Source organism: Kordiimonas aestuarii (assembly GCF_025574465.1).
Lineage (GTDB): Bacteria > Pseudomonadota > Alphaproteobacteria > Sphingomonadales > Kordiimonadaceae > Kordiimonas > Kordiimonas aestuarii.
Map to the genome: position 1 here is coordinate 224,733 of NZ_JAOBPP010000021.1, position 230,686 is coordinate 455,418.

Consider the following 230,686-nt stretch of genomic DNA (forward strand, 5'->3'; position numbering starts at 1 on the left):
GAGATCTTCACCGAACGCGGCGCCGGTACCCTTATCCGCGAGAGGGACTGACGCTAGTCCCCTTTATCCGGGCCCGACCATGTGTTTGGGGTCGGTCCAGCGATCAAAATCTTCTTCGGAGACATAGCCAAGCGCAAGTGCGGCAGCTTTCAGGGTGGATTTGTCCTTTGAGGCCTTGCCTGCAATCTCCGCCGTCTTGTCATACCCGATATGTGGCACAAGCGATGTGGCCAGCATCAGGGATCCTTTCAGTAGCTCATCGATACGCCCGGCATCCGGTTTCATCCCGTCAAGGCAACGCTCGGTAAAACTACCGGCCGCATCCGACAGAAGCTGGACCGACTGCAACACGTTGTAGATCATCACCGGCTTGTAGGCATTCAGTTCAAATTGTCCCTGGCTGCCCGCCACGGTAACCGTGGTGTGATTGCCCATAACCTGGGCACATACCATGGTCAGCGCTTCCACCTGGGTCGGGTTAACCTTGCCCGCCATGATGGAAGATCCCGGTTCATTTTTTGGCAGAACCAGTTCCGCAAAACCGCCGCGCGGCCCACAACCCATCATGCGGATGTCATTGGCAATTTTAAACAAGGCGGATGCAGCCCCATTCAGTACGCCGGAAAGCGCCACCAGTTCGTCATGCGCACTGATACCGGCAAACTTGTTGGATGCCGGTTCGAATGTGAACCCCGCGACCTCATTCAAATGGTTGCAGAATGTGGCCGGAAAATCCGCGTGACAGTTGATGCCTGTACCAACGGCCGTGCCGCCCTGCGGGAGCTTGCAAAGCCGGGGCATGACATCCTTAAGCCCGTCTAACACCGCCTCAACCTGAACCTGATAGGCCGAAAAAACCTGATCAAGCGTAATCGGAGTCGCATCCTGCATGTGGGTGCGGCCAAGTTTAATGATATCCCCGTACGACGACCTGAACGTCTTCAGGGACGCCCCCATAGCTTCAAGTGCAGGGCGGAGTTCGCGTTCCACCATCAAAGCAGAAGAGATCAGCATCACGGTCGGGATCGTATCGTTCGAGGATTGGCCCATGTTCACATGATCGTTCGGATGCACAACACTTTTGTCACCCCGCCTGCCTCCCAGAATTTCGGCGGCGCGATTGGCAATCACCTCATTGGCGTTCATGTTGCTTTGCGTACCAGATCCAGTTTGCCACACAGGCAGCGGAAATTCGTCATCCAACTCGCCGGAGAAAACCTCAGTCGCGGCCGTCATGATGGCGTCCGCGATTTTTGCATCCAGAAGTCCAAGCGCCTTGTTCGCTGCGGCGGCCGCATGTTTCTGCATGCCTAGCGCCCGGACGAAGGGTAGTGGCAACTTTTCGCTTCCGATGGGGAAATTCATCAGGCAGCGCTGCGTCTGCGCGCCCCAAAGGCGGCTGGCGGGAACCTCTACCGGCCCGATTGAATCAGATTCTGTGCGTGTGTCGACCATCAGTCATCTCCTTTCCCTCCAAGGATAGGTTTTACTGTGGTGAGAATTTGACATGCCAGAAAACTAGGCTTGTTCGACAAAATAACTCAGATGCCAATCAAGTTCATTATCGTCGATGGGGTAATTCTTGCCGTCTTTGGCGCTTAACAATTGTGCGGCGGGAACCAATGCATATTTGGTTTGCAACTCATAGGCCGTACGCATGCTGAGCCCGGCTTTCCAGGCCAGTGCCGTGACTGCCCGACCACTTTTTGAGTGGATGATCTGCCGTACTGTCGTCACCGGCAAATCCGCCATTACAGCCAGGCATTGAAGAAGCAGTTCGCGCCGGTTAGCTTCAATCTGGTCATGCACAAACGCGTCATCCAGCATGCCTTTCTGGAAATATTCCAGGGCCCGGGCTGCAAGCTCAGATTCTTCGTCATCACCTACCCGTTCGCTTGAAAGCCGCTCACGCACGCGCTCGAGCAGGTCTTCCGCCTGCTCTTCCGGTAACTCGGCCTGATCCATCATGGCGTGGACAAGGGCTGACGCCACAAAGCCCGCGATGCGCTTCATCGCCCGTATGGAAAGCTGCGGCCGGAGCGCCAGCGGCGCGTGCAGTTCCTCAACGGTTTTTGCGTGGTCGATAATCTGGTCCAGCGTATCTTCGCGGATTTGCGCGTTGGTATTGGCCAGCAGCGATGCGATCGCAGGCACATCGAGGGTGGCCGCAATATCCGCTGATACATCAACGGAGATATTGGCGCGGCTGGCGATAGCCTTAAGCGCGCCAATGCTGATGCCCGCCGCGATAATCTCACGCAGATCATCGTCATTCAAAAGCGGTGAATACTGAAGGATCGGGCCACAAACGATGGCCTCCACATCTCGCGCGAGCCTGTCGATGAGATCCTTTGGCACCTGATCACTAGTCTTGATCTCGTCCGCTATAATCGCCCGCACCTTGGGCAACTGGTCTTCCGCCAGCGTCTCAAGCACCTTGATGGCTTTTTCCCTGAGTGCTGTCTGTTCCCCTGGTGCCAACCCCGGCACCAGCCGACCTATTTTGCGTGCCAGTTCCGCCCGGACGCCTTCATCATCGTCAGATATCAGTTTTTCTGCGGCCTGAATGGGCGTGGACGGGTTTTGGGCAATCGCCTTGCGTACTTCGGCCGATGCATCTTCTGCCAGATAATAAAGCACTTCAGGCCGAGCGTCGTGACGTTCCGCCAGCGCCTGCCGTTGGCCCTGCGTACCGGACTGCAAAATGTGCTGTTCCTGCTCTTTGGTCAGCGTGGCAGGCAAGCCCTGCGCGGACGCACGGGCTTTCTTCTCGCCACCACCCAAAAGCGATTTCAGCTTCTTGAGCATATTATTCCTCCGCCCCCGCTCTACCTTCTCTGGACACAATCGCAATATCGCCACGCCCGGCCGCTTTCACATCATACAACACTGCATCTGCCTTGTCGGCGAGGTCTTCAAAGGAGAAATCTGTACCGGCGATCGACTGGCAAATGCCAACGGAGGCATTGAGCCGCAGCATCTCTGCACCTAATGAAGCGCGAACGCTGGGCATGGCATCAAGAAGCGCCTGTGCTTTCTCCGCAGCTTTGTCGGCGTCAACATCTTCAAGCCAGAGCACAAATTCGTCACCCCCATACCGACCCGCATAATCACAGGGCCGGATCATGTTTTGCATGTGCTCCGCCACCAACCTCAGCGCATTGTCCCCTGTTTGATGACCCAAGGTGTCGTTAATTTCCTTGAAGTGATCAAGATCTATAAACAGCAGACACCCGGACTGCCCCGTGCGGGCCTGATGCTTGAGCCTCGCCTCGATAGTTTCCACAAGCGCCCGGCGGTTCAATAGGCCGGTCAGGTCGTCCTTGCTTGAGAGACGGTAAAGCTTGTCAATCAGTTGAGCCTTGCTGAAGGCCGCCGTCAGGACACCCGCCACACCGTCCAATAGTTGATGCTCCTGCGACGACCACGGGCTGACACTCGTATCCCGGCTGATAATCACCATCCCCAATGCGTTGCCGCCAAGCTCCAATCGTATGGCCAGGTGATCGCGGTCATGGTCAGGCACCAGCACAGACGTCTTCTCCTGACCGCTCAGCGACGACCAGATTGTATCGAGATCCAGAATGTCGTGGCGCGAGCCCAGTATCGACAGCGGCACCAGGCCTTCCTTGTACTGGATCACTGCCCAGACCATGTCCGCGCGCAACACATCCAGAAGTGCTTCTGAGGCGTTGTCCATCAATTCCTGCGCGGTCTCAAACTTATTAAGACCATTGGTGATGCGTTGCAAAAGCGTAAAGCGCAGGCTGTCCTGCCGGGCCTTGCGCTCGGCCAGATGCCGGGCCGTCATGTCACGGCAGGTGCCACGCAGTGATGTGCGTTGTCCCACGTCGTCAAACTGAGGGTGCACAGCAAAATGCAACCAGCGTTTATCCTGGCCATCAAGCTGCACGGGTACCGCGTCAAAATGCATGCTTTTACTGGACGAAAAAGGATTGCGCACCGGCGCGTCACCATGTGGCCAGAAAAACTGACTGGCGTACCGCCCAAGCCAGTCCTCTGTTTTTATGCCGAACGCCTCTGTGGGGGTCAAAAACCGGAAGACCTGATCGTGGTCCACCTCAAATGCCAGGTCAGCGGATGAATCCAGCAGTTCCTTAAGAAGGGCGCGGCTTTTCATCAAAGCCTCGGTCACCTTGTCATGCAGGGTGGTGTCACGGGCGACAATGGTCACTCCTTTGCTGCCAGGAACTGCCGCCAGCCATTGATTGCCGCCACGGTCGGCCTCGCGCCGCGCTTCGGCGGGCTGCCCGCTTTCAAATACCCTGGCGACCAGGGCCGCAAGCACCGGGTCCGTCGCCTCCCAAAGGGCAGCGAGAGACGCCGCCGAGGACGACTGGTCAGCAACCCTGCCCGCCTCGTCGATGCGCACAGCACAGACATCAGCGCCTGCAAGGCCAGCGCCGTCATCCGACTTACGCCAGGATGATACAAATTTTGTCAATGTGCTCACGTACGGGTTTCCAACACCTTCTTCCGCTCACCAACAGTCTAGATTGTTTATTGTTAATGTAGATTTAACAGTCATTTGGGCATAATTGTAAGAACTATGTTGGATATTTCTAAACAAAGCTTTCACCCCGCTTTCGACAGTGCTCGAAACACGTGGGTCTTCGACCTTGACAACACTCTCTACCCCGAGGAGTGCAACCTCTTTGCCCAGATCGACACCAGGATCGGCGAATATGTGCAAACACTGCTGAAGCTTCCGCCCGATCAGGCCCGCAAGATACAGAAGGGCTATTTGCTCGAGCACGGCACAACCCTCAAGGGGCTGATGGCCAACCACGATGTGGACCCACATCACTATCTGGACCATGTGCACGATATCGACTTTTCGCCAATCACAAAGGACACCCGCCTGCGGGCGCTACTGACCCAATTGAAGGGCCGCAAAATCATCTTCACCAACGCAGATCTGCCCTATGCAGAAAAGGTGCTGGACCGACTTGGCGTCGCCGACCAGTTTGAGGATATCTTTGATATCCACGCCGCGAAGCTTGATCCCAAGCCAAAGCGGGAAGTGTATGACCAGTTCGTACAGAAATATAACATCGACCCCAACCGAGCGGTGATGTTTGAAGACATGGTTCGCAACCTGAAACCGGCCCACGCCCTGGGCATGGCCACCGTCTGGGTGAATACTGGCAGCGTGTGGGGACAGGCAGACTATGACGCGTCGTTTGTGCATGCGGAAACCGACACTCTCACCAACTGGCTTCACGGTTTTTTAACCCGCTAGGTAAGGAATTCTAGCGCAGGCAAGGGCGCCCCGCGATTGACTTGAAGCCCTCTGACGCTATTGTTCTCGGGATTTTTGTATCCGTTTCCCAACAGCAGGATTTTCGCCCATGTCTTATGCCGCGCTAGAGACCACCATCAACACTGCCTTCGACAACCGGGATCAGGTCAACGCTGGCACCAAAGGCGAAGTCCGCGACGCGGTGAATGAAGCCCTCAACCTGCTGGACCGTGGCGCGCTTCGTGTTGCCTCGAAAGACAGCGGCGAATGGGTTGTAAACCAGTGGCTGAAAAAAGCCGTGCTCCTGTCTTTCCGCCTGAATGACATGGAAATGATTGCCGGCGGCCCGGGAGAAAGCACCCACTGGTGGGACAAAGTCCCCAGCAAGTTCGAAGGCTGGACAGCAGACAATTTCAAGGATGCAGGTTTCCGCGCCGTACCTGGCGCGGTTGTACGTCGCTCCGCGCACATCGCCAAAGGCGCTGTATTGATGCCGTCTTTTGTAAACCTTGGCGCTTATGTGGGTGAAGGCACCATGGTTGACACATGGGCGACCGTTGGCTCCTGCGCACAGATTGGCAAAAACGTACACATCTCGGGCGGCACAGGCATTGGCGGCGTGCTGGAACCCCTGCAGGCGGGCCCGGTGATCATTGAGGACAACTGCTTCCTTGGGGCACGATCCGAGGTTGCTGAAGGTGTGGTTGTCGAGGAAGGTGCCGTCATCTCCATGGGTGTTTTTATCGGCGCGTCGACAAAAATTGTCGACCGGGAGACCGGCGAGATTTTCTTGGGCCGCGTTCCGGCCTATAGTGTGGTGGTGCCCGGCACGCTGCCGGGCAAACCGATGGCCGATGGCAGCGCGGGCCCCGGCCTCGCCTGTGCGGTGATTGTAAAACGCGTTGACGAACGGACCCGGTCCAAAACCTCGATCAATGATCTTTTGAGAGACTAGAAACCATGCTCACGCTCGATCCTGTTAGCCTGTCGCAACATCTGATCCGGCGTGAAAGCGTCACGCCTGATAGCGGCGACTCGCTTGACTTTCTGGCAGGCGTCCTGACCACCCTTGGCTTCAAATGTCACAAACTGGTGTTTGAGGAAGAAGGCACAGACCCCGTACCAAACCTCTATGCCCGTTTCGGAAAAAAAGGCCCAAACGTTTGCTTCGCCGGTCATACTGACGTGGTCCCAGTGGGGGCATCCGAGCTATGGAGCGTGGCGCCGTTTGCAGCCGAAGTACGGGATGGGCAGCTATACGGTCGCGGCGCAGCAGACATGAAATCAGCCATCGCCGCCTTTGTTGCCGCCACCGAACGCTTCCTTTCCAATCGGACAAAAAAACCCAAAGGATCTATCTCCTTCCTCATCACCGGTGACGAAGAGGGCATAGCTATCAACGGTACCCGCAAGGTGCTGGACTGGCTGGACGATCGCGGCGAAAAAATCCACATGTGTATTGTGGGCGAGCCCACGAACCCGACCGAGATGGGCCAGATGATCAAGATCGGCCGGCGCGGCAGCCTGCATGGTATGCTGACAGTCAAGGGTGCACAGGGTCATGTGGCCTACCCACAACTCGCCAAAAACCCGATCCCGGATCTCGTGAAGGTGCTTGCCACGCTTGAAGGTCCCCTTGACGCCGGGAACGAACGTTTCCAGCCGTCGAACCTTGAAATCGTCAATGTGCACGTGGGTAACGAAAGTCACAATGTGATCCCGGCAGCAGCCAGGGCTCGTTTTAATGTGCGCTTTAACAATGAGTTCACGCCTGAAAGCCTGAAGGCGGAACTCAGCCGCCGCATGGACAGCGCCGGTGTGGACTATGAGATCGACTGGTGGCTGTCGGGCGATAGTTTTCTCACCAAAGAGGGTGACCTGTCGGACGCGCTCAGCGCAGCGGTCGAAAAATGCCTTGGTGCCAAGCCTGAACTATCCACCACAGGCGGCACTTCAGACGCACGTTTCATCAAAGACATGTGCCCGGTGGTCGAGTTTGGCCTGGTGGGCGCAACCATGCACAAAGTGGATGAACATGTCGCCATCGCCGATATTCAAGCGCTGACGGATATCTATGAGGATGTGTTGCACCGGCTAATTGGCTGATGTGTTGGTCGCAAACCTGACCTAAATTATTTCTAGTTTTACGCGCACAAGCCGCCTCCTATTATCAGGCCATGGTTTGCAGCGACATGTGCTGTGGCTTGGGGGACAAAACCCCGCCGTCCCAACGGTTCTGCCCCAGGGGCTCCCGGCCAAGTTGCACAATAAATTCCTGCAGACCTGCTCCCCTGAGCCCCAATGCCCTACATTACGGGTGCTCAAAAGCTAAAGGGGTCTGCGCCTCCCGCAGACCCCTTTTTTTGTTCTTGAAAATCAGCCTGTTATCTATTCTTCACCGCGCAGGTTTGCGATATTGGCTTCCCAGTTAGCGCCATCAAATTCACCAATGATCAACGTGCTGACCGTGGCCATGTCAATGCAATTGGTGTTGACCGACCAACCGTCCGGGTGGCTGCGCGGGACATAAAAAGCCTTCACACCACATGTTTTGCAAAACATGTGTATTGCCGTGTCGGTGTTGAACGTGTACTCTGCCAGATTGTCCGCGCCCTTGGTGACACGGAACTCATCTTTTGAGGCAAAATAATGCACAAAGCCTGTCATGCTGCAGATACTGCAGTTGCAGCTTTTGGCTTCCAGATCAGGGCGCGCGTCCAGCTCGAACCTGACATTTCCACAGTGGCAGCCGCCCTTATGGGTTACTTTATCTGTCATGTGTTTCAACCACTTTGCCGATAATGCGCTCGACCCGGAACAGGCCATCAAATTGTTTGTAAACAGGCGCGAAGGAATGAAAGAGACCACTATTCTGATAGGTCTCAAGCGCTGCTCGGCTTTTGAAACCATAAAGCGCCAGGAAACCAACCCAGCCGTCAGGTGCTTTTTCTTCAAGCTCCGTCAACTTGGCCCATGTCACACCGGGGGCGGATGCTACCTCGGCCACATGTCCCCCCTTAAGCCAATCGATATAAGACGCGCCACCTTCGGGGTCGACCCAGACTTTAACGCCATATAACACCTCGGCCATCAGCTGACGGCCCCGCGCGCCTTGAGTGCGGCTGCAAGCGTACCGTCATCAAGGTAATCAAGTTCACCGCCCACGGGCACACCATGCGCAAGCGCAGTAACCTTCACACCGTGCTGCACAAGACGTTCTGCCAGATAATGGCTGGTGGTCTGCCCGTCCACCGTGGCGTTAAGGGCGAGGATAATTTCCTTCACCTCGCCGGTCGCCGCGCGCTCGAGAAGCGGGGCGATGTTCAGTTCATCCGGCCCGATACCATCAAGGGCGGAAAGGGTTCCGCCCAGCACGTGGTATAACCCGCGATAGGTTTCCGACCGGTCAAGCGCCCATAAGTCGGCAACATCCTCAACCACGCACACCGTCGTACGGTCGCGGCGGCCATCCTCACACACATGGCACGGGTCGCTTGTGTCGATATTGCCGCATGTGCCGCAAATAACAACCTTCTCCGCCACATGCTCCAGTGCCCTGGCAAGCGGCACCATCACGCTGTCGCGTTTCTTGAGCAGTTGCAGCGCCGAACGCCGGGCGGACCGTGGCCCCAGCCCCGGCAGCTTTGCCAGAAGCTGGATTAGTGTGTCAATTTCACTGCCGTGACTGCGGGGCATGGCTTAACCTTCCGTCCCTTGCTGTAATTTCTTCAGGCGATTGGTTGCCCCTACCCCCAGAAAAAGCACAATGGCGACATAGTAAAAGAAGGATACGATCGCGATAGAGAAGGCCCAGGCGTCAAGCTGCATGCTTTGAAGTGCGGACCAAAAGCCCTGCCGCTCCTCTTCGCTGAGGAACAACAGCGTCACAAGGGCTGTATTGAGCGTCGACAAAAGGTGCGACACCAACAGGCAAAAAAGCCCCAGCTTCCACTTCTCCGCGCCGGCAAACTCCCGCCCGTTATCATCCGCGAAGCGCACGCCGGTTATAATGGCGGCAATGACAAGGATCACGATGTTACCCAGATGGCCAAAGCCAATGCCCAGGCCGAAGCTGACCCCGGTCAACGCCAGCAAGGCACACATGTACCAGATGGTAAAAGCGACGAGGTATGACCGCAGTTCCACTGGTTTGCTTTCTGTTGCTTGTTCGCTCATCCAACCCTGCCTGCTATCATGACGTGCCCAAATGGGTATCCATCAACTTTTTGCGGAATTTCCGGTCGCGTTTCAAGTGCCACTCGCGGCTCATGGCCTCGCCGCGGGTTTTAAATTCTTCAGTGTGGAGGATAACCCACATCCGCCCGCGGGTGGATTTGGCGCCGGTGCCCGCATTATGGGCCGCGAGGCGTTTTTCAACATCTGTCGTCCAGCCCACATAGGTACGCGCTACTTCTCCCGACACACTGCCGAGGACGTAAACGAAACAGGGATAATCGAACTCCATTGCCCCTTAAAACGGCATCTTGAAGCCGGGCGGCAGGTCCAGACCTCCGGTGAGATCCTTCATGCGGTCCTGCATGGCGTCCGCTGCCTTGACGCGCGCCTGTGCGTGGGCTGCGATGATAAGATCTTCCACCACATCTTTTTCCTCACTTGAAAACAGGCTTGGGTCGATGCTCACCGCCTTCATGTCACCCTTGGCGGTCAATACCACCTTCACCATACCCGCGCCTGCCGTACCTTCCACCTCTACATGGTCAAGCTCGGCCTGCATATCGCCCATTTTGGACTGCATTTCCTGCGCTTTTTTCAGCATTTCAGAAAGGTTTTTCATATCAATTTCACTCCAGACCTAAAAATCAAATTCTGACGGGTCACCCATATCGTCATCGAAGGACACACCTTCAAGCGCATCATCAACAAGCGCGAGGTCTTCATCTTCGGCACGGCTGTCACGCACGTGAATAAGCTGTGCATCCGGGAAAGACGCCAGAAGCGCTTTCACAATGGGTTCCGCCAGTGCTTCGTCCTTGCGCTGTTTATCACGCGCAATTTCCTTGGTGCGGATGGTATCCTCACCTTCAGCTTCCCGTGTGATGGTGATCTGCCACTCCACCCCGGTCCACAGCTTGAGGCAGGATTTTAACCGCATCATGAAGTCAGGCGGTATCTGCCGAAGGGTGCGGATGGTAATAGCCCCAGGCTTATAATTTACCAGTCGCACATGGTCCTTCAGGATCACGGCCAAGGTGGGTTCCTTCTCGGCGTTAAAAAGCGCGACAAGCTTTTCAAAATCCACCGGCATAGGGTAAAGCGCATGGTCACCGTTTTGCGCATCATCGTTCTTGAAGGCCAGGACCTGCGCGCTGTGTGATGCCGTCGGGCCCTGCCCGCCTGATGCCTGCGGTGCCTGCTGAGTTGCCATGGCGTGCACGTTGCCGCCACCGCCTGCCGGTACCGGGCCTGTCATCGGCGCACCCCCGCTGCCGCCTGCCTGCACCTGTTTGACAAGGTCGGCGGGGCTGGGCAGGTTGGCCGCATAACACAGGCGGATCAGTACCATTTCGGCCGCGGCAATAGGGCTGGGGGCGGTTTTCACTTCACCAAGGCCTTTGAGCAGCATCTGCCACGCCCGCGTAAGATGCGGCATACCAAGGCTTTCCGCCATTTGGCCACCTTGCGTTCGCTCGGCCTCTGACACCAGCGTATCGGTGCCGGTATCAGGCGTAACCTTGAGGCGCGTCAGCCAGTGGGTGACCTCAAGAAGGTCATTCAGCACCACCGCCGGGTCCGCGCCTGCGTCATATTGCCTGCGAAGCGTGGCAAGTGCCGTGGCCACATCACCCTTCATCAGTTGTTCGAACAGGTCCAGCACCAGCGCACGGTCAGCAAGGCCCAGCATGTCACGTACCTGACCCTCGGTTATTTCGCCTGCACCATGTGCAATGGCCTGGTCAAGCAGTGACAGGCTGTCCCGGACCGAGCCTTCGGCGGCCCGGGCGATCAACTTCAACGCGCCGTCCTCGGCCTTGCAGCCCTCCTGGTCAATCAGTTTGGCAAGGTGGGCAATCAGCACATCGGCTTCCACGCGCTTGAGGTCAAAGCGTTGGCAGCGCGACAGGACCGTGACCGGCAGTTTCCTGATCTCGGTCGTGGCGAAGATGAACTTCACATGTTCGGGCGGTTCCTCGAGCGTCTTGAGAAGCGCATTGAAGGCGTTCTTAGACAGCATGTGTACTTCATCGATGATGTAAATCTTGTAGCGCGCGGACACCGGCGCGTAACGCACACTTTCGATAATCTCGCGGATATCGTCCACACCGGTACGCGAGGCGGCGTCCATCTCCAGCACATCAACATGGCGGCTTTCCGCAATCGCCTTGCAGTTATCACATGCACCGCACGGGCTAATGGATGGCCCATCATGCACAGTGCAATTGAGCGCCTTGGCAATGATGCGCGCCGTCGTGGTTTTGCCCACACCCCGGACGCCTGTCAGCACAAAAGCATGCGCCAGGCGGCCGCTGTCGATCGCGTTAGAGAGCGTGCGCACCATGGCGCCCTGACCGATCAGGCTGTCGAAATCCGATGGGCGGTATTTACGGGCAAGCACCCTGTAGTTTTGTGATTGTGCCTTGTCGCTCATGCGCGGTTTTATCCCCCGTGACTGGTGAAGATCATGACTAGCAGGAATGGCCCGGTGGGGGAAGAGGCTGGGTCGCTGAAAATGCACCAAATGCCAACGACAGCACATCTGTCACACAGCGGTTGTACGCGTGCGGCAAAAGGACTGACGATGTTGGTAGGGTGGGAGGGCCTGCACGACCCATGCACAACTCGTTACGGCTGCTTCCTTTCGGACCTGACCGGGTTGGCGAGCGGAATGTCCGCCGGCTCTCCCGGGGGTGTATATGGCGATTCTTGGCTGCACTTGCAAGGGGAATATGTCCGCCCTAGCTTATAGCGCATGGAATAAGGGAGCTCTTTGTGGCCTCAAGCAATATAACAACAGCATTTTCCGGCAATCCACTGGACCGGGCCGACCTCCTGCGCGGCAATAACACTATTCTCACTGAATGGGCCGACCGCGACGACGCCCGATTCGTTTTGTTCGCTGGCGACAAGGTCTTGACCGACGACTTTGGTGACATTCTATGGCTTACCGCCTCCAAATGCCGTTTCCTGCCGCTTGGTACAAGGATATTTCTTGGCCTTGATGGCGACGCACCCCGCTATGCCGCAAGCCTTGAGGGCACGGACGACGAGTTTGGCGGCATGTTTGCACCCGCCAAGTTTCGCGAGGGGCGCGCGGTAGCGCTCAAACTGGGGCATGCACACCCGACCCTCGGCATTGTTGCTCAAGCAAAGTCAATGCTATCGTGGCACAAAAGCCACCGGTTTTGTGCCAAATGCGGGGAAGAGACCGAACTGGTGAAAGCAGGGTATGAGCGGAAATGCCCGGCGTGTGAGGCCAGCCACTTCCCGCGCACCGACCCGGTGGTCATCATGCTGGCTTTCCCTGAAGGCTCAAATGACGAAAAGGCGCTTCTGGGACGCGGGCATCACCTGCCAACCGGCTTCTATTCGGCACTCGCCGGCTTTATGGAACCCGGCGAAACAATCGAGGAAGCCGTAGCCCGCGAACTGGAAGAGGAAGCGGGCCTCAGGACAACGCGTGTGGAATATAAGGCCAGCCAGCCGTGGCCATGGCCGTCAACCCTCATGATCGGCTGTTTCGCGTGGGTGGACGGGGAAGAGATTACCATCGACGAAACCGAAATTGATGATGCCCGCTGGGTTACAAAAGACGAGGCGCGCCGGGCGCTGAAGGACGAGATGCCGGACTTCTTCCTGCCGCCGTTCGTCGCGATTGCCCGAGACCTGATAGACGACTGGCTGAAAGACGCCTGATCCAGCCAATCCGATGTTTCGTAAAAGATTTTGCACCTGCAACAGTAGCTACTGCAGGTGCAACAAGGCATGTTCACAAATCCGTTAAGTCCGTCAAAAGACTATAAAATTTTCCTAAAAGACTCTGCTCGGGATACCGGTCGTGTTAAAGTAAAATCCTCGTTAAGATTTGTTCAGGGTCGTGGAGTAGATGCAAACGCCATACGGCAATGGAGGCGTCTATGAATATGTCCGAACCCCAGCAACGTATGCTGAGCCACTGGACCAAACTATCCATGCGCGGCGGTAACCTTCCCTCCCGCGCTGACATGCGGCTGCAAGATATCGGCCGGTACGCATCAAAAATAATCATCATCGATGTCAAGGATGATCCGCTGGACTATGAGTATCGCCTGATAGGGCAGGAAGTCGCGGAAGAGCTTGACCGGGACTATACCGGCAGCCGCTTCTCTGATGTGCCTGGCAAAGGGCCGGGAAGTAGTTTCTGGGAACATGTAACCCAGACCCGAGATGAAGCGAAGCCCAACTTCTGGACAGAATTATGTGGTATCGTCAAGGCCGGAGAAAAAGAAACCGGCATCCTTTATCTTCCACTGGCGTCCGACCACAAAACACCCGACAAGATCATGCTGGTCATGCATTTCGGCCGCCGTACCTTGAAGTCCCATGCGGCCACTGGCGATAAATACCTGCACATGTAGACTTTACTTGCCCTTCACTGTGTTGGGCACACCTTCGGCGCCTGCATAAAACACCACAATTTTAACCTCGTCGCTGCCGCGGTTATGCCCTTGGTGAGGTGTATGCTGTGCCTCGACAACCGTGTCGCCGACACCGATCACCTTCACCTCGCCTGTCTCATACTCCACCGTCAATTCACCAGACAGCACGTAGCCAAATGTTGGCACCGGGTGGCTGTGCCAGCCGTTGCTGTCGCCGGGCTGCATGGTAATCATGATGCCGGTGATCTCAGCCGCTTCTCCGCCCGGATAGGATATAGCGTTGCCAAGGATGTCCTTGTCCTCCTTCATCAGTTCTTCCACCCCGGCAGAGGCGGGGGATACAGCAAGCACAAGCGCAGCCGTCAGCACGCACATCGATCGCATTTTATGCCCCCTCGCCCACAAACAAATTCATCGCTGCGGCCATCTCAAGGTCAAGGCTGGTGACGCCATCTGCATCGTGAGTGGTCATCTTCACCTCCACCTTGTTGTAGACATTGAACCACTCAGGGTGATGGTCCATTTTTTCCGCCAACAGGGCAGCCCGATTCATGAAGCCCCAGGCTTCGGAGAAGTCCTCGAAGTGAAAGCTCTTGTTGATAGCCTTTGCATCCGCGTCATAGGTCCAACCGCCAAGGGCCGCCAGTGCTGCATCGCGCTCGTCCGCGGAAAGCTGTGTCGGTCGTGTGCTCATGATATTCGTCCCTTCTCAATTTTGCTATTCAGTCAACAATTCGTGCACGAGTTTTGGCACAAGCTCGCCCGCCCGTCCATGGCGGCATTCGGCAAAGTAACTGACACCCGCGCTGGGTTCCAGATTCACCTCTATTGTATGCGCGTATCCTGCGCTTCTCACTTCGGCTATAAAGCCTGCGGCCGGATAAACGTTGCCACTGGTGCCAACAGAGATAAACAAGTCACAGTCGCGCAGGCGCCGTGCGATCTCATCCATATAGAATGGCATCTCACCGAACCAGACGATATGCGGCCGCAGCGCTGGAACTTCGCCACATCCCGGGCATGCGGTCTGCTGAGTACAATCCTCCGCCCAGGTGTGAACCGCGTCACAACGCACACAGCGCACCTTCCCTAGCTCACCATGCATGTGCAGCACGTCACGGGCGCCGCCACGTTCGTGCAGGTTATCCACGTTCTGGGTGATGATCGTCACCTGCCCTGCGTGTTCGCCCTGAAGGCGTGCCAGGGCAGTGTGTGCGGGGTTGGGTTCTATTGTGGCAAGTTGCGCGCGGCGCAGATTGTAAAAACGCTGCACCAGTTCGGGGTCGCGCGTGAAGGCTTCTGGCGTGGCAACATCCTCAACTCGGTGCTCTTCCCACAGGCCGCCATTATCGCGGAATGTTCGCACACCGGAGTCCGCCGACACGCCAGCGCCCGTCAGCACCACAATGTTTTCATATCGCATAGCCCGCCCTTTTTATTCTCACCGCAATCAGGTACCACTTTAACAGCCAACACATAAATCATGAATATGGAGCGACGCGGTTATGATGGTGAAAGTGCTTTTTGTCTGTATGGGTAATATCTGTCGTTCCCCTATGGCGGAAGGTGCCTTCAGGCGGGCCGTGGAAGAAGCCGGGCTGGTAGAAAATTTCTGCATCGATAGCGCGGGTACCATTGGCTACCACGCGGGCGCCGCGCCCGATGACAGGGCAATCGCCACCGCCCAAAAGCGCGGGGTCGACATCACCGGCCAGCGCTCGCGCAAGGTGAAGGACGAGGATTTCGCAGAGTTTGACTATATCCTCGCCATGGACCATGACAACTACAGTGACTTGACGGAACGCTGCCCGGACGAGTTCAAAGACCGCATCAGCCTTTTTCTCAGCCATGCACCAGACATGCCACTTGATGAAATGCCGGACCCTTACTATGGTCACCGCGACCAGTTTGACACCTGCTATCTGGCGGCAATGGACGCATCTGACGGCTTGCTCGCAAAAATCAGGACGGAGCGGTTTTAGGCCATGGCCTCCCCGCTTGCCAGACAGCTTGAAAAAGCGCTCGGCTCTGCGGTGGTCGGGTCACGTCCCATGCGCGGCGGCGATATCGCGGATGTTTCCCTTCTGACGCTGAAAGATGGCCGTCGGGTTGTTGCCAAACGTCCGCGCGCCGACCAGCCAGACACAACAGCGGTGGAGGCCATGATGCTTCGGCACCTGAAAGGCAACTCCACCCTTCCTGTCCCTGAGGTATTGTTCCAGAGCGCGGCAATCCTCGTTATCAGCTACATCCCCCACGCCGGGGTAACTGACGGCGAAAAGGCGGCCAGGAGCGTGGCAGACCATGTTGCTGCCTTGCATGGTAATGCGTCCAGCAACAAGAAAATGCCATATGGCTTCGATGCCGACACCTATATCGGCCCCCTTGTGCAGCAAAACCGCGCCACCGAAGACTGGCTTACCTTCTTTACCGAACGCCGCCTGATGACAATGGCAGGCAGTTGCCTCCGCACCGACAAATTTGACGCTGCAATGTTTGCGCGTCTTGAAGCATTGACGTTGAAACTGGCAGACATCCTGCCCCCGGCACCCCCCGCCAGCCTGCTGCATGGTGATCTTTGGGCAGGCAATATGCTGATTGACGGTGACGCCGCAGCGGGTTTCATCGATCCCGCCGTATCATACGGACACAACGAGATGGACCTTGCCTTCATCGCACTCATGGGCGGGCTTGACCGCGGCTTTTTTGACGCGTACCACGCCCACCGTCCAATCGACCCCGGCTTTTTCGAAGAACGCATGGCAATCTATCAGTTATGGCCGCTGCTTGTACATGTGCGGTTGTTTGGTGGTGGCTATGTCGGACAGGTTGTCAGCGTTCTTGACCGATTTGGCGTCTAGGTCTCTTGCGGGCCGGGCACACCATCCTCAATCACGAATGTCTTCAGGGTTTCAGCCTTCAGCTCAGGGTCCATCACGTCTCCCACCGTGCGCAGGTCGGCGGTCCACCGCCTCCGGTTCACATCCACGAGCGTGTATCCCCGGTGGCGACCTTCATAAAGCTTGATATGCGGGTTTTCCGGGATTGAAGGCATATTGCGCTGCCAGTACCAGTTTCCACTTGTAATGGACGTCGCAACAAATTCCGACGCAATGGTTTTGGACTCGGGGTTGTCAAAATCCTGCTTTACATCGCAAACATAATTGGCATGTACATCACCGCCGATGATCACCGGGTTTGAAACCTGCCGATCCTCAAACATCTTCAGTACCCTGTCACGCGAGACGGTGTAGCCATCCCAGTATTCGCTGCCGATCAACTCTCCTTCGCCCGGCTTATAGTCGTGTTTGGAAAACAGCATGCCCTGCGCCATCACGTTCCATTTGGCACCAGCACGCCCCATGCCACCCAACAACCATTTTTCCTGCTCCTCACCAAGAATGGTGCGCGCAGGGTCAAAGCGGTCGGCACATTTGCCGTCAATCAGTTGCCAGCCACCTTCCTCCGGTGTCTGGCAAGGTTGATCAGTGCGGTACTGGCGAGTATCCAGCATGTTGATCTCAAGAAGGTTGCCAATACTGGTGCGGCCAAAGATCGTGGCGTCTGCTCCAATCGGCGCTGCAGCACGCCTCAGCGGCAAATGCTCGTAATAGGCCTTGTATGCCGCCGCACGGCGCTTGAGAAACTCTTTGCTGTCTTCGAAAAACTGCCCCTGATCAGCAGCATAGTCATTCGCGACCTCATGATCATCCCATGTGAACAGCCAACTGGTATGCGCGTGGGCGGCCTGCAGGTCACTGTCCAGCTTGTAGGCGGCGTGCATGGCACGGTAACTATCCAGGTCATTTGCCTCCGCCACGGGGGTGCGGCGCAGCGGCGCGCTGTAGGAGCGTTCGTAAATATAGTCCCCCAGATGCACAATCAACTCGGCATCCTGTGCGACCATATCGCGGTAGGCCTTGAAATAACCTTCGGTGTAATTCTGGCAGGAACAGAATGCAAAACGGAACCGGTCCACCGGCGTCATGAAGGCAGGCAGCGTGCGGGCGCGACCAGTGGGGCTGACTTCGTCACCCGCGCGGAAGCGGTAATAATATGGCCGCCCCGGTGCCAGGCCCCCAACATCCACATGCACAGCGTGGGCGTTCTCAGGATAAGCAACAGCCGAGCCTTTTTTCACGATTTTTTTGAAGCCTTCGTCTTCCGCCACCTGATACGCAACGGGAATTGGCTCATGGCCAATAGCGCCAACGTCCAGCGGGTCTGGTGCAAGACGTGTCCAGATCACAAAACCGGTCGCCAGCGGGTCACCAGACGCAACCCCCAATGTGAAGGGGTACGAGATGAACCGGGGTTTGCCAGTAACCCACGCAGGGGTAGCGACCAGGGGCGCGGAAAAGGCGGCCAGCCCCATCAGGCTGGCGCTGCGCATAAACTGGCGTCGTGTAAAACCGCTCATTGGCTCCCCCATCTGGCAGGTGGCGACTAGTTTACGCCATTAAACCACCAGATAAAGAACTTATGTCACAAAGTGATGACACGTCGCCCGCTTAAAATGCGGGTTCCAATACCCAGCCGAACTCACGCCCCATGTTATATGCGCGGTCGATATCGTCGGCTTCCGGTTCTGCCTCAAGGGCGCGGCCAAAGCGGCTTTCAACGGTGTAGTAGGACCCTTCATTGGTGCGTTGGCTGGAAAACAGCGTGAAATGCTGCACGGTCTCTGCCGGCGTATAGAGGTTCTCGCTATGGAGCAACCAATCCCCGATACGCGCCTGTGCACCACGCCTGAACCGCGCGAGGGTGACGTGCGGTTTGTATTTGCGCCGCTCAACTTCAACATCGACACGCGCGAGCGCGTTGACGATTTTCTCGTGCAGATGCACCAGCGGCGCCTTGTCTTCAACACCCGCCCAAAGGCATTTCGGCTGCTTGGGTTTACCAAATAGCCCGACGCCCTTCAGGGCAAAGTCAAACGGGCTCACGGATATGCGTGAGAGTTCTCCTTCAATTTCATGCAGGGCCTTCTTTGGCACATCGCCAATGAAAGCAAGGGTGAGATGGAGCTGGTCATCCCGTTGCCAGTGCGCGCCTTCGACGCCACCGCGAACCTCTGAGAGCGCGTCTCTGATAGTCTCCGGAATTTCCAGGCCGACGAACAAACGTACCATGGTCGACCTCCCTTCGATCAATATCGTGGGGCCGAGGTGCCCCGACCCACTAACTGTAGCGCATATTTTGCCGAAAGGGAATCATGTATGTCCCGTGAAATATTTATGACGCGCGTCCGTAACGCAAGAAACCGATTGCGACACCTGCGCACATAAGCGCGACATGCACGTGCGGTTATGGTCGGCCATCGTTCGAAGAGAAGGCAAGGAACAGCTATTTTCTACCAGCTGCGGGCACATGCGCTATTACCGTCTCATTTCACTGCATCTCAGGCCAGCGGCGGGTGATACGCCCCATGCTCACCGCAGACGGCTTGAGCAACATGATAAAAATGTACTGTATGGCTGCTGTTCGGACTTATGGCTCTGTTTGGCGCCCAGGGCGTGCCACCATCATTCGGCTAACAGCTTTTTCACCACCGGGCCGATTTTATCCACGACGATTTTGACGCCCTCCGCGTTGGGATGCATACCATCTGACTGGTTCAGCGATGCGTCCGCCGCAACACCATCGAGGAAGAACGGGTAAAGTGGCATATCGTATTTTTCCGCCGCTTCCTTGTAAATCGGGTTGAAGACCCGCGCGTATTCGCCGCCAAGGTTCGGCGGCGCCATCATGCCAGCGATCAGTACCGTAACCTCGCGCTCGGCAAGTTCCTTGACCATGGCGTCAATATTTTCAGCGGTAATGGTCGGGTCAATACCCCGCAAGCCATCGTTGGCGCCTAGCTCCAGAATCACGAGGTCGGGCTTACCGTCCTTGACCGGGGCAAGGCCCCAGTCCAACCGCGCACGCCCGCCTGACGACGTGTCGCCCGACACCCCGGCATTAATAACCCGCACACCGCGGGTCATATTGTCATCCAGCCAAGCCTGAAGCTGGTCGGTAAAGCCTTCACCCGGCGCAAGCCCGTAACCCGCGGTCAGACTATCGCCAAAGGCAACGATTTCCAGCATATCCCCCTCATCGGCATGCGCGATGGTACCCTTCGCAGCAAAAATTGCGCAAAGAGCAAAAAGTACGCTAAAAAACTTATTTAGGGGGCGGTGATTGACCTTCATAGGTCCAGCTCCTAGCTATAAACGTAATAAAACCACAAAATGTGGACAAAAATACCTGATAAAAATATCTGGCAGCGAAGGAAACAAATTTCAATGGTAGAGGCAAAAGCCATCATCCAGCTTGAGGATGTATCCCTGACACTTGAGAGTGGTGCGGGGCCCGTCAACATCCTTAAACACATCAGTTTTGACATTATGGCCGGTGAAAGTGTCGGCATTGTGGGGCCGTCCGGCAGTGGTAAATCATCGCTTATGAGCCTGATGACCGGCCTTGAGCAAGCCACGGGCGGCAGCGTTACCGTTGACGGCCTTGTCCTCGACGGTGCGGACGAAGACACCCTTGCGCGCCACAGGCTGAGCCGCGTGGGCATCGTGATGCAGGCCTTCCACCTGATCCCGACCATGACCGCGCTTGAAAACGTCGCGGTCCCGCTTGAGCTGGCTGGTGTGAATGACGCGTTCGATCGCGCATCGCATGAGCTTGAATCAGTCGGCCTTGCACACCGCATGGAGCATTATCCCGCACAGCTTTCAGGGGGTGAGCAGCAGCGGGTGGCACTTGCCCGCGCGCTGGCGCCCGAGCCTGCGATCCTGTTCGGAGATGAGCCCACCGGCAACCTGGACGGTAAAACCGGCCGCGCGATTATTGACCTGATCTTCGACATGTCGGAACAGCGTGGTTCCACCCTTGTGCTGGTGACCCACGACCCGGCGCTCGCGGACCGCTGTGACCGCGTTATCTCCATGGCGGATGGTCACATTGTGGATGACACCGGCAACACCAGATCGGTCCAGATCAAGGACGAAGCCCCGAGCAAAGTGAAGGGCGGCAAATGATTACCCGCAGCCCCGCCATGCCGGTGGCGCTGAAACTGGCCCTGAGGGAGCTGCGTGGCGGCCTCTCGGGATTTCGTATTTTCATGGCCTGCCTCATCCTTGGCGTGACCGCAATTGCGGCTGTTGGCTCGCTCACCCGCGCCATCACCGAAGGCATGGAACGCGAAGGACAGTCCATCCTTGGTGGCGATATGGAGATCAATATTTTCCAGCGCGAAGCCGGCGTTGAGCTGCTTGATTGGGTCAAGGACAAAGGCACGCTTTCGGTGTCATCACGCTTGCGCACCATGGCGCACTTCAAGGACGGCGGCACCTCAACCCTAGTGGAACTGCGCGCCGTGGATGGCCTTTATCCGTTGTACGGTAATTTCCAGACGACGCCGCAGCTGGACAACAACGCCCTGTTTGAACAGCGCGCTGGCCGCTGGGGTGCGGCCATCGACCGGCTTCTTGCCGACAGGCTGGGCGTGGAGCTGGGTGATACCCTGACCTTTGGTGGTGTGGAGGCAGACATCCGCGCCTTTATCAAAACCGAACCCGACAAGGCCAACCTTGGCTTCCAGCTTGGCCCATCGGTAATGATCCGCCACAAGGCGCTGGCCGATACCGGCCTCGTGACCACCGGCAGCCTGATCAACCACTATTACAAGATCAAACTGAATTCCGGCTTTGATATCGCCGCCATGCGCGAGGACCTTAAGGCCTCTTTCCCTGATGAAACCTGGCGCGTCCGCGACCGGTCCACCAGTGCGCCCGGTCTTCGGCGTTTCATTGACCAGATGGGCATGTTCCTGACACTCGTTGGTATCTCCGCACTGGTTGTTGGTGGCGTGGGCGTTGGTAACGCGGTGAAGGGTTATATGGACCGCAAGACGCGTACCATTGCCACGTTCAAGATCTTGGGCGCAGACGGCAACGTAATCTTCAAAACCTATTTCTTTCAAGTGGTTATCATGGGGCTTGTCGCCATTGTCATTGGCATGGTGGTGGGGGCTTTGCTGCCCGGTGTGCTGGCCATGTTCCTGCCTGATACCCTGCCGGTCAAACCCGATGGCGGTGTCTACCCTCTCGCCCTCGGGCTGGCAGCCCTTTATGGCCTGATGATCACTATCGCCTTTACCGTGTGGCCACTTGGCAAGGCGCGTGACCTGCCTGCCGTACGCCTTTTCCGCGCGCTGGTCGCCCCTGAAAACCGCTGGCCACGGTTCATCTATACCGCCACAATATTTGGCGCGGCGCTTGTTGTTGTGCTGCTGGCTGTCGGCATGTCGGACAACCGCTTTCTGGCGGCTGGCTTCATGGTGGGCGCGGGCATCACGCTTGGCATCCTGCGCGGAATCAGCTGGCTGATTGAACGCGGGGCTGCCAAGGTACCGCGGTCAAAAAATGCCATGCGCCGAATGGCGATTGCCAACCTGCACCGGCCCGGCGCCGCCACCGGTGCCGTTGTGCTGTCGCTTGGCCTGGGGTTGACCCTATTTGCCAGCCTGGCGCTGATTGAAGGCAACCTGGAGGCGCGGCTGTCGGAACAGGTACCGGACGAAGCACCCGCTTTCTTTTTCCTCGATATCCAACGTGCACAACTGCCGGATTTTGAGGCGACGATCGCTGATATTGATGGGGTGGAAGACCTTGTAACCGTACCAAACCTGCGCGGCCGGGTTATCAGGCTCAATAATGTAAAAGCCGATGAAGTGGAGGTCGACCCGGAGGTACGATGGGTACTGCGCGGTGACCGTGGCCTGACCTATATGGCAGAGCTTGGCAAAGGCAGTACCATTGTTGATGGCGATTGGTGGCCTGCTGACTATTCCGGCCGACCCGAGGTCAGCATGGGCAAAGAAGTAGCCGATGGCCTTGGCCTCAAAATCGGCGACACCATCACCGTTTCCGTACTGGGACGGGAGATTACCGCCACCATCCGCAGCTTGCGGCAAATTGATTGGGGCACCTTTGGCTTTAATTTTGTCATTCTGTTTGATCCCAACACACTGAAAGACGCGCCGCACACCTATATGGCAACCCTGAAGGCAGGCAGCGAGACAGAAACCGCAGCCCACCGGGCAATTACCAGCAAGTTTCCAAGCGTGACGGCGGTACGCATGAAAGAGGTGCTGTCGTCGGTGAACACGATGATGGAGCAGATCGGCGTTGCCGTGCGTGCCACGGCGGCTGTCGCCATTATTGCCGGCATCCTTGTGCTTGCGGGGGCTATCGCCGCCGGGTTCCGGCAGCGGGTTTACGAATCGGTCATCCTCAAGGTTGTCGGCGCGGTACGGCGGCAAATTCTGAGCGCCTATCTGCTGGAATATGCGCTGATTGGCCTGATCACGGCGATCATTGCCCTTGCGCTCGGCACGCTCGCAGGATGGCTGGTCGTCGAGTTTGTCATGGAGATGGAATTCAGTTTCCTGCCATGGCCGATGATCTTCACCGTCAGCGCAAGCCTGCTGATCACCGTGGTCTTTGGCCTCGGTTCCAGCTTCCGGGCGCTGTCTGCAAAACCGAACCAGGTACTGCGCATGGAATAAAATCGGTGTGAACGATGTCCGATTGCAGTTGAAAGCGTTGGGCATCATCGCCATATTGGGTACCAACTAACAACCAGCTCATGAGGAGCAGAAATGGTACAACGCTTTAATACGCAATATGGCGCACAGTCGCGTGCGCAAACTGCGGAATTTGATGAAGGCCTGCGCGCCTACATGCTAAAGGTCTATAACTACATGGCCTCCGGCGTGTTGTTGACGGGTATTGTTGCCCTGTTGACCGCCAGCAGCCCTGACATGATGAACGCGATCTTCGGTAGCGGCCTGCGCTGGATTGTCGCCCTTGCACCACTGGCCTTTATTATGGTCATGAGCTTCGGCGTTAACAAACTGTCCGCCGGTGCGTTGCAGATGATCTTTTGGGCATTCGCGGCGACAATGGGCTTGTCGATGGCATCAATCTTTGTCATCTACACCGGCCCCAGCATCGCACGAACCTTTTTCATTACCGCGGCGGCTTTTGGTGCGCTGAGCCTGTACGGCTACACCACCAAGAAGAGCCTTTCCGGCATGGGCACCTTCCTGTTCATGGGCCTGATCGGCATCATTATCGCAAGCGTGGTGAATATATTCCTGGCGTCTGACATGATGCAGTTCATCATTTCGGTTGCCGGTGTGTTGATCTTTGCAGGCCTTACCGCCTACGACACACAGCGCATCAAGGAAAGCTATTACATGATGGCGACAGGGCAAGCTGTTGCCAAAGGCGCAATCATGGGTGCTGTACGCCTGTATCTGGATTTCGTGAACCTGTTCATGTTCCTGCTGCAGTTCCTTGGCAATCGCGAATAGATAACGAGCCCTGTAAAACAATCAGAAAGCCCGGCCCTGTGGTCGGGCTTTTTTATTTGTGCCCGGTCCGGCCCCGATGAAAATGTTGCAAATCCACCCCATAAGGCTATTTTTTCTAACGTTGTCATTCAGGGGGAGAATAAACAAATGGGGAAACAGCGGCTTTTGTCACTGGATGTCTTTCGCGGGCTTGCCGTGATCGGCATGATTTTCGTGAACAGCGTTGCCGTGTTTCACTATGGCACAACCATACCTGCATACGGCATTTTCCTTCATGCCCCATGGGCGGGCCTGACCGTTGCCGATCTGGTTTTCCCTTTCTTTATTTTCATGGTTGGCGTGTCGCTGCCGTTCGCGCTTGGTCATGTCAAAAGTGACGATGGCGGGTCGACCCGCAGCCTCGTTGCCAAACTGTTCAAGCGCGCTGCCCTGTTGTTCCTCATCGGCCTCGCGCTCACACTTTCGTTCGCGGACTGGAGCGAACCAATCCGGCTTCTTGGCGTACTGCAACGTATCGGCCTGACCTTCCTCGGTGCCGCGATCTTCTTCATCGGCTATGGCTGGCGTGCACAAATCGCCGTCATTCTTGTCATCCTTGTCGGCTATCATTTCCTGCAAATGATCCCAATCCCCGATGCCCCCGTTGACCTTCTTGCCCCCGGGCAGAACTATTCCAGCTGGTTTGATCGTTTCATCCTTGGTAGCCATGTCTATGCCCGCAATGCTGAAATACCTTTTGAACCCGAGGGCCTTTTGGGCACCTTGCCCAGCATCGCGCAGGCGCTGATGGGCGCCCTTACCGGCAGCCTCATTCGCGCAAAAGGCTGCACTGGTCGCACACTGTGCCAAATGTGTGCGGTGGGCCTGTTCCTCACCCTACTCGGTTTTGGCCTTGCCCCCTTCCACCCCATCGTCAAGGCCACATGGTCGTCCACCTTTGTGCTGGCGACAAGCGGCCTGGCGCTACTCGTGTTCACCGCGCTTATCTGGTGCCTTGACGTCAAAGGCTGGCGCGGACCGCTGACGAGCTTTGCACAGGCCTTCGGCATCAACGCCATAACGGCTTATGTCGTCCACACTTATCTGATGGGGCCGCTGCTGCTGAACGGCATCACTGAAAGCCTGCAGGACAGCCTGGCAGCCACCCTGCCTGCGGAGTTTGCGATGCTGGTGCCGGTGATGATCGTTGTACTGGCTTCCTGGTTGCCAGTGGCGATCATGAAGCGCAAGGGTATCATACTGAAAGTATAACTGGTGCCGCACCCGCTAAAAAAGCAATGACTTAGCCTTTCATTTCCGCAACAATATGCGGTAACAGGGTGTTCAGGCTTCATCAGGTGCGGGAGACAGTTACCAGCCATGTCAGTCACGTCCGAGTTTTTTCATCCGCGGTCGATTCTGGCGAAGGTGCTCATTGGCTCCTTCCTCATATTTCTGACATGGGCGGGATATGAGGGGCATCTGCTCCCCATCCGTAACTTCCTGAGCGATGAACGCCTGACGCTTGAATTTCTGGAATATACTATATCGCCGTATACAGTACTCAAGGGCTTGCTGATTGTTACCGGCTTTTTCTGGATCTCGTCACTGGTCTCAGCCCAGATTGAGAAACGCATCGCGGGCTTCAGCCGCATGCGGGTCAGCAATCGGGAGCTGCTTGCAAAAGCCGCAACGCTGATTATCTATTTCATCTTCTTTGTCGCTGCCCTTGATATGATCGGCATCGACCTGAAGGCCCTGACTGTGCTGGGCGGCGCCGTGGGTATCGGTATTGGTTTTGGCCTTCAGAAAATTACTTCCAACTTCATCAGCGGTATCATCCTGCTTGCTGAAAAATCGGTCGAGGTAGACGACCTGATCGAGCTATCGGACGGCACCCAGGGTTTTGTGCGCCACACCGGCGCGCGCTACAGCCTTGTTGAGACCTTTGACGGCAAGGAAGTGATGGTACCAAATGAGGATTTCATCACCGCCCGCGTGATCAACTGGACGCTCACCAACAAACACGGGCGTGTGGAAATCACCATCGGTGTTGCCTACGGTTCCAACCTTGATCTGGTGCGCGACCTGCTGCTGCAGGCGGCCAGGGAACACGAACGCTGTATCGAATTTCCCGAGCCAGTTTGTTACCTGGACGGGTTCGGTGACAGTTCCATCGATTTCACGCTGCACTTCTGGGTCAGCGACGTAACCGAAGGTCGCCGTGGCCCCAAAAGCGATGTGCAGTTTGCCATCTGGCGCAAGTTCGCTGAAAACCACATTGAAATTCCGTTCCCGCAACGGGATCTGCACCTGAAGTCTATACCCGAAAACCTTCAGCTGAAACCGGCGGATGATTGCAGCGGTAAGGGAGATAAGGCGTGAGTGACAAGGCGCTGATTCATGCGGTTTATCTTCGGGACGGTGTTGACACCGGCAGGCATGCCGTCGTGGAGGAAGGCCGGATCGACGAACCCATCTGGCTGCACTTTAATGTTTCCCAGCCCAACGCCCGGGCGGAACTGAAAAAAGCTGCACCCTATATCGACGACGCCATGGTCGACGCGCTGTGCGCGGAAGACACGCGCCCCCGGGTAGAAGAATTTGAAAAAGAGTATCTCGTCATCCTGCGCGGCATCAACCTGAACCCGGAAGAAGACCCGGAGGACATGGTGTCGCTGCGCATATGGAGTGACGGGTCACACGTTGTCAGCGCTCAGCGAAGGTCCGTGTTTGCGGCGCGCAAACTGGCAGCAAAACTGCAGGCTGCGGATCAACCTGCCTCCTCGTCGGAGGTCATCGTCGGCTTGACGGTGAATATTATTGAAAATATGGCAGTCCCCATCTCCGAACTGATGGAGGAGATTGACGAACTTGAGCTGGAGATGATCGACGGCGGCAAGCCCGAACACCGCACCAAACTGGCGAACCTCAGGCATAAAGTTCTGCTGCTGCGGCGCTATTTCAATCCACTGCGTGCAGCCGTCGGCCTCTTGAAAGACCTGGCAACCACTTGGTTGGGTGAAAAATATACCCGTCGGCTGAGGAACGCGCATGACGACCTGACCCGCCATCTGGAAGACCTTGACGCGGCCCGCGACCGCCTTCAGTTCCAGCAGGAAGAGCTGGTCACCATCATGTCGGACCGACTGAACCGGAACATGTACACCCTGTCCATCGTCGCCGCGATTTTCCTGCCGCTTGGTTTCATCACCGGGCTATTTGGAATCAATGTTGGTGGTATGCCTGGGGTCGATGACGGCACGGCTTTCTGGGTGGTTACCGGCGGGTGTGGCGCCATTGCGGTTGTCCTTGCCTTCTTTTTCCGCCGAAGCGGCTGGTTCTGACCAAGGCCCCGTCTCAGGCGCCCAGCACGTCGCGAATTGCCCCTGTCAGTACGCTCAGGTCGTCTTTGTCAATCACCAGTGGTGGCGTCAGGTAAACAATGTCGCGGAAGGGGCGTATCCAGACGCCGCGCTCGACAAATTTGGGCTTGAGCGCTTCAAGCTCGCGCGCGTCATCGAGCTGCACCACGCCAATCGCGCCTTTCACCCGCACGCTTTTCACATTGCCCGCGAACCCGCACGGTGCCAGCTCGGCCATCAACTGACCTTCGATGGCATGAACCTTGGCGGCATAGTCGTCTTGCTCAAACAGATCAAGCGACGCATTGGCGGCAGCGCACCCGAGCGCATGAGCCATATAGGTCGGGCCGTGCATCAGTGCCTTTGACGGGTCGTCATCATAGAAGGCCTCAAAAATTTCCGCGCGGGCCACGCAGGCCGACAATGGCGACACGCCGCCCGACAAAGCCTTCGACAGCGTCACCATATCCGGCACGATACCAGCCTGATCAGTGGCAAACCGTGTGCCTGTGCGATAAAAGCCGGTAAAAATCTCGTCGACAATCAACAGCACGTCGGCTGCATCACAGGCTTCACGCAGCCACCGCAAAGTCTCAGCCTGGTGGAACACCATGCCGCCCGCGCCCTGCACCAGCGGTTCGGTAATCACGGCCGCAACATCTGCGGCGTTCTTTTTCAGGAAAGCCGCAAATTTTTCCGCGTCCTGTCGCGTGCGCGGCAGATCAGTCAGCAAGTTTTTCGCCAGCACGTCGCCAAACAGGCCGTGCATGCCCTCTTCCGGGTCACACACTGCCATGGTGCCAAGGGTGTCACCGTGATAGGTGCCACGGAAGTGCACAAACTTGCTGCGCTTTTCACCCCGGTTGAAGAAGTATTGCAGCGCCATTTTCATCGCCACTTCAACGGAGACCGAGCCGGATTCGGCAATGAATACGCGGTTCAGGTCGCCGGGCAACATGTCCGCAAGGCGTTTTGACAACCTGAGCGCCGGCTCGTTGACCATACCACCAAACATCACATGCGGCATGACCTCAAGCTGGGCTTTCATCGCCTGCATAATGTGGGGGTGGTTATAACCGTGCGCCGCCGCCCACCATGATGAGATGCCGTCAATAAGCTCACGGCCATCAGAAAGCGTGATGCGCACGCCGTCCGTAGCCTTCACCGGCAGGGGCGGCGTGGCGGTTTTCATCTGGGTATAGGGCAGCCAGATATGGCTGACACCCTCAGTGTACCAGTGCGGATGCTCACCCATGGTTAAGCCGGGCTCAGGCCCAGCTTGTTAAAGAGCGCCATATCCTGGTTATTCTCTGGGTTCGGTGTCGTGAGAAGCTGTTCACCATAGAAAATACTGCTGGCACCGGCGAGGAAACACAGCGCCTGCGTCTCTTCGCTCATTTCCTGGCGCCCGGCGGACAAGCGAACCTCGGCTTTCGGCATCATGATACGCGCAACCGCAATGGTGCGCACAAATTCAAACGGGTCCAGCTTCTCCACATGCTCAAGCGGTGTGCCTGGCACAGCCACCAGCATGTTGATCGGCACACTGTCCGGGTGCTCCTCAAGGTTGGCCAGCGTCATCAGCATGCCCGCGCGGTCCTCGGGCTTTTCGCCCATGCCGACGATCCCGCCGGAGCAGACATTAATGCCTGCGTCTCGCACGCGCTTGAGGGTATCGATACGCTCCTGATAGCTGCGGGTGGTGATGATCTTTTTGTAGTATTCCTCTGACGTATCCACATTGTGGTTATAATAGTCGAGGCCCGCGTCCTTGAGCTGTTTTGTCTGGCAATCATCCAGCATGCCAAGGGTCATGCAGGTCTCAAGCCCCATCGCTTTCACACCTTCGACCATGGCGAGGATACTGTCCATGTCACGGTCCTTGGGGCTCGTCCATGCGGCGCCCATGCAATAGCGCGACGCGCCGCCTGCCTTGGCTTTTTTTGCCGATGCCAGCACCCGTTCAACTTCCATCAACTTGGTTGCCGTCAGGCCCGTTGTTTTGGCATGCTTGGCGGACTGGGAGCAATAGCCACAATCTTCGGCGCAGCCGCCGGTCTTGATCGAGATCAGCTGGCTAAGCTGTACTTTGTTCGGGTCATGATAGAGCCGGTGAACGCGCTGTGCCTCATATACAAGGTCCATGAAAGGCATGGCAAAAAGCGCCATAATTTCATCACGGGTCCAGTCGTGGCGGATGGGGGCCTCTGGAAACGAGACATTTGCAGGTGCGTTCATGAAAAACTCCTCGACCTTAGATGCCGGGAAAATCGCGGCTGGGAGGGGGCAAGTCAAGTAAAATTACCTAAGCGTGACCTTGTGTATGCTTGCTTGACGAGGCGCGCTCCAGCGCCTAAAGCCAACATCCATGAAAAGATTTGAGCAAGCCCCGTCAAGCCTAGACGCGTTCGCGACCACCAAGCTCGACGCATTGGAGGCAAAGAACCAGCGCCGCTGCCTTGTCACCAGCGCGCGCGCAGGCGCCATGAGCATGCATGTGGATGGCGGACCCGAGCTGATCAGCTTCACCGACAATGATTACCTTGGCCTTTCCACCCACCCCGATGTGGTGGAAGCGGCTGCCGCAGCCGCCCACCGTTTTGGCGCCGGTGCCGGCGCAAGCCGCTTGGTGACAGGAAACCACCCGCTTTATACGGAGCTTGAGAAACGCCTCGCGCGGATCAAGGGTACTGAAGACGCCTGCGTCTTTGGATCTGGCTATCTGGCAAACGTGGGTATCATCCCTACCCTTGTCGGCAAGAACGATCTGATCATCGCCGATGAACTGGTACATACCTGCATCCATGCGGGCATGCAGCTTTCCCGTGCCACCGTCCGTTTCTTCCCGCACAGTGAAGTCACACATGTGCACGATATCCTGAAGGCAGAACGGGCCAAGCATAGCCGTGTGATCATTGTGGTAGACGGCGTTTATTCGATGGACGGCGACATCGCGCCACTCAAGGAACTAGGCCTGCTCGCGGCTGACTATGACGCATGGCTGATGAATGACGATGCCCATGCGCTTGGCACCATTGGTGGTGGGCGCGGCAGCGCGCATGCTTGCGGCGCTGAAGGCCTTGTGCCCCTGCAAATGGGCACGCTTTCCAAAGCCGTTGGCTCCTATGGCGGGTATCTCGCGGCCAGCAAGCCGGTGACAGACCTGATGCGCACCCGCGCGCGGCCCTTTATCTATACGACGGGCCTGCCGCCTGCTGCCGTGGGTGCTGCCGTCAAGGCGCTGGACCTTATCGAACATGACCGCGCACTTGTCACCCGCCCCACAATGCTTGCGCAGCGTTTTGCACACGCCATGGGCCTGCCAAAACCTGATACGCCGATCGTACCGCTTGTCATTGGTACAGAAGCTGACGCGCTCAACGCCTCTGCCAACCTTGCTGACGTCGGCTTCAAGGTTATCGCCTTCCGGCCACCGACCGTGCCCGAAGGCACATCGCGTCTGCGTTTCAGTTTCTCCGCCAGCCACCGTGATCACGACGTTGAGCGCCTGATCGCCGCGTGCAAAAAACTGGGGCTGGGGGGGATATCGTGAGCGGGCTTTTCATCACCTCGAGCGGCACCGAAATCGGCAAGACCCTGGTCACCGCCACACTGTGTCATCAGTTGCGCACGGCAGGCAGGCCTGTCGCGGCGCTTAAACCAATTATCAGCGGTGTGACGGATGACACGATGGAGGGTAGCGACACCGCGGTCATAGCAGACGGGCTTGGTCTGGAGATGACGCCTGAGGTCGTTGACCAGATGTCGCCCTTCCGGTACCGCGCGCCCCTTGCTCCAGCCATGGCCGCCGCACTTGAGGGGCGCACACTTGATATGGACGCGCTGATCAAAACCTGCAGGGCGGCGCTTGACCACAACCCCTTCACGGTAATCGAAGGAGTCGGTGGTTCCTTTGTTCCCTTGGCCGGAAAAACACTGGTTGCTGACTGGATCAAAGCGCTTGAGCTGCCATCCCTGATGGTGGTCGGCAGTTACCTTGGCACCATCTCCCACACTTTGGCGACGCTCGAAGCCATGCAGGGGCGCGGCCTTGTGGTGCGTGCGATTGTCATGAGTGAAAGCACGGGCGACAACCCGCCCCTGGATGCGACAGCTGATGAGCTACGGCGCCTCTCTGGACTGTCCGTTGCGGTCATGCCGCGCCTTGATGCGGTCCAACCGTGGCGGCATGCCCCCAACCTCCTGCCCCTGATCTGACCACCTGTTTCATCATGGTACGGCAAGCCTTACCGGGCGTGTTCAGACCCTGCCCGGCAGCTTTGTCCCGCCCGACGTGCCAACCGAAGGGCAACACGTGGCAATCCGTTGAAAAGCCTTGGCCCTTTAAACTGGCACGGCTGTTGCTCTTATGGGTAGCAAGTTTCACACGCTGCTCAGAGGATCCGTATCATGCAACAGTCACTGCCTTTTGACCCAACCTTCTATTTCGGCCTTGTCGCCGACAATCTGCTGCAAAACCTGGGTCCGAAAGCGCTGGTCTATGCTGATGAGGCTCTCTCAAAGATGAAGGCCATCGGCGACGAGGAAGGTTTCGACCTCTGGCTCGCCATCCATGAGCAACTGGCTGCCAAAGCCGCAGATTGTTTCAAGTCCGAGGGCAGCGTCGTCCACTAGTTTCTGTTTCGAGTTAAGGACGGGCCATCTCTCAGCACCCGGCACCCAACCGGCCTGTCCTTTCGACCGGGACATACCCAATCCCGGTCACCAGCCCGCCCCTTCACCCAAGGGGCGGGCTTTACTTTTGGGAAACTGTCCCACTTTTTTGGCTATTCTTGAATTTTTCATCTATCTTTCACTTGCTTGAAATCCGTGATCGTGCACTAATTTGCGCTAAAGTAAAAGAGCCGATCACCAGTTGGAGACTGTTTGTGGACAATGTGAGCACCCTCATTGGCCAGTTGGAAACAGCTATAACGAGCCATGATGTTTGGCAGCATTTTCTCGACTTCATCGAAGACCGGGGCTTCAAGTGCGCGACCTATGGCTATTCTTACGCCCCCATCAACACCCCGGTGGAAGAAGAAAACGGCAAGGACACCCATGTGCGGGTCTCGCTTGCCGGGCGTACCTGGATTACCAGTATGCCCAAAGAAGGCGTTGAGGAGTATCAGAGCCGCCACTATGAAAAAGTGGACCCGATGATCCATCAGATCGAGAAACGCTCCATGCAGCCTCTCTACATGGCGCGGGAACTTCTCGACCCCAAGGACCCGAACTTCAAGGGGTTCGACTTCATCCTGCAGCGCGCCGAACATTACGGCATTTTCTCCGCTGTCGGTTTTCCGCTCAGGCACGCCTTCGGTCGCGGGCACGGGGAGGTAACCCTGCATGCAGTACATCGCATCGACAAGCTACAGGAAATCATGAAGATGCATGGCGATGAGGTGCACCTGGCCTCCATCTACATGCACACCTTCTATCAGCCCCTTGAACGGATAGAACGTGCCGCACGCCTTGGCATCAAAGGCCGGCCGCATCAAGTACTCCAGCAGCTGAATGCGGGGCTGACAAACGGACAGATCGCCGTGCGACTGGGTGTGAGCGCGCCAACAGTTTCTTTCCATATCAAGGAACTTAAGGAAGCATTGGCTGTTACATCGACGCGAGAAATTTTGCCCAGCGCCATGCGGCTCGGCATTCTGGACGATTAGACCGCAACCACCCAGATATACCGCAGACGAAAACCCTGCCTGTTAACGCGCTATTGAGAAATCGCGATTAATCTGGAATGTATCGGCGCGCAAGTTTTTCGCGGCCGGATCTAGGACCGGTATACAGGGTATTGGGTATCATGGAACAATCTGAAGAGCGCTTCGCAGCAACGCTGGACGCAACGGGGCTTGCCTGTCCCATGCCTGTGCTTCGGGCACGGCGAAAACTGGATGAAATTAGCGAAGGCGACATGCTTCTGGTCATCGCCTCTGACCCGACGTCAGTACATGACATGCCAGCCTTTTGTTCCATGGCAGGTCACACGCTTATCATGGCGCGCGTCGAAGACGGCAAATATCTTTACGAGATCAGGAAGGGCCGGTAGCACCCGCTATTTTTTACCCAGAATGCCCGCGAGCCAGCCCGCGCCCAGCGCAACAATCACCGCGACAAGGCCATAAAAAAACGGCCATTCGTGCGCGAAGGTATAGGCCGCGCGTTCAAAACCTTCCTTGTCCACATGCATGTTGATACGGTGCCGGGCCTTCATGCTGCCTTTCTGGAAGACAAACGTTTCGACGATGAAATTGCCAATTGGCACATTGGCCGGCAGATGGATATCTGTGCGGAAAAGGCCTTCGTCAACCACGCTCACACTGTCAATTTCCTGCCGGTATAGGCCTTCGCTTGCCCGCAGGCGAAAGAGCGCATCGCGGAATGCAATCGGTGGAACGGTTAGGCCACGGCCGGTGCCGCTGTCCGCGACCAGCGGTAAATTCTTGAAGCCGATGCCGTAACTTGCGAACGCAACAGGCGTCGCGATTTCCTCAAGGGGTCGTGACGCCGCCACCGCGTAGTAACCTGGCGCGGCAGGAAACCGGATGGCATTTGTGTTGACCCAGATGCCGCCAACCCGCTCCTTGTGACGCACAATGGTTGGCGCTTCGGGACCCCGCACAACGATCACCACGTCATAGGCATCATTATATGTATTGATGCTTGTAGCCCCCACCGCACCAAAAAGAATAAGGTCTGCGCCATTGAAGCTATAGCGGATCTCAATACGCCGGTTAGAGAGGTCCGTGACCAGCGCGTTGGCAGCATTCGCGAAGCCGATCACCATTGATATCATAAGGAGGGCCTTGCGCATCATTTGATGCCCTCAAGCTGGGTTACTTCCGCGACCGAGTATCGCTCATATGGCTCCACCACCAGACCAAGGCCCATTTTCACACAAACCAGCAGCACCATCAGCGCCAGAAGGGCCCGCAACTGCTCTGCCTTCAGTTTCAGCCCGATACGCGCGCCAAGCTGTGCACCGATAACCGCACCAGGTAACAGCAGAAGCGCCAGGAAGATATCCACTGTTTGCGTGTTGACCGAATGAAATATCGTCGTCAGCGCCGTAACAAAAATAATCTGAAACAAGGACGTACCGACAACCACATTTGCCCGCATGCCCAGCAGATAGATCATCGCCGGAATCATCACAAAGCCGCCGCCCACTCCCATAATGGCGGACAAAAGGCCAACAAAGAAGCCGACGGCCAACGGCAGGAGCGCAGAAATATAGAGATGCGATTTACGAAAACGCATTTTAAACGGAAGGGCATGTATCCAGGCCTTGTGGCGTTCTTCGCGGGGCTTGCGGGGTGGTTCGACACCTCGGCGCTGACGCATAATCGCGCGCAGGCTTTCCCAAAGCATCAGCCCCCCGACTGAGCCCAGGAACAACACATAGGCAATAGAGATCATCAGATCAACTTGCCCCAGAAGCCGCAGATAAGTGAACACCTGCGCGCCGACAAAGGCACCAACCGCGCCGCCGATAATCAGCACGAAGCCCATCTTAACGTCAACGCCTTGTCGCCGCCAGTGCGCAAGTGCACCAGAAACGCTGGCGGCGGTGATCTGGTTGGACTGGGTAGCCACCGCAACGGTAGGCGGGACGCCAGCAAAGATCAGCAGCGGCGTCATCAGGAAGCCGCCCCCAACACCAAAAATACCGGAGAGAAAGCCGACAATCGCACCCATGCCAAGAACGACGAAGACATTCATCGAAAGTTCGGCGATGGGTAGGTAAAGCGGCATATGAAGACTGATCCCAAAAGGCCAGCGACAGGGTTATGTCATTGTCCTACCTAAAGTGGCGCAGGAATGCAAATAGATAGGGGGTTAGTCAGTGTTTTGTACCGACCGATCCCCGTCTGACCGAAGGCGTTTTGCAACGATATTGGCATAGCTCGCAATCGCCCCGTTGGGTGTAAAGGCGAGGGAACCGCCGAAGCGAGGATTAAGCTCAAATATCTTCACCACGCCGCCCGCCAGCTTGTAGTCGAAACAGCACAACCCTTCGAACCCGAGCCGCACGAGGATACCTGCAAACAACTTGATATGATCCGCGCTGCCCGTACGGGTAAATCCGAGCGGTTTGACGCCCTCCCGGAACACGACATCGTCGGCGTCAAAGCGTATCTGCACGGTGCTGCAATGGGTGATGGTGGTGCCGTCCACCAACATATGAGTGGCATATTCGTTATGCCCCGTTATCAGGGTCTGACAAAAATACGCCCCGGACGCCATATGCGCTGCATGGCGACTTTCATCTTCCGCATCTTTGATCAGATGGCTGTGGTTGCCCCATTCGTCCGACCGGCGTTTCAATATATAGGGGTATTCAAGCGGTCCTTCGATCGAGGGGACATTATCGCCATAGCCATGCTTGATCAGGAACCGGGCGAACTCAAGTTTGTCGTCGCACAGATCCAGGACACGGTTTGGCGGCAGCAACGCTTTTTTGCGTAGCGCAGCCCCCCTTTCACTGTTCAACCAACGCATGGCATCAAGCCGCAGAGGTACGACAAGATCAAAATCATCCGCATCGATCGATGGATCATTGAAAGGCTTGTAAGTCGCAACAAAGCCCGTCAGTTTGGTTGCCAGCATTCTTTCAGCGCTGGGTTTTGGCGAAAACAGGACGCGCGGCATGTAGGCGCACTTTTGTGTGTCCGAGATACTTCCCTGCTGCACTACTCACCCCATAAAAAGTGACGGGCAGCGCCATCGCGCTGCCTGTTCTGCAGAAGATATATGATGATCCGGGCAGGTACCGCAAGCGCTATGCAGCGCTCGACGCGCCCTTTGAGTTACGTCGGCCATAACGCGCCAGCGCATCTTCCATCGCAGGTGCCAGGCGGCCCGTCAGCCATAAGGACAACATCTTATAGTCGCCGATCAAAGACCAACGGGCATAATCGAAGGTCGCCGGGCGATTTTTTTCGAATACAAAATGACCAACCCAGGCGAAACCATAGCCGATAACCGGATACACAAGCAGCAACCACCATGTCTGGGTGGCCAGCGCATAGATGAAAACCGCGGTCGCAATTATCGTCCCGGCATAGTGCAAACCACGGCAAACCGGGTCGGAATGTTCCGCCAGATAATAGGGGAAAAACTCCCGAAAACTCTCGAATTTTGGTGCCATAGTCCCCTCCCTCATGATCGAGTCGCGCCAATATTGCGCCCAGCGTCAGCAGCACAACATTTAAATCAAACTGCAACGTCCAGAAAATATAGTGCGAAAGCAGGCATCTAGCAAATTTCCCGCGCAGCCATCTTGACGTTAACGTAAACGTTAACTAGATAATGAAGCACATTAAAGGGAAGGTTACCAATGCGAGCGGAAAAATGCGTCACCTATTCCATCAAGGAATTGGCGTGCGAATTTGGCGTTACGCCGCGCACGCTCAGACACTATGAAGAACAGGGCCTCCTCACGCCTGAGCGGCAGGGGCAGAACCGCATTTACCACGTCAACGACCGTGTCCGGCTGGCATGGATTCTGCGCGGAAAACGGGTCGGTTTCTCGCTTCAGGAAATTGGCGAAATGCTCGATCTCTATGACCTTGGCGACGGCCGCGAGACCCAACGTTCGGTCACTGTCGAGAAATGCCGCGCCCGCATTCGCGCCCTCGAAGAACAACGCGACGACATCAACGCCACAATAGACGAGCTTCAGGATTTCTGTTCCTTGATCGCCAATCTCGTGCGCTCTGAAGAATCGGACCAGTGGCTTCGCCGTGACACCGGCGAACCCCTGCGCCAGTACGCACCCAAAAGATGACATCTGATAGACGTATAATCACACTGACATAGTTGAGGTTTAAATATGCCAACATATCGCGCCCCCGTGAAAGACATGAGCTTCGTGCTCAATGAAGTGCTGAATATCGGCCAATACCAAAACCTGCCGGGATATTCGGAAGTCACCCCTGACCTCGTATCCGCCATTTTGGAAGAAGGGGCCAAATTCTGTGAAAATGAGCTTCAGCCGCTGAATTATTCCGGCGACCGTGAGGGTTGTACGCGCCATAATGATGGTTCTGTCACAACACCGAAGGGCTTCAAGGAAGCGTATAATAAATATGTTGAGGGCGGCTGGTCCGGCCTGACACAGCATCCTGACTTTGGCGGTCAGGGGCTGCCCCATGTGCTCGGTTTCTGCTTTGAAGAAATGATGATCTCCTCAAACCATGCTTTTGCCATGTACCCCGGTCTTTCCGCTGGTGCGATGGCAGCGATCTCGCTTGACGGCACGGACGAGCAAAAACAAAAATACCTGCCGAAGATGGTGGAAGGCTCCTGGACCGGCACCATGAACCTGACCGAACCACACTGTGGTACCGACCTCGGCCTGCTCCGCACCAAGGCCGAACCGCAGGACGATGGCTCCTATAAAATCTCCGGCACCAAAATCTTCATCTCGGCTGGCGATCATGACCTCTCTGAGAACATCATTCACCTCGTGCTGGCACGCCTGCCCGATGCACCGAAGGGTGTTAAAGGCATCTCGCTTTTTATCGTACCGAAATACAAGGTTGGCGATGATGGCAGCGTGGGTGAATTCAACAACGTGAACACCGCCTCCATCGAAGAAAAGATGGGCATTCATGCCAACTCTACCTGCGTCTTGAACTATGACGGTGCCCGCGGCTACCTGATCGGCGAACCAAACAAGGGCCTCCGGTCCATGTTCATTATGATGAACGCCGCGCGCATCGGTGTGGGCATGCAGGGCCTTGCCAATTCGGAAGTAGCATACCAGAACGCGGCCGATTATGCGCGGGACCGTCTGCAGGGACGTTCCATTTCCGGCACCAAAAACCCGGACGGCCCAGCCGACCCTATCATTGTGCACCCGGACGTTCGCCGTATGCTGATGAACGCCAAGGCGTTTAATGAAAGCTCGCGCGCTGCATCGCTTTGGTGCGGTGTGCTGGTGGACCTCGCCCACAATGCGGAAACCGAAGAAGAACGCCAGTCGGCGGAGGATATGGTTAGCCTCCTGACGCCGATCATCAAGGGTGTTTTCACCGACCGCGGCTTTGAATACTGCGTCTCCAGCCAGCAGATTTTCGGTGGTCATGGCTATATCGCCGAACACGGTATGGAACAGTTTGTGCGCGACGCCCGTATCGCTCAGATATACGAAGGCGCTAACGGCATTCAGGCGCTTGACCTTGTCGGTCGCAAACTACCTGCCAACGGTGGCCGCGCCATTCAGGCTTTCTTCAAATACGCCGCCGATATCCGTGAAAATGCCAAAGGCGACGACCGTCTGCGCTCCTTCACCGATGCACTTGGCGCTGGCCTCAAGGACCTGCAGCAGGCCACAATGTGGTTGATGCAGAACGCCATGCAAAACCCTGACAATGCGGGTGCGGGTTCTACGGCCTACATGCACCTCTTTGGGCATGTGCTGCTCGGCCTGATGTGGACCCAGATGGCAAAAGTTGCCGCGGATGCACTGGACGGCGACACAAGCGACCCTACCTTCTATGAGAACAAGCTCACAACTGGCCGTTACTACATGAAACGCCGCATGCCCGAGATCAAAGCCATGCTGGCCGAGATCGAAGCCGGTGCGGATGAGGTCATGGCCCTCGACGCCGCAAATTTCTAAATCCCTGAAGGGAAGTTAAGGGAGTTATAGACAAATGACTGACGCATATATTTTTGACGCCGTGCGCACCCCGCGCGGACGTGGCCGGGCTGATGGCTCGCTGCACGAAATCACGCCGATCCAGCTTGCGACACAAGTATTGCAAGCAGTACGGGACCGTAACGACATCGATACCGCTAACATTGACGATGTTGTGCTGGGCTGTGTGTCACCGGTGGGAGAACAGGGTGCCGATATTGCCCGCGTAGCAGCGATCAACGCAGGCTATGCCGAAACAACGGCGGGCTTCCAGGTCAACCGCTTTTGTGCCTCTGGCCTTGAAGCTGTGAACATTGCGGCGGCCAAAGTGATGTCTGGCGAGGCCGACATGGCCATTGGCGGCGGCGTAGAAAGTATGAGCCGCGTGCCCATGGGCAGTGACGGCGGCGCATGGCCGGTTGACCCATCTGTAGCCTTCGACAGCTATTTTGTGCCGCAAGGCATCTCGGCCGACCTTATCGCCACCAAATATGGTCACAGCCGCGATGATGTTGACGCCTACGCCGTTGAAAGCCAGAAGCGCGCGAAAGCCGCGTGGGACGAGAAGCGTTTCGCGAAATCCATCGTGCCGGTGAAAGACGTTGTTGGTATGAACGTGCTTGACCATGACGAGTTCATGCGGCCCGAGACCACCATGCAGTCGCTGGGTGCGCTGAAGCCGTCCTTCGTGCAAATGGGTGAATTTGGTTTCGACAATGTAGCCATTCAAAAATACCCCGAGGTGGAGCGTATCAACCACGTGCACCACGCCGGTAACTCGTCCGGTATTGTGGACGGTGCATCCGCCATTCTCGTCGGCACCAAGGAAATGGGTGAAAAGTTCGGCCTTACGCCACGCGCCCGCATCCGTGCCATGGCATCGATCGGGTCCGAGCCGACAATCATGCTCACCGGGCCGGAATTTGCTGCACAGAAAGTGCTTAAGCGTGCAGGCATGAGCGCATCAGACATTGACGTCTGGGAGCTGAATGAAGCCTTCGCGTCAGTGGTTCTGCGCTTCATGGAAGCACTCAATATCGACCATAGTGACATCAACGTAAACGGCGGCGCCATCGCCATGGGTCACCCGCTGGGTGCCACCGGCGCCATGATCCTCGGCACCGTGCTGGACGAGCTTGAGCGCAGCGGAAAATCTACTGCCCTCGCCACGCTCTGCATCGGCGCCGGCATGGGCACCGCCACCATCATTGAACGCGTATAAGAGAGCGAAGGGAGACACCACAATGACCGAGACCATTCGCTATGAAGTAGACAGCGACGGCATCGCGCTTCTGACCATTGACCTGCCAAACACCGGCATGAATGTGTTCAACGCGCAGCTGATCGAAGACCTTGAAACCTGTGTTGGCAAAGTGCTGGCTGACGATGCCGTCAAAGGCGCTGTTATCACTTCCGGCAAGGACGCTTTCCTTGCGGGTGCTGACCTTAACATGCTGGGTGCTCAAGCCGGTGCCGAGCAGACTCCGGAACAAGCCTTTGAAGGCGCATTCCGCCTCAATAAGATCCTCCGCCTCATCGAGACCGGCGGTAAGCCACGTAAAGAGCTTGCGCTTCAGGGGACCAAGGCTTTTGCAGCGGCCGTGAACGGCCTTGCGCTGGGTGGCGGGTTTGAGCTCGTGCTTGCCTGCCACTACCGCGTGATCACCGACAGCCCTAAAATGCAGCTTGGCTTCCCGGAAGTGCAAGTGGGCCTTCTGCCGGGCGCTGGCGGCACACAGCGCCTGCCGCGTATTGTCGGCATTCAGGCAGCGGCACAGGCTATCACCACCGGTAAGCCCTATAACGGGCAGATCGCACTTGGCCTTGGCATCGCCAACGAGATGGTGCCGACGGAACAGGTTGTTGAAAAAGCCAAGGCGTGGGTCAAAAAATCTCCAAGTGCACTCGCACCATGGGACAAAAAGGGCTTCAAATATCCGGGCGGTGCAGGGGCAATGAATCCGTCTGCCGTACAAACCTTCATTGGGGCCAACGCCATGGCGCAGAAGCAGACCCAGCACAACTACCCTGCTGTGCAGGCGATCCTGTCGTGCCTCTATGAGGGCGGTATTGTTGACTTTGACACCGCCATCCGCATCGAGAGCAAATATTTCATGACGCTGCTCGCGGGTTCTGTGGCACCCAACATGATCCGTAGCCTGTTCATCAACAAGCAGGCCGTGGAGAAGGGCTCACTCAGGCCAAAAGGTATTGAGCGCAAGACGGTGAAACGCCTTGGCATGCTGGGCGCAGGCCTGATGGGCGCGGGCGTGGCATATGTCTCCGCCAAGGCAGGCATGGACGTTGTACTGCTGGACCGCGACATGGCTGCTGCGGAAAAAGGCAAGGACTATAGCCGCAACCTGGTGAAAAAAGGTGTTGAACGCGGCAAGGTCAGCCAGGAAAAGGGCGATGCGCTTCTCTCGCGCATCACAGCGACAGACAACTATGATGACCTCAAGGACTGTGATCTGATCATCGAGGCTGTGTTTGAAGCCGAGGACATCAAAAAAGATGTCACCGAGAAAACCGAAGCTGTTATTGGCAAAGACATTGTGTTCGCCTCGAACACATCGACCCTTCCGATCACAGGGCTGGCGAAAAACTTCTCTCGCCCGCACCAGTTTATCGGCATCCACTTCTTCTCACCGGTAGACAAGATGCCGCTTGTGGAAGTCATCATGGGTGAAAAAACCGATGACGAAACCCTCGCGCTCGCGCTTGATTATGTCAGCCAGATCCGCAAGACGCCGATTGTGGTGAACGATAGCCGCGGCTTCTACACCAGCCGCTGTTTCGGCACCTATGTGCAGGAAGGCTATGCCATGGTCAAGGAAGGCGTGAACCCTGCGCTTATTGAGAACGCAGGCAAGATGGCTGGCATGCCGGTTGGCCCCTTGGCCGTGGGTGACGAAGTGGCGATCGACCTTTCCTACAAAGTGGGCATGGCGACCCGCAAAGCGCTCGGCGACAAATATGTGCCGTCCCCTGCTGATGGCTTTGTCGAAAAAATGGTCACCGAGCTTGAACGATTCGGCCGCAAGAATGGCAAGGGCTCCTACGTGTACCCCGAAGACGGCAGCTCAAAACACTTGTGGCCGGGCCTTGGTGAGCATTTCCCCCTCTCGGAGAACCAGCCAAGTGTGGATGAAGTCAAATCCCGTCTAATGGTGCGGCAGGCGATCGAATGTGCCCGTTGTTTTGAAGAAGGCGTGCTACGTGACACCGCTTCAGGCGACATTGGCGCCATCTTCGGCTGGGGTTTCGCGCCCTTCACCGGCGGCCCGTTCAGCTTCATTGATACCATGGGCGTGGACGAATTTGTCCGCGAGGCCGACCGTCTGGCGCAGGAATACGGCGAGCGCTTCACGCCGCCACAGCTTCTGCGTGACATGGCGGACAAGGGCGAGACCTTCTACACCAAAGGCGATACCCGCGGCCGCATCCCGGCGCAAGCTGCATAGATCACTTGAGTATTCGCCCGTTTCTGGCGTGTACTGAGTAAAAATCAGGCCGTCTCGTATTCCCACGAGGCGGCCTTTTTTATTCATGTTGCCATTTCAAACGCACCGTGGGAATGCTCACATCATGACCCACACCTCCGAAACCATCCTGAAGGTCAATCATGCAGGCGAGTATGGTGCCATGCAGATTTATCGCGCGCAGATAACCGCCGCGCGGCTCATGGACTGGCCATGCACCGCTGACCTTGAACATATGAAAACCCATGAGGAAGAGCATTTCGCCATATTCGACAAATTGGCCAGGAAGCGCGGAAGCCGCACTTGCCACGCCCTGTGGCTTTGGGCGATCGGCGGTTATTTCCTTGGTTTTATCACCGCACTTTTTGGCGAACGCGGCATCTGGAGCTGTACCATCGCTGTAGAGCGGAATGTCTTCAATCACCTTGTGGAACAGCTTGACTGGGCCGCGCAGCATGATGCCGAATTACATGCTGCGGTGCATGCCATCATCGAAGATGAAGCCGCCCACCGGGACGAAGCGCTGATAAACCGTGGCAAGCCAAGGCTGTTGGACCGCACGCTTGAAAGCATGGTCGGGACCACCACCAGTTTTGCCATTTGGCTATCTCACCGGCTTTAGCCGGACTATAGTCGCGCATGGTCTGGCGCGGCACGGCTTTTGCTTATGCCTAGCCTGTTTGCAACAAGGGACCGGATATGTTTGATAAATTTCCGTCAGATCATGCCTTGATCGACAAGGCATTTGATGCGCTTTTCCCCATGTTCCGGTCCATCACCGGGCCAGGGCTTGAGGCATCGATTGACTATTTCCGGCAGTTTATGCCGCTTGAGACAGAAAAAGTGCCCACGGGGTCGAAGGTGTTTGACTGGACGGTGCCGCCTGAATGGCATTGCAGGCGCGCGCGCCTTTGGGGGCCGGCCGGTGAGGTAATATGCGACACGGACGTGAGCAACCTCTCGGTCGTCAACTATTCAGAACCCATCGACGCCAGCTTCAGCCTTGATGAACTGGAGCCGCATCTTTTCAGCCTGCCCGACCTGCCGGATGCTGTTCCCTATGTGACCAGCTATTATAAGCGCACCTGGGGCTTTTGCCTGCCGCACAAAAGGCGCACAGCGCTGAAGGCGGGCAAGTACCGTGTGTTGATCGAAAGCGAATTCCGCGATGACGGCGGTGTCCCCTTTGCCACCTGTGTGCTGCCGGGGGAGAGCGAGCGGGAGATAATGCTGACAAGCTACCTCTGCCACCCCTCACTTGCCAACAATGAACTGAGTGGGCCGCTGGCGCTGCTGGCGCTCTATCGCCGCCTCAGCAAGTGGGAGCGGCGGCGCTACAGCTATCGTTTCGTGCTCAACCCCGAGACCATTGGCTCGCTTTGCTTTCTGTCCCGCTATCATGAGCATCTGAAAGCGAAGCTTGAAGCCGGCTTTATTGTCACCTGTATCGGCGGGAACATGCCGCGCATCCGCTACAAGGCCAGCAGGCAGGGCACTTCATCGGTTGATACCATCATGCGGCGCCTCCATGACTGCAAAGAGTTTTCGCCGCTGCCGATCAGCTATACGGACTTCACGCCCGTTGGCGGTAGTGACGAGCGGCAATATTGTGCGCCCGGCTTCAATTTGCCCATGGGGCAACTGGCGCGGTCGGCTTATGATGAATATGACGGCTACCACAATTCGCTGGACGACAAGACCTTCATGGATGTGGCGGGGCTTGTGAAAGGTGTCGATACCATCGAGAACGCCTTGCAACTGATTGAGATGGGCGGCAAGCCGGTGAACCTGTCGCCCTATGGCGAACCACAGCTTGGCAAACGGGGCCTTTATCCCAATTTGAACGCAGACAGCACACGCCGTACCTCAACCGACACGGTTGAAGACGGCCGTGTGCGGCTGGAGCGCATGATGTGGATATTGAACCTCGCGGACGGGCGCCACAGCGTCAGCGATATGGCCGACATCTGCAAATGCAGCATGGAGGACCTTCGGCCGGTTATTGAAAGGCTTGAGGCTGAAAACCTCTTGTCCTTCCATGCGGAGCCGCTGGCGCCATGAAAGTTGTCTTCATCACCGGCGACCACCCGCGTCACAGCTATATCGCCCGCGCGCTTGCCAGCACCGGCCACCTGACCGCAATCATCAGCGAACGGCGCGACGCCTTTGTGCCAGAACCACCCGCACACCTGAGCGAGGCATTGAAAACCCTGTTCCGGCACCATTTCGCTAAACGTGAAGGCTGCGAAGCCAGACATTTTGGCACTCTGGAATGGCCGGACATACCCCGCCATGACACCACGATGGATGCGCTCAACGGTAAGGAAACGCAGGCACTGCTGTCGCACCATAAACCAGACCTGCTGTTGAGCTATGGTTGCCATATGCTGAGCTCCGAGACGCTGGACTGTGTGGTGGGCGAGCGCTGGAATATTCATGGCGGCCTGTCCCCCTGGTACAAGGGCGCCATCACTCACTTCTGGCCAAGTTATATGCTGGAACCCCAGATGACCGGCATGACCGTGCATGACCTTACCACTGCGCTTGACGCCGGGGATGTTGTGCATCAGTGCGCGGCAGACCTTGTGCGCGGAGACGGACTGCATGACCTCGCGGCCCGCGCTGTGCTGAAACTGGCCAAGGAATTGCCCGACCTCATTGAGAAACTGGCGCGCGGCGAAAAGATCAAAAAACACGCCCATAAAACCACCGGCAAGCTCTGGCCCTCCCGCGACTGGCGACCGGAACATTTGCACACGATCTACACAGTCTATAACGACCGGATCGTTGATCACTATCTTGATGGTGCGTTTGAAAAAAGGGCACCAAAACTCCATCGGCAGGTCTGAGCCCTTTCGGCCATTACCGTAAAGCTTTATGCTGCGGATGATTCCGTCGCATGAGGAAATTATGGCTTTTACGATCGACCCGCGTTTTCAGGAACTTGGTTTTGCTGTCCATGTGGGCATGCTCGATTTCGATATCGGCGTGCGGGAAAGCGAGGAAGCCCTCGTCAACGCGGTCGCGGACGGCGCGCGCCTCAGGCTGGAAGAACTAATGGGTGAAGCTGCGTCAACCGACCCTGTAATTGCCAACATTCGTGCCGCTTTCAAGGTATGCGGGAAAGACCCGAGCCGTTACCGCCCCTCTTCCGAAAGCCTCACCCGCCGGGTGATTGCCGGCAAAGGGCTATACAAGGTCAATAACGTGGTCGACAGTGGCAACCTCGTGTCCCTGATGACCGGAATCCCGGTCGGCTGTTACGATACCGGCAAAATCGATGGTGAAATTCGCCTGACCATTGGCGACGCGGGAGAGGCGTATGAGGGCATCGGTCGCGGCATAGTCAACCTTGAGGGCCTGCCAATCCTCAAGGATGAAGCCGGTCCCTTCGGCAGCCCCTATTCGGACAGCCACCGCACCGCGGTAACAGAAGGGGCCAGGAAACTGACTTGCGTCATCTATGGCCTGAATGTTGATATCGCCCATGTGGAAGCCGCTGCAGAGATTGCAGATACCCTCATCCCCGGCTTCTGCGCCCCCACCCACTAGGTGCGGCTTGACCACGCCGAATTATTCGGCTTAAATCCTGAATTGTTACTATATTACACTATAAAATGGGGCTTGGGATGCGGATGGGTTTTGGTGTAACGCGTATTATCACTTTCATTTTTGTTATTTTTTCCACTGGCAATCTCGCCAACGCAAACGACAATATTGAGCTTCTGAACAGTACGCTTATTACCAAATTGCATCTCGACGCCAGCCCGGACAGGGCACAGATGCTCGCTGCCTATCAGGTGAGCTTCCGCAACAAGGGCGATGCGCCGCTAGAAAAAGTGACAATCCTGTTGAACCCGGGCCTGCAGGTAAGCAAGGTACTGGGCGCCGGCGGCAGAAAGCTGCAAACACGCAATCGCAATGCCCACATTGCAGGCAGAGAACCGCTCAGGCTCAACGCTGTGGACATTACGCTCGCAAGCCCGCTCAAGCACAATAGCCGTCGGGAAATTGTCATTCATTATGCCGGTTCGCTAGAAGACCTTTCGCTCGTGGGGCTACCACAATCGCGTGAGGTGCTGCACCCCACTTTTACCATGCTGCGGGCCCAAGGATTCGCCTATCCCGTTTTTGCCCGCCCGGAAATGCAGGCGATTGAAGCGGCATGGCATGGCAAGCCGTTCCATCAGGTGGCCTTTGTCGAGGTCAATGGGAACCAGAAGGTCGTCGGCAACCTTGCCTTCGCGGAAAAAACCATCAATAGCGGCAAGACCAATTTTGAGCTGAAAAGCACACAACCGACCGGCCCGCTTGCCCTTGCCATCGGCGACTATGATATAGGCCGCAATAGCGGCATCTCCACCGCTTATCGTGGTGGGCAGTCCGCAGCGGCGACAAACATCGCCACCGCTGTCCAGACATATGCTCACAGCCTGACCCGAAAACTTGGCGCGCCGAAAAGCGATGCTATGTTGACCATTCTGTCGGTACCTGATGGATATGGTAGTGGCCACAGCGAAGGGCTGATTTATGTCGAAGACAGTATGTTTGACGCCGCCACCCTCACAGGGGATACAGACTTTGCCGCAAAAGTGCGCGGCGCTGTGCGGGACATGTGGCTGTTGAATCCGTCCCACAGTACCGGCCACTGGGCAAACGGTGTTGACCGTTTCATTCTCGCCTCAAATACACCCTCAACCGACATACTTGTGTTTAAAGAGCAACTGTTTGGGGAAGTGCTGGCCCTTGAGGCCCAGAACGAAAAGCTGGGCAAAACACCCCTGACTGATTTCACCATCGAGGGTTTCGACGCGGAAGCGGACATAATAAACACACTTGCCTTCGCCGTGCTTCATGACCTTCTTGGCGACGAAGGGTTCTGGGGGCTGACCCGCCAGCTGCGTGCTGACCTGAGTGCGGGATATACCGACACCTCAACCGTGCTCGACTTTCTTGACCGCACCCTTGAAAACCGCAGCGCTAAAAAGTTTGTCACAAACTGGTTTGAAAAAGGGCGTATGGGTAAAGATCTCGCAAAGGCCAAAACATATGCCGAGCTTGTCAAGCGATACCGCTAATCCAGGCTGGCCTTCCGGCGCTTTCGCCCAATATTTACCTCAAGGCAAACATCGGGGAGGCATGCCATGACGTATGAAACGCTTGAAGTCACAATAGAGAATAATGTCGCCCATGTGGCGATGGACCGCCCCGACAAGCTGAACGCCATGAACGGCACTTTCTTTTCGGAAATGGGCAAAGCCTTCAGGGCTCTTGACGGCGATGCCGACGTGCGCGCCATCGTGCTCTCAGGCAACGGCAAGCACTTCACCGCCGGGCTTGACCTCAAGGAAAGCGGCAATGTACTGGGTGCGGCAGAGGGTGACCCTGCGCGAGTGCGCGACAAACTCCGCCGTCATATTTTATGGCTGCAGGATAGCTTCAATGCTGTCGACAACTGCCGCGTACCAGTGATCGCCGCCATTCACGGCGCGTGTGTCGGTGGCGGCATAGACCTTATCGCGGCTTGCGACATTCGTATCGCCAGCTCGGAGGCGTGGTTTTCGATTCAGGAGATCAATGTCGCGATTGTTGCCGACCTTGGCACACTGCAACGCGCACCTTACCTGCTACCGCTCGGCATCCTCAAGGAACTCGCCTACACAGGCCGCAAGATGCCCGCCAGTGAGGCCAAGGGGCTTGGCTTTGTCAACCATGTGCATGACGACAAGGACATGACGCTAAAGGCTGCGTTCGACATCGCCGGGCAAATTGCAGGTAAAAGTCCCCTTGCGGTCAGTGGTACAAAAGCGGTACTCAATCATGCACGCGATCACACCGTTGCAGATGGCCTTGATTATGTTGCAACATGGAATAGCGGTATGCTGTTGGGTGAAGACCTGATGAAAGCAGCAGGCGCGGCGCTGACCCGGCAACATGCCGAATTTGCGCCGCTTCACGAAAGTGACGACCCGGCGTGATCTATCGCCCCGGGGGCTAGAGAAGGCACGACGGGGATGTTTGAAACGGCCATTACCTGGATTGAAGCCAATGCCGACCTGCTGGGCGGTATTGGCACGCTGTCGGCACTGACCATGTTTCTGGTCACCAATGGCCGCACCATGATGCAACGTCGCGCGGCACGCAAGAACGGCGAAGACCCATCGTTGTCCAGCATGCCCGCGCTTGGTTTCATTGATGCCGCACCGCCATCACCGGAATATGGCGGGCGCAAAGCCATTGCGGTGATGCCCTTCAAGGAAATGGGCGACCTGCCCCCCCATTTTCGGGACGGCCTGGTGGAAGACCTGATCGCCGACCTGCAGGCCGTTGGCTTCGGCATTCCCGCCAAACGATCGACCGAGAAACTGGCGGAAAGTGGGCTTGAGCCGCATGAGATTGCCCGTGAGTTGGGCGCACATCTGGTGCTTGAAGGCAGCATCCGCATGCAGGACAACCGCTACCGTATCGCGGTACAGCTTCTGGACCGCACCGCTTCAATCTTATGGTCGGAACGCTTCAACCTGGCGGGCGATGATGTTATGGCCCTTCAAGAAGCCGCCGCACAGAAAATCACCAACGCTGTGGCGGCCCTTCAGGGGGAAGGCAAGAAACGCGTGGACGCGGCAGCTGCGGATGTCGCCCCCTTCCGTACGCAAAGCGAAGCCTATGCCGCGACTTACTCTCCCAAAAGCAGGCTGGTGGCGCTGTTCCTTGCTGTTTTTGTCGGCTTTTTTGGCATACACAGGTTTTATATTGGCCGCTGGATCACAGGTGTCCTGTATTTTCTGACAATGGGACTTTTTGGCATCGGTTGGCTGCTTGATATTGTCCTGATCGTTGTTGGCGCGCAGACTGACGGCAAAGGTCGCTTCATTCGCCTGTGGCTCCCCGAACCCCACACCCACGCAGCCTGAGAAAACCTATGGCCGTTCATACCAAGATTTGTGGTCTTTCGACCGCCGAACACGCCAACCTTGCCGCCTTTTATGGTGCGCGCTGGCTCGGTTTCATATTTTATGAGCCCTCGCCGCGAAACGTCACCTTGCAAGCTGCTTTCACCATGCGCCGTCATCTGCCCAAACGGGCCGAACGCGTTGGTGTTTTTGTGAATGCCAACCATAATTTCATCGAGGCCGCCGTTGATGCGCTCGATCTTGACTGGGTTCAACTGCACGGCGACGAATATCCGCATGAGGTGTCCGAACTCAAGAACCGCCTGGGTGTATCTGTTATCAAAGCCGTCGGGGTTAGCGAACGCGCGGACCTTGCGCAAGCTGACGCTTTTGCATCCCATGCCGATGCCATACTTTTTGACGCCAAGCCGCCCAAAGGTGCCACCTTGCCAGGCGGCAACGCTGTATCATTCCCGTGGCATATACTGGCGGATCAAAAGCTTTCTTACCCATGGCTCTTGGCAGGCGGGCTGACTGCGGAGAACCTGCCAGCCGCGATCGCTGAAAGCGGCGCACATGCCGTTGATGTATCCTCCGGCGTTGAAGACACACCGGGGCAGAAATCCGGTGAAAAAATTGAGGCCTTTCTTCGCGCTGCAAAAGCCGTTAGGTAAGTTGGCACGTATAAGGACAGTCTTCGACTTATTCTCGAGTGTAAGGTAAAATCATGGTCCTCAACAGTTATCGCACCGGCCCCGATGAAAAGGGGCATTTTGGCAAATATGGCGGGCGTTATGTCTCTGAAACCCTGATGCCGCTCGTGCATCAAGTGGAAGCCGCCTACCGGGCAGCGATCAAGGACCCGGAATATCTGCGCGAACTGGATGAACTGAACCGGGTTTACATCGGTCGGCCAAGCCCCTTGTATTTTGCCGAGCGTCTGACGGAGCAACTTGGCGGCGCCAAGGTTTATTTCAAACGCGAAGAACTTAATCACACTGGCGCGCACAAGATCAACCATGCCATTGGGCAGGTATTGCTGGCAAAACGCATGGGCAAAACCCGGGTGATTGCGGAAACCGGCGCAGGCCAGCACGGTGTTGCCACCGCCACGGTGGCTGCGCGTTTTGGCCTCAAATGTACCGTCTTCATGGGGGCCGTGGATATTGAACGGCAAAAACCCAACGTCTTCCGCATGAAACTGCTGGGCGCTGAGGTAAAACCGGTAACCAGTGGTTCCGCCACGCTCAAGGACGCGATGAACGATGCGCTCCGTGACTGGGTCACCAATGTGCATGACACCTTCTATATCATCGGCACGGTTGCGGGCCCGCACCCCTACCCGATGATGGTGCGTGATTTCCAAAGCATCATCGGCCGCGAAACGCGCGAGCAAATCATGGCTGCCGAGGGCCGCTTGCCGGATAGCCTTGTGGCCTGTGTGGGTGGCGGATCGAACGCCATCGGGCTTTTCCACCCTTTCCTTGATGACGCGGATGTGGACATGTTCGCCGTTGAAGCCGCCGGGCACGGCGTGGATACAGACCAGCACGCCGCCTCCATCGCGGGTGGTGCACCGGGTGTGCTGCACGGCAACCGAACCTACCTGCTGCAAAATGCTGACGGTCAGATCACCGAAGCACATTCCATCTCCGCCGGGCTGGATTACCCCGGCATCGGGCCAGAGCATGTGTGGCTGCATGAAAACGAGCGGGTCAGATATGTCTCCGCAACCGACAAGGAAGCGCTCGACGCCTTCCGGATGTGCTGTCGCACAGAAGGTATAATCCCCGCGCTTGAAAGCAGCCACGCGCTTGCACATATCATTCGTATGGCCCCAAAACTTCCAAAAGAGCATCTGTGTGTGTTGAACATGTCCGGTCGTGGCGACAAGGATATCTTTACCGTGGCAGACGCCCTTGGCGCAGAAATCTGAGACAGGAAACGTTATGAGCAGACTGAAATCCTGTTTTGAGCGGCTGGCCGGAGAAAACCGTGCCGCTTTTGTCACCTTCGTAACCGCAAACGATCCGGATTTTGGCACCTCGCTTGAGATTGTCATGGGCCTGCCGGACGCTGGGGCCGATATTATCGAACTGGGCATGCCGTTTACCGACCCGTCGGCAGACGGCCCTGCCATCGACCGCGCTGCACAGCGCGCACTGGCCTCGGGTGGATCGATGATCAAAACGCTTGAGATGGTGCGCAGGTTTCGTGCAGTCAACGCTGATACGCCGCTCGTTCTGATGGGGTATTTCAACCCGGTTTACGCCTACGGCATTGACCGTTTCACAGCTGACGCCGCGGCGGCGGGCGTGGACGGCCTGATCATTGTTGACCTGCCGCCGGAGGAAGACGAGGAACTGCGCGTGCCCGCAGGCAAGGCCGGGATTGATGTGATCCGCCTCGCAACACCAACCTCCGATGACACGCGGTTGCCCACAATCCTTTCCGGCGCGAGCGGTTTCGTCTATTATGTGGCAGTTGCGGGTGTCACCGGCGGCAAGTCCGCCACCAAAGACGACATCAGCGCGGCAGTCGCGCGCATTAAAACGCATACAGACTTGCCAGTTGCTGTCGGATTCGGTATCCGCACGCCTGAACAGGCCGCTGATGTCGCGAGTATTGCTGACGCGGCCGTCGTCGGGTCTGCCATCGTATCCCTGATCGAAGGCGGGCTGGACAATGACAACAAGCCCAAAAAGGGCATGACTGAAGACGTGCTGACCTTCACCAGAAAGCTGGCGGACGGTGTTCGCAAGGCAAAACGGTAAGCACAAAACGAGAAGGGGTTGAGGCGCATGAGCTGGCTCACCAATTATGTCAAACCGAAGCTGAGAAAAGTCCTGAATCCGAAGGAAACGCCGGATAACCTGTGGCACAAGTGCAAAAGCTGCGGGCAGATGATCTTCCAGAAGGAATTCATCGCCAACCAGTATGTGTGCGCACACTGCGACCATCACGACCGCGTGCCGCCCAAGGACCGCTTCGACGCCCTGTTTGACAATGGCACTTATGAGCTTATCGATATGCCGAAGGTAAACCAGGACCCGCTCAAGTTCCGCGATACAAAAAAATACACTGACCGCCTGAAGGTCGCCCGCAACACCACAGGTGACGAAGACGCCATCAAGGCAGCTGTTGGCAAGGTGGGCGGCGTAACCACGGTGATCGCGGTTCAGAACTTCTATTTCATGGGCGGTTCCATGGGCATGGCCGTGGGCGAAGGCATCATTGCCGCCGCACAACATGCGCTTAAAATCAGCGCCCCCATGGTAATGATGACAGCGTCCGGTGGTGCCCGCATGCAGGAAGGTATCCTCTCGCTGATGCAGATGCCGCGTACGACCGTGGCGGTGCAGATGCTGCGCGACGCAGGTCTGCCCTACCTTGTGGTACTGACCGACCCGACAACTGGCGGTGTGTCAGCCTCCTACGCCATGTTGGGTGATATCCAGATCGCAGAACCGGGCGCGATGATCGCCTTCTCCGGCCCTCGCGTGATCGAACAGACTATCCGCGAGAAACTGCCGGAAGGTTTCCAGCGCTCTGAATACTTGCAGGAGCATGGCATGGTCGACATGGTAACGCACCGTCATGAAATGGCAGAGAAACTGGGCAGCGTGCTGTCGATGCTGATGAGCGGTCGTCACCGGAAAAAAGCCGCAGAATAATAACACGCCGCGCGCGCGAGGAACGTTCATGGACACTTCGGCCAGCGACAAGGTTCTCGCGCGCCTCAAAAGTCTGCATCCGGTTGAGGTCGACCTGTCACTTGAGAGGCTGTACCGCCTGCTTGAAAAGCTGGATAACCCTCACAAAAAGTTACCCCCGGTCATTCATGTGGCGGGCACCAACGGCAAGGGCTCAACGGTGGCCACCCTGCGCGCCATTGCCGAGGCCGCCGGGCACCGTGTGCATGTCTATACCTCCCCACACCTCGTGCGCTTTGCCGAACGCATCCGGGTTGCCGGGCAGGTCATCGGCGAGGAAGAGTTCACCACCCTTCTTGAGGAAGTCGAGGCACGCAACGACGGGGATGACATCACGTTTTTTGAGGTCACCACCGCCGCCGCTTTCCTTGCGTTCGCGCGTATCCCCGCAGACCTGTGCGTTCTTGAAGTGGGCCTTGGCGGGCGGCTGGACGCTACTAATGTGATCGATAAACCCGCCGCTGTGGGCATCACCTCCGTCAGCATGGACCATGAAAATTTCCTCGGGAATACGTTGGGTGCAATCGCGGGCGAAAAAGCGGGCATCATGAAAGCCGGGGCACCCACAGTCATTGGCCCACAGACGGGCGAGGCTATGGGCGTCATTCGCGCCCGCGCGGCCGATCTTGGCCTGAAGCCGCAGGTATTTGATGAAGACTGGCATGTGTTGCCGCACCTCAAGGGCGGCAGTTTTCGTTATACCCACGGACGGTGCGAACTTGAACTGCCCGCCCCAAGCCTTGCGGGTGAACACCAGATGATTAACGCGGGAATGGCAATTGCCCTCGCGCGTGCACAGAAGGCCATCACCATCCCGGATGCCGCCATCCGCGCGGGCTTGGGCTGGGTGCGCTGGCCTGCCCGGCTGCAAGAGCTTTCGGGCACGCAGCTCAACGCACTACTCCCGGACGGGGCCTCGCTATACCTTGATGGCGGCCACAACCCGGCAGCAGGGCAGGTAATTCGCAGTTTCCTGACCGGCATAGACCCGGTTGAACGCGCCATCACACTTGTCATCGGCATGTTGAACCGGAAGGATGCAAAGGGCTACCTGAAGCCGCTTGCAGGCATCGTCAACCATGTGATCGCAGTTCCCATCGAATGCGACGAAGACCCGGCCGAACCCGGCTTTCTTGCTGCCGCCGCGACCGACGTAGGCATCAATGGTATTGTCGCCAAGGACGTGCCCTCAGCCCTCAAGATGATCACCGAGCGCGCGCACCCCGAACGCCCGCCCTTTGTGCTCATCGGCGGCTCCCTCTATCTCGCAGGCAATGTGCTCAGGATGACCGGCGAACTGCCCGCGTGACGGCTGCGCTACTTGAGTTCAATCGCTTCATCGGTGCGGAGCGAAACAACAACCGCCAGCGTTTCACCCCTCTGCGTTTCATACACCACCGTGAATTTGAGCGGATCGTCTTGATGCTCAATCATCTTCGGTTTCGTGTTAGGAATGGCGATACCCTGCGCCTCTAAATAGCTTTCCGCTATTTGTACCGAATCTTGATACAGCCCATCATAAACCGCGTTCCGAAAATCTATGTCGCGCGAAATTCCGGGCTCAAGCGTGATCCAGCCGCCTATTATAACAACCGCCACACCCATTCCCGTGAAGTGCCTTCGCTGCTCTGCGGGAAGTCCCCACCAGTCAGCACGTACTGCGTGTAGACCTCCCTCCAGGGCGACCAATGCGATGCACGACACTACGAAAGCACCTACAAATGTAACAATAGCGAATACGCCAAAGTGGCCTTCGCGCAGGTATTCCAAGTACAGAAATACACCAGTGCCGATGATCGGCGCAGCCAGCACAAACGGCCCTCCACTGTCATGGTCCGGTGCAATTAATCTAGCCGCCCAAGGAACAGCGGTCAGAACAAAAATGAGCGCCAGATATTCCATTGTCCCCCCTACAAAAAAGGCGCCACAAAGGGGCGCCTTTTCCTAGCAAACTGTCGCCAGCCTTAGATCGACTGGTTGATCCACTGCTCAAGCTGCGCGCGCGGCTTGGCACCCATGGTGGTTGCCACGGCTTCGCCGCCCTTGAAAATCAACATGGTCGGGATAGAGCGCACACCAAATGACGTTGGTGTTTCCGGGTTCTCGTCAATGTCCATCTTGGCGATGACGATGTCGTCACGCTCGCCGGAGATTTGCTCCAGAACCGGGCCAATCATCTTACACGGGCCGCACCATGGCGCCCAGAAGTCAAGAAGCACAGGTTTGTCTGATTTCAGGACCTCAGCCTCAAAGTTGTCATCAGTCACGGTGATGGTTGCCATCTGTCTACTCTTTCTTTGCTAACCGGTGATGGCGCCTTGGGCCTCACGCGGGGCCCCTGTCCGGGCCGGTGGTCTCGTCACAGTCGTTAAGGTAAGAAGGCACTCTGCTGTGGTCAAGGTCTAGTAACGCCCGTGTGATATTTCACCACATGTGGCCTAAAGCCCCATGCGCCCAAGTGCTTCATCCATCTGGTTTTTTTCCAGTTCCATCAAGTAAGCGATGTCGGTCCACAAAAGCGCCGCCCTTATTGCGCGGCCCGGATACACACTCTCCAGCGCGCGGGCGTACAACCCCATCTGTTTCAAGTAAACCTCCGGCACCAGTGCGGCGTCCCTTGGTGGCGGGCGATTGGTCTTATAGTCGATGATCATCACGCTGTCATCGCTCACCAGCAGGCGGTCCACCTGGCCGGAGATTGCCCGCCCGCCCACAAGCCCGGCAATCGGCACCTCTGCCCGGCTGCCGGGGCCAAAAAGTGGTGCAAATGACGCGTCATCCAAAATGGTCGCCACCTCACGCCAGAAGGTTTGTGCCGCATCATCATCAAGCCCTGACCGTTGCAGGAAACGCATCGCGGCAGCCTCGCGCCCTGTCACCGGTATATCCGGCAGCCATTCGAGCATGCTGTGGATCAACCGTCCGCGCTCAAACCGGGCAGCGGTCTTGCGCGCCAGCGGGCTGGTGGCAGCGGGTTCTTCCTCATCCGGGCGGGAAGGGGCAAGCGGTTTTGGCGGGTCGGGTTCCTCCGGCATAGGCTTGCGGGCCCATGCGGGCAGCGGCGGCAGGGGTGTGTGGGCTTCCGCTGCCACTTGCATGCTTGTCACCACGGCGGTTTGTGGCACGGTAAAACGTCTGACCTCATACTGCCCTTCAAGGGTAACCGCCTCAGCGCCCACACGTTCAAACCCATCCGCGACGGCCTTAAACCATGACGCTTCATCAGGCTCACGTTCGGTCTGCCACCCGGCAATATAAAGCCGGTCTTCCGCGCGGGTAAGTGCCACATAGAGAAGCCGCCGGTATTCATGCAGCGCCTGCTTCTTCAGCTGTGCTTTTTTCTCTTCCACCAGCGACAAGCCAGCGGCAGGCGATGTCCACAACAATAAGGGCGGCATGCCCGGTGATGGGCCATCAAGCGGCACCAGCCGTCCTTCCCGTGTGGTTATTGGCAGGCTGACGAGGTCGGACAGGAACACAATTGGCGCCTGCAGGCCCTTGGAGCTGTGCGCCGTCATGATGCGCACTTGGCCGCCTGCGGCCTCCATGTCCCGTTTGATTTGGGTGCCACCGTGTTCCACCCGGTGGATGAACGCCTGGAGGGACGCTGTACCCGTGTGTTCAAACCGAAGCGCTTCCTCAAGAAGCTCGTCAATCGGGTCATGCACTTCCTCACCTAGCCGGGCGGCCAGCTTGGCGCGCCCGCCGAGGTCCGTCAGTACGTGGGAGAAAAACTCAAACGGTGTCATGATGTCCGCACCACGCACCACGTCCTGCAGGAAATGAAGCGCGCTGGCGAGCGCTGGCTCATCCCCTGCCTTGCGTTGCAGCGCATGCCACAGCGCCCCTTTGCGGCCGTAAGCAAGCTGGAACAGCGTATCGTCATCAAAGCCGATGAACGGGCTTTTAAGCACGGTGGCGAGGGTGAGGTCGTCGGTGGGCAACAGCGCCGCGTGCGCCAGCGCCAGCAGGTCCATCACCGGCAGCTCGTCTGTCAACACCATGCGGTCGCGGCCCGCCACCGGCACGCCAAGAAACTTCAGTGCTCGCACAAGATGGTCCACAAAGGCCGTGCGCCGGCGCACCAGCACCAGAATGTCACCCGCCTCAATAGGGCGGGCCTGTGCCTCCAGCATCTCGCGGCCCACAATCATCTGCTTGATACGGCGCGCGATCCGCCATGCCGCACGGCCTTCGGCATCATCCGCGTGCTCCTGCACAAGGGGCGGCACCCAGCTGCTTTCTTCGTCATCACCAGAGGGGGCCGGCACCTCCAGCGGCCACAATTCCACAAGGCCACCATGGCCCTTGCGGATAAACTCATGCTTCACATGCTCAAGGTCGGCAGACAAACCGCACGATGCCAGCACATCCTTGTGAAACACAGCATCCACCAGCGACAACACAGCCCCACCTGAACGGAAGGAGAGGTTCAGCGGTACATTCTCCGCCACCAGTTCCGCCTGCCACGCCCGGTGGAAGACCCGGTCGCGCGCGGCGACAAATTCGCGCGGGTCTGCCCGCTGGAACGAGAAGATGGACTGTTTGGCGTCACCCACAGCAAACACCGTGCGAACCTTATCGCTCGCGCCTTCCCCCGCGAAAAATTCCGCCGTCAGCGCCTCGACCACACGCCACTGTTCACGGTTGGTATCCTGGGCCTCATCCACAAGGATATGGTCCACACTGGCATCCAGCTTGAATAGCACCCAAGGTGCGACATCCGTGCGGTCCAGCAACTTGACTGTTCGGTCGATCATGTCGTCAAAGTCAACCAGCCCACGCTCGGCCTTCAGGTGCCGGTACCGCCCAAGCTGTGCCAAGCCAAGGGTCAGAAGCGACACGGTAGCCTCCGCCGCCGCGATGCGTTTCAGCCGCTCAGCCACCCGCATCAGGCGGGTCTGCTCTTTCTCGATAACCGCCTCGAACTCGGGGTGCTTGGTCAGCGTGCCTTTGGTCACAACACGGGCGCGCGGCGTGTCTTCCTTGGTCAGGAACACCAGCATATAGTCCGCGAACAGCGCTTCACGTGCATCGCCTTCAGCGGCAGTGAAAGCCGTGATCGCTTCGGCTGCTTTCACCTCTGTCTTGCTGCCCGCCAGTAACACCGGGCCCATGGCGCGCATGCCCGCAAGGTCAAACGCATCGTCTTCCACCGCGCGGGCTGTAACCATGGCACGGGTCTCACCCGGTGTCAGTTCAAGCGCGCGGTAAAGTGCTGGCGCAAGGCCGGTGTTTGTATAGGCTTTCTCTGCCGCCGTGAGGGTGGAGGCTTCAAACGACAGGCGTTCAATCACTTCATCAAAGGTGTTTTCCGTGACCAGCCCGGCCACATGGTCAAGCGCACGGCGGATATCCGCACCCTGCGGTGTGCGGGTAAGCGCCAGCATCTGGTCCTTCGCACTGGCCATCATCTCACCCGCCACGGCTTCATCAATGCCTTCAAAACCTGGCGCCATGCCTGCCTCAAGCGGGAAGCGGCCCAGAAGTGCCTGACAGAAGCTATGAAACGTCTGTATCTGCAAGCCACCTGAAAGGTCCAGCACATAGGCGAACAACTGCCGGGCGCGGATCAGCATACCCGCGTCCGCCACCTCTTCAGTGCGGCGGTTGATCTCGGCGGCCAGCGCCTCGTCCGACATCATTGACCAGCGACCAAGTTCCTCGAAAATACGGTTCTTCATCTCCGCTGCAGCGGCTTTGGTGAAAGTTAGGCACACTAGGTTTTCCGGGTCTGTGCCTGTGAGCATCAGGCGCAAAACGCGGGCGGTGAGGACATGGGTCTTGCCTGTGCCTGCACTGGCTCCCACCCATGCGGTCAGCGCCGGGTGTGTGGCGCGCGCCTGCGCTTCCGTCATGCGGGGTTTGCTCATGCACTGCCCTCCCCGCCACTATCGCTACCACCAAACGGGTCGTCAGTGTTGCGCCATTCCCTCACCCGCGCCAGATGGTCATAATCCCCGTACCCCGCCTCTCTGGGGCGCGGGTTGGAAAGATAGGCAACCTTCTCGTCAGCGAAAGCCTTGACAAGCCCGCGTAAGCCTTGTTCCGCTTCCGTAACAGATTCCTTGACATCCTTGATGGGCCGGTGTGCCTTCTGGATCGGCTCTCCGCCCTTCAGCTCCCAGAACACAAGGTCATCAACAGGAGCTGCATCCACACCAGTGAAGGCGCCGCGCTCCGCCAGCCAAGCCTCAAGTGGCAACTGCGGTGCAAAACCCGCCGCCACCCGTTTGGCGGACGGGATGTTGCCGGTCTTATAGTCGATGATTGTCAGCGCGCCACCGTCCAGCTTGCGGTCGATCCGGTCTGCCTTGGCAAAGAGGGTAAAGCCGCTGCCCTCAAGCGCAGCCTCCGCCCATTCTTCAATGGCGGCCACTTCATATGTTTGCGCGCGCAATGCCTCGTTGGCGATAAACCAGTCCGCAATGCGTTCAAAGCGCGGCCACCAGAAGGCATAGACCGCGGGTTGCGTCAACACGGGTTCAAACACACGCCGCCCTACCTCAATAAGCCGCTTGTAACCTGCGTCGCCATTACGTGGCCCCTCCTCGGCGAGGAATTTCTCCAGCGCTTCATGAAGAAGCGTGCCCTTGGTGGATGCGTTTGGCCGGTCGTCGATCGGCTCCAGCGGCTTGAGGTCCAGCACCTTATGCGCATAAAGCCCGTATGGGTCGCGCATCCAGTTTTCCACCTGCGTGACCGACAGGCGTTTGGGCCGCGCGGCGATAGGCGGGCGTGGCATCGGCGGCTGCACAGGTTTCGCACATTTCGCGGCATCCAACGCATGTGCCCAAGCCAGGTAATGCGCGGCTTCAGGAATACTGCCGCCTGCCAATGCCTCAATACGGAACAGCCAGCGGCTTGGCACCGTTGGCGCACCGTCCACTTTCTCGGCGCGGGTGATGATAACCTCCTGCCCTGTGGCGGCCTGCATAAAGTCATGGGCGGCCTGCCCCGTGCGACGTTCAAGGGGCGGCAGGCCAAACTCTTTGCGCATCGGGCGGTTCATCCACGGATCAGGCTTGATCTCACCTGGCCATGTGCCCTCATTCAGACCACCCAAAATCATCACATCGGCGCGCTGCAACCGGGCCTCAAGCGTGCCCCAGATATAAAGCCGGGGATGTTTGCGCCACACCGGTCGCACCGTCACACCGGCATAGAGTTCAGCGAACAGCGCTGCATAGCTATCTGCGGTGATGTCCTCAATCGCGCCGGTTTCCTGGATAAGTTCGGCCGTGGCGTCCGCAAGGACCTGGCCGTCTTCGCCTTTCCACAGCATGTCAGCGCCCGGCTTGTCATCTGTTGCGGCCAAGGCTTCCGCCACTTCCGTGTGGGTCTTCAAGAGCAGGTCAAGCGGTTCCCCGTTCGCCAGTGCGGCCTCAAACGGGCGCAGGCAGGCGATGACCTTCTCAACCACCGCGAGGTCTTCGACGTTGAAGTCCGCCTTTTTGTCATGTCCCGCCGCGTTGGCCCGCGCGACAAGACCGTCCAGCCCGCCCGCCGGGCGCACACCGCGCATAACATCCATGTCAAAGCGTCTGATGGCAGCCAGATATACCCGCCGGTCACCCCCCACTGATACAAATGGATGCTGCAATAACGCCAGGAGAGGCACCGGTGCAAAACCCTCACTCGCTGCGTCTGCGATCAGGCCAAGGAAACGACCGGGAACGGTGTTGAGCACCCTGTCGCCACCAGAGTCGTCCACCTCAATGCCCCAACGAGCCAATGCCGCGCGCACATGGCGCGCCAATGCACGGTCAGGTGTGACGAGCGCCGCCGTGCGCGACGGGGTTTCCAGCACCTCGCGCATCACCAGCGCGATAGCCCCGGCTTCCTCCCGTCTGGTTGGTGCGACAATTTTCCTGAGGCCCTGAAACAGGGTGCCCTTATCGGCCCGGTCATAACCCAGGCTGGTCCAGCGGTCGGTCACAACGGAAGGCGCCAGCGCGTCCTGAAATAATTTCGCCCGCCCACCTGCGCCGTCAAACGGTGCTTTGGTCCAGTCGCGCACCTCGTGCCTGTTTACCGACATGGCGGCCAGCAGGTCCTTCAGCACGCCCTGCGCGTGGCTGGCGTCCACCGCTTCCCAAGCGTCATCGTCCATGTCACGCTCAAGTCCCGGCAGCACTACCATGCCCTCGGGCAAGCGCGCCACGACGGCGAGCAGGTTGGCCGTTGCCGGGATGGAGCCGGTCGAGCCTGCGGCGATAACCGTGCCCTTGGGAGGATTTTTTGCCCACAGGTCCGCAAGCAAACGCAGGAGTGTATCCCGCCGTGCAGCCGGGTTTATCGCCCCCTCCGTCGCCAAAATGGTTGGCCAGTGGGTTGAGACGATCTTGAGAAACTCAAGCGTGATATCCCAGTGATGCGCCAGCCCCTCGGGCACCAGTTCCTTCAGGCCATCAAACGGCAGGCCTTCTGTCTCCAACTGGTCCATGAAGCGCGCGAGTTCGGCAGCCAGCCGCCAGCCCTGCGCCGGAGCCATGCCGGTCTCGCCCGCGCCGCCCCACGCCATGACCTGCCGCATCAGAAGCACTTGCCGCCGCGTGCCGGAAATGGCTGGTGGAATGTCGGACGGGTCAAGCCCTAACCCTGCACCAAGGAAGGCGACCTCATCATCATCCACGTCACCAATGGGGCGCATGGTTGGCAGCACCATGGGCTTGCGCCCCACAATACGCAGGAAGGCTTCCCTGAGCGAGCGCTGCGCCCGCCGGTTGGGCACAAGGATGGTAATGTCGGCGAGCCTGGCCGGGTCACTGCCCGCCTTTTCCATCACACCGGTCGCCAGCGCATCCACAAAGGAATGCGCCGCACCAATGGTATAGACCCTGGGCTTCCGCGCCATTGTCAGGGTGCCCCCAGTTCTTTGAGGCGGGCTTCAGCGTCAGTGACCCCCTCCGGCGTGCCGACATGCATCCAGTGCCCGTCATGCACAAGGCCAAACAGCCGCCCGGCGGCAGCGGCCTTGCGAAACACCACGCGGTTTGACCACGCGCCGTCCGGGGTGTTGTCATAAAGCGACGACGCTATCATCTGAATGCCGCCATACATAACCGGTGCCACGGGGGCTTCCCCCCTGAAGTCAATCGGCATCGGTCCCATGCCGTCCGCGAAGGGGATAAAGTCTCCTACACCGTCATAGCCAAGGGCATCAGGGGTTGGAATCAGCAGCAACAGAGCGTCCATGCGGTCAGCATCAAAGGCAGAGGCCAGACGCAGCAAAGCGGAGCCCGCGCCGTCCAGCCACAGCGCATCGCTGTTGATGGTAAAAAACGGATGCTTGCCCAGAAGCGGTAGCGCTTTTTTTACGCCACCACCTGTATCCAGAAGCTTGTCCCGCTCGTCAGAGATGACAACCTGCCCTGCATCTATCCGCCTTGCGAGGTGGGCCTCAAGCTGGTCAGCGTGGTGATGCACATTCACGACAACACAGTCGAAGCCTGCCTCATCCGTACGGTCAAGCGCGCGGTCAAGCAGTGTGCGGCCCGCCACATACACAAGCGGCTTTGGCGTGCGCTTTGACATATCGCCCATACGGGTGCCAAGCCCGGCTGACAGGATAATCCCCCTCATGTGCCAAACCCTTCCAGGAGACCACGCCAACGCGCAGCTTCACCGTGGAAGGCAAGCTTTCGCACGCCTTCGCCGCCGATATCGAGTTTTATCTCAAGCGCGTCATCCCACCAGTAGGCCGGCATACGATCCGGCCATTCGATCAAACAGATCGCATCGTCGCGCGCATCGTCCAGGCCAAGTTCGTAGACCTCTTCCGCTTCGCTCAGCCGGTACAGGTCAGCGTGCCATATCTCAATGCCGTTCGGGTCGTCATAGGTTTGTACAAGAGTGAAGGTTGGGCTGGGCACCTCTGCCTCAAGGTTCGCAAGGCGTGCACGAATGAAGGCGCGCGCGAAGGTGCTTTTGCCCGCCCCAAGATCACCGGTGAGTGCAACCAGCGCGCCCGGTTGAAGTACCGCGGCGAGACTTGCCGCCAGCGCTGCTGTCCCGCGTTCATTTTTGCAGACAGTCTGAAAAAGCAGTGTATTGGGCATGCGTGTTTCTTGTTGTTCCATAATCAATGGATTGAGGTAACATCAGGCTGGGCGCGCGGCAGACGACAACTGAGAGACAGGCCTTCGTCACCGTAAGGCTCAAGCGTGATCCTACCATGGTGCAAACCCACAATACTGCGCACGAGCGCCAGATCAAGGCCCGTCGCCCGTCGCCCGCCCGGTGATGCGCCCATGGCCACGGTTGAGATCAGGCGGTCCCTTTCCCGCGGGGTCAGGCCTGAATCAGGGTTGAATACCGTGACCGAAACACCCTCATCATCACCCGTCAATTTCACCGACAGGGCCCCACCGTATCGCGCAAAATTCAGCATGGAGGAAACCATATTGTAGAATATCTGCTTGAGACGCCGGCTATCAGCGATAATGACGCCGACATCGACACACCCTTCCAGGCTCAGCACGATATCCACCTTGCCGGCAATATCCGCAGCGAGCGTCGCCGCGTCAGACAGTGCGCTGACGACGTCCGTTTCCTCAAGGTCAAGCTTAGCCTCTCCGGCATCAAGTACAGCAAGGTCTAGGACGTCCGCGATCAGCACCTTGAGGTCATCAGATGCGCTGAGGATGTTTTTCACATAATCGGCCTGCTGGTCGTTGAGGTCGCCGAAAATCTTCTGATCCAGCATTTCTGCAAACCCGATGATGGAGTTGAGCGGGGTCCGCAGTTCATAGGACATATTGGTGATAAACTCGCTTTTGAGCCGATCCGCCGCTTCAAGGGCATTTGACCTTTCGCGCAAAGCCTGTTCGACCTTGAAACTGTCGGTCACATCACTTTGAGTGAGCATTACCCCACCATCAGGCAGGGGCACAATGGCATAGTCAACCACAACACCGTCTGGCCGATACCAACGGCCGGACCTATGAGTATGCTCCGACACCCAGGCCGCCAATGTTGTGCGGAAATCCTGATCTTCACCAATGTTGCTGCGCACCTCGTCAATCGGGATGTCTTTGACAAGGGCCGAGAGATGAGGTTTGCCCTCAAGCACGTCATCATCCAGTTGCCAGATGGCCTGAAACGCCGGGTTGGAAAGTTGCAGGCGCGCATCCGTGCCAAAAACCGCGATGCTTTCCCGCATGTTATCAAGCGTTTCCTGCTGCACGGCGATCAGGGTATTGTAGGACCGCTCAAGCGCCAGCCTGTCAGTCACGTCCTCGAACAATATCAATAGCCCACCCAGGGGATGTGGTTGTGTCACCACGCGGTGAGCCGTACCGTCTGGCAGGTGCCACATCTCCTCATAGGGTTCCAGAAGCGTTGTATAGTGACGCAGCACATTCTTCTTCCATTGCTGAAAATCTATCTGCTCCGGCAGGCGACGGTTTTCGCGCATGGCGTCCAGAAGTTCGCTGTGCCTGATTTCGGAAGAGAGAATATCCTCCGACAAATGAGAGAGGCGCGCAAAGGCGCTGTTATAAAACCGGAGAGTCTGGCCGGGGCCAAAAATGGCCACCGGGCTTCTCAGCCGGTTCAGCGTTTCCGACTGTGATTCAAGCACCCGGGAAAGTTCCGACAGGGCTTCTTCCTCGCCGGTCACATCGACAGCGACCCCCAGCGTATTACCGTCGTCATCAATCGGAATATTAATGACAGAGAAAGCCCGGCGCTGCCCATCGATCACCCCGAACCGACGATCCCGGATGCGCTGTCCCGTGTCGCGGGCCTTGCGCGCGGAGGTCAAGCTGCGACGGTCGAAAAGTTCGACCCCGCGCTCAACTACATCAAACACATTCTCGCCGTCCACCGCATCCACATACGCATGATTGACTTCAATAAGCGAAAAATCGGGCCCCCGCACCCATACCGGGAAGGGCAAACTGTTGAAGGCACGGCTGAGGTCCTGCAGTCTCAATTCAAGTGCCCGCACACCCTGCCGGTATCCCCTGTGCGGTCGGTCCAGTACTTCTTCGACCCACAAGACGCTGGATGGCCAATGTTCATCGTTTGTGGGCAGGGTCTGAACGTCGATAATCAGCCGGGGGCGGTCTTTGCCCTGATAGACCACATAGGGTGACGTACCGTCACTGCCGTTTTTCAGGTCTTTTTTAAGCGCGCTGACAATGTCGTGCGGCACCACCCCGCCTTCGGCCACCAGTTGATCAACATGCTGCGCGCCCTCTGACAGGCCAACAAGCGCCAGCGAACCGGCATCCGCCTGCATGCGCCCGTCTGCCCACAGCCAGATAGGGTGCCGTCTGTCAGACCGGATCATGCTGTCGAGAAAGCTGGTGAGGTCCTGCAATCCCTGAGCGCGATCGGTCATACGGCCGGCACGCCACAGCGCGCTAAGGCTCAGCACAATCCAGGCAATCGCCACACAGGCAATGGTGCCCCACAGGGCTAATGATGACAGCTCCGGCTCGCTCATGAATTGGGGTCCCTCCTCCCGCAGTCAGACAAGAGTATCTCTTATCATGGGGCGGATACAAGACGCGGTTTTCAAAGGTGAGCCAATATATTAAGGAGTTTACCGAGCGGATCGCGTACAAAGAAGCGGCGCACCCCCCCAAGGTTCATCGGTCAACGGGTAGGCAATCTCGCAGCCCATCTCCAGCGCACGAGCGTAGACCTTGTCCACGTCGTCCACGTCAACCGAAAGATCGGGCACGGGCGTGCCTGAGCCGCCCTGTGACGCGAAACTGACCTGCGGCATATGGCTTATGGCGGAAGACGCAAAGGTCACGATCCAGCCGTGGTCCATGACAACATCAAGATCCAGCAGATCCTGATAAAATGATTTTACACTCTTTGGGTCTTCTGTCCCAAAGTTGCAAACGATCCGTTTGACAGTCAAAGGCGCGCCTCCCTTTTCCGGCAAAACTACCGACGGGAAGGCGCGCCTTCAATAGCTGATTACGTTTATCAGACGACCGGCTTACAGGCCGAATTCACCCTTGAGAGCGTCAACAAGATCGGTCTGTTCCCAGGAAAAAGCGCCGTCTTCGGTCGGTTTGCGACCAAAATGGCCATAGGCCGCCGTACGGGCATAGATTGCCTTGTTGAGCTGCAGGTGTTCCCGGATACCGCGCGGGCTCAGGTTCACCATGTCCTGCAACACGCGGGACAGCTTGTGTGGATCGATGCCAGCTTCGTTGGCCCAAAGGTCAACATAAACCGCAAGCGGCTTGGAAACGCCGATGGCGTAAGCAAGCTGGATCGTGCAGTTACTGGACAGACCAGCCGCGACCACGTTTTTGGCAAGATACCGCGCCGCGTAGGCAGCCGACCGGTCAACCTTTGTCGGGTCCTTGCCCGAGAAGGCGCCACCGCCGTGGGGGGCAGCACCGCCATAGGTGTCCACGATGATCTTGCGGCCGGTGAGGCCCGCATCACCATCAGGACCCCCGATGACAAACTTGCCGGTCGGGTTCACATAGAACTCGTCCTCGGGGCACATCCAGCCTTCCGGCAATACACCCTGAACATGCTTGCGCACCAGCGCCCGCAACGCTTCCTGCGTCACGCCATCTTTGTGCTGGGTGGATACAACAACCGTGGTGGCACCCACGGGCTTACCATCAACATATTTGAGCGTCACCTGGCTTTTGCTATCCGGCTCAAGCTCTGGCGCCTCACCAGAGTGGCGGGCGGCTGCAAGCGATTTCAGGATACGATGCGAGTAGTCGATCGGCGCAGGCATCAGGCTTGGCGTTTCGTCACAGGCATACCCAAACATGATGCCCTGGTCGCCAGCGCCTTCATCCTTGTTGCCCGCGGCGTCGACACCTTGTGCGATGTCGGCCGACTGCTCGTGCAGATGATTTTCAAATACTGCATTCTTCCAGTGAAAGCCGTCCTGCTCGTAGCCGATTTCCTTAACCGCGCCGCGCGCCACTTCTTCGATATCGTCTGACGTGATGGATTGCGGGCCGCGCACTTCACCCGCCAGAACAATACGGTTGGTGGTGACAAGCGTTTCGCACGCCACACGCGCTTCCGGCTCCTGACCAAGATAAAGGTCAACAACGCCGTCCGAAATACGGTCAGCTACCTTGTCCGGATGGCCTTCGGAGACTGATTCACTTGTGAATACATATTCTTTCATCATCTGCACCCTCCTTGGCGATCTAGTAACGGTAATGTTCAGGCTTGAACGGACCCTCTACTTCAAGGCCGAGATATTTTGCCTGATCCGCAGACAGCTTGGTCAGTTTCGCACCAAGCTTGCCAAGATGCAGCGACGCCACTTTTTCATCCAGGTGCTTCGGCAGCACAAAGACGTCGATATCGTATTTCTCATGGTTGTTCCAAAGCTCGATCTGCGCCAGCACCTGGTTGGTGAAAGAGGCGGACATCACAAAGCTCGGGTGACCAGTTGCGCAACCAAGGTTCACAAGGCGACCCTTGGCCAGCACGATCAGGCGTTTGCCATCCGGGAAAACAACCTCGTCCACCTGGGGCTTCACTTCTTCCCACTTGTAGTTGGAAAGGCCCGCAATCTGGATTTCGCTATCGAAGTGGCCGATGTTGCACACGATCGCGCGGTCTTTCATGTCCCGCATATGGTCAACCGTGATCACGTCCTTGTTGCCGGTCGCGGTCACGAAGATATCACCGATCTTGGCGGCTTCATCCATCGTGGTGACCTCATAGCCTTCCATCGCAGCCTGCAGCGCACAGATCGGGTCAATCTCGGTTACCATCACGCGAGCGCCCTGGCTACGGAGCGATTCGACGGAACCCTTGCCCACGTCGCCGTAGCCGCAGACAACACAAATCTTACCCGCGATCATCACGTCGGTCGCACGCTTGACACCATCGACAAGGCTTTCCCGGCAACCATAAAGGTTATCGAACTTCGACTTGGTCACGCTGTCGTTCACGTTGATGGCCGGCACCTTGAGGCGGCCTTCTTTTGCCATCTCGTAAAGGCGCATAACGCCTGTTGTGGTTTCCTCTGAAATACCGCGCACGTCGTCCATCAGCTCAGGATAGTCGTTGTGCATGATCACGGTCAGGTCGCCGCCGTCATCAAGGATCATGTTTGGCACCCAATCGTCAGGGCCCTTGATCGTCTGGCGGATACACCATTCCGCTTCTTCTTCCGTCTCACCCTTCCAGGCAAAAACAGGAATACCTGCCGCAGCAATTGCGGCGGCGGCCTGGTCCTGGGTCGAGAAGATGTTGCAGCTTGACCAACGTACTTCAGCGCCAAGTGCGATCAGCGTTTCAATGAGCACCGCGGTCTGGATTGTCATGTGCAGGCAACCGGCAATACGAGCGCCCTTGAGCGGCTTGGATGCGCCAAACTCCTCGCGCAGTGCCATCAGGCCCGGCATCTCGGTCTCTGCAATATTGATTTCTTTCCGCCCCCAATCGGCAAGCGAAATATCGGCTACTTTATAATCGGTCATGGAATGTCCTGCTCACTAACTCGTCATGGAAAAAGGCGGCCATAAGCAGGCCACCCACGTCATTTGACCGTGGTTATAGCAGGACAGGAATAAAAGATAAAGATTTCTTTATATTGAAATCAGATTGTCCCTACTCGGCTTCCCCAAACCGATTGGAAACCAGCGCCGATAACGCCTCAACCGCTGCGAACGCCTCGTCCCCATCAGCAGAGATGATAATCTCATCGCCCTTCGCCGCCCCGAGCATCATCAGCCCCATGATAGAGGTGCCGGTTACCTGCACACCGTCCTTTGAAACCGCTACAACCGCATTATACCGCCCGGCTTCGGTTGCGAACCGTGCCGACGCCCTTGCATGCAGGCCACGCTGATTAACAATACCAACTGTCTTGGAAAGATTGTCCTCTGTCACACTCATAACACCTTTGACCCTACCCCTCAGCCGCCCAGCACCTGGCTGGCAATATTTATGTATTTGACACCTGCATCTTTCGCGGCCTCAACCGACTCCTGCAGCGTGGACCCGTGACGAACACTCGCAAGCTTGATCAACATGGGCAGGTTAATGCCCGCGATCACTTCAACCCGGTCCTTTTCAAGGAGCGAAATTGCAAGATTGGAAGGCGTGCCGCCGAACATGTCCGTCAGCAGCACGACACCGCTTCCGCTATCCACATCCTTGACGGCATCCATGATTTCTTGTCGGCGCTGTTCCATATCGTCATCGGGGCCAATACAGATTGCCCTGATCTGTTCCTGCGCACCCACCACATGCTCGGTTGCCGCGATAAATTCATCCGCGAGCCTCCCATGCGTTACCAACACCATGCCAATCATACACTAGACCTCATTATATTTGCCTGACTGGAGACTTGCCTGACCGAATCTAACGTCCCTCATCCCCAGCAATCTCACGATGGTATCGATTGACCGTCATGCCGTCGAGCGCCAATTGGCCAGCGATCCTTTCCACCATCGTCACGGAACGATGTTTGCCGCCTGTGCAGCCAATTGCAAGCGTGAGATAGGATTTTCCTTCATCCCGGTATCGCGGCAACAGGAAATTTATCAGTGCCATTGTCTTTTCGACAAAGGGTTCGAAACCCTCATCCGCCCGCACGTAAGACGATACTTCGTCTTCCAATCCGGTTTTTGGCTTCAATTCCGGCACGTAATGCGGGTTTCTCAGGAAGCGCACATCCAACACCATATCGGCGTCGCGTGGCACGCCGTTTGCAAAACCGAATGACATGAAGGTCACTACCATCGTCGGCGCCGTATGCGCCGTAAAACGGTTGAGAATAGTCCGTCTTGTCTCGGCGCCGGTACGCATGCTGGTATCGATCAGCCCATCAACATGCTGCCTGACAGAAACCATCAGGTCCCGCTCCTGCCGGATAGCTTCGCGCAGCAGACGCCTCTCTCCAAACGGATGTACCCTGCGGGTCTCGGAAAAGCGTTTCATCAGCACATCGTCAGATGCATCCATAAACAGCACGTGCAGATGGATGTCCGTGCGGTCCTTCAGCACGCCGAGTGCTTTTTCGAACTGGCTCGGGGAAAAATGCAAGGTCCGCGAATCGATTCCCACAGCAATGGGGGCTTTGCTCTGGCCCGAGATTGCCTCATCAACCAACTGGGACAGCATCGTGAGCGGCAGGTTATCAATCGCCTGATACCCGATGTCTTCAAAGGCATGCAGCGCAGAGGACTTCCCCGCCCCGGATAGACCGGTCACAATCACCAACTGGCGTTTGCTGTCGATGCTCACGTGCGTTTTCTCCTTGTACTTAAGGGGCGATCATCACCAACCTGATCAGGGTACCTGAGTGCAAACTCCACTTTGGCGGGCGCTGACAGCTCGAACGCATGCAGCCTGATCAGCGGCAGCGACACACCTTCATATTCAACGGTGCTCGCGCTGGGAAAACGCGGCACATCAGCCGCCGCAACAAGGTCGACAACCAGCCGGACAAGACTCGACTTGGCAGCAGGTATCGACATAAGACCAAGGCCACGCACCTCGATAAAACCGTATATATCGTCAGGTGCCGACGCAACCAATCCCCGGCTGCCTGCGCGCAGGCATATCTGATCATCAGCTATCAGCACCGCGCCCCGGTCAATCAGCCTGAGGCCAAGGTCGGACTTGCCCGCGCCCGACGCACCGCGCAGCAGCACACCTAAGCCGGCCACATCAACCACTGTTCCATGTATTGGATTCGCCACGCCCGCTATCCCCGCTCTAACCCTGTCATCAGTTCAAACCACCATGCATCAGGGCAGTCTACCTGAGCAGGGGCAACTCTACGATAAAGCGCGCGCCTGATACAGACCCATCGTCGGCAAATTTATTCTCTGCATGGATGCTGCCGCCATGTGCCTCAACCACCTGCCGGGAGATGGCCAGGCCCAGACCCGAATGCGAACCAAACGCCTCCGTGTCCGGCCGTTCGGAATAAAATCGGCTGAATATCTTTTCCTCGGCCCCCTCGGGCATGCCGGGGCCTTCATCCTCAACGGTGACAAAAATGCGGTTGCTCTGGCGCGTAATGGCCACTTTCACCGTGCCGCCCTCAGGGCTGAAGCTGATGGCATTATCGATAAGGTTCCGCCAGATCTGGCCAAGCCTCATCTCGATACCTTTCATCACAAACACGCCCGCTTCATAATCCCCAAAAACCACATCCACGCCGCGGCGATTGTTTGCTGTGGTATAGGCGTCGACAAGCATGTTGAGCATGACCGCGAGGTCAAGTTCATCCATCTCGCCACGGGTAAGCTCGGCGTCCAGCCGGGAGGCATCTGAAATATCGGTGATCAGGCGGTCGATGCGTTTCACATCCTCGCGCAAAATGGCAAAGAGACGGGACTGCACCTCGGGCTTGTCCGTCATCTCAAGTGTCTCAAGTGCGCTCCGCATGGATGAAAGCGGGTTTTTAATCTCATGTGCCACGTCGGCCGCAAACTGTTCGACCGCGTCGATCTGGTTATATAGCGCGCGCGTCATGTCCGAGAGAGAGCGTGACAGATCACCAATCTCGTCCATGCGCTCAGCGAATTCGGGGATGTTTTCCTCGCGCCCGATGGCACCGCGCACCCGCTCTGCTGCCCGCGCAAGCACACGGATGGGGCGCACTAGTGTGCGGCCAAGGAAGAAGGAGAGCAAAATGGTGACAAGGAGCGCGCCGCCAAAGACCTTCACAGTCAGCATCTGTTCCGCGCGTACAATGCGGTCAATATCCTCGGTCTGGGCCGTCAGGAGCAGCACACCCAGCACCCGCCTGAAACGCTGTATCGGCACCGCTATGTTGATAATCAGCTTGTTATCCGCGCGCATGCGCATCTGTGCGGTAGGCACCCCTTCAAGCGCGGTAGAAACCTCCATGAAATCAGCACCGCGCATACCGGGTCGGTCCACACTGAGCGGCGCCGCAGGCCGGGGGGACAGGCCGTCCAGCAAACGGTGCAGACCGTCTTCCAACTGCTCTAGAAAGCCCGGCTGGGCCTCAAGGGCTGGCAAGGTTTCTTCAATCAGGCGTTTGTCACCGGCGAGAAAACGGCTATCCGCAATCAGCCTGCCGTCGGTGGCAAACACCCGCGCGCGGTTGTCTGTTGGCCCCACAAGGCGGGTGATGATCTGCCGCGCGGGTGCCAGGTCAATCTCGGTCGCCTCGGCGCCGCCAACCGCTGATTCGCCAAGAGCACCGGCGATAATCTCACCCTGAATAAGAAGCGCATCGATGCGTTCATCGATCAGGTTCTGCCTGAATTGGTTAAGATAAAGCACACCGCCCACAAGGATCAGCAGCGCCATGGAGTTGACCACCATGATACGCACCATGAGTGGCGACAGCCCGCGCGTATAGTGACGCGGACGACTATGCCGCCCGCGTGCTTCCTCGGCGTTGTTCTGAATCTGTGGTCGCAAAGGCAGGCCCCCTCAGGCGAACGCTCACGCGTCCCGGTAGCGGTAGCCTACACCATAGAGGGTCTCGATTGCGTCAAATTCTTCCGCCACAGCGCGGAATTTTTTCCGCAAGCGTTTGATATGGCTGTCGATGGTGCGATCATCCACATACACATCGTCGGAATAGGCCGTGTCCATCAACTGGTCACGGCTTTTCACATGGCCGGGGTGCATGGCAAGCGCTTGCAAGATCAAGAATTCGGTCACCGTCAGGGTGACATCCTTGTCCTTCCAGGTGACACGGTGCCTGAGCGGGTCAAGCACCAGGTTGCCACGCACAAGAATCTCCTCAGTTTCCTCAGAGAGCTCCTCTGGCGTCTTGTTGCTCATTTCCACCCGGCGCAGCAGCGCGCGGATACGCTCAATCAGCAGGCGCTGCGAGAACGGCTTACCGATATAATCGTCGGCCCCCATGCGCAGGCCCAGCACCTGATCGATCTCCTCGTCCTTGGATGTGAGGAAAATCACCGGCATGTCTGAAACCTCCCGCAGCTTGCGCAAAAGTTCCATGCCGTCGAGCCGTGGCATCTTGATATCAAGTACGGCGAGGTCCGCCGGATTCTTGGAAAGTGCATCCCAAGCCTTCTGACCATCGGGGTATGTGCGCACACGAAACCCTTCGGCCTCCAGCGCGATTGTCACCGAGGTCAGGATGTTACGGTCGTCATCGACGAGCGCAATTTGTGCGGTCATTTTGTTTCCCTCTTCCATGTACCGTTCACCCTGATCCGGGAGCCTCCCTGTTATTTCCATTGCAATAACAAGTCTTTGCCCGAATCCGGATCAAGGTAAAGGGTTAAGAGAACTTTAAGACAAAATAGTGGCGCATAAATGGCCGCAGTTAGGGCGCTACTTTCCCCTGCCCGCAGATGACAGCGCTATCAATTGTGGTTTTGCCTAAGTGCGTGAGATCGCTGGGGAAAAAATGACAGCGCTATCATTTTCAAGCCCGTCAGAATCAAGTTGATTTCCCCGGGCAATTCCGCAAGTTTGACGGCCTGACCCGCCCGCGCGCGGGGATAATAATAAGCCGAGGCACTTAAAAAAACCCGCCCGGCACTGAGTGTTCTGAAGCGGCACAGCCAGATCAGAACGGCCCCAATAATCACTTGGAGGACAAGACGTTGCAAGTCTTTGGCGCCCGTCTAAGCAATGTCGGTCTTGATGCACAAGGTATCACCGACACAGGCAATCAATACTGGAATCTCGAAACCGCCCAACTGTATGAAGAAGCGATTCGTCGCGGTGAAGGCAAAATGGCCAAGGATGGCCCGCTGGTTGTCAAAACCGGCAAGCACACCGGCCGCTCCGCGAACGACAAGTTCACCGTACGCGACGAGATGACGGAAGACACCGTGTGGTGGGGCGATGTAAACCGCCCGATGACCCCTGACCAGTTCGATACCATCCACAAAGCGTTCCTTGCCCACATGAAAGGCAAGGACCTTTTTGTTCAGGACTTGTGGGGCGGTTCCGACCCCGAGCACCGCGTTGCCGTGCGCACCGTGGGTGAATATGCCTGGCACAGCCTTTTCTGCCGCACCATGCTCGTCCGCCCCGAGCGCGAGGAACTGGGCAAAATGGCGCCGCAGTTCACCATAATCAATCTGCCAAGCTTCCGCGCGGACCCGGCCACCATGGGCTGTCGCAGCGAAACGGTCATTGCGGTGAACTTCTCGAAAGGCCTCGTACTCATTGGCGGCACCGAATACGCGGGCGAGAACAAGAAGTCCGTCTTCTCCATCCTCAATTACCTGCTACCGGAAAAAGGCATCATGCCGATGCATTGCTCCGCCAATATCGGTGACGAGGGTGACGTGGCGATCTTCTTCGGCCTTTCCGGCACCGGCAAGACCACGCTTTCCGCTGACAGCAGCCGTACGCTGATTGGCGATGACGAGCACGGCTGGTCCGAAGACAGCGTGTTCAACTTCGAGGGTGGCTGTTATGCCAAGCTTATTCGCCTGTCCGAGGAAGCAGAGCCCGAGATTTATGCCACCACCAAGCGTTTCGGCACCATCCTTGAGAATGTGGTGATGGATGAGGAAACCCGCGAGCTGGATCTCGACGACAACACGCTCGCCGAGAATACCCGCGGCGCTTACCCGATTAATTTCATCCCGAACACGTCTGAGCATAACCGCGGCGGCAAGCCGAAGAATATCATTATGCTGACGGCTGACGCTTTTGGTGTGCTACCACCCATCGCACGGCTGACGCCTGAGCAGGCGATGTATCACTTCCTCTCGGGCTACACCGCGAAGGTTGCGGGCACCGAGATCGGCGTGAAAGAGCCGCAGGCGACATTCTCCACCTGCTTTGGCGCGCCCTTCATGCCGCGCCACCCGAGTGTGTACGGCGACTTGCTCCGCAAAAAAATCGCGGAAGGCAGCGTGAACTGCTGGCTCGTGAACACCGGCTGGACCGGCGGCGAGTATGGCACCGGCAACCGCATGCCAATTAAGGTAACACGCGCACTCTTGCACGCGGCCCTCGACGGCAGCCTCAATATGGCACCGATGCGCATAGACCCGCACTTCGGCTTCGAAGTGCCGGAGATTGTGCCAGGTGTGGACACGCAGATCCTGAACCCGCGCGAAACCTGGGCGGACAAGGCAGCCTATGATGCCAAAGCCTCCTACCTCGTGAGCCTGTTCGTGAAGAACTTCGAAACCTTCGCGGGCCACGTGGACGCAAGCGTAATCGCCGCAGCACCAAAAGCTGCATGATCACCGCAGCATAAATAAAAAGAATGCGGGGCCCTAGCTCCGCATTCTTTTTGCCTTTGCAAGTACGAATTCATGGGTAAAGTTAGCTAGGGGGATACATGCGCAAACTACTCTTCTGTCTTTTCGTGCTCGTAGCACTACCAAGCCATGCAAGCGATCCTGAGGAGGAGCAGGTTTTCCTAAGCCTCCGAAAAGAGGCCCCCAAAGGCGACTCCGAAGCACAATATTACCTGGGCATGATGTACCATGTCGGCATTGCTACCGATCGGGACTACCAAAAAGCTTACGCGCTTTTCGCCGAATCCGCAAAAGCAGGCCATCCTCTTTCGGCATATAAGGTCGGCTGCTATTACGCAGGGCAAGGGGGAGGAATCTTACCGGTCGATCAGGATCTGGCGCTAAAGTACAAACTGATCGCCGCTGAAGCCGGATACTCCTTCGCGCAAAATGATGTTGCATTGATTTTCCTTCAGCAGCAGAAATTTGACAATGCGGTAAAGTGGACAAAATCAGCAGCAGATCAAGGATATGCCAATGCAATCGCAATGCTCGCATCCTTCCATGCGGACGGCATCCTCGTGAAGAAGGACCGAGCCAAAGCGCAGGCCTATCTTCGTATTGCCCTTCGTCAGGCGGGCGCACGCCTAACTCCGGAAGTTGTTGGGTTTCTCAAACAACAAGAAGCATTGATGTCTGAGGAAGAAGTACAACGTACTAATGCTATTTTTGATGGCTGGGTTGCACGGCCAACTGAAATAACCGTTAAGGCGACACATGGTCTGCGATCCGCCAGCGACTACCTTTTGGGTAAACAGCAGTGAATATCGAACCAAGGGCCCCCTAGCGGCCCCGTTTTTTATTTGTGCTGGTAACAGGTCCAGTTCTGGCCGTCTGAATTGCCGGTGACGATATCAAGCTTGCCGTCGCCGTTCACGTCGCCGACAGTGATGGCATAGGTGGCTGAATCCGGCTCGCCAAACTCTGCATTCAGGGCCAGGCCGCCCTTTCCGTCATTGAGGAAAAGCTGGTTCACGCCCTCATCGTTACCGACCACAATGTCCGTGTCTCCGTCGCCATCAATATCCGCGCCCACAATGGCATAGGTTGCGTCCGCCTCGCCGCCAAAGGATGAGATTGTCTCGAAGGAGCCATTGCCCTTGTTGAGGATTACGTCATTGGCAGCTTCGATGTTGGCGGTCACGATATCCGGAAGGCCATCGCCGTTCATGTCTGCAACCACCACACCGCGGGTATCGTCGTCGCCGCGCCCGAAGGGGATCGCATGGCCGAACGTCATGTCACCCGCGCCGACGAGGATCTGGTTCTGCTGGCCGTCCCGGTTCGCGAGCACGAGGTCCATGATGCCGTCGCCGTTCATGTCCGCCACGGCGACATCAAGGGTCGAATCCTCGCCGTTCCCGAACGAGACAGGCGCGGCCAGCCCGCCCTTGCCGTCATTCAGGAAAATATGGTTCGCGCTGCCACGGCAGATCTCAAGGATATCAAGCACACCGTCACCGTTTACGTCAGCAACCGTGATGCTGCGGGTGGCGGATGAACCCTCGCCAAACCATATGGGCTCGCCAAAGTTGCCCTTGCCGTCATTCAGGTAAATCTGGTTGGCATAACGGTCGGACGCCGAGATCACATCAAGGTCACCATCGCCGTCGATATCCGCGAGGTGAGCGGTATAGCTTGTGACCTCCAAGGTGCCGAGTTTCATGCGTGAGGTAAACCGGTTCCCGGCGTTATAATAGACATAGCTCGGCTGCGCCCAATGGCGACCGTTGGCTTCAATGAGGTCAAGGTCACCGTCACCATCCACGTCACCCAAGGCAAGGCCGGCGGTACGGTAGTTTTCCGCACCCACGGGATAGGACCGTTTGTCCGAAAAAAGGGCGCTGTCGCCCTCAGCCCATATCGGCTGCGCCAGCCCGCCGCCAAATGCTATCGCCATCATCAGATGCCGCATATTCTGGTTCCTCCGTCGTGTCCTTTGGTCTTTTTTGTTTTCTATAGATGTTACGCATCAATGCTCATGGCAAGGGTGCGTGAGATATGCGCGAAGGGGCGACCACTTTCCTCAGCCCACATATTGAAGGCACCCTGCACCGCGCGCATGGCGCCCTTGCCGGTGGGGGCCTTGTCGACCACGCCTTCGCGGATCAGCGCCGCGATACCATCACGGCCCAGCACCCAGCCATCCTTGCCAAGGAAGCGCAGGCAATAGGGCCCAGTGTTGCCCCCAAGTCTGCTGCCGCGTTTCTTGAGCATCTCAAGCAAGCCGACAAAATCATCCATTGGCCAATCAGCGATACAATTGGCGGCAGAGCCATATTCATCATCCAGATCACACAGCATGATGGCATTGTCGCGCACGGTCATAATCTTGGGCCCATTCCTGACAATACGTTTGTCCTTCAGCAGGCTGTCAAGGTCATCGTCCGACATGAACTTCCAGCGTACTGGCACAAAACCTTCAAATGCTTCCTCAAAGCCCGGCCACTTGTTGTCGATTACCTTCCAGCTGAAACCGGCCTGAAAGATGGCGCGGGTCATGCCCGCGAGGATGCGGTCGTCACCCATGGCCTTGATTTCATCCGATGCTTTCGGGGTGGGCATCTGGGCTTCAACGGCACCTGCCCCGCCTTTGCGTTCCACTGCAATGGCATAAATTTCGTCAAATGTGCGCATGGTTGCCTCTCTGCTGATCGCGTTTGGCACAGCCTATGTGCCGCCACCGCAAGCGTCCAGCCCCATGACGGACCAGCCTTGCGAAGCCATGGCTCATTGACGCACCATAATTAAATGAAGAAAATTCTTTACAAAATAAAAAGGACTACTTTATAAATATTTTACTTTATAAAATGGAGGCCCGGTCATGACAGCACATCATCTTTATCGTCTCTCCGCATTCGCCGCAGTCACAGGAGGCGGCTTGCGTATTGTCACATCCTTCATCTCCTATTCGCCGGAGAGTGTCGGCCTTGAAGCGCTTTATGCGCTGATCGACCTCAGCCTTCTCATCGCCGTGATCGGTCTTTACCTCCGGACTGCCGACCGGACCGGCATCCCCGGTCTGGTCGGTCTTTTTCTCTCAGGCACCGGCTTCGCCAGCATCGTGGGACCGGACCCCGTGATGCTCGGCATGAATTTCTACGCCCTTGGCACGTTTCTGATCCTCACCGGTATCAGCCTGTTCGCTTTTGCTGTGCTCGCAACCGGCGCGGGTTCCGTCCCTGCGGCGTATCTGTGGCTGGCAAGTAGTGTGCTGGGGCCCATCGGCAGCCTCTTCCCGCATGCCACCATGACCCTGATGATGGCCGGCATCCTGTTTGGCGCCGGGTTTGTGGTCGCGGGCCTGTGGCTGCTGCGCCCCACGGGACATGAGGGTCTGCGCTCGGCCTAACCGCTGAATTTTCGCCAACTAGGACTTGCATTGGTCGTGGCACTGAACCAAAGTGCGCGGCCAAGTATTTTTTGGACAAGAACAAGACAGAAAAGCCCGCGCGGCTTATAATGACAGCATGGCAAGTGATCATATAAAAAGCTTTGGTTTCCCCCGCTGGGGTGAATACGGCCGCGACAAGGACGCGGAACCGGTGCGCATGTGCGACTATACCGGTTGCAACGAAAAGGGTGCACACCCGGCCCCCAAATCACCGGGGTCGAACGAACGCTGGTATTTCTGCCGCCCGCACGCCGCTGAATACAACAGGAACTGGGATTTTTTCCAGGGCATGAGCGACGAGGAAGCCAAGCGCCACATGAATGACGCCAGCGAGTCGTCAGACGCCTTCGCCAGCGCCCGCACCTTTGAATGGGGCGGGGCGGTCGACGCAGACGGTTTCACCGCCAATGAAAACGCGGCCTATGACGCGCTTGAACTTGACCCCGGCGCCAGCCAGGAAGTTCTGAAAAAGCAGTACCGCAAACTGGCAAAAATCTATCACCCGGACGCCAACCCTGGCGACCCCGCCGCCGCAGAACGTTTCCATCAGATCCAGAAGGCCTACGACCTGCTGAAAGACAAAAGCTTCTAGGCCTATACCGCAACGCCCAGCGGGATGCTGAAGCCTTCCTTGAAGGTATCGATCGCCACAATAGTTTCAAACCGGCCGATGGAGGGGTTGGAGAAGAACCATTTGCGTGTGATGCGGTCGAAGTCCTTCATGTCCTTGACCGTCATCACCAGAATGAAATCTGTCGAACCGGTAACATAATAACACTGCTGTACTTCCGGCACCTGTGTCATCTGCTGCTTGAACGTCTCAATGGTGGCTTCGCCCCCGCACGAGCAGATAATCTGCACAATCAAGGTGGTTCGGCCACCAAGCGCTGTGGGGCACAGGATCGCCACTTCCTTTTTGATGGTGCCATCTTCACGCAACTTTTTGATGCGGCGCTGCGTGGCGGCGGGCGAGAGGCCGACCTTCTCGCCAATCACTTCCGCTGTCTGACGGCTGTTTTCCTGCATGCAACTAAGTATTTTAAGGTCAAAGCTATCAAGATCGGACATTTTTAACTTTTCCCATCACTTCTAAATCATATGAAGGAGTTTTTTATCGCAAAAATGGGATATTTGCGAAGAAAAAACGCGCGACTGACCCTACATTTAAAAAAAGCGAAAACGACAGCAGGAAACCCGGTCATGAAAGACCTGAAGGCAAGCCCGAGCACCAGCCTCGGCATCTTGTGCGGCCTTGGCGCAGCCCTGATCTGGGGGGCGTGGCCCGTGGTGACATCCATCGGCGTGAAGGAAAGCATCACCCCCGTGCAGGTCGTGATGCTGCGCTTCATGGTCGCCGGGGTGCTTTTGGCGCCCTTCGCGTTCAGGGGACCGTCAAGCCTGAAGGGGTGGGGCAAGGCGCTTGTGCTCGCCATCTGTGCCGGTACACCCTACACGCTTTTGGTGACCACCGCGTTTCAGCATGCGCCAGCCAGCCACGGCGGTGTGGTCATCCCGGGCACCGTGATGTTCCTCAGCCTTGTGGCGGCGCATGTCTGGCTTGGTGACAAGCTGACCCGCACGCGCGCCTTTGGCGGCTTCATGATCACTCTTGGCCTGGCCGCGTTGGCCGGTGGTGCCGCAGGCGGGGTTGAGACCCTGCGCGGTGACCTTCTATTCATGGCGGGCGGTGTGATGTGGGCCAGTTATACGTTCCTCCTGCGCCACTGGCCAATGGACGGGCTTGTGGTGGCGTCGCGCGTTGCAGTCATTTCCCTCATCTTCGTCGGCATACTGGCGACATTCGGCTTCGGCCAGGGGCTTATGAACGTGCCGATTAAAACCATCATGGTCCAAGGCCTGTGGCAGGGTGTGCTCTCGGCCATCGTGGCGCTTGTGATGTTCAACAGGGCTGTTGGCATCCTTGGCTCGGGCCGCGCGACGATCATCAACGCTCTGACGCCGGTCATTGCCGTCTTGCTGTCGTTCTTCATCCTTGGTGAGATCCCCACACTCATAGAGTTCGCCGGGCTTCTGACCATCATGGCGGGCATCGCGGTGGCGCTGGGTATTCGTTTGAAACGCCTGAAAAAGCCGAAGGTTCCGGCCACACAGTTGCCGGAACCGTTATAAACCACCAAAGACAGACTTACCCCTCCGGGTAAAGCCTCTCCCCGAGGACATATCTTTACCCAGCACCCTGCCTGAACCTGCCCCCTGGGGTCGGTTCAGGCTTTTTTCAAGAGCTCACAAAGCGGCGCGGCAGGCCTCAAGACGTTCTTGTTGCTGGCCGTTCGGATCAAAATTTTCAGGGCTCAGCCACGCGCGGAACGCGCTGGCGATATCAGGCCATTCGCTGTCGATCATGGAATACCATGCGGTATCGCGGTTTGCGCCTTTCATCACCATGTCGTTGCGGAAGGTGCCTTCATAGGTGAAACCGAAGCGCACCGCCGCACGCCTTGACGCGTCATTGGCCGCATTGCATTTCCATTCAAAGCGGCGATAGCCAAGGTCCTCGAACACATGGCGCGCCATCAGATAGAGGGCTTCCGTCGCGGCGGTCGTACGCTGCAGTTGGTGCGAGAACACCACGCAGCCCACCTCTGTGCTGCCATGTGCTTCGCGGTTGCGCATGTAACTGGCCATGCCCAGCACCTCAGTTGTGGCCTTGCAAAGAATGACCATCGTGCGCCAGCCCTGTTCCGCGTGCGCACGGTCAAAGGCCGCTTTGAGCGCGGTGCCGCCAGCGAAAGGCCCAAGGGGAATATAGTGCCACAGGTCTGCATTGGCAGCTCCGCAAGTAGCAGTCTCCAGCCCCGCCATATGCTTGGTCCAGTCAAGCAGCTCAAGAGACACCGCCGTTCCCTCAAGTCGCGCCAGCCCCGCCGTGGGCCGGGCTTGCCAGTTGGTCAAATCAGTCATGGCTCTACTCACCTACCTTGCCTCGGGCGGCACCTTGGCGACCCGTTCGGCAAAGGCTTGTTGCTCCTGAATGTCTTTGGGCCTGTGCACACGGTTCGGGCTGGCCTGCTGATGGCTAAGGCACACGCCGGGGCGCCATTCTTTTTGGGGGCGGATGGGTCGGGGCACAAAATTGCCGCCACAGTTGGAACACACACCGTGCAGCGCATGCCGCACACAATCCGCACAGAAAGTGCACTCATATGAGCAAATCATCGCATCCCTGCTGTTGGCTGGCAGGTCACGGTTGCAATGCTCGCAGTTGGGCCGCAGTTCCAGCATAGTCGTCCCTCTATAGTTCGCGGTGAAACGCGGGCAACACACCGTGGCTGAGCGGGCTGCGGGCGCCCTCAGGCGCGTCATGGGATGTGCCTGTCACCGTGTGGATATCCACATGCCCGGCCCATACCGGCCAGTCAGCCTCATCACCATCACCGGGGCCGCCCGTGCGCACCTTTGCGCTGGCGTCTTCGATCTCCATCACCAGAAGGCCGGTGGCCTTGCGTTCCTGCGCGGTCAGCGGGCGTAGCTGATGCCAGCGCGCGGGGGCAAGTTGATCAAAAAACAGCTCCATCTGGCGGTCGAACTCCGCCTCTTCGGTGACAAGCTCAGGCACACCAAAACACACCACAGAGCGATAGTTGACGCTGGTATTGAAGGCGGAGCGTGCCAGTACAAGGCCATCGAGGTGCGTGACGCACACCGTTGCCGGGTTCCCACCTGACAAATGACGGACCATATGGCTGGCGGACGATCCATGCCAGTAAAGCCGGTTCCCTTCGCGCCAATAGCTTGTGGGGATGACATGCGGCTGGCCCGCGATCTCGAACCCTACATGACACAGGAAATGGCTATCGAGGATACGGTACACCGTATCCGCGTCATAGGCGGCGCGCTGATGCCCGCGCCGCGCCCTGTTTCGGTCGTTTTTCTGAAAACCGTCCATGATGTCACCTCAGGTCATAGCGTCTGGCCGCGCATACTGCGCTTTTCCTTTGGCTGACAGTGCGGCTATATTGATCCCATTAGTAGAGCCAATATAGTCAAATGGATGGTACCAATTTATGGATGGCATGTTTGAAACACTGTTCTCGCCGGGGCTGGATACCGGAGCGGCACAGCCTCTGAATGAACAGCTGCAGGCCATGCTGCGGCAGGCCATTCTGGAGCGGCGGCTCCCCGCAGGCAAACGATTGCCCGCCACCCGGGCGCTCGCCGGACGGCTGGACATTTCCCGCAATACTGTGCTTGCGGCCTATGAACATCTGATCGCGGAAGGCTATCTCGAAACACGGCAAGGGGCTGGCACCTTTGTAAGCGCGGACCTGCCTGATGCCGCACTGCAGATACGCGCCGGGCCAGACGCCATCCGGCGTGAGGCCCTGCCGCCCCGCGCCGCCAAGCGCCCCCTTTCAGGCATGCCCGCATTGGACCAGTTCCCCGTTGACATCTGGGCGCGCCTTTCCGGCAGGGTGTGGCGCGGCGCTCGGGAATCGCAGCTACTCTACAATGACCCAGCCGGCTACCTGCCGCTGAGGCAGGCCATCGCCACCTATCTTGAGGCCGCGCGCGGCGTCGTCGCGGACGCAGACCAGATCATCATCACCTCGGGCATCCAGCAAAGCTTTCACCTGCTGGCCGAAAGCGTGATCCCCAAAGACCGCACCATCATTCTGGAAGACCCCGGGTATCCGGGCATGGCATCGGCGGTCCGCAACCTGCCGCATCCTGTCCGCTTTACGCCGATTGATGAGGATGGTGTGCTGCCGCCCACGCCAGGCGGGAAAGCAGGGCTTCTTGTGGTGTGTCCGTCTCGCCAGTATCCACTTGGGCACACCATGCCGCTCAAGCGCCGGCTTGAACTGCTTGAATGGGCTAAAAAAGAAGGCAGTTTTCTTCTTGAAGATGATTACGACAGCGAGTTCCGCTATGCGGGCCGCCCGATCAATTCGCTGCAGGGCATCGACGGCGGCAAGTGCGTGATCTACAGCGGCAGTTTTTCCAAGTCGCTCTTTCTCGCGCTACGGCTTGGCTATCTTATTGTTCCGCCAGAGATGACCGAACGGCTTGTTCGCCACCGCGCCGCGGTGGACAGCTTTCCGTCCATCAGCAACCAGATCCTGCTGACACAATTCATTGAGGAAGGGCATTTTTCCCGGCATATCAGGCGTCTGCGCGCCGTGCACAAAAAACGCCTGAGCATTTTCATGACATCGGCCCAGAAATGGCTTGGTCAGCATTTTGATTTCCAGAAGGCTGACACCGGCCTGCACGTTGTGGCTTTCTGCCGTGCGGGTCGTAAGTTGCCGCCAGACACGGCGCTGTCGCTGATCGCGGGCAAGGCTCAGCTTGGCGCGTCCCCTCTGTCGGAAAGCTACCATGAAGCCGAAGCACGTCAGGGCCTGCTGTTCGGGTTCGCGAATATCGCAGAGCGGGAAATTGACAACCGCCTCAAAGAGTTGGCTGCACTTTTGTCCCAAGAAACAGGCTTTTAATAAAATACCGGGCATAGTAGCCTACATCCGATGGGGTGATGCGCGGGGGCAAAACGTGCAGCGAAAAGGCCATACTGCGACGCACCTGATTTTAGGAGAGAGTTATGAACTGGAAACAATCGCTGGGCTCCTTTGTTGCAGCAACTGCACTTGCTGCCAGTGCCACAGGGCAGGATAACTGGAGCTATTCAGGCACCAATGGCCCGGGCAACTGGGGTGCGACGTCCAGTGTCTGTGCCAACGGCTCCATGCAGTCGCCTATCGTGATTGAAGGGACGGAGCCCGTTTACCTGAACCGGCTCGAGACTAATTATCTGGTCTCGCCGCTTGTCATGCATAATGAACGCCGCACGGTGCGTTTCGACTACGCACCCGGCAGCAAGATGAAAATCGGCACCAAAGAGTTTGAGCTGAAGAATTTTCATTTCCACACTCCGGCGGAACACCGTGTACTAACCACAAGCTATCCGATGGAGATCCATTTTGATCATACCGCAGCGGACGGCAGCCTTGCCCGCATCGCGGTATTTGTCAAAGAGGGTGCCGCCAATATCGCCGCTGACGAGTTGTGGCCAAACCTGCCCATAGAACCCGACCAATCTTCGCGCCGGGCAGAAATCAAGTTTAATGCCCGGGACCTGATGCCCAATGAGCGTACTTTTTACCGGTATATGGGGTCCGAGACGACCCCGCCCTGTACAGAAGGGGTGAACTGGTATGTCTTCAAGGCACCAATAGAGTTCTCAAGCCAGCAGATTGCCGTGATTCGCGGCATTATGGGGGAAAACGCGCGTCCCCTGCAGCCGCGCAACAACCGGATGATCCTTGATGCCTTGCCGAACTGAAAAGCCTGACACTCATACCGGCAAACATGGGGGCGTTCGGGCCACAATTTGCCTTACAACCCTACTTCTGGTTGCTGCATGCAGCACAGGTGGTCCAGGGGGCCGCAGCATGGCGCCAGGCGCCCCTGTCCAGCGGATCAACCCGGCGGTTGAACAGGCGCTGTGCGAAGGCCGCGCCACCGACGCAGCCCGCATCTTGACCTCTGAGCCTCTTTCTTCTCCCGCTGATCGCTTCTACACCGGTCTCGCACTTGAAGAGAGCGGCAGACCCGTCGCAGCCAGGCGTATCTATGCATCTCTGATGACCTCAGGCGCGCAGGACGGCGTCTTTGCCCATTGCGGCAGCATGGTGCTCGCGGACGGCCCCGTCAGTGCAGAGGCGGGCCGGCGTCTTGCCATCATTGCATCCAAGCTTCAGACCATGGATGTCGCGCGCGGAGAACCGCTTCAGTTTGGTGTGGGGCTGCCGCCGACACAAAACAAGCCCAGCGATGTGTCACGCACCGCCCCGGCGGCGGGTAACGGTGTCGGGCCAAGACGCGCGGTAACCCGCCCCTCCGGCAACTCACCACTTGGGCGCTGGTTTGCGCACCTGGCATCATACCGGTCATACGACCACGCGATGAGCGGCAAAAGCAGCCTTGAAAAACAGTATCCGGCACTGACCGACATTATCGACCAGTGGGAAGTCAATGTTGGTGGCTATGCCCTCCGGCTCGGCGTACGCCTGAGTGACAAGAGCGACGCAAAGGAACTTTGCGCACAGGTCAAAAGCCAGGGCGAGTATTGTGCCGTGATGGACACCTCGCAATAACGCTGTTGCCTGCTGCAGCGCCATATTAGACCGGGTTCCAACCGACAGGGCAATTTCTCTCTGGTAGTTAGGACGCCGTCCGCATAAGATGGCGCCCGTTTCACAGGGTCCCCGGGGTGGGTGGCCCCGGAAAAATGCAGACAGAGCGGTAGGCGATACCGCCACATTACAGCAGACGTATTTAGTACAACCGTATCGGTTACGCGCGTATCTAGAGTACTCTGGGGAGAGGGAATAATGGCTGGAACACAACACGCCCAGTGGTCATCACGCTGGGCCTTTATCATGGCCGCTGTCGGCAGCGCCGTCGGCCTTGGCAATATCTGGAAATTTCCATATGAGGCAGGCGAAGGTGGCGGTGGTGCCTTTGTCATCCTGTATCTGATTTTTGTCTTTGTTATCGGCGCGCCTTGTCTCATTGCGGAGCTCTCGCTGGGTCGCCGTGGCCAGAAGTCGCCCGTCAACACGATGAAAAGCATCGCGACGGAAGAAGGCAAAAGCACAATGTGGGGCCTGCTTGGCTGGTCCGGCATTATCGGCGCGTTCATCATCATCAGCTTCTATTCACTGGTTGGCGGCTGGGTGCTGGCCTATATCGTCAAGGCAGCCATGGGCTTTGGCGGCTTTGATGCCGCGCAGTCGACCGAAACATTCCTGAACTTTATCGCCGACCCGGTACAGCCAATCATCGCGCACTTCATATTTATGGCCATCACGGTCAGTATTGTAGCGCGCGGGGTACAGGGCGGGCTTGAGAAAGCAGTGACAGTCCTCATGCCGGCGCTGTTTGCCATCCTGGTGATGCTGATGATCTATTCCGGCATTACAGGCGATTTTGCAGCCGCCATCGACTTCCTGTTCCGCCCCAACTTCCACGCGCTGACCGGTGACAAGATCCTGAACGCCCTTGGGCTTTCCTTCTTCTCGCTGTCGCTGGCGATGGGGTCGATCATGACTTACGGTTCTTACCTGCCGAAAGATGTGAATATCCCGCGGTCCGCCATCACAATCGCGGGCGCAGACAGTGCCGTGGCACTGATGGCCGGCCTTGCAATCTTCCCGATCGTCTTTGCCTATGGTCTTAACCCCGGCGGTGGCGGCGGCCTTGTGTTCATGACCTTGCCGATCGCCTTCGGCCAAATGCCAATGGGCGGCGTGATTGGCCCACTGTTCTTCGCGCTTCTCGCCGTCGCAGCTGTCACCAGTTCGATCTCGCTGCTGGAGCCAGGCGTTTCCTATATTGAGGAGCGCACAGGCTGGAGTCGCAAGAAAGTGACTGCGATTATTGGTTTCTCGGCTTTCCTCCTTGGCACACTGTCTTCCTTTGGCCAGCCAGGCAACCTGCTGGGAGACCTGCAATTCTTCGGCAGCATGACCATCATGGATGTGAAGGATTACTTGACCAACAACATCATCATGCCGCTAGGCGCCATGTTCATGATGATCTTTGTTGGCTGGTTTGTCAGCCGCAAGGCAATGATGGAAGAACTGGCGATCGAGGACAAAAGCTTCCGCGTCTGGTATTTCCTCGTGCGCTTCATTTGCCCGGTCGCCATCTTCGCGGTGTTCGCAAACATCATCTATGACACGATCATCCAGCCAATGCTGGGCTGACGGCAAAACCACAGAGAAAAACAAAAGGGGCTCAAGCGGCCCCTTTTTTTTGTCTCGCTTCCAGAGTGCCTAATTCGCGTCCGCGATAGCGTAGATGCGCTCAACCATGGCGAACAGCCCATTGGCCCGGCCGGGAGAGAGATGCGACGCAAGCCCAAGCTGGTCAAGGATGGCGCGGGCGTCCGTCGCCTTGATTTCTTCCGCTGTCTTGCCAGAGAAAATCAGCAACATCATCGCAACAAGGCCTTTGACGATATGGGCGTCGCTGTCCCCGCGCAGGTAGATACGGCCGTCATCCGACACTTCAGGGATAAGCCAGACCTGGCTTTGGCAGCCCCGCACCTTATATTCATCCGACATTTCGTGTTCGGCAAGCGGCGGCAGCTGCCGCCCCAGATCAATGATATAGCGATACTTGTCTTCCCAATCCTCGAGAAATTCAAATGTATCCAAAATTTCAACGATCGTTGTATTTTCAAGCGACATCATATATCCAAAACGCTACGGTATCTTGACAGGCGGGCCGATCGCCCGACCTAATGTCTCGAGTGTCTAAAGGATCAGGCCAGATAGTTAAAGGCCAAAAACCAAACGACCAAAGCGAGGGGAGCGCTGAATGTCATCCAACCAACCGGGCTATCCACGCCCTGCTTACGCCTGGTATATGGTCGTGCTTCTGCTCGTCATCTATACCTTTTCCTTCATTGACCGCCAGATTCTGGGCCTTCTGGGGCCCGCCATCAAGGCAGATTTTGGCATCTCAGACACACAGTTTGGTGTACTGACCGGTTTTGCCTTCGCGGTATTTTACACCGCCTTCGGCCTGTTGTGCGCGCGTTTCGCCGACAGCGGAAACCGTCGCCTGCTGATTGTGATCGGCCTGTTTCTGTGGAGCCTGATGACAGCCGCGTCGTCGCTGGCACGCAGCTTCATGTCACTCTTTATTCTGCGCATGGGCGTGGGCGTGGGTGAGGCAACCCTGGCACCGGCCGCCAACTCCATGCTGGCGGATACCTTCCCCAAGGAGCGGCTGTCAACCGCCCTCTCCGTCTACTCAATGGGCATTCCAGTGGGGTCAGCACTTGCCTTTATCGTTGGCGGCGCGGTGATCGACTTCGCTGAAAAGCTACCTGATATCGATATCCCGGGGTATGGCCTGATGGGCGGCTGGCAAAAGGCCTTTCTGATGGTGGGTGTGCCCGGCCTGTTGCTCACGCTCCTCATGTTCACCATCAAGGAGCCTGCACGCAAGGGTACCGCGGGGTCTGCTACCAGCATCCCGATCCGGGAGGTGCTCAGCTATTTTTGCAGCAAGGCGCGCGCCTACAGCAGTGTATGCATCGGTGTGTCGATGAACGCTGCGCTCGGGTTTGGCAGTGTGATCTTCCTGCCGTTCTTTTTTGTGCGCTATCATGCCATGGCACCCTCGGACGTTGGCATCACCTTCGGGCTTATCTCGCTCATCACCGGCCCCATGGGCCTGCTATTCGGCGGCTGGCTAGCCGACAAGCTGTATAAATGCGGACGCAAGGACGCCCATATCCTCGCGCTGATGGCCGCCCCGCTCGGGTTTGCCATCCCCGCCTTCACCCTGCCCTTCATTCAGGACACAACCACGGCATGGGTTGTACTGGCCTTCTCCAACTTCTTCATCAATTCGCCAAGCGGCGTGGCATTCGCCAGCCTGCAGATCATCACGCCGAACCAGATGCGTGGGCAGATCATTTCCATCTATGTGATGTGCACCAGCATCATCGGCTATGGTGCCGGGCCCTTCGCGCTTGGCTTCTTCACCGATTATATCTTCGGGGACGAGATGAAGCTGAACCTCTCCTTCTTCCTGCTCGCGCTGATTACGGTGCCCGTGGGCATTGGCGCCTTCCTTTGGGGCCGCAAAGCCTTCGCCCGCGCCGTGGTGGACGAAGAAACGCGGCTGGCGGAGAGCGGCTGACATCCTCAAGCGGACAGGGCGCGGTGCAGACAGGCCTGTACCGCGCGCCAAAATTATGTACTCTAGGCCCCGATACCACTGAAGGGGACGAAGGGGACCAGGATGCGCATGTTGCACCGCGCCGCAGTTACGATTGCGGCTATGTTTCTGACCAGCACCAGCCTGTTGGCCGATGGCGAAACCAAAGCCGAACTACGTGACGCACAGGAGGGCGAGGGCCAGTATGGCCGCCTTGTGCTGCGTGGTGGCTACATCATTGATGGCACCGGCGGGCCGGCATACGGCCCTGCGGATGTGGTGATTGAAAACAACCGCATCACCGAGATCAAGGTTGTTGGCACGCCGGACAGCCCCATCAAGCCGGAAGGCCGCCCCGCCAAGGGCGACCGTGAGCTTGATGTGACCGGCAAATACATCCTGCCCGGCTTTATTGATGTGCACACCCATATCCATGGCAAGGATTTTGGCCAGGGCGTCAGCCCGGAATATATCTTCAAGCTGTGGCTTGCGCACGGTGTCACCACGGCGCGGGTTGTGGGGTATAGCGGCTTTGAACGCACGCTGGATTTCAAGCGCCGCAGCGCTGAAAACAAGATCACCGCACCGCGCCTGCTCGCCTACCCGGAATTTGATGGTGTGGGGAGCGTGAAGGAAGCCCGGGAGATCATCCAGCGCTATAAAAAAATGGGTGCTGACGGTGTCAAGTTTCTCGGCAACCCGAAAAAGATCCTGCTGGCGGGGCTTGATGAAGCGGAAAAACTAGGCCTTCGCACCACAATGCACCACGCACAAACCGCTGTGACCGACGCCAATGTGCTGGATACTTCAGCCCGCGGCCTTGATAGCATGGAACACTGGTACGGCCTGCCCGAAGCCATGTTTGAGGACCGGCTCATTCAGGATTATCCATCTGACTATATTTATACTGACGAGATGGACCGCTTTGGCGAAGCAGGCAAACTGTGGAAACAAGCGGCCAAACCGGGATCTGACAAATGGAACGAGGTGATGGATACGCTTCTGGAGCGTGATTTTGCCATCAATCCCACCTTTACCATTTATGTCGCATCACGCGATCTGATGCGTATGAGCCGCGCCGTATGGCACGACGAATATACCATGCCTGCGCTGTGGGATTTTTACCGCCCGAGCGAAGTTGCACACGGGTCCTACTGGTTTGACTGGACGACCGAGCACGAGATTGAGTGGAAGAAGAACTACAAGCTGTGGATGCAGTTCATCAATGACTATAAAAACCGTGGCGGCAAGGTCGGCGTTGGCAGCGATACCGGTTATATCTACAGCCTCTATGGTTTTGGCTACATCCAGGAGTTTGAACTGCTGCAGGAGGCCGGGTTCCACCCGCTGGAGGTCATTCGCTCGGCCACCTATATCGGCGCGCAGGAGCTGGGCATGGAAGACGAGATCGGCGCGGTTGAAGTAGGCAAGATGGCCGACCTTGTGGTTGTGGATGAGAACCCCTTGCATAACTTCAAGGTTCTCTATGGCACCGGCGCGGTGAAACTGAACCGGGAAACTGGCCTTGTAGAACGCGTGGGCGGCGTCCGCTGGACCATCAAGGACGGCATCATTTATGACGCATTCAAACTGCGCGCTGATGTGCGCGAGATGGTGCGTGAGGCCAAAATTGAAGCCGGCATGAACCCTGACAAGCCACTGGCAATCGCCAACAGCCCGGCCAGTGAATAAATGCTGACAGGGTAATAAAACAAAGGACGGTGACACCATCGCCCTTTGTTTCACGGGCAGAGCCCCGAAGTATTGTGCTCCTAGCGGGTAGGCTGGTTGGGAAGGTTCGGCAGGCCGGCACCGATGTCAACACCAATGCACCCCAGGTCATTTGCGCCTGCGCTCACAAGCCCGCCAAGGTCATCGGCCGGACCGTCGCCCCATGCATAATTGCCGAACAGATAATAGTGCCCCAAGCCGCCACGACCGAGAAGGGGCAGGCCCAGAGCTTGAGCCGCGCGCTTGGGATCGTTATTATAAACCAGATCCATGCTGGTAAGGGTGCCGCATCCATAGAAGGACATGGCTTCGAACCAGCCAGCCAAAAATTCTCTGACTTCAGGCACAAAATACTCAAGCATGTTGAAACCTACCGGGTTCTCCTGCTGGCGCGCCGCAACTGCCGTGCCCATCACCCGGTATTCATAGCGGGCGCGGTCCACCCTTTCGACCAGCACCACATTGGGAAGCGCTGCTCCCAGTGCCATGGGATTGAACTTGTCACGTGTTGGCACAAGCTCGCCGTCAACCCTCAGGCTGTCCCACACTTCATAGACTGTCCGGAAAATCGGGTTATCCTGAATACACCTAATCATACACGCGCCCCATTCAACGACTGTGATCATAGTATTAGGGGGCTGCCGGGCCTCAGGCAACGGTAAACGCGTATAAAAAGAGGGCGGTGAAATCACCGCCCTTGTCTTTCACGTCCGGAGAGGTCGGAAAGAGAGTGTCTAAGCTTTAGTCTTCGAGGGCCCTAAGCTCGCGCTCCAGACGGAAACGTTTGCTGGTCATATAGGCCTCCATGTCGCTGGTGCGACGTTCGATATCGCGGAAGCGGCGGCGCAGTTCAGCCGCGGTATAGTCCGGGCTCTTGCGGGTCTGACGCCAGAATTCTTCTTCCTCATCATCGCGGTAGAGATCGTCGGGCTGGGGATCCAGCGCCATGCCAAGTACCAGATACCCGATGATGAAGAGCCAGAAGCCAGTGAATATAGCACCCACAACAGTCAGAAACCGCACCAGGCCAACCTTGACGCCGAGGTAATCGGCAATGCCAGCACAAACCCCCATGAAGCGACCCTCTTGCGGGATCTTGTAGAGCTTGGTGGGACGTGTTTTATAATTTGTCATGATGGCGGCTCCTCCAGTCGGGAACTTCATCGTCCATGATGCGTTCCATGGTGCGCAGGCGCTCTTCAAGACGGTCGGCGGCGCTACGCAGGTCACCGAGCGATGCTTCGTCTTCAGCCGTGATGCCCTTCATCTGCTTCCATTTCGTAATGTAATGGAAAATGATCCAGAGCGGGAAGACCACCACCAGCAATAGGATTACAACAACTTCCATTTTATCAGCCTCTTCCTCTTTTTATTTTTGTTTTGGCCTGCCACCGGGAGGGCGTGCCACCCAGTGGCAGGCGCTGATTATTTCGATGCTGCTTTTTTAACAGCCGGAGTGGAAGCGGGTGCTTTTTTCGCAGATCCGCCTGTTGTTTTTGCCTTGAGTGCTGCGAGCTCCTGCTCGATGTCATCATCGGCTTCCAGTTCGCGGAACTGGTCTTCAAGGTTCTCACCGCGCCCCATTGTCATAGCTTCTGCTTCACCTTCAAGGCGGTCAAGACGGGCGTCAACCTTGTCGAAACGGTCAAACGCGTCCTGAATACGACCATCATAGAGGTTCTTGCGCACACGCACCTGATTGGATACCGACTTGTGGCGGGCCTGGATGCTGGCCTTTTTCGCACGGGCTTCCCGAAGTTTGGCATCAAGCTTGATGACGTCTTCTTCAATACGGGTCAGCGCGTCCTGAAGATGCTTCAGTTCTTCCGTCAGGTGCGTTTCCATGTCAGCCACTTTGGCTTTTTCAATCAGGGCACCCTTGGCAAGGTCGTCACGGCCTTTGGAGATGGCAAGCTCTGCTTTTTTCTCCCACTCGGCCTGTGCCTTTTTCACCTTGCCGATCCGACGTTCAAGGTCCTTCTGGTCCGCGATCGTCTTCGCGGCGGAAGACCGGACTTCAACCAGCGTGTCTTCCATTTCCTGGATAACCATACGGATGATTTTTTCCGGATCCTCGGCTTTGTCGAGAATGGCATTGATATTTGAGTTGATAATGTCGGTCAGTCGGGAAAAAATACCCATTTTTTGTTTCCTTTCTTAGGGTCTCGCCCTTTTAAGCTTCCTCGCTACGTGTCCCGGGTGGCATTCGCTGGCCATTTTTTGGGACGTCCTCCCCGATTTATGCATCGGGTGCAACCTGGGCCGGATTTATATCTTTTGGCCTCTTTTTAAGCTGCTGCCCGGCGTCCCTCGCTTGACGCCGGGCACAAGGTTCAGAACTAGTGCAGACGGCGACGGCGACGTTCGATGCGGCGCGTGCGGCGGCCAGTAACATTCCGGCCTTCCGACTGGCGGATCAGGCCGAAGCTGGCAATCAAACCATCAACTTCCTCGCTTGTCCGGTTGATGCTGGAAAGTGCCGAGCTGAGTTGCAACATCTTGTTCATTGTCTTGTCCTCTTAGTTCTGTTTTCGCTGTCTGTTATTGTTGTTGTCAGTCATTTTTTTTAATCATCTCTCGCTGACACCCCTATATTTGCAGGGTGCGTGCCAGTTTTTGTAAAAATCATAAGCTATTGATTTTAAAAGTTATTTAATTTTATCCCTTGCAAAGACCACACAAAGCTATATAATTATTCCCAATAGTTAGTAATTTTTACTTAGTATTGGCACATGGAAATCAGACAAGATCAAATCATCGGCAGTTCACCCGCCTTTCTGGACCTTATGGACCAGATCAGCCGCGCTGCTCCCCTCGACCGACCCCTGCTGGTGATCGGCGAGCGCGGGACCGGCAAGGAGCTGATCGCGGCACGCCTGCACTATCTGTCAAATCGCTGGAACCAACCGTTTCAGAAAATGAACTGTGCGGCCCTCGCTGAAACCCTGCTTGAGAGCGAGCTGTTCGGCTACGAACAAGGCGCCTTCACCGGTGCGCGCGGCAGACGTGCCGGTCGTTTCGAAGCTGCGGACGAAGGCAGCCTGTTCCTCGACGAGATTGGCACCATGAGCATGGCCGCACAGGAGAAGCTGCTGCGCGTCATAGAATATGGCGAGTTCGAGCGGGTCGGTGGAAATGACACCATTGAAGTAGATGTACGTGTGGTCGGGGCCACCAACATCGACCTGCCGGCGGCGGCGGCGGCCGGCGAGTTCCGGCACGACCTCCTTGACCGGCTGGCCTTTGACGTACTGACTGTACCGCCTCTTCGCGCGCGCCGCGAAGACATTATGACGCTGGCTGACCATTTCGGGCGCAAGATGGCACGCGAACTCGAATGGCTGACTTTCCCTGGTTTCAGCGAGATCGCCACCGAGGCGATGCTCGATTACCACTGGCCTGGCAACGTGCGGGAACTCAAGAACGTGGTGGAGCGGGCTATCTACTGCGCCTGGGACGGAGAGCGGCCCATCTGCAACATCAATTTCGATCCATTTGACAGCCCTTACCGCCCGGCCGCCCAAACCCCCAAAAGCACGCCCCCTGTAAACGAAGAACCCAGACAGGGAGACCAAAAACCGGCGCTGCCGAAGGGACGGTTCGACTTCCGTGCGGAAGTTGCTGCCCATGAAAAGCGCCTGCTTGAACACGCACTCAAGGAAAACCGTTTCAACCAGCGAGCCGCCGCCAGTCATCTGGAGCTCAGTTATGACCAGTTGCGCCACGCCCTCAAGAAGCACAACCTTCTATAAGCCATATCCTGCTTGACCACACCCCGGGGCGGCCCCATAGTGCCGCCATGTCCGATAACCCGTTCATCAAGAAGCGCCAGCGCAGCCGCCGGAAAGCCACTTTCCTGTTGGGTACCCGCAACATTATCGGGCTTGTTGTCCTCAGCCTCGTCGCTTATGCCGCGTTTCGCCTCTGGGTTGGCAATCCCGCGGATACAATGTGCGATGGCGAATGCGAGAGCATGTACAGCCTGTTTGCTTCAGTGTTGGGCTTTTTCATGATGTTTGCTGCCGTTATCACCGCGGGTGCGGTGATCGGGCTTGTGGTGGCGTTGATGCGGCGTACGGCAGGGTCAGGAGAAAGTACTTTCGCACGCATGCACCGCGATGCCGAAAGCCGGGAAGATCACCCCCCACAATAATTACCCCGCCTGGTTTTGCGCTGGCTGAGATTGTGTGCGCTGGCTCACCGGCCTGGGAGGCGCCCACTTTGTGGAAGCGGCGACCGATACCCCGCCTTGATTGACTGTCAGTTGCTTGGTCAGCAGGTGGTTGCCGACGTTGGAGCACATCACAACAACCGCCATATAGTGATAGAACAAATCAAATGTTGCGATATTCACGGTCAAGCCCCCCACGGCATACCCTACCAGCCCCAACTGGAGTGCCGCACTCAACTCGCCCAGCCATCTTGTCTGCTCATACGGCCTGAAACGTTTGGCATTTGTACCTGCAGCATACCAAGCCGTAAACAACATGGTCAGAAAGAGAAAAAGCCCCCCATAGCCATGCTCGCCTAAAACTTCGAAATAGACCGAATGCGGTGCCCGACCCTTATGACCTGGTGGAAGATAAAGTTCGAGGGCACGCCTGACATAAAATACATTAAACCCCCCGCCTTCAATCGGATTTTCATCAGCAAGGTTGGAAGAGAACTTCCACATAACCACACGCCCGAGAAAGCTGGAATCCTCGGTCGCACTTTCCGTGGACTGAATACGAGCCTTCCAACTGTCGGGAACAAGAAAAAACCCACCAACAATCAAAGGAATCGACACAGCGAGAAGCTTGAAACGATACTTTGACTTCAGAAGCATCATACCCAGCACACTGGCGAGGGCGACAAAACCACCCCTTGACTGGGTGCCGACGATGGAGACGATGATCGTCAGTGTCGCCCCGATTGCAGGCCACTTGAGTAATCTATGCGGCGGAAATTGAACCAAGTATATGGAAAGCGGCAGCAGCATGGCCATCGCCATCGCGAGTTGGTTGTTATCTTCCATCATGCCGCCTGCGCCCTGCACACGTCCAGAGCCGCCAGTTATGAAAGTAAACAAGCCACCCTTTATGCCGATAAACATAAGCGAGGCCGCCATAACATAAACGAACGCTTTCACGCGATTGGGAGACTGCATCACCGCCGTAGCGACAAAAGCGAACAGCATCACCTTGAACAGATACAGCAGTTTCCCGGACGAGTAGTTGGGCTCAAAAGCTGTAAGCGTGGTGAAGGCTGTCCATAGGAAATAGAGCAGCATCGCAGCAATCACCGGGTGTCCGGGCAGGTTTTTTTTATCTTTGCTGAGAATAAGTCCGAGAAAAGTCAGGGCCGCCACTGCGTCAAGGAAGGGAAAGCTTCTGGCAAAGCCGAATGTCTGCTTGTGCGGGTTCATATGCGAAATCCAGTCCCACAACAAGACCCCGACATAGGGTTTGAAGACGACAAAGGGCATCCACATCAACAACAGCAAGGCTACAATCGCGCCGCGCATGCACCGCTTCCTTCACAATAAATCAACCCGCCCGCTGCACTTTGGCAGACAGGGGCCCCATTACGCAAGTGTATCGCTTGACAGGCCTTTTTGAAACCATAGCATGGGCGTATCTCAGGAGGAGGAATACAATGCGCCACTTTGCCCGGCTATGTGCCGCCCTGTTGATGGGGGCCAGCGCGGCTTCCGCACAGGATAGCGTGAGTACCGCCACACAGAATGCCGCAGATATTGTCATCTGGGGCGGACCAATCTACACCGCCGATGACACCATGCCGCAGGCTGAAGCTGTTGCCATCAAGGGCGGGCGTTTTATCTACGTTGGCTCGCGTACGGGGGCTGAAGCCATGGTTGGCAACGCCACAACGGTGATGGCGCTTGATGGTGCCGCCCTCTTCCCCGGCTTCACGGATGCTCATGCCCATATGGCAGGCATTGGCCAACGCGAACTGACCCTCAACCTTGAAGGCACGCCTTCCATTGAGGCGCTCAAGGAAACACTGGTCGCCTGGGCCGCAGACCATGATGCGCCGCTACTCTATGGTCGCGGCTGGATTGAAACCCACTGGCCGGAAAAGCGTTTCCCCACGCGCTGGGATATTGACGCCGTGCTGCCTGATATGCCGGTTATCCTGACTCGCGCTGACGGTCACGCACTTGTAGCAAACTCAAAAGCGCTCGAGATCGCGGGGATCGATGGGTCCACACAGCCCCCTTATGGCGGCGATATCCTGAAAAACGCGCTCGGCGAACCCACCGGGATGTTCATTGATGCGGCGATGAGCCTGCTGAGAGGCCTTACCCCTGAACAAACAGAGGCAGACCTTAATCAACAACTGAGCGTGGCAAGCGATGTATATGCCCGTTACGGCTGGACCGGCATGCATAACATGTCTGTACCTTGGTCCCATGTTGAGGCACTTGAGATGCTGACCGGCACCGGCGATGTCAAAATCCGCGTCTATAACTCCATCGAGCCCGAGGATGCGGACAATCTTTTTGTCGGCGGGCACCGCACCAGCACAAATGGCCATATCGTCACCCGCGCGATCAAGCTTTATATGGACGGGGCGCTCGGCTCGCGCGGGGCGGCCCTGCTAGAGCCTTATGCCGACGCGGCGTCATCCGGCCTGCTATTGACCACCAAAGAAGATACCATGCCGATCCTCAGGAAAGCGCTGTCGCTTGGTATTCAGGTCAACACCCACGCCATTGGCGACCGGGGCAACCGCCTGTTGCTCGATTGGTATGAGGAAGTGATGGACGAGATCCCCAGCGTTGAACGCGCCATCACTGAGCCACGCTGGCGTGACGAGCATACCCAGATCGTCAGCCCGGAAGACATCCCGCGTTACAAGGCACTGGGCGTAATCCCCAGCATGCAGCCAAGCCACGCGATTGGCGACCTGCACTTCGCACCCGACCGGCTGGGCGAGGAACGCCTTGTCGGCGCCTACGCATGGCAAAGCTTTATCAATAGCGGGATGATCGTCGCCGGTGGCTCGGACGCGCCGGTTGAACGCGGTGACCCGCTGATTGAGTTTTACGCTGCTATCTACCGGCATGACCTCGCGGGTTTCCAAGGGGACAATTGGCACGCCGAAGAAGCGGTCAGCCGGGCGGACGCGCTCAAGATGTTCACGCTGTGGCCAGCCATCGCCTCCTTCGCAGAAGACGAGATCGGCTCCATCACGGTGGGCAAGCAGGCGGACCTGACCGCTTTTTCCGTCAACCTGATGACGGTGGACCCGGCGGAAATCCCCAAGGCGGAGGCCGTAATGACCATGGTGGAAGGCAATGTGATCTACATAAAGGAATAAGCCACATCAGCCGTTACAAAATGGCCCGGCTGCGTGATGCGGCCGGGCCATTCGTTTTTTTTATGCTCAGGGACAAGCTACCTCAGGACGCCATCCCGTCGGCGAGTGCTTTTTCCATCTTGGCAAAACCTTCCCGCACACCAGGACCGGGAGGTGCGGTCAAGAGGCTGACGATGATGGTCGTGAGTGTGGAGACGATCACCCCCGGAATGATTTCATAAAGCACCGCGCTCGCGGCCTCACCACCGAAGGTAATGGGCCCGTAAATCCATACAAGCACGGTTACCGCGCCGGCAATCATGCCGGCAATGGCACCCTTGGCGTTCATGCGTTTCCAGAACAGGCTCATGACAACAAGCGGACCAAATGCCGCGCCGAACCCAGCCCAGGCGTTGCTGACCAGCGACAGCACGCTTGACGACCGGTCATAGGCAAGGCCGATGGCGATCAACGCCACCACCACAACCGACAGGCGGCCAATCGTCACCAGTTCTGTCTGGCTGGCGTTCCGGCGCACAAAAAGCTTGTAGAAATCTTCCGTGAGCGAGCTTGACGACACCAGAAGCTGGCTTGAAATCGTGCTCATGATCGCCGCCAGGATCGCCGCCAGCAGGAAACCGCCGATCAGCGGGTGAAACAACAGCTGCGACAGCACGATGAAAATCGTCTCCGGGTCTTCCAGCGACAGGCCGTTTTTGGTCATATACGCAAGTCCGATGAAACCGGTTGCCAGTGCACCGATCACCGATACAAACATCCAGCTCATGCCGATGCGGCGCGCCTTTGGCACATCACCAACGGACCGGATAGCCATGAAGCGCACAATCACATGCGGCTGGCCAAAATACCCCAACCCCCACGACATGGCGGAAATGATACCGACAATGGTGATCCCGCTTGTCAGGCTGACAAGGGTGGGGTCGATATTCCGCGTGACGGTCATCAACTCCCCCATACCATCAAAGTCAAAGAAGGCGACAGTGGGCACCATCACCAGCGCCACAAACATGATACAGCCCTGTACAAAGTCCGTCATGCTGACCGCCAGGAAACCACCAAACAGTGTATAGGTCACCACCACGCCCGCGGTGATATACAGGCCGAGCTCGTACGACAGGCCAAACGAGCTTTCAAACAGCTTGCCGCCCGCCACCACGCCAGACGACGTATAAAGCGTGAAAAACACAATGATCACGATGGACGGGATGACACGCAGCAGCATGGAGCGATCCTCGAACCGGCGCTCAAAAAACTCCGGCAGGGTGATCGCATCCTCCGCCACCTCGGTATAAACACGCAGGCGGGGTGCCACAATCAGATAATTGGCAAACGCCCCCAGAAACAGGCCGAAGCCCAGCCACGCGTTTGAAAAACCGGACAGGAAAACCGCCCCCGGCAGACCCATCAGCAGCCAGCCGCTCATATCCGAGGCACCCGCCGACAGCGCCGCGAGCCCCGGGCTCAATTGCCGCCCGCCCAGCATATAGCCGGACACATCGTCGGTGGAGGTGCGGTAGGCATACAGGCCGATCCCGAGCATGGCGATAAAATAGAGCGCCAGTGAGACCAGTGTACCGATTTCCATGTCATTCTCCTGTTGTTGTACGTCTCGTGCACATGCGTAAGGCCGCATTCCTGCGGCCCATAGCTGTGCGATCGCTTAAAATGACTAAGGCCCCCGCACTGCAGAGGCCTTGAATGTCAAACTCTTGGTTGGCCAGCTTATGCCATGAAATGCCCATTTTTGTCAAACCAGCCCCTGATGCAGGATCGTGGACCGGCCAGCAAACAGGGGCGCACACCGCACACCATTGGCACCGTGGCGCGCCATCAATCAATCGTGATATGGTCCCATTTTCATGGATGCACGGCCACGCCTTGCGGTACATTTGTCATAGCCCCTCACGGCACACACTATATTCAAATCACTGGAAAGGTCCGACCATGTTGTCCCTTAAAACGCCAACGATTGCTCTCGCCCTCCTCGCATTGACACCGGTTACCCACGCCGATGATCATGCCCGGGAGGTCGGTAAAAGCCTGAACCACAAGATGGAAGTACCAATTGCGGAGGTTCCTGCCGCGGTGCTGGCCGCCGCAACCGCCAAGCGCCCCGCGCTCAAGTTCACTGAAGCAGAGAAAGAAATGCGCGGCGGGCGGCAGTATTTTGACCTTGAAGGTCATGATGACACGGGTAACGAGATCGAGCTTGATATGATGCTGGACGACGACGGCCAGTGGCAGGTGGTGGAAATACAGCGCGATGTACTGTGGGAGATCGTGCCCGCGCTGGTACAGGAAGAACTGCTGGGCCATGTGCCCGGCGTCAAACCCGCCCGCATTATTGAAAGCGATCAGGACAATGGCACCATCATTTATGAGTTTTACACCCGCGACGCGAACGGTATTGAGGCCAAATACGAAGTCTCGCTGACCGGCGAGGAAGCAACCTTCCTCAAGGAAGAATGGCAGCACTAGGCATTAAAGCCAGGGGCGTGATTACATATTGCGCCTCCGTGTTGCCATTACATTGATGCGCTGCCTGACCACGACCCGGTCGCGGATTACCTTGAGCGGCTGGCGGATGGTTTGGTATCGGGAAAAAGCAACCTTGAAGCTGTCGCCACTGAGGCCCGCAGGGTGCTTGACGGCGCCGCCGGCCTGGAGGGACTGTCAGACTTCGGCAGCAAGGCCTTGTCCGCCATTGCTGTCGGCATGTCCGGCCAGTTCAGCAGCAGCGAAATAATCGCCGCAAAGCAGGAGAGGAAATCACGTGTTGGCGCATCGGTGCAGGGCGCGTTCCAGCAATCAAACATGAGCGGCAACCCCACTGATTTTTCAAAAAGGCTGATCACGCAATATTCCTCAATGAGTGCTGAGGAAAGGGAGGCCGCCGGGCTGGACCAGAGCTATTACGATGCAATCGTCAAAAACTATGAGACATCCATGCGCATATCACAGGCGTTGAGTGCGAGCACATTTACCGCTGGCACCGCGTCATGCAGCAGCAACGGCAGCATGAGCCTGCTTAACTTCCTGTAAAGGCGCGCCGGAAAGCCTGAGCACATGCAGCGAACCGGTGCAACGCCCCGCAAGGTTACGCGCAGGACGCGCAGGCGGACAACCGGGAACAACCAGTCGCGCAAGCCTTGCCATGGCAAAACACTATCACCAGTTGCACGCCTGAGCAATTAAGTATTGTGTCCCCGGAATTCATACCCCGGAACCACCAATCTTGCCATACGAGCCATAAAAGGAAACTAGGAAACAAAGACCGGGACGTCAATAACAGTATACTGTCCCCGGAATTTCGGAGCCGGGCAAGAACCGACGCCTGCTCAGGAGGCTCAGGGAACTCGACCAGCTCCCCAAGCGGGACCAGGACGCCGTCATGCGCACCATCGACGCTTTCCTATCGAAAGCCGGATAGCGCAACACAACGCCGCCTTCCTCTAGCGGCTATCATCCAACATCACCGCGTGGGCAAACCCCTCACGCGAAGGCGGAGCCTATGGCAACGCTAAATAACTGTCGGCGGAACGACAAATGTATGACGAATGAAGCTCTTAACCTTTTCTGGGTTATATCGCTGAACCGCGGACAATGGAATATTTGTCACACCCTCATTAGCTCTGAGAGACCGCAACATACGGTGCATATAGAGGAGAAGGTGTTGTTTATCGTCATAACCAAGGCGCTTCGCTCGATGCAGCGCTTCTGAAGCTCGGCGAAGATATTGAGCGCACTGCACATGGTTGTCCTGTGCATAAAATGTATATGCAATCAACAAACTTTCCGTGCAAATCAAAGGGCGCAGCTTCTGTATCCTAAGTAGGTTTTCTCTACATTTCGCCAGTTCATTCCTCGACACAGCACGAAGTGCCTTAAAGCGCCACACACGCACCATAAAAGCTGCTTTAAAACTTAACATGACTAATCACCACAGGCGTTTAACCTCCCCATCCATCAAATAGTGATGCGATATTATCCCAGATCGTTGGCTGAGGAGGAGGTATATCATTAGTAGCTCGGCCAACGTTATTCGTTGCATTTTTGAGCTGAGGAAATTCTGGGGACAGTATACTATTTATCATCACTGACAGCCCTCTTGGGGCGCCCCGGCCGTTGGGCGGCGAGGCGTCTGCCCTCTTGCTTTTCCAAGTGTTCAACCCAGGCAGCAGCGCCAAGTGGCCTGCCTGTGCGCGCGTGCATTTGCAGGCGCTTCATTTCCGCGTTCTCCACGCCACCCTGCAGCAACGCCGCCCAATCCGGCACCTCCTCTAGCAAGGGGGCAACCTTCACAAGCGCATCATCTTTGCCCTCAAGATGCGCCCGGGCGCTTGACCATACCCGCCCGCACCGGGTTCAGCTCCACATACCGCGCGCAGGCAACCAGATGCTGCTCGTCCATCACAAAAGACGCAAAACGCTCCTGCCACAGATGGCCGCGCGCGCCTTCCCGGAAATTGATCATGCGGGTATAGCGACGGTGCGCTTCACCGAGCACGGCACGCAAGCCATCTTTATGGCAAGGCACCATGATCAAATGCACATGGTTCGGCATCAGGCAATATCCCCACACCTCGGTGCCTGCTTTTTTGCAAGCCTCAGACACAAGGGCCAGATAGTCCGAATAATCGCTGTCCTGCATGAAGGTTGCCATACGCCGCACCCCACGCTGCGTTACGTGATGCGCATACCCCGGAACCACCAATCTTGCCATACGAGCCATAAAAGGAAACCAGGAAACAAAGACCGGGACGTCAATAACAGTATACTGTCCCCGGAATTTCCTTGATTTTACTATTTTTGAATTTGATATAAAGTGTCATAAGTACGTTCGCCAAGCCGAATCCTAATAACACCACCCGCTCCTGTATCTACCGGGTATTCTCCTAAAGAAGCCTGAGCTATTGATCCTTCAGAATTATCGATATCCACTAGTTTCTTCGGACCCAAAAAAGTCGATAAAACTGGTCTAGTCTGCAAAAAAATACTACCGTCGGTGCTTTGGTATAACTCATATTGTCCTCTTCCAATCACCTGCTCATGCTCAACGATAAAAGAAGAGTTCTCAAACGAGATACGTATTTTCTTGTCTTTCTGGTACTCGTAAACTCCGGAAAAATCTTCTATTATCTCTGTTGAGCTAGTCCCACATCCCGCCAAAACAGCAATCCCAAACAATAGCAACAGTAAAAACTGGGCGCTAGATATCCTGTCTTTGGCCTCAAGGAGATCGCTTTTTTTACGTTGCCATATCAGCATATACTTAATCTCGCCTTCTATGTGCTTGCTAGCTGCCTATTTTTAAATTTAGTTTTAACAGCGTTACATTGATAAATGTGTTGAATACCCTAGCAGACCGATCCCGTACCAACATTGCCAATACGCGTACCCCCCGAACTACAGGTATCAAATTCTACAGTACTTTTTGCTGCGTCCGTACCATCCTTCTTCTGTTGCTCAGGTAGAATGTAGCTGAATGTCACCGAAACATATGAGTTACGTCCGGGACCCTCAACCTCACTATCAACCTCTTCCAACGCTTTTGCCAAGTCCTCCAGCCCAATCATGTCTGCAAAATTGCTCCCCGATAGTGAAGATAGTGACAGCTGATTGGTAATCGTGATTGTCGCTACACCGTCGGAAATCTGATAGAAAGCCATTGAAGACCCAGTCATTTGGTCAAACGAATTGAGAGTAGTAAGTCCCTCAACTAAATGCATATTAAGGTATTTTGCACCTGAACTCAGGCCTTGGGATTGCAATACGGACGCAAATGCGATCGCCTTTTTCCCTATCAACCCAGAGGCTGCCAATTGGGACATTTTTGAACCTGTACCATGATGGGCAACTCGCGCCTGTGTACCAAGGAAAAATTTTACCGCTGTTTGAAACGGTGTCCCACCTTGCGTCTTCACGTCAAATGGATTCCAAGATGGAGTATCGGCAAGCCCCTGTGGATCCTTCATATTCACGGGATCATTGTTAGTATAGGCGCGTTGGTTTTTGTGTGTCTCGTCCCCTCGTCATAGCGATACCCCCGGCCATATGACCGAGGGTTCTGTTTTTTTGGGCCTCAGTTGTCGCCCCTGTCGCTTTCAGCGCCTTCGCCGTCTTTGCCTGCCTCAGGCGCGTGGCCCTTGAACCAGGCGACAATGTTGCCGATTTTCTGGATGAGGTTGCTGGGTTTGGATGCAATGCCGTGGCCCGAAGCCGGGATGCGCACCATCACGCTGTCGACACCCTGCAGCTTGAGCGCCTGATAGTATTGCTCCGTCTCTGACATGGGCGTGCGGTAATCCACCTCACCGGTGAGCAGCATGGTGGGCGTTTTCACGTTGCCAACAAGCGATAGCGGCGAGCGCTTCCAGTAATGCTCCACCGCGTTCCACGGCATGTCCGGGAACCAGTATTTGGTGAAGAAGGGGCTGAAATCGGCCGTCAGCACGAAGCTGATCCAGTTGATCACCGGCTTGGCGACAACGGCCGCGCGGAAACGGTCTGTCTTGCCGATGATCCATGCCGTCAGCACCCCGCCGCCGGACCCGCCGGTGACATAGAGCTCGTCCGTGTTCACATTACCGCGCGCGATGACGGTGTCGACCGCGTCCATCAGGTCGTCATAGTCGTTTGACGGATAGTTGTGGTGGATGGTGTTGGCAAAATCATTCCCGTATGACGTGCTGCCGCGCGGGTTGCCGTATACCACCATGTAGCCTTTGGCGGCGTACATCTGGATTTCAGATGAGAAGTGCGGGCCATAAGCCGTGTGGGGGCCGCCGTGGATCTCAAGGATCAGCGGGTATTTCTTGCTTGCGTCGAAGTCCGCCGGTTTGACCAGCCAGAACTGCAGCGCGCGGTTATCCACGCTTGAATTCAGGCGCACCTCCTCCACACTGGCCATTTTTTTGTGGCCCAGCACGTCGCTGTTGAGGTCTGTGATGGCGGTCACCTTGCCGATGCGGTTCACCACCGCGAGGTCGGCGGGCCGGTCGGGCCGCGAGAGGGTGAAAACAAGGTTGCCGTCTTTCGAGACGCGGAAATCACCGGAGCTATAGGGCCGACCAAGCGTGGTGCCGCCCAGCTTGTCGGTGAGGATACGCCCGCTGCCCGACAGGCTGACATAGGCCACATGGGTTTTGCCGTCATTGTCGTAGCTATAGTAAAGGCCCTTGCCGTCCGGCGCCCACTGGAAATCGCTCACGCTGCGGTCCAGCTCAGGCGTCAGGTCTTTTTTGCCGGTGCCGTCCACGTCCATCACGCTCAGGACCGAAATCTGGTTCGACAGCTTCTGGTCCGCATAACCAAGATAGGCGATGCGCTTGCCGTCGGGCGAGATTTCCGGGTTGGCGTCCGGGCCGTCACGGTCGGTCAGTGCGGTATAGGCACCGGTTTCCACGTCCACGCGGTACACTTCGCTGTTCACCGGGTTTAGCTGCCAGTCCGCATTGCGGTTGGCCGACAGAATGAGGCCTGTGCCGTCTGCGGTCCAGCTGATGGGGCCACCGTGGTTGAACTCGCCTGCGGTGACCTGGCGCGGGGTGCCGCCGTCTGCCGGTACGGTAAACACATGGGTGAAGCCGCGCGGCAGGTACCCGGCGCCGTCCGCCCTGTAGGTGACGCGGTCCACCACTTTGGCGGGGCCTGCCCAGTTGGCGCCCTCAGGCTTTTTCGGCAGGCTGAAAAGCGGTTTGGCACTGGTGGGCACAAACATGGTGAAGGCGATGGTCTTGCCGTCCGGCGACCATGCCAATGAGCCGGGGCCGTACTGAAGGTCTGTCACGCGGGCGGTGTCGCCGCCCTCGGTCCAGCGCACATAAATCTGGGATTTTCCCTCCACCGCTGACACATAGGCCATGCGGTCACCACTGGGTGAGAAACGCGGCATGCGGTAGCTGGCCTTGCCCGACAACACCGGCCGGTGGCCGCTGCCGTCCAGCGCCACGCGCCAGATATTGGTGCGGGTGCTGTCGCTCATGATATCCATGGAGCGGCGCTCATACACCACGGCCTTGCCGTCCGGCGTGATGCGCGCACCCGTAGCATATTCCAGGTTGAAAATGTCTTCATAATCGAAGGTTTTGGTCGCCGCTTCGTCAGCAAGCGCCCCGTGCCCGGCGGTCGCCGCCAGCAGCGCGCCAAGGCAGAAAGCCTTTATCCTCATGATGTTCCCTCATTTTTAGCCCACCCCACTGTGGTGAGCGGAGGGTAGCACCCCGCGCCGCGCATGCAAAGCCACAGTTAAAATGTAATCCTGTGCTTGCAAAGTTGTACATTTTTTTTACCTTTGCGCTTTAATGATGGCATTCACGGGGGCCAGCCTTATACATTCATATAGGGCCTGTTCAAAATTTACCGGGCCTCGCCAAACATGCAGGAAACTTATGTCCGGATCGATTGACGACATCAAAAAAGAGCGCGAGCGGTTTGTCGCGTTTGCCTTCGCCGCGGCCGAGCTCTTTTTCGAGATCGACGCGAAGGGCAAGGTCGTCTTCGAGGGGGGCGCCGTGGACCGAATCGGCGCCAAGCCGGGCAGTAGCCTGATCGGCGATAATATCTATGACCATATTGACCCTGATGACCGGGACGTCTTCTCGGCCCTGTTGGTACATCTTGAGCACAAGGGCCGTATCGGGCCGATCCCGGTACGCTTTACCGCCGGCCAGGGGCGCGGCCTTGCACTGCGGCTCTTTGCGCTGAGGATGCCGGCGGAAGCCGACCGAATCTTCCTTGCACTGCGCGCGGCACCGCTTGGGACCAGTGGGTCAAGCGACGTTTCCATCAGCGCCGAGACCGGGCTTATGACGCGCGAGAGTTTCATGAAGCTCGCCGGTGAAACCATGCGCGACAACCCGGCGGGCAATAACCTTTACATGACCGCAGTCGAAGTTGACGGGATCGAGGAAGCAAAGAAAAAATTCGGCCCGCAGTATATGCGCACGTTGCTTAAACAGGTGGCCGCGCATCTCAAGACCTTGTCGGTGGATGGAGAGATCGCCGGGCAGATCGACGACCGGCATTTTGCCTTCCTGCACCGCGCCAAGGGCGACGGCAAACAGCTGGAAGCCACCCTGGCGAAAGTGGATGACAAAGTTAAGCTGAAAGCCGCCTATTCAACCCTGGCGTCGGATTTTGACGATGTGTCGGAAGACCAGATATTGCGCACGCTTTCATATGTGCTGAACCAGTTCTGCGCCGCCAAGGGCAAAGTGGATTTCGAATCGCTCTCTTCCGCATATGAGGACATGGCGGGCGATGCCCAGCGCCGCGTGGTGCAGATGCGCAACATGATCGAAACCGGCAGCTTTAACATCGCCTTCCAGCCCGTTGTCTCGCTCTCCAACGGAGATATCCACCATAATGAGGTGTTGAGCCGCTTTGATGAGCGCATGGGGGACAGCACGCCTCTGGAGGTCATCCGCTTTGCCGAGGAAGTGGGCATCATCGAGGAGTTTGACATCGCCATCAGCAAAAAGGCGATCGACTATGTGCGCAAGATGAAAAAGCTGGGCACGCCGCTCACGCTCGCCGTCAATCTCTCAGGCCGCACCATTGAAAGCGACCGCTACCTCGCCGCGTTGATGGACGTCTTCCAGGGCGCCAAGGATGTCTCCCGCTCTATTCTCCTTGAGCTGACGGAAACCGCCGCCATCACCAAGCTCGAAAAAGCCGAGGCGGTATTTAATGACCTCAAAGCACTCGACTATCGCATATGTCTTGATGATTTTGGCGCGGGCGCCGCGGGCTACCAGTATCTGCGTGCCTTCAATGTGGACTATGTCAAGATTGACGGCGAATATGTGCGCGATATGAACAGCCCGGGCTACCGGCCGACATTTTTGCTTTCCATCGTACGACTGTGTGCCGACCTTGGTGTTAAAACCATTGGTGAACATGTGGAAAACCGCTTCCAGGCTGACTTTCTGCGTTCACTCGGGGTTGACTTTGGCCAGGGCTTCCATTTTGGCAAACCGGACTTTTCCCCCAAAACCAATTAGGCCCGCAATCAATTAGGGTACCCGAAGAGCTACCCGCAAGGCAGGAAATCCGTGTGTCCCTTATCCATACATTGATCGGTATGGCACTGTGTGCCGCGCTCTGGTGGTTCGGCCGAATCAAGGAAAAGCGTCACGTGACCGGGGTGGTGCCGCTCGTGCCACCATTTTACATCCAGTTCATCGCACTGGTCGGCCTGTTTGTTTTTGCCGCCCATCTTGTGGTGCTGGTCACGGGCATTGACTGGAAGCCCCCCTTCCAGCGTTAGACCACAGGCCTTACTCTGGTGCCGCCACGTCCGAGGCACCTTCCATATCGGGCATACCAATTGGCTCCGGCGAGCTGACTTCAAACATACGCCAGCCAAACCTGATATAGGTTGTCGCCCAGAAGCGCGACTTGAAGAACCGGCGCTTGCCGTATTTTCCGCGCGCGATATAGGTTTCAGACGGATGTTTATATAGCTTCCTGCTCAGCTGTTCACTTTCCTTGAGAAGCTGGTCTTTCACCCTGGAGGAAGCCGAAACGGCATGCTTGGCCATCGGCTTGATGCCCCGGTGGCGCCGCTTTTTACCCTTACGGGTGCGCCACATACGCAGCCAGATCACTGCGATCGCGGTCACGACCGCCAGAAGTACCGAAAAAAGACCCAGGACATAAAGCAGGTTAAAGTCATCCCCCAGTTCGAGGCGTTCAACCGTTTCGTCAAAGGCTTCACCTGCTGTCACCCGGGAATCGGATTCAAGCCGGCCGTCAGCTGCAAAGCTGACGATCAAGCCGTCGCGCCTGTCCAGTGGCGAAACCATGCCATTGCCGCCATAAACCGCCACATACCCGTTGGACGCCACGGTTACACCATAAAGCGGATCACCACTGCATTTGGCTTTGACGTCAATCATGTTCGGACGCGCACTGAACACCTGATAATCGGTCAGGCGTGTACAGCGAAAACGGTAGGCGTTGATCAGTTGTGAGAGCTTGAGTGCAACAGTCGCGGGAGGTGAATTACGATTGATGCCGGAAAAAACATCAAGGGCCATTTGGCGCGGATCCTGCTCAAGCGCCAGGATGCCCTGCGCGACCACCGCCTGTGCGGGGAAAACCGCCAACAGCAAGGCAACTGACAGACCTTTAAGAGCGTTTACAATCCGCAGTGATTTCAAAGCCATATGCCACCCTCATGTTCCCCCAACCCTATTGAAATTCATCTTGCACAGAGTTGCAAGCCTGCTGACACGGATCGGGGAAATTTGGGGGCACATAAAAAAGCGGAACCGCATTTCGGGGGAGGACATGCGGTTCCGCGCGACACAGTCAGATCAAGGGAGCTATTAGGCTGTATCAGCATCTTTCTTATAGAATGAAGCCTGTTAACAACGGGTAAACGGCGCGAGAAAAAGTGCAATTTTCGATGAGTTATCGAAAATTTTTCCGGAAGGGCCGATCCGGTTATATATCAGCCAGGCGCTAAGGCTTTGAAATGGTAATAAAAAAACCGGCCTCGATCAGCCGGTTTTTCTATTTGTTTCTGGCTTGGGCCAAGTCAGTTTTCACGCATTTTAAGGGCAGCAATAAACGCTGTGTGCGGAATCTCGACCTTGCCGTACATACGCATCTTGGCTTTACCCTTTTTCTGCTTCTCCAGAAGCTTTTTCTTCCGGGTAATGTCGCCACCATAACATTTGGCCGTCACATCCTTGCGCATGGCGGAAATGGTCTCCCGCGCCACGACCCGGCCACCAATCGCTGCCTGGATCGGGATTTTGAACAGCTGGCGCGGGATGAGGTCCTTCAGCCGCTCACACAGCGCCCGACCCCGGCCTTCAGCCTGGCTACGGTGCACCAGCATGGCGAGCGCGTCCACGGGCTCGGCGTTCACGAGAATAGACATTTTCACAAGGTCCGATTCCTGATAGCCCGCCATGTCATAGTCAAAGCTTGCGTAACCGCGGCTGACCGACTTGAGCCGGTCATAAAAATCATAAACCACCTCATTGAGCGGCAGCTTGTATTTCACCATAGCGCGCGCACCCGCGTACGTCAGGTCTTCCTGAATACCGCGTTTGTCTTCACACAGTTTCAACACAGCGCCCAGATGCTCATCCGGCACCAGAATGGTCGCGTTGATCCATGGTTCCTCAATATACTCGATCTTCACCACGTCGAGCATGTCGGCGGGGTTATGCAGTTCCTCCAGCGTACCATCGGTTTTGTGGATCTTATAGATCACGCTCGGGCTGGTGGTGATGAGATCAAGGTCAAACTCGCGCAGCAGGCGTTCCTGAATAATCTCAAGGTGCAGCATGCCAAGGAAACCACAGCGGAAACCAAAACCAAGCGCGGCCGAGCTTTCGGTCTCGAACTCGAAGCTGGCGTCGTTGAGCCTGAGCTTGCCGAGCGCATCACGCAGACGCTCAAATTCGGCACTATCCGCCGGGAACAGGCCGCAGAAGACGACAGAGCGGCTGGGTTTAAAGCCCGCCAATGCCTTGGTACACGGCTTTTTCGCGTCGGTAATGGTGTCACCCACGTTGGTGTCCGCCACTTCCTTGATGCTGGCTGTGATAAAACCAACCTCGCCGGGGCCGAGCTCCGGCACGATCACACCCTTGGGTGTAAAGACGCCGACACGTTCCACAAGATGCTCGCTGCCTGCGGCCATCATCTTGATGGTCTGGCCCTTTTTTATCTTGCCGTCAATGACACGCACCAGCACCATGACGCCGAGGTAGCTGTCATACCAGCTGTCCACCAGCATCGCCTTCAGCGGCGCATCGGGGTCGCCCTCGGGGGCCGGCAGGCGCGTTACAATCGCCTCAAGCACTTCACTGATACCGATGCCGGACTTGGCGGAACATTCCACCGCTTCCGAGGCATCAAGGCCAATCACATCCTCGATCTGCTGGCGCACCCGCTCCGGCTCCGCCGCGGGCAGGTCGATCTTGTTCAAGACCGGCACAATCTCATGGTCGTTTTCAATCGCCTGATACACATTCGCAAGCGTCTGGGCCTCAACGCCCTGGCTGGCGTCCACGATCAGTAGCGAGCCTTCACACGCGCTGAGACAACGGCTGACTTCATAGGCAAAGTCAACGTGACCGGGTGTATCCATCAGGTTGAGCGTATAGTGCTGGCCGTCCCTGGCTTTATACTCGAGCCGAACAGTTTGTGCCTTGATGGTGATGCCGCGTTCGCGCTCGATATCCATCGAATCAAGCACCTGGGCTTTCATCTCGCGGTCTGTCAGCGCACCGGTTGACTGGATCAGGCGGTCGGCCAGGGTGGATTTACCATGGTCGATATGCGCGATGATGGAGAAGTTACGTATGTTTTTAAGCTCGGTCATGGCCGTACTGTTTACATCCAAATTATGGTTCTTGTGGGTACAGTTCGGGCCGCATCACACGCGGCCCTTCTGCTTTATCTCGTTTGTCCGGCGTTTACCTCAGTAAGGCAGCACACGGTCCGGGGGCCGGTGGCCATCAACAAAGGCGCGAACGTTGATCAACACCTTCTCGCCCATGGCCATGCGCGCCTCAACCGTTGCGGACCCCATGTGCGGCAGCAGCACGACGTTATCAAGCTCCAGAAGCTTCGGATTGATCTCCGGCTCCTGCTCAAAAACATCAAGGCCCGCCCCCGCGATACGGCCCACCTCAATGAGGTCTGCCAACGCTTCCTCGTCGATAATCTCGCCGCGCGCGGTGTTGATGATCACCGCATGCGGCTGCAATTTCTTCAACCTAGTCCGGTTCAGCAGGTGATGGGTGTCTTCCGTCAGCGGGCAGTTGACCGACACAAAATCCATCCGGCTGAGCATCTCATCAAGGTCGTCCCAATAGGTGGCCTCAAGCTCGCGCTCGGTCTCCGCCGGCAGGCGCTTGCGCTTGTGGTAATGCACCGACATGTTAAACGCCTTGGCGCGCCGGGCAATGGCAGTGCCAATACGGCCCATGCCGATAATACCAAGGCGCTTGCCCTGGATGCGGCGCCCCATCAGGAAGGTGGGCGTCCAGCCGGTCCATTCGCCTGAACGCAGGATTTTCTCACCCTCAAACAGGCGGCGCGGCACGGAAAGAATCAGCGCCATCGCAAGGTCGGCCGTGTCTTCTGTCAACACACCGGGTGTATTGGTTACCGCGATCCCTTTTTCCTGCGCGGCCGCCACGTCGATATGGTTCACACCAGCGCCAAAATTGGCGATCAGCTTCAGCTTTTTGCCCGCCGCCGCAATGACCTCCGCATCGATATCATCGGTCACCGTCGGCACAAGCACGTCAGCGTCCGCCACAGCTTTCTGCAGCGCCGCTTTATCAAGCGGCTTGTCGCTGAGGTTCAGCGTGACGTCAAAAAGCTCGGCCATGCGCGTTTCGATATTGTCGGGCAGTTTGCGCGTGACAATTACCTTTGGGCGATGCCGGTTTCCTGTTTGACTCATAGAGCAAAATAACCTTTTCTGACGGGCGAGGGAGGACCCCCGCCAAAAACTTACGCGTTTCTGTACCAGAAGGTGCAGGCTCTTTCAAACGCCAAGAGAGTTGGGACCATACGCGATGCAGCGCTTTTTTGCGATTCTTCTGTTTCTGGGCATGTGCGCCACACCTTTGGGGGCGCGTGACGTTGGGCCCAGCGGCAACCCGCTACCACGGTTTATCTCGTTGGCGGCGGATAAAGCCTATATGCGCACAGGCCCCGGCCTGCAGTATCCTGTCGCGTGGGTCTATAAAAGGGATAACCTGCCCCTTGAAGTGGTTGACGAGCATGGCGCCTGGCGCAAGGTGCGCGACCATGACGGCGTTACCGGCTGGATGCATGTACGCCTGCTCTCAAGCAAACGTACCGCGCTGATCATCGGCGGTGCCCGCCGGCTTTATCATGAACCGGACAGGCAAACCGCCGTACGGCTGACCGCGGATGCCGGTGTCATCGGCGATGTGCTGGAATGCGATTCGTCCTGGTGCCTGATGGAAATCGATGGCACCCGCGCCTGGATCGAACGGCGTTTCCTCTGGGGCCTGTATGCCGACGAAATGATCGACTGACGGAAGACTTTTATCCAGACGGGTTTGCAGCGAAAACCGGGACATGACAAAACCGGAGGATACATCGTGAAACTCACGCTGCATTATCTCCCCCTTGACTGACTTCCCGGCTGTGGACGCGTATTTTGACCGGCTGGTCGCCCGCCCCACGGTCACTCGCGTGCTGGCGGGGGCCAAACCCTGGTTCCACCTCTTTCCCTATAGGGACAGGATTCCGCTGCAATTTCACTGAGCCAAATTTAATCATATCCTATTTTTTGCAATATTTTTGCACCCCATGACCTGTTACAAATCTTGAGTGTTTTGTCATTCTAGGAGGGGCAGGTGGTCATGAAACGACAATTTTTCGCATTAGTTTGCAGCGCGGTGATAATGCTGACGACCACCATAAACATGCCGGTCACTGCGGCGCAGGCAGAGCAAGCGAGCGCACCCTACCTGCGCGCTGAAATCCGCACAGACAAGGCCGTTTGGGTACACCTGACCGGGGCGGGCCTGCCACTGACAGTCAACGCCTGGGTACTTGAAGATGCCGCTGGCGCCATGGTACCCCTCGCCAGCGTGCTGCCCAACGGCAAGGACACCGCACTCCTGACACCAGCGGCCGCCATCGACCCACGCCGGGTCTATTATGCCAGGGTGCCCGCGCTCAACCTCAAGGCGCGGGTGCGGTTTGACGGCTGGTTCCGCACGCTCTATTCCGCCAAGCCCCTTGGCGCCACCATCAGCCCCGACGGCAACACCACCAGTTTCCGCGTGTTCTCCCCGCGCGCGACGGCGGTGAAGCTTTACCTTTATGACAATGCCACCGACGGGCCAGCCGCGGCGCGGGAGGTTATCCCCATGCGCCGCGACAAAGACGGCGTGTTTGAGGCCATACTCAAGAGCAACCTCAAGGGCACATGGTATGATTTCACCGCCCATGGCCCCAATGACCCGGGCAACGAATTCTATGAGCAGAAACCCGCACACCTGAGCGACCCTTATGCGCTGGTACAAAACGAGAGCTACGGCAAAAGCCGGGTGTGGGACGACATCCATCCGGCCCGACCGCTGAAAGGCAGCCGCCCCGCCATGAAAGACGTGGTGGCCTATGAGGTGCACGTGCAGGACTTCACCGACCTGTTGCCTGTCGGGGATGATTTGAAGGGTACTATCCCTGCCATGGCGGTGACGGGCCTGACCAACAGCCGGGGGGAGCCGATCGGGTTTGACTATCTTGTGAACCTCGGCGTGAATGTGGTGCACCTGATGCCAATGCAGGAATATCACCACTACCCGGACAGCGAGTGGCAGGCAGCGTTCAGCCAAGATGCAGAGATGGCCGACCTCGCCATCGCGGACGAGAATTACCAGTGGGGCTACAGCACCACGCACGCCTTCGCCATTGAGAATCGCTACCGGCAGAGGGGCACGGAACCGGGGGAGGAGCGCCAGCAGCTTGCCGACCTGATTGACGCTTTCCACGCCCGTGGCATCGCAGTGATTGTCGACATTGTGCCCAACCATACCGGTGAGGACATGCGCGGGAGCAAAAAACCGCTGAACTTCAACGGCTTCGACAAGATGTATTATTACCGTACGGATGATGATGGCCAACACATCGGGCCCTATGGCAATGAAGTGAAAACCGAGGATCGCCCGATGGTACAGCGCTGGATTATCGACCAGGCAAAACACCTGATCGACGCCTTTGGTTTTGACGGTTTCCGCATCGACCTTGCAGGCCAACTGGACGAACAGACTCTGAAGAAACTGCGGGCCGAGGTGGGTGAGAACATCATCATCTATGGCGAACCGTGGATTGATGTGACCGACCCTTATATCCGCGCCAACCCGGACTGGGACTGGTACAAGGAAGATGCGCCCATCACCTTCTTCCAGGACACGGCGCGTAACGCCTTCAAGGGCTCACCCTTTGTTCTGGAAGACAAACGCACCGACCGGGGGTATGCTGGCGGCAACGCATCCCTGCGCGCTGACGCCATGAAAGCGCTGACCAATGATTACGCGGAGGAGCGCGAAAGCCCGAGCCAGGGCCTCAATTACCTTGATATTCATGACAACTGGGCGCTGGCGGACCGCTTTGCCACCTCAGGCTGGGATGGTCGCAAGGGGGTTGACGCCGGCAACTACCGCATCGCGGCCACGCTTCTTTTCACGAGCCAAGGGCCCATTGTCCTTCACGGCGGGTCGGAGATCATGCGCAGCAAGGGCCTGTCGAAAATCGAGGATGTGGTCAAGCAATCAAGCTCAGGCGAGGTGCGCCTCAAGGGGCGGGACGACACCTATAACCAGCGTGCGCCCAACTGGTTCCAGTGGGAACAGGTGGGACAGACGGAAGGCCCGAACAACTACAAGGCCATGCATGCTTTCTGGAAAGGGCTAATCGATTTCCGCCTGTCGGAGGCGGGCGAGGTTTTCCGCCAAAGCACCCATGTGTCCAACCAGTACCAGTGGATATTGCCGGCAGACGAATCGCTGCTTGGTTACATCATCGGCGGCGAGGTGCTGGTACTGTTGAACGTAGGCGAGGCATCCGGCACATTCGAGGATATCACGCTTCCCGAAGGCGACTGGATGCTGGTCGCCAGCGATGACGCGGTGGACCATATAAACGGTGTAGCAGGCTCCATGGCAAAGCTCACCGGCGACACAGCACAAACGTTTGAGGTCCCCGCCGCGGGTGTGCGCATCTGGCGCCGGAAGTAAGAATTTGCCATAACCGGAACATAGGGTTGGTGCCTGCACGCTAACCTTTTTTTCTGCGCAGCATTCTATGCCTTGACGAACTTATATAAGTACTTACATAATTTATCCAAGCGAGGACAGGAACGGTTGCTGGGAGGCATATATGAGCATTCCTGATGAATTATTTTTTGAGCTGGGCATCGGCACCCGCATGCGCCGGCTCTCTGAGCAGATGAGCGCGGACGCCGACCGCGTCTACAAGGAAGCCGGTACCGACTTCCGTGTGAGTTATTTCTATGTCATCTATGCGCTTTTTGAGCGTGGCAGCATGCCAATATCCGAGATCGCCCGGCTTGCCGGTTTCTCCCATTCCGCCGTCAGCCAGACGGTCAAGCGGCTGGGGAAATTCGGCTGGGTTGAAACCCTGTCGACCGAGGACGGGCGGCAAAAGCTTGTCACCTTGACGGACGACGGCAAAAAGCTGGTTGATGATGTGAAGCCCTTCTGGTTTGCGCTCGAACGCGCGGTGAAGGCCGCGATGGCGGAAGCGGATGTCGACCTTCTGGCAGCGCTGGACGGGCTTGAAAGCGCGCTGAAGTCCAAAAGCATGTATGACCGCCTGCGCGAAGAACAGGTGCTGCGCGACAGGCCTGCGTTTGAAATTGTGCCCTATGATACCGCCTACCGGCAGGCGTTTTATGACCTCAATATCGCCTGGGTACGGCAATATTTCAAAGTGGAGCCCATTGATGAAAAGGTGCTGTCGGACCCTGAGGGCACCATCCTCGATAAGGGCGGCGAAATTTATTTCGCCGTGGCTAACGGCCGCGCCGTGGGGGCGGTTGCCCTGAAGGCCGAAGGCGACGGGCGTTTTGAACTGACAAAACTGGGCGTCGATCCCAATGTACGCAAAGGCGGCATGGGCCGCGCACTGTGCGAAAAGGTGATCGAACGGTTCAGGGCCCGAGGGGGCAAGACACTGTACCTTGAGACCAACACCGTGCTGACACCGGCGATCGCGCTCTATGACAAAATCGGCTTTGTCGAGATGGCCCCACCCGTGCCAAGCCCTTATGAGCGCGCAAACTATTATATGGAATGGCGGGAGCAGGCCTGATGCGTATCGAGACCTATAAGCCGGATTATGCCCAGGCATTCCGCGACCTCAACCTTGCGTGGCTGGAAAAATATTTCACCGTTGAGCCCATACACCTGCATGTGCTCGACAATCCCGAAGGCTCGATCATCGCCTCCGGCGGCGAGGTGTTTTTTGCCCTTGAGGGCGACCGCATCATCGGCACCGTCGCGGTGCGGGCACTGGGTGGTGGCCGTTATGAACTGACCAAACTGGGCGTGGACCCATCGGCACAGGGCAGCGGTGCCGGACGGGCCCTGTGTGTCGCGGTTACCGACTGGTTTCTTGAGGTGGGTGGCACACTGCTGTTCCTTGAAACCCATAGCAAGCTCAAACCCGCCATGCGCCTTTATGAAAAGCTCGGCTTTGAGCTGGCAGAAAACCCGGACGGGGACGGCTATGCAGGCACCGACTGTTACATGGAATGGCGCGCGCCCGAGGTGGTGATCCACAAGGCGCAACGGCCTGAGGATATCAAAGCCTGCAAGGACGTGTTTCGCGCCTTCTCTGAATGGTTACCCATTGACCTTGGTTTCCAGGATTTTGAGGCCGAGATGGCGCGTTTCCCCGAAGGTTATGTACACCTGCTGATTGCCAAACGCGCGGGCAAGCCCGTGGGTGCCGTGGCGCTGAAGGCACATGATACCGAGGTGTGCGAGATGAAGCGGCTTTATATGCTGCCGGAAGCACAGGGCACAGGGGCGGGCCGCGCCATCTGTGAGCGCCTGATGGCGGACGCCCGCGCCCTTGGCTACAAGACCATGCTGCTGGATAGTCTGCGACGGCTTGAAGCCGCTGTCGCGCTATACGGTAAACTCGGCTTCGAGGAAATTGCGCCCTATAACTTCAACCCCGAAGACGATGTTGTCTATATGAGCCGGACACTTTAGCCCGGCTTTCCAGCCGCACAACATGGTTAATAAAGCGTTAGGGTTTCTAACCAACCTGCACTATCTGACGCACCCCTAGCTGTGCGGCCCTGTGCGGCGGGTTTCCTTGGCACGCTTGGCGGCACGACCGGCGGACAGCGCGAGGATATCGGCCTGGTGGTCGCCAATGGCCGCCAGCAGTTGCGCGGCGGAGCGTTCATAAAGCTTGAGGCCAACCTTCACCGCCGCCTGCCCTTCTTCCGTCAGCTTGATATGCTGGGTGCGGGCGTCAAGACGGCTGTGTTTACGCTCCACAAGGCCTTCTCTTTCCAGCTTGGTCAGCATGGTGCTGGCGGACGCGCGACGCACCGCCATGGCATCGGCCAGATCGCTGAGGCGCGGGCCAAAACGCTCGGTCGCGGTTTCAGCGCGCTGTACATTGGCCTCCAGCAGCCCAATGGTGCGCAGATACGCAAATTCGTTGAAGGTGCGGCCTTCGCACGCGGCATTCGCCCATTCAAGGGTCAGGAAACGATGAACCTGTTCTAACCAGTCTGCCTTACTCATACCCCTCTGCCCCCAGAGTTATCGGGTTTGCTACGAACTTTTTGTCTGGCCACCTGCTTGAAACAACAAAGACCACACTGTTAGTTCGCCTAACAAACAACGATGACGGGCTGATGTCAATACTGGCTTTGGATTGGCTTTTCCAACAAAAAAGGCGGGACACCAATCCCGCCTTTCCCAAATTCTGTTGTCGTGCGCTTTAGTCGCCGCTAACGATACGGTCCACCAGTTGTTTCACACTCGGGATAAAACCGTTTGAGTAGAATGGGTCAGAGCCAAAACGGAAGGCATTGTGACCGGCGAAGACGAGGTTGTCATCCACGCTGCCGCCATGCGCCACGTCATCAAGCGTCTTCTGGATACAGAAGCTGCGCGGGTCTGCAAGCCGACCTGTAGAGTTTTTCTCATTGGTCGCCCAGGATGAGAAACGGCACTGGCTCAGGCAGCCAACACAGTCCGCCTGATCCTTGCGGATTTCAGCGCATTTGTCTGGCGTGACGAAGATGAGCGAGCCATCCGGTGTTTTCATCGCGCGCTCATAGCCTGCTGCGATCCAGTCACGGGCTTTGCCTTCATCCGTGCGGCGCACAACATAGGTTTTACGCTCCACCACCAGCTCGGTGTCAAACTCGTCGTCTTTCTCAGCGCGGAAATCGATCTGACGGTCGTTCCTGTGCACCAGCTCGCCAATGAAACTGTTCTTCAGGGCGCTGGAGAAAAAGCCGGTCGGGCTGAAGTTCTGCAACAGGATGTCGCCGGGTTTCAGGCTCAGCAGACGTTTTTTCCACTTGTCTGAAATCTGGCTTTCCTTGGTCAGCAAGGGGCGCGTGCCGAACTGGAACATGATCGGCCCCAGCTCCTTGTTGTCGATCCAGTCTTTCCATTCCTTGAGGTTCCAAACACCGCCGGCCATAATGATCGGCACATGGTCCAGACCAAGCTTGCGCATGATCTGCCTGAGCTCAAGCACACGGGGGTATGGGTCGCCCGGCTTATTGGGGTCTTCAGCATTTGAAAGGCCATTATGGCCGCCTGCAAGCCACGGGTCTTCATAGACCACGCCACCCAGAAGCTCGGACACGTTTTTATAGGCCCGCTTCCACAAAAGGTTAAACGCACGGCCCGACGAGACAATCGGGTAATAATGCGCGCCGTATTTGCTGGCGAGTTCACCAAGCTTGAACGGCATACCGGCACCACAGGTCACCCCGTGGATCATGCCCTTGGTTTTTTCCAAAACTTCGTGAAGGATGCGCTGTGCGCTGCCGACTTCCCAAAGCATGTTGATATTGATATGGCCTTCGCCTCGGGAGAGTTCCCAAGCCTTGCGCACCTGGTCAATGGTGCCCTTGATCGAATACTGGATCATTTCCTCGTGGCGATCCTTACGGGTCCGGCCAAGATATTCGTGGGGTTCTACATTGCCGTGCGCGTCATACTGGTCAGCGATCACAGCCGAGATGGTGCCGATGCCACCAGCTGCGGCCCACGGGCCCGAGCTTGCACCGGTGGAGATGGCGACACCCTTGCCGCCTTCGATCAGTGGCAACACGTCCTTGCCGCCCAGTCGGATCGAATTCAAACTAAAACTCATCTAACTCTCCCAAATCCAGGGTTCCGTAACGTCCCCCAGTGCCTTCCCCAAGAAGGCGAAACCGGCGTGATCGTATCACACGCCGGTTTCATTTCAATTAAATCACATCTTTGCGCTCGCGACTAGTCGCGATTGCCGCCGCGCTTGGGCGACGGAGATGCTTTTGGCGGACGTGCATCCGGGTTCTCTTCCCCGGTTTCCTGGTCCACAACACGCATGGAAAGGCGCACTTTACCGCGACCATCGATCTCAAGGCACTTGACGTAAACTTCGTCACCTTCCTTCACGACATCGGTCACTTTTTCCACGCGGTCTTCGACCAGCTCGGAAATGTGCACGAGGCCATCACGGCTACCCATGAAGTTTACAAAGGCACCGAAGTCCATGATTCGCACGACCTTACCTTTGTAGATCGTACCAACTTCCGGCTCGGCCACGATGCCCATGATCCAGTTTTTCGCGGCTTCAATTTCGGAGCCAACGCTGGAGGCAATCTTGATCGTGCCGTCATCCTCGATATTGACCTTCGCACCGGTGGATTCAACGATCTCGCGGATCACTTTACCGCCAGTACCGATCACTTCGCGGATTTTGTCGGTCGGGATCTTCATGGTTTCAATGCGTGGTGCATGCTCGGAAAGCTCTGTACGAGCACCGGTCAGCGCCTTGTTCATCTCATCAAGGATGTAAGCGCGGCCACCATTTGCCTGGTTGAGCGCACGCTCCATAATGTCACGGGTGATGCCTGTGATCTTGATGTCCATCTGCAACGCAGTGATACCTTTTTCGGTACCGGCTACCTTGAAGTCCATGTCACCAAGGTGATCCTCGTCACCAAGGATGTCGGAAAGGACAGCAAAGTCGTCACCTTCCTTGATAAGACCCATGGCGATACCGGAAACCGGACGGCTGATCGGCACGCCGGCATCCATCATGGCAAGCGAAGCACCACACACCGTTGCCATGGACGAGGAACCGTTTGATTCGGTGATCTCGGACACGAGGCGGATGGTGTAAGGGAACTCTTCGCCCTGCGGCAGAACAGCATTGACGGCGCGGTAAGCCAGTTTACCGTGGCCAACTTCGCGGCGACCGGTGAAACCGACCCGGCCACACTCACCAACCGAGAACGGCGGGAAGTTATAGTGCAGCATGAAGTTTGAACGCCAACTGCCCTCAAGCGCGTCGATGATCTGCTCATCTTCGCCGGTACCGAGGGTCGCAACCACAAGCGCCTGCGTTTCACCACGGGTGAACAGCGCGGAACCGTGGGAGCGTGGCAAAACGCCAACTTCCGACATGATCGAACGAACCTGATCGAGGTCACGGCCATCAATACGTTTGCCGGTCTCAAGGATATTGCCACGCACGATCGAGCTTTCGAGCTTTTTCGTCAGGTCACCAACCATTTGTGCGGTCAGATCGCTGTTTTCCTCGAGGATCGGTGCAACAGCTTCGGCGATTTTCACCTTGGCTTCACCAATTTTGGCAACACGGTCCTGCTTGGTGGTGATGGTGTAAGCTGCGCGAAGGTCGTCTTCGCCCGCTTCCGCTATCGCCGCCTTCAGGTCGTCCTTGTTCGGGCCTTCTGGCAGTTCCCAAGGCTCTTTCGCCGCAGCTTCAGCAAGCTCGATGATCGCATCGATAACTTTTTGCGCCGCTTCGTGACCAAAGGTCACCGCGCCCAGCATTACGTCTTCCGAAAGCTCTTTTGCCTGTGATTCGACCATCAGTACAGCATCGGACGTTCCCGCAACAACCAGTTCAAGGTCGCTTTCCTTCACTTCTTCAAGTGTCGGATTGAGGATGTATTCGCCGTCCTTGTAGCCAACCTTGGCACCCGCAATCGGGCCCATGAACGGAAGGCCGGAAAGCGTAAGCGCAGCCGACGCACCGATCATGGCAACAACATCGCTGTCGTTCTCAAGGTCGTGGCTCAGCACAGTACAGATAACCTGTACTTCGTTTTTGAACCCGTCGGGGAACAGCGGGCGGATCGGACGGTCGATCAGGCGGCTGACGAGTGTTTCTTTTTCACTCGGGCGGCCTTCGCGCTTGAAGAAGCCGCCAGGGATCTTACCGGCAGCGTAGAATTTCTCGATATAGTTCACAGTGAGGGGAAAGAAGTCCTGACCCGGCTTCTGTGATTTGGCGCCGACAACGGTGCAGAGCACTTCGGTGTCACCATATTTGGCCATAACGGCGCCGTCTGCTTGTCTTGCGACATGACCGGTTTCAAGAGAGAGGGTACGGCCGCCCCATTCGATTTCTTTGCGATGGATATTGAACATTTTCTAACCTTTCAGCGACTGACCGGGTATCGCACTTCTACCTGCCGATCAGCCTCGGCGTCTTCCCTATGAAGAACGCCCCGCTTTTCATATATATCCCGGGCCTCCCGGATTAGAGACCAAGGTGCTTTCTTAAATGCCAAAGGGGCACCTGATGCCCCAATGAAAACAGGAAGGCCGGTTCCTGTGAACCGGCCCCCTTGAACTTTAGCTTGACTTACTTACGCAGGCCCAGACGACCGATGAGCGTTGTGTAACGCCCTTCGTCTTTGCCTTTGAGGTAATCAAGCAGCTTGCGACGCTGGTTGACCATCTTGATCAGGCCACGGCGGGAATGGTTATCCTTTTTGTGGTCCTTGAAGTGTTCGGTCAGGGTCACAATACGCGACGTCAGGATAGCAACCTGCACCTCTGGGGAGCCGGTATCGCCTTCTTGCGTGGCGTATTCTTTGATCAGTTCTTGTTTCCGTTCAGCAGTGATCGACATCGATCTTCTCCTAAAAAAGTTACATATTGAAGACCCGCAGGGACTTGATGATGCCGTCAGTGTTTTCAGCGACCGCCAGCGGCACATCGCCACACATCAGAACAATCGTTCCCTGCTTAGCCGCGGGCAGGTGGAGGGTTTGTCCGCATCTGATGCGATCCGCCTCCGGGTCTGATACGGCAACCGCCGGGATGTCGTCCAGCGCCGTCGCAATCGGACATAGATAGTCCACAGCGGGCGCACTATGGCTCAACTCATCCAGCTTTTCCAGCGAAATCGCGCGCTCAAGGCCGAAGGGGCCCACCCTCAGGCGCCTCAGCATGCTCACATGGCCAAACGTGCCGAGCGCCAGCGCAATGTCGCGCGCGAGCGAGCGCACATAGGTGCCCTTGCCGCAGGTGACAAAAAGCGTGGCTTCGCCAGCTTCCGTGTCAAAGCTATCAAGCCTAAGTGTATGAATTTTAACGGGCCTTGCCCTCAGCTCAACCGTCTCGCCGTCGCGCGCCAGCTTGTAGGCACGCTGACCATCCACCTTGATGGCGCTATAGGCCGGCGGCACCTGCTCAATCGTGCCGGTGAAGCGGGGCAGGATTGCCACCACTTCCGATTCCTGCGGGATTCGCCCGCCGCTCTCGAGAACCGCGCCTTCAAGGTCATCCGAATCGGTCGAAGAGCCGAATCTGACAGTGAAGGCATAGTCCTTGCTGGCATCAACGATGAAAGGCATGGTTTTGGTCGCTTCACCCAGCCCGATGGGCAGGATACCGCTCGCCAGTGGGTCCAGCGTGCCGCCGTGGCCCACCTTCTGTGCCTTGGTAAGATATTTGATGCGACCGACAACCTTGGCGCTCGACATCCCGAGCGGTTTGTCGACAACCATCCAGCCGTCGACCTTCTCACCCTTGCGCTTGCGTGCCATTCTACTCTTCTTCGTCCGACCAGTCGTCAGCATGCGCATCATCATGGTCGAGGTCACGCTGCACCCGCGGGTCGCGCAGCAACAAGTCGATGTGGCTGGCCTCATCAAAGCTTTCGTCGATGATAAACTTGAGCCGCGGCATATATTTCATATGCACAACCTTGCTCATTTCGCCGCGCAGGAAAGCAGCGTTTTTATTGAGCGCCTTTGTCACAACCCCCTTGGGGTCCCCGCCAAGCGGCATGACAAACACGGTCGCGTTCCTGAGGTCGGGGCTGACCCGAACCTCGGAAACCGTGACACTTGTACCAGCAATATCCGGGTCCTGCACGTCGCCGCGCTGCAGGATGGCCGAGATGGCATGGCGCACATTCTCGCCCACGCGCAAAAGGCGCAGGCTCGGGCCCTTGGCATGTTGAGACTTGGACATAGTATACCTTAACCGTCAGTCACCGGGAAACCGGCGCAAGCTCTATAGCTTGCGCTGTATTTCCTCAAGTTCGTAAACTTCGAGCACATCACCCGACTTGAAATCGTGGTAGTTCTCGAAGGTGAGGCCACATTCCTGACCGGCACGCACTTCTTTCACATCGTCCTTGAAGCGGCGCAGGTTGTCGATCTGGCCTTCGTAGATGATGACATCGTTGCGCAGGATACGAGCCTTGAGGTCGTTGCGGATCGAACCTTCGACCACAAAACAACCCGCCGCCTTGCCGGATTTGCCTGCCTGGAAGGCATCGCGAATTTCGGCCTGACCAATGACGTTTTCCTTGTATTCCGGGCCAAGCTGACCAGCCATCGCCGCTTTCACTTCGTCGATGAGGTCATAGATCACGGAATAATATTTGATTGTGATGCCTTCGGCCTCAGCCGCTTCACGCGCCTGTTTGTTCGGCCGTACGTTAAAGCCGATCACGAGCGCGCCGGAAGCTTGCGCCAGGGTGATGTCGGTTTCGGTAATACCGCCCACAGCCCCGTGGATCACACGACACTTGATGTCGTCGTTACCGGCTTTTTCAAGCGACTGCGTGATTGCCTCAACCGAGCCCTGCACGTCACCCTTGATGACAACGTCAAACGTCTGAACGCCTTCGTTCTCCTTCATCTGGGAGAAGATGCTTTCAAGCGTTTTCGGCGCGGCCGCCGCAGCCTGGCGTCTCTTGCGCTGCATGTCCTGACGATAAGACGTCACCTCACGGGCACGGCTTTCATTATCAACAACCGCGAAGTCATCGCCCGCACCCGGCGCACCGTTCAGGCCCAGAACCTCAACCGGCACACTTGGGCCCGCTTCGGTTACCTGTTCACCCTTGTCGTTCACGAGCGCCCTCACGCGGCCCCATTCAGGACCGGCGACAAAAATGTCACCCACCCTGAGCGTCCCGCGCTGGACAAGCACGGTGGCAACAGGGCCACGGCCTTTATCGAGCTTGGCTTCAACAACCACGCCCTCGGCGTCACGATTGCCGTTGGCTTTCAGTTCAAGAATTTCAGCCTGCAGCGCGATGGCTTCCTTGAGTTTATCAAGGCCGTCACCAGTCTTGGCCGACACTTCAACTTCCTGCGTATCGCCGGAGAAGGTCTCGGTCACCACCTCATGCTGCAGAAGCTCATTGCGCACGCGGTCTGGATTGGCGCCCTCTCGGTCCATCTTGTTGATGGCCACGATGATCGGCACACCCGCCGCCTTGGCGTGGTGGATCGCTTCAATCGTTTGCGGCATCACGCCGTCATCGGCCGCCACCACAAGGATCACGATATCGGTCGCGCTGGCACCGCGTGCCCGCATCTGGGTAAAGGCCGCGTGGCCCGGTGTATCAAGGAAAGTGATCTTGTTGTCACCGACAGACACCTGATATGCACCGATGTGCTGGGTAATACCACCCGCTTCGCCCGATACCACGTTCGCCTCCCTGAGCGCATCAAGAAGCGAGGTTTTACCATGGTCAACGTGGCCCATCACGGTCACGATCGGCGCGCGTGGTGCCAGATCATCTTCATGATCGTCCTCACCCACAAGGCCAATCTCAACGTCGGCATCAGATACACGTTTCGGCGTGTGGCCCATTTCCGTCACCACCAGCTCGGCCGTATCCTGGTCAAGCGTCTGGTTGATGGTTGCCATCACTCCCATGCCCATCAAAGTCTTGATCAGCATGGTCGCTTTTTCAGCCATCCGGTTGGCAAGTTCCTGAACGGTAATCGCCTCAGGGATCGTAATCTCGCGCGCCTGCTTCGGCTGGTTCGCGGAAGCGTCCTGCGCCTGGCGCTTTTTCGCCTGCGCCCGTTTGAATGCAGCGATAGAGCGCTGGCGTTCATCACCACCCGAAAGCGCGCTTGAGATCGTCAAACGGCCCGAGCGACGGTCATCGCCGCGACCGCGGCCACGGCTTGGGCGTTGTTCCTGCCCTGCCGGGACGCCAGGAGCGCCTTTTTTGCGCTTCGAGCGCGGCTTGCGGTCGTCGTCGCTATCATCTGTTGTCGCCGCCTGGCGCGCTTCGCTTGCCTTCTTCAGCTGCACAGCGCGGGCTTCAAGCTCGGCTTTCTTGCGCGCTTCGGCTTCGGCTTTCTCGCGAACCTTGAGGTCCTCTTCCACCTTCTTGGCGGCATCGGCTTCAGATTTTTTCTTGTTCTCGGCTTCGCGCTTGGCCTTCATATCGGTCTCGGCGCGAATACGGGCTTCTTCTTCGTCGTCGCGCGCAGCCGCTTCGGCCGCTTCGCGGATCTTGCGTTCAGCCGCTTCCTTGGCTTCGCGCGCTTCACGCGCTGCCTTTTCCTTGGCTTCCTCTTCCGCCCGACGCTTCGCTTCTTCAAGCACCCGCATGCGGGTTTCCTGTTCGGTGTTCGTCAGGTTCTGTACACCTTCACCCGCAGGCTTCTTGGGCACATAAGACTTCGGCGTCTTGCGCGTTACAGACGGTGCGTCCGGGTTCGCAGGCGATTCCATCGCGCCACCCTTGTGAAGCACCCGTTTTTTCTTGCGCTCAACAACCACTGACTTGCTGCGCCCATGGCTGAAGCTTTGACGAACCTGACCGGTCTCAACCCCCTTGTTTACTCCAAGAGTGCCGCGGCCGGACAATGTCAGTTTCTTTTCGTCGCTCATATTACTCTTCGTTCCCTTGCGCTTCACAAGTCAGCGGGCCCAGCCCGCGCAACCGTATCAGACGGCCTAGATCGGCCTTTAACATCTCCGTGCCGCCACTTGTCATCAGCAGCACATGAACCACGTTTTCCCGCCCCAGCGCTTTCGAAAGCGCTTCGCGGTCAAACAGCGACACGGTGGGCACATTGTCGCCCACTGCCGCTTTAATCTTGCGGCGCCCGTCTTCGGCGCCGTCGGTGGCAGCAACCACAAGCGCCGGTCGCCCGGCCCCTCTTTTGGTGAGTGCAGCCTTGATCTTGTCAAAGCCCGTCACCAGATTGCCTGCCCTTTGCTCAAGCCCGAGCCTGTCGAGGCAGCGCCGCGTCATGAGGCGGTCAATCGTCTCGACCAGATCCTCTGGCACCGCTTCGCGCCGGACGGTTGTTTTCAGCGACCGGCTGGCAGCTTTTGCAAGCTTGCCGTCCTGCACGGCGGCGGCCAGTGCCGCGCCGTCCACGCTGACCCACATACCCCGTCCGGGCAGTCGGGCGGCCACATCTGGTACAATCATACCATCAGGGCCAAGAGCGAGGCGAACCAGATCACTTTCCGGTCGCGCCTCATGGTTTAATATGCACCGCCTCTCACGCATTGGCTTGCTCTCTTGCGGTGCGGAAGGAATTACTCTTTTCCTTCTTCCGCCGTCTCGGCGGCAGCAGCCACATCAACCGGGGCTTCTTCAGCACCCTCTTCCGCGACGGTAGCTTCTTCACCTTCGTCAGCCGCTTCTTCGCGATGACCAAAGGCTTCTTCAGCCGAGATCCAGCCAAGAACGACACGGGCGGACATGATCATGTCGCTCGCAACATCTTCCGCCAGGCCAAAAGCCTTCAGAATACCGTCGTCTTTGCTGGTCAGTTCGTCGGCAGCACAGCCAGCAAAGTCTTCAAGGGTTTTCACCTCGGCTTCACCAAGCGCCACCAGCATCTGCGGCGACAGGCCTTCAACGTCGGCCAGCTCATCTTCAACGCCAAGCTCGATCCGCTTTTCGTCAGCGGCGCGGGCTTCTGCTTCAAGGAAGTCGCGGGCACGGCGTTGCAGTTCTTCTACAAGGCCGTCATCAAAGCCTTCAACTGCCAGCAGCTCTTCAGGTTCAACATAGCCGATTTCCTCGACTTCTGTGAACCCTTCCGCAACCAACAGATGGGCAAGCGTGTCGTCAACATCAAGGGCTTCAACAAAACGCTTGCTTTGCGTCATGAATTCTTCCTGGCGACGTTCGCTTTCTTCCGCTTCCGTCATGATATCGATTGTCCAGCCGGTAAGCTGGGATGCCAGCCGCACGTTCTGGCCACGACGACCGATCGCCAGCGACAGCTGGTCATCCGGCACAACAACTTCAACGCGCGAGCGTTCTTCGTCCAGCACCACCTTCGAGACTTCAGCCGGTTGCAGCGCATTCACAATGAAGGACGCCACGTCACCCGACCATGGAATGATGTCGATCTTCTCGCCCTGAAGCTCGTTCACAACCGCCTGCACGCGGCTGCCACGCATACCAACGCAGGCGCCCACAGGGTCGATCGAGCCATCGTTCGATAGCACGGCGATCTTGGCGCGGCTGCCCGGGTCACGGGCCACGGAGCGAATCTCGATGATACCGTCGTAAATTTCCGGCACTTCCTGCGCAAACAGCGCGGCCATGAAATCAGGCTTGGTGCGCGACATGAAAATCTGCGGGCCACGGTTTTCGCGGCGCACTTCATAGATGAAGCCGCGGATACGTTCGTTCTGGCGGATATGTTCACGCGGGATCACCTGATCACGGCGCATGATGGCTTCCGCGCGGCCCAGGTCCACGATCACATTGCCATATTCAACGCGCTTGACCACACCAGTGACAACTTCGCTGACCTTGTCCTTGTATTCATCATACTGGCGCTGACGCTCGGCATCACGCACCTTCTGCACGATCACCTGCTTGGCGGTCTGTGCGGCGATGCGGCCAAAGTCCATCGGCGGCAGGCTTGAGGCCAGATAATCGCCAACCTCGGCGTCTGCCTTGTCATGACGAGCGTCGTCAAGGCTGATCTGAACCGCTGGTTCCTCAACCTCTTCCACGACCTCAAGAACCCGGAAAAGACGGATGTCACCGGTATTTTTGTCGATCTGCGCCCTGATCTCGTTTTCCGCACCATAGCGGGACCGCGCGGCCTTCTGGATCGCCTCTTCCATCGCTTCGAGAACGATGTCCTTGTCGATCGATTTCTCGCGCGCCACGAGATCTGCAATTTGCAGCAGTTCCAACCTGTTTGCACTGACAGCAGCAGCCATCACAATCACTCCGTCGTTTCAGGGCAAGGTCACCACACATAGCTGGTGAAAGCGCCTTGCTAAAACTTTATTCACCCACGGCGACTAAGCGTCGTCCGCGGCCTGAGCATTACCATTTCTCGCTGCGGCTTCTTTTTGCACCGCCTCGAGAAGTTCATCAGTCAGCAGAAGCTTGGCCTTGGCGATCTCGCCGTAAGCCAGCGCCACCACACCTTCGTCGTCCGTTTCAATCTTGAGCGTCTCGCCATCAAACGCGGTCAGCCGACCACGGAAACGACGACGACCGTCAAGCTGGGCCTCAAGCTCCACCTTGGCATCAAAGCCAATCCAGCGCTCAAAATCCTTTGGCCGCGTCAGCGGCCGGTCAATACCGGGGGAGCTTACTTCAAGAAGATACTCTCCCGGCAGCGGGTCTTCCACATCAAGAATGAGCGAAAGCTCGCGGGACAGTTTTGCGCAATCCTCGACACCCATGGTGCCGTCGGGCTTTTCCGCCATGATCTGCAGCGTTGGCTTGCGCCCGCCACCATAGGTCACGCGAATAAGCTCGTAACCGAGTGCAGACACAGTCGGTTCAATGATCTCAGCAATGTTATTGGCAGCGTCGCTCACCAATCCGTCCTTTCATTCACTTCTCTCGAGGCCGGGGCAGGGCTTGTCGCCCCATACTCAAAACCCATACTCAAAAACATCGGCCCCCTTGATGACATCCCGACGAAAAATCGCTCTGGATGTGGGTCATCGCGGGCAGTGGGGTATTCCCCACTCCTGTGAAAGTTGACCATTCATCTAGGAGAAGCGGCCCCTATATACCGCCAAGTGGCAAGCCTCGCAAGCCCGAAATACAGGATTTCCGCGCGGGTGCGGCCAAGCACCCCGGTTTCATGTGAAACACCCGAGTCGTTTTTGGGGTATGTGGCCGGTGTGGGCTCAGTCGCGCGGCAACCGGCGGAAGCGAAAGTAGGTGGCATGACCTTCCAGCGCTTTCACTTCATAGCGCGTCTCAGGCCAGTCGTCCGGCCGGTTCAGCCAGTCTTCCGGCCCTTCGGCCAGCCACTCAAAATCGTCACGCAGGCTCATCTGCACCATGGTCCATTCGCGGTAGACCGGGTGGTCGGTGCCAATCCTGAGTTCGGCGCCGTCTTTCATGATTCGCGCAAGGTCATCAAGGTTATGGCGGTTCACGAACCGCCGGCGCGCATGGCGCACCTTGGGCCATGGGTCGGGATGCAGCAGAAATACGCGGGAAACCGATGCGTCCGGCAGCTTCCAGATCACATGGCGCGCGTCATCGCCGTAGATACGGATATTGCTGGTGTCAGTGTCCTCGATATGGTTGAGCAGGCCGACCACGCCATTGAGGTAGGGCTCGCACCCGATGATGCCGACATCGCGGTGGTGCCCAGCCTGCCATGCCAGATGTTCACCCTTGCCAAAACCGATCTCAAGCCAGATCTCCCTGACCTTGCCGTCAAACAGTTGGCCGGGATCGATCTGCGCCGCCGCACCTTCCGGGACCTCGACACTGATGGTCGGCAGGAAGTCATCCATCAGGGATTGCTGGCGGCCCGACAGCGGCTTGCCCTTGCGGCGGCCGAAAAAGCGCTGCTCGGGCAGATGAAAACCCTCGGGAACGCTGGCGGAAATGTCGGTATCTTTTGTCATGGCGGCCCCTATAGCCGAACTGTGCGTCAAAGCAAAGTTTTTTGGCACAGATGTCGCGCAGATATCACACAGGCACCGCGCACATCCCGCACAGATACCGCCCAAAATTCGCTCACTTTCGCCAGACAAAAACCAGTCGGCCGAACAGGATGAAGGCGCACAGGAGCGCCATGATTGCAGAGCGCTGACGGCTGGAAAGCGGCGCTGGCTCAATGGCTTGAGGCAGCGGGCTTTCCACCAGCCCCTGGCGGCCAAGGCCAAGGCTCTGCACCGTCCTGCCGTAAGGGTCCACCACCGCGCTCACACCGGTGCTGGCTGACCGCACCAGCGGCAAGCCCTCTTCAATCGCGCGCATTCTGGCCTGTGCCAGATGCTGGTACGGCCCTTCGGTCATGCCAAACCAGGCATCATTGGTAATATTCAGGAGCCATTCCGGTCGGTCGGCTGGCGACGTCACCTGGCCTGGAAAGACGATTTCATAGCAAATCAGCGGCGAAAAGCTTGGAATTCCCGGCAGTTCAATGGTTTTCGGTCCAGCGCCACTTGTCCATGACTGCGCCCCGGTCAGCGGGTTGATGCCCCATTTGTTGAGTGTTTTCTCAAACGGGACATATTCGCCAAACGGCACCAGATGCGCCTTGTCATAACGCGCGTAAAGATCGGCCTGCGCATTGATGGCAAAAAGGCTGTTATAAAAATCAACCTCGCCATCCTTCACGGTGAACCGCGGCGCGCCAACAAGCGCAAACGAACCATAGTCCAGCAATTTCGAGATACGCCAGCGGTGCAATGATCCCTCGCGGTCAAACTTTTCGGTCTGGACGGCTGTTTCCGGCCAGATCAGGAGCCGGACACCGCGCGCCCGGCCGTCTTCATCGCCGTCGCGCGACAATTGCATATGTGTCGAGAAATGATCCTCGATCAGGTGCGCGAGCCACTTTTCACTTTGCTTGACATTGGCCTGTACAAGCCGAAGCGATACGGCGAGATGAAATTTGGTCTGCGCCTCCGACAGGCGCATATAGCCAAAAGCCGCAACCGCAAGGAATACCACCACGCCAGCAACCGGCGCTACGAAGCGTCGCCACCCCATAGTCCCGTCAATCAGGTATACCATGGCGCCCGCCGCCACAAAGGTAAGGAAGCTGAGGCCATAGGCGCCAATATAATAGCTGACCTGCGCCACCGGCAGCCAATTTGCCCACGCCGTCCCCGCCAGGTTCCAGGGGAACCCGGTAAACCACGTGCCCCGTGCCATTTCAAACAGCACCCAGGTACTTGCGAACACAAGGACACGCAGGAAACCGCGCGCCCTCAACTGATGGGTCATCCAGAAAGCCAGGCCGATATAAACCGCGAGAATCGCAGCCAGCGCTGTCACGGCAAAGGGTGCGAGAATTGCCGGGATCGACTGCTGTTGGGTAAAGGAATGCCCAATCCAGTTCAGGCCCACGGCGAAAAAACCAAAGCCCGCCCACCAGCCAAAGCCGAATGCCTCGGCCCTGCCCCGTGCCTGCCCCAGCATCAGAAGCATCATGGGCACGGCAACAAACAGCGCCGGGAAGAAGTTTACCGGCGCAAAAGCCCGCGAAAAGACAACGCCCACAAGGAAGGCAAGGGCAGGCAGGCCAAAACGCCCCTTGCTGTCGAGCCAGGCCATCAGGCCTATGAGTTGGCGCCCCGGCGCGGCCAAAACCGGCGCTTCCTGCGATATATTATTTTCCTGCATTCTCGACCGCTGTCTCTTCCATCACAGCCGGTTCTCCGCCCGGCGCATGAATTCTGACCTTATAGATGCGGCGCGGGTCGGCGTCCACCACCTCGAACCGGTACCCGCTTTCATGGCTGACCACTTCGCCAATCTCCGGCACGCAGCCAGCAAGAGTGAAAACCAGGCCGCCAAGCGTGTCGACATCTTCCTCGTCTTCCTCGGGCAGCAGGTCGATACCGAGCTCTTCCTCAAGCTCTTCAATCTCGATACGGGCATCGGCGTCATAACCGCCGTCATCCAGCGCGGTGATATAAGGGTCTTCGATCTCGTCGTGCTCGTCCTCGATTTCACCAACAATTTCTTCGACAATGTCTTCTACCGTGACAAGGCCGTCCGTGCCGCCATATTCGTCCACCACGACAGCCATATGAGTGCGCGCCACCTTCATTTTGGCTAGAAGGTCGATCACCTTCATCGACGGTGGCACAAAAAGCACTGGCCGCTGGATGCTCTCCATCCTGAAAATCGCCGGATCAACGCCGTCTGCCACCACCTTGAGGGCATCCTTGACATGCACCATGCCAATCACGTCATCCAGTGTTTCCCGAAAGACCGGCATGCGCGAGTGGGAACCATCGGCAAAAACACGCACGAGGTCATTGTATGAAATATCGTGAGCGACCGAAACGATGTCCGCCCGCGGGACCATGACATCGTCCACCCGAAGCGCGGCATATTCAAGCACGTTGAAAAGCATTTCGCGCTCTTCCTGCCCCAGTGAAGGACCACGCGTTTCCTCTTCATGCTCGACCAGCGCTTCCTCAAGGCTTTCACGCAAGGTTGTTTCGCTCGGGCGGATGCCCAGCATGTCCTTGAGTGAGCGCATGAAGCCACCCTGGTTCTTCACGCCTTCGTCAGTCATCGTCTTCGTCCATGTTCATCGGTGTCCGGTAAGGGTCTGGGATACCCATGCCAGCCAATATTTCGCGCTCCAGCGCTTCCATTTCTTCTGCTTCCGTATCTTCGATATGGTCGTAGCCCATCAAATGTAAAACCCCATGCACACATAAATGGGCCAAATGATGGTCTGCCGGTTTGTTTTGCGCCTGTGCTTCCTCACGTACAACGGGCACACAAATGACCATGTCACCCAGCATGGCGGGCGGGCCGCCTGCCAGCGCAAATCGAAAAGCGTCGTCCAGTTCATCAGGCTCAAGCGCGGGAAATGACAGCACGTTGGTCGGCTTGTCCTTGTCGCGGTAATCGCAGTTGAGCGCCTGGCTTTCAGCCGCGCCCGTGATGATCACAGACATGTCCATTGGCGCCGCCACCTTGGGGGCGGACGCCCGAAGTGCGTGGATAACCGCCATGCTGACAGTTTGAAACACAGCGGCCTCTTCACCGAGGCCGTCGTCACGCTGGTCAAAATCTAGGGTGAGACCGGGAAGCTCAGGGCCAGTTTCCCGGTCGATGCTACTTGGTGAAGGATCGTCGTTCATGTCACTCTCTTAGCGGCCGTCTTCATCGCCATATGCTTCAACAATACGGCCCACAAGTGGGTGGCGAACCACATCACGCTGGGTAAATTTTGTCACTGCGATACCCTCAACCCCGCGCAGAATATCAAGGGCGTTCCGCAACCCCGAGCGGGTGCCGCGCGGCAGGTCGACCTGGGTAATATCACCGCAAATCGCCATCCGCGAGTTTTCACCAAAACGGGTGAGGAACATTTTCATCTGCATGGGCGTGGTATTTTGCGCTTCGTCCAGAATAACAAAGGAGTTCGCGAGCGTGCGTCCCCGCATATAAGCGAGCGGCGCAATCTCGATCTGCCCGCTGGCAATGCGTTTTTCGACCTGTTCGGCGGGCATCATGTCATAAAGAGCATCGTAAAGGGGTCGCAAGTATGGGTCGACCTTGTCGCGCAGGTCGCCGGGCAGGAAACCAAGGTTTTCCCCTGCCTCCACGGCGGGCCGGGAGAGGACAATGCGGTCAATCTCGCCCGCCAGCATGCGTGCCACAGCCATGGCAACGGCCAGATAGGTTTTACCGGTACCCGCAGGGCCAACACCAAAGACCATCTCGTGGCTCAGGAGATTCGCGATATAATCCGCCTGGCCCGGAGAGCGCGGCGCCACGACCCGGTTGCGGGTAGTGATTTTAAGCCTGTCGTTGTCGCCGCCGGCGCTGCCGCCCGGGCGCGTGGTAATGCTTTCGTTTCTGGGGCCTGTCACGCCTTCCGCCATCCTTACGGCGCCGTCCACTTCACCGATATCAACCGGCTGACCGGAAGCCGCGATGCGGTAAAGGTCTTCAAGAATTTTTTTGGCAAGGGTTGTGCGCTCCTGCGCGCCTTCAATCGCTACACGGTTGCCACGGTTGATGATCACGACACCCAGGCGCTGTTCTATACGCGCAAGGTTCTTATCGTGCTGGCCATATACCATGGCGGCTGTTCGGTTGTCGTCGAATTCAACCACCCTTCTTGCGGGTTGGCTGGTCTGGGATGAGTTGCCCGAAGCTTTGGGCGCGTGGCTGGCCTTGGCATACATATCGTGCAGTTTGCGGCTCCTTTTCGCCGGCCCTTCAGAGCGCGAATGCACCCCTAATTCAGGGCCCTGACAAGTTCCCCTTTGAGACTGTGTGGCCCGGCCTCAACAATCCGTACCCGGACCAGTTTGCCCATATAGTCAGTGTATGGTTTATCACCCGCCGCGTCCAGCGCATTGTCAGCATTTGCGACATTGACATGCACGGATTGCAGATAAGGACTGCGGCCAAGAAGCTGGCCCTCGCGCTTGCCTTCGCGCTCGAGCAGCACGTCCATCTCTTTACCAAGCGACGCTTCGTTAAATTCAAGCTGATGTTCGTTCAACAGCGCCTGCAGTCGCGCGAGGCGGTCTGACTTCACATCTTCGGGCACCTGCTCTTCGCTGACCGAAGCCGGCGTGCCGGGACGCGGACTATATTTGAAGCTGTAGGCTTGCGCATATTTTACCCTGCGCACAAGATCGAGCGTGTCTTCAAAATCCTGATCGGTTTCGCCGGGGAAGCCAACGATAAAATCGGAAGAGAGCGCAAGGTCAGGGCGTGATTCGCGCAGGCGCTCGATCACACGGAAATATTCTTCCCGGGTGTGCTTGCGGTTCATCGCATCCAGAATACGGTCCGAGCCACTTTGCACCGGCAGGTGCAGGTACGGCATGCAGGACGCGATATTGCGGTGCGCGTCAATCAGCTCCTGATCCATATCACGCGGGTGCGACGTGGTGTAACGGATGCGCCCAAGCCCGTCGATTTTATCCAATTCAGCAATCAGCCCGCCAAGGGTTGCGGTACCGCCCTTGCCGTCATCACCGTGGAACGCGTTAACGTTTTGGCCGAGAAGCGTGATTTCGACGACACCCCGTGCCACCAAGCGTCTGGCCTCATCCACGATATCCGCCACCGGGCGGCTATATTCCGCGCCACGGGTATAAGGCACCACACAAAAGGTACAGAATTTGTCACAGCCTTCCTGAATGGTCAGGAAAGCGGCGGCACCTTCAAAGGCACTCTCATCCGTCGGCAGATAGTCAAACTTGGTATCAACCGGGAATTCGGTATCCAGCACACGGGCCGACATGCGGCCACCGGTGCGCTGCTCTTCAGCCGATTTCAGCATGTCCGGCAGGCGGTGGTAGGTCTGGGGACCGAGCACCATGTCAATCGCTGGAGCGCGTTTCATCATCTCCGGCCCTTCGGCCTGTGCGACACAGCCCGCCACCGCGATATACATGTTTTTACCGTCGGCTGCCTTGGCGTCCTTCTCGGCGCGCAGGCGACCAATTTCGGAATAAACCTTCTCGGCCGCTTTTTCACGAATGTGGCAGGTATTGAGGATCACAAGGTCGGCGTCTTCCGCGCTTTCGGTCGACGAGTAGCCATGAGGTTTCAAAACGTCAGCCATCCGCTTGCTGTCATACACATTCATCTGACAGCCATAGGTTTTGATGAAGACTTTTTTACTCACCGCACTGCTCCTGTCCCGCGGCCTCGCGGGTTCACTCTTTTGGCCATACATGATGTTACATATAGCCCATGTCTCAAAAAGGTGCCGGAGACTAGCATCAAAGCCCCAAGAGTCAAGAAAACAGCGGCGTCCGGGCGCACGACGGAAAGCAGGGATTAAATTGTCCCAAGACTCTGGTCAAAAGGGGTCTCACCTTCCGGCGCCGATAGCGCGTGGGTCTGCGGGCCCATTTTCAGCTCGGCACGATGCGCCCGTTCAAGTCCGCGACGCACTTCCCGCTCGCAATAGCTTGCAAGCGCCTTCCTCGACCCGGCTTCCGCCAATGTCACCGGGGCATGAAATTCAATAACGGCCTCAAGTCGCGCGCGCCCCATCAACTGGCGCAGGTGACCAAACAGCTCAACATCACCCAGCCAGGCAACAACCGGCTTTTGGGAACGGATGAGCGGCATACCGTTCACGCCGGTGTAGGCGAGTGTGACCGGCTGGATCAGCAGGTGGTGGTCGCTGGCTTCGTCCGCCCGCTCGGCAACCGAAAAAAGTGCGGATTTAAACTGCGACACACGCATACCATCGGTCGACGTACCCTCAGGGAAGAGGATCAGGCTATGGCCCTCGCGCACCCTTTCACTCAGGGCGTCGCGTTGGCGGGCGCTTTCGCTGCGACGTTCGCGGTTGACGAAGATGGTTTTATGCAGTTTGCACAGGGACCCAAGGAGCCCCCAGCCAGCCACTTCCGACTTCGCAATAAAACTGGCGTTTTCAAGATGGCCGCCAAGCACAACGATATCGAGCCACGAAATGTGGTTGCAGGCGTAAAGCACCGGGCCTTTATGGTCGCGCGGTGCGCCCACAATTTGTATTTCGATGCCAAGGATACGGCACATCGTCCGGTGCCACAGGCCAGCAAGAGGCCACCAGGCCTTTGGCACGAACCGCACAAGGAAATACTGGACAGGCAGGATAAAAATGGAGGCAACGACCACAAGCGAGGTTCGGGCAATGCCCAGGATTGTCCACCCTTCACCACTAAGGTTAGACCTCAGTCCGCCGTATTCCTCCGCCATGCATTTTGCTCCGCATTGTCACACCGCTGAGGGCGCGGCGCGTTATTCTGCTTTTTTTATCGGCACGCCATACAGCTCCATCCGGTGGTCAACCAGCTTGTAACCAAGCTTGCGTGCTATCTCTTCTTGCAACTTTTCTATTTCATCATTGTGAAACTCGAGCACTTCACCCGATTCCACATTAATCAGATGGTCATGATGTTCGTCAGACACCGGTTCATAGCGCGAACGACCATCCCTGAAGTCATGACGTTCAAGAATGCCAGCTTCTTCAAAAAGGCGCACGGTACGATAAACAGTCGCGATACTGATGCCGGAGTCGATCGCCGTTGAACGACGATATACTTCTTCAACGTCAGGATGGTCGTCAGCCTCAGACAAAACCTTGGCGATAATCCGCCGCTGGTCGGTCATGCGCATGCCTTTTTCCAAACAAAGGTCTTCAATATTAGGATGATCCATATTCATGACCCTCGGGCACTCCTCGTCTCTCTAAATTGGGAATATGTTGGGAAGATGGCACAGCGAATAGCCAAGCGCAAGGCACAGCTGCCCTTAATGAGGGCACCGTGCCGGTGCATTATCTGCGGGGTAAGTGGAATCAGCGCTTTTTACCGCGCCCCAGACCAATCTTCTTTGCCAGATCACGCCGTTGCTTGGCATAATTCGGCGCCACCATCGGATAGTCGGCAGGCAAATTCCAGCGCGCGCGATAGTCGTCCGGCGACATGTCATAGCGTGTCTTCAAATGACGTTTCAGCATCTTGAGTTTTTTACCATCCTCAAGGCAGATCAGATAATCCGGTGTAATGGACTTTTTGATCGGGACAACGGGCTCCGGTGCTTGTTCAGCAATCGTTCCCTTGTTACCCAAATCGCGAAGTGTGGTGAAAATCTGCCCAATCAGGTTTGGTAGTTCATCAACTGCAACGGAGTTGTTTGATACGTGTGACGCGACTATTTCGACAGTCAACGCCAGCAACTCCTCTTTTAATACTTTGTCTTGCTCCATATCCCTCAGTCCGGCTTACCAGGTTTAACTGGAACTGGTTCATGTTGCGCTTCTCCGCAGCACCCACCTACATTATACAAAGCGCTCCACATCAAAAGGATGACAGGCATGCCAAAGTCGGATCTCTCACAACCCCTGGACCTTCGCGGCGCCTTCTGCCCGATGGCCTTTGTAAAAACAAAAATCCATCTGGACAGCCTTTCAAGCGGAGACACAACCTCCATCATTTATGAGGATATTCCCTCAAATGAACCACTTGTGCGGTCGATCCAATCCCTTGGACACAAGATCATTTCAAAAACTGCGTTTGAGCCAACCTCGCCAGCCCCCCCAGCCGGAATAAAAACTGAATCACAGACAAATAGCTATGTACAGTTAACCTTACTCAAAATTGAAGTAAATAGATAACACCTGTTTTTATTTATTTTTCTTTAGCATGCGAAGGGTTGTTTAAAATCAAACACAAACATAGTGCATCAACAAGTTTGCCACTTTGAGTTTGATAATATCGTGGTCTTTTACCAGTTATCTCAAAGCCGATACCTTTATATAGTTTAATTGCCCGCTCATTATCCTCCCGGACCTCAAGGAAAACTCTTGCAACATTCATGGCGCCAAGCCTGTCCCTCATGTCTGTAATCAATTTTAGCGCGATTCTTTTTCCTTGCTGGTTGGGTAAAACAGCAATTGTGATCAATTCCGCCTCATCTGCCGCTGACCGATACAACAAAAACCCGGCCATTTCCTCTTGCACCACAGCAAGTAGAACCCCGGCGCCCGGCATTTCAACCAAAGAGAGAAATTCATCGGCCCGCCACGCCCGGTCACCCTGCTGCGCAAAGGCCTGGGCATGAATAGTCGCCAGAAGGTCCAGAACGCTGTCGTCAGGCACGTCGGTCATCTTCATTATGGTCAACATGGGCTATTCCGTCGGCAGCAGCGCTTTTGCCTTCACGGCGTCGGCGGCTCTCAAATAGGCTGGCTCCGGCGGGTAAGCGGCCGGGGACAGGCCGGCAGCAAGCCGGCCCAACACGACGGGATCAACCGGCAGACCGGGTTCCCCACAACCCGCGAGCGTGCGTCCGCTGCCAACCACATGTCCCGGACGCAATGAAACGGCTGCATGGATCGCATCGCCCGCCATGCTGCGCGCATCCGAGAGGGGGGACGGCGCAAGACCATCCGTCGCTATTCTGAAGGCTTGGTGGAAGCCCTGACCGCCACGCCCCATGATGACAGCATGCACACAGCTACCCTGCTCACGCACGGCAGCGGCAAGCGCCATCAGACTCGTCACGCCCAGTACCGGCACACCAAGCGAGAGCCCCAGCCCCCGCGCAACCGACAAGCCAATGCGAAGTCCCGTGAAGGTGCCGGGCCCCGTTGTCACCGCGACACGCGTGAGAGCATCATACCCTAGGCCTGCTTCGTCAAAGAGTTCATCCAGCATGGGCAGAAGGCGCTCGGCATGACCGCGGCCGATGGCCTCCGTACGACTGGCGAGCACGCCACCGGCGTTGACAAGCGCTGCCGAACAGCTACCCTCGCATGTATCAATCGCCAGAATACTCATGCTGCCGCGTGTCCTTATTAATGCTGAAGCCAAAGATTTTCATCGGTCTGCCCTATCGACCCGTCGTGGCGTGGGTGGTGCGCCCCGTCTTGCCAGTTTGCACCAAACAAGGCAAGACTAGGGTACAAAGAAGGACACTGCCATGACATTCATCGCGCGCCTGCTAAGTATATTGCTGATATTTTCCACCCTGCCTGCCGCTGCGCTCGCGGACCAGTCGGCGGTTGTCCTGCTCTATCACCGGTTCGGCGAAAACGACTATCCCAGTACCAATATCCGGCTGGAACAGTTTGAAGCCCAGATCAAAATGATGCAGGAAGGCGGCTATCACTTCATGCGCCTTGGCGACGTTGTCGCGCGCCTGAAGGCCAACAAAAGCCTGCCCGAACGCACCGTCGCCATCACCGTGGACGACGCCTACAAATCGGTTGCGACAGAAGCATGGCCACGGTTGAAAGCCGCAGGTGTGCCGATGACATTGTTTGTCTCAACCGACGCTGTGGATAATGCCAGCAGCAATTATATGAACTGGGACGATGTGCGCTCGCTTAAAAACGACGGTGTCGAGATCGCGCACCATACCCATACTCACCTGCATATGATCGACGCCGGGCTTGACGCGGCGATGGCGGATGTGCGAGCTGCAAGCGCCCGTTTTGAAGCCGAGCTTGGCGCTGTGCCGACATTGTTTGCCTATCCTTATGGGGAATATGATCAGAAACTGCGGGCAGCGATAAAAGATGAGGGTTTTGAAGCCGCCTTTGCCCAGGTCTCCGGTCCCGCTGCAACCTGGAGCGACCCCTATACACTACCACGGTTTCCGGTGAATGAACGCTATGGCGACATGAGCCGCTTTAAGCTGATCAGCCAGGCGATGGCTTTGCCAGTAAGCGACGTCGTCCCCCTTGAGCCGGTGCTCAGCGACGATCGCAACCCACCCCTTTTTGGTTTCACGGTAGATGAAAGCGTACGCAGGGTTTCGGCTCTCGCATGTTACCCAAGCCACACCGGCAAGCCGGCGGAATTGATCCGTATGGCGGGTGACCGCATTGAAGTACGGTTTGACACGCCTTTCCCGAAAGGACGCGGACGCATCAACTGCACATTGCCAGCAGGTGGCGGACGCTGGTACTGGCTGGGCCAGTTTTTCTATGTCAAGGGTGGTACGCTGGACTGACGCACCGCATTATTCCACCGCGCGCACATCCACGACTTCAGGCACATAATATTTGAGCAAGTTTTCAATACCGTGCTTCAGGGTAATGGTTGAGCTGGGGCAGCCGGAGCACGCGCCCTGCATTTGCAGGTAAACCACACCCTCCTTAAAACCACGATAGATGATGTCCCCGCCATCGCCCGCCACCGCTGGGCGGATTTTCTCATCCAGCAGTGTTTTGATTTGCGCAGCGATGTCTGCGTCTGCATCGTCTTCATCCACCGCAAGTGCGGCCGCAGGCCCCTCGGGGTGCAACAGCACCAGCGCGCCGGAAGCGAAGAACTGCATGAGTCCGGCAAGCACGCCAGGTTTCACGTCAGACCACTCCATTTCGGTCGGTTTGGTAATGGTGACAAAGTCATAGCCAAGGAAAACGCCAGTCACGCCGTCAAGCGCGAACATGGCTTCCGCAAGCGGTGATGCGTCTGCTCCGTCCGGCGACGAGAAGTTGGCTGTGCCCGTCTCAAGCACGGTGCGACCGGGCAAAAATTTGAGTGTGTCCGGGTTCGGCGTAACTTCAGTTTCGATAAACATGACTAAATCCTTCTTGATTTAGCTTCCATGTGGGCGCTATGGCCTCGAACGTCAAGGAAAAAGGCTTACACCTGCCCAAGGTTTTCTAAACAGCTCTCCAGCGGCCAACGGTGCCCCCTGACCCGACACAGCACCAACGCACCCTGAACACGTTCGATCACCATATGAGACCACGCCTCCGGTTCCTCACCCCCGGCCTCACGCATCGCGGATGCCAACCCGGCCGTCCAGGCTGCGACGGCGCCTTCGATACGCGCACCAAAATGCGCGCGCCCTTCACCAAGAAGCAGGCTGTTCATCAGACAGATAGGCATATCGCCGTCATAATAATGCGCGGTGCCTTCAAGCGACTGCCCGATGCGATCGGCCCCCCTGCCCTTACCAAGCAGTGGAGCAAGCACAAACCGCTGCAACCGCGCCCCGGAGTGGGCAAGCACATGCGCCGCCATATCCACCTTGCCGCCTGGGAAGTGATGATACAGGCTGGCTTTTGAAAGCCCAACGGCGTCAGCGAGCATTGAGAGACTGGCACCCTCATAACCATAGGCCTTGAAAACCAACGTCAGCCGTTCAGCCATGCCGGTTTTGGTATATTTGGCGATACGCGGCATGCCTGCCTCCTTTTCAACGACCTGCCTTAATATAACCAACCGTTCGTTTGATTAAAATATCAAACTGCGCCGAGCCGCCAAAAATAAAGCTTTCGTAACTTTGCCCCAATTGCACGCCATGCTAAAAGAGCAGCAGAGGTAAAGAGGACCACACTCGCGTGAGTAAAAAACCAACCCCGAAAAAACATGCCAAAAAGCTGGCGGCCAAAGCAAAAGGGCCCGCGCGGAAGAAACTGGCTGTACAGTCCGAAGAGACGACTGCACCCAAAAAGCCAAGGGTGAAACGGGTCATCTATGGCCTATCTGTTGCCTCGGTATGGGCCTTCATGCTGGGGCTTGTCACACTTGCCTTCCTCGCCCTTGACCTGCCCGACCTCGATAACCTGCCGGCACCAGGCGCCGCAGATCAGGCAGTGGTAATCAAGGCTGCCAACGGCGCCACGCTGGTGACACAAGGCCCGATCTATGGCGACTGGATTCGGGCAAGCGAAGCACCAGATGCACTTGTGCGTGCCTTTATGGCGGTCGAGGATCGGCACTTCTTCGAGCATGGCGGTATCGATTTTCGCGGCCTTGCGCGCGCTGTTCTGTCAAATGTGCAGGCTGGGCGAGTGCGCGCCGGTGGCAGCACAATCACACAGCAACTGGCGAAAAACCTTTTCCTCTCCAACGAACGCACCCTCAAACGCAAGGCACAGGAACTGTTGCTCGCCTTCTGGCTGGAGCAGAAATTCACCAAGGAACAGATCCTTACCCTGTATCTGAACAGGGTTTATTTCGGCGGCGGCGCGTACGGCATCGACGCAGCCTCCCGCAAATTTTTTGGCCACAGCGCTACAACGCTGTCGGTGGCGGAATCAGCCATGCTGGCCGGACTGGTGAAGGCCCCGTCAAGCCTTGCTCCCCATATCAATCCGGAGGGCGCCTGGACCCGGGCGCAGGTTGTGTTGAGTGCGATGGCCAACACCCGCGCCCTGACGCAGGAAGCGGCCGAAAAAATCAAAGGCCAACCGCCCCGCATCATCGGCACCGTCTCAGGCCGCGATGTCCGCTATTTCACTGACTGGGTTTTAACGGAGGCGGACCGTGTCGCCGCCGGATCACGCGGGAAGTCGCTGGTCATATACACCACGCTTGACCCCGGGGTGCAGCGCGCGGCCGCCATGGCGCTTGAACGCGGTCTCAGGAATGAGGGCGCAAAACGCGGAGCAACTCAGGGCGCTATCGTTGCGCTTGACCACGACGGCGCGGTGCGCGGCATGGTTGGCGGGTTCGATTATGGTAAAAGCCAGTATAACCGGGCGGTACAGGCGTTGAGGCAACCCGGGTCTGCGTTCAAGCTGTTTTCCTATCTCGCAGGGCTGGAAGCCGGTATCGAACCCGACGACAAATATATCGACCATGAGATCAATATCGATGGCTGGTCGCCCAAAAACTATACCGGATTATTCAGCGGCGAGATGGAAGTGCGCGAAGCCTTCGCGCGGTCCATAAATACTGTCGCGGTGCAGGTATCAGAACAAGCTGGTCGGGAACGGGTCGCAGGCATGGCAAAACGCCTTGGCATCAGCACGCCTGTCATGCCTCTCGCGAGCCTGCCGCTAGGCACAGAGGAGGTAAAGCTTCTGGACCTCGCTGGTGCCTATGCCGCCGTCGCCAACGGCGGGTTTGAAGCCCACCCCTACGGCATTGTTGAAATCACCACCCTTGAGGGTCAGGTGGTTTACCGCCGCACCCCTATGAACCCACGTGCCGTCCTCACCCACAAAGTGGTGGAAGAAATGGCCGATATGCTCAAAGGGGCGGTTGAATGGGGTTCAGGCAAAAATGCCCGGATCGACCGGCCTGTGGGCGGCAAAACAGGCACATCGCAGGACAGCCGAGATGCGGTTTTTGCCGGCTTCACCAGCGACATGACAGCTGCTGTTTGGGTGGGCAACGATGACAGTACACCGATGAAAGGTGTCACCGGCGGTAGCCTGCCTGCACGCGTTTGGGCGGACTTCATGATCGAGGCGCACGCAGGCGCACCCGTGCGGCCGCTCCTCGCTGATTCTAGTCTGTTCATGGCGGCAGCCAGGGACGAAGACAAACATGAAGACCTCAAGAAGCAGAAGAAAAAGAGCTTCCTCAGCCGCTTGTTCGGCAACTGACCAGCCACTATATTCACACTGAAGAATGACTATAAAACCGGAAACAGTGTCAGCCATCATGCCCGCTGGTTTTTCAACTGCTGTCGACAAGTTTCTTGCTGCCCTCACACACCCACGGATGGCAGATATCAACGTTGTGCGCCAGCCCATACTTGCGGCGCACGAAGAACTTACCGAACAGGTGAAATGGAACGCCCCCAGCTTTTGTATCGATGGCGACGACCGCATCACCATGCGGCTGCAACCGAAGGCACAGGTGCAGGTGATATTGCACTGCGGGGCGAGGGCCAAAACGCGTGAGGGTTTCAGTTTTGATGACCCGGACAGGCTCGCCAGATGGATAAAGCCGGACCGAGGTGTGGTGGATTTCAGGGACCAGGAAGATATCGCAACAAAACAAAATGCCTTTGCTTGCCTTGTGCGTCGCTGGGCTATCGCAACGCGGTGAATCTCAATGCGGCATAACGCGCACCGCCTTGTGGTCCGTCAGCCGGGGTGCCATATGGAAAGATATCAAAAGAGGTCATATGCCCGCAGATAGCAAACCAACATCGCCGGACCGTGCCGTCATCCATGCTTTTGTTGTGGCGTTCTACGCACGCCTGCGGAAGCACCATGAGCTTGGACCCATCTTCGAGCACCATCTGGGCAGCGATTGGGACGCACATATGGAGCGGCTGACTGACTTCTGGATAACCATGCTGGGGGGCGGCACGCTCTACCGTGGCAACCCGTTTGAAGTACACCGGAAAATCGATGCACTGCGGGAGCATCAGTTTACCGATTGGCTGGCGTTGTTCAGTGAAGCGGCGGCAGATACGTTGCCAGATGATCAGGCAAAGCATGCCTGCGAACGGGCGAACCGCATCGCCGAAAGCCTGAAAATGGGTCTTTTTTACCGGCCTAAGGGACTCAGTCAAACCGCACCTTCATCAGGGCCTGCCCCGGACCAGTCCTGAGCCACTTGCGCTGCCGGTCAAATTCAGGGCAGCATTTCATGACATGGGCCCAGAAACGCGGGCTGTGGTTCATCTCCAGCAGATGAGCCACTTCGTGCGCGGCAACATAGTCAAGCACATCATCAGGCGCCATGATCAAGCGCCAGTTGAACTTGAGCGTACGGGCGCTGGAACAACTGCCCCACCGGCTGCGCATATCGCCAATCCCGATACGAGCATAACTGACACCCAGTGTAGCCGCGTGATGGCTGGCGCATAGGTCGAGCTGCTGCCGCGCTTCCGTTTTAAGCCAGTTGAGCAACCGTTTTGGTGCCAGATCTACCGGCCCACCCACCACAATCGTGCCGTCGCCCACGGCGACCTTGCGAGGTGCCTGGCCTGAAAACACCAGCGCGCACGGCTGCCCACGATAATGAATGGTGTAGCCATCTGTTACCTGCTCGGCTACAGGCATGGCGGCGCGTGTTTTCTCCAGCCAGCCGGTATGTTCCGCGATGAAACGACTGGCTGCCCGGATGGACGTCCGTTTCGGCAAGGTGACTTTCACATCGCCCGAGACGTCGCAGATGCGAAGGATCATGCGTTTGGCGGCCGCGCTGCGGCGAATACGCACAGGCACATTCTCGCCCGCAAGGGTTACGCTTTCCGGCTCAATCGCTTTCAGCTTCAGCACGCGCCTGCGTCCTTCTCCCACGCCAACTTTTTAACCAGCGCCATAGCTGCGGGTGCCCTACATCTTCCGCCAGATGAATATTCGCGAGCTTCGTGCCGACCATATAACCCAGATACGCGGTAATGAAATTGATCCAGATATCGTTACGATCCCCGCTGTCCCAATACTGGAACCACAAAAGCGCGGACACAAAGTTCATGATGCTGTTGATGAAAAAGTTTATGAACAGTTCGAGGGTGATACTGAAATGCCAGTTGGCGGGATCAAGCACCTTGCCGATAAAGGTAAAAACTTCTTTTAACTCGATGGCAATATAGGTGTAAAAAGCTGCGGTACCATAAAAGCCGCCGCCAAAGGTCATCCATTTTTTCAGCGCAAAGTTGGTTTCTTTCTCTTTTTTTTCCTTGCGGGTTTTCTTAAGCGCCTTCAGCTTGGCGTCCAGGTCCTTCCGATCACCAAACGGTTCCAGCTTGCCTGAATATAACATCCAGCCAATCAGCAGATACGCCGTAATCGCCACCGGAATAAAAACCTGAAAGATGGATGCCATTAAGGCACTGAACATGATTTACCCCCTTCGCCCCGCCATCAGGCTGGCCAATCGACCAAATGGTCCTCATAGTCCCCGGCCACACGTTCATCGACCGCGCGGCCTTTCACCGATTGTCCCGCTTCATGCACGCTGTCCCGGCGACCAGAAACCAGCGGATGCCACGCGTGGAGATCCTTACCCTCATATAAGAGGCGGTAAGCACAAGTTGAAGGCATCCAGGGCAATTTCTCCAGAAGGTCCGGGCTCATGACCACACAGTTGCCCACATACCGCTGACGCACCATATATTTACCGCAGGTGATATCTTTGGGGTCGAGAAAACGACACGCGATATCGGTGAAATGGATTTCGCCGGTGTCTTCATCCTCAAGTTTGTGCAGGCAGCACTTGCCGCACCCGTCGCACAGGCTTTCCCACTCCTCGCGGGTCATCTCCTCCAGCGACTTTTCCTTCCAAAATGGCATCAACGTGTCTTTTCAAGTACCGGCCGAAACGCGGACGCGATATCCTCCGGTTTGTCTTTGGCGGAAAACAGACGCACATAGTCACCATCCGGCCCCATGACAAATATAAAGGATTGGTGATCCATCAGATAGCCCTCAACGCCGTCCTGTTTGCGTTTCTTGAAATATACCCGATATTTTTTGGCAACATCCTGTATTTCTTCCAGTGTACCGGTCAGCGCCACAAGGCGTGGATGAAAATCCTGTACGTAGTCATCAAGCGCTGAAACCGTATCGCGTTCCGGGTCAATGCTGATAAAAATCGGCTGGAGTGGCGTGGTATTATAACCTTCCTTTTCCAGCTCATTCAGTCCCAGGGTCATCTTCGCCAGTTCGAGCGGACAGACATCCGGGCAAAAGCTATAGCCAAAATAGATCAGCATATACCTGCCACGAAAATCGCGATTGGAGACTTTCTCACCGGTGTTGGAGGTCAGCGTGAAATCGCCGCCGAGGCGATCCCCGGCCTCCCGACTTGTTGCGAAGCGTTGGGCTAATAGAAAAACTGCTACTGCAACGACGGCTGCCCAGGCCACTATGCGTATCACTTTCATACCACATCTCCATAAATTGATCGCACCAAAGGCCAAAAACAGGGCCTTAGGACTTGTGATCATGGGGATGTTATAGAAATATGCGGAGCATATGTCACCTTGCATGCGGCAATTTTATCATCGCATGACAAACAATTGAAAACGGAGTTCCTTAAATGTTGGCGATCAAACGCACCCTGATGCTTGTCTGTCTTACACTCGGCTTCGGCGTGGCGATCAGCCCGGCGATGGCGATTAATCCGCAGTATGATTTGCTGAAAGCGGTGGAAGACGACGACATCAACAAAGCCACGGAACTTCTGGCCAAAGGCGTCACCCCTGACACCCGTCGTCGCAGCGACCACACGCCTGCCCTGCTCATTGCCGCTGAAAAAGGCAATCTGGCCATGATGAAGCTGTTGCTTGACTATAACGCCACCCCAGACATTGCTGACCGTACACGCGGGGTAACCGCCCTGATGATGCGCTCTATTGCAGGCGATAGCACGGGCATCCAGCTTTTGCTGTCCTACAAAGCAGACCCCAACCGCGCAGATATCGCACAGGAAACACCGCTTATCAAAGCAGTGCGCAGCCGCAAAACCAAAGCCGTGCAGGTATTGCTGGACGCCGGTGCGGACCCCAACGTGCAAGATCTCACCGGCAAAACAGCGCTGGAATACGCCAAGCTCGATCGCAACCGTCGGCTCGTCAAGGCGCTGGAAGATGCGGGGGCCACTTATTAACGGGCTGGCAGCAACACCTTATCTGGGCTGGATCCTGCTGTTTGGGCTCGGGCTGCTTCTTGATCTGCTTTTCGGCGGCAAGTCCCTTCTGGGCAAGCTGCCACATGTAGACGACCTGCTGGGTGGTGTTTGCACCCCCGTTGAGCGTCGGCTAAATCGGCTAAATCGTAGTGCAGCGACCTTGCGTATGCGCGCAATCATTGTGCAAATCGTGCTCTTGCCCTTGATGTGCCTTCTGGGCGGCACGCTGAACAAACTGGGTGATATTGCCTATGTTGGTGCGCCGCTCTCTGCGTTGGTGCTGGCCAGGTCGATTGGCATCCGGTCCTGCTGGGATGAATTGAAAGCCGTCGCACAGCAGGAAGGTGCCAAACCGCATGTGATTCGCGGCGCGGCTGAGACGCTGGCAATGGTGCATGTGCGTGACTGGGTCTGCAACCTGCTGCTGTTTGCTGTGGGCGGATTCAGCCTGCTGTTGCCCTTCCGGTTTCTGGCCACCACTCTTGGCGAGCGGGAGGCAAGCGGTGCGGCCAGACCCGAATCCGTTTTTCACCGCACGTTTGTACCACTGTTCGATCTCCTTGCCTTACCCGGCGCCATCACCGCCTCATTGATCTTCTCGCTCGCGCCTGTTTTGGTGCCCGGCACCAACCTGAGCGCAGTTCGAGGCCTCATCAGTTCCAGCCTACCCGCCTTTCGGGGCATTTTGTCGCGGTTCATACCGCTTTCAACTGTGGCATATGCATTGAACTTCTCATTCGCGTTTGATCGAAAGGGAAGCGGTGGTGGTTGGATAGGCCCCGAAGCTGGACGCGCGCAACTGGTTGCCGGAGATCTCAGGACGACCACCTTGTACATACTAGCTGCCGGCAGCCTGACACTGCTGGCTATGCTGATGGCAAGCGCGGGTCTATTACTTGTGCAGACCGGCAAACTCTGAGGGCAGGACAATGCCACACAGTGACAGGGAAACCGACGAACTCATCCTTGTTGACCTCGAGACGCCCCATGGCGGCGGGGTCCGCCTGGGTACGCTCGTGCTTATTCGCTGGATGGCGGTTGCCGGCCAATTGCTGGCCATGGTCGTGGTCGGCTGGGGCCTGGGTTTTGATCTGCACGTCCACCTGACAGTTCCTATCGTGCTCATGTCCGCGCTATTGAACCTGTGGTTTTCGTTTCGCGCCGATACCAATACGCGGCTGGACGAAAAACAATCGGCAGCGCACCTTGCCTTCGACCTCGTCCATCTGTCGCTTCTGCTCTTTGTCACTGGTGGCCTTGCCAACCCGTTTGTCCTGTTGATGCTGGCACCCACAAGCGTGTCGGCCTCCATCCTTGGGCAACGCAGTACCAAATTCCTGATCGCCATTTCGCTTATTCTCGTGACGGCGCTCGCCTTCACCCCCTTTTCATTGCCATGGAAAGGGGCGCCACCACACCTGCCGCCGGTGCTGCTGGCGGGTATCTGGGTGGCATTATGCTTCACCCTCGTTTTCCTTGCGCTCTATATGGCGCGAGTGGGCCGTGAAGGCCGGCACCGGGCACGCGCATTGGCGGCCACCCAAGCCGCGCTGGAACAGGAGCAAAGGCTCGCAGCGTTGGGCACGCTCGCTGCCGCCGCTGCGCACGAACTGGGCACGCCGCTTGGCACCATTTTGCTCGCCGCAAGGGAACTGCTAGACACCTGGCAGGGAGATGACGTCACCCGCACGGACCTTGAGCTTATAGTGGCGGAGACCAGCCGCTGCCGCGATATCCTCGCACAGCTGCGCGAACACCGGAAAGCCGGGTCCGCAAGCCACTTTACAGAAACTGAACTTGAAGCTTTGCTGCGCGAGGCGGCGGCTCCGCACGAAGAACGCGGCGTCAGGATTGACTATGTCGCAGCAGGCGTTGACCATCTTCGCGTGAAAAGAACGCCGGAGTTCATTCACGCCGTTCGCAACATCATTGAAAACGCCGTCGGCTACGCTGACAGCAAGGTGCAGGTGAGCGCGGGCTGGGACAGTGACACGGTTTCGGTTACCATTGTCGACGACGGGCCGGGCTTTGACCCCCAAATCATCCGGCGCCTTGGCGAACCCTATGTGACGACCAGGCACCCGACCCCAGGCCGCGATGGTGGCCTTGGACTGGGCCTTTTTATTGCCAAAACCCTACTTGAGCGCACTGGCGCATCGGTCGAGTTTGGCACTGGAGCGACAGGCGGGGCGGAAATATTGATCGAGTGGCCCCGCGCCGCCCTTGAAAACAAAAACACAATAGTCCCATCAGCAAAGGATGGATCATGACAGATACCGCTGCAAAAACTTTGGAAAAAACCCTTCTGATTGTCGAGGACGACAAGTCGTTTCGCAACAGGTTAACCCTGTCGATGGAGCGCCGTGGCTTTACGGTATTCGCGGCGGAAGGCATCGAAGAAGGCGCGCTTCTCGCCGCCCACAACAAACCGCGCTACGCTGTCCTTGATATGAAACTTCAGGACGGCAACGGCCTAGACCTCGTGCCCTCCCTCAGGCAGATGCGCGCCGATATGCGCATCATTATCCTCACCGGTTACGGCAACCTTGCAAGCGCTGTCGCCGCCGTGAAGGCAGGTGCCGTGGACTTTCTGGCCAAACCCGCGGACCCTGATCAGATTGCAGCCGCGCTGCTGACCCCCGAAGGCCAGATGCCGCCATTGCCTGACAACCCCATGTCCGCCGACCGGGTAAAATGGGAACATATCCAGCGTGTTTACGAAATGTGTGACCGCAACGTATCAGAAACCGCGCGCAGATTGAACATGCACAGGCGAACGTTGCAGCGCATTCTCGCCAAACGCTCCCCGCAATAATTGGTATCAGCGATCAGGCCTCGACCATGGGGTCGACGGCATGGCCCTGGAACAGGGTAATGCCAAGCAGGTGACCAAGGTCGATATCCGTCGTCTCTTCACAGCCGTCGAGAATAACCCGCGCCTTGCCTATCCGTTCGATCTTGTTCTGGATGGCGGTTTCGGTTTTGCTGTTCAACCAGTCCGCATTGGTGCCAACAGGTTTGAGAATTTTCACAAACGCTGCCTGCATTGGCTCCACGTCAAGCGCAAGAAAGGCAAGCGGGTGCAAATCGCCTACCGATATTCGGTACCCGAGCGCGAGCACATGGCGACTGGCTTCCTGATAATCAACGGGGTTGGACATGATGTCCACCGCGCCAAATTCCAGTACAATCTTGGACCGCGGGTGTTTGCCCAGCGATTTTTCAAAAGCATCAAAAGCCCCTGAAAGGACCGAGGCGCTTGTTACCTTAATACTGGACGCCAGCGAAATCTCGTTCCCCATTGCCGGGGTTGAGGCTAAAATCTGCCGGCCGAGGTGATCATCAAGATAGCCACAAAGCCAACGGTTTTCTGACAAAACACGGCTTGTCAGCAAAGTCTGATAAACAAGCGGCCGAGGCACAAATTTATGCTCGAGCACCGGCATCGGCGGGGCACTGCCCAATATGGCTTTCACAAACTGTTTGCGTAAGAGGCCCGCTACATCCGCACCCTGTAGGGCTTTGGTCAATGTCAGCAACAAATCCGGGTCCAGATGCGTGTCGCTTTTTTCCTTGGGCATCGGTGTAACCGGCATCATCCGCACATGGCTGGACCGGCGAACAGTCACTGGAATATCCTGCTGTGAGGGTCGCTTCAAACGGCCTTTGCGAGGCGCCTCCAGCGCCTGGCTTTCCGCTTCCTGCGCTGATTCGCCAAGCTGCAGCAAAGCCGACAACTGCTCGACATAGTCTTTGAAGTCATCATAAGAGTCTTCGATATCAAACCAGACCACAAATTCATCACTGCTCCCCTGAACCGGATCAAGCGAAGCAATCAGCGCCGAATCGCGCAATTTGCGGCGAATCGCATTAAGAGCGGGGTCAATATCATCGACACGGGCATCCTTGGTAATCAGCACAAGGTCGGTATTCGGCAATGCAAACATCGTCGCGCCGAATCGCGTAATGACATTGCGCAGCGCCGAAGCCGCAAACAAGCGATAATGTTCTTCCCTGAAGTGCCGCTCAAGCGCGGACAGCCGAATATGAACCGCCCGGCGCCCTTCCGTGTGGCGCCGCAGTTGCTTCACATAATCGACCATACGGTCAAGTGCGGTAACGTCTTTACTCACGTGATTTTTTCCAGCCCATCATTCCCCTGCCACTAGCGTGCGCATCTTATAGGGGAATTTGTTAATTTAACCTGAAAACTTCCTGACCCGGTGCAGCCACCACGCGGATTCGTTTATTGAGTATACCGGCCTGTAGTGCAGAATCTGACTGTCTGGCAAGACCGCATCAATCTGATTGTCCAGAATGAATGTGTCGTCACCAAGGGTTACAGCCAAAACGGCGTGGGCAACATTCAGGTTTTCATCCTGAAGGATCACGAGTCGCATGGAATCCGGATCGAAACCGAGGCGCTTCAAGGTGATGTATTTACTGATGGCATAGTCTTCGCAGTCACCGTCCTTGAGGAAAAATTCGTCTGGCGTGGCCCAATAGTCTGGAATGCCCCAGTTGACCGGGTCCACGATATAGGCAGCCTTGTTCATATAGGCGTTCACCTTATCGAGCAGGATACGCTTTTGCGTATCCGTGTTGGCTGCGATAAAGTCATCCCATGCTTCCCGGCTACACTGGATGCGTCCCAAACCACGGCATCGGTCTTGCGCCGTGCGCTTCACCTCGGACGGCGGGTTGCGCGGCAAGTTATAACGCCGCCACATTTCGGTCCACTTACCGAACTTTGTCATGTTGGTGGACCGGATTTCCATGCTGCCGAACAGCCCCCGGCTGATCTGTGCCTGCACGTCGCCCAAGGAGGGCAGCAGTACAAAAGACGCCAAAATCAAAATAAGGCAAGTTAGGCGACGCATAAATTCCCGCACCGAAAAATGATTGAGCCCGCAGGCAGAGCCGTTAACATAATGGGATGATTTTCATGTTCCAAGTAACTTCCGTCAAAGCTCGATGTTCCCAGGGGCGGACACATGGGCTAAAAGAGATGGAAAGCCGTTGAAACAGGGGGCCATATATGGCGGGCGACAAGGGTAACAATAATTCCATCTTACTGGCAGGCATCGTCATTATCGGTGTTGCAATTTTGGGCTTTCTTGCGATTCTCAAATTTGCGGAATCGGAAGCCGAGCAAAACATGGCCCGCTGGGAGGATCGGCTTAACCTTGTTGCCGACAGCCGCGCAACCGAAGTTTCCGCTTGGCTTAACCGCTACCTTTCCAGCGTGGAAGAACTGGCGGGAGACGCAACTATTCAGCTATACGCAGGCGGCAGCATGGATGATATGCCCGAAGCGGCGGAAGGCCAGCGTGGTTACGTCTTTGCCCTGCTTTCGGCCGCAGCTGAGCGGGAGGGTTTTCACGAAAAAACGGCAATCGACCAACTGGCTGCCAATGTCAAACGACCACAACGCGCCGGGCTCGCTATTCTGCGCAGCGACGGTAGTGCGCTCGTCGCGACAAGCGGCATGCCTGTGCTGCGCCCCGGGGAGTGGCCAGCCATGTCCCGGCGCTCTTTTATTGCCATTGGTCCCCAGCTTGAAGACAAGACGCCCCTGGTGATTTTCGGGGCGCCTGTTATGGCAGATGAAGGCCTCTCAGGCGATAATGACAACGTGAACTGGGTCATTGGCGCCCGACCGCTTGATGGCGATTTCCTGAAAACGCTCGACCAACCGGGCGCGGCCAGCAAGACCGCAGAAACCTACATCGTCACACGCGGTGAAGGGGAACTGGTGACACCGCTGACGCCGCTGGCTGAAGGGGGCCGCGTTGGTGAGCCCCGCGTCGACCAGGCTGCCTCGTTTGCTGCTGGCAGGCCCGGGGCATTTGACATCCATGACAATTATGCCGGGACAAAGGTGCTGGTCACCGGACGTGAACTGTCTGCTCCCGTGCCATGGGTGCTGGTGCGCACCATCAGCGGCGCTGAGGCACTCGCCGAGATCAATGAACGGCGCAACAGCCTGATCATCACCTTGTCACTGGCCGCGCTGTTCGTGCTTGCGGGCCTTGTGCTCGCGTGGCGTCATGGCGTATCGCGCCGGCTTGAGGCCAGCTACAGGGAACAAGCCGCACTTTCAGCACAAAACGAGGGACTAAGCCGTTTTCTGCAATCTGTCAGTGATAGCCAGCCCACGGCGATCGCAGCGCTTGACGATGACCTGACGGTAAGGTTCGCGAACCGCAAGCTTGGAGAAGTTATTGATCTGCCCGTCACCGACCTGACAGACCGCAGGCTGGATACAGCATTCACCAGCGAGATCGCAGAAAAACTGCGCGCCGGTGTCAAGGGTGCGGCAAATGGCACGTCAACAGAGTTGCAACTGCGCTTACCCATCGCTGGTACAGATCGCATTTACCAGACCCAGCTTCTACCTCTTGATGCCGCCGGAGATAAACACGCCAACACCTTGCTGGTTATGCAGGATATCTCCTCGCTGGTGGCGGCCAAGGAGCAATCTGAGACCCTTTTCAAACAGCTCGTTAGCACGTTGACACAGATCATCGATGCCCGGGACCCATGGAGCAAACACCATTCGGAGCGGGTTGCGGACGTGGCCTCGACGATTGCGCTTGAGAGGGGCTGGGAAACGGAAGGCGCTGAGAGCGTGCGCATTGCAGGTCAGCTTGTGAATCTGGGCAAGATATTTGTGCCGACCGAGATTCTGACAAAACAAAGCGCACTCACGGATGAGGAGTTTGCGCTGGTACGGGACAGCATGCAAAAAGGGGCAAGCCTTGTCGCCGGGCTCGATTTCAAGGGGCCTGTTGCTGCGACGCTTGGCCAGATGCGGGAGAACTGGGACGGAAGCGGCGAACCTGACGGCAAAAAAGGCGATGAGATCGAACCGGGCGCACGCATCCTGTCTGTCGCCAATGCCTTTGTCGGCATGGTCTCCGCCCGGGCGCACCGGCCGGGGCTTGGGTTTGACAAGGCACTGGATATCCTCAACGGCGACGCCGGGAAAAAATATGAACGCCGCACCGTAGCCGCGTTGCAGAATATCCTTGAGAATAAGGGTGGGCGCGAACGCTGGTATGGCTACACCGAGGTTGTCAAAGAAGGTAACTGATTAATGATTAAAGAAGGCTTGTAATCCGGGGCGCCCCCGCAAGCGGCCTGACCGCATCAGAGAGGCGCATTGCGCCGAGTCGCGCCATCTTCAGAATCAACGTTTTCCGTCGCGCCGCATTCACTGGCCGGGCGGACGCAGGTCGTATAATTTCGGCACCATAAGCATCCGCAAGCATAACACCGGTTGCTTCAGGCAAACTCGTGGCCTCTTCCAACACCTCACGCGGGAAAGCGGCATCAACGGCAAAATAAAATTCCTCGCAATAGTCGAGATATTCCTGCCATTTGCCGTCGCAGCGAAAATCGGCAAGACACGATTTCACCTCAACAATGATGGTGCGCCCACGGCGATCAAGCGCGACGATGTCCGCACGGCGTCTGTTGGTAAGGGAAACTTCCGTCATTGGCGCATAGCCAAGGTCAAGCAAAAAGCGCATGGCGCCCCGCGTCACAAGATCAGTGCTGGTCACGCTATCCTCCCCCGAATTTCGAATCGGGAGAAATGATTGCAAAGCAATGCCTGTTTCGCAACAATCAAGAACAAAAAGTGAACAAATGAGCCGGGGCCACCTAGCTCTCTTCAGCGATAATCTCGTTCAGGCGCTTTTCGAGCGCGCTGCCTTTTTCACCGCCATCCCCCATGATTTTATTCGCAAGCACAACCTCGAAAATACGCACATGCGCATCAAGCGCACGTGGACTGAGATGCCCTTCGGTATGCTTGATATAGCGGCAAAGCGATGTGCCCACCGTGGTCATCAGGTCAAAATTGAAGCTGGTGCCCATGCCTTTGATATTATGGCCAAGATCATACATGCGGTCTGCGGAGTCCGACTTGCCGTCTTCGCTGCCGTCAAGGGAATCCACAAGGCCGCGCAGTTCCTGCACAGCCTCCCCTGTCCAGGTCAGGAACTGTTCTACCAGTTCTTCATCTTCTGCGTACGAATAGTCGTCTTGATCGCTCGTCATAAATCTTCTTCTATGTGCAGTGTATTCCGCATTGTTAATAATTATATCAGATTAACAAGCCTTTAAGGCCAAAATTCCTGCCATGCGTGGTTCGAAGTCCGGTTTTGCTTGCATTGCGCCGCTTGCCTTCGATAAACCATGGCAAACACCAGATTCGCAAGGAGCAAGCAGTGACCCCGAATGAGATTGCCCGGCTACAGGCCTACCTGCAGGCCAAATTCAACAACAACATGCTAAAGCTGGTTCGCCGGCCGAAGGCGCCGGATTCCGTGGAAGTCGTTCTGGGTGAGGAGTTTCTGGGCGTTGTTTACCGGGACGAGGACGAAGGCGAAGTATCCTACGCCATGTCTATCTGTGTTCTTGAGGAAGACCTGCCGCAGATCTGATCACCGCCCGATGGAGGGGAAATATGTTGTACCTTATTGCGCTGCTGCTTCCACCGCTTGCGCTGCTGCTGTGCGGCAAGCCCTTTCAGTTCATTTTGGCTACTGCCATCTGGATTCTGGCGTGGGTGCTTGCCCTCTTTGGCGCCGGTTTCATCATGTGGGTAATCCTCGCCGTGTGGGCCATCATGGTTGTGCGTGACCGCAATACCCGGAAATTGATCGAAGATACCCGTCGGGGCTGACATCGCCACGGCCTTGCCACTTGAGCCGGTCCGTGATTGGTGGCACACTTAAATATGAAATAATTTCATATTCAGGGCAGGCCATGGCCAACGTCAGAAAGTTGCACAACCATGAAAGCGACCTTATCGGCCGCATCATCGCCGACGGCTTTGCTGACGATGCGGTAAACCTGTGGGCGTTCAACGGCGGCGGTGCAATGCAGCCCGCCTTCACCACCATGGCGAAACATCTGTTTCTTCCCAAGGGCTTCGGACATTGCACGGAGGACGGGCTGGCAGGTACCCTCTGGTTGCCGCCTGGTACCACTAAAACCTACGGAACAGGCAACCTGTCGCTGGTTTATTCCATCTTGCGATACGGGGGCCTTACCGGCATTCGGCATTCGCTGGCGATCGACTGTTTCATGACCACAAACCGCAAAGGCCGCCCCCCTCACTATTATCTGTTTGCCATCGCCGTAACCCCACGCCTGCAGGGCAAAGGGATAGGCGGTGTACTCATGCGCGAAGCCTTGCGCGAAGTCGACAGAAGCGGCCTGCCAGCCTATCTCGAGAACTCAAAGCGGGAGAACATCGCCTTTTACCAGAACCATGGCTTTGAAGTGGAGCGCGAGGTTACGCCAGCGCCCGGCTGCCCGCCCATGTGGTTGATGTGGCGCCCCGCACGCGGCTCAGAGCCTGCCAGCGTATAAAATTATACTCCCGCCTTGCCAAAGCATACCGGTTGGTTAAACACTGCGCCCTATTGTGACCGCCTGAGTTTTGACCAACGGGAAATGACTTTATGAGCACCATGCCCAACGCTGCAATCTATTTCGAACCAGACGGATATGTCGTCACCGGCGATAAAATCATGGGCCGGCAGGCCGCTGGCAACAGCTTCCTGCGCGCGGCAGTGGCCCAGGCCGGCGATGCCCCACTATGGTGCCTGACAGCCAGTGAACGCGCGGCACAGGCCTTTAACACGCTTGCCAGGTCTATTGATGCAGGGGTGAAGACCGCATGGTGCCCCACGCTGAAAATAGGTAAGCTAAGGGATGTAGGTACCCTGTATCTTCCCGGCCCCAACCTGGACCACTATGCCAGCCAGCGCTTGCGCGTGGGTATTGATGCCTTCAGCATCTGCGGCATCACACACACCACAGCCAGCCACGGTGCGATGGATGCTGTTGCATCATTGCTGACGGCGCCGGTCATGCCGTGGGATGCGCTTATCTGTACTTCAAATGCCGCCAAAGGCACAGTCAACACCGTGATGACTGAGCAAATGGAGCTACTGCGCTGGAGGTTCGGCCACGACGTAAAACTCGACCTGCCGCGTCTACCTGTAATTCCCCTTGGCATCCAGTGTGAAGATTTTAACTTCACTGCCGAAGACCGCGCCAAGGCCCGCGCCGAGTTGCAAATTGGCGAGGACGACATTGTTGTCCTCTTTGTCGGGCGCCTCTCCTATCACGCAAAGGCCCATCCCCACGCCATGATGCTGGCGCTGGAAGAGGTTGCCCAAAAAACAGGGCGCAACATTGTCCTTGTTCAATGTGGCTGGTTTGCCAACAAAGAAATTGGCCAGGCTTTCCAGACCGCCGCGAGGAAGGTGTGCCCCAGCGTAAGATGCCTCTTCACGGACGGTAAAAACCCGAAATCACGCAACGCCAGCTGGGCCGCTGCCGATATATTTGCTTCGCTCTCCGACAATTTTCAGGAAACGTTCGGTATCACCCCCATTGAGGCCATGGCGGCGGGGTTGCCTGTCGTGGTCAGTGATTGGGACGGTTACAAGGACACCGTACCGGACGGACAGGTTGGCTTCCGTATACCGACCTGGACCCTCGAAAATGACAATGTGCACCATTTTGCCGCGCGCTATGAAGCTGGCACCGATAGTTATGACCGCTACTGCGGCTATACCTGCCAGACGGTCGCGGTAGACCCGTCCGCCCTCACGGACCGCCTAACCGCCCTCGTTGAACAACCCGGGCTTCGACAAAAACTGGGTGAAGCCGGGAAGAAACGTGCACAAGCAACATATGACTGGGCGGTGGTCTACAAGCAGTATCAAGCGCTGTGGGCAGAACTTGCCAGCATCCGTGCGGCAGGCGCTCAAAGTGATCAGGTGCGCACCGCGCCGAAAGCCGCCCCCACGCGCATGGACCCCTATAAAGCCTTCGCGAGTTATCCCAGCCATGCCGTTGACAGCAGTACACGTCTGACCCTGTTGGCCAGCGACCCGGGGGACGCCTACGCCCGCTATCTCGCACTCGACACCTTCAGCTACGCCAAAGCCATTCTGCCCAGCGCTACATTTGCGGAAAGAGCCCTCCATGTGATTGGTGATTCGGTCGATATTGATGTTGCTACCTTTGCGCGGGTCATGGGCATACCCGCAGCTGACACAGCGATGATCGCATCAATGTTAGCCAAAATGGGGCTGATCAGGCTGTCGAGAGGGTGAGCACAACCTGCTCATCCGCACTCAAGTGATGTTCGATGCAGTTGTGGTCATCCGCGATACGGTCAATCACCAGAAAATCGCTCACCTCGCCGAGCGCGAGGCTGAAGTGGTGCCACGTACCGGCGTAATAGTTTATGCCCTGTCCGGGCTCCGCCCTGAAGGCACGCAGCTTGCCCGCGTCAAAGTCACCTTTTTCTGCGACCACCACTAAATAGGGGCTGGCAGATAACGGCACAAATGCCTGCGAGGACTTCGGATGATATTCCATCATCTTTACCGTGATCGGCAACGGCAAGGGTGTCGAGCGAAAGATGCTGACCCCTGCCTGGCCACCGCCGCTGGTCAGCTCAAGCTTCGCGAGGTCGTGGAAACGTATGGTGTTGCCATAGTTGATGGGTATCTGCTGCGCAGTGGTCGACGCCTCAATCACATCACCGTATGGCGCGAATGCCGCCGCTGTCAGTGGCTCGATATCAAGGACGCGCATGCTCACCGCTTGGCTCCGTCCCCAATCCACTTGCCGATCAGGGCACGCTCCTCGTCGGTCATGCCCGTCTCGTTGCCAAGCGGCATAATGTCCGCTTTAACCGTCTGCTCCATGATCCGCCGGGCGTGCTGCTGGATCAGTTCCGGCTTGTCCAGCATCACACCACCCGGGGCTTCGTCAAAGCTGTCATGTGTTGGCGTAGCGGCATGGCATGAGGTGCAATGTTTGCCAATGATGGCCTGAACTTGAGAAAATGACGCTGCCACTTGTGCAAACCGGGCGCGGGAGGCTTTCTCCGCATCGGCGGCGAACATAGCAATCAGGATAAACAAGGCGACCGCTGCAAACACAAGGCCAGGGCTGTTTTTTCCCTTATGACGCAGGTTGAAGAAATGCCGCACCATCACCCCTACAAGCCCGATGCCCGCAAGGATGAGCCAGCTGTAGGGGTTTGAGAACGTCATCGGATAGTGGTTGGAGATCATCAGAAAGAGGACCGGCAGGGTCATGTAATTATTGTGCAAGCTGCGCTGCTTGCCGATCTGACCCAGACGCGGGTCTGGCGCCTCGCCCGCGGTCAGCGCCGCGACAACCTTTTTCTGGTTCGGGATAATGACCATGAATACATTGGCCGCCATCGCAGTGCCTGCGATCGCCCCTACATGGATGAAGGCCGCCCGGTCGGAGAAAATATGCGTCAGCACATAAGCTGCCGCTGTCAGGCTGAGGAACCAGATGATACCCGTTAGCTTATTGTTTTTGCCCAAAGGCGAACGGCAAAGGCCGTCATAAAAAACCCAGCCCCCCGCGATGAAGGCAAGGCTGATACCAATCGCCTGCGCTTGTGTGAGATTCGCCTTGGATTTATCGATCAGGAACAGGTCCGCACCCAGATAATAGATAACCGCAAGCAGGGCAAAACCGCTCATCCACGTGAAGTAGGCTTCCCATTTGAACCAGTGCAGGTTTTCCGGCATCTGTTCAGGCGCGACGGCGTATTTCTGCTTGTGGTAAAAGCCACCACCATGCACCGACCACAGCTCGCCCGACATGCCTTTCTTTTTTTCCTTTGGCTGTTCAAGATGGTTATCAAGCCAGACAAAATAGAAACTGGAGCCGATCCACGCGATGCCAGTGATGAAATGCAGCCAACGGATCGCAAGGTTCAGCCAAGGTGTAATATCAAATTCCATGGGGTACTACTCTCTCGCTTGCGCGCCGCTCAGGCGTCGCCCCGGGGTTCATATTCAAGCACCAGCTCATAGGCCGGGCGGGTGAGGAACTCTTCCAGCTCATCATCCATCACCATGCAGCGGAACAGGGCCGCGGCGTCTTCAAGTCGCGCATTGCCGACAAACTCGCGCGCCTTCAGTTTAGCCACCTCTTCATCGGTAATCTCATCAAGATATGCGTCATCGATCACACGGTCATCGTCCAGCCTGGCGCCGTGCGTGCGCCACTGCCAAAGCTGCGTGCGTGAAATCTCCGCCGTCGCCGCATCTTCCATCAGGTTATGGATCGGCACACAGCCCATGCCGTCAATCCACGCTGAGAGATACATCAACCCCACAGAGATATTGCTTCGCACACCTTCTTCGGTAATCACGCCTTCGGGCACGGCCAGAAGATCCGTTGCCCTCACCGTCACGTCATCACGCAGGTTAAAAAGCTGGTTGGGGCCAGGCATGACACTGTCAAACACAGACCGGGCGGTCGGGATAAGGCCGGGGTGTGCGACCCACGTGCCGTCGTGACCGTTTTTCGCTTCACGTTCCTTGTCCGCCCTCACCTTGGCAATGGCTGCCTCGTTGGCGGCGGCGTCATTCTTGATCGGGATCTGCGCAGCCATGCCACCCATGGCGTGAGCGCCGCGCCGGTGGCAGGTCTTGATCAAGAGCTGGCTGTAGGACGACAGGAAGTGTTTGTCCATGCCAACCTGTGCACGGTCCGGCAGCACAAAATCAGGACGCCGCGCAAAACGCTTGATGAAGTTGAAGATATAGTCCCAGCGCCCGCAATTGAGGCCAACAATATGGTCCCTGAGCTCATAGAGGATTTCATCCATCTGGAAGGCGGCAGTGATGGTCTCAATCAGCACGGTCACCCGCACGGTGCCACGTTCCAGCCGGATATAATCTTCCGAGAAAGCGATCACATCTTCCCATAGCCTTGCTTCAAGATGGTGTTCCAGCTTGGGCAGGTAAAAATAGGGACCTACGCCGCGCGACAATTGTTCTTTGGCGCTGTGGAACAGGAACAAGGCGAAGTCGAAGAACCCGGCTGAGACAGGCTTGCCGCCCATACGCACATGTTTTTCCTCCATGTGCAAACCGCGTGGGCGCACGATCAGGGTCGCGGTCTCCTCGCCCAGTTCATACCGTTTGCCGTTTGCCGGGTTTGTGTAGCTGATAATGCCGTGGGCGGCGTCACGCAGGTTCACCTGCCCCGCCATCATGTTGGCCCATGTGGGAGTGGAGCTGTCTTCAAAATCCGCCATGAAGCAGTTGGCGCCCGAGTTAAGTGCATTGATAACCATCTTGCGGTCAGCGGGGCCGGTGATTTCCACACGGCGATCAAGCAGGGGCGCGGGCGCCGGGCGAACGTGCCATTCGCTCGCGCGGATATCAGCTGTTTCCAGCAGAAAATCAGGCAAATGCCCCGCATCCAGCCGCTTCTGAAACGCGGTGCGCGCGACCATCAGCTCACGCCGCCTGGCACCAAATTTCTCTTCAACTGCCGCGACAAATGTCAGCGCCGCTTCGCTCAGGATGTCAGCCGCCTCGCCTGAAGTCTGGCCGATGACCGTTAAACCGCCAATGTCCATGTTCCTAGCCCTTTAAACGTATCTGTTGAGCCGTTGCAGCAGCTCGGCGGCAACACTGGCCGCGATAATTTCCGGCTCCTTGCCGTTGATCCCCGGCACCCCAATGGGGCAGGTCAGCGCGCTCAGGCCGTTCTCGTCCACTACTTTTTCGCGCAGCAAGCGATTCTCGAACCGCGCGCGTTTGGTCTTTGACCCGATAAGTCCGCAATAAAGCGCATCCCCCCGCGCCAGCACCGCCTTCGTGATCTCATAATCAAGTTGGTGGCTATGGGTAAAGATAAGGTAAAGCGCTTGCGCGCCAGCACTTTTCACCACATCCACCGGCTCGCTTGCATGATCTGTGATCACATGCGGTTCTGTCACCGGCGGGAATTCATCATCCCGTGCGTCCACCCAGTATACGTTAAAGGGCAACGGTTTCAGCGCAGCATATACTGCCTTGCCCACATGCCCCGCACCAAACATATACAGGGGATATCTGACGCGTGCATTAAGCGCTGCGTCCCGACTTGCGCGCGCGCGGTCCGCATTCATTTTCTCAAGCGTCAAAACCACTGACCCACCACAGCATTGCTCCAGCAACGGGCCTAGCGGGTAGGTTTGTGTAGTGCGCTTTTTTTCCACGTCGGCTAGCAGTATACGTGCCTGCTGTATTGCCTGATACTCAAGGTTGCCACCCCCGATGGTACCCTCAGCACCGGTATCCGTGACCCACATCACAGTCCCTGCCTCCCGCGGGGCGGAACCCTTTGTCTCCGCCACCGTGACAAGCACGCCGGCAGCCCCAGCCCCCATATATCGACCCATATATTGATCAGGCGAGACCATCAGCCGCGCGCCTTGCCTTTCGCCGTCACCACGGCTTTCAGCACTTCCTCCGGCGTGGCAGGCGCATTCATCATCACCCGCACTTTATAGTCCGACGCGGCACACACAGCGTCAGCCAGCGCGAGGAACACAGAGTTTGCCAGCATGAACGGCGGCTCTCCCACAGCTTTTGACCGGTGGATCGTGGCTTCCACATTCCGGCCCTTGGCATAAAGCTCGATATTAAACTGTTCCGGCCGGTCGCTGCAGGCAGGGATTTTGTAGGTGGACGGCGCGTGCGTGCGCAGGCGACCGCTCTCGTCATACACGAGCTCTTCGGTGGTCAGCCAACCCATGCCCTGAATGAACCCACCTTCGATCTGTCCCTTGTCGATCGCAGGGTTGAGCGACCGGCCGGTGTCATGCAGGATGTCGACCCGCTCGACCTTATATTCCCCTGTCAGCGTATCAACGGTGACCTCCGACACCGCCGCGCCGTAACAGAAATACAGGAAGGGTCGGCCCTTGTGTTTGCTGCGATCATAATGGATCTTTGGCGTCTTGTAGAAACCCGTGGACGACAACGACACCCGGCCCAGATACGCCTCGCGCGTTAACTGCGCGAACGGTATTTCCCGGTTCTCCACATAAACATTGTTGTTGCGGAAGGTGACCCGATCCTTGGGGCAATCGTATTTATTGGCCGCAAAATCCACCAGCCGCGCCTTGATGCGCCGCGCTGCATCCAGTGCCGCCATGCCGTTAAGGTCTGAGCCTGAGGATGCTGCCGTGGCCGACGTATTGGGCACCTTCGCCGTTGTTGTCGCCGTGATCTTGATATGGTCCACATCGATCTGGAATTCTTCCGCCACCACCTGGGCGACCTTGACAAATAGCCCTTGCCCCATCTCGGTACCACCATGGTTCAGGTGCACGCTGCCGTCTGCATAGACATGCACCAATGCACCCGCCTGATTGAGATGCGTTGTAGTGAAGCTGATGCCAAACTTGACCGGGGTTAGCGCGATACCTTTCTTGAGGTAGGGGCTCGTTTTATTGAACTCCCGGATCGCCAAGCGGCGCGCCTGATAGCCTGCACTTTCCGCCAGCATGTCAATCAGTTCAGGCGCGATGTTGTCTTCAACCACCATGCCAAACGGTGTGGTGTTGCGGCCATCCGTGCCATAAAGGTTCGCGCGGCGTACGTCGATCGGGTCTTTTCCCAGCGCATGGGCAATCTGCTCGATCACATGCTCGATCCCCAGCATACCCTGCGGCCCGCCAAAACCGCGGAAAGCGGTGTTGGAGGCAGTGTGCGTTTTCAAGCGGTGCGAGGTGATCTCTATATCGCCAAGATAATAGCAATTGTCAGCGTGGAACATGGCGCGGTCGTTGATCGCGGGCGACAGGTCGGTCGACCTACCACAGCGCGAGGCCAGCTCAATCGCCGCCCCGGTGATACGACCGTCGTCGTCATAGCCAATATCATAGCCATAGCGGAAATCATGGCGCTTGCCGGTCATGATCATATCGTCATCGCGGTCCAGCCGCAGTTTGGCCGGGCGGCCGGTTTTCACCGCCACAAGGGCCGCCATCGCCGCAAACATGGCGGGGTGGGTTTCCTTGCCGCCAAAACCGCCGCCCATGCGCCTGACCTCAACCGTCACCGCATTGGTGGGCTTGCCGAGCACGTGGGCCACCAGATGTTGCACCTCGCTCGGGTGCTGGGTCGAGGAGAAGACATGCACATCGCCATCTTCCTGTGGCGCGGCAAAAGCAATCTGGCCTTCAAGGTAAAAATGGTCCTGCCCACCAATACGAAAGCTGCCTTTCAGGCGATACTTCGCCTTCTCAAGCGCGGCCCGGGCATCACCCTGCGCCATGGTTTGCGCGGGTTCAATCGCACTTTCCGCCGCCATAGCAGCATCAATGGTCGTCAGCGCGGACAACTCGTCATAGTCAACCGCCGCCAGGCTGGCCGCCGCGCGCGCGGCCGCGATGCTGGTAGCAGCGACGGCAAAAATCGGCTGACCGATATATTCCACAAGGCCATCGGCAAAGAGCGGGTCATCACCCGCGAACGGGCTGACATCATTATGGCCGGGGATGTCTTCAGCACTGATCACAAGCGCCACGCCCCTGGCCTTGCGCACAGCCGAAAGGTCCATCGCGGTAACCCGCGCGTGCGCTTTCTCTGACATGGCGACATAGATGTGCAACAGGTCCTTGGGTTCCGGCATATCGTCGATATAAACCGCCTCGCCCGAGACATGCTTGTGGGCGCTGTCGTGCCTCAATTCCTTATGCACCGCCCCCTTGATTTCGGAGAGCACCGGACCACTGCTGCTGGTATTACGCATGCCCGAGCTCCCTGTCACCCACAAGGCGGGTCTCAGCCTCGGCATCCAGCTCAATGAAAGCTTTCCTGAGCAGGTTTTGTGCGGCCATCATGCGGTAGTCCGCGCTGGCGCGCATATCGCTGATGGGTGCAAAGTCCTCCGCCAGAGCGGCCACGGCGGCTTCCATGTTATCCATAGTCCATGCCCTCCCCACGAGTGCTCGCTCGGCCATCGCCGCCCGCTTGGGTGTGGCTGTCATACCGCCATAGGCAATGCGGGCACCCTCCATCACACCAGCCTTTATTTCGAAACCGAAACAAGCACAAACGGCTGAGATATCCTGATCAAAACGTTTGGAGACTTTATAGGCGCGGTAGCGGGAATGCTCAGGCGGCAACGGCACCGAAATCCGGGCAACAAATTCGCCCGGTTGCAGGTCCTGTTTGCCGTAATCGATGAAATAGTCCTCAAGCGGCATGGTACGTTCAAGCGAGCCCATGCGCAGTGTGAGTGTCGCCCCCGCAGCAATCAGCGCCGGCATGCTGTCGCCAATAGGGGAGCCATTGGCAATATTGCCGCCAAGGGTGCCGCTGTTCCTGATCTGAACCGAACCGATCCGGCGGATAATCTCCCCCATATCCCCATAATAGCGCGCCAATACATCTATCGCATCGGTAAAGGAAGCTCCGGCCCCAATTTCAACCGATCGGTCAGTGACCTGGATATGCTTCAACTCTTCCACGTCACCGATATAGATAATCTGTGCCAGTTCACGGTGTTGTTTTGTCACCCACAAGCCAACATCCGTACCGCCTGCCAGGTACGTCGCATCCGGGTAAGCTAATGAAATGTCCGCTAAACCATCTATTGTTACAGGTGCGAAATAATATTTGTGCGTACCGGTAAGCTTGTCCTTGACGCTGAGTTTCAATGTGTCATGCCGCTTGAGCGACCTGAGCGCGTCAACACGGTCCTTCAACACACCCGCGTCCACAGGCAAGCGCATTTCCTCCATGCGTAGCCCCGCTTCAACGATCGGCCCATACCCCGTGCAGCGGCACAGGTTGCCCGCCAGTGCATCATTGATGTGAGCGCGGCCCCTGGCACCGCCTTCTTCATACAGCGCGTATAGCGACATGACAAAACCGGGCGTGCAGAAACCGCACTGCGAGCCATGGGTATCGACAAGGGCCTGCTGGACCGGATGCAAAGTGCCGTCCTTTGCCCTCAGGCTTTCAACTGTGATCAACTCCTTGCCGTCAAGCGTCGGCACAAACAGGATGCAGGCGTTGACCGCTCGGCAGCGAATACGCCCGTCTATCAACTCGCCCAGCACCACTGTGCAGGCACCGCAGTCTCCCTCCGCACAGCCCTCCTTGGTACCGGTGCGCGCCAGTTCATAACGCAGGAAGTTCAGCACCGTCGTTGTCGGGTCCGGGTTTGTGAGCTCATAATACTCACCATCAAGGAGAAATCTGACAGTCTCCGTCATATCAACTTCCCCGATACGTGCTGTAGCCGTATGGCGAGATCAACAGCGGCACATGATAGTGCGCGCCCGCATCGGCAAGGCCAAAGCGGATGGGCACAACATCCAGAAAAGCAAGCTCCGGCAGCACCGTGCCGCGCGCGCGAAAATAATCCCCCGCCGCGAACTCAAGCAGATATGTCCCTACGGTGAAGTCGGCACCCTCAAGGATCGGGCCGTCCACCCGACCGTCGTCGTTGGTGACCGCCTCACACAGCAACTGCTCGCTACCGTCTTCTGCCAGCCAATACAGCCTGATCTGAATGCCCTCTCCCGGACAACCGTTTGCGGTGTCCAGCACATGGGTGGTTAACCGTCCCATACATACGCCCCGTGGATTGGTTTGAGAAATCTCCACTTTCACCCTGACGGAAGCAACCAGCTTTGTAAAGAATATTATCAACAAAATAGATACTAAATTGTTGACAATTCATCGTCATAGGCCAGAATTCAGCGATAACGAAGCTTTCCGGTTGCGCCAAAACTGCACGCCCGCCGCTGAGTTTTTTTCTGGGTTGCGGTAAAACCCGAAAGGACGCTTGGAGGAAAAAAAAGAGTGTTACCAAGGGAATCAGGAACCAGACGATGACAAGACAGAAACCGAAAGAAGCTGCCCTGACGGAAGAGGACATCTGCCAGCGGGTACGTGACAGCGTACTGGAGCAACGCCTTGCGCCTGGCACCAAGCTGACGGAAGAGTCGCTATGCGGTGTCTTTGGCGTTGGCCGCACAACTGTGCGCCGCGCCTTCCTGCTGCTTTCTCGCGACAATATTGTGGAGCTGCAAAAGAACAAGGGGGCGGTAATCGCTTCACCCAGCCCCGATGAAGCGCAGCAGGTTTTTGAAGCACGTCACACGGTGGAGGCCGCCCTTCTCGCCCGCGCGTCAGAAGCTGCCGACACGAACGACATCCAAAACCTGCGGGGCCATCTGGCACAGGAGAAAGACGCACTGGCAAAAGCTGATATCGCGCGCTGGATACGCCTGACGGGAGAGTTTCACCTGCATGTGGCAAAGCTCGCGGGTAACACACCGATGTATCATTTCCTTGAGCAACTGGTGTTCAGAAGTTCACTCATTATCACACTATATGGTCGACACGGCCAACCAGTGCAAAGCTGCACAGGAGATGAACATACCCGCCTTGTGGACACGCTGGAGCGACGCGACATTGTGGCCGCACAGGAAATACTGACACACCACCTGAACGACATTGAAGCGACCCTCAGGTTTGAGCGCGCTGCAGGCGGCGATGATCTGCACCAGATATTCGGCATGGCGCGTGCCAGCTGACAAAAGCATGAAAGCGAGACAATGACGGACAATTACCCGCGCGACCTGAAAGGATACGGCGAACACGTGCCGCATGCAAACTGGCCCGGTGGCGCGCGCATCGCGGTGCAGGTCGTACTGAATTATGAAGAAGGCGGTGAAAACTGCGTGCTGCACGGCGATGCAGGCGCGGAAACCTTCCTCTCAGAGATTGTCAGCGCCCCTGTTATTGAAGGCGCGCGGCACATGAGCATGGAATCCGTTTATGAATACGGCAGCCGCGCGGGTGTGTGGCGGCTGTTGCGCCTGTTCGGGAAATACGACATCCCCGTCACCATCTTCGCGATCGCCGAAGCATTGAAACGCTACCCCGAGATGGCCAAAGCCTTCACGGATCGCGCCTATGAAATCTGCTCCCACGGGCTTAAGTGGATCAATTACCAGAATATACCGGAAGAGGTGGAGCGCGAGCATATCAGGGAGGCCGTGCGTATCATCACTGAGGTCACCGGCGAGGCACCGGCAGGCTGGTATACCGGCCGCACCAGCCCCAACACCCGCCGGCTGGTAGCTGAGCATGGTGGTTTTCTTTATGACGCAGACGATTATTCCGATGACCTGCCCTTCTGGTCACGTATGGAAAATGGCGCGCATCTGGTTGTGCCCTATACACTGGATGTCAATGACATGCGCTTTGCATCCGTGCAGGGCTTCAATTCGGGGGACCAGTTTTTCTCCTACGTGCGCGACGCGTTTGATACGCTTTATGCCGAGGGCGCAGACAGCCCCAAGATGATGAGCATTGGCCTGCATTGTCGCCTGATTGGCCGGCCGGGGCGAATCCGCGCGCTGGAGCGGTTTTTTGAATATGCACGCAGTTTCAAGGATGTCTGGTTCTGCCGCCGGGTGGACATCGCACGGCACTGGCGTGAGCACCACCCCTATGAGGGAGACGGCAGATGATACTGAGGGAGCGCCCATGCGACCTGAGCCATGAGCAATTCCTTGAGCTTTATGGCAGCATTTACGAGCACTCCCGCTGGGTGGCGGAGGGCGCGTGGGCCAAGCGTGGCGACAAAAACCTCAATAGCGTGGACGGGCTTCACAGCGTAATGGCTGACGTAGTGAACGCCGCCAGTGAGGAACAACAGGAACGCCTGATTTGCGCTCACCCGGACCTGGCCGGCAAGGCCGCCGTTCGCGGGGAACTGACCGCCGAATCAAAAGCTGAGCAATCCGGCGCCGGGCTTGATGCCTGCACACCCGCAGAGTTCAACGAGTTCCAGAGCCTGAACAAAGCCTACAAAAACAAATTTGGTTTCCCCTTCATCATCGCAGTGAAGGGGCACAACCGCCACAGCATTCTGGCGGCCTTTGGCGCGCGGCTAAACCATAACCGCGAACGTGAGTTCAAGGCCGCCATCAATGAAATTCACAAGATAGCCCGCTTACGGCTTGAAGCTTTGGCTACGTGAAAGAAAGAACAACCCATGTCTGACACCGTACCCCCAGCCTTCACACGCAACTGCATCAACCTCGCGAACCCGCGCCTCGGTGCCAAAGTTACCTTCGCAAGCGATGATTTTTTTGCCGATAAGGCCCGGTTGATCGACCCCGCGGATGCTGTGTTCATCCCCGGAAAATATGACGACAACGGCAAGTGGATGGACGGCTGGGAAAGCCGCCGTAAGCGCGGCACAGGCTATGACCACGCTGTCATCCGCCTTGGCGCGCCCGGCACCATCAAGGGATTTGACATCGACACAAGCCATTTCACCGGCAACTTCCCGCCTGCCGCCAGCATTGACGCTTGCATCTCAAATGAAGATGTGCCCGGCTCAGGCGCGGTCTGGACCGAAGTGGTCGCCTCTATCAGCCTTAAGGGTAACAGCCACCATCATGTGGCATGCGAGAGCAAGACGCCCTGGACCCATATCCGCCTGAATATCTACCCGGACGGTGGTGTGGCACGCCTGCGCGTGTATGGCCTGATGCACAAGGACTGGGCTGGCTTTGACGCGGATACCCGCATCGATTTGCTGGCGATGGAAAACGGCGGGCGCGGCATTGTCGCCAATGACGAACATTTTGGCGCTCTCTCGAACATCACCTTGCCGGGCAAGGGCCTTAACATGGGTGACGGTTGGGAAACCCGCCGCCGCCGTGAACCGGGCAACGACTGGGCGATTGTGGCACTGGGCCATGCAGGCTCGATTGAAGATATCCTTGTGGACACTGCGTTTTTCAAGGGTAACTTCCCCAGCCACATTTCGCTTCAGGGCGCGCTTGTGGCGGGCGGCACAGAAGACAGCCTGCCGGTGCAAAGCCAGTTCTGGCCTGAAATTCTGGACAAACAACCGCTGACCGCTGATGCCGAACACCATTTCCGCCCGGTGGCAGGCACCGGACCCATCAGCCATGTCCGCATCAACATATACCCGGACGGCGGTATCAGCCGTCTACGCCTTTTTGGTAAAATCAGTCGGTGAACACACTGATATTTCTGGCATCCCGACCCATTTTCACCCTAGAATTTCGCAACAGTTTTTATGTGATGATGCAACCTTGGTGAAGTGGGGCACTGGATGATCAGATATATCGCGCTGATAACGCTGAGTTTTATACTAATCGCAATGGCGGACCCGGCCGAGATGGACATGAGCTCCAGGGATGCGGCACCCACCCTTGAGGCCGCGATTGAGGCCATCGACGCCGGTCGTTTCCGCCTTGCAGATGAAATCCTTACCTCACTATTGGAAGAAAACCCCCACAATCAGGAATATTACTATCTGGCGGCCCGCGCCGCCTATGGCAGTGGGCAATACCGCCGCGCAAAAGACCTGATCGAACGGTATCTGTCGTTTCACGGGATGGGCTATGCTGCAGATGAGGCCGTGAAACTGAAAGCATCTATCGAAGAGGCGCTCAGAGCATTCAGCGCGTCTGAAAAAGCGGCATTTGACTACGCCCAGCGACAACACACCATATTTGCCTATGCAGCCTACCGCGACGCCTATCCCGCCAGCGCAAATGTCGAACAGGCAGATTTCCTGAGTTACCGGCGCGCCAAAGAAGTGAATGTGGAAATCTCCTATCTGCGTTACCTGAATTATTGGCCCGAGGGTAAATTCAAAGCGGACGCTGAACGCAGCGCCGACCTGGCCGCGTTCCGCGAAGCGCGGCAACAAAACACCGTCGAAAGCTACCAGGGCTATCAGACAGCCTACCCGCGAGGTGCCTATGTTTTGCAGGCGTCTGACCGTGAGCAAACCCTCGGGTATAGCCGCGCCACCGCTGATGGTTCTGTTGCTGCCCTGCAAGCCTACCTTGCCCGCTACCCGATGGGGTCATACCGGGGCGAAGCGCAAAAAGCGCTGAATGCCGCCAAAACACGTGCGCCCTTGCGGGCTCTTTCTGGCCCCACGGTCAATATTCCCCCAGGGTTTTTCATCTATCGCCCACAGGCGCAGCCCGGCAAACAGGCGGCACCAAAAACGTTCGAGCTCACCGCGCCCTTTACCGCCATGGCCTTTGAGGTAACCTTCGATATGTGGGACGCGTGTGTGCGTGATGGTGCCTGCTCCACTGAGGGCCCGCGCGACGAAGGCTGGGGCCGGGTCGGGCGGCCGGTTATCAATGTGACCCGCGCGGATGTGGCGACCTATACCGCATGGCTCAATAAAAGCTGGCAGGCAGCGGGGGGTACAGGCCGGTGGCGTCTGCCAAGCGAAGTGGAATGGGCTTATATGGCGCGCGGCCGCAACAGTCAGATTACTGCCCAAAAAGCAGCCTTCGACAAGGCATCGCAAAACTGCCTTGACTGCGATGACCGTCTGGGGGCGGACGCAACCTTCCCGGTTGGGCGGGCTGCCCCCAACAGCTTCAGGCTCTATGACATGCTCGGCAACGTCGCCGAGTGGGTGGACGACTGCTGGGGGCCAGAGTTTGGTGCGGCACCCCTTGTGGAAAACTGCCAAAGCGGTGTGATACGCGGTGCGACAAACCTCACAGTGCCGATGCTTCTTGCCATGCAGGCGCGTCAGGAAATGGCCTTTGATGCCCGACATAAATTTGTCGGCTTCCGGCTGATAAAGGTGGATTGACTAGCGCAAGGCGTCGCCTGCAACGGCACGAATGGTGGCGCTGCTGCTCTGGCCGCCAGCATCCCTCACCGTAATCTGGTAAAAGCCCTCACCCTGAAGGGCATAGCTCGCATGGCGCGACCAACGATTGGTATCAAGCGGCTGTCCGTCCACAAACCACTGAAGTGGTCGCACCCCCCCTCCGGCGACAAGCGATAGCGGCATATTCTCCTTTGGCATTTCAACTACGCTGCCCGTCAGGGGAAAGGTTATGGCAAGGCGCTCAGACCCCGCGCCCGCCAGCATGAGCCGTTCAGGCCGGTCAAAATATTTGAGGGCTGGTGGCAGAGCAGCAAAGCTACGGCTGTCACCGGGCGCGGCCGCCCATTCCGGCGTTCCAGCGGCAGGCAGGCGGTCAAAGACGTCAAAAAGAATGGGAGCTGCGGTGCTGGCGCCAAAATGACCGGGCAGGGGTGTGCCGTCCGCCCGGCCAACCCAGACACCCACGGTATAGTCGCCGTCATATCCAACGGCCCATGCGTCCCGAAAGCCGTAACTTGTTCCGGTTTTATAGGCGACACGGCGTGCGTGGCCCTGGTACGCATCCGGCAAACGATCTTCCGGCGGACGGGCGGACGACAGGATATTGGACAAGGTCTGCCGTGTGGCCGCAGATAACATCTCACCGAAAGGGGGCACCTCAACCGCCGCCTGCCCAGCGTCAAAAACCAGTGGTAACACCTGGCCATCGCTGGCAAGTCCCGCATACAGTTTCACCAGCCCCTCAAGCGACATACCAACACCGCCAAGGGCAACAGCTAGGCCAGGCATCTCCTCCCCCGGCAGGCGAAACGTAACCCCGTGATCACGCATTTTTTCAGTGAAGGCCACTGGCCCAAGCCGGTCAAGCACCGCCACCGCTGGCACGTTGAGGGAACGCACGAGTGCCTCTCTGATGGATATCTCACCATAATGCCGGTCCATGAAGTTGCTGGGTGCATAGGTGCCGAAGCGCCGCTCTTCATCACGCACACGGGTCTCTGCATGCGCAAGGCCGCGATCAAAGGCCATGCCATAAATGAAGGGTTTGAGGGTTGAACCAGGGGATCGTACAGCCGTTACCATATCCACATAGCCGAGCCGCGCCCGCTCGCCAAAGCCGGCGGAACCTACATAGGCCAGCACATGTCGCGTACGGTTGTCCACCACCAGAATAGCCGCACTGGCATGGCGGTGCACCGCGCCTGCCCGCACTCTGACAAGGCGTTCGAGCTCTGCCTGCAAGTCATAGTCCGTGGTAGTGACCACAGCCTCTTTGAGACCGCCGCGCAGCAGCCGGGCCGCAAGGTGAGGTGCCATCAGCTCGGCCCTGTGCCGTCGTGCGGGCACCGGCGCACTGAGGGCAAGATCACGCAAGTGCGGATCAAGACCGATTTCACCAGCAACCCGATCAAGCACCTTGTTGCGCGCATGACGAGCGCGGGCCGCGTGGCGGTCGGGCCTGAAGCGGGTTGGCGACTGGGGCAAAATCACCAGAAGCGCTGCCTCGTCCGGGGTGAGGCGGGTGCTGTCATGGCCGAAATAGGCGTCAGACGCTGCCTTGATGCCTTCGATGTTGCCACCAAAGGGGGCGAGTGTGAGATATATCTCCAGTATTTCATATTTGGTAAAACGCCGCTCCAGCTGCCACGCGCGAAACATCTCCACGAGTTTGCTTGTAACGGTTCGGGGGCGCGGCTCCAGCAAGCGTGCGGTTTGCATGGTGAGTGTCGACGCGCCAGAGACGATTTCACCATTTGCTGCCGCCTGCCAGGCAGCGCGTGCGAGCGCAAGAAAATCCACGCCACCATGCTCGTAAAAGCGCTTGTCCTCATAGGCAACCAGCATATGAAGATAAAGCGGGTCTACCTCTTCGGTGGTTACCGCGCGGCGGATGAGGCCGTCCTCAACGGTGAAAATCCGCATCAGACGCCCGTCGGCCGCCCGCACTTCTGCTGAGGTCGCGTGGTAGCGCCCCATATCCGGTGGGTAAATCCGGTCGAGCACGCGCACACCGACAAGCACCAGGAGGACGCCAAGAACCATCCCCATAAGGCCCCATTTACGGTATGCCCACAACCCGGCCAGCATGGCTTATTTCCCCACTTGTATGCGGTGCACTGACCCTTGCGCATGGTACTGGGGCTTGTACATGTCCTCGGCAAAAGCCCCTGGCATGACATAGTCTCCCGGGGTAACCGCCCGCACCACATAGGCAAGCCGGAAGCGATTGTTGCGCCAACCTGACCAGGTTCCCAGCTTGACGACACCGACAAAACGATCGTCACGCGCATCGGTAAATTCGACAGGCGAAAGCGTAGGTAGAAACTTGAATGAGGAAACGTCCGTCGTCTCGATCTCAAGCCCCGCAGGTAACATGTCCACCACAAGAGTCTCACGCACGGCAGCGGCCGTTGCCACCCCTTCTATCAGCACGACGATCCGGTCATTGCGTTTCACCCGATTCATGTCGACCGGCTTGCCATCCATGTCAAAATACGCCCGGCTAACGCGCAAACCCTCTTCCGCAGGTTCGGGGGCTGCGACCGGTACACCGCGCAGCGTTTTCACCGCCCGAATAGCCCTGTCACTTGTGTTTGCCACCATAAGAGCACCGACAGGCACCTCGTCACCGATCTCGCCCGACCAGAGGCCCTTGGCCGCACTGACTGTATCGTCATTCACCCTCGCCGTCAGTTGGCCGTTGCCTTCACCCGCGAAGGCCGCGGCCGCACGGGCAACCCAAGCCATTTCCTGTGTGCTGAGCCAGCCGTCTTCCGCTACCTCACGTTCAAGGATGTTCGCAAGCTCTGCCATATAGGGTGCTGTCGGCATAACCTCGGCGAGCAGTGCCGCGAAGGCAGCGCGGTCGCGCAGGTCCGTGCCATAGTCACCGTAATAATTGGCATCGCGCGCGCTTTTGTGTGCCCGGGCAAACAAATCTTCCGCCGCCTGACGCTCGCCCACATGGCTGAGGGCCGCTGCTACCTGGGCCCGCGCCAGCGGGCTGTGTAGCTTTGCGGCAAACTGGTCTGCGAAGTATCGTACTTCACTGGCCGACACATCGCCCACGCGTGCCAGTACATAAAATGCATAGGCCTGTGCTTCAATGTTCCCGCGCCCCCGGCGGGCAATCATCCGCTTCAGCCTCATTAGCGAGAGTTTTGTGGTCGCGTCGGGCACATCAAAGCCTGCCTCTGCCGCGTGCAGCAGGAAGTCAGTGACATAGGCGTCGATCCACTCGTTGCTGCTCCCGCTCAATGACCAGACACCAAAACTGCCATCACCTTTCTGACGGTCAAGAAGCATCACTATAGAGCGCTCCACAAGGTTATCCGCGTCGGATTTACTTCCGGGCAGGTCATAGAGCCGCGATAACTTGCCGTAATAGAGCGCAGGGATGGCACGCGATACCGTCTGCTCGCTACACCTGTAACCATAGGCATTCAACGTCCGCATCATACGGTCTGCCTCAAGGTTGGGACGCGAGGACAGTGTAAGCTGGCCCGAAGTTGTAATCTTGTAAAACGCATCCATATCGGTGGGCGCGATCTCCATCCTCTCCCCCGGCGCAATGCCCTCGCTGGTGCGTCTGGTGGCATAAGGCCATGCCGCGCGAACGGTGATGCCCCAGTCACGCCTGATATCATCTGCGTCACTGCTTGCCAGGGTCAGATGCAGGCTGGCATCCCCCGGCATAACACCGGTCACTTTAACAGGCAGGTCGCGCCGTTCCTTGTGTTCAAGCGTGAAGCTGCTCTCCGCGCCTGCCGCCAGTTCGACAGCCTCGCCGTCGCTCCTGAGCATGACACGTACGTCAGATGCTGCACCTGAAAGATTTTGTACACTCAGGGTAGCCTCCGCACTATCACCGGGCGCGAGGAAACGCGGCAAGATCAGTTCAGCCACAATTGGCGTGCGCACGGTCAGGGCACCTTCGCCGACCCCCACCATGGTCGCGCCATACGCCACCGCCATCAATCGCAACCGGCCAGCAAAATCAGGCAGATCAAGATCAACCATGGCAGCGCCGTCTTTGCCAAGCGTAATATCGCGGCGGAGAAGCGCCACAGTACGCGAGGTACGCGTGATGGCGGCAAACAGGTTGCTGGCCTCATCTTTCGTCATCATCCTGCGCGAACCCGAAACAACCACAATGTCACCCCCCGTGCGCAAGGTGCCACGCGCGCCTTCTTCCGGCCTGATCAGGCGGCCATATACATCGCGCAAATCCATTGAGAAGGCGCGCTGGCCGTAATAAAACGCGTCCGGGTCCGGGCTGTTAAAGCGCGTGATATTGAGGATGCCCTCGTCCACCGCCGCCAGGATAACTTTCATCTCCTCGCCCGGTTGCCCGCCTTTCACATGGATTGGCAGGCTGACCGTCTTGCCCGGCAACGCCACTTCTGGCGCGTCAATCTCAAGTTCAACCACGTGGCCTTTGCGGCCGACCGAAAACCACGCAAGGCCGGTTGCCCGCACCGGAAGGCGCGAAAGTTCACCTGCGCCGGGGCGAAGGGCTGTTGCCAGCACATAAGCGCCCGGGCCCCAATCCTCCGCAACCTTGAAATCAAATGCGCTGCCATCTTTGTCGAGCGTGACCAGTTTGTGTTCTACCAGACGCTCATTCACGATCGTGATCAAAGCACGGCCTTCAAACGGGGCTTTCACAAAACCACGCAGCCGATCACCGGCCCTGAGGGCAGTGTCTTCAAGCGTCAACTCAAGCGCGTCCGGCACGTCGGGTGAGGTAACAGCAGACCACCAACCCACATGAAAGCGCGTGCTAGAGGCCGATTTACCGGCCTCGTCAAACACATCAATGCGGTAGCGACCACTGCCAAGCATGCGCGCCAGCGAAAGTGTGCCCTCTGCACCCGTCACCACAGCTTCCTCGGCAATCACTTCATCAACGGTGGTGCTGCGGAAACGCCAGCTTCCGTCAAGCCGGTACCAGTTATATTGATAATGCTCACGGACCCACACGGCTGTCAGTTGATGGTCGGCCAGAGGCTTGCCTTCCGCGGACAGCGCTACAATGTCAATGTTCGCCTGTTCATCCGTATCGAAACCGGCGCCGTCTCCCGCCTTGACGCCAAGCATAACCGGGCTTTGGCGCACCGGCAGCAAAACCGTATCTGCAACCGGCCTGCCCCCGACATCAACCACTTCAGCCCGAAGGCGCGCCCGAAGCGCCTGGCTTGTATCCGGCAATGGCGCAAAGGCCACCGAAACGCGGGCATTGCCGCTTTCGCCGGTGACAAAATCCTGCCGGTTTGGGGGTGCTGGTTTATAGTCTTCCTGTACCAGGCCAAAATGATAGGCGGGATATTCAGGGAACGGCAAAGGGTCGCGCTCCAGCCTGACATCAAGGATGCCGGAAAGATCGGCACCCGGCGCACCATAAAGGAAATCCGCCTGCACGCTGGCAGACACTGGAGTGTCACCCGTGACGTATGTCTCTGTGGTTTCCAGGGTGGTGCTCAGCCGTTCAGGGACAAACTCGTCTACGGAGAAACGCACCTCGCCAACACTCTTTTCTTCATCGTCGGCATAAAGGGCTGCGCGCCACAATCCCGTACGGGCACCAGGTGACAGGGAAAGGTCGTACGCGTAACCACCAAAGCGGTCACCGGTCAGGCTGGTTTTGACAGCCTCCATGCCATCAGGGCGAAAGACCTTGAAGGTAAGGGGAAGCCCAGCCACTGCAGCCGCACGCGCGCTGCGCATCAGCGCGGAGACATGGACCACTTCGCCGGGACGGTATATTCCCCGTTCGGTAAACATATAGGCGTCAAGCGGTCCCGCTGCCTTGCGGCCGCTTGTACCCCGATCACTCAGGTCAAGCGCCGGGCCGTCAAGCGTGAGGAACGCATAATCGCCTTTATCGGTTTCCGCCACAACGACGGCCGGGCTGGCACCCCCCTCACCGCGCAGCAGCGCGGGGCCAAAGGCGGCGTGACCACCGCGGTCGGTCTCAAGCGTCTTGAGGATGCTGTTGTCGCGTGCCACCAGCGTCAGCTTGACATTCCTCTGGGCTTTTGTGGTCGCGAGCGAGTGAACAAACACATGTAGGCCATCGTCACCCGACAGCGTCATCATGCCAAGGTCGGAGATCAAGAGCCACTGCGCCTGGTGCTCATAGCGGTAGCGCTCATTCTTGTCTTCGGCCGGGTCCGCGGCGACCAGTGCGTAAATACCGGGGCCCTTGTCGTCAATCAGGTCGCGTACCGGCACCAGTGTCGTGACGTCCTTGTTCGGCACATTCTCGACATCCATCGCCCCTTCCCATATGAGGGTGCCATATTCGCTGTCGAGGCGATTTTCGCTCCATTCGTAAAGCGCATCGCTTTTCACACCACTGTTGAGGAGGGGTACGAGACCACGATCGGACACCCGGTACAGTTTCAGCTTCACGCCGCTCATATTGACCGTCTTGAGCGGGACCGTTTCGTCGCCCACGCGCGGCAAAACATAGGTGCCGTTACCAAAGTTGATTCGGGCTTCGCGGTTCGGCACCACGACAGTGCGGCTGACATCGCTGTGGAGGCGACTGCCACCAGCCCCCATAAGCCCCGCCAGCACGGTTACCTTGAACTCCTGCCCATAGGCGAGGCCCCCCATACAAATGCGGTTACCGTTCGCCCGCAGACTGACATCCAGCCCGCCAGGCAAGCGAACATAGTCTTCCACCTTCGCAGTCGTGCCCGCCATCAGGTTTTCGGACAGAATGATACAGGCGGTCGGTGAAAAAGCCTCCACATCAACGGAAACATCGGTGACACGCAGGGCAAACTGCGCCTTGACCGCGTCGCGATAGGCTCGCCGCTCCTTGGTGTCGTCCAGCGTTAGCGCATAATCGAGCAGATCAACAGCATGCTGGCCGCGCTCTTCCTCGCGAGCGTGGGTTGCCAGGCGCTCCAGCGCCAGTGCTTTATCCTTGTCCTTCTCTGCCAGTTGGTAGGCCTGCCAGGCGGCGGTCGCCGCATCGTCGCTGCGACCCACTTTGGCAAAGCCCTGTGCCGCCATCAACCAGCTCTCCGGTGCGTCCGGGTGTGCGGCCAGCTCCAGCTCTATCCTGTTGTTTTTTACAAACCCGGCGACATTCTCCTCAAGGGACTTATGCGCAAGCACTTCCCTGAGGCTCATGCCATCAATTTTTGCATCCACCTGTAAGGCTTCCAGACGCAGCTTGAGAGACTGTGTATGCTCCAGCAGGCGTGCCGCCGCCCCGCTCCGGTCTTCAACCTCCGGCACGCCACTTGTCACAGCGGCCTGAACGTTCGCGGCTACAAAAAAAGCCGGCAGGATAAAGGCGATGAAAAAGCGGGCGAGATAGCGGCGCATAACGTTCCCCATAAGACTAGCTGAACCCTTCCCCTACTGTCAGGGCTTAGGGGAGTTTCGACAACAATTATGGTGAAAAAACGAAGGCGCGGGAATTTGTCCTCGCTTTTTCCCTGTGTGCGGCAAAAGCGATACAGCCGCCCGCCGCGCCAACGGGAATGTATATCGTGGTATCAGCCTTACGCTGCCCTGCGGTCCGCCTGCGCGCGGTACTTTTTATAATCCTGCAAATCGCCGCCGAAAGAGCTAACAGTGCCATTATCGATAAGCCAGTATGAATCCACCACTGTCTCGATAAGCGCGGTGTCGTGGGACACCAGCACAACGGCGCCAGAAAAATCCTGCAGCGCAAGTGTCAGTGCGGAACGCACCTCAAGGTCGAGGTGGTTGGTGGGCTCATCCAGCAACAGCAGGTTCGGCCGGTCCCAGATGATCATGGCAAGCACAAGCCGGGACTTCTCGCCGCCTGACATGGTACCTGTGTTCTGGAACACTGTCTTGTCGGAAAAATCAAAAGTGCCAAGGTAAGTCCTGAGCTCCTGCTCCCGCGCGCGGGGGGCCTTCTGTTTCATGTGCCACAGGGGCGACTGCTCTGGGTCAAGCGTCTCCAGTTGATGCTGGGCGAAATAACCGATGTTGATGCGGCGGTCGAGGGTCAGTTCGCCGCCCATGGTTTCGATCTCGCCTGCGATCAGCTTGATCAGGGTTGATTTGCCCGCTCCATTACGGCCCAGGAGGCCCACCCGGGTGCCTGCGCCGATATGCACCGTAACATCAGATAGAATACGTACGCCCGGGTAGCCTGCGTCTGCGCCCGTGGATTCCCATAGGGTCGTCGCCATGGCGTCAGGTTCACGGAACTTGAAGGTAAAGGGTGTGTCGATATGCGCCGCCGCCACGCGCTCCAGCTTCGCCAGTGCCTTGATACGGCTTTGGGCCTGACGGGCCTTGGACGCCTGGGCACGAAAACGGTCAATGAAAGAAGAGATATGCGCGATCTGGCGCTGCTGTTTCTCATACATGGCCTGCTGCTGCATCAGCCGCTCGGCGCGCATGCTCTCATAGTCGGAATAGCCGCCTGTATAGAGGGTCAAGGTGCCACCGGCGAGCTCCAGGATACGGTCAACCGTCGCGTCAAGGAAGTTGCGGTCATGTGAAATCATCAGGACCGTGCCCTCAAAAGCCTTCAGCCAGTCCTGCAGCCAGACGATTGCCTCAAGATCAAGGTGGTTGGTTGGCTCATCCAGAAGCAGAAGATCTGACCGGCACATTAGCGCCCGCGCCAGATTAAGCCGCATGCGCCAACCGCCCGAGAAGGTAGACACCGGGTTTTGATGTGTTGTCTCGTCAAAACCAAGGCCCACAAGGAGGTCCGCTGCCCGGCGCTCGACCGAATAGGCATCGATGCGCATGAACTCTTCATAGATACGGCCGATCTCATAACCGTCCTCAGCTTCTTCCGCCCTGGCCAACTCGGCTTCCAGCGCGCGCAGCTCGGTGTCGCCGTCGATGGCGAAGTGCAAGGCGGACTGCTCACTGCCTTCTGTTTCCTGCGCTACATGGGCGATACGCCAGCGGCTGGGGAATTCCACCGTGCCTGCTTCCGCGATCAACTCATGGCGCAAAAGCGCAAACAACGAAGACTTGCCCGCCCCGTTACCGCCCACAAGGCCCATCTTTTCCCCGGCATTGAGGTTAAAGCTGCCTTCCTTGAACAGCAACTTGGAGCCGCGACGCAGCGCAACATCGGAGAAAGTGATCATGAAACAGGTCCTGCAATTGAATTAAGCCGCGCTTATACAGCTATCCTGATCGCATGACACAGAAAATAAAGCCGGCAAGGGCACTGCGATAAAATGCCTGAACGTGATGGCTTCTGCCATAGCGAAGGCCGTGGGGTCGGGGCAACGCATTTCCTGGCTCGTCACTTTCGGGCAACGATGGCCTGCCGCAACGCTTCATAGCCTTCCCATCTGGAATACATCCATGGATTTTTGGAATGAACTTACATGGCCGATGGGAGACATTTAGCCTCGCATCCATATTGCGCGCGGGATGGATGCACGGTGACACGACCGAAAATCAGAAATCTCGAAAGCTTTCGTGAGATCATGCGCACGGGCTCGGTGACCGAAGCGGCGCATACACTCGGCCTTACCCAATCCGCGGTGTCGCGCCAGCTTGCTCAGTTCGAGAAGGAAATCGGCCTCGAGCTTTTCTTCCGTGACAAGGGGAGGCTTATCCCGCTCCCGGAAGCGCAAGACCTCTGCCTGGAAATCGACCTCGCGCTTTCGAGCTTCGGTCGGGTGCAACTGATGGCGGAGGATCTGCGCACACTCGCCAGGGGGCAACTGCGGGTGGTCGGCCCGCCCAGTTGTGTGGAAGGGGTGCCAGCTTCCTTTATTGCAAGTTTCCTTGAAAAACATCCTGACATTCAATTCACCATCGACAGCCGCAACCATGAAACCGTGCTTGAACAGGCGGTCTGCCGCGAAGCGAGCGCTCGCATGACTGTGTGAATATCTCCCCCTCACTTACGCGGCAATTTCAGGCATCACTGAATTGTAGCAATACAACTAAAAGCAACTGCATTGCACTATCCACAGTGTCCCAAAAACTACAAGACGCCACTCTGAACAATCAGAGTGTGACGCAAAACCATTGAAACATTGCGGAAAAATGGCGCACCCGAAGGGATTCGAACCCCTGGCCTCTGCCTTCGGAGGGCAGCGCTCTATCCAGCTGAGCTACGGGTGCCTGTGCCAAAACTGTGCCACGGCGTGGGGGTAAAGATGCTTCACCCAAGGGTCAGGCATAGGCCTGATTCCGGCGCGGACAGTACACGCGGGCCCCCAGCCATGCAAGCCAAATTCCACCCGAATTTACAATGCCGGATGCCATGTGGTTAAGGATTTTCCTGTCGGTTCGCGGAAATACACGCAAATCATTTGATTGGTTGTAAAAAAATTCAACAAAACATGAGAAAAATAACAATTTATTTCAATACCTTACCCCCTTCTCCCGCAACTAGTTAAAATTTTAGGGAATTAATTACCTATGATTAAGCCCATGTCCCTTATAAAGCATGCCAAGTGCTTGCGCATGGGGGTTACGCCAAATGGCATCATGGACTTTCAGGCGCCCAAACGAAAACCAGCTAACACTCGGATGGGAACCATGTTGAAGAATTTTACCTTATTTGTCGCCAGCGTGATCGCGCTCACTTTTGTCTTTACCGCCGCAAGTGCGCCCGCTCACGCTGCTGATGATATGAAAAAATGGCAGGTCCAGGTGATCAAGGCCGTTGCCAAGAACCAGCGCTATCCGCGCTCCGCCATCGCGCGGGAAATTGAAGGCAAGGCAAAGGTTCGCCTTGTTGTGGCCGCGGATGGTTCGATCACCAGCCATGAAGTTGTCGAAGGAACCGGTGAAGCCGTGCTGGACCGCGAAATTCCAAAGCTTGTTGAAAAGCTGAACCCGCTGCCGGCACTGCCGGGTGGGCAGGATGAACTCTCCTTCCTGCTGCCCCTGACCTGGACGCTGAACTAAACCAGTTTTTGTTCTGAGTACCACCTTATTCGTTTAGAGTAGAAGAGGCCCTGACCGCTTGTCGGGGCCTTTTTCTTTACCCCAGCCGTCCACCTTGTTTTACCGAATCAGCGATTCGCGCCCTGACAACACGAAGCCCTTACCCGACCCCGTATTGATCGCCCTCATGGAGACGCCAGAAAACGGCAGTATTCCGCGCTTTTCCGGACGGTAAAAATAGCTACAATTTTAGCTAACTGCCGGTAACCATTGGTTAATCTATTTAGTCCATATGCTTCTCGCAGATTTAACACCGTTGAGAGTTTTCAAAATGAAAAAAACCTCCCTGATTGCCGCGATCGTTGCTGGCGCCCTCTTTACAACCATTGCAACACCTGCGTTTGCCGATGACATGGACAGCTGGAAAAAAGCCGTTGTGTCAAAACTGATGAAAAACCAGAAATACCCGCGCGCCGCACAGGCCCGTGAAATCGAAGGCAAGGCAAAGGTACGCCTTGTGGTTTCAGCCGATGGCTCCATCACCGCACACGAGATCATCGAAAGCACCGGCGAGGATGTTCTCGACAATGAGATCCCGAAACTGGTCGCCAAGCTGAACCCGCTACCAACACTGCCTGCTGGTCAGGGTGATCTCAGCTTCATCCTGCCGCTTGAGTGGTCGCTGCGTTAATCCGCACCCACCACACAGCATATGAAAAAGGCCTCCGCACAGGTTGCGGGGGCCTTTTTTTGGGCACTTGGGCGCATTATGCCACGCGGTCAGACACCGCCCGGCCAAATGGTATGAGTGTGGTGTCCCTGAGTTCAGCCGCAAGATCCGGATAGTCGGCCGTGAAATGCAGGCCACGCGATTCCTTGCGCATCTGGGCGGAGCGCACAATGAGGTCGGCCACTGTCACGAGGTTCCTGAGCTCAAGAAGGTCAGCCGTCACCCGGAAGTTGCCGTAATATTCATGAATTTCGGCGGCCAGCAGATCCACCCGGCGTTTGGCGCGGGCAAGGCGTTTGTCTGTGCGCACAATGCCCACATAATCCCACATGAAGCGCCTGAGTTCTTTCCAGTTATGGGTCACCACAACCTCTTCGTCACTATCCGTCACCTGGCTTTCATCCCAGTCCCGCACAATGGTGGATGCTGGCAGGCCACCGATATTCTCAAGAATATCATCCGCCGCGGCATTGCCGAGCACGAGGCATTCCAGGAGGCTATTGGACGCCATGCGGTTTGCGCCGTGCAGGCCGGTGTGCGCGCACTCGCCGATGGCATAGAGCCGGTCAAGGTCGGTGCGGGCTTTAAGGCCGATATGGATACCGCCGCAGGTATAGTGCGCTGCGGGCACCACCGGAATCATGTCCCTGGTGATATCAATGCCAAGCGTGAGGCAATGCCGGTAAATTGTCGGGAAGTGCGAAATGACAAAATCGGCGTCCTTGTGAGTGATATCGAGCCACACACAGTCCTGCCCTTTGCGTTTCATCTCGGCGTCGATCGCGCGGGCGACAATGTCGCGGGGCGCCAGTTCAGCGCGCTCGTCATAGTCCGGCATGAACCGTTCCCCGTCGCGCCCGCGCAGCACCGCCCCTTCGCCGCGCATTGCCTCGGTGATCAGGAAGGTTTTTGCATCAGGGTGATAGAGGCACGTAGGGTGAAACTGGTTAAATTCCATATTGCTGACCCGGCAGCCTGCGCGCCAGGCCATGGCGATACCGTCACCTGTGGAGGCATCGGGGTTTGAGCTATAGAGATAGACCCGGCTGGCCCCTCCGGTGGCGATGATCGTCGCCCGCGCGGTAAAGGTCTCGACCCGGCCTTTCTCGAGATTCAGCACATAAACGCCGTGCGCCTGGTCGTTATAGGATGCCTCGCTTTTGAGGTGCCGGTTGGTGATAACGTCCACCGCCATATGATGCTCGTAGACATCGATGTTCGGTTCCTCCAGCACGCGGTCGTTCAACGTATTCTGCACCGCCTTGCCCGTTGCGTCGGCGGCATGGATAATGCGCCGGTGGCTATGTCCACCCTCCCGCGTGAGGTGGTAGTCATAACCATCTTCGTGCGCCTGGTTCACCCGGTCGAACTCAACTCCCAGGTTAATGAGGCTTTCAATAGCGTCGCGGCCCCGCTCAACCACAAAACGCACAGCGTCTTCGTCACAAAGCCCCGCGCCCGCCACAAGCGTATCGTCGATGTGGGACTGCACCGTGTCCGTCGCCTCAAGCACGGCGGCGATACCGCCCTGCGCCCAGCGCGTTGACCCGCCCGAGAGCTCTGCTTTCGAGAGTACCGCCACGCGCATGTGCGGCGCCAGCCTGAGCGCCGCGGTCAGGCCCGCCGCCCCGGTCCCAACAATCACCACATCATAGGTGCGCCTCATTCAGCCGCGTCCTTCCGTTCCGCTTTATCGCTTGTCAGTTGAAGGAAAATATCCTCCAGATCCGTTTCATTGGTGGAAATGTCATTGATCGTCAGGCCAGCGTCCTGCACGGCACGCAATACCTGCCCCACATTCCCGGCAGCCTGGGATATCTGCACCGCGAGCTTGTTTTTCTCACGCACCTCTGCGGTGAAAGACGACAGCGACGCAGGCACGCTCGTGAGGGTTTCTGTAACCTCGATCACCACTTCTTTTTCATCGATCCGTTTCAGAAGCTGCTTGGTTGGCTCACACGCCACGACTTCACCATGGTTTATGATGGCGATGGTGTCACAGAGCTCTTCCGCTTCTTCAAGATAATGGGTCGTGAGCACAATGGTGGTGCCGCGGCGATGCAACTCGCGCACATAATCCCACAACTGTTGCCTGAGTTCGATATCCACACCCGCTGTCGGCTCATCAAGGATCAGGATCGGCGGGTTATGCACCAGCGCCTTGGCAACCAGCAGGCGGCGTTTCATACCACCCGACAGCGTGCGCGAATAGGCGTCAGCCTTGTCAAACAGATGCACGGCCTTCAGGAGCTCTTCCGTGCGGCGTTCGGCGGGCGGCACGCCGTACATGCCCGCCTGCACCTCAAGCATTTCACGCGGGGTGAAAAAGGCATCAAACATCAACTCCTGCGGCACAATACCGATATTGGCGCGCGCGTTCCTCGGGTTATCGTCAATATCGAAACCCCAGATGCTGGCACTGCCGGCTGTCTTGTTCACAAGGCCCGCGAGGATATTGATGGTAGTGGATTTCCCGGCGCCATTTGGCCCCAACAGGCCAAACATGGACCCTTGCGGGATGTCGAGATCAATGTCCTTGAGTGCCAGCTTGTCAGGCGCGCCGCCGCGTCCCTTGTAAACTTTGTTCAGGCCCCTGATCTCAATTGCGTTTTTTGCCACTATTCCACCCAATCTTTTAACGTATTTGTGCCAGTTTTATCACCAAAGCGACACATGCGTGAACGGCGATGCTTGTTCGCACCGCGTCGCTTGGTTATATAAGGCTAAATTTCAATTGCACGCGTTCAATTTCCAAAAAAGAGAAGCCTCATGACGGTAGAAGCTCCTGAAACCAAACTGGTCACCACCAAAAAAGTTGCCTGTGACGGCGATGAAGGTGCCCTCGGCCATCCACGTGTTTTCCTGACCATGGATCACGACGGCAAAGTAGAGTGCCCATATTGTGACCGACTGTACATTTTGCAAGGCGGTCCGTCAGACACAAACAAGTGATTGTCACACCTTTTTTCTAACCTCAGCCGTGAGGAAAAGTTAGGGTGGGGCCTCCTCTCTTGGGGAGGTGTAAGCAACTTCAAGGATCATTCATGTCCGCATCTGACGGCAAAGAGCCGCATCTCTATCTGATCGACGGCTCAAGCTACATATTCCGCGCCTATCACGCCCTGCCGCCCATGACGCGACCTGACGGCACACCGGTAAATGCGGTTTACGGCTTCTCCAACATGCTGTTCAAGCTGCTGCAGGACCTGAATGACGGGGAAAAACCGACCCACCTTGCGGTCATTTTTGATGCAGCACGCAAAAACTTCCGCAACGACATCTATGCTGAATATAAAGCCCACCGCCCACCGGCACCAGAGGATCTTGTGCCACAGTTTTCCATCATCCGTGACGCCGCCGTTGCCTTTGGCGTGCCCGCGATTGAGATGGAAGGCTATGAGGCAGATGATCTGATCGCCACCTATGCCCATCAGGCGCGCGAGAAAAACTGGCGTGTAACCATCGTCAGTTCCGACAAGGACCTGATGCAGTTGCTCGACGACGGCACCGATATGTTCGACAGCATGAAGAACAAACGCTTCGGCCCCGAAGGCGCGCTGGAGAAATTCGGTGTCGCGCCTGACCGCGTGGTCGACGTGCAGTCGCTTGCAGGGGACAGCGTGGATAATGTGCCCGGCGTGCCCGGTATCGGTGTCAAAACCGCCGCGCAACTGATCAACGAATATGGCGACCTTGACACGCTGCTGGAGCGCGCGGGCGAGATCAAACAGAACAAGCGGCGCGAAAACCTGATCGAATATGCCGAGATGGCACGCATCAGCCGCCAGCTTGTGCGCCTTGCCAAGGATGCGCCGGTTGACTTTGAGCTGGCGCACATGACGCTTGAAGACCCGGCGCCAGAGCCCTTGATGGCTTTCCTCGACGCGCAGAACTTCCGCTCGCTCAAGGTCAAGGCAACGCACTATTACGGGGTGGATGTAGGCGCGGACCCGGTCACCGACGCCATTACCGTTGAAGAAACCGAGTATGAATGCGTGACCGAGATGGCCACGCTGGAACGCTGGATCAGGATGGCCGTGCAAAACGGCGTTGTCGCCGTGGATACCGAGACCACGTCGCTCAACCCCGCACTGGCGGACCTTGTCGGCGTGTCGCTGTCTGTTGATCCCGGCAAGGCGTGTTATATCCCCGTCGGCCATGCGATGAACGGCGGGGACCTTCTGGCCGAAAAACCGAACCAGCTTGATAAAGCCACAGTGATCAAAGCACTGAAACCGATGCTTGAAGACCCCAGCGTTCTCAAGGTCGGCCAGAACCTGAAATATGATATGTCGATCCTGGCACGCGAAGGCATCCTGATCAGCCCGCTTGATGACACCATGCTGATGTCCTACGCACTGGATGCTGGCAAACATGGCCACGGCATGGATGAACTTTCAAGCCTGCATCTCGACATTACGCCAATCCCGTTCAAGGAAGTTGCGGGTACCGGTAAAAACCAGATCACCTTTGACCAGGTCCCGCTTGATAAAGCCACCGACTATGCCGCCGAGGACGCCGACATCACCGGCCGCCTGTGGCGTATCCTCAAGCCGCGCCTGGCCCAGGAAAAAGTCACCACGGTATATGAGACGCTCGAGCGCCCACTGGTGCCTGTGCTCTCCGCCATGGAACGGGAAGGCATCAAGGTTGATGTCAGCGTGCTCAAGAAACTGTCGAACGAATTTGGCGCGGGCATCGAGCGGCTGGACAAGGAAATCCAGGAGATGGCTGGCAGGCCATTTAATGTGAATTCGCCCAAGCAATTGGGCGAGATCCTGTTTGACGAGCAGCGCCTGCCCGGCGGCAAGAAGTCAAAAAAAACCGGCGCCTGGCAAACCAATGTAGACGTGCTCGAAAAACTGGCTGCCGAAGGGCATGACATCCCACAGAAGGTAATGGAATATCGCCAGTTCTCGAAGCTCAAGAGCACCTATACCGACGCGCTGGTGCATCAGGTGAACAGCCGCACCGGGCGCGTGCATACAAGCTTCCATCTGGCCAGCACCACCACGGGGCGTCTGTCATCCAACGACCCGAACCTACAGAATATCCCCATCCGCACCGAGGAAGGCCGCAAGATCAGGCAGGCGTTTGTAGCCGATGAGGGCAATATTCTCATCGCGGCTGACTATAGCCAGATTGAGCTGAGACTTCTGGCCCATATCGCCGATATCGGCACGCTGAAGCAAGCGTTTGCCGACGGCACCGATATTCACGCCATGACAGCAAGTGAGGTTTTTGGCGTACCCATCGAAGGCATGGACCCAATGGTGCGCCGCCAGGCCAAGGCCATCAACTTCGGTATTATCTACGGCATTTCAGCCTTTGGGCTCGCACGTCAGCTTGGTATCAGCCGGGGTGACGCGCAAGGCTATATCGATGCTTATTTCGAGCGTTTCCCCGGTATCCGCAAATATATGGACACAACGGTCGAATTCGCCAAGGAGCATGGCTATGTCAGCACGCTCTTTGGTCGCAAGTGCCATATCACAGCGCTGACCGACAAAAACCCGATGCGACGCGGCTTTGGCGAACGCGCAGCCATTAACGCACCCATTCAGGGCTCTGCCGCAGATATTATCCGCCGTGCCATGATCCAGATGCCGGACGCGCTTGAGCAGGCGGGCCTGACGGACGTGCGTATGCTGTTGCAGGTGCACGATGAACTGGTGTTCGAAGCGCCCGAAGGGCTGGCGGAGAAAGCCATCCCGGTGATCCGGAAAACCATGGAGCACGCCGCCCTGCCCGCGCTTGAGATTTCCGTACCACTTGATGTGGACTGTGGCACCGGCAAAAACTGGCAGGAAGCACACTAGGGAACCACGTGACTGTGACAGCAGCAACAAGCCGGGCGGCGAGCGAGAGTGTTAGCTATCCCGCAGGTTTGGCCACGTCATAATAGTGGTTTTCACCCTCGTCGGTATATCCATCCAGCAACGACAAGCCAGCCGCTGCCAGCACTCGCTCATAGCTGTCAGCGCCAAGCGAAACGGAGCGCCGACCGGTAAGCAGGTCATCCCATTCGCAGCGCGCGCGTGGGGCGCTGAACAGAAACCGGCCGCCCGGCCGGAGGGCCTTCGCGACCCGGCGGATCAGCTTTCGCTGGTCCTCTTCCGCCAGCAAAAACATCAACCCCACCGCAACGGCCGCATCGAACTGACGGTTAAAAAAGCGACTGTTCTGCGCTGCCTCGCACGCACTTGGTGCGTCAGGGAAATTGCGGCGGAACGCATCCAGCAGGGTTGGTGATGCATCGATACCAAATATGTGAAAACCTTCTTCATGCAACACTTTGCTGATCGGCACGCCCGAGCCGCAACCGACATCCACCACCGCGCCGCCCTGTGCCAGATTGTGCTGTGCCCATGCCCGCACTAGCGCCGCGCCGATGTTGCTTCGGAACGCCAGAAATTGCCCGGCAACGTCGTCCCAGCCGTCAGACAGGTCTGCGGTCATGCCTCTATCTCCCTTACCGCCCGTGACCTTTTATACACCGTATCGCCCACACAGGGGAGACAGCTTACCCCATGCCCGCCACCGTCCAGCGCAAACACATTTTTGAGGTGACGCCGCCACAGCTAATATTTCATACTGCCTCAGGGGTCAGGCAAAAAGGGGCGTGGAATGCAGTTCAGGGTTATCGCGGCCATCGCCGCGTTATTTGTCAGCCTACCAGCCATGGCAGGTGGTATCTTGTCTGACAATATAGTCATCGACAGCGAGGTACTTGGCTACAAGGTGCAGTTCCGCGCCTATATCCCCGATGGTACCAAGAAGGACGACAGCCTTCCGATCGCCTTCGTTTCCGACGGGCAGTGGTATCTGGTCGATGGCGGCATGGTAGATGTGCTCGACCGCGAGATCACCGCCGGGCGCATGAAGCCGGTCATCGCCATTTTTGTCGATAGCGGTGAGCCCGGCAACCCGGCGAATAACCGCCGCAATGACCAGTTCATGTGCGACCCCACCTATGCGCAGTTCTACCGTGATGAGCTGATCCCGACAATCGAGCACGCCTTCCCTGTCAGCCGCGCGCGCGAGGACCGGCTGATCATGGGGCTGTCGTTCGGCGGGCTCAACGCCGCCTGTTTCGGGCTGATGATCCCCGACGACTTTGGCCTGATCGGCATGCACTCGCCGGCCAGCGGCAAACACCTCAAGCTTTTGGCCGATATGTATGGCGACCGGGAAACCCTGCCGCTAAAGCTGTTTTTCTCCACCGGTACAAAGCGCGACAATACGAAAGAAGCACGCAAATTCCACCGCGTACTGAAGCGCAAGGGCTATGACGTGACCTATATTGAGGTGCCCTTCAGCCACGACTGGGACAACTGGCGCCCGCTCATCGATGACCTTCTGCTCACTTTTTTTGCGACAAATCCGTGACGAACCTTGCCTAAGCAGGTATCCGGGGCCATGTTACCGGTGTCCGCAGCCTCGCCCGCCTTGGCTGAGACCTGACGAGGCCAAAGGTCCAGCCTCGTTCCATAACAACAGCGAGGCATATCATGCACCTTAGCAAACAGAATACGTTTGGATTGGCCCTTCTTCTCGGCAGCGTCGTAGCGCTTATGCCGCTGTCGATCGATATGTACCTGCCAGCCTTCAGCGCCATCGGCGCACATTTCGATACCCGGCAGTCCCAGATTGAGCTGTCACTGACGGTCTATTTTATCGGCGTCGCTCTGGGCCAGTTGATCTATGGTCCGCTGGCTGATCGCTATGGTCGCCGCCTGCCCATGATTATCGGACTGGCCATTGCCGCTGCCATGTCTGTGGCCTGCGCGTTGGCACCCACGATCGAAACATTAATCGTCGCCCGCTTCTTTCAGGCCTTTGGCATGTGCGCGGGCGGCGTGATCTCCCGCGCGATCATCCGCGATATGTATGAGCCCGTCGACGTAGCGAAATTTTTCTCACTGCTGATGCTGGTCATGGGCGTAGCACCCATCCTGGCCCCTATTTTTGGTGCACAGCTCAGCCTCCATTTTGGCTGGGAATCAATCTTCCTGCTGATCGCGGCCGTGTGCGTTATCGATATCCTGTCGGTTTCATTGCTGTTGCCGGAGACCCATGAACCAAACCCGGGTGTCCGCCTGAGCTCCACCTTCAGCACCTACCGGGATATCCTGCGCGACCGGCACTTTGTCGGTTATTCAATGGCGGGCGGTGCGGCGTTTTCGAGCATGTTTGCCTATATTACCGGTTCGGCCTTTGTGTTGATCGACTATTACGGCGTCGCGCCTGAGCACTTTGGTTATTATTTTGGCGCCAACGCGCTTGGGTTCATTGTCATGAGCCAGGTCAACCGTGTGCTGCTCCGGCACTTCAGCTACAAGGTTATCTTTCATACCGCGCTGAAAGTGTTGCTTGCGGCGGGCGTGGCACTGGCTGTCGGCGGCATTGCCAGCGTGCCGCTGCCCCTGTTCCTGATACCGCTTTTTGTGTTTATTGCCTGTCTTGGTGTTATATCGCCAAACGGCATGGCCGGTGCCCTTGAGGGTGAGGCCCGCCGGGCGGGCGCGGCGTCGGCGCTTGCGGGCAGCCTGCAGTTTTCGCTGTCGTTTGTCTTTTCAGGTGCCGTCGGTGTTATTCATGCCGCGACCCCACTGCCCATGTGCCTGATCATGCTTTCTGGCGCGTTAATCGCCAACCTGTTTGCCCGTATGACGAGAGGCCCGGCTCGTAAGGCACCCTAAACAAAAAAAGGGGCAGCCCAAAGGCCACCCCTTATCTTCAATAGCTATTGCTATCTTATGCAAACACGTTCGTGAATAGATAAAAAAGACCAGCAGACAACACAGCCGACGCTGGCACGGTGATAACCCATGCTGCTGCAATGGTCAGCATTTCACGCCGACGCACAAGACGGCGGCGTTCGCGCTTCTTCTTATCGCTCGCGCTTTTGATCTTTTTGTTCGGCTGGGTTGATAAAAATTCCCGCAGGAGGCCCACACCAAATACCCCGCCAACCGCGATATGGGTGGAGGACACAGGCAGGCCAAGCCAGCTGGCGGCAATTACCGTAATGGCCGCCGAAAGCGCCACACAAAAAGCCCGCATCTGGTTTAGTTTGGTGATCTTTTCTCCCACAGTGCGGATAAGCTTGGGACCAAACAGCAGCAGACCAATGGAGATACCGATCGCACCGATGATCATCACCCAAAGCGGCAGTGCTACCTTGCCGGTACCCATATCAACGCTTTGCGCCGCGCTGACGATGGCCGCCAAGGGGCCAACCGCATTTGCCACGTCATTTGCCCCGTGCGCAAACGACAAAAGCGCGGCAGAACAGATCAGCGGCACGGTAAAGAGCTTCGCCACTGCCTTGCGGCGGTTCTCCAGCCCGCGGGAGCTTCTGGCGACAAGCGGCTTGGTCGCCGCCCACGTCAGCGCCGCAGAGCCAAAGCCGACAATCCACAGCATGCCAGGGCCCGGTGCCCAAATTTTCTTCAGGCCTTTCATCACCAGATACATGGAAAAAGCGCCCGCCATGATGGCGATGAACACCGGTACCCAGGTGCGCGAGGCTTCAAGCATATCATCTTTGGCCAGGATAAGCTTCTTGATCATGAACAGGAACAAGGCTGCCACGATAGCGCCAAGAAGCGGAGAGATCACCCAGCTCGCGGCTATCGCGCTCATCTTGACCCAGTCAACACTGGCCATGCCAGCCGCTGCCACGCCTGCACCAACAACACCGCCAACAATGGAGTGGGTTGTCGACACCGGTGCCCCAAGCCATGTGGCAAGGTTCAGCCACAAGGCTGCGGCAAGGAGCGCGCCCATCATCGCCCAGATGAAGGTCATCTGGTCGGCCATCGCGGCGGGGTCGACAATACCCTTGCGAATGGTCGAGACCACGTCCCCCCCGGCAAGGATAGCGCCTGCAGCCTCAAAGACCGCAGCAATCGCAAGCGCGCCGATCATGGTCAGCGCCTTCGAGCCCACAGCCGGGCCAATATTATTGGCCACGTCATTGGCGCCGATATTCATTGCCATATACGCGCCAATCACAGCAGCGGCGATGACAAAGATGCCCGTCGGACTATCCGCCTGCGTTGCCGCAGTATAAATCAGTACGAGTACAAGGAAGACAACAGCAATGCCCAGATTGGCGACAGAGCGACCCTGTGCCCTTGCCCCTGCCTGAAAGCTCTGCAGTTTTTCGAGGTCAACATTGACCTTATGTTTTTCCATGATGTGCCCTTCCACTTTTGGCGGCCTGCCCCCGGTAACCGCTTTTCGCGCGTTATAACAGCGCGGCGCGGAAATGTAATAAAAATGTCATGTATCGAGCGAAGCGCAATAAAAAAGGCGGCCAGAGCCGCCTCTTTCTCCAATTTTAATCCCAAACCTAGTAGCGGAAACGCAATGTCAGGCCATAGGTACGCGGGTCACCGATATAGGCGTTGAGGCTGCCACCCGGAATTGTCGAATCGAATGTGTCTAGCACATACGCCTCGTTCAGGAGGTTGCGTGCCCAGAGTTGCAAGGACCATGCGCCGTCAATGTCACCTACACCAACGCTGGCACCCACGAGGAAGTACGCGTCCTGGAATTGACGTTCATCCTGGCTGACGGACAGGTTGGTATAGCTGTTGTAGTACACTTCCGTACGCAGGAAACCTTCAAGGTTGTCGTTAATCGCACGGCGGTACGTCGCGGTTGCGTTACCCGTGAATTTTGGCGTCTCGGACAGGCGGGAGCCTGAAAGGTCCTGAAGCGGACGCAGGATACCGCCGCCCTCTGGGGCGACAAACTCACAGCCGGTGGTGTCGTGCGCAGGGCACGGACCATTGGTGAAGTTGTCGTATTCCGCGGTCCAGAGCCAGGTGAAACCACCGGTCAGCAACAGCTCGGGCGATGCCTGGAACTTGCCGTCAAACTCAAGCCCCTGTGCTTTTGCGTCCACGTTGCCTGGCACGAAGCTGGAACCCGTGAAGATATTTTCCTGGAAGCCGTCGACCTTCTGGTCAAAGAGCGCAAAATCAAGGCTCATGCGGTTGTCCATCAGGCGTGCCTTCAGGCCAAGCTCCCAACTGGTGGAAATCTCTTCGTCGAACTGGAAGTCGCCAACCCGGGCCGCCGCACTATCCAGCGCAAAACCACCCGCCTTGTAGCCCCTAGCATAACTGGCGTAGACGGTGACATTGTCATCCAGTTCCATGTTTGCGATCAGATTGCCCGACAGGTTGCCCTTGGAGAAGCTGTCGTCCACGTTTGACGCTGGTGGGAAGAACTGCAGCCCGGTCAGGCCAAGAAGCGGGTTATAGTCAGGGTTGGTTGCCACAGCACTGGCTTGCGCTGTCGCTGTCGGAATAACCGTAGACTGGATCACTTCAGGTGGCACGCCTTGCGCGGCTGCCTGGGCAACGGCTTGCTGCACGGCCTGGCCCACAAATATCTGGACAAAATCAAGCGCCGCGAACGGATCGTTGATCACAATATCCGAATCCATGGATTTCTTGTCATGCGTATACCGCAGGCCACCTGTCAGGGTGAAGCGGTCAGTGACATGCCAGTCCACCTGTGCAAAGGCGCTGTAGCTTTCGTTTTTCTGATTGAACAAGCCCCTGAGCTGGCCACTGCCGTCCGCGAGGAACGTACCGGAAGGCACGCCAAGCCCTGCTTCAAGCTGGCTGATGGCACCACCCGACAGGATATCGGCAAACGGACGCAGGCCCGGCCCCTGAATGGTCTGGTTATCCGCGGTCAGGTCCTGATTGAAATAATAGATGCCTGCCATCCACTCGAGCGGACCATCGGTTGTCGAGGTCACGCGAATTTCCTGTGTGAAGGTATCATAGTCCTGATCCAGCACCCGGCGTTTGTTCAGCTGCAGGTCCGAGAAGTCAGCATCAATATCCTGTAGTTCGCGGTAGCCCCGGAAGGCGGTGATCGACGTCAGGGTAAAGCTCTCGAAATCGATATCGATCTGGCCGGAAATGCCATAGCTCTCGAGATTGCCCACAACAACTTCACCGTCGATGTTGGTGGTGCGGTCCTTGATATCAGGCGCGCCGTTGATGTCGGAACCCAGCACTGTCAGCGCCTGCTGCGACCCCGGCGCCAGCACGTAAAATGGTGCCGCACAGCATTCTTCATTCAGATCGCTATAATCACCGATAATGCGGATGCTGGTGGTGTCCGTTGGTTCAAACAAGATCTGACCACGCAGGCCAAAACGGTCACGCTCATTGAGCTGACGACCATCGGCATTGTCGATCGTGCCGTCGCGCTTGTTGACGTTCGCATCAAGGCGCACAGCAAGGCGGTCTTCCTGAATAGGAATGTTGACAGCGGCTTTACCAACCTTGGCGTCATAGTTGCCGTATGTCAGCTCACCCTCGACCTCAAAGTCGTAGTGTGGTGCCTTGGTGACATAGTTGATCACACCCGCCGAGGTGTTTTTACCAAAGAGCGTCGATTGCGGGCCACGCAGGACCTCGATACGTTCGATGCCGAGGAAGTCATTGACCGACGCGCCATTGCGCGAACGGTACACACCGTCCACAAACACACCAACCGCTGGCTCGAGGCCGAAGTTGAACGTCGAGGAACCGATACCCCTGACCGAGAAGCTGGTGTTCGACGCTGACGCGCGCTGAACAATCTGCAGGCTTGGTACCAGCGTCTGCAACGATGTAAGGTCACGCGCCTGCGCCAGCTCCATCGTGCTGCCGCCAATGGCCGAAACCGCCACAGGCGTTTCCAGAAGCGTCGCTTCGCGCTTCTGCGCCGTTACAAGAATTTCCTCCAGCGCGAAACCGCCGGATTCCGAGCCGCTATCCTGATTTTCCTGAGCGAAAGCCGCGCCTGTGACCATCATGGCGCCAGCGGCCGTTGAAAGCATAAGTTGTGCACACCGTACGCGCGCACGCCGTCCATTACTGAATTGCATACATCCCTCCCTTGGACCTTGAACCGGCGCGGGCTGGCACCCGTGCCACCGGTTTGACACAATAGTGCCCCCCGATTTACGTGCACGTCAAGCAACAGTCACCGCGTTTTTCAAGATTTGAACACCCGGTGTCACCACAGCAACACACTAGGTTTTATGTCACTTTTCTGAAAACTGCCGCCAAGGTCAGGATTCCGTAACGTCACATTATTTACACGGACAAACAGACAGAAAAGGAGGCAGCCGAAGCCGCCTCCAAAAAAACTTTGTCATCCTGGCGTTCAATCAGAAATCGAGGCTCAGCGTGATGCCATATGTCCGCGGGTCGTTGGGATATGCGTTAAAGCTGCCCGACTGCGCCACGGAATCGAAGATAAGTTGCAGATAGTCCTCATTGGTCAGGTTTTTCACCCAGCCTGTGATACGCCAGCGATTGTCCTCGCCGCCCTCGATACCCAGACTGGCGTTCAGGATCAGCGTGTCCCCCATATCACCATGCGGATCAAGGTCACCGGCTACGTTCCGGGAACTACGGTAATAGACCTCACCCTGGATGAAACCGTTCATATTATCATTGATCGGCTGGATATAATTTGCGGTCGAGGTGAAGGTGAATTTGGGCGCGTCCGCCAGTCGTGTGCCCGTAAGGTTAGCTACGCCGGTATAGGCGGCATTGGTCGGATCACAAGACGGCTGTGGGTTGGTGATCCGGCACGGACCGCTTTCATAGGATGTGTACTCGGCATCGCTATAGGCGGCGGCAAAAGTCCAGGTCAGGTTTTCACTGAGGGCGAACTGGCTGTCGACCTCAATGCCCTTGATGCGGATCGACCCCGCGTTCCTGAGTTCAAAACCAAGACCGGTGAAGATGTTGGACTGGAAGTCGTCCACCTTCTGGGTATAGGCCGCAAGATTGACCTGTGCCCGCCGGTCCCAAAAGCGGATTTTGGCACCAATCTCCCAGGCATCCACGGTCTCCGGCTCAAATTCGTAGGTATTGGTATCACCGGCATTATTGGTGGCCGCCGCTCGGGACGTATCAAACCCGCCAGCTTTGTAGCCACGCGAGAAACTTGCATAGGTGTTGAGGTCGTCATTCCAGTCATAGGCAAGAATGACATTGCCCGTCAGCTTGTCTTCGCTGCGCCGACGGTCAAAGTCATTGCGTGGAGGGAAAAATTGCAGTGCGCTGAAACCCAGCAGCGGGTTTACCGCCGGGTTATCCGCCACCGCGCTGGCCCCTGCCGTGGCCTGTGGGATAACCACACTGGCGATTATCTCAGGCGGCACACCCTGTGCGGCTGCCTGCCCCGCTGCCTGCGCCACCGCGATGGCAACAAACATGTCCTCAAAGCTAAGGGCAGCAAACGGATCGTCGATATTGAACACACCGGTGGCGTGTTTCTTCTCCCTGGTATACCTGAGGCCTGCCGTCAGGGTCAGTTGGTCTGTGACATGCCAGTCTGCCTGACCGAAGACGGCCCAGCTTTTCGCGGAGGTGTCGAACTTCTCCTGCACCATACCGCTTTCTTCGGCGAAATAAGTGCCAACCGGCACCGGCTCCGGCCAGAAGCCGTTTGCATAAAGGTTGGAAAGGGTCAGTTCGATCCCGGTGATATTGTTGAACCCGGGCACCAGCGCATCCGAGCCTGCCAGTATTTCAAAGAAACTGCGGTTATCGGCGCCGTAGGGCACCTTGTCCGTCGCATCCAATGTCTGGTGTGAATAAAAACCGCCAAACAACCAGTCGACAACATTGTCGCCCGTCGAGGCAAGGCGGACTTCCTGCGTGAAGATGTCCACCTTGGTCAGCTCGCCGTTCCGTTTTATCAGGTCGGCAGCCGTAAAGTCCGCGTCGAAATTAGCGTCCGACTTGAAATCGCGGTACGCGGTGATGGATGTCAACTCGGCACCGCCAAGGTCCCAGTTCAACTCGCCGGAGATGCCAAAATCCTTCATCGCGTTCAGCATTTCGCCATTGAAGGCGGTTTCGCGGTTATAGGCATTGGCCTCCACCAACGGGAACCCCAGCGCAGCCACCGCAGCAGCCGTCGGACCATATTCAATGAAAGGTGCTGCACAACAGGCTTCGTTGATCTCGGAATAATCTCCGATCAGCCGGAAGGAAATAGCGTCCGACGGTTCAAGCAGTAATTGCCCGCGTACCGCCCAACGGTCGCGGTCATTTACGTCGCGTCCGTCATAGACATTCTCGATAAAGCCATCCCGTTTGTTGACGTTGGCAGACAGACGGAAAGCCGCTTTGTCTTCCGCGATCGGGCCAGTGACTGTGCCCTTGAGAATAATCTGATCATAGTTGCCGTACGTGACCTCGCCCTTGCCGCCGAACTCATATTCCGGTGCCTTGGTCACAAAGGAAATTACGCCTGCGGACGTGTTTTTGCCAAAGAGGGTGGACTGCGGTCCACGCAGCACCTCGACCCGCTCCACCGAAAGGAAATCGCCGATGGCGGCCCCGGTGCGGGAACGGTAGATACCGTCCACATAAATGCCCACCGATGGCTCAAGCCCCGGGTTGAAGCCGGATGTGCCGATACCGCGGATATTTACAACTGTCTGGAATGACGCGGCGGCCTGCGTGGTGTTAAGCGCAGGCACCATCATCATCAGGTCTCGCACGTCCCGCACACTGGATTTCTCCAGTGTTTCACCCGTGTAAGCGCTGACGGCAATGGGCACGTCTTGCAAGGTTTTGGCCCGCTTCTGCGCGGTGACAAGAATTTCCTCCAGCGTAAATCCGTCGTCACTTTCCCGGGCGGTATCCTGCGCAAGGGCATGCTGGGCGCCTGTCATGGACAGGCCAATTGTAACCGCACCAGCCGCAGCCGAATGCAATAGACGCGCACGCAGAGCGTGCTTCACTTCCGTGTTCATGGTTTTCTCCCCGTTTTCCCCATGAACCGCCCTAACCGGCTTCCCCGGCACTGATCACCGCATGCTCTGGCAAACATGGTTCCGGTGAAAAATACCTCCAATTTAAGGCAGTTCATTAAAATGATTTACCTCAATTTGGCAAAGGTCAAGGAAAAGAATGGTTTAAAGAGCAATAAAACCTTGCGGGGCGGCACGAAGGCAGCGATGAGCCAACCATATGATTCCAAAAGAAAAAGGGGCAGCAAAGCTGCCCCTTTCGGATTTGTTGAGTGCTTACTGGCTGTTAGAATGTAGCAACCAGCTTCGCATAGACCATACGACCGCGTGGGTCGTGGGTGCGGCTTTCGTAACCACCGTTTGTCGAAACATAAGGTGGTTCCTTGTCAAACGCGTTGATCACACCGAACTGCAGGCTCGAGCCTTCCATGCCATCGCTGAAGGCGCTGAGTTGCAGCGTGTATTGTGCGTCAACTGTGGTCATGGAACCAACGTTGCTACCTGGGTTCTGGTCATCGGTCATACCGCTGATATGACGGACATAGAACCGGGCATCATGGTTTTCGTTACCCCATGCAACACCGGTATTGACCCGCCATTTTGGCGTCGGGCTGCCGAAGTTTGCGAAGTTCCGGTTACCGGCGCCGTCAACGTTGCCAGCCTGTGGGTCTTCAAGGTCGTACTTCAGCACGTGTGTGGCTTCCACGAACGGCATGAAAGTGCCCATATCGGTGTCGATGTTGTATTTCACCGATGCATCAAAGCCCTGCGTTTCCACGCTGGAAGCATTGAGGAAGTCCACAATCACCATAATGATGCTGCCCGATGTACCACCGGAGCGGATCACGCGGTCAGGATCGGTTGGGTTGGCATTGACCACAGCCTGGTAGTTTTCCTGGATGATCACATCTGTAAACTTGTAGTTCCAGTAGTCGAAATCCACCTCAAGGCCTGTGCCCGCCGGCGACCAGGTCGCCCCAAAATTCCAGGCGTTGCCCTGCTCCGGCTTGATGTCACGGCCGCCATCAGGCGCCACCGAGCGAACAGCCGCGAAAGCGGTGCCTCCCAGCGGGTCGGTTACCTGGTTCAGCGACGTACCGCCGCCAGCAATCTGCAGCACCGACGGTGCCCGGAAGCTGGTGGAGTAGCTACCACGCAGTGCCAAAGTATCGTTCGGACGGAACAGCAGCGAGACTTTGGGGTCGGTTGTCGAACCAATATCACCACCATACATTTCGTGGCGCAGCGCCAGCGAAAGGTCGAGACGGTCGGTAATCGGTATCAGTGATTCCGCAAAGATACCAACGGCGGAACGGTCTTCACCGAAATCCGAGTTCCCGATCACAAAGGCAAAACCATCTGCGTTGGAGATGTCGTCATAGTCCCGGCCCCAGTATTCGTCCCGAATCTGGATACCAAGGGCAAGGCCGATATCACCGGCACCTGTCGAGCCGATCGTACCCGAAACAACGCCGTCATAAACGGTTGTTTTTGACGTACCATCAATCACCTGTTCGCCAATCACGAAGTCAAGCACGCTCTGGCTGTTTGGTGCTGTGGTGTAGCTGGTGGCAAACGGGTTGAAGAATTCACAACCATTTGCGCCCGGCACACCCAGACCAGCCTGACAGTTATCACCACCAAAACCGGCCAGCGCGAGCTGGAAGTTATTGGTGATCACATCCCGTGTGCGGATCTGATAGTTGTTTTTCGCGTGAGTGACGGCGAAATCATAGCTCCAGGTATCACTGAAGCTCCCTGTCAGTTCCACATTGATGCGGTAGGTTTCAGACGAGAACATGTTGTTCGACACATCGCCGCCGTTACCGATGGCGCGGCCAAGGAAGCTCACACCTTCCCCAAAAGGGTTTTCCGGGTGGTAAGCCGGCACGCCCGCGGACCCGATCTGCAGATACGGGAATGTTGGCGAGTTGCCGCGGATGGCACTGGTGTCGGCCCAGCCGCCCTCAAGGCGCAGCTGATGCCCGTCACCAAGGTCCTGCGTCACAACAGCATAAGCCTGTTTACGCTCTTCCTCGGGCACGAGGCTATAGTAATCACCAAAGTCGAACCCACAGGTGCCTACCTCGCCAAACGGTGTCACAATGCCGGAACCCGCGCGGATACCGCCAAATTCTTCACAGCCGTAAGGGTCGATCACCGGCACGGTCTGGCCGATAAGGCCAATCAGGGTCGGCACATAGTAGGAGCCGGGGTTCCCGAGCACGGAACTGTCGTTCGCTGCGGTGCTGAAGCGGCGTTCCGCCGTTGTCAGGGGCGACCGGTCATAATAGCTGAAGGCACCCATGAAGTGGGTGTTCTCACCACCGAAGCCGAACTTGGCTTCATAGAGCTGGTCGTTCTGACTGCCTTCGTCGGTCACCATCTGATATTTGGCGCTGACCTGTACGCCTTCGAACTGGTCGTCGGTGATAAAGTTGACCACACCAGCCACGGCGTCGGTACCGTAAATAGCGGCGGCGCCGTCTTTCACAATCTCGATACGCTGCACGGCGATCTGCGGCACGAGCGACGATGTATCAACGAACGCGATACCATCGTTTGTCGTTGTGCCCGCAACCACCTGGCGGCGGCCATTCAGGAGCACGAGTGTCGAGGCCACACCGAGACCACGCAGGTTGAAGTTGGATGTACCGGACGTGCCATTCTGGGTGAAGGCATCCGGGTTGTTTTGCGCACCATTGTTGATGGTAAGCGTCTGGACAAGGTCTGCCACGTTGCTGGCGCCGATCTGGTTCAGGTTTTCTGAACCAATCACCGCGATGGGTGATGGGCTGTTAAACTGGGTCTTCCCTTTAAGATAGGTACCCGTGACCACAACTTCCTCGATCTCCATCATTGGATCGGCTTCGTCCTGGGCAAAGGCTGAGTTTGCTGCAAATAGACTGAGACAACCGGCAGCAAGCGCGGTTGTATTAAACAGGCGGTTCTGGCGCATGTTTCCCCTCCGTTATGTTAAAAGCAAGAATGCTTTTCCTTCCCACTATAATTGGATAGGTCAAAAGCAAGGGCCGTCAAGCGGGGGGGGTAGATTCTATAACGGGGCGATTGAGGTGTGGCAAAACCGCCACAGTTTTATGGCGAATCTGATCAATTCGGATGGATAAGTGCCTGTTTTACAAACACCTGCGCCTTGCCCTGACCAAGGCGATGATCGAGGTACGGGGTCAGATACGCCTTCACCATGTCGGGGTCGATGGGCCGATTTACGTTAAAATGCTGGCGCGAGAGTATCGTCAGGGCGGTATTGAAGTCGGAGCGTAGCTGCGGTAGCCGCGACCGCACAAATTCAAAATCGGTGGTATTATCCATCACCAGCACAAAATGCAGCGAAGCCTGACCTTCCACCACACCTCGCTTGATGACGGAAAAATTGAACGGCGCCATTTCAAGCTTCGGCTTACCAAGGATTTTTTCGACCTCGGGCTCTTCCTCTTCGGCCGCGACGGGGCCAGCCGCGAAAGGCAGGGCCATGGCGGCAACGATCAGCAGACGTTTAAGACAGATGTTCAATTTTTTTCCTATCAGCAGCCTGACGTGGCACGCACCGCCACTCCGTTCATGGCAGCAAACCATCTTAGGCACCATGCCTGAATGATGACTTAACATTATATACCCATAATCAAAAGTCACCATGGTGGGCCGGTGGTATCGGTTCCGGCATAAAATGTCTCTTTTTGCAAAAATTGTTGCAAAAAACAATAATATTTTATCTTTTAATGCAACAATTTTAAAACAACGCGCTTTTCTAAAAAAAATATCGTCATAAACCATTGAAATTATTGCGTTTTATTAAAATTATATTTCTGGCACGCGCTTTGTATATATCTCAGTACCTCTCGAGCAGGGGTGCGGGAATGGGTAATTTATTTACTCGACCCCCAATCGTGCACCTGTTCCCGCGTACCCCGCCGAGAGGTCCTATAGCACCAGGAATTCAAAAAACCGCGCAACACAGCGCGGTTTTTTTATGCCGTTTTTTTGGGGCTTTTCCTCAGGATGTTTTCTGTAGGATATTTTCTGGCCTTTTCAGGCCAACCCCTGATCCGCCACCACGGCACACAAGCCGCGCCGGGTTGCGAAACTTCAGGGGAATTTCACGAGACGACAACTCAGACGAACAAACTGACGCTGGAGGACGACGCACCGGATTGCAGCCGCGCAAGCCCGGTCTGCAGGTTCGCCAGTTGCGCCTGCTGATAGGGGGACACAGTGCCCTTGTTGGCCCCGCCGTTTTTAAGCTGCTCGATAAGCGGATTATAGTCCAGCGAGCGATAGGCGCGCTGGATGGTGGAAACCGCGCCGTCCAGCAGGCCAAGTACATATTTCGCCGTTTGCTTGTCACCAAGGTGAATAGCCCCGTCAAGGCCAAGCGCAAATACACCGCCAACATCATCTTCCGGCGCGATGTCTTCGTCGTCATCGCTTGAAATATCAAACACCTGGTTTTTCGGTAGAATACGGCCTGGCTCAAGCCCGATGCGCTCCAGAAGATCACGGCCACCCTTGCCTTTGAAAAACTCGATCGGCACACCATCATCAAGCGCGCTGATTTTAATTTTCTGGCCTTCATCGGTATTGGACACTTCCACCTCAAGCTTGCCAAAGCCAGCGATACGTAATTTCCGCTTCAAATCATCAAAGGTGTCACCCTCGTCAAGTTCGACACGCTTTTTGGTGCCACCATCGACAGAGATATAAAAATAGTCATCGACCTTGGCCGAGGTTTGGGTCTGGATATCCAGGGTCTCGTCAATCTGCACAGTGCCTTGCGGCAGGCCAAGTTTCTCAAGGACAGAATCGCCCTTGCTGGTGAAGGCCACACCGCCGACGGTGGAACTGGCAAGGCTTTCGCCAAACTGTTCAATGTCTTCAACGGCGCCACTGGTGCCATTGATGCGGGCCACAAAGCCGTCGCTGGAGCCGCGCCCGGTTTCACCTGCGAACGTACCGCCCGTTGAGCCTGCCACATATACGGTACCGTCAGACACCGTCACATCCGCAATGCGGTCGGTGGAAGACGTCGACAGGTAGCTGGTGAAGTCGGCGCTGAGGTCCGTGGAGCCCGACAGCGTCAAACCGCTGACAAAACCTTCAAAACCGCCTTCCGCCGTGCCGTTTACCGTGGCGGCACCACCGGCATCAAGGCTGGCGTTTTTGGTCACACCGGCAATATAAACCTTGCCATTGGCATTATCGATGGTGACACCTTGCACCGAACCGCCGGCACCCAGGCTGCCCAAATCAACACTTGATGTCTGGTTCGTCAGGTCGCTGCTGTCAATGCGGCGCACAACCGCGTTGCCGTCTTCCTCGCTGGCCACCACAAGATTGCCATTGCTGTCAACCGCGATACCCTTGATGGCTTCATTGTCGCTGGTGCCGAACACATTCGAATCCTGCAACGTACCGGTCGCGGACAGCTTGAGCAGCAAGGCGTCAGACCCGCCCGAGAAGCCGGAGGTCGCACTGATACCCGACTTGGTATAACCGCCAACAAAAATCTCTCCCGCCGCGTTGACCGCCACGCTTGAGGCACCTGTCTCACCGTATGTATCCAGTTGGTAGCGGAAAACCTCGTCACCGCGCTTGCTGATCTTCTGCACATAAAGGTCGGTGCTGCTGATCACGTCACCGCTGGAGAGCGCGCTGTCGGTCTGGCCGACGAGAATAACATTATCGTCCGCGTCCACCGTGATGCCCTGCACATTAGCGCTGTCGGACGCCCCCAGAAGGCGGGAAAACACCACATTGCCTTCGCTGTCGAACTTGGTCAGAAACACATCCTCATCCGACGCGGTGTTCAACTGGTGGCCAAAACTGCCTGACGATGTGCCCACAACATAGATGCCGCCTTCACTGTCAACCGCCACGCGCTTGGCTGCGGTATCGGCATTGACCTTGTTGGCGCTGTCGATATTGGTCAGCGAGGACGCGTTATCGGCGTCTTCGGTCTCGTCGGTTTCTTCGTCATCCTCGGTCGCCTTGGCAAGGGCATCGGCGCGCATTTTATCCCGCAGCTCCTTGATCTTCGGATCGACGTCATCCTCTTCCTCTTCCTTGACGAGGCCCTTCACTTCCGTTGCGGCATAGTCAACCGCGGCAAACGACGTGGTGTCATCAATGGTGATCGTGCCATCAAGGTTGTTCAGTTCGGTGATACGGCTGGTGACCGCATAGTCGTCATCCAGTTGCCTGACCGCGCTGGCGACATAAAGGGTTGGCGCGGAACTCGCAGCCGACAGGCTCACCTCTTCCGTGATGGTACTGTCGATCTGCAACGCGTAACGACCACTGGAGCCGTCCCGGCGCACGTCAAAGCGTGTCTGGTGTTTGATATAGTCTTCACCCTCGTCATCGGTCGCCGTCAGCGCCTCGATCTTGGTGTTGACAAAATCCTTGATGTTATTGAGGGACAGCGTGCCCGACAGTTCGCTCAGGTCAATGGTGATATCATCGGTTTCGCCGCTCTTGGTGATCGAGACCGTAAAGACTTCCGTGCCCGTCAACCCGCTGATGGCGGCGTTGGGGTCATCGGTCACGAGGCTGCCGTTAAACCCGGTCTCGTTTTTGCCAAGGCGGGTGGAAGCTTCGGTCTTGTACTGCTTTTCGCCAAGAAACAGCTCAAGCTTCTCAAGCTCCGCGGTCGACAGATAGTCGCGCACTTCAGCGAGGCCCGACTGGAACTGCTCGTTCAGGCGGGCCAGCGATGCGCTTGATGTGGCATCCTCGGAGGCATATTCCGCCAGAATGCGCAGGTTCGACAGCGCCTTGAAAAGCGCGAAGGTTGCCTGCTTGTCGGCGTTATCGGCCACCGACTTGAGGTCATCGGCCTTGAGGTCGATAAACTTGGTCAGGTCGCGGACTTCGCGGATTTGCTGGGTGAGGGTCTTGGTTTCCTCGGCCAGCTGCCATGGCGGCGTGACACCGTCATCGGAAGCACCAAAATTATAGGCGGCGCGGTCAGCGGCGGAAAGAGATGCAAGCGTACGCTGGGCGATCTTGGCATTGGCGGACGCAGAAATCAGGGAGGTATCTACGCCCACGATCTGGAACGAGCTGCTTTGGCCGCCAAGGCCAAATAGTCCACCTGAATTTGATACGCCAAAAAATGCCATGTTGTTCAGTCTACCAGCATTCTGCCTTCTTGCTAAGCAATCGGTTTCATCCGTTTTACGGCATCAGCAACCCGGCAAATTCTGCCGCATAGGCAATATATTCCCCCACATCCAGCCATGCCGCCATAAACGACTCGGCTCCGGGGGAATTTTTTGCCCTTCAATTGCTTTTTACCGCAATTCTCCTTACATCTCTTGCAAGGAACGTGACAAATAGCCTGCAGTGCTCGGCCGAGGTCGGTAAGACCAAGGATGAGACCAAGACAGGTAGGACAAGGAACGCGACAATGAATGCGCTTTTTACTCTACTCGACAGCTTGCTTGGCTTTTATGCCCTCCTCCTCATCATCACCGTGGTCATGAGCTGGCTTGTCGCCTTTGGTGTCATCAATACCCACCAGCAATTTGTCCGCTCGGTGATGCAGTTTCTTTATGCGGTGACGGAGCCAGCGCTGAGGCCCATCCGGCGCTTCCTGCCCAATATGGGCGGAGTTGACCTGTCCCCGATCATCCTGTGGTTCGTGATCTACGCGCTCAGGATCCTGCTCAAGCATGACATTGCGCCGCTTTTTGGTGTGCATGTCTACTGACAGCCCGGAGGTTAGGCTGGCTGACATTCTAACCTTGGCCGTAGATGGCGTGCGCCTGCCAATCCGCCTGACACCGGGCGCGAGCAAAGACAGCCTCGACGGCTTCATGGAAACCGCGGACGGCCTGCGCCTGAAGGCCGGCGTCACCGCCGTGCCCGAAAAGGGCAAAGCCAATGCGGCAATTGCAAAGCTGCTCGCCAAAAAACTCAGGTTGCCCAAGACTTCCATACGCCTTATAGCGGGGGAGCAATCCCGGAATAAGACGGTTCTCATTGAGGGCGTGCCGGACGAACTGTTATCTGTGCTCGATGCCAAATTTCGCGACCTTGGGCTTTTGGGTTAGCCGCCACCGCGATGGGCCGCCGGGCGCACCCAAGGAGACGCCCATCCATGGATACCCCCAGTAATATTATTGATGGCAAGGCCTTCGCCGCGCGCGTGCGCGCAGATGTTGCCAAAAGCGTTGTCACTCTCAAGGCCGACCACGGCGTCACGCCCGGCCTGGCCGTTGTGGTCGTAGGCGAAGACCCGGCCAGCCAGGTTTATGTGCGCAACAAGGTCAAACAAACCGCAGAGGTGGGCATGCACAGCATCCACCACGAGCTGCCCGCCGAAACCGCGCAAGAGGCTCTGGTTACCAAAGTGCGCGAGCTGAACGCAGACCCGGCTATCCACGGCATTCTTGTGCAGCTGCCCTTGCCTGCGCATATCGATGAAGCCGCTGTGATTGAGACCATCGCGCCAGAGAAAGACGTCGACGGTTTCCATGTGGTCAATACCGGCCTTCTCGCCACCGGCGGGCGCGGTATGGTGCCCTGCACGCCACTTGGCTGCATCATGATGTTGAAGGACTGCCTGGGTGACCTTTCGGGAAAAAAAGCCATTGTGGTTGGTCGTTCCAACATTGTCGGCAAGCCGATGGCGCAGCTGCTGCTGGATGCCAACTGTACCGTCACCATTGCCCACAGCCGTACGCGTGATCTCGCCGGTGAAGTGCGCGCCGCCGATATCGTCGTCGCCGCCGTCGGACGGCCCGAGATGGTCAAAGGCGACTGGATCAAGAACGGTGCCGCCGTGATCGACGTGGGCATCAACCGCATTGACGCCCCCGAACGCGGCGAGGGTAAAACCCGTCTTGTCGGCGATGTGGAATTCGAGACAGCGGCCAAACACGCCGCTGCCATCACCCCGGTGCCGGGCGGGGTTGGGCCCATGACCATCGCCTGCCTCTTGAAAAATACCGTGACAGCCGCGTGCCGACAGAACAATATCGACCCGGACAGTGTTTAGGGCATAACGGAAACACAGGGGTAAAGGGGCGGACAGCCGCTCCCCAAAGGGGAACCAGCGCTTATGTATGAAGCTTTCATCGCCGCCTTCATCGGCCTGTTTGTGATTGTCGATCCCATCGGCATCGCGCCCGTTTTTGCGGGCCTGACCCAAAACATGCCCAAGGCCGTTCAGCACAAGATGGCGATCAAGGGCACGGTGATCGGCACGCTGATCCTTATTTTCTTCGCCCTTGTCGGCAAACCCTTCCTCGGTGCGCTGGGTATTTCGATGGACGGCCTCCGGGTCGCGGGCGGCATTATGCTGTTCATCATCGCGCTTGAAATGGTTTTCGAAAAACGCACCGAACGCAAGCAAGAGTCGGCTGAGAAAATGGACGACTATTTCGAGGACATCTCCGTCTTCCCTATCGGCCTACCGCTACTGGCCGGCCCCGGCGCCATCGCCACCATCATGCTGACCATGTCATCCTACGAGCATGACCTGATGGCCCAGGGCGCCGTGCTGGCGGCGCTCGCACTGGTGATGATCATCACGCTTGTCATCTTCTTCACCGCCGGCAAGGTGATGGACCTTCTGGGGCCCACGGTTAACGCCGTGCTGACGCGACTTCTCGGCGTCATCCTTGCCGCCCTTGCCGCACAATATGTTCTGGACGGGCTCAGGAATACCTTCCTCAGCTAGCCCGCCGGACCCGCCTCGCCGGGCCGCACACATTCCGCATAGAACCCGCACAGTTTTCGCACAAATCTCCACATTTTTGACCCAACTCCAGCGCAGCTTTGTGCGGTGTTGGCGGCTCGTCGCAGCGGGCGCACAACCGACAGCATGCGGCGGATGCGCGCGTTGACAGCCCCCAGGCTTTCCGTCACTCTCGCGCCGAATCAAACCATCAGGGTAGGGACAAGATGAAAAACATACTCACCATCTCGGCTGTGGCGCTTGCGCTGGCAGCCTGCGGCAACACGCAAAAAGATGAGAAAAAACAAAACACTGCGCCTTATGAGATGAGCGCGGAAGCCCTTGGCGAGCATATCAGGGAGCTGGCGTCAGACGAATATGGCGGCCGGGCGCCCGCCTCGCCGGGTGAAGAGTTGACCGTGCGCTATATCGAGAAGCAGTTCAAGGACGCAGGCCTGAAGGGCGCCAATGGCGGCAGCTTCATCCAGGACGTGCCGCTTGTCTCTGTCGAGACCAGGGATGCCCCTGCCATGACCCTCTCGAAAGACGGCGAAAACCTTGAGCTTGCCTACCGCGGCGATCAGGTGATCTGGACCCGGCATGAACAAACAGCCACCAGGGTAGCAGACAGCGACATGGTTTTTGTCGGCTACGGCATCAACGCGCCCGAGCGTGGGTGGAACGACTATGAAGGTATTGATGTAACAGGTAAAACCGTTGTCATCATGGTCAATGATCCCGGCTTTGCGACCCAGAATACCGACCTTTTTGAAGGCAACACCATGACCTACTATGGCCGCTGGGATTATAAGTTCGCCGAGGCTGCCAGACAGGGTGCCGCCGCCGCTGTCATCATCCACGAAACCAAACCCGCCGCCTACGGCTGGGCCACGGTGGACAGCAGTTGGACCGGCCCACAGTTCGACATGGTTCGCGATGACAAGGGCGCGTCGCTCGCCGACGCCGAAGGCTGGATCACCACCGAGGCCGCCGACAAGCTCTTTACCATGGCCGGCCTCAACCGCGCGGACCTGCAGGAAGCCGCGGCCAAGCCGGGCTTCAAGGCTGTGCCAATGGAGGTGACATTCGCGGCGGACTTCACGTCTGAGGTAAACCACATCAACTCCCGCAATGTGGCGGGCTATATCAAGGGCAGTGAGCATCCGGATGAGGTTTTCATCTATATGGCGCACTGGGACCATATCGGCACAGACCCCAACGCGGAAGGTGACGGCATCTACAACGGCGCGCTGGATAACGCCAGCGGTACCGGCGGCCTGATCGAACTGGCCCGTGCTTACGCCGGCGCTGGAAAACCACCAAAACGGTCCGTGCTGTTCCTTGCTGTCACCGCAGAAGAGCAAGGCCTGCTGGGTTCGGCATATTATGCGGCCAATCCACTGTTTCCACTGGAAAAAACCATCGGCGGCATCAATATGGATGGCCTTAACTATTATGGCCCCACCAAGGATGTGACTGTAATCGGCCTCGGCAATTCCGAGCTGGACAGCTATCTGGACCAGGCGGCAAAAATGCAGGACCGCATTCTGGTTGCCGATCAGGAGCCGGAAAAAGGGTACTTCTACCGCTCTGACCACTTTGAGCTGTCAAAACGCGGCGTGCCGATGCTCTACCCGAACTCAGGCTATGATCACCGCGAAAAAGGTCGCGCATATGTCGACGCCCTTGTCGCGGATTACCTTGAAAAGCGCTACCACCAGCCAGCGGATGAATATGACGCCAGTTGGGAGCTTTCAGGCGCGGTTGAGGATCTCGAGCTTTATTACAACACTGGTCGTCTGCTGATCGACAGTGAGGTATGGCCGAATTGGAGCGAAGGCAGCGAGTTCAAGGCACTGCGTGACGAACAGCGCGCCGGTCAGTAAGGCAAGCCGAATACTGGCCCTGAAAAAGGCCCTTAGACAGGCCTTAAATAATATATGATCAGGGGCGGCTCGTGGGCCGCCCTTTTTCATTGGATAGCATTCCTCATATCCCGCGCTTCCCTAAACCAATGTCCCCCTTCTCGTGCCGTGTGCGCAGTTTTAATCTACGCACCGGGCATTTGATGGGACAAGGGTTATGAATAGGCGCTATAGGCCCCTCTTTCTGATATTGGCGATGCTAACGGCAACGACTGCCCGTGCAGAGTGGCGCGACGGACTGAACCTTGATAATGCCGATCTCTCCCTGTTTCGCATGATCATGATCAACGAAGGCCAGCAAGCGGGCACCATGGAATACGGCTGGACCCGCATCGGCAACCAGTATCTGGTGGAAGACCGCACCAGCATGGCACCCAACATCCTGGAAAGCGCCAGCGCGCTGATCGATGCAAAAACGCTGTTGCCCTATACGGTGATGGTCAAGTTTTCCATGGGGGACAGCATGATGAACGTGGACCTGCGCTGGACCGGCGGAAACCGGCAGGGGCAGATTATCAGCCGCCGCCACGGTGACGGGGAGACAATTCGAGATGTTGATCTGGTTGAGGACAACTACGCCCCCCTACGTATGGCAGCCATTGGCTTTGTCGCTGCCTTGCCGCTGCAAGACGGATACCAGACCTCATTTGACTGGTTCAACACCATGGCAAACCGCACGGAGCAAGTGCGCGTTGAGACCGGAGGGCGCGCCCGGGTAGAAACCCCCGGCGGCTCCATTGAGGCCTACAAAGTGGCGCTACGCGGTGTCATGCCTGAAAATATCCTCTATATAACCACCAGCAAGCCGCGGCGTATTGTGCGCATTGATGTGGTGGGCCGGGACATGTATTTCCTGCGCACGGCAGATCACTCCGAATAACCGAAGGCCCTGAGGGTCAGAAGCACCACCGAGAGGGTCAGCGCGGAACCGCCGGTGGAGATCAGCACCGTGGTCGCTGCGCGGCGTGACCCCACGCCGTGCTGCATGGCAAAGCTGTAGGCAATCATGCCCGATGGCAGCGCCGCCATCAGCGTGGCCACGCCTACCCACATGTCCGGCAACGTCAACCAGTAGTGGCTGACGCTGAACACAATCACCGGCAGGACAAAAAGCTTCAACACCATGGCCACGCTGGCCTGAACAAGGTCACCGGATATCTGCACGCGCGAGAGCGCAAGCCCGGCCGCGAACAGGCCCACCGGCGAGGCAGACGCCGCAGGCAAAGCCACCAAGCGCTCCAGCCACAGCGGATAGGGCAGGCCAAGCGCGGACCAGGAAAGCCCCGTGAGAAGGGCGAGGATGATCGGATTCTGCCGAATGCTCATGAAGGTGCGCACCAATATGCCGGGACCGTCCCCGCGTCCCTTGGCATGTTCGATAATGATCGTGGTGGTTGGCAGCAGCGTGAGTGAATGGAAGCTGAGGAGCACAAGGAAAAGCCGCACCCCTTCCGCACCATATGCGCCTTCAATGATCGGGATACCGACAAAACCGCCGTTGGCGAAACAGGCCGACAGCGCAAAGATGCCCTGCTCGGCAAGGGTAAGGCGAAACACAAACCGCGCGATCACAACCGCGGCACCGTAAAGGAACAGCAGCGAGCCATAATAGGCGCCCACCAGCACCAGTTCACTGGGCTGCGGCAGATCACGGGGCGCAAGCGAACTGAACAGAAGCGCGGGGATGGCGATATACCAGACAAAAGCGATCAGGATCGCGCTGGAGCCTTCAGGGAAGAGCCGGGTACGGCCAAGACCGTACCCGAGCATGATCAGGAGGAAAACCGGGGCGATAATGGTCAGGATATCAGCCACGGAACCTCGCTTGTTTTATAAGGCGCCTATGCCGCACCGGTTATTCGTATGACGGCGGCAATGGCACATTACCGCGACGCTTGAGAAGCTGAAGCCTGAGTGCATTCAGCTTGATAAAGCCCTGTGCGTCGCGCTGGTCGTAAACGTCATCTTCCTCAAAGGTCACATGCGCCATCGAATACAGGCTTTTCGGGCTCTTGCGGCCCACAACATGTACACCGCCCTTGAACAGCATCAGCCGAACCGTGCCGACAACATGGTCCTGGCTCTTGTCAATAAGCGCCTGCATCATCTCACGCTCCGGCGAGAACCAGAAACCGTTATAAATCAGCTCGGCATATTTGGGCATGATCTCGTCCTTGAGGTGCATGGCACCGCGGTCAAGGGTGATCTGCTCAATGCCCCGGTGGGCCGCCAACAGGATAGTGCCGCCCGGCGTCTCATAGATGCCGCGTGACTTCATGCCGACAAAACGGTTCTCCAGAAGGTCAAGCCGGCCAATGCCGTGCTTCTTGCCGTGCTCATTGAGCGCGGTCAGGAGCGTGGCCGGGCTCATGCTCACACCGTTGATGGCAACAGCGTCACCCTTCTCGAAATCAATCTCGATATACTCCGGCTCGTCTGGTGCGGTCACCGGGTTGTCGGTACGGGCGTAGACATATTCTTCCGCTTCCACCCATGGGTCCTCAAGCGCCTTGCCTTCACTGGACGTGTGCAGAAGGTTCGCGTCAACGCTGAACGGCGCTTCGCCGCGCTTGTCCTTGGGCACCTCAATCTGGTGCTGTTCGGCAAAATTGATCAGGTTCGTGCGACTGTGCAGGTCCCACTCACGCCACGGTGCAATCACCTTGATATCGGGGTTGAGCGCATAATAGCCAAGTTCAAAGCGCACCTGGTCATTGCCCTTGCCGGTCGCGCCGTGACAGACGGCATCAGCGCCCACTTCACGTGCAATCTCGATCTGGCGTTTGGCGATCAGCGGCCGTGCGATCGCGGTGCCCAGAAGGTACATGCCTTCGTAGACCGTGTTGGCGCGGAACATGGGGAAGACGTAGTTTTTGACGAAATCTTCGCGCACGTCCTCAATGTAAATTTCTTTGATACCCAGCATTTCCGCTTTTCGTCGTGCCGGCTCAAGCTCCTCACCCTGCCCCAGGTCTGCGGTGAAGGTCACAACTTCACAGTCGTAGGTCACCTGCAGCCACTTGAGGATGATCGAGGTATCAAGCCCGCCTGAATAGGCAAGCACAACTTTTTTCACTTGGTCCGACATAGGGAAACTCCGGTAATGCGTTTTGCACGGCGCAGTATAAGTAGGCAAAGGCTTTGGTCAATTGCCTTGCACGTTTATTTTTTAGGACTTTAGTGCAGAAAAACTTGTTTTTGGGCACACCAGAGCGAATTGCACTGAAAATAGAGGGCGAGCAACCCAAGCGCCAGATAAAAGCTCCCGGCACGCTCGGCAGTTGTCGGATCACGACTTATGCTATAGGGTGGGCCTTGCCTTTCAAAAGGAAAGGACGCGCAAAATGCGCGGGACCTTCGCTAGAGTAGCTGGCCATGCTGAGTGTGAATACCAATTCGGGCGCCTTGTCCGCCCTGCGCAATCTGGAAGCCAACCACAAATGGCTTGAGACATTGCAGGAGCGTATCGCCACCGGCTATAAGGTCGGCTCCGTCACCGATGATGCAGCAACTTATTCCATCGCCCAGCGCATGCGCGGCGACCTCGCAGGCCTGAATGCCGCCATTGGCAGCATCGACCGCGCCACCGTTGCCGTGGACGTTGCGGTTGTCGCCACCGAAAGCATTTCAGACATTCTGATCGAGATGAAGGGCAAGATGGCCTCACTGGTCAGCGCGCGCGAGAACGGTGACGAAAGCGCCGCTACCGCCTACACCCGCGACCTTGACGCCTACCGCGACCAGATCAAGACGATTATCTCAAGTGCTACCTTTAATGGCACCAACCTGATTGACCACAGCAACGGGGTGATCAGCGCGCTGGCCAATTCAGACGGCAGTGACACCATCGATTTTGACCATCAGGACCTGTCGTTTGGCGGGGCGCTTATCACGCTGACCGATGACAGCGATTATTCTATGGCAGAACTCGAAAACTCGATCGACAATGTGAATGCGGCCATGTCGCACTTCGGCACTGCCTCGCGGCGGCTGGAGATTCAGAAGGAATTCACCAACAAGCTGCATAATGTGATCGAGGAGGGCATTGGCCGTCTTGTGGACGCCGACCTTGCCCGCACCGCCGCCGACCTTCAGGCCGCGCAGATCAAGGAACAGCTGGGCATTACAGCGCTGAGCATCGCCAATCAGGCACCGCGCAGCCTGCTGACGCTTTTTGGGCTGAAGTCCTAGACGGGTTTTCCGCCTTAGCCTGTCACCCAGCCAAGCGCGCTGTCGCTTTCTTCCACATGCACAGGGGCAGGGGCCGCAGCGTCCGCTTCACGCGCGAGCTGCGCTTTGGACTTTTTCTCAGACGCTGACTTGAGCTGGCCGCAGGCCGCCATGATATCGCGACCGCGCGGGGTACGAATGGGCGCCGAGATGCCGCCTTCATACACAATATCGGAGAAACGCTGGATCTGATCCCAGTCGCTGCACTCATAAACAGTGCCCGGCCAAGGGTTGAACGGAATGAGGTTCACCTTGGCAGGCAGCTTGTATTTGCGGATAAGGCGTACCAGTTCCCGCGCGTCAGCGTCGCTGTCGTTCACGCCCTTGAGCATGGCATATTCGAACGTGATGCGGCGTGCGTTATGCGCACCGGGGTAGTTGGCGCAGGCGGTCAGCACCTGATCAAGCGAATACTTCTTGTTGATCGGCATAATCTCGGAACGTACATCGTCGCGCACCGCATGCAGGGATACCGCCAGGTTCACACCAATTTCCGTGCCGCAGCGTTCCATGTGCGGCACCACGCCGGAGGTTGAAAGCGTGATGCGGCGGCGGGAAAGCTGGATACCCTGATCGTCCATAATAATCTCAAGCGCTTTTTTGACATTGTCGAAATTATAGAGCGGCTCACCCATGCCCATCATGACGATGTTGGTGACGCGGCGGCCAGCCGTGGGGTTTTTCCATTCGTCAAGGTCATCACGCGCGATCATCATCTGCGCCACAATCTCGCCCGCTGTCAGGTTGCGCACAAGGCGCATGGTGCCGGTGTGGCAAAACTTGCAATTGAGCGTGCAGCCAACTTGGGATGACACACAGAGCGTGCCGCGGTCTTCCTCAGGAATATAAACCGCCTCGGCCTCGTTGCCGTCAGCAAAGCGGATGAGATATTTACGTGTGCCATCGTTCGAATATTGCGCTTCGACAATCTCTGGCCGTTTGATGACAAAATGCTCGGCCAGCTTGGTGCGTACATCCTTCGACACATTGCTCATGTCGTCAAAGGAGGTAACCCCCCGGTGGTATACCCAATGCCACACCTGGCTGGCGCGCATCTTGACCTGTTTTTCAGGCACGCCAATCTCGGCGATCACGGCCTTCAGTTCAGCCCGGTCGAGACCAAGGATATTGGTCTTGCCGTCTGCATCGATCACAAGGCGTGGGGAGATGATCGGCTCATGGCCGTTTGGGGTAAGCTGCATCTATATAACTCCTGCCTTTTGTGAGTTGTCTCACGCCAGGGCGTTTCGGGCATGGGGCGTTCCACCACCATGCGGGTTCATGAATGCCGCGCCTTATACGCCTGTTATCCCCGGTTGTAAAGCACGGTCCTACAGCCGCATTGACGGCTTGCCCGCGCACTCATATGGTTCGACAAACAACCGAGAACGCGAGGACCACCACCATGCCCACCCCCACCGGTTACACCATCGCAAGCGCGCAATATTCCGCTCGGCGCGGCGATATTCATGCCAATCTGGACAAGCATGTGCGCATGACAGAAGCCGCCGCCAGGGAGGGGGTGGACTTTCTGGTGTTCCCCGAGCTTTCCGTCACCGGGTATGAAATGGACCTTGCCGAAGAGTTGCAAACCACCCCGGATGGCAGCCTGTTCATGCCGCTTCATCTGCTTGCCGCCCAGCATGATATGCGGGTGATGGTGGGCATGCCGCTGCGTGCGCCATCGGGCAAACCCTATCTGGGTTCCCTCATCCTTGGCGGTGCCGCGCCAGTGGCCTACCACAAGGTGCATGTGCACAAAAGTGAGGAACCCTATTTCCAGCCAGACGACAAGGTAGGCATGGCCGAACACAAGGGTGCAAAACTTGGCCTTGCCATCTGTGCCGACCTCAACCACCCAAGCCACGCTGCCCGTGCCGCCGATTGCGGCGCAGACATCTATGCCGCCAGCGCGCTGATCTCGGTAGAAGGCTATGACCGCGAAGCCAAGATGCTGGAAGGCTATGCACGCGCACACGACATGGCGGTGATGCTGGCAAATTACGCGACCCAGAGTGGTGATTATATCCCGCCCGGCGGCAGCGCCATCTGGGCCCCAGGCGGCCGTCAGGTCGCCATCATGAACGACACCGAAGTCGCCCTCGTTATGGCAACAAAGACGGCTGAGAATGGGTGGGTCGGCAAGGTTAAGGTGTTGTAGGCTAATTTGTCATCATGTTGGTCGACCAGGTCACGCTGGCTATCCGCCATTCATCGTCAATCCTGAACATGTTCCATACTTCTATGCCATGATTGATGGCCTTGCCATCCGCCAAAAAGTCATAGTCGAAATATACCAGCGCAAAATTGCCATCCTGCACGATGTTCACATTGAAGAAGCGCTCCTTGTTCGTGGCTTCGCTGGTGCTGATATAATTTGCAAATATTTCTGCCTGCTTGCTGGGATGGCTTTTCATAAAGCTCGGGTTGTCCTTCCGGACCGTATCAATCACGTCTTGGGTGGGCGGCGATATAAAGAGGATATCGTCATGCATGAAAAGTGACTGCAACAGGACCGCATCCTTTTCTTCGATGGCCTTGCTGAACTTTTCTATCACAACATTAATAGCTGACTTATCTTTTGCGTTTTCCGCATATCGACCAATATAGGCTGGACTGTCATCTTTCGCCCAAACATAAGACGGCAGCAAGAACGCCAACAAGGCGGTGAAAATCAGCGAAAATCGTTTCATGTATCCCTCCCTTGTGATCAGAGAATGAAACCATGAAAACGAGCAAAAACACAACCCGTCAGTAGCTAAAGAGCTCGCACTGCATCTCGCCCAGAACCTTACGGCTTTTCGGCCACTGGTCGTGCACATGTTGCACCAGCATATTGAGGCCGCCATATTCCTTCATCCACTTTTCTTCCTTAGGCGCAAAGTGCATGGGAACAACGGTGTCGATCTGCCATGCGAAGGCGGCAGCTTGGCTCTGCTCCGCGTTATTCAGGCCGTACCAGAAGGGCATCAGCATGATGTCCACTTCCGTGTGACGGAGGCCCGCACGGCGCAGGCTTTTCTTGTCCGCCGCGATATCGCCAGTGTGGAAAATGCGCACGCCGTCAAGGGAGACCCGGTAACCGATATTCTGTGGCCCGCCCTCACCGTGGCTCACGCGGTAAGCTTCAATGGTTACATCGCCGATCTGCTGCGTGATGGGGCCAGCATCTTCGCTTGGTAGTACCACATTCACGCGGGCAAGATCCTCGGGCCGCGCTTTCCCGGCCTTCAGCATTTCAAACGCCTCAGGCGGCATGATATAGCGCACGGACTTGTTCTTGCGCAGGTGGCGGAGCGTGCCAACGGGGTCAAAATGGTCATTGTGCATATGGCTCACCAGCGCCACAGTGACCTTATCAAACGGCGCTTCGCCGCTGATCATCTTGCCCACGAGCTTCTTGCGCGGCATGGCATAGTCACCGTCAAAGGTGTCCTTCAGCCGCACAGCATCAAAGAGCACCGCGCTCGAACGCCCCTCGGCCATGAAGCCCGAGTTCGCGATATGGCACAGCTTGATATCCTGCGCGCTTGCCGGCAGGGCTATCAGGCCCAGAAGTGCGCCGGTAAAGAATCCCCTTATCACATCTACCCCCCGATTGCTTCCTCAGTTGCTGGTCAATTGCATGCCTTGGTGATGGCGTTATAAGCGGCGGTGAAGCCCGACAGCGAATAGGTGTCCGTTGTGTCAGTGCCACGCTGGCTGGTGGCTTTCACCACAAGGTTGGCACCGGCCTTCATGGCGGCAACAGCGGCAGCGTCGTCCTTCGGGTCATAGGCCCAGGCGCCCGAACCTTCGGTGAAGAAACGGAAGCTGTGGCGACCATCAACCGAAATGCTGGCTTCGCTGCCACGTCGGATGGGATATCCCACCACCGCGTTTACCTCACCTCTGACTCCAAACTTGGGCCGGTGGGTGACGGTCATGTAAATCTGGCCACGGGTGGCGTTTTTTTTGCTCGCCGTACTGCGTTTTGGGCTTGAAATGATGTAGCAGGTCTTGTTGCCGTTTGAGGTGCCTGCCATGGCATCCCAGTCGCGGTAACTGCCGAGCAAGCGCGGTTTGCCTTGTGCCTCGGCACCTGCGCAGATGGCCAGAGCGCCTATAAACATGCCTAGAACCAGAAGTGAAAGTCGCATACGTCCCTCTTTTACCATGTCATCCCACGGGGTTTCCCCGCCCGCCAGCCCTGAAGGCTCGCGGCATTATTCCTTCGCTTCCCGCCTCGCGCGGCGCTCAAGGCGGCTGAAACGGCCACCATGCACGTGGGGGTCCCGTTCAATCGGGTCCTGTCCCACCATCACCGGGCGGGCGGCAAATCCACCCAGAAGCCGCAAGCGGTCATACATGACTATAGCACCGGCTGTCGCTACGTTAAGGCTGAACTTTGTCGGGATTTTGATTATGTGATCACAGCGTGCCGCCATCTCGGCCGACAGGCTCTTGCGTTCAGACCCCAGAACATAGACCGCCCGGGTCGGGTGGCGAAAGCTTGGCAGGTCTACCGCGTCATCGGTGATCTCGATTCCCACAAGCTGGCAGCCCTGCGGCACGTCCACGGCGTCAGCACTCGCATAGGCATAAAACGGGATCTGGGTGTGGGTTTTGCTGGTGTCGGCAAAGTCAGCCGTCACCGCCGCGCCGGAGTGCTGCACCACGGCGGGTTTCACCGCAAAGGCGAAGCTGGCGCCAAAAGCGTGGGCCGTGCGGATGAGGTTGCCCATATTGCCTTCCTTGGACACCCCGTCGATCCCGATCCCAAAATAGCCGCGCATGCGCTGTTATAACCCTTCCTGCTGCTGGCTCACATCCTGTTCGCCCGCCTTAACCTCTTCCGGTTTTGCTTTAGCATAAGGATGCGCCGCTGCCAAAAGACACGATGCCACAAGGATGACGGACGCGATCATGAGCGACAGTTCAAGGTTCCACTCAAAGGCGAAGCCCGCGATGATACTGGCAATGGGCAGCAGCCCCACAGCCATGAACATTAATATGCCCATCACCCGGCCCAACAGTTTCTCCGGCGTGGCTTTCTGCAGGTAGGTGGTGAAATGCACCCAGATATAACTGTCACCACAGCCCGCAATGAAAAACACCAGCATCGCCCACCAGTACGGCGGGTAGAGCACGATCAGGCCAATAGTCGCGCCTGAGAAGGTGAAAATAAGGAACATAACCCGCACCACATTCTCATCACGCGGCCATTTGAACATGCCGCCCGCCATGGCACCCAAAAGCGCACCGGTGCCATACGCAGCAATCTCAAGCCCGTACACATAGGCGCCTTCTTCAAAGCGCGCATCCGCCAGCGCTGGCAGGCCGATAAAAATGGGCGCCTGGAAAAATGTCTCAAGAATGGCGATGCCAATAAAGCCAAGCCGCACCGTGGGATTTGACCATACCCAGTGGATACCCTGCCAGATCGCCGATGCCATCGACTGGCCTGCCTCCTCATCATCTTTTTCATAGCCGCGCGCCCGCACGAACAAAAGGGTAAGGAAAGAGAACGCGAAGGTCAGCCCGTCGACAAAAAAGGCGCGCGCAAGGCCAACACGGTCCTCGCCGTAGCTGCCGCCTGCCTCCGCCGGGGCGTGGCTCATGGTGGTGGCCTCGCCCGCGATCACAACACCCGCGATCACGGGGCCGATGATCACCCCAAGCCACATGGTCGTCTGCACCAGCGAGTTACCCGCCTGCAAGTCGTCCTTTTCCACGAGGCTGGGCACCATCGACGTGGTGGCCGGGTAAAAGAAGGCGTCGGCAAGGCCAAAAGCGATCGCGATAGCAAAAACAAGCTCGATAGTGACCGAATCCACATAGAGAAGATACGAGAGCACCATCACAAATATGAGGCGTAGGATATTGGTCCACAGCATCACGCTGCGCGGGTTTGTGCGGTCCACCAGCGCTCCGCCCCACAGCATAAGCACGGCACGCGGCAAGCCCTGCGCCGCAAAGACAAGACCCATCAGAAGCTCGCTTCCCGTCAGTTGCAGTACAAGCCACGGGAAGGCAAGCATGGTCACATGGTCGCCGATAACAGACACAAACTGGCCAAGCCAATAGAAGAGAAAGTTGCGATCTTTCAAAAGCTGCAGCATAACAGGGTCCGATATTTCAATGTCCGGCGAGGGTCGCCATCTAGCCACGGCAAGCCTTATGCGGCAAGCTCAGATACGCGGGAAAACCCGCTAGTAAAGGTTTTGTGATCACTATGGCTGATAAAAAAGCAACATCTCCCTGGGTACGCCTCGGCATCGACTTTGGCCCGCTGGTTGTCTTCTTCATCAGCTTCAAGTTTGGCGATATGTTTATCGCCACCGGGGCCTTCATGGCGGCCAGCGTGGTGGCGATGGTCGCCTCCCGCGTGCTAACCGGCCATATCGCGCCGATGTTGAAGGTCACTTTTGTCATCGTTATGGTCATGGGTGGGCTGACATTATACCTGCAGGACGAAACCTTTGTGAAAATGAAACTGACGGTGATCAACAGCCTGTTTGCCGTCATCCTGCTTGGCGGGCTTCTGACCGGGCGACTTTATATAAAAATGGTCATGGAGCTGGCGTTTGAGATGGACGACGAAGGCTGGCGCAAGTTCACCCGCAATTATGTGGCCTTCCTCGTCATTATGGCCGTGTTGAACGAGCTGATCTGGCGCACGCAGTCAGACGACTTCTGGGTCAATTTCAAGACCTTTGGCTATATGGGCGCGACCTTTGTTTTCATCATGGCGCAAATGCCCATGCTGATGAAATATATGCCTGACGAGGACGGTGATGGCGGCAAGGCTTAGGCCTTGATCCTGCCCGATGACCCCACCGGGTTGGTAAACGGCGCGAAGCCTGTCTTCCCGCGCACTTCACGGTGATGGTTCAATACCCAGTGCACACTGGGGAAGGCCAGCTCATCCCACGGGATGTCTTGCCAGTCAAACAGCGCCACCTCAAGGCTTTCGGTACCGGGGCCAAAGTCCGGCGCCTTAAGGGTTGCGCGGTACATCAAATGCACCTGGCTGATGTGTTTGACGGCATACACAGCCAGAAGGTCGGTGATCTCGATCTCCGCCAGGGCTTCCTCGTAAACTTCCCGCGCCGCACCTTCGTGGGGTGCTTCCCCGTTTTCAAGGTACCCCGCCGGGATGGTCCAGCGGCCTTTTTGTGGGAAAATCGCCCGGCGGCACAGCAATATCCTGCCCGCATGTTCCACCACGGCACCGGCGATGATGCGCGGGTTTTCATAGTGGATGAAGCCACAGTCTGTGCAGACAAGCCGTTCCCGCTCATCCCCCTCGGGGATGCGCTTTTCAAAACTGTCGGGAATGCCGATACCCTTTGCCATGGCTTATAAGATAAGCCATGCGCGCCAGCCGTCCAGCCACAATATGCCGGTCAAAAAAAGGAAAGGCTTAAACGCGAATGTCGACAATCTGGCCAAGAGGCACATTGCGCTGCGTACTGCCCTGCTGCGAGATGCGGCCAACGGGTGCTTCGCGGTTATTGGCGTTCAATTGGCTGACTTTCTCTTCTGCCACCTGAAGTTCGCGCGAGGACGACAGCTCGTTCGAGCGCTTGGCGCGCTGCGCGGGGGCCTGCCTGTTGGCTTCCGACTGCTCGCGCGTTTGCTGCGCCTGCTGGTTCAACTGGTCGCGGATAAGATCCGTCGCACGCGGGGTCAGGTCCACGCCCGAGCGTTTGCCAGTGTTGGATTGCAGTTGCGCTTGCAGCTGGCTGCGCAAACCGGATGCATTTGAATTGATTTCAACCATCGTTCAGATCACTACACAAAAATACTGACAACGAATTCGGGCAATTTTATGCGCTGGATACGGCCACAAAGTTCTTCGGACCAGACGAGCAGGCTCGTGATGACGATGCTAACCGCTAATTGTCACCAGAGTGTTAAAGATCGGGATTTGCCTTGAGATTGTCAAGCAACGCCTTCAGTGGCGCGGATTTGCTGACATCCATCAGGCTAATACCACGTTCAAGCGCGGCAATCGCGGCGTCCCGATTCCCCAGTGACAGCTGCGAGCGCGCCAGCATCATCCAGCCCTCAGGGTCATCCGGGTTGTCTTCAAGGCGGCCAGCCAGCCGCGCGATCATGCTGTCGATAAAGGCAGCCCGGTCCTCGTCGCTCATGGCCGCTACCGCCGCCATCTGGTCGTCGCTCAGCTCGGGCGATTTGACACCAAGACCCGCCAGCTTTTGCCTCACGGCCCCCATCCATGGGGCGTTGGGGGCGGAACGGTCGGCAAGCGTCGTCCATGTCACGCGGGCTTTATCCGCATCGCCCATCTGTTCATAGGCGAGGCCCAGATAATATTGCGCCGCCGGATGGTTGGGGTTTTCGTTCAGGACCCGCGCCAGCACAAGGCGGGCCGCGGGTGTGATGCGCCCCCCGGCCATTGCCAGCATGGCTTCAAACTGATGCACCCGCCATTTGATCTCGTTGGGCTGAAGCTCGGCAAGCCGGTCAAAGGCATTGGCCGCTGTGGAATAATCCCGGATAGCCCGCGCGGATTTTGCCAGCACATCCCAGCCTTGGGCATCGTCCGGGTTTTCCGCCAGATGCTTACGGATCGACGTCAGCGCGTCCTCATAGGTTGGGCCGCCTTCTTCAATCTGCGCATGGCGGCCTTCGGCAACAACACCGGGTTTCGCCGGCAGGCCCGGCCGACCGGCAACCGCATAAAACGCCACCGGAATAACCACCAGCACGATGCCAAGCGGCACCAGTGCCGTCACACTTCCGCGTGTGAGCGTCACTTTAGGCTTTGTATGCGCGGCCCTGAGGATGCGGCGCTCGATCTCAACCCTCGCGGCTTTGGCGGAGGTTTCGTCAATCGCACCGCGGCTCAGGTCTGCATCAAGCTCCCTCAGCTGGGCCTTGTGATGGGCAACGGGGTCAAGCCCCTGCGCCGTGCGGCCCTCGCCCCGGAACAGGATCAAAGTTGCCGTTACCAGCAACAGAACAAGGAAAAACCAGATCATTCCCGGGCCTCCTCATCCGCCATGATGCGCCTGAGTTCTGCCTCTTCTTCAGCGCTCAGGGGAGGCGGCGGGCCAGCCTTTCGGCGGCGGGCAACAGCAATCACCACCAAGGCAAGAAACAGGAACGGCGAAGCCCACAAGAGGTAAGTTTGCGGCTTCACCGGCGGCTCCAGCAGCACCCAGTCACCATAGCGGTCCACCAGATAGGCACGCACGTTATCCGGGCTGTCGCCCATGGCGATACGTTCGCGCACAATCTGGCGCAGGTCACGGGCGAGGTCCGCGTTCGAATCCTCGATCGACTGGTTCTGGCACACAAGACAGCGGATATCTTTCATCAGCTCCCGCGCCATCGCCTCTTTCGCCGGGTCGTCAAGCGGCTTTTCATCCACTGCCACGGCAAAGGCCGCGCCAGCCAGCATCATCATGGCGATTAGTATCGCGATAAACCGGCTCATTGTGCGGCCTCAAATGCTGGCAGGACCTTGGCTTCAAGGCCATCGCCCACAATCGGGCCCCAGTGCCGGTAGGTGATGTTGCCGTCGCCATCAATAACAAAGGTTTCCGGCACGCCGGTCACACCAAAGTCAATGGCGAGGCGACCGTCACGGTCAACCGCCGTGCGCTGGTAGGGGTTGCCAAGCTCATCAAGAAAACCGAGCGCCGCTGAAGGTTCGTCCTTATAGGCAACACCCACGATGGTCGCACCATGTTCGTTCGCGAGCTGCATCAGCTTTTCATGCTCGGCGCGGCAAGGCACACACCAACTGGCAAAAAAGTTCACCAGCACAGGCTGGCCGGACTTGAAGAACTCATCGGTGATCGCCGCTTCCCGGCGCAAGAGGCCCGGCAAGGTAAATTCGGGCACCGGTTTGCCGATCATCACGCTTTTGATCTCATTGGGATTACGGTCTTCCAGCGTCATCATGCGCAGGAAAACCGCAAACAGGGCAAGGACGATAACCAGCGGCAGGAATCGTTGCATGAACTAATCCTCCGCCCGCTTCGCCTTGGGGGCGCCAATACGCAGCCGCCTGTCGGACAGGGACAGGATACCGCCCAGCATCATCATAAGCGACCCGACCCAAAGGCCGGAGATAAACGGCTTGAAATAGAGCCGGACAGACCAGCGGCCCGCGCCCGCTGCTTCGCCGATCACCGCATAAAGGTCACCGCGCAGGAGCGGGTAAATCGATGCTTCGGTGGTGTTCATCACCGGGTCGGTATAAAGGCGGTCCTCGGGTGTCAGTGCGGTCACTGTGCGACCATGGCGGCTGACATCAAAGAAGCCGCGCACAGCGGTGAAGTTTGCCCCAGCCACAGGTGCGACGCCGCCAAACTTGAACGTGAAACCGCCAACCTCGGCCGTGTCGCCCGCCGCCATCACCAACAGTTCTTCCTCCGTCCAGGCTTCCGAGATCGTGACCCCGAACAGGATAACCGCAAGGCCAGCGTGCGCCAGGCTCATGCCCCAGCTGGCACGTGGCAAGCCACGCAGGCGCCGGAAGGCTCCCTCGGGGTTTTTGAACAGCTGGATACGCTCAGCAATTTCAAGAAACACGCTGACGGTCAGCCAGGTGGCAAGACCAAGACCAAAAGCCGTCATCACCGCGCCGCCAACCGTTTGCCACCAGATAGCCAGCGCAGCCACCGCAGCCACCACAAGAGCAGGCAAGACAATTTGCGCCGCGCGGCCAAGGCGCCCGCGTTTCCACGCCAGCAACGGACCAAAACCAAGGGCCACGATAAGCGGGCTCATCAGCACCGTGGCGGCATATTCAAAAAACGGTGGGCCCACGCTCAGTTGCCCGGCGCCCAGCGCCTCGACAAACAGCGGATAGAGCGTGCCCACGAGCACCACGGCCGCAAAGGTGGAAAGCAGGATGTTATTGAGCACCAGCGCACTTTCGCGGCTGACAAGGCCAAACACACCGCCGGGCGCGAGCTTGGGTGCGCGCCACGCGTAAAGCGCCAGTGACCCGCCGACCACAATGGCAAGGAAACCAAGGATGAAAACCCCGCGTGCCGGATCAACCGCAAAGGCATGCACGCTCGTGAGCACGCCGGACCGCACAAGGAAAGTCCCCAGCAGCGAGAAGGAAAACGCCACGATCGACAACAGGATCGTCCAGCTTTTCAGCGCGTCGCGTTTCTCAACCACAATGGCGCTATGTAGCAACGCCGTTGCCGCAAGCCACGGCATGAAGGCGGCATTCTCGACCGGGTCCCAGAACCACCAGCCGCCCCAGCCGAGTTCGTAATAGGCCCACCATGAACCCAGCGCGAGGCCACCGGTGAGGAAAACCCACGCCGCCAACGTCCAGGGCCGCACCCAGCGCGCCCACAAAGGGCTGACTTCACCCTCAATCAGCGCCGCAACCGCAAAGGAAAAAGCAACCGAAAGCCCCACATAGCCGAGGTAAAGCATCGGCGGATGGAAAGCGAGGCCAGGGTCCTGCAACAGGGGGTTAAGTCCGTTGCCTTCAACCGGTGCAGGGTCAAGCCGCAGGAACGGGTTGGACGTCAACAGGATGAACAGCAGGAAACCAACCACCAGCAGACTCTGGACCGACAGTACACGGGCACGGAACCGCGCGGGCAGGAACCGGCCCCGCAGGCTGACCGCGCAGGCAAACAGCGTAAGGATCAGGACCCACAGCAAAAGGCTGCCCTCATGGTTGCCCCAGACGCCGGAAATTTTATAGAGAAGCGGTTTGGCCGTGTGAGAGTTGGACGCCACAGCGATCACGGAAAAGTCAGATATAACAAAGCTATAGGTCAATGCCGCATAAGCTGCAAGCACCATGACAAACTGGCCGATGGCCACATTGTCAGCCACCGCCACAAGGCGGGCGTTTCCGCGACTGATGCCAATATGCGGCACCACGGCGCCAATCAGCGCAAATGCCAGCGCGATCATCAGTGCAAAATGGCCCAGCTCGGCAATCATCCGCGGCTGCCCGGGCTGGTGTTATACCCGCTGTTCAGGCCTTCAGGGTGGGTGCAGGCCTCGGCATTTTTGGGCATGGTTCCGGGCGGGGCATAGTTTTCATCATGCTTCGCGAGGACCGTATCGGCAACAAAGGTGCCCGTGCCGTTCAGTCGGCCTTCCGTGACCACGCCCTGCCCCTCGCGGAACAGGTCAGGCAGCAAGCCCTTGAAAGTAACAGGGATATCGGCGGCACAGTCAGTAATGGTGAAATGATAGGTCAGGCCATCTTCAGCCTTGGAAAACGTGCCCGGCGCCACCAGTCCACCAAGGCGAAAGCGCTTGCCAGCCTCAATCTCCTTGGCATGCACCGCGCTTGGCTGCAGGAAGAGGCTGAGGCTGTCGCCGCCCATCGCAAACAGCACCAGCAACACCGCGCCCGCAATCGCCGCAACGGCGATGGAGGCGACCACAAGGCGCTGTTTTTTGCGGGTTTTAAGGCCAGCCATTATGCCTGCCCCTTCCGGCGACGCGGGCGAAGCTGCTCCACCCGGTCGCGGGCTTTTTTACCCGCGCGCAGGCTGCTGACCGCCAGCACAACAAGCGCCAGTGCCGTCAGGCCATATGCCGTCCAGACAAACGCGGCATAGCCGCCCATATCAAGGAATTCCGCCATTTTATCCTTGTACCTCAAGCGAGCTTAGCACGCTGAGTTTACGCAAATTGATCTCAAGTTTCATGCGGTAAAGCAGCACCACAACAAAATAGGCCTTGTAAGCCACCGCCAGCGTCAGGAGCGGCCACAGCATCTCCACCGGCATTGACGGGCCATCCATCCGCATGACGCTTGCGGGCTGGTGCAGCGTGTTCCACCAGTCGACCGAGAACTTGATGATCGGAATATTTACAACCCCGACGAGCGCAAGGATCGACGCCGCCCGGCCCGCCTTATCTTCTTCATCGAGCGCGCGCCACAGCGCCATATAGCCGAGGTAGAGGAAAAACAGCACCAGCACCGAGGTCAGCCTGCCGTCCCACACCCAGTAAGTGCCCCACATGGGTTTGCCCCACAGCATACCGGTGAGAAGCGCTAACCCTGTGAAAACCAAGCCGATTGGTGCGGCAGCCTTACCAGCCAGCAGCGCCAGCGGATGACGCCATACAAGCGCCGTGAAGCTGGCCACCGCCACCACCATATAGGTGAACATCGCCATCCACGCCGCGGGCACATGAATATACATGATGCGCACGCTTTCGCCCTGTTGGTAATCAGCCGGGCTCGCGTATAGCGCGAGGTACAGGCCATAGAGAAAAGCCGCTGCCATAACGACTTTAGCCCATGGCAGAATGGCGTCTGCCAGGCGGTTGAATTCAGCGGGATTGGCGAATCTGTGCATGGCTTCTACCTACCCGCAAGCGCGCGGGGGAGCAAGTGCGACGTGATGCCACGCGGGGGCGCGCACGCGAAAGTGAGCAAAAACCTGTGCCAATTGTGTGCGGAAAACCCCGCATTTTGCGCAAAATCTGTGCGGGATGTGTGCGGAATCCGTGCGGTGTCATCACTCAAGCGACAGGCGGAGCGCCGCGGCCGATGCAACCGGGCCGATCACCAGCGCCACAAGCGTCACCGCGCCCAGAAACGCCAGATGCGGCAGCGCGTCGGTCATGCCCGCGGCGGCATCAATGGCACCGACGCCAAAAATAAGCGTCGGCACATAAAGTGGCAGCACCAGAAGCGACATCAGCACCCCGCCCCGGCGGAC

At 57.3% G+C, this 230,686-nt stretch carries 218 protein-coding genes, 1 tRNA gene, 1 other RNA gene and 2 pseudogenes (2 of these 222 only partly in view); 92 read left to right on the forward strand and 130 right to left on the reverse strand.

Annotation, left to right across the window (positions count from 1 at the left end):
• Positions 1-51: the end of an acetylglutamate kinase gene (gene argB / locus OEU85_RS13665; protein ID WP_262692060.1), read on the forward strand. It extends 855 nt beyond the left edge of the window; only the last 51 of its 906 coding nucleotides appear in the window; the start codon falls outside the window, past its left edge; the stop codon is at positions 49-51.
• Between the two features lie 12 nt (positions 52-63).
• Here argB and OEU85_RS13670 read toward each other — a convergent pair whose 3' ends face one another.
• The 3 genes from OEU85_RS13670 to OEU85_RS13680 form a co-directional block, all read right to left on the reverse strand.
• Complete coding sequence (locus OEU85_RS13670) at positions 64-1,455, reverse strand: class II fumarate hydratase (protein WP_262692061.1); 1,392 nt, start codon at positions 1,453-1,455, stop codon at positions 64-66.
• A 63-nt stretch (positions 1,456-1,518) separates the two neighbouring features.
• Positions 1,519-2,808 carry a DUF2336 domain-containing protein gene (locus OEU85_RS13675; protein ID WP_262692062.1) on the reverse strand — a complete coding sequence of 430 codons (1,290 nt, stop codon included), beginning with the start codon at positions 2,806-2,808 and terminating at the stop codon, positions 1,519-1,521.
• A gap of 1 nt (position 2,809) precedes the next feature.
• Positions 2,810-4,474, reverse strand: coding sequence for a sensor domain-containing diguanylate cyclase (locus OEU85_RS13680; RefSeq protein WP_262692063.1), 1,665 nt, complete (start codon positions 4,472-4,474; stop codon positions 2,810-2,812).
• Positions 4,475-4,570: 96 nt separating this feature from the next.
• Between OEU85_RS13680 and OEU85_RS13685 the strand changes: the two genes are divergently transcribed.
• From OEU85_RS13685 to dapE, 3 genes are all read left to right on the forward strand, one after another.
• Entirely contained in the window at positions 4,571-5,263 is a 693-nt protein-coding gene (locus OEU85_RS13685; RefSeq protein ID WP_262692064.1) for a pyrimidine 5'-nucleotidase, read from the forward strand.
• Positions 5,264-5,372: 109 nt separating this feature from the next.
• Positions 5,373-6,218 carry a 2,3,4,5-tetrahydropyridine-2,6-dicarboxylate N-succinyltransferase gene (gene dapD / locus OEU85_RS13690; protein ID WP_262692065.1) on the forward strand — a complete coding sequence of 282 codons (846 nt, stop codon included), beginning with the start codon at positions 5,373-5,375 and terminating at the stop codon, positions 6,216-6,218.
• Between the two features lie 5 nt (positions 6,219-6,223).
• Positions 6,224-7,369 (forward strand): succinyl-diaminopimelate desuccinylase, encoded by a 1,146-nt coding sequence (dapE, locus tag OEU85_RS13695; RefSeq protein WP_262692067.1) that lies wholly within the window; start codon positions 6,224-6,226, stop codon positions 7,367-7,369.
• 282 nt (positions 7,370-7,651) lie between these two features.
• Here the strand turns inward: dapE and OEU85_RS13700 are convergent, their stop codons facing one another.
• From OEU85_RS13700 to ffs, 8 genes are all read right to left on the reverse strand, one after another.
• Positions 7,652-8,041: a GFA family protein gene (locus OEU85_RS13700; RefSeq protein WP_262692068.1), complete on the reverse strand. Its 390-nt coding sequence runs from the start codon at positions 8,039-8,041 to the stop codon at positions 7,652-7,654.
• On the reverse strand, positions 8,031-8,354 hold the full coding sequence (locus OEU85_RS13705; RefSeq protein ID WP_262692069.1) for a DUF4286 family protein: 324 nt from the start codon (positions 8,352-8,354) through the stop codon (positions 8,031-8,033). Before OEU85_RS13705 ends, OEU85_RS13700 begins: the two co-directional genes overlap by 11 nt.
• Entirely contained in the window at positions 8,354-8,959 is a 606-nt protein-coding gene (recR, locus tag OEU85_RS13710; RefSeq protein WP_262692070.1) for a recombination mediator RecR, read from the reverse strand. Before recR ends, OEU85_RS13705 begins: the two co-directional genes overlap by 1 nt.
• Positions 8,960-8,962: 3 nt before the next feature.
• Positions 8,963-9,439 carry an ABZJ_00895 family protein gene (locus tag OEU85_RS13715; RefSeq protein ID WP_262692071.1) on the reverse strand — a complete coding sequence of 159 codons (477 nt, stop codon included), beginning with the start codon at positions 9,437-9,439 and terminating at the stop codon, positions 8,963-8,965.
• Positions 9,440-9,455: 16 nt separating this feature from the next.
• Entirely contained in the window at positions 9,456-9,728 is a 273-nt protein-coding gene (locus OEU85_RS13720) for a GIY-YIG nuclease family protein (protein ID WP_262692072.1), read from the reverse strand.
• Positions 9,729-9,734: 6 nt separating this feature from the next.
• Positions 9,735-10,058 (reverse strand): YbaB/EbfC family nucleoid-associated protein, encoded by a 324-nt coding sequence (locus OEU85_RS13725; protein ID WP_262692073.1) that lies wholly within the window; start codon positions 10,056-10,058, stop codon positions 9,735-9,737.
• Between the two features lie 18 nt (positions 10,059-10,076).
• Positions 10,077-11,978, reverse strand: a complete 1,902-nt coding sequence (locus OEU85_RS13730; RefSeq protein WP_262692074.1) for a DNA polymerase III subunit gamma/tau — start codon at positions 11,976-11,978, stop codon at positions 10,077-10,079.
• 51 nt (positions 11,979-12,029) lie between these two features.
• An RNA gene (ffs, locus tag OEU85_RS13735) (signal recognition particle sRNA small type) lies at positions 12,030-12,126 on the reverse strand.
• Between the two features lie 85 nt (positions 12,127-12,211).
• On the opposite strand from ffs, the gene nudC reads away from it, so the two are divergent.
• Positions 12,212-13,135: an NAD(+) diphosphatase gene (nudC, locus tag OEU85_RS13740; protein ID WP_262692075.1), complete on the forward strand. Its 924-nt coding sequence runs from the start codon at positions 12,212-12,214 to the stop codon at positions 13,133-13,135.
• Positions 13,136-13,356: 221 nt separating this feature from the next.
• Entirely contained in the window at positions 13,357-13,836 is a 480-nt protein-coding gene (locus OEU85_RS13745; protein ID WP_262692076.1) for a PAS domain-containing protein, read from the forward strand.
• A gap of 3 nt (positions 13,837-13,839) precedes the next feature.
• On the opposite strand, the gene OEU85_RS13750 is transcribed toward OEU85_RS13745, so the two are convergent.
• The 3 genes from OEU85_RS13750 to OEU85_RS13760 are packed head-to-tail and all read right to left on the reverse strand — an operon-like array spanning position 13,840 to position 15,280.
• Positions 13,840-14,241 carry a cupin domain-containing protein gene (locus OEU85_RS13750; RefSeq protein WP_262692077.1) on the reverse strand — a complete coding sequence of 134 codons (402 nt, stop codon included), beginning with the start codon at positions 14,239-14,241 and terminating at the stop codon, positions 13,840-13,842.
• Between the two features lies 1 nt (position 14,242).
• Complete coding sequence (locus OEU85_RS13755; RefSeq protein WP_262692078.1) at positions 14,243-14,551, reverse strand: 4a-hydroxytetrahydrobiopterin dehydratase; 309 nt, start codon at positions 14,549-14,551, stop codon at positions 14,243-14,245.
• A 24-nt stretch (positions 14,552-14,575) separates the two neighbouring features.
• Positions 14,576-15,280: an NAD-dependent deacylase gene (locus OEU85_RS13760; RefSeq protein WP_262692079.1), complete on the reverse strand. Its 705-nt coding sequence runs from the start codon at positions 15,278-15,280 to the stop codon at positions 14,576-14,578.
• A gap of 82 nt (positions 15,281-15,362) precedes the next feature.
• Here OEU85_RS13760 and OEU85_RS13765 point away from each other — a divergent pair, with 82 nt between their 5' ends.
• Positions 15,363-15,839: a low molecular weight protein-tyrosine-phosphatase gene (locus OEU85_RS13765; protein ID WP_262692080.1), complete on the forward strand. Its 477-nt coding sequence runs from the start codon at positions 15,363-15,365 to the stop codon at positions 15,837-15,839.
• 3 nt (positions 15,840-15,842) lie between these two features.
• Complete coding sequence (locus tag OEU85_RS13770) at positions 15,843-16,718, forward strand: fructosamine kinase family protein (protein ID WP_262692081.1); 876 nt, start codon at positions 15,843-15,845, stop codon at positions 16,716-16,718.
• Here the strand turns inward: OEU85_RS13770 and OEU85_RS13775 are convergent.
• The 3 genes from OEU85_RS13775 to OEU85_RS13785 all read right to left on the reverse strand — a co-directional run bounded on the left by OEU85_RS13775 (position 16,715) and on the right by OEU85_RS13785 (position 19,946).
• Entirely contained in the window at positions 16,715-18,277 is a 1,563-nt protein-coding gene (locus OEU85_RS13775) for an alkaline phosphatase D family protein (RefSeq protein ID WP_262692082.1), read from the reverse strand. The two genes, OEU85_RS13770 and OEU85_RS13775, sit on opposite strands and share 4 nt — an antisense overlap.
• Positions 18,278-18,368: 91 nt before the next feature.
• Positions 18,369-18,989 carry an RNA 2',3'-cyclic phosphodiesterase gene (gene thpR, locus OEU85_RS13780; protein ID WP_262692083.1) on the reverse strand — a complete coding sequence of 207 codons (621 nt, stop codon included), beginning with the start codon at positions 18,987-18,989 and terminating at the stop codon, positions 18,369-18,371.
• Between the two features lie 393 nt (positions 18,990-19,382).
• On the reverse strand, positions 19,383-19,946 hold the full coding sequence (locus OEU85_RS13785) for an arylesterase (protein WP_262692084.1): 564 nt from the start codon (positions 19,944-19,946) through the stop codon (positions 19,383-19,385).
• Positions 19,947-20,144: 198 nt separating this feature from the next.
• Here OEU85_RS13785 and OEU85_RS13790 point away from each other — a divergent pair, with 198 nt between their 5' ends.
• From OEU85_RS13790 to OEU85_RS13815, 6 genes are all read left to right on the forward strand, one after another.
• A complete protein-coding gene (locus OEU85_RS13790) occupies positions 20,145-20,888 on the forward strand; it encodes an ABC transporter ATP-binding protein (RefSeq protein WP_262692085.1) in 744 nt (247 codons plus the stop codon).
• Positions 20,885-23,419 carry an ABC transporter permease gene (locus tag OEU85_RS13795; RefSeq protein ID WP_262692086.1) on the forward strand — a complete coding sequence of 845 codons (2,535 nt, stop codon included), beginning with the start codon at positions 20,885-20,887 and terminating at the stop codon, positions 23,417-23,419. The genes OEU85_RS13790 and OEU85_RS13795 overlap by 4 nt, the downstream gene beginning before the upstream one ends.
• A gap of 93 nt (positions 23,420-23,512) precedes the next feature.
• A complete protein-coding gene (locus tag OEU85_RS13800) occupies positions 23,513-24,229 on the forward strand; it encodes a Bax inhibitor-1/YccA family protein (protein ID WP_262692087.1) in 717 nt (238 codons plus the stop codon).
• 147 nt (positions 24,230-24,376) lie between these two features.
• Entirely contained in the window at positions 24,377-25,480 is a 1,104-nt protein-coding gene (locus OEU85_RS13805; protein ID WP_262692088.1) for an acyltransferase family protein, read from the forward strand.
• Positions 25,481-25,588: 108 nt separating this feature from the next.
• Positions 25,589-26,593 carry a mechanosensitive ion channel family protein gene (locus OEU85_RS13810; protein WP_262692089.1) on the forward strand — a complete coding sequence of 335 codons (1,005 nt, stop codon included), beginning with the start codon at positions 25,589-25,591 and terminating at the stop codon, positions 26,591-26,593.
• Positions 26,590-27,555, forward strand: coding sequence for a zinc transporter ZntB (locus OEU85_RS13815; RefSeq protein ID WP_262692090.1), 966 nt, complete (start codon positions 26,590-26,592; stop codon positions 27,553-27,555). Before OEU85_RS13810 ends, OEU85_RS13815 begins: the two co-directional genes overlap by 4 nt.
• Before the next feature lie 13 nt (positions 27,556-27,568).
• On the opposite strand, the gene OEU85_RS13820 is transcribed toward OEU85_RS13815, so the two are convergent.
• Both OEU85_RS13820 and bioB read right to left on the reverse strand, forming a co-directional pair.
• The gene (locus OEU85_RS13820) at positions 27,569-28,828 is read right to left on the reverse strand and encodes an adenosylmethionine--8-amino-7-oxononanoate transaminase (RefSeq protein WP_262692091.1); all 1,260 of its coding nucleotides are present in this window, start codon (positions 28,826-28,828) and stop codon (positions 27,569-27,571) included.
• Between the two features lie 2 nt (positions 28,829-28,830).
• Positions 28,831-29,811 (reverse strand): biotin synthase BioB, encoded by a 981-nt coding sequence (bioB, locus tag OEU85_RS13825; protein ID WP_317277428.1) that lies wholly within the window; start codon positions 29,809-29,811, stop codon positions 28,831-28,833.
• 130 nt (positions 29,812-29,941) lie between these two features.
• Here bioB and OEU85_RS13830 point away from each other — a divergent pair, with 130 nt between their 5' ends.
• The 5 genes from OEU85_RS13830 (at position 29,942) to OEU85_RS13850 (ending at position 33,631) form a co-directional block, all read left to right on the forward strand.
• On the forward strand, positions 29,942-31,126 hold the full coding sequence (locus tag OEU85_RS13830; RefSeq protein ID WP_262692092.1) for an aminotransferase class I/II-fold pyridoxal phosphate-dependent enzyme: 1,185 nt from the start codon (positions 29,942-29,944) through the stop codon (positions 31,124-31,126).
• The gene (gene bioD, locus OEU85_RS13835; RefSeq protein ID WP_262692093.1) at positions 31,123-31,791 is read left to right on the forward strand and encodes a dethiobiotin synthase; all 669 of its coding nucleotides are present in this window, start codon (positions 31,123-31,125) and stop codon (positions 31,789-31,791) included. The genes OEU85_RS13830 and bioD overlap by 4 nt, the downstream gene beginning before the upstream one ends.
• A gap of 192 nt (positions 31,792-31,983) precedes the next feature.
• A complete protein-coding gene (locus OEU85_RS13840; RefSeq protein ID WP_262692094.1) occupies positions 31,984-32,208 on the forward strand; it encodes a hypothetical protein in 225 nt (74 codons plus the stop codon).
• A gap of 254 nt (positions 32,209-32,462) precedes the next feature.
• Positions 32,463-33,245: a helix-turn-helix transcriptional regulator gene (locus tag OEU85_RS13845; protein ID WP_262692095.1), complete on the forward strand. Its 783-nt coding sequence runs from the start codon at positions 32,463-32,465 to the stop codon at positions 33,243-33,245.
• Positions 33,246-33,385: 140 nt separating this feature from the next.
• Positions 33,386-33,631, forward strand: coding sequence for a sulfurtransferase TusA family protein (locus tag OEU85_RS13850; protein ID WP_262692096.1), 246 nt, complete (start codon positions 33,386-33,388; stop codon positions 33,629-33,631).
• 6 nt (positions 33,632-33,637) lie between these two features.
• On the opposite strand, the gene OEU85_RS13855 is transcribed toward OEU85_RS13850, so the two are convergent.
• From OEU85_RS13855 to OEU85_RS13870, 4 genes are all read right to left on the reverse strand, one after another.
• The gene (locus OEU85_RS13855; protein WP_262692097.1) at positions 33,638-34,399 is read right to left on the reverse strand and encodes a TIGR02186 family protein; all 762 of its coding nucleotides are present in this window, start codon (positions 34,397-34,399) and stop codon (positions 33,638-33,640) included.
• The gene (locus OEU85_RS13860) at positions 34,396-35,337 is read right to left on the reverse strand and encodes a sulfite exporter TauE/SafE family protein (protein WP_262692098.1); all 942 of its coding nucleotides are present in this window, start codon (positions 35,335-35,337) and stop codon (positions 34,396-34,398) included. Before OEU85_RS13860 ends, OEU85_RS13855 begins: the two co-directional genes overlap by 4 nt.
• A gap of 84 nt (positions 35,338-35,421) precedes the next feature.
• Positions 35,422-36,192 (reverse strand): ATP-grasp domain-containing protein, encoded by a 771-nt coding sequence (locus OEU85_RS13865; RefSeq protein WP_262692099.1) that lies wholly within the window; start codon positions 36,190-36,192, stop codon positions 35,422-35,424.
• A 172-nt stretch (positions 36,193-36,364) separates the two neighbouring features.
• Complete coding sequence (locus OEU85_RS13870) at positions 36,365-36,733, reverse strand: DUF962 domain-containing protein (RefSeq protein WP_262692100.1); 369 nt, start codon at positions 36,731-36,733, stop codon at positions 36,365-36,367.
• Between the two features lie 189 nt (positions 36,734-36,922).
• Between OEU85_RS13870 and OEU85_RS13875 the strand changes: the two genes are divergently transcribed.
• The 16 genes from OEU85_RS13875 (at position 36,923) to OEU85_RS13950 (ending at position 54,626) form a co-directional block, all read left to right on the forward strand.
• Positions 36,923-37,372, forward strand: a complete 450-nt coding sequence (locus OEU85_RS13875) for a MerR family transcriptional regulator (protein WP_262692101.1) — start codon at positions 36,923-36,925, stop codon at positions 37,370-37,372.
• 45 nt (positions 37,373-37,417) lie between these two features.
• Positions 37,418-39,211 (forward strand): acyl-CoA dehydrogenase C-terminal domain-containing protein, encoded by a 1,794-nt coding sequence (locus OEU85_RS13880; protein ID WP_262692102.1) that lies wholly within the window; start codon positions 37,418-37,420, stop codon positions 39,209-39,211.
• 34 nt (positions 39,212-39,245) lie between these two features.
• Complete coding sequence (locus OEU85_RS13885) at positions 39,246-40,451, forward strand: acetyl-CoA C-acetyltransferase (protein WP_262692103.1); 1,206 nt, start codon at positions 39,246-39,248, stop codon at positions 40,449-40,451.
• A 22-nt stretch (positions 40,452-40,473) separates the two neighbouring features.
• Positions 40,474-42,693, forward strand: coding sequence for a 3-hydroxyacyl-CoA dehydrogenase NAD-binding domain-containing protein (locus tag OEU85_RS13890; RefSeq protein ID WP_262692104.1), 2,220 nt, complete (start codon positions 40,474-40,476; stop codon positions 42,691-42,693).
• A gap of 124 nt (positions 42,694-42,817) precedes the next feature.
• The gene (locus OEU85_RS13895) at positions 42,818-43,333 is read left to right on the forward strand and encodes a demethoxyubiquinone hydroxylase family protein (protein ID WP_262692105.1); all 516 of its coding nucleotides are present in this window, start codon (positions 42,818-42,820) and stop codon (positions 43,331-43,333) included.
• 77 nt (positions 43,334-43,410) lie between these two features.
• On the forward strand, positions 43,411-44,772 hold the full coding sequence (locus OEU85_RS13900; RefSeq protein ID WP_262692106.1) for a DUF4910 domain-containing protein: 1,362 nt from the start codon (positions 43,411-43,413) through the stop codon (positions 44,770-44,772).
• Complete coding sequence (locus OEU85_RS13905) at positions 44,769-45,560, forward strand: formyltransferase family protein (protein WP_262692107.1); 792 nt, start codon at positions 44,769-44,771, stop codon at positions 45,558-45,560. Before OEU85_RS13900 ends, OEU85_RS13905 begins: the two co-directional genes overlap by 4 nt.
• Positions 45,561-45,621: 61 nt before the next feature.
• On the forward strand, positions 45,622-46,263 hold the full coding sequence (locus OEU85_RS13910) for a B3/B4 domain-containing protein (RefSeq protein WP_262692108.1): 642 nt from the start codon (positions 45,622-45,624) through the stop codon (positions 46,261-46,263).
• A gap of 77 nt (positions 46,264-46,340) precedes the next feature.
• Positions 46,341-47,789, forward strand: a complete 1,449-nt coding sequence (locus OEU85_RS13915) for a M1 aminopeptidase family protein (RefSeq protein WP_262692109.1) — start codon at positions 46,341-46,343, stop codon at positions 47,787-47,789.
• A 66-nt stretch (positions 47,790-47,855) separates the two neighbouring features.
• A complete protein-coding gene (locus OEU85_RS13920; RefSeq protein ID WP_262692110.1) occupies positions 47,856-48,689 on the forward strand; it encodes a crotonase/enoyl-CoA hydratase family protein in 834 nt (277 codons plus the stop codon).
• Positions 48,690-48,725: 36 nt separating this feature from the next.
• Positions 48,726-49,625 (forward strand): NINE protein, encoded by a 900-nt coding sequence (locus OEU85_RS13925; RefSeq protein WP_262692111.1) that lies wholly within the window; start codon positions 48,726-48,728, stop codon positions 49,623-49,625.
• An 8-nt stretch (positions 49,626-49,633) separates the two neighbouring features.
• Positions 49,634-50,278 (forward strand): phosphoribosylanthranilate isomerase, encoded by a 645-nt coding sequence (locus OEU85_RS13930; RefSeq protein WP_262692112.1) that lies wholly within the window; start codon positions 49,634-49,636, stop codon positions 50,276-50,278.
• A gap of 53 nt (positions 50,279-50,331) precedes the next feature.
• Entirely contained in the window at positions 50,332-51,540 is a 1,209-nt protein-coding gene (trpB, locus tag OEU85_RS13935) for a tryptophan synthase subunit beta (protein ID WP_262692113.1), read from the forward strand.
• 13 nt (positions 51,541-51,553) lie between these two features.
• A complete protein-coding gene (trpA, locus tag OEU85_RS13940; RefSeq protein ID WP_262692114.1) occupies positions 51,554-52,378 on the forward strand; it encodes a tryptophan synthase subunit alpha in 825 nt (274 codons plus the stop codon).
• 27 nt (positions 52,379-52,405) lie between these two features.
• Positions 52,406-53,278 carry an acetyl-CoA carboxylase, carboxyltransferase subunit beta gene (accD, locus tag OEU85_RS13945; RefSeq protein ID WP_262692115.1) on the forward strand — a complete coding sequence of 291 codons (873 nt, stop codon included), beginning with the start codon at positions 52,406-52,408 and terminating at the stop codon, positions 53,276-53,278.
• Positions 53,279-53,306: 28 nt separating this feature from the next.
• Entirely contained in the window at positions 53,307-54,626 is a 1,320-nt protein-coding gene (locus tag OEU85_RS13950) for a bifunctional folylpolyglutamate synthase/dihydrofolate synthase (RefSeq protein ID WP_262692116.1), read from the forward strand.
• Between the two features lie 8 nt (positions 54,627-54,634).
• On the opposite strand, the gene OEU85_RS13955 is transcribed toward OEU85_RS13950, so the two are convergent.
• The 16 genes and pseudogenes from OEU85_RS13955 to OEU85_RS14030 form a co-directional block, all read right to left on the reverse strand.
• Complete coding sequence (locus OEU85_RS13955; RefSeq protein ID WP_262692117.1) at positions 54,635-55,219, reverse strand: hypothetical protein; 585 nt, start codon at positions 55,217-55,219, stop codon at positions 54,635-54,637.
• Positions 55,220-55,281: 62 nt separating this feature from the next.
• On the reverse strand, positions 55,282-55,599 hold the full coding sequence (trxA, locus tag OEU85_RS13960) for a thioredoxin (RefSeq protein WP_262692118.1): 318 nt from the start codon (positions 55,597-55,599) through the stop codon (positions 55,282-55,284).
• A gap of 156 nt (positions 55,600-55,755) precedes the next feature.
• Positions 55,756-59,190, reverse strand: a complete 3,435-nt coding sequence (gene addA, locus OEU85_RS13965; RefSeq protein ID WP_262692119.1) for a double-strand break repair helicase AddA — start codon at positions 59,188-59,190, stop codon at positions 55,756-55,758.
• Positions 59,187-62,174 carry a double-strand break repair protein AddB gene (gene addB, locus OEU85_RS13970; protein ID WP_262692120.1) on the reverse strand — a complete coding sequence of 996 codons (2,988 nt, stop codon included), beginning with the start codon at positions 62,172-62,174 and terminating at the stop codon, positions 59,187-59,189. Before addB ends, addA begins: the two co-directional genes overlap by 4 nt.
• Before the next feature lie 2 nt (positions 62,175-62,176).
• A complete protein-coding gene (locus OEU85_RS13975) occupies positions 62,177-62,902 on the reverse strand; it encodes a nucleotidyltransferase family protein (RefSeq protein ID WP_262692121.1) in 726 nt (241 codons plus the stop codon).
• Positions 62,899-63,378 carry a tRNA (adenosine(37)-N6)-threonylcarbamoyltransferase complex ATPase subunit type 1 TsaE gene (tsaE, locus tag OEU85_RS13980; RefSeq protein ID WP_262692122.1) on the reverse strand — a complete coding sequence of 160 codons (480 nt, stop codon included), beginning with the start codon at positions 63,376-63,378 and terminating at the stop codon, positions 62,899-62,901. Before tsaE ends, OEU85_RS13975 begins: the two co-directional genes overlap by 4 nt.
• A gap of 23 nt (positions 63,379-63,401) precedes the next feature.
• Positions 63,402-65,771, reverse strand: coding sequence for a sensor histidine kinase (locus OEU85_RS13985; RefSeq protein WP_262692123.1), 2,370 nt, complete (start codon positions 65,769-65,771; stop codon positions 63,402-63,404).
• A 71-nt stretch (positions 65,772-65,842) separates the two neighbouring features.
• Positions 65,843-66,197 (reverse strand): annotated as a pseudogene (locus OEU85_RS13990) (VOC family protein).
• 81 nt (positions 66,198-66,278) lie between these two features.
• On the reverse strand, positions 66,279-67,451 hold the full coding sequence (gene metK / locus OEU85_RS13995) for a methionine adenosyltransferase (RefSeq protein ID WP_262692125.1): 1,173 nt from the start codon (positions 67,449-67,451) through the stop codon (positions 66,279-66,281).
• Between the two features lie 19 nt (positions 67,452-67,470).
• Positions 67,471-68,757, reverse strand: a complete 1,287-nt coding sequence (ahcY, locus tag OEU85_RS14000; RefSeq protein ID WP_262692126.1) for an adenosylhomocysteinase — start codon at positions 68,755-68,757, stop codon at positions 67,471-67,473.
• A gap of 130 nt (positions 68,758-68,887) precedes the next feature.
• The gene (locus OEU85_RS14005; protein ID WP_262692127.1) at positions 68,888-69,175 is read right to left on the reverse strand and encodes an HPr family phosphocarrier protein; all 288 of its coding nucleotides are present in this window, start codon (positions 69,173-69,175) and stop codon (positions 68,888-68,890) included.
• Between the two features lie 20 nt (positions 69,176-69,195).
• Entirely contained in the window at positions 69,196-69,594 is a 399-nt protein-coding gene (locus OEU85_RS14010; protein ID WP_262692128.1) for a PTS sugar transporter subunit IIA, read from the reverse strand.
• 49 nt (positions 69,595-69,643) lie between these two features.
• On the reverse strand, positions 69,644-70,528 hold the full coding sequence (gene rapZ, locus OEU85_RS14015) for an RNase adapter RapZ (protein WP_262692129.1): 885 nt from the start codon (positions 70,526-70,528) through the stop codon (positions 69,644-69,646).
• Complete coding sequence (locus tag OEU85_RS14020) at positions 70,525-70,986, reverse strand: HPr kinase/phosphorylase (RefSeq protein WP_262692130.1); 462 nt, start codon at positions 70,984-70,986, stop codon at positions 70,525-70,527. The genes rapZ and OEU85_RS14020 overlap by 4 nt, the downstream gene beginning before the upstream one ends.
• A 58-nt stretch (positions 70,987-71,044) precedes the next feature.
• The gene (locus OEU85_RS14025; RefSeq protein ID WP_262692131.1) at positions 71,045-72,688 is read right to left on the reverse strand and encodes a sensor histidine kinase; all 1,644 of its coding nucleotides are present in this window, start codon (positions 72,686-72,688) and stop codon (positions 71,045-71,047) included.
• A gap of 24 nt (positions 72,689-72,712) precedes the next feature.
• A complete protein-coding gene (locus OEU85_RS14030) occupies positions 72,713-73,420 on the reverse strand; it encodes a response regulator transcription factor (RefSeq protein ID WP_262692132.1) in 708 nt (235 codons plus the stop codon).
• A gap of 431 nt (positions 73,421-73,851) precedes the next feature.
• On the opposite strand from OEU85_RS14030, the gene OEU85_RS14035 reads away from it, so the two are divergent.
• Positions 73,852-75,456 carry a phosphoenolpyruvate carboxykinase gene (locus tag OEU85_RS14035; protein WP_262692133.1) on the forward strand — a complete coding sequence of 535 codons (1,605 nt, stop codon included), beginning with the start codon at positions 73,852-73,854 and terminating at the stop codon, positions 75,454-75,456.
• Between the two features lie 98 nt (positions 75,457-75,554).
• Positions 75,555-76,277 carry a tetratricopeptide repeat protein gene (locus OEU85_RS14040; protein ID WP_262692134.1) on the forward strand — a complete coding sequence of 241 codons (723 nt, stop codon included), beginning with the start codon at positions 75,555-75,557 and terminating at the stop codon, positions 76,275-76,277.
• 35 nt (positions 76,278-76,312) lie between these two features.
• On the opposite strand, the gene OEU85_RS14045 is transcribed toward OEU85_RS14040, so the two are convergent.
• On the reverse strand, positions 76,313-77,428 hold the full coding sequence (locus tag OEU85_RS14045) for an FG-GAP repeat domain-containing protein (protein WP_262692135.1): 1,116 nt from the start codon (positions 77,426-77,428) through the stop codon (positions 76,313-76,315).
• 50 nt (positions 77,429-77,478) lie between these two features.
• Positions 77,479-78,150 carry a DNA-3-methyladenine glycosylase I gene (locus OEU85_RS14050; RefSeq protein ID WP_262692136.1) on the reverse strand — a complete coding sequence of 224 codons (672 nt, stop codon included), beginning with the start codon at positions 78,148-78,150 and terminating at the stop codon, positions 77,479-77,481.
• A 187-nt stretch (positions 78,151-78,337) separates the two neighbouring features.
• On the opposite strand from OEU85_RS14050, the gene OEU85_RS14055 reads away from it, so the two are divergent.
• Both OEU85_RS14055 and OEU85_RS14060 read left to right on the forward strand, forming a co-directional pair.
• Positions 78,338-78,865, forward strand: coding sequence for a hypothetical protein (locus OEU85_RS14055; RefSeq protein WP_262692137.1), 528 nt, complete (start codon positions 78,338-78,340; stop codon positions 78,863-78,865).
• Between the two features lie 118 nt (positions 78,866-78,983).
• Complete coding sequence (locus OEU85_RS14060) at positions 78,984-79,499, forward strand: J domain-containing protein (protein WP_262692138.1); 516 nt, start codon at positions 78,984-78,986, stop codon at positions 79,497-79,499.
• A gap of 2 nt (positions 79,500-79,501) precedes the next feature.
• On the opposite strand, the gene OEU85_RS14065 is transcribed toward OEU85_RS14060, so the two are convergent.
• The gene (locus OEU85_RS14065; RefSeq protein ID WP_262692139.1) at positions 79,502-79,975 is read right to left on the reverse strand and encodes an Lrp/AsnC family transcriptional regulator; all 474 of its coding nucleotides are present in this window, start codon (positions 79,973-79,975) and stop codon (positions 79,502-79,504) included.
• 132 nt (positions 79,976-80,107) lie between these two features.
• On the opposite strand from OEU85_RS14065, the gene OEU85_RS14070 reads away from it, so the two are divergent.
• Positions 80,108-81,037: a DMT family transporter gene (locus tag OEU85_RS14070; protein ID WP_262692140.1), complete on the forward strand. Its 930-nt coding sequence runs from the start codon at positions 80,108-80,110 to the stop codon at positions 81,035-81,037.
• Between the two features lie 114 nt (positions 81,038-81,151).
• Here OEU85_RS14070 and OEU85_RS14075 read toward each other — a convergent pair whose 3' ends face one another.
• The 3 genes from OEU85_RS14075 to OEU85_RS14085 are packed head-to-tail and all read right to left on the reverse strand — an operon-like array spanning position 81,152 to position 82,814.
• Complete coding sequence (locus tag OEU85_RS14075; protein ID WP_262692141.1) at positions 81,152-81,829, reverse strand: GNAT family N-acetyltransferase; 678 nt, start codon at positions 81,827-81,829, stop codon at positions 81,152-81,154.
• 12 nt (positions 81,830-81,841) lie between these two features.
• Positions 81,842-82,150, reverse strand: coding sequence for a DUF1272 domain-containing protein (locus OEU85_RS14080; RefSeq protein ID WP_262692142.1), 309 nt, complete (start codon positions 82,148-82,150; stop codon positions 81,842-81,844).
• 10 nt (positions 82,151-82,160) lie between these two features.
• Positions 82,161-82,814, reverse strand: coding sequence for a pyridoxamine 5'-phosphate oxidase family protein (locus OEU85_RS14085; RefSeq protein ID WP_262692143.1), 654 nt, complete (start codon positions 82,812-82,814; stop codon positions 82,161-82,163).
• Between the two features lie 127 nt (positions 82,815-82,941).
• Here OEU85_RS14085 and pdxR point away from each other — a divergent pair, with 127 nt between their 5' ends.
• From pdxR to OEU85_RS14105, 4 genes are all read left to right on the forward strand, one after another.
• On the forward strand, positions 82,942-84,363 hold the full coding sequence (gene pdxR, locus OEU85_RS14090; protein ID WP_262692144.1) for a MocR-like pyridoxine biosynthesis transcription factor PdxR: 1,422 nt from the start codon (positions 82,942-82,944) through the stop codon (positions 84,361-84,363).
• Positions 84,364-84,467: 104 nt separating this feature from the next.
• Positions 84,468-85,208 carry a carbonic anhydrase gene (locus OEU85_RS14095; protein WP_262692145.1) on the forward strand — a complete coding sequence of 247 codons (741 nt, stop codon included), beginning with the start codon at positions 84,468-84,470 and terminating at the stop codon, positions 85,206-85,208.
• Positions 85,209-85,317: 109 nt separating this feature from the next.
• Positions 85,318-86,022, forward strand: a complete 705-nt coding sequence (locus OEU85_RS14100) for a hypothetical protein (protein ID WP_262692146.1) — start codon at positions 85,318-85,320, stop codon at positions 86,020-86,022.
• Positions 86,023-86,259: 237 nt separating this feature from the next.
• The gene (locus OEU85_RS14105) at positions 86,260-87,636 is read left to right on the forward strand and encodes a sodium-dependent transporter (RefSeq protein WP_262692147.1); all 1,377 of its coding nucleotides are present in this window, start codon (positions 86,260-86,262) and stop codon (positions 87,634-87,636) included.
• 69 nt (positions 87,637-87,705) lie between these two features.
• Here the strand turns inward: OEU85_RS14105 and OEU85_RS14110 are convergent, their stop codons facing one another.
• The gene (locus tag OEU85_RS14110) at positions 87,706-88,122 is read right to left on the reverse strand and encodes a SufE family protein (protein WP_394805431.1); all 417 of its coding nucleotides are present in this window, start codon (positions 88,120-88,122) and stop codon (positions 87,706-87,708) included.
• A gap of 130 nt (positions 88,123-88,252) precedes the next feature.
• Here OEU85_RS14110 and OEU85_RS14115 point away from each other — a divergent pair, with 130 nt between their 5' ends.
• Both OEU85_RS14115 and OEU85_RS14120 read left to right on the forward strand, forming a co-directional pair.
• Positions 88,253-89,587, forward strand: a complete 1,335-nt coding sequence (locus OEU85_RS14115; protein ID WP_262692149.1) for a spinster family MFS transporter — start codon at positions 88,253-88,255, stop codon at positions 89,585-89,587.
• A gap of 102 nt (positions 89,588-89,689) precedes the next feature.
• Positions 89,690-91,297: an amidohydrolase family protein gene (locus OEU85_RS14120; RefSeq protein ID WP_262692150.1), complete on the forward strand. Its 1,608-nt coding sequence runs from the start codon at positions 89,690-89,692 to the stop codon at positions 91,295-91,297.
• A gap of 80 nt (positions 91,298-91,377) precedes the next feature.
• Here the strand turns inward: OEU85_RS14120 and OEU85_RS14125 are convergent, their stop codons facing one another.
• The 5 genes from OEU85_RS14125 to OEU85_RS14145 all read right to left on the reverse strand — a co-directional run bounded on the left by OEU85_RS14125 (position 91,378) and on the right by OEU85_RS14145 (position 93,843).
• Entirely contained in the window at positions 91,378-91,932 is a 555-nt protein-coding gene (locus OEU85_RS14125; protein WP_262692151.1) for a PAS domain-containing protein, read from the reverse strand.
• Positions 91,933-92,077: 145 nt separating this feature from the next.
• On the reverse strand, positions 92,078-92,470 hold the full coding sequence (gene pspC, locus OEU85_RS14130) for an envelope stress response membrane protein PspC (RefSeq protein WP_262692152.1): 393 nt from the start codon (positions 92,468-92,470) through the stop codon (positions 92,078-92,080).
• Entirely contained in the window at positions 92,457-92,684 is a 228-nt protein-coding gene (pspB, locus tag OEU85_RS14135; protein WP_262692153.1) for an envelope stress response membrane protein PspB, read from the reverse strand. The genes pspC and pspB overlap by 14 nt, the downstream gene beginning before the upstream one ends.
• Positions 92,685-92,761: 77 nt before the next feature.
• Positions 92,762-93,478, reverse strand: a complete 717-nt coding sequence (gene pspA, locus OEU85_RS14140) for a phage shock protein PspA (protein ID WP_262692154.1) — start codon at positions 93,476-93,478, stop codon at positions 92,762-92,764.
• Between the two features lie 197 nt (positions 93,479-93,675).
• Positions 93,676-93,843: a hypothetical protein gene (locus tag OEU85_RS14145; protein ID WP_262692155.1), complete on the reverse strand. Its 168-nt coding sequence runs from the start codon at positions 93,841-93,843 to the stop codon at positions 93,676-93,678.
• Positions 93,844-94,068: 225 nt separating this feature from the next.
• On the opposite strand from OEU85_RS14145, the gene pspF reads away from it, so the two are divergent.
• Positions 94,069-95,088 carry a phage shock protein operon transcriptional activator gene (gene pspF, locus OEU85_RS14150; RefSeq protein WP_262692156.1) on the forward strand — a complete coding sequence of 340 codons (1,020 nt, stop codon included), beginning with the start codon at positions 94,069-94,071 and terminating at the stop codon, positions 95,086-95,088.
• Between the two features lie 47 nt (positions 95,089-95,135).
• A complete protein-coding gene (locus OEU85_RS14155; protein ID WP_262692157.1) occupies positions 95,136-95,489 on the forward strand; it encodes a hypothetical protein in 354 nt (117 codons plus the stop codon).
• Here OEU85_RS14155 and OEU85_RS14160 read toward each other — a convergent pair whose 3' ends face one another.
• Positions 95,490-96,842, reverse strand: a complete 1,353-nt coding sequence (locus tag OEU85_RS14160) for a putative O-glycosylation ligase, exosortase A system-associated (protein ID WP_262692158.1) — start codon at positions 96,840-96,842, stop codon at positions 95,490-95,492.
• 131 nt (positions 96,843-96,973) lie between these two features.
• Between OEU85_RS14160 and OEU85_RS14165 the strand changes: the two genes are divergently transcribed.
• Positions 96,974-98,662 (forward strand): amidohydrolase, encoded by a 1,689-nt coding sequence (locus OEU85_RS14165; RefSeq protein WP_262692159.1) that lies wholly within the window; start codon positions 96,974-96,976, stop codon positions 98,660-98,662.
• Positions 98,663-98,744: 82 nt separating this feature from the next.
• On the opposite strand, the gene putP is transcribed toward OEU85_RS14165, so the two are convergent.
• Entirely contained in the window at positions 98,745-100,247 is a 1,503-nt protein-coding gene (putP, locus tag OEU85_RS14170; protein WP_262692160.1) for a sodium/proline symporter PutP, read from the reverse strand.
• Positions 100,248-100,606: 359 nt separating this feature from the next.
• Here putP and OEU85_RS14175 point away from each other — a divergent pair, with 359 nt between their 5' ends.
• A complete protein-coding gene (locus tag OEU85_RS14175) occupies positions 100,607-101,140 on the forward strand; it encodes a hypothetical protein (RefSeq protein ID WP_262692161.1) in 534 nt (177 codons plus the stop codon).
• A gap of 111 nt (positions 101,141-101,251) precedes the next feature.
• On the forward strand, positions 101,252-101,704 hold the full coding sequence (locus tag OEU85_RS14180) for an HMG-box domain-containing protein (protein ID WP_262692162.1): 453 nt from the start codon (positions 101,252-101,254) through the stop codon (positions 101,702-101,704).
• Positions 101,705-102,182: 478 nt separating this feature from the next.
• Here the strand turns inward: OEU85_RS14180 and OEU85_RS14185 are convergent, their stop codons facing one another.
• From OEU85_RS14185 to OEU85_RS14205, 5 genes and pseudogenes are all read right to left on the reverse strand, one after another.
• A complete protein-coding gene (locus tag OEU85_RS14185; protein WP_262692163.1) occupies positions 102,183-102,593 on the reverse strand; it encodes a hypothetical protein in 411 nt (136 codons plus the stop codon).
• Positions 102,594-102,745: 152 nt separating this feature from the next.
• A pseudogene (locus OEU85_RS18635) lies at positions 102,746-103,394 on the reverse strand (transposase).
• Between the two features lie 71 nt (positions 103,395-103,465).
• On the reverse strand, positions 103,466-103,930 hold the full coding sequence (locus tag OEU85_RS14195; protein ID WP_262692165.1) for a hypothetical protein: 465 nt from the start codon (positions 103,928-103,930) through the stop codon (positions 103,466-103,468).
• 89 nt (positions 103,931-104,019) lie between these two features.
• Entirely contained in the window at positions 104,020-104,637 is a 618-nt protein-coding gene (locus OEU85_RS14200) for a hypothetical protein (RefSeq protein ID WP_262692166.1), read from the reverse strand.
• 107 nt (positions 104,638-104,744) lie between these two features.
• Positions 104,745-106,832 carry a S9 family peptidase gene (locus tag OEU85_RS14205; protein ID WP_262692167.1) on the reverse strand — a complete coding sequence of 696 codons (2,088 nt, stop codon included), beginning with the start codon at positions 106,830-106,832 and terminating at the stop codon, positions 104,745-104,747.
• Between the two features lie 220 nt (positions 106,833-107,052).
• Here OEU85_RS14205 and OEU85_RS14210 point away from each other — a divergent pair, with 220 nt between their 5' ends.
• Together OEU85_RS14210 and OEU85_RS14215 are read left to right on the forward strand one after the other, a co-directional pair.
• The gene (locus tag OEU85_RS14210; RefSeq protein ID WP_262692168.1) at positions 107,053-108,666 is read left to right on the forward strand and encodes an EAL domain-containing protein; all 1,614 of its coding nucleotides are present in this window, start codon (positions 107,053-107,055) and stop codon (positions 108,664-108,666) included.
• Positions 108,667-108,719: 53 nt separating this feature from the next.
• Positions 108,720-108,932: a hypothetical protein gene (locus tag OEU85_RS14215; RefSeq protein WP_262692169.1), complete on the forward strand. Its 213-nt coding sequence runs from the start codon at positions 108,720-108,722 to the stop codon at positions 108,930-108,932.
• A 10-nt stretch (positions 108,933-108,942) separates the two neighbouring features.
• Here the strand turns inward: OEU85_RS14215 and OEU85_RS14220 are convergent, their stop codons facing one another.
• The 3 genes from OEU85_RS14220 to OEU85_RS14230 form a co-directional block, all read right to left on the reverse strand.
• Positions 108,943-109,833, reverse strand: a complete 891-nt coding sequence (locus tag OEU85_RS14220; protein ID WP_262692171.1) for a hypothetical protein — start codon at positions 109,831-109,833, stop codon at positions 108,943-108,945.
• A 374-nt stretch (positions 109,834-110,207) separates the two neighbouring features.
• On the reverse strand, positions 110,208-112,010 hold the full coding sequence (gene lepA, locus OEU85_RS14225) for a translation elongation factor 4 (RefSeq protein ID WP_262692172.1): 1,803 nt from the start codon (positions 112,008-112,010) through the stop codon (positions 110,208-110,210).
• A gap of 99 nt (positions 112,011-112,109) precedes the next feature.
• Positions 112,110-113,102: a 2-hydroxyacid dehydrogenase gene (locus OEU85_RS14230; protein ID WP_262692173.1), complete on the reverse strand. Its 993-nt coding sequence runs from the start codon at positions 113,100-113,102 to the stop codon at positions 112,110-112,112.
• A gap of 115 nt (positions 113,103-113,217) precedes the next feature.
• On the opposite strand from OEU85_RS14230, the gene OEU85_RS14235 reads away from it, so the two are divergent.
• The 4 genes from OEU85_RS14235 (at position 113,218) to OEU85_RS14250 (ending at position 118,422) form a co-directional block, all read left to right on the forward strand.
• Complete coding sequence (locus OEU85_RS14235) at positions 113,218-113,706, forward strand: SH3 domain-containing protein (RefSeq protein WP_262692174.1); 489 nt, start codon at positions 113,218-113,220, stop codon at positions 113,704-113,706.
• A 330-nt stretch (positions 113,707-114,036) separates the two neighbouring features.
• Entirely contained in the window at positions 114,037-116,418 is a 2,382-nt protein-coding gene (locus tag OEU85_RS14240) for an alpha-amylase family glycosyl hydrolase (protein ID WP_262692175.1), read from the forward strand.
• Between the two features lie 142 nt (positions 116,419-116,560).
• On the forward strand, positions 116,561-117,514 hold the full coding sequence (locus OEU85_RS14245; protein ID WP_262692176.1) for a bifunctional helix-turn-helix transcriptional regulator/GNAT family N-acetyltransferase: 954 nt from the start codon (positions 116,561-116,563) through the stop codon (positions 117,512-117,514).
• The gene (locus tag OEU85_RS14250) at positions 117,514-118,422 is read left to right on the forward strand and encodes a GNAT family N-acetyltransferase (protein WP_262692177.1); all 909 of its coding nucleotides are present in this window, start codon (positions 117,514-117,516) and stop codon (positions 118,420-118,422) included. Before OEU85_RS14245 ends, OEU85_RS14250 begins: the two co-directional genes overlap by 1 nt.
• 75 nt (positions 118,423-118,497) lie before the next feature.
• Here the strand turns inward: OEU85_RS14250 and OEU85_RS14255 are convergent, their stop codons facing one another.
• The 19 genes from OEU85_RS14255 to OEU85_RS14345 all read right to left on the reverse strand — a co-directional run bounded on the left by OEU85_RS14255 (position 118,498) and on the right by OEU85_RS14345 (position 139,145).
• Entirely contained in the window at positions 118,498-118,968 is a 471-nt protein-coding gene (locus OEU85_RS14255; RefSeq protein WP_262692179.1) for a MarR family winged helix-turn-helix transcriptional regulator, read from the reverse strand.
• 199 nt (positions 118,969-119,167) lie between these two features.
• Positions 119,168-120,562 (reverse strand): NAD(P)H-dependent flavin oxidoreductase, encoded by a 1,395-nt coding sequence (locus tag OEU85_RS14260; RefSeq protein WP_262692180.1) that lies wholly within the window; start codon positions 120,560-120,562, stop codon positions 119,168-119,170.
• Between the two features lie 122 nt (positions 120,563-120,684).
• Positions 120,685-122,853 (reverse strand): polyribonucleotide nucleotidyltransferase, encoded by a 2,169-nt coding sequence (gene pnp / locus OEU85_RS14265; protein ID WP_262692181.1) that lies wholly within the window; start codon positions 122,851-122,853, stop codon positions 120,685-120,687.
• Positions 122,854-123,070: 217 nt separating this feature from the next.
• A complete protein-coding gene (gene rpsO / locus OEU85_RS14270; RefSeq protein ID WP_262692182.1) occupies positions 123,071-123,340 on the reverse strand; it encodes a 30S ribosomal protein S15 in 270 nt (89 codons plus the stop codon).
• 19 nt (positions 123,341-123,359) lie between these two features.
• Positions 123,360-124,259 carry a tRNA pseudouridine(55) synthase TruB gene (gene truB / locus OEU85_RS14275; RefSeq protein ID WP_262692183.1) on the reverse strand — a complete coding sequence of 300 codons (900 nt, stop codon included), beginning with the start codon at positions 124,257-124,259 and terminating at the stop codon, positions 123,360-123,362.
• A gap of 1 nt (position 124,260) precedes the next feature.
• Complete coding sequence (gene rbfA / locus OEU85_RS14280) at positions 124,261-124,689, reverse strand: 30S ribosome-binding factor RbfA (RefSeq protein WP_262692184.1); 429 nt, start codon at positions 124,687-124,689, stop codon at positions 124,261-124,263.
• A 42-nt stretch (positions 124,690-124,731) separates the two neighbouring features.
• On the reverse strand, positions 124,732-127,365 hold the full coding sequence (infB, locus tag OEU85_RS14285) for a translation initiation factor IF-2 (RefSeq protein WP_262692185.1): 2,634 nt from the start codon (positions 127,363-127,365) through the stop codon (positions 124,732-124,734).
• A 1-nt stretch (position 127,366) separates the two neighbouring features.
• Positions 127,367-127,996, reverse strand: a complete 630-nt coding sequence (locus tag OEU85_RS14290) for a DUF448 domain-containing protein (protein WP_262692186.1) — start codon at positions 127,994-127,996, stop codon at positions 127,367-127,369.
• 29 nt (positions 127,997-128,025) lie between these two features.
• On the reverse strand, positions 128,026-129,678 hold the full coding sequence (nusA, locus tag OEU85_RS14295) for a transcription termination factor NusA (RefSeq protein WP_262692187.1): 1,653 nt from the start codon (positions 129,676-129,678) through the stop codon (positions 128,026-128,028).
• An 84-nt stretch (positions 129,679-129,762) separates the two neighbouring features.
• Entirely contained in the window at positions 129,763-130,290 is a 528-nt protein-coding gene (rimP, locus tag OEU85_RS14300) for a ribosome maturation factor RimP (protein WP_262692188.1), read from the reverse strand.
• Between the two features lie 318 nt (positions 130,291-130,608).
• Entirely contained in the window at positions 130,609-131,343 is a 735-nt protein-coding gene (trmB, locus tag OEU85_RS14305; RefSeq protein ID WP_262692189.1) for a tRNA (guanine(46)-N(7))-methyltransferase TrmB, read from the reverse strand.
• A 112-nt stretch (positions 131,344-131,455) separates the two neighbouring features.
• Positions 131,456-133,072, reverse strand: a complete 1,617-nt coding sequence (gene lnt, locus OEU85_RS14310; protein ID WP_262692190.1) for an apolipoprotein N-acyltransferase — start codon at positions 133,070-133,072, stop codon at positions 131,456-131,458.
• Positions 133,059-133,976, reverse strand: a complete 918-nt coding sequence (locus OEU85_RS14315; protein ID WP_262692191.1) for a hemolysin family protein — start codon at positions 133,974-133,976, stop codon at positions 133,059-133,061. Before OEU85_RS14315 ends, lnt begins: the two co-directional genes overlap by 14 nt.
• The gene (gene ybeY, locus OEU85_RS14320; protein WP_394805432.1) at positions 133,969-134,424 is read right to left on the reverse strand and encodes an rRNA maturation RNase YbeY; all 456 of its coding nucleotides are present in this window, start codon (positions 134,422-134,424) and stop codon (positions 133,969-133,971) included. The genes OEU85_RS14315 and ybeY overlap by 8 nt, the downstream gene beginning before the upstream one ends.
• Positions 134,425-134,562: 138 nt before the next feature.
• Positions 134,563-135,606 (reverse strand): PhoH family protein, encoded by a 1,044-nt coding sequence (locus OEU85_RS14325; RefSeq protein WP_394805423.1) that lies wholly within the window; start codon positions 135,604-135,606, stop codon positions 134,563-134,565.
• A gap of 53 nt (positions 135,607-135,659) precedes the next feature.
• Entirely contained in the window at positions 135,660-137,117 is a 1,458-nt protein-coding gene (miaB, locus tag OEU85_RS14330) for a tRNA (N6-isopentenyl adenosine(37)-C2)-methylthiotransferase MiaB (protein WP_394805424.1), read from the reverse strand.
• 104 nt (positions 137,118-137,221) lie between these two features.
• A complete protein-coding gene (locus OEU85_RS14335; protein WP_262692195.1) occupies positions 137,222-138,133 on the reverse strand; it encodes a lysophospholipid acyltransferase family protein in 912 nt (303 codons plus the stop codon).
• A 42-nt stretch (positions 138,134-138,175) separates the two neighbouring features.
• Positions 138,176-138,601: a Fur family transcriptional regulator gene (locus tag OEU85_RS14340; protein WP_262692196.1), complete on the reverse strand. Its 426-nt coding sequence runs from the start codon at positions 138,599-138,601 to the stop codon at positions 138,176-138,178.
• Positions 138,602-138,734: 133 nt separating this feature from the next.
• Complete coding sequence (locus OEU85_RS14345) at positions 138,735-139,145, reverse strand: MucR family transcriptional regulator (protein WP_262692197.1); 411 nt, start codon at positions 139,143-139,145, stop codon at positions 138,735-138,737.
• A 108-nt stretch (positions 139,146-139,253) separates the two neighbouring features.
• On the opposite strand from OEU85_RS14345, the gene OEU85_RS14350 reads away from it, so the two are divergent.
• Positions 139,254-139,553, forward strand: coding sequence for a sulfurtransferase TusA family protein (locus tag OEU85_RS14350; RefSeq protein ID WP_262692198.1), 300 nt, complete (start codon positions 139,254-139,256; stop codon positions 139,551-139,553).
• A 13-nt stretch (positions 139,554-139,566) separates the two neighbouring features.
• On the opposite strand, the gene rimI is transcribed toward OEU85_RS14350, so the two are convergent.
• Positions 139,567-140,064: a ribosomal protein S18-alanine N-acetyltransferase gene (rimI, locus tag OEU85_RS14355; protein ID WP_262692199.1), complete on the reverse strand. Its 498-nt coding sequence runs from the start codon at positions 140,062-140,064 to the stop codon at positions 139,567-139,569.
• A gap of 3 nt (positions 140,065-140,067) precedes the next feature.
• Positions 140,068-140,718: a tRNA (adenosine(37)-N6)-threonylcarbamoyltransferase complex dimerization subunit type 1 TsaB gene (gene tsaB / locus OEU85_RS14360; protein WP_262692200.1), complete on the reverse strand. Its 651-nt coding sequence runs from the start codon at positions 140,716-140,718 to the stop codon at positions 140,068-140,070.
• Between the two features lie 142 nt (positions 140,719-140,860).
• On the opposite strand from tsaB, the gene OEU85_RS14365 reads away from it, so the two are divergent.
• Entirely contained in the window at positions 140,861-141,895 is a 1,035-nt protein-coding gene (locus tag OEU85_RS14365; protein ID WP_262692202.1) for a polysaccharide deacetylase family protein, read from the forward strand.
• A gap of 9 nt (positions 141,896-141,904) precedes the next feature.
• Here the strand turns inward: OEU85_RS14365 and OEU85_RS18580 are convergent, their stop codons facing one another.
• Together OEU85_RS18580 and OEU85_RS14380 are read right to left on the reverse strand one after the other, a co-directional pair.
• The gene (locus OEU85_RS18580) at positions 141,905-142,468 is read right to left on the reverse strand and encodes a NifU family protein (protein ID WP_317277430.1); all 564 of its coding nucleotides are present in this window, start codon (positions 142,466-142,468) and stop codon (positions 141,905-141,907) included.
• Positions 142,469-142,533: 65 nt separating this feature from the next.
• Entirely contained in the window at positions 142,534-143,079 is a 546-nt protein-coding gene (locus tag OEU85_RS14380) for a TetR/AcrR family transcriptional regulator (protein WP_262692203.1), read from the reverse strand.
• Positions 143,080-143,237: 158 nt separating this feature from the next.
• On the opposite strand from OEU85_RS14380, the gene OEU85_RS14385 reads away from it, so the two are divergent.
• The 3 genes from OEU85_RS14385 (at position 143,238) to OEU85_RS14395 (ending at position 146,191) form a co-directional block, all read left to right on the forward strand.
• Positions 143,238-145,232 (forward strand): transglycosylase domain-containing protein, encoded by a 1,995-nt coding sequence (locus OEU85_RS14385; RefSeq protein ID WP_262692204.1) that lies wholly within the window; start codon positions 143,238-143,240, stop codon positions 145,230-145,232.
• A gap of 25 nt (positions 145,233-145,257) precedes the next feature.
• Positions 145,258-145,680, forward strand: a complete 423-nt coding sequence (locus OEU85_RS14390; RefSeq protein ID WP_262692205.1) for a DUF1801 domain-containing protein — start codon at positions 145,258-145,260, stop codon at positions 145,678-145,680.
• Between the two features lie 79 nt (positions 145,681-145,759).
• Complete coding sequence (locus OEU85_RS14395; RefSeq protein ID WP_262692206.1) at positions 145,760-146,191, forward strand: group III truncated hemoglobin; 432 nt, start codon at positions 145,760-145,762, stop codon at positions 146,189-146,191.
• On the opposite strand, the gene OEU85_RS14400 is transcribed toward OEU85_RS14395, so the two are convergent.
• Genes OEU85_RS14400 through OEU85_RS14415 form a run of 4 tightly spaced genes read right to left on the reverse strand, consistent with a single transcriptional unit; the run spans position 146,145 to position 148,474 of the window.
• Positions 146,145-146,864, reverse strand: coding sequence for a M48 family metallopeptidase (locus OEU85_RS14400; protein ID WP_262692207.1), 720 nt, complete (start codon positions 146,862-146,864; stop codon positions 146,145-146,147). The two genes, OEU85_RS14395 and OEU85_RS14400, sit on opposite strands and share 47 nt — an antisense overlap.
• Positions 146,842-147,429: a hypothetical protein gene (locus OEU85_RS14405; protein ID WP_262692208.1), complete on the reverse strand. Its 588-nt coding sequence runs from the start codon at positions 147,427-147,429 to the stop codon at positions 146,842-146,844. The genes OEU85_RS14400 and OEU85_RS14405 overlap by 23 nt, the downstream gene beginning before the upstream one ends.
• 23 nt (positions 147,430-147,452) lie before the next feature.
• On the reverse strand, positions 147,453-147,881 hold the full coding sequence (locus tag OEU85_RS14410) for a YcgN family cysteine cluster protein (RefSeq protein ID WP_262692209.1): 429 nt from the start codon (positions 147,879-147,881) through the stop codon (positions 147,453-147,455).
• Positions 147,881-148,474 carry an SCO family protein gene (locus tag OEU85_RS14415; RefSeq protein WP_262692210.1) on the reverse strand — a complete coding sequence of 198 codons (594 nt, stop codon included), beginning with the start codon at positions 148,472-148,474 and terminating at the stop codon, positions 147,881-147,883. The genes OEU85_RS14410 and OEU85_RS14415 overlap by 1 nt, the downstream gene beginning before the upstream one ends.
• A gap of 155 nt (positions 148,475-148,629) precedes the next feature.
• On the opposite strand from OEU85_RS14415, the gene OEU85_RS14420 reads away from it, so the two are divergent.
• The 4 genes from OEU85_RS14420 to OEU85_RS14435 are packed head-to-tail and all read left to right on the forward strand — an operon-like array spanning position 148,630 to position 152,035.
• Positions 148,630-149,199 carry an ankyrin repeat domain-containing protein gene (locus tag OEU85_RS14420; protein ID WP_262692211.1) on the forward strand — a complete coding sequence of 190 codons (570 nt, stop codon included), beginning with the start codon at positions 148,630-148,632 and terminating at the stop codon, positions 149,197-149,199.
• Positions 149,180-150,139: a hypothetical protein gene (locus OEU85_RS14425; RefSeq protein WP_262692212.1), complete on the forward strand. Its 960-nt coding sequence runs from the start codon at positions 149,180-149,182 to the stop codon at positions 150,137-150,139. Before OEU85_RS14420 ends, OEU85_RS14425 begins: the two co-directional genes overlap by 20 nt.
• A 10-nt stretch (positions 150,140-150,149) precedes the next feature.
• Positions 150,150-151,490, forward strand: coding sequence for an ActS/PrrB/RegB family redox-sensitive histidine kinase (locus OEU85_RS14430; protein WP_262692213.1), 1,341 nt, complete (start codon positions 150,150-150,152; stop codon positions 151,488-151,490).
• A complete protein-coding gene (locus OEU85_RS14435) occupies positions 151,487-152,035 on the forward strand; it encodes an ActR/PrrA/RegA family redox response regulator transcription factor (protein WP_262692214.1) in 549 nt (182 codons plus the stop codon). Before OEU85_RS14430 ends, OEU85_RS14435 begins: the two co-directional genes overlap by 4 nt.
• 13 nt (positions 152,036-152,048) lie before the next feature.
• On the opposite strand, the gene OEU85_RS14440 is transcribed toward OEU85_RS14435, so the two are convergent.
• Both OEU85_RS14440 and OEU85_RS14445 read right to left on the reverse strand, forming a co-directional pair.
• Positions 152,049-153,353, reverse strand: coding sequence for a hypothetical protein (locus tag OEU85_RS14440; protein WP_262692215.1), 1,305 nt, complete (start codon positions 153,351-153,353; stop codon positions 152,049-152,051).
• Between the two features lie 66 nt (positions 153,354-153,419).
• Positions 153,420-154,100: a transglutaminase-like cysteine peptidase gene (locus tag OEU85_RS14445; RefSeq protein ID WP_262692216.1), complete on the reverse strand. Its 681-nt coding sequence runs from the start codon at positions 154,098-154,100 to the stop codon at positions 153,420-153,422.
• Positions 154,101-154,258: 158 nt separating this feature from the next.
• On the opposite strand from OEU85_RS14445, the gene OEU85_RS14450 reads away from it, so the two are divergent.
• Positions 154,259-156,316, forward strand: a complete 2,058-nt coding sequence (locus OEU85_RS14450) for an HD-GYP domain-containing protein (protein ID WP_262692217.1) — start codon at positions 154,259-154,261, stop codon at positions 156,314-156,316.
• A 7-nt stretch (positions 156,317-156,323) separates the two neighbouring features.
• Here the strand turns inward: OEU85_RS14450 and OEU85_RS14455 are convergent, their stop codons facing one another.
• On the reverse strand, positions 156,324-156,788 hold the full coding sequence (locus OEU85_RS14455; RefSeq protein WP_262692219.1) for an MmcB family DNA repair protein: 465 nt from the start codon (positions 156,786-156,788) through the stop codon (positions 156,324-156,326).
• A 100-nt stretch (positions 156,789-156,888) separates the two neighbouring features.
• Positions 156,889-157,287: a hypothetical protein gene (locus OEU85_RS14460; RefSeq protein ID WP_262692220.1), complete on the reverse strand. Its 399-nt coding sequence runs from the start codon at positions 157,285-157,287 to the stop codon at positions 156,889-156,891.
• Between the two features lie 170 nt (positions 157,288-157,457).
• Here OEU85_RS14460 and OEU85_RS14465 point away from each other — a divergent pair, with 170 nt between their 5' ends.
• The 4 genes from OEU85_RS14465 (at position 157,458) to OEU85_RS14480 (ending at position 160,367) form a co-directional block, all read left to right on the forward strand.
• Positions 157,458-157,673: a DUF3126 family protein gene (locus OEU85_RS14465; RefSeq protein ID WP_262692221.1), complete on the forward strand. Its 216-nt coding sequence runs from the start codon at positions 157,458-157,460 to the stop codon at positions 157,671-157,673.
• 23 nt (positions 157,674-157,696) lie between these two features.
• On the forward strand, positions 157,697-157,915 hold the full coding sequence (locus tag OEU85_RS14470) for a hypothetical protein (RefSeq protein WP_262692222.1): 219 nt from the start codon (positions 157,697-157,699) through the stop codon (positions 157,913-157,915).
• Positions 157,916-157,998: 83 nt separating this feature from the next.
• Positions 157,999-158,607, forward strand: a complete 609-nt coding sequence (locus OEU85_RS14475) for a GNAT family N-acetyltransferase (protein ID WP_262692223.1) — start codon at positions 157,999-158,001, stop codon at positions 158,605-158,607.
• 92 nt (positions 158,608-158,699) lie between these two features.
• Positions 158,700-160,367, forward strand: a complete 1,668-nt coding sequence (locus OEU85_RS14480; RefSeq protein WP_262692224.1) for a glycosyltransferase family 4 protein — start codon at positions 158,700-158,702, stop codon at positions 160,365-160,367.
• On the opposite strand, the gene OEU85_RS14485 is transcribed toward OEU85_RS14480, so the two are convergent.
• The 7 genes from OEU85_RS14485 to uraH are packed head-to-tail and all read right to left on the reverse strand — an operon-like array spanning position 160,348 to position 168,674.
• Positions 160,348-160,854 (reverse strand): ureidoglycolate lyase, encoded by a 507-nt coding sequence (locus OEU85_RS14485; RefSeq protein WP_262693027.1) that lies wholly within the window; start codon positions 160,852-160,854, stop codon positions 160,348-160,350. The genes OEU85_RS14480 and OEU85_RS14485 overlap by 20 nt on opposite strands.
• A gap of 2 nt (positions 160,855-160,856) precedes the next feature.
• The gene (locus OEU85_RS14490; protein ID WP_262692225.1) at positions 160,857-162,047 is read right to left on the reverse strand and encodes a urate hydroxylase PuuD; all 1,191 of its coding nucleotides are present in this window, start codon (positions 162,045-162,047) and stop codon (positions 160,857-160,859) included.
• A 29-nt stretch (positions 162,048-162,076) separates the two neighbouring features.
• Positions 162,077-163,678: a malate synthase A gene (aceB, locus tag OEU85_RS14495; protein ID WP_262692226.1), complete on the reverse strand. Its 1,602-nt coding sequence runs from the start codon at positions 163,676-163,678 to the stop codon at positions 162,077-162,079.
• Positions 163,679-163,690: 12 nt separating this feature from the next.
• Positions 163,691-164,473, reverse strand: coding sequence for a xanthine dehydrogenase accessory protein XdhC (xdhC, locus tag OEU85_RS14500; protein WP_262692227.1), 783 nt, complete (start codon positions 164,471-164,473; stop codon positions 163,691-163,693).
• Positions 164,474-164,505: 32 nt separating this feature from the next.
• Positions 164,506-166,845 (reverse strand): xanthine dehydrogenase molybdopterin binding subunit, encoded by a 2,340-nt coding sequence (xdhB, locus tag OEU85_RS14505; RefSeq protein WP_262692228.1) that lies wholly within the window; start codon positions 166,843-166,845, stop codon positions 164,506-164,508.
• On the reverse strand, positions 166,838-168,316 hold the full coding sequence (gene xdhA, locus OEU85_RS14510) for a xanthine dehydrogenase small subunit (RefSeq protein ID WP_262692229.1): 1,479 nt from the start codon (positions 168,314-168,316) through the stop codon (positions 166,838-166,840). Before xdhA ends, xdhB begins: the two co-directional genes overlap by 8 nt.
• 1 nt (position 168,317) lies before the next feature.
• Complete coding sequence (gene uraH, locus OEU85_RS14515; RefSeq protein ID WP_262692230.1) at positions 168,318-168,674, reverse strand: hydroxyisourate hydrolase; 357 nt, start codon at positions 168,672-168,674, stop codon at positions 168,318-168,320.
• 263 nt (positions 168,675-168,937) lie between these two features.
• Between uraH and OEU85_RS14520 the strand changes: the two genes are divergently transcribed.
• From OEU85_RS14520 to OEU85_RS14540, 5 genes are all read left to right on the forward strand, one after another.
• Positions 168,938-169,645 carry a GntR family transcriptional regulator gene (locus OEU85_RS14520; RefSeq protein ID WP_262692231.1) on the forward strand — a complete coding sequence of 236 codons (708 nt, stop codon included), beginning with the start codon at positions 168,938-168,940 and terminating at the stop codon, positions 169,643-169,645.
• Positions 169,646-169,666: 21 nt separating this feature from the next.
• Complete coding sequence (gene puuE / locus OEU85_RS14525; protein ID WP_262692232.1) at positions 169,667-170,587, forward strand: allantoinase PuuE; 921 nt, start codon at positions 169,667-169,669, stop codon at positions 170,585-170,587.
• Positions 170,584-171,099, forward strand: coding sequence for a 2-oxo-4-hydroxy-4-carboxy-5-ureidoimidazoline decarboxylase (gene uraD / locus OEU85_RS14530; protein WP_262692233.1), 516 nt, complete (start codon positions 170,584-170,586; stop codon positions 171,097-171,099). The genes puuE and uraD overlap by 4 nt, the downstream gene beginning before the upstream one ends.
• 15 nt (positions 171,100-171,114) lie before the next feature.
• On the forward strand, positions 171,115-172,113 hold the full coding sequence (gene alc / locus OEU85_RS14535) for an allantoicase (RefSeq protein ID WP_262692234.1): 999 nt from the start codon (positions 171,115-171,117) through the stop codon (positions 172,111-172,113).
• 96 nt (positions 172,114-172,209) lie between these two features.
• Positions 172,210-173,727, forward strand: a complete 1,518-nt coding sequence (locus tag OEU85_RS14540) for a formylglycine-generating enzyme family protein (protein ID WP_262692235.1) — start codon at positions 172,210-172,212, stop codon at positions 173,725-173,727.
• Here OEU85_RS14540 and pbpC read toward each other — a convergent pair whose 3' ends face one another.
• The 3 genes from pbpC to OEU85_RS14555 form a co-directional block, all read right to left on the reverse strand.
• The gene (pbpC, locus tag OEU85_RS14545) at positions 173,728-175,836 is read right to left on the reverse strand and encodes a penicillin-binding protein 1C (RefSeq protein WP_262692236.1); all 2,109 of its coding nucleotides are present in this window, start codon (positions 175,834-175,836) and stop codon (positions 173,728-173,730) included.
• Between the two features lie 3 nt (positions 175,837-175,839).
• The gene (locus OEU85_RS14550) at positions 175,840-181,092 is read right to left on the reverse strand and encodes an MG2 domain-containing protein (RefSeq protein WP_262692237.1); all 5,253 of its coding nucleotides are present in this window, start codon (positions 181,090-181,092) and stop codon (positions 175,840-175,842) included.
• A 179-nt stretch (positions 181,093-181,271) separates the two neighbouring features.
• On the reverse strand, positions 181,272-182,855 hold the full coding sequence (locus tag OEU85_RS14555; RefSeq protein ID WP_262692238.1) for an ABC-F family ATP-binding cassette domain-containing protein: 1,584 nt from the start codon (positions 182,853-182,855) through the stop codon (positions 181,272-181,274).
• A gap of 303 nt (positions 182,856-183,158) precedes the next feature.
• Between OEU85_RS14555 and OEU85_RS14560 the strand changes: the two genes are divergently transcribed.
• Positions 183,159-183,611, forward strand: coding sequence for a LysR family transcriptional regulator (locus tag OEU85_RS14560; protein ID WP_262692239.1), 453 nt, complete (start codon positions 183,159-183,161; stop codon positions 183,609-183,611).
• 161 nt (positions 183,612-183,772) lie between these two features.
• Here OEU85_RS14560 and OEU85_RS14565 read toward each other — a convergent pair.
• Positions 183,773-183,849 (reverse strand) — tRNA-Arg (locus OEU85_RS14565).
• Between the two features lie 420 nt (positions 183,850-184,269).
• On the opposite strand from OEU85_RS14565, the gene OEU85_RS14570 reads away from it, so the two are divergent.
• Both OEU85_RS14570 and OEU85_RS14575 read left to right on the forward strand, forming a co-directional pair.
• Positions 184,270-184,641, forward strand: a complete 372-nt coding sequence (locus OEU85_RS14570; protein WP_262692240.1) for an energy transducer TonB — start codon at positions 184,270-184,272, stop codon at positions 184,639-184,641.
• A gap of 310 nt (positions 184,642-184,951) precedes the next feature.
• On the forward strand, positions 184,952-185,311 hold the full coding sequence (locus OEU85_RS14575) for an energy transducer TonB (protein ID WP_262692241.1): 360 nt from the start codon (positions 184,952-184,954) through the stop codon (positions 185,309-185,311).
• Between the two features lie 76 nt (positions 185,312-185,387).
• Here OEU85_RS14575 and nadB read toward each other — a convergent pair whose 3' ends face one another.
• Entirely contained in the window at positions 185,388-187,016 is a 1,629-nt protein-coding gene (gene nadB, locus OEU85_RS14580; RefSeq protein WP_262692242.1) for an L-aspartate oxidase, read from the reverse strand.
• On the reverse strand, positions 187,013-187,969 hold the full coding sequence (locus OEU85_RS14585) for an ABC transporter ATP-binding protein (RefSeq protein WP_262692243.1): 957 nt from the start codon (positions 187,967-187,969) through the stop codon (positions 187,013-187,015). Before OEU85_RS14585 ends, nadB begins: the two co-directional genes overlap by 4 nt.
• Before the next feature lie 150 nt (positions 187,970-188,119).
• Here OEU85_RS14585 and OEU85_RS14590 point away from each other — a divergent pair, with 150 nt between their 5' ends.
• Both OEU85_RS14590 and polA read left to right on the forward strand, forming a co-directional pair.
• Positions 188,120-188,302, forward strand: a complete 183-nt coding sequence (locus OEU85_RS14590; RefSeq protein ID WP_262692244.1) for a zinc-finger domain-containing protein — start codon at positions 188,120-188,122, stop codon at positions 188,300-188,302.
• Between the two features lie 92 nt (positions 188,303-188,394).
• A complete protein-coding gene (polA, locus tag OEU85_RS14595) occupies positions 188,395-191,169 on the forward strand; it encodes a DNA polymerase I (protein ID WP_262692245.1) in 2,775 nt (924 codons plus the stop codon).
• Positions 191,170-191,224: 55 nt separating this feature from the next.
• Here the strand turns inward: polA and OEU85_RS14600 are convergent, their stop codons facing one another.
• Positions 191,225-191,809, reverse strand: a complete 585-nt coding sequence (locus tag OEU85_RS14600; protein WP_262692246.1) for a class I SAM-dependent methyltransferase — start codon at positions 191,807-191,809, stop codon at positions 191,225-191,227.
• A gap of 168 nt (positions 191,810-191,977) precedes the next feature.
• Between OEU85_RS14600 and OEU85_RS14605 the strand changes: the two genes are divergently transcribed.
• The gene (locus OEU85_RS14605) at positions 191,978-192,739 is read left to right on the forward strand and encodes an alpha/beta hydrolase (RefSeq protein ID WP_262692247.1); all 762 of its coding nucleotides are present in this window, start codon (positions 191,978-191,980) and stop codon (positions 192,737-192,739) included.
• 122 nt (positions 192,740-192,861) lie between these two features.
• Positions 192,862-194,052, forward strand: a complete 1,191-nt coding sequence (locus OEU85_RS14610; RefSeq protein WP_262692248.1) for a Bcr/CflA family multidrug efflux MFS transporter — start codon at positions 192,862-192,864, stop codon at positions 194,050-194,052.
• 55 nt (positions 194,053-194,107) lie between these two features.
• On the opposite strand, the gene OEU85_RS14615 is transcribed toward OEU85_RS14610, so the two are convergent.
• The 6 genes from OEU85_RS14615 to OEU85_RS14640 all read right to left on the reverse strand — a co-directional run bounded on the left by OEU85_RS14615 (position 194,108) and on the right by OEU85_RS14640 (position 208,288).
• Positions 194,108-195,553 carry an inorganic phosphate transporter gene (locus OEU85_RS14615; RefSeq protein ID WP_262692249.1) on the reverse strand — a complete coding sequence of 482 codons (1,446 nt, stop codon included), beginning with the start codon at positions 195,551-195,553 and terminating at the stop codon, positions 194,108-194,110.
• A 157-nt stretch (positions 195,554-195,710) separates the two neighbouring features.
• Positions 195,711-198,257: a TonB-dependent receptor gene (locus OEU85_RS14620; protein ID WP_262692250.1), complete on the reverse strand. Its 2,547-nt coding sequence runs from the start codon at positions 198,255-198,257 to the stop codon at positions 195,711-195,713.
• 285 nt (positions 198,258-198,542) lie between these two features.
• On the reverse strand, positions 198,543-201,152 hold the full coding sequence (locus OEU85_RS14625; RefSeq protein WP_262692251.1) for a TonB-dependent receptor: 2,610 nt from the start codon (positions 201,150-201,152) through the stop codon (positions 198,543-198,545).
• Positions 201,153-201,435: 283 nt separating this feature from the next.
• Positions 201,436-204,108: a TonB-dependent receptor plug domain-containing protein gene (locus tag OEU85_RS14630; RefSeq protein WP_262692252.1), complete on the reverse strand. Its 2,673-nt coding sequence runs from the start codon at positions 204,106-204,108 to the stop codon at positions 201,436-201,438.
• Positions 204,109-204,260: 152 nt separating this feature from the next.
• The gene (locus tag OEU85_RS14635) at positions 204,261-204,683 is read right to left on the reverse strand and encodes a hypothetical protein (RefSeq protein WP_262692253.1); all 423 of its coding nucleotides are present in this window, start codon (positions 204,681-204,683) and stop codon (positions 204,261-204,263) included.
• 599 nt (positions 204,684-205,282) lie between these two features.
• Complete coding sequence (locus OEU85_RS14640) at positions 205,283-208,288, reverse strand: SBBP repeat-containing protein (protein ID WP_262692254.1); 3,006 nt, start codon at positions 208,286-208,288, stop codon at positions 205,283-205,285.
• Between the two features lie 287 nt (positions 208,289-208,575).
• Between OEU85_RS14640 and OEU85_RS14645 the strand changes: the two genes are divergently transcribed.
• The 6 genes from OEU85_RS14645 to OEU85_RS14670 all read left to right on the forward strand — a co-directional run bounded on the left by OEU85_RS14645 (position 208,576) and on the right by OEU85_RS14670 (position 213,654).
• A complete protein-coding gene (locus OEU85_RS14645) occupies positions 208,576-208,878 on the forward strand; it encodes a YggT family protein (protein WP_262692255.1) in 303 nt (100 codons plus the stop codon).
• Positions 208,868-209,221 (forward strand): DUF167 domain-containing protein, encoded by a 354-nt coding sequence (locus OEU85_RS14650; protein ID WP_262692256.1) that lies wholly within the window; start codon positions 208,868-208,870, stop codon positions 209,219-209,221. The genes OEU85_RS14645 and OEU85_RS14650 overlap by 11 nt, the downstream gene beginning before the upstream one ends.
• Before the next feature lie 47 nt (positions 209,222-209,268).
• The gene (gene folD, locus OEU85_RS14655) at positions 209,269-210,168 is read left to right on the forward strand and encodes a bifunctional methylenetetrahydrofolate dehydrogenase/methenyltetrahydrofolate cyclohydrolase FolD (protein WP_262692257.1); all 900 of its coding nucleotides are present in this window, start codon (positions 209,269-209,271) and stop codon (positions 210,166-210,168) included.
• A 63-nt stretch (positions 210,169-210,231) separates the two neighbouring features.
• Positions 210,232-210,852 carry a MarC family protein gene (locus OEU85_RS14660; protein WP_262692258.1) on the forward strand — a complete coding sequence of 207 codons (621 nt, stop codon included), beginning with the start codon at positions 210,232-210,234 and terminating at the stop codon, positions 210,850-210,852.
• Positions 210,853-211,076: 224 nt separating this feature from the next.
• Positions 211,077-212,735, forward strand: coding sequence for a M28 family metallopeptidase (locus tag OEU85_RS14665; protein WP_262692259.1), 1,659 nt, complete (start codon positions 211,077-211,079; stop codon positions 212,733-212,735).
• 196 nt (positions 212,736-212,931) lie between these two features.
• Positions 212,932-213,654 carry a DUF3108 domain-containing protein gene (locus OEU85_RS14670; protein WP_262692260.1) on the forward strand — a complete coding sequence of 241 codons (723 nt, stop codon included), beginning with the start codon at positions 212,932-212,934 and terminating at the stop codon, positions 213,652-213,654.
• Here OEU85_RS14670 and OEU85_RS14675 read toward each other — a convergent pair.
• Both OEU85_RS14675 and OEU85_RS14680 read right to left on the reverse strand, forming a co-directional pair.
• On the reverse strand, positions 213,642-214,589 hold the full coding sequence (locus OEU85_RS14675) for an AEC family transporter (RefSeq protein WP_262692261.1): 948 nt from the start codon (positions 214,587-214,589) through the stop codon (positions 213,642-213,644). The genes OEU85_RS14670 and OEU85_RS14675 overlap by 13 nt on opposite strands.
• Positions 214,590-214,629: 40 nt before the next feature.
• Positions 214,630-215,862, reverse strand: a complete 1,233-nt coding sequence (locus tag OEU85_RS14680) for an argininosuccinate synthase (protein WP_262692262.1) — start codon at positions 215,860-215,862, stop codon at positions 214,630-214,632.
• A 287-nt stretch (positions 215,863-216,149) separates the two neighbouring features.
• On the opposite strand from OEU85_RS14680, the gene OEU85_RS14685 reads away from it, so the two are divergent.
• Positions 216,150-216,965 (forward strand): flagellin, encoded by an 816-nt coding sequence (locus OEU85_RS14685; RefSeq protein ID WP_262692263.1) that lies wholly within the window; start codon positions 216,150-216,152, stop codon positions 216,963-216,965.
• A 14-nt stretch (positions 216,966-216,979) separates the two neighbouring features.
• Here the strand turns inward: OEU85_RS14685 and rlmN are convergent, their stop codons facing one another.
• A complete protein-coding gene (gene rlmN / locus OEU85_RS14690) occupies positions 216,980-218,206 on the reverse strand; it encodes a 23S rRNA (adenine(2503)-C(2))-methyltransferase RlmN (RefSeq protein WP_262692264.1) in 1,227 nt (408 codons plus the stop codon).
• A 203-nt stretch (positions 218,207-218,409) separates the two neighbouring features.
• On the opposite strand from rlmN, the gene OEU85_RS14695 reads away from it, so the two are divergent.
• Positions 218,410-219,165, forward strand: coding sequence for a carbon-nitrogen hydrolase family protein (locus OEU85_RS14695; protein ID WP_262692265.1), 756 nt, complete (start codon positions 218,410-218,412; stop codon positions 219,163-219,165).
• A gap of 1 nt (position 219,166) precedes the next feature.
• On the opposite strand, the gene OEU85_RS14700 is transcribed toward OEU85_RS14695, so the two are convergent.
• The 5 genes from OEU85_RS14700 to OEU85_RS14720 all read right to left on the reverse strand — a co-directional run bounded on the left by OEU85_RS14700 (position 219,167) and on the right by OEU85_RS14720 (position 223,105).
• Positions 219,167-219,697, reverse strand: a complete 531-nt coding sequence (locus tag OEU85_RS14700) for a Cif family virulence factor (RefSeq protein WP_262692266.1) — start codon at positions 219,695-219,697, stop codon at positions 219,167-219,169.
• A 58-nt stretch (positions 219,698-219,755) separates the two neighbouring features.
• Positions 219,756-220,589 carry an MBL fold metallo-hydrolase gene (locus tag OEU85_RS14705; protein ID WP_262692267.1) on the reverse strand — a complete coding sequence of 278 codons (834 nt, stop codon included), beginning with the start codon at positions 220,587-220,589 and terminating at the stop codon, positions 219,756-219,758.
• A gap of 32 nt (positions 220,590-220,621) precedes the next feature.
• Positions 220,622-221,143, reverse strand: coding sequence for an invasion associated locus B family protein (locus tag OEU85_RS14710; RefSeq protein ID WP_262692268.1), 522 nt, complete (start codon positions 221,141-221,143; stop codon positions 220,622-220,624).
• A gap of 66 nt (positions 221,144-221,209) precedes the next feature.
• Positions 221,210-221,779: an RNA methyltransferase gene (locus OEU85_RS14715; protein WP_262692269.1), complete on the reverse strand. Its 570-nt coding sequence runs from the start codon at positions 221,777-221,779 to the stop codon at positions 221,210-221,212.
• A gap of 6 nt (positions 221,780-221,785) precedes the next feature.
• Positions 221,786-223,105: an MFS transporter gene (locus OEU85_RS14720; protein ID WP_262692270.1), complete on the reverse strand. Its 1,320-nt coding sequence runs from the start codon at positions 223,103-223,105 to the stop codon at positions 221,786-221,788.
• 113 nt (positions 223,106-223,218) lie between these two features.
• Here OEU85_RS14720 and OEU85_RS14725 point away from each other — a divergent pair, with 113 nt between their 5' ends.
• Positions 223,219-223,797, forward strand: coding sequence for a septation protein A (locus OEU85_RS14725; protein WP_262692271.1), 579 nt, complete (start codon positions 223,219-223,221; stop codon positions 223,795-223,797).
• Here OEU85_RS14725 and OEU85_RS14730 read toward each other — a convergent pair.
• The 10 genes from OEU85_RS14730 to ccmB all read right to left on the reverse strand — a co-directional run.
• Positions 223,794-224,342, reverse strand: a complete 549-nt coding sequence (locus tag OEU85_RS14730) for an NUDIX hydrolase (protein WP_262692272.1) — start codon at positions 224,340-224,342, stop codon at positions 223,794-223,796. The genes OEU85_RS14725 and OEU85_RS14730 overlap by 4 nt on opposite strands.
• 67 nt (positions 224,343-224,409) lie before the next feature.
• Positions 224,410-224,769, reverse strand: a complete 360-nt coding sequence (locus OEU85_RS14735; RefSeq protein WP_262692273.1) for a hypothetical protein — start codon at positions 224,767-224,769, stop codon at positions 224,410-224,412.
• Positions 224,770-224,902: 133 nt separating this feature from the next.
• A complete protein-coding gene (ccmI, locus tag OEU85_RS14740; RefSeq protein WP_262692274.1) occupies positions 224,903-225,994 on the reverse strand; it encodes a c-type cytochrome biogenesis protein CcmI in 1,092 nt (363 codons plus the stop codon).
• Complete coding sequence (locus tag OEU85_RS14745) at positions 225,991-226,452, reverse strand: cytochrome c-type biogenesis protein (RefSeq protein ID WP_262692275.1); 462 nt, start codon at positions 226,450-226,452, stop codon at positions 225,991-225,993. The genes ccmI and OEU85_RS14745 overlap by 4 nt, the downstream gene beginning before the upstream one ends.
• Positions 226,449-226,979, reverse strand: coding sequence for a DsbE family thiol:disulfide interchange protein (locus tag OEU85_RS14750; protein ID WP_262692276.1), 531 nt, complete (start codon positions 226,977-226,979; stop codon positions 226,449-226,451). Before OEU85_RS14750 ends, OEU85_RS14745 begins: the two co-directional genes overlap by 4 nt.
• Before the next feature lie 3 nt (positions 226,980-226,982).
• Positions 226,983-228,944 (reverse strand): heme lyase CcmF/NrfE family subunit, encoded by a 1,962-nt coding sequence (locus OEU85_RS14755; RefSeq protein WP_262692277.1) that lies wholly within the window; start codon positions 228,942-228,944, stop codon positions 226,983-226,985.
• Entirely contained in the window at positions 228,941-229,432 is a 492-nt protein-coding gene (gene ccmE, locus OEU85_RS14760) for a cytochrome c maturation protein CcmE (RefSeq protein ID WP_262692278.1), read from the reverse strand. Before ccmE ends, OEU85_RS14755 begins: the two co-directional genes overlap by 4 nt.
• The gene (gene ccmD / locus OEU85_RS14765; RefSeq protein WP_262692279.1) at positions 229,432-229,599 is read right to left on the reverse strand and encodes a heme exporter protein CcmD; all 168 of its coding nucleotides are present in this window, start codon (positions 229,597-229,599) and stop codon (positions 229,432-229,434) included. Before ccmD ends, ccmE begins: the two co-directional genes overlap by 1 nt.
• A 1-nt stretch (position 229,600) precedes the next feature.
• Positions 229,601-230,320 (reverse strand): heme ABC transporter permease, encoded by a 720-nt coding sequence (locus OEU85_RS14770; RefSeq protein ID WP_317277431.1) that lies wholly within the window; start codon positions 230,318-230,320, stop codon positions 229,601-229,603.
• Positions 230,321-230,482: 162 nt separating this feature from the next.
• On the reverse strand, positions 230,483-230,686 hold the end of the coding sequence (ccmB, locus tag OEU85_RS14775; RefSeq protein ID WP_262692280.1) for a heme exporter protein CcmB. The gene runs 471 nt beyond the window's last position; the window shows 204 of its 675 coding nt (coding positions 472-675); its start codon lies beyond the right edge, outside the window; the stop codon is at positions 230,483-230,485.

Bases quoted from the DNA above. Each gene is read 5' to 3' on its own strand.
- OEU85_RS14235 (WP_262692174.1), top strand. From the start codon at position 113,218: ATGCAGCGCTTTTTTGCGATTCTTCTGTTTCTGGGCATGTGCGCCACA.
- OEU85_RS14115 (WP_262692149.1), top strand. From the start codon at position 88,253: ATGTCATCCAACCAACCGGGCTATCCACGCCCTGCTTACGCCTGGTAT.
- OEU85_RS13795 (WP_262692086.1), top strand. From the start codon at position 20,885: ATGATTACCCGCAGCCCCGCCATGCCGGTGGCGCTGAAACTGGCCCTG.
- OEU85_RS13955 (WP_262692117.1), bottom strand. From the start codon at position 55,219: ATGGAATATCTGGCGCTCATTTTTGTTCTGACCGCTGTTCCTTGGGCG.
- OEU85_RS14410 (WP_262692209.1), bottom strand. From the start codon at position 147,881: ATGCCATTTTGGAAGGAAAAGTCGCTGGAGGAGATGACCCGCGAGGAG.
- OEU85_RS14255 (WP_262692179.1), bottom strand. From the start codon at position 118,968: ATGAGTAAGGCAGACTGGTTAGAACAGGTTCATCGTTTCCTGACCCTT.
- OEU85_RS14230 (WP_262692173.1), bottom strand. From the start codon at position 113,102: ATGAGTCAAACAGGAAACCGGCATCGCCCAAAGGTAATTGTCACGCGC.
- xdhB (WP_262692228.1), bottom strand. From the start codon at position 166,845: ATGCGTAATACCAGCAGCAGTGGTCCGGTGCTCTCCGAAATCAAGGGG.
- OEU85_RS14445 (WP_262692216.1), bottom strand. From the start codon at position 154,100: ATGCGTCGCCTAACTTGCCTTATTTTGATTTTGGCGTCTTTTGTACTG.
- OEU85_RS14485 (WP_262693027.1), bottom strand. From the start codon at position 160,854: ATGCGCGTCCTTGATATCGAGCCACTGACAGCGGCGGCATTCGCGCCA.
- tsaE (WP_262692122.1), bottom strand. From the start codon at position 63,378: ATGCCCAATACACTGCTTTTTCAGACTGTCTGCAAAAATGAACGCGGG.
- OEU85_RS14350 (WP_262692198.1), top strand. From the start codon at position 139,254: ATGCCAAAGTCGGATCTCTCACAACCCCTGGACCTTCGCGGCGCCTTC.
- OEU85_RS13910 (WP_262692108.1), top strand. From the start codon at position 45,622: ATGGCTTTTACGATCGACCCGCGTTTTCAGGAACTTGGTTTTGCTGTC.
- rbfA (WP_262692184.1), bottom strand. From the start codon at position 124,689: ATGTCCAAGTCTCAACATGCCAAGGGCCCGAGCCTGCGCCTTTTGCGC.
- OEU85_RS14715 (WP_262692269.1), bottom strand. From the start codon at position 221,779: ATGCGCGGCTATTTTGGGATCGGGATCGACGGGGTGTCCAAGGAAGGC.
- OEU85_RS13715 (WP_262692071.1), bottom strand. From the start codon at position 9,439: ATGAGCGAACAAGCAACAGAAAGCAAACCAGTGGAACTGCGGTCATAC.
- OEU85_RS14520 (WP_262692231.1), top strand. From the start codon at position 168,938: ATGACAAGACAGAAACCGAAAGAAGCTGCCCTGACGGAAGAGGACATC.
- puuE (WP_262692232.1), top strand. From the start codon at position 169,667: ATGACGGACAATTACCCGCGCGACCTGAAAGGATACGGCGAACACGTG.
- OEU85_RS14615 (WP_262692249.1), bottom strand. From the start codon at position 195,553: ATGGAAAAACATAAGGTCAATGTTGACCTCGAAAAACTGCAGAGCTTT.
- OEU85_RS14475 (WP_262692223.1), top strand. From the start codon at position 157,999: ATGGCCAACGTCAGAAAGTTGCACAACCATGAAAGCGACCTTATCGGC.
- putP (WP_262692160.1), bottom strand. From the start codon at position 100,247: ATGGAAATCGGTACACTGGTCTCACTGGCGCTCTATTTTATCGCCATG.
- aceB (WP_262692226.1), bottom strand. From the start codon at position 163,678: ATGGACATTGGCGGTTTAACGGTCATCGGCCAGACTTCAGGCGAGGCG.
- OEU85_RS14695 (WP_262692265.1), top strand. From the start codon at position 218,410: ATGCCCACCCCCACCGGTTACACCATCGCAAGCGCGCAATATTCCGCT.
- OEU85_RS13745 (WP_262692076.1), top strand. From the start codon at position 13,357: ATGAATATGTCCGAACCCCAGCAACGTATGCTGAGCCACTGGACCAAA.
- OEU85_RS13900 (WP_262692106.1), top strand. From the start codon at position 43,411: ATGTTTGATAAATTTCCGTCAGATCATGCCTTGATCGACAAGGCATTT.
- OEU85_RS14155 (WP_262692157.1), top strand. From the start codon at position 95,136: ATGTCCGATAACCCGTTCATCAAGAAGCGCCAGCGCAGCCGCCGGAAA.
- OEU85_RS13705 (WP_262692069.1), bottom strand. From the start codon at position 8,354: ATGGCCGAGGTGTTATATGGCGTTAAAGTCTGGGTCGACCCCGAAGGT.
- pspB (WP_262692153.1), bottom strand. From the start codon at position 92,684: ATGGAAGTTGTTGTAATCCTATTGCTGGTGGTGGTCTTCCCGCTCTGG.
- OEU85_RS14755 (WP_262692277.1), bottom strand. From the start codon at position 228,944: ATGATTGCCGAGCTGGGCCATTTTGCACTGATGATCGCGCTGGCATTT.
- OEU85_RS14405 (WP_262692208.1), bottom strand. From the start codon at position 147,429: ATGTTCAGTGCCTTAATGGCATCCATCTTTCAGGTTTTTATTCCGGTG.
- folD (WP_262692257.1), top strand. From the start codon at position 209,269: ATGGATACCCCCAGTAATATTATTGATGGCAAGGCCTTCGCCGCGCGC.
- OEU85_RS14050 (WP_262692136.1), bottom strand. From the start codon at position 78,150: ATGCGCACATTTGACGAAATTTATGCCATTGCAGTGGAACGCAAAGGC.
- pspA (WP_262692154.1), bottom strand. From the start codon at position 93,478: ATGGGTATTTTTTCCCGACTGACCGACATTATCAACTCAAATATCAAT.
- trxA (WP_262692118.1), bottom strand. From the start codon at position 55,599: ATGGCAACCATCACCGTGACTGATGACAACTTTGAGGCTGAGGTCCTG.
- OEU85_RS14435 (WP_262692214.1), top strand. From the start codon at position 151,487: ATGACAGATACCGCTGCAAAAACTTTGGAAAAAACCCTTCTGATTGTC.
- OEU85_RS14650 (WP_262692256.1), top strand. From the start codon at position 208,868: ATGTCTACTGACAGCCCGGAGGTTAGGCTGGCTGACATTCTAACCTTG.
- OEU85_RS14335 (WP_262692195.1), bottom strand. From the start codon at position 138,133: ATGGCGGAGGAATACGGCGGACTGAGGTCTAACCTTAGTGGTGAAGGG.
- ccmD (WP_262692279.1), bottom strand. From the start codon at position 229,599: ATGGCGGAATTCCTTGATATGGGCGGCTATGCCGCGTTTGTCTGGACG.
- OEU85_RS13950 (WP_262692116.1), top strand. From the start codon at position 53,307: ATGGACACTTCGGCCAGCGACAAGGTTCTCGCGCGCCTCAAAAGTCTG.
- xdhA (WP_262692229.1), bottom strand. From the start codon at position 168,316: ATGACGGAGACTGTCAGATTTCTCCTTGATGGTGAGTATTATGAGCTC.
- OEU85_RS14590 (WP_262692244.1), top strand. From the start codon at position 188,120: ATGACGGTAGAAGCTCCTGAAACCAAACTGGTCACCACCAAAAAAGTT.
- miaB (WP_394805424.1), bottom strand. From the start codon at position 137,117: ATGTATGGCCAAAAGAGTGAACCCGCGAGGCCGCGGGACAGGAGCAGT.
- OEU85_RS13670 (WP_262692061.1), bottom strand. From the start codon at position 1,455: ATGGTCGACACACGCACAGAATCTGATTCAATCGGGCCGGTAGAGGTT.
- OEU85_RS13925 (WP_262692111.1), top strand. From the start codon at position 48,726: ATGTTTGAAACGGCCATTACCTGGATTGAAGCCAATGCCGACCTGCTG.
- OEU85_RS14670 (WP_262692260.1), top strand. From the start codon at position 212,932: ATGAATAGGCGCTATAGGCCCCTCTTTCTGATATTGGCGATGCTAACG.
- OEU85_RS13730 (WP_262692074.1), bottom strand. From the start codon at position 11,978: ATGTGCTGTCGTTGGCATTTGGTGCATTTTCAGCGACCCAGCCTCTTC.
- OEU85_RS14085 (WP_262692143.1), bottom strand. From the start codon at position 82,814: ATGGACGGTTTTCAGAAAAACGACCGAAACAGGGCGCGGCGCGGGCAT.
- OEU85_RS13860 (WP_262692098.1), bottom strand. From the start codon at position 35,337: ATGCCGCTTTACCTACCCATCGCCGAACTTTCGATGAATGTCTTCGTC.
- OEU85_RS13755 (WP_262692078.1), bottom strand. From the start codon at position 14,551: ATGAGCACACGACCGACACAGCTTTCCGCGGACGAGCGCGATGCAGCA.
- OEU85_RS13725 (WP_262692073.1), bottom strand. From the start codon at position 10,058: ATGAAAAACCTTTCTGAAATGCTGAAAAAAGCGCAGGAAATGCAGTCC.
- polA (WP_262692245.1), top strand. From the start codon at position 188,395: ATGTCCGCATCTGACGGCAAAGAGCCGCATCTCTATCTGATCGACGGC.
- OEU85_RS14195 (WP_262692165.1), bottom strand. From the start codon at position 103,930: ATGCTGATATGGCAACGTAAAAAAAGCGATCTCCTTGAGGCCAAAGAC.
- OEU85_RS14175 (WP_262692161.1), top strand. From the start codon at position 100,607: ATGTTGTCCCTTAAAACGCCAACGATTGCTCTCGCCCTCCTCGCATTG.
- ahcY (WP_262692126.1), bottom strand. From the start codon at position 68,757: ATGACCGATTATAAAGTAGCCGATATTTCGCTTGCCGATTGGGGGCGG.
- OEU85_RS14055 (WP_262692137.1), top strand. From the start codon at position 78,338: ATGACAGCACATCATCTTTATCGTCTCTCCGCATTCGCCGCAGTCACA.
- OEU85_RS14010 (WP_262692128.1), bottom strand. From the start codon at position 69,594: ATGATTGGCATGGTGTTGGTAACGCATGGGAGGCTCGCGGATGAATTT.
- OEU85_RS13760 (WP_262692079.1), bottom strand. From the start codon at position 15,280: ATGCGATATGAAAACATTGTGGTGCTGACGGGCGCTGGCGTGTCGGCG.
- OEU85_RS13785 (WP_262692084.1), bottom strand. From the start codon at position 19,946: ATGCTGGAAATCGTTGCCTTTGGCGATAGTCTGACCGCGGGTTACGGG.
- OEU85_RS13830 (WP_262692092.1), top strand. From the start codon at position 29,942: ATGAAAAGATTTGAGCAAGCCCCGTCAAGCCTAGACGCGTTCGCGACC.
- dapE (WP_262692067.1), top strand. From the start codon at position 6,224: ATGCTCACGCTCGATCCTGTTAGCCTGTCGCAACATCTGATCCGGCGT.
- OEU85_RS14745 (WP_262692275.1), bottom strand. From the start codon at position 226,452: ATGAGCCGGTTTATCGCGATACTAATCGCCATGATGATGCTGGCTGGC.
- accD (WP_262692115.1), top strand. From the start codon at position 52,406: ATGAGCTGGCTCACCAATTATGTCAAACCGAAGCTGAGAAAAGTCCTG.
- OEU85_RS13865 (WP_262692099.1), bottom strand. From the start codon at position 36,192: ATGCTGGCAACCAAACTGACGGGCTTTGTTGCGACTTACAAGCCTTTC.
- uraD (WP_262692233.1), top strand. From the start codon at position 170,584: ATGATACTGAGGGAGCGCCCATGCGACCTGAGCCATGAGCAATTCCTT.
- OEU85_RS14395 (WP_262692206.1), top strand. From the start codon at position 145,760: ATGCCCGCAGATAGCAAACCAACATCGCCGGACCGTGCCGTCATCCAT.
- OEU85_RS13720 (WP_262692072.1), bottom strand. From the start codon at position 9,728: ATGGAGTTCGATTATCCCTGTTTCGTTTACGTCCTCGGCAGTGTGTCG.
- trmB (WP_262692189.1), bottom strand. From the start codon at position 131,343: ATGACAAAAGATACCGACATTTCCGCCAGCGTTCCCGAGGGTTTTCAT.
- infB (WP_262692185.1), bottom strand. From the start codon at position 127,365: ATGAGCGACGAAAAGAAACTGACATTGTCCGGCCGCGGCACTCTTGGA.
- ybeY (WP_394805432.1), bottom strand. From the start codon at position 134,424: ATGGCGGTTATCCACGCACTTCGGGCGTCCGCCCCCAAGGTGGCGGCG.
- OEU85_RS14735 (WP_262692273.1), bottom strand. From the start codon at position 224,769: ATGGTTGAAATCAATTCAAATGCATCCGGTTTGCGCAGCCAGCTGCAA.
- OEU85_RS14245 (WP_262692176.1), top strand. From the start codon at position 116,561: ATGAGCATTCCTGATGAATTATTTTTTGAGCTGGGCATCGGCACCCGC.
- OEU85_RS14425 (WP_262692212.1), top strand. From the start codon at position 149,180: ATGCGGGGGCCACTTATTAACGGGCTGGCAGCAACACCTTATCTGGGC.
- alc (WP_262692234.1), top strand. From the start codon at position 171,115: ATGTCTGACACCGTACCCCCAGCCTTCACACGCAACTGCATCAACCTC.
- OEU85_RS14365 (WP_262692202.1), top strand. From the start codon at position 140,861: ATGACATTCATCGCGCGCCTGCTAAGTATATTGCTGATATTTTCCACC.
- OEU85_RS13675 (WP_262692062.1), bottom strand. From the start codon at position 2,808: ATGCTCAAGAAGCTGAAATCGCTTTTGGGTGGTGGCGAGAAGAAAGCC.
- OEU85_RS13790 (WP_262692085.1), top strand. From the start codon at position 20,145: ATGGTAGAGGCAAAAGCCATCATCCAGCTTGAGGATGTATCCCTGACA.
- OEU85_RS14620 (WP_262692250.1), bottom strand. From the start codon at position 198,257: ATGCAATTCAGTAATGGACGGCGTGCGCGCGTACGGTGTGCACAACTT.
- OEU85_RS13915 (WP_262692109.1), top strand. From the start codon at position 46,341: ATGCGGATGGGTTTTGGTGTAACGCGTATTATCACTTTCATTTTTGTT.
- pdxR (WP_262692144.1), top strand. From the start codon at position 82,942: ATGTTTGAAACACTGTTCTCGCCGGGGCTGGATACCGGAGCGGCACAG.
- OEU85_RS14770 (WP_317277431.1), bottom strand. From the start codon at position 230,320: ATGCACAGATTCGCCAATCCCGCTGAATTCAACCGCCTGGCAGACGCC.
- OEU85_RS14450 (WP_262692217.1), top strand. From the start codon at position 154,259: ATGGCGGGCGACAAGGGTAACAATAATTCCATCTTACTGGCAGGCATC.
- trpB (WP_262692113.1), top strand. From the start codon at position 50,332: ATGGTCCTCAACAGTTATCGCACCGGCCCCGATGAAAAGGGGCATTTT.
- OEU85_RS13975 (WP_262692121.1), bottom strand. From the start codon at position 62,902: ATGAGGGGGATTATCCTGTCAGCCGGGCTTGGCACCCGTATGGGCGAT.
- OEU85_RS14750 (WP_262692276.1), bottom strand. From the start codon at position 226,979: ATGCAACGATTCCTGCCGCTGGTTATCGTCCTTGCCCTGTTTGCGGTT.
- OEU85_RS14250 (WP_262692177.1), top strand. From the start codon at position 117,514: ATGCGTATCGAGACCTATAAGCCGGATTATGCCCAGGCATTCCGCGAC.
- OEU85_RS14145 (WP_262692155.1), bottom strand. From the start codon at position 93,843: ATGAACAAGATGTTGCAACTCAGCTCGGCACTTTCCAGCATCAACCGG.
- OEU85_RS13985 (WP_262692123.1), bottom strand. From the start codon at position 65,771: ATGAGCGAGCCGGAGCTGTCATCATTAGCCCTGTGGGGCACCATTGCC.
- OEU85_RS14725 (WP_262692271.1), top strand. From the start codon at position 223,219: ATGGCTGATAAAAAAGCAACATCTCCCTGGGTACGCCTCGGCATCGAC.
- OEU85_RS14205 (WP_262692167.1), bottom strand. From the start codon at position 106,832: ATGAGGATAAAGGCTTTCTGCCTTGGCGCGCTGCTGGCGGCGACCGCC.
- tsaB (WP_262692200.1), bottom strand. From the start codon at position 140,718: ATGAGTATTCTGGCGATTGATACATGCGAGGGTAGCTGTTCGGCAGCG.
- OEU85_RS13800 (WP_262692087.1), top strand. From the start codon at position 23,513: ATGGTACAACGCTTTAATACGCAATATGGCGCACAGTCGCGTGCGCAA.
- ccmE (WP_262692278.1), bottom strand. From the start codon at position 229,432: ATGGCTGGCCTTAAAACCCGCAAAAAACAGCGCCTTGTGGTCGCCTCC.
- OEU85_RS14610 (WP_262692248.1), top strand. From the start codon at position 192,862: ATGCACCTTAGCAAACAGAATACGTTTGGATTGGCCCTTCTTCTCGGC.
- OEU85_RS14480 (WP_262692224.1), top strand. From the start codon at position 158,700: ATGAGCACCATGCCCAACGCTGCAATCTATTTCGAACCAGACGGATAT.
- OEU85_RS14575 (WP_262692241.1), top strand. From the start codon at position 184,952: ATGAAAAAAACCTCCCTGATTGCCGCGATCGTTGCTGGCGCCCTCTTT.
- OEU85_RS13895 (WP_262692105.1), top strand. From the start codon at position 42,818: ATGACCCACACCTCCGAAACCATCCTGAAGGTCAATCATGCAGGCGAG.
- OEU85_RS14030 (WP_262692132.1), bottom strand. From the start codon at position 73,420: ATGACCGCACAAATTGCGCTCGTCGATGACGACCGTAACATCCTGACC.
- OEU85_RS13750 (WP_262692077.1), bottom strand. From the start codon at position 14,241: ATGCGATCGATGTGCGTGCTGACGGCTGCGCTTGTGCTTGCTGTATCC.
- rlmN (WP_262692264.1), bottom strand. From the start codon at position 218,206: ATGCAGCTTACCCCAAACGGCCATGAGCCGATCATCTCCCCACGCCTT.
- OEU85_RS14220 (WP_262692171.1), bottom strand. From the start codon at position 109,833: ATGGCTTTGAAATCACTGCGGATTGTAAACGCTCTTAAAGGTCTGTCA.
- OEU85_RS13920 (WP_262692110.1), top strand. From the start codon at position 47,856: ATGACGTATGAAACGCTTGAAGTCACAATAGAGAATAATGTCGCCCAT.
- OEU85_RS14420 (WP_262692211.1), top strand. From the start codon at position 148,630: ATGTTGGCGATCAAACGCACCCTGATGCTTGTCTGTCTTACACTCGGC.
- ccmI (WP_262692274.1), bottom strand. From the start codon at position 225,994: ATGATCTGGTTTTTCCTTGTTCTGTTGCTGGTAACGGCAACTTTGATC.
- OEU85_RS14640 (WP_262692254.1), bottom strand. From the start codon at position 208,288: ATGGCATTTTTTGGCGTATCAAATTCAGGTGGACTATTTGGCCTTGGC.
- OEU85_RS14120 (WP_262692150.1), top strand. From the start codon at position 89,690: ATGCGCATGTTGCACCGCGCCGCAGTTACGATTGCGGCTATGTTTCTG.
- OEU85_RS18580 (WP_317277430.1), bottom strand. From the start codon at position 142,468: ATGTTTATCGAAACTGAAGTTACGCCGAACCCGGACACACTCAAATTT.
- OEU85_RS14345 (WP_262692197.1), bottom strand. From the start codon at position 139,145: ATGGAGCAAGACAAAGTATTAAAAGAGGAGTTGCTGGCGTTGACTGTC.
- OEU85_RS14605 (WP_262692247.1), top strand. From the start codon at position 191,978: ATGCAGTTCAGGGTTATCGCGGCCATCGCCGCGTTATTTGTCAGCCTA.
- OEU85_RS14685 (WP_262692263.1), top strand. From the start codon at position 216,150: ATGCTGAGTGTGAATACCAATTCGGGCGCCTTGTCCGCCCTGCGCAAT.
- OEU85_RS14660 (WP_262692258.1), top strand. From the start codon at position 210,232: ATGTATGAAGCTTTCATCGCCGCCTTCATCGGCCTGTTTGTGATTGTC.
- OEU85_RS14490 (WP_262692225.1), bottom strand. From the start codon at position 162,047: ATGGAATTTGATATTACACCTTGGCTGAACCTTGCGATCCGTTGGCTG.
- pspC (WP_262692152.1), bottom strand. From the start codon at position 92,470: ATGACAAATTATAAAACACGTCCCACCAAGCTCTACAAGATCCCGCAA.
- OEU85_RS14080 (WP_262692142.1), bottom strand. From the start codon at position 82,150: ATGCTGGAACTGCGGCCCAACTGCGAGCATTGCAACCGTGACCTGCCA.
- OEU85_RS14645 (WP_262692255.1), top strand. From the start codon at position 208,576: ATGAATGCGCTTTTTACTCTACTCGACAGCTTGCTTGGCTTTTATGCC.
- OEU85_RS13850 (WP_262692096.1), top strand. From the start codon at position 33,386: ATGGAACAATCTGAAGAGCGCTTCGCAGCAACGCTGGACGCAACGGGG.
- OEU85_RS14315 (WP_262692191.1), bottom strand. From the start codon at position 133,976: ATGACTGACGAAGGCGTGAAGAACCAGGGTGGCTTCATGCGCTCACTC.
- OEU85_RS14470 (WP_262692222.1), top strand. From the start codon at position 157,697: ATGTTGTACCTTATTGCGCTGCTGCTTCCACCGCTTGCGCTGCTGCTG.
- OEU85_RS14045 (WP_262692135.1), bottom strand. From the start codon at position 77,428: ATGCGGCATCTGATGATGGCGATAGCATTTGGCGGCGGGCTGGCGCAG.
- OEU85_RS14160 (WP_262692158.1), bottom strand. From the start codon at position 96,842: ATGCGCGGCGCGATTGTAGCCTTGCTGTTGTTGATGTGGATGCCCTTT.
- OEU85_RS13775 (WP_262692082.1), bottom strand. From the start codon at position 18,277: ATGAGCGGTTTTACACGACGCCAGTTTATGCGCAGCGCCAGCCTGATG.
- OEU85_RS13930 (WP_262692112.1), top strand. From the start codon at position 49,634: ATGGCCGTTCATACCAAGATTTGTGGTCTTTCGACCGCCGAACACGCC.
- OEU85_RS14125 (WP_262692151.1), bottom strand. From the start codon at position 91,932: ATGATTAGGTGTATTCAGGATAACCCGATTTTCCGGACAGTCTATGAA.
- OEU85_RS14040 (WP_262692134.1), top strand. From the start codon at position 75,555: ATGCGCAAACTACTCTTCTGTCTTTTCGTGCTCGTAGCACTACCAAGC.
- OEU85_RS14430 (WP_262692213.1), top strand. From the start codon at position 150,150: ATGCCACACAGTGACAGGGAAACCGACGAACTCATCCTTGTTGACCTC.
- thpR (WP_262692083.1), bottom strand. From the start codon at position 18,989: ATGGTACGTTTGTTCGTCGGCCTGGAAATTCCGGAGACTATCAGAGAC.
- OEU85_RS14075 (WP_262692141.1), bottom strand. From the start codon at position 81,829: ATGACTGATTTGACCAACTGGCAAGCCCGGCCCACGGCGGGGCTGGCG.
- OEU85_RS13855 (WP_262692097.1), bottom strand. From the start codon at position 34,399: ATGATGCGCAAGGCCCTCCTTATGATATCAATGGTGATCGGCTTCGCG.
- OEU85_RS14065 (WP_262692139.1), bottom strand. From the start codon at position 79,975: ATGTCCGATCTTGATAGCTTTGACCTTAAAATACTTAGTTGCATGCAG.
- OEU85_RS14700 (WP_262692266.1), bottom strand. From the start codon at position 219,697: ATGAAACGATTTTCGCTGATTTTCACCGCCTTGTTGGCGTTCTTGCTG.
- bioB (WP_317277428.1), bottom strand. From the start codon at position 29,811: ATGAACGCACCTGCAAATGTCTCGTTTCCAGAGGCCCCCATCCGCCAC.
- nusA (WP_262692187.1), bottom strand. From the start codon at position 129,678: ATGGCTGCTGCTGTCAGTGCAAACAGGTTGGAACTGCTGCAAATTGCA.
- xdhC (WP_262692227.1), bottom strand. From the start codon at position 164,473: ATGGGGGCTGGGGCTGCCGGCGTGCTTGTCACGGTGGCGGAGACAAAG.
- OEU85_RS14325 (WP_394805423.1), bottom strand. From the start codon at position 135,606: ATGTATGCCAAGGCCAGCCACGCGCCCAAAGCTTCGGGCAACTCATCC.
- OEU85_RS13880 (WP_262692102.1), top strand. From the start codon at position 37,418: ATGCCAACATATCGCGCCCCCGTGAAAGACATGAGCTTCGTGCTCAAT.
- OEU85_RS14730 (WP_262692272.1), bottom strand. From the start codon at position 224,342: ATGGCAAAGGGTATCGGCATTCCCGACAGTTTTGAAAAGCGCATCCCC.
- OEU85_RS13870 (WP_262692100.1), bottom strand. From the start codon at position 36,733: ATGGCACCAAAATTCGAGAGTTTTCGGGAGTTTTTCCCCTATTATCTG.
- lnt (WP_262692190.1), bottom strand. From the start codon at position 133,072: ATGCAGGAAAATAATATATCGCAGGAAGCGCCGGTTTTGGCCGCGCCG.
- OEU85_RS14540 (WP_262692235.1), top strand. From the start codon at position 172,210: ATGATCAGATATATCGCGCTGATAACGCTGAGTTTTATACTAATCGCA.
- OEU85_RS14185 (WP_262692163.1), bottom strand. From the start codon at position 102,593: ATGTTAAGTTTTAAAGCAGCTTTTATGGTGCGTGTGTGGCGCTTTAAG.
- OEU85_RS14600 (WP_262692246.1), bottom strand. From the start codon at position 191,809: ATGACCGCAGACCTGTCTGACGGCTGGGACGACGTTGCCGGGCAATTT.
- OEU85_RS14105 (WP_262692147.1), top strand. From the start codon at position 86,260: ATGGCTGGAACACAACACGCCCAGTGGTCATCACGCTGGGCCTTTATC.
- OEU85_RS13905 (WP_262692107.1), top strand. From the start codon at position 44,769: ATGAAAGTTGTCTTCATCACCGGCGACCACCCGCGTCACAGCTATATC.
- OEU85_RS13820 (WP_262692091.1), bottom strand. From the start codon at position 28,828: ATGGGTGAGCATCCGCACTGGTACACTGAGGGTGTCAGCCATATCTGG.
- OEU85_RS13810 (WP_262692089.1), top strand. From the start codon at position 25,589: ATGTCAGTCACGTCCGAGTTTTTTCATCCGCGGTCGATTCTGGCGAAG.
- OEU85_RS14710 (WP_262692268.1), bottom strand. From the start codon at position 221,143: ATGCGACTTTCACTTCTGGTTCTAGGCATGTTTATAGGCGCTCTGGCC.
- OEU85_RS14680 (WP_262692262.1), bottom strand. From the start codon at position 215,862: ATGTCGGACCAAGTGAAAAAAGTTGTGCTTGCCTATTCAGGCGGGCTT.
- trpA (WP_262692114.1), top strand. From the start codon at position 51,554: ATGAGCAGACTGAAATCCTGTTTTGAGCGGCTGGCCGGAGAAAACCGT.
- metK (WP_262692125.1), bottom strand. From the start codon at position 67,451: ATGATGAAAGAATATGTATTCACAAGTGAATCAGTCTCCGAAGGCCAT.
- OEU85_RS14290 (WP_262692186.1), bottom strand. From the start codon at position 127,996: ATGCGTGAGAGGCGGTGCATATTAAACCATGAGGCGCGACCGGAAAGT.
- OEU85_RS14005 (WP_262692127.1), bottom strand. From the start codon at position 69,175: ATGAGTGTGACAGAGGACAATCTTTCCAAGACAGTTGGTATTGTTAAT.
- addA (WP_262692119.1), bottom strand. From the start codon at position 59,190: ATGAGCAAACCCCGCATGACGGAAGCGCAGGCGCGCGCCACACACCCG.
- OEU85_RS13885 (WP_262692103.1), top strand. From the start codon at position 39,246: ATGACTGACGCATATATTTTTGACGCCGTGCGCACCCCGCGCGGACGT.
- OEU85_RS14100 (WP_262692146.1), top strand. From the start codon at position 85,318: ATGGCGCCAGGCGCCCCTGTCCAGCGGATCAACCCGGCGGTTGAACAG.
- OEU85_RS13890 (WP_262692104.1), top strand. From the start codon at position 40,474: ATGACCGAGACCATTCGCTATGAAGTAGACAGCGACGGCATCGCGCTT.
- OEU85_RS14095 (WP_262692145.1), top strand. From the start codon at position 84,468: ATGAACTGGAAACAATCGCTGGGCTCCTTTGTTGCAGCAACTGCACTT.
- OEU85_RS14200 (WP_262692166.1), bottom strand. From the start codon at position 104,637: ATGAAGGATCCACAGGGGCTTGCCGATACTCCATCTTGGAATCCATTT.
- OEU85_RS14665 (WP_262692259.1), top strand. From the start codon at position 211,077: ATGAAAAACATACTCACCATCTCGGCTGTGGCGCTTGCGCTGGCAGCC.
- OEU85_RS14720 (WP_262692270.1), bottom strand. From the start codon at position 223,105: ATGCTGCAGCTTTTGAAAGATCGCAACTTTCTCTTCTATTGGCTTGGC.
- OEU85_RS14165 (WP_262692159.1), top strand. From the start codon at position 96,974: ATGCGCCACTTTGCCCGGCTATGTGCCGCCCTGTTGATGGGGGCCAGC.
- uraH (WP_262692230.1), bottom strand. From the start codon at position 168,674: ATGGGACGGTTAACCACCCATGTGCTGGACACCGCAAACGGTTGTCCG.
- dapD (WP_262692065.1), top strand. From the start codon at position 5,373: ATGTCTTATGCCGCGCTAGAGACCACCATCAACACTGCCTTCGACAAC.
- truB (WP_262692183.1), bottom strand. From the start codon at position 124,259: ATGGCACGCAAGCGCAAGGGTGAGAAGGTCGACGGCTGGATGGTTGTC.
- rimI (WP_262692199.1), bottom strand. From the start codon at position 140,064: ATGTTGACCATAATGAAGATGACCGACGTGCCTGACGACAGCGTTCTG.
- OEU85_RS14110 (WP_394805431.1), bottom strand. From the start codon at position 88,122: ATGTCGCTTGAAAATACAACGATCGTTGAAATTTTGGATACATTTGAA.
- recR (WP_262692070.1), bottom strand. From the start codon at position 8,959: ATGCCCCGCAGTCACGGCAGTGAAATTGACACACTAATCCAGCTTCTG.
- OEU85_RS14060 (WP_262692138.1), top strand. From the start codon at position 78,984: ATGGCAAGTGATCATATAAAAAGCTTTGGTTTCCCCCGCTGGGGTGAA.
- OEU85_RS13875 (WP_262692101.1), top strand. From the start codon at position 36,923: ATGCGAGCGGAAAAATGCGTCACCTATTCCATCAAGGAATTGGCGTGC.
- OEU85_RS14340 (WP_262692196.1), bottom strand. From the start codon at position 138,601: ATGAATATGGATCATCCTAATATTGAAGACCTTTGTTTGGAAAAAGGC.
- OEU85_RS14260 (WP_262692180.1), bottom strand. From the start codon at position 120,562: ATGAGTTTTAGTTTGAATTCGATCCGACTGGGCGGCAAGGACGTGTTG.
- OEU85_RS14625 (WP_262692251.1), bottom strand. From the start codon at position 201,152: ATGAACACGGAAGTGAAGCACGCTCTGCGTGCGCGTCTATTGCATTCG.
- addB (WP_262692120.1), bottom strand. From the start codon at position 62,174: ATGGCGCGGAAGCCCAGGGTCTATACCATTGGTGCGGCGCATTCCTTT.
- OEU85_RS13770 (WP_262692081.1), top strand. From the start codon at position 15,843: ATGGCCTCCCCGCTTGCCAGACAGCTTGAAAAAGCGCTCGGCTCTGCG.
- OEU85_RS13840 (WP_262692094.1), top strand. From the start codon at position 31,984: ATGCAACAGTCACTGCCTTTTGACCCAACCTTCTATTTCGGCCTTGTC.
- OEU85_RS13805 (WP_262692088.1), top strand. From the start codon at position 24,377: ATGGGGAAACAGCGGCTTTTGTCACTGGATGTCTTTCGCGGGCTTGCC.
- OEU85_RS14460 (WP_262692220.1), bottom strand. From the start codon at position 157,287: ATGACGAGCGATCAAGACGACTATTCGTACGCAGAAGATGAAGAACTG.
- OEU85_RS14240 (WP_262692175.1), top strand. From the start codon at position 114,037: ATGAAACGACAATTTTTCGCATTAGTTTGCAGCGCGGTGATAATGCTG.
- OEU85_RS14630 (WP_262692252.1), bottom strand. From the start codon at position 204,108: ATGCGCCAGAACCGCCTGTTTAATACAACCGCGCTTGCTGCCGGTTGT.
- pspF (WP_262692156.1), top strand. From the start codon at position 94,069: ATGGAAATCAGACAAGATCAAATCATCGGCAGTTCACCCGCCTTTCTG.
- OEU85_RS13765 (WP_262692080.1), top strand. From the start codon at position 15,363: ATGATGGTGAAAGTGCTTTTTGTCTGTATGGGTAATATCTGTCGTTCC.
- OEU85_RS14210 (WP_262692168.1), top strand. From the start codon at position 107,053: ATGTCCGGATCGATTGACGACATCAAAAAAGAGCGCGAGCGGTTTGTC.
- OEU85_RS14070 (WP_262692140.1), top strand. From the start codon at position 80,108: ATGAAAGACCTGAAGGCAAGCCCGAGCACCAGCCTCGGCATCTTGTGC.
- OEU85_RS14390 (WP_262692205.1), top strand. From the start codon at position 145,258: ATGACTATAAAACCGGAAACAGTGTCAGCCATCATGCCCGCTGGTTTT.
- rpsO (WP_262692182.1), bottom strand. From the start codon at position 123,340: ATGTCGATCACTGCTGAACGGAAACAAGAACTGATCAAAGAATACGCC.
- OEU85_RS13685 (WP_262692064.1), top strand. From the start codon at position 4,571: ATGTTGGATATTTCTAAACAAAGCTTTCACCCCGCTTTCGACAGTGCT.
- pbpC (WP_262692236.1), bottom strand. From the start codon at position 175,836: ATGCTGGCCGGGTTGTGGGCATACCGTAAATGGGGCCTTATGGGGATG.
- OEU85_RS14550 (WP_262692237.1), bottom strand. From the start codon at position 181,092: ATGCGCCGCTATCTCGCCCGCTTTTTCATCGCCTTTATCCTGCCGGCT.
- lepA (WP_262692172.1), bottom strand. From the start codon at position 112,010: ATGACCGAGCTTAAAAACATACGTAACTTCTCCATCATCGCGCATATC.
- OEU85_RS14415 (WP_262692210.1), bottom strand. From the start codon at position 148,474: ATGAAAGTGATACGCATAGTGGCCTGGGCAGCCGTCGTTGCAGTAGCA.
- OEU85_RS14570 (WP_262692240.1), top strand. From the start codon at position 184,270: ATGTTGAAGAATTTTACCTTATTTGTCGCCAGCGTGATCGCGCTCACT.
- OEU85_RS14380 (WP_262692203.1), bottom strand. From the start codon at position 143,079: ATGCCGCGTATCGCCAAATATACCAAAACCGGCATGGCTGAACGGCTG.
- nadB (WP_262692242.1), bottom strand. From the start codon at position 187,016: ATGAGGCGCACCTATGATGTGGTGATTGTTGGGACCGGGGCGGCGGGC.
- OEU85_RS13700 (WP_262692068.1), bottom strand. From the start codon at position 8,041: ATGACAGATAAAGTAACCCATAAGGGCGGCTGCCACTGTGGAAATGTC.
- OEU85_RS14555 (WP_262692238.1), bottom strand. From the start codon at position 182,855: ATGATCACTTTCTCCGATGTTGCGCTGCGTCGCGGCTCCAAGTTGCTG.
- pnp (WP_262692181.1), bottom strand. From the start codon at position 122,853: ATGTTCAATATCCATCGCAAAGAAATCGAATGGGGCGGCCGTACCCTC.